The sequence below is a fragment of the Kitasatospora sp. NPDC001664 genome (genome assembly GCF_053596675.1).
Genome location: NZ_JBSFGS010000015.1, coordinates 19473 through 218474 on the forward strand (window position 1 = coordinate 19473; position 199002 = coordinate 218474).

Annotated in this window: 169 protein-coding genes and 3 pseudogenes; 100 read left to right on the plus strand and 72 right to left on the minus strand. The window is 73.3% G+C overall.

All coding sequences use genetic code 11. From position 1 onward, the window contains the following. The first annotated feature begins 306 nt into the window (after positions 1-306). Both ACWCYY_RS21800 and ACWCYY_RS21805 read left to right on the plus strand, forming a co-directional pair. Positions 307-1428 (plus strand): GuaB3 family IMP dehydrogenase-related protein, encoded by a 1122-nt coding sequence (locus tag ACWCYY_RS21800; protein WP_345286154.1) that lies wholly within the window; start codon positions 307-309, stop codon positions 1426-1428. A gap of 322 nt (positions 1429-1750) precedes the next feature. Beyond that, a complete protein-coding gene (locus ACWCYY_RS21805) occupies positions 1751-3409 on the plus strand; it encodes a serine/threonine-protein kinase (protein WP_449796966.1) in 1659 nt (552 codons plus the stop codon). A gap of 7 nt (positions 3410-3416) precedes the next feature. Here ACWCYY_RS21805 and ACWCYY_RS21810 read toward each other — a convergent pair whose 3' ends face one another. Next, positions 3417-4859, minus strand: coding sequence for a phytoene desaturase family protein (locus tag ACWCYY_RS21810; protein ID WP_449796967.1), 1443 nt, complete (start codon positions 4857-4859; stop codon positions 3417-3419). A 278-nt stretch (positions 4860-5137) separates the two neighbouring features. On the opposite strand from ACWCYY_RS21810, the gene ACWCYY_RS21815 reads away from it, so the two are divergent. The 8 genes and pseudogenes from ACWCYY_RS21815 to ACWCYY_RS21850 all read left to right on the plus strand — a co-directional run bounded on the left by ACWCYY_RS21815 (position 5138) and on the right by ACWCYY_RS21850 (position 16467). Next, positions 5138-6175 carry a protein kinase domain-containing protein gene (locus ACWCYY_RS21815; protein WP_449796968.1) on the plus strand — a complete coding sequence of 346 codons (1038 nt, stop codon included), beginning with the start codon at positions 5138-5140 and terminating at the stop codon, positions 6173-6175. A gap of 55 nt (positions 6176-6230) precedes the next feature. After that, on the plus strand, positions 6231-7805 hold the full coding sequence (locus tag ACWCYY_RS21820) for a serine/threonine-protein kinase (RefSeq protein WP_345286145.1): 1575 nt from the start codon (positions 6231-6233) through the stop codon (positions 7803-7805). Positions 7806-7879: 74 nt separating this feature from the next. Then, positions 7880-9499, plus strand: coding sequence for a succinic semialdehyde dehydrogenase (locus ACWCYY_RS21825; protein ID WP_345286143.1), 1620 nt, complete (start codon positions 7880-7882; stop codon positions 9497-9499). Between the two features lie 36 nt (positions 9500-9535). Next, positions 9536-11302, plus strand: a complete 1767-nt coding sequence (locus ACWCYY_RS21830; protein WP_345286141.1) for a GMC family oxidoreductase — start codon at positions 9536-9538, stop codon at positions 11300-11302. A 78-nt stretch (positions 11303-11380) separates the two neighbouring features. Then, the gene (locus ACWCYY_RS21835; protein ID WP_449796969.1) at positions 11381-12883 is read left to right on the plus strand and encodes a hypothetical protein; all 1503 of its coding nucleotides are present in this window, start codon (positions 11381-11383) and stop codon (positions 12881-12883) included. 784 nt (positions 12884-13667) lie between these two features. Beyond that, positions 13668-15263, plus strand: a complete 1596-nt coding sequence (gene guaA, locus ACWCYY_RS21840; RefSeq protein ID WP_345286137.1) for a glutamine-hydrolyzing GMP synthase — start codon at positions 13668-13670, stop codon at positions 15261-15263. Between the two features lie 163 nt (positions 15264-15426). Beyond that, positions 15427-15954: pseudogene (locus ACWCYY_RS21845) on the plus strand (DoxX family membrane protein); the annotation flags it as partial. Between the two features lie 225 nt (positions 15955-16179). Then, positions 16180-16467 carry a Rieske (2Fe-2S) protein gene (locus ACWCYY_RS21850; protein ID WP_449797037.1) on the plus strand — a complete coding sequence of 96 codons (288 nt, stop codon included), beginning with the start codon at positions 16180-16182 and terminating at the stop codon, positions 16465-16467. Positions 16468-16470: 3 nt separating this feature from the next. Here the strand turns inward: ACWCYY_RS21850 and ACWCYY_RS21855 are convergent, their stop codons facing one another. Both ACWCYY_RS21855 and ACWCYY_RS21860 read right to left on the minus strand, forming a co-directional pair. After that, positions 16471-16713: a hypothetical protein gene (locus ACWCYY_RS21855; protein ID WP_345286135.1), complete on the minus strand. Its 243-nt coding sequence runs from the start codon at positions 16711-16713 to the stop codon at positions 16471-16473. Beyond that, on the minus strand, positions 16710-18236 hold the full coding sequence (locus tag ACWCYY_RS21860; RefSeq protein ID WP_345286133.1) for a PspC domain-containing protein: 1527 nt from the start codon (positions 18234-18236) through the stop codon (positions 16710-16712). The genes ACWCYY_RS21855 and ACWCYY_RS21860 overlap by 4 nt, the downstream gene beginning before the upstream one ends. Before the next feature lie 134 nt (positions 18237-18370). Here ACWCYY_RS21860 and ACWCYY_RS21865 point away from each other — a divergent pair, with 134 nt between their 5' ends. The 3 genes from ACWCYY_RS21865 (at position 18371) to ACWCYY_RS21875 (ending at position 21866) form a co-directional block, all read left to right on the plus strand. Further along, a complete protein-coding gene (locus ACWCYY_RS21865) occupies positions 18371-19813 on the plus strand; it encodes a PspC domain-containing protein (protein WP_345286131.1) in 1443 nt (480 codons plus the stop codon). Then, the gene (locus tag ACWCYY_RS21870; protein WP_345286129.1) at positions 19806-20504 is read left to right on the plus strand and encodes a response regulator transcription factor; all 699 of its coding nucleotides are present in this window, start codon (positions 19806-19808) and stop codon (positions 20502-20504) included. The genes ACWCYY_RS21865 and ACWCYY_RS21870 overlap by 8 nt, the downstream gene beginning before the upstream one ends. 189 nt (positions 20505-20693) lie before the next feature. After that, the gene (locus ACWCYY_RS21875) at positions 20694-21866 is read left to right on the plus strand and encodes an acyltransferase family protein (protein WP_345286127.1); all 1173 of its coding nucleotides are present in this window, start codon (positions 20694-20696) and stop codon (positions 21864-21866) included. 90 nt (positions 21867-21956) lie between these two features. On the opposite strand, the gene ACWCYY_RS21880 is transcribed toward ACWCYY_RS21875, so the two are convergent. Genes ACWCYY_RS21880 through ACWCYY_RS21895 form a run of 4 tightly spaced genes read right to left on the minus strand, consistent with a single transcriptional unit; the run spans position 21957 to position 25142 of the window. Then, on the minus strand, positions 21957-22409 hold the full coding sequence (locus tag ACWCYY_RS21880; RefSeq protein WP_345286125.1) for a GtrA family protein: 453 nt from the start codon (positions 22407-22409) through the stop codon (positions 21957-21959). After that, complete coding sequence (locus tag ACWCYY_RS21885; protein WP_345286123.1) at positions 22409-23374, minus strand: decaprenyl-phosphate phosphoribosyltransferase; 966 nt, start codon at positions 23372-23374, stop codon at positions 22409-22411. Before ACWCYY_RS21885 ends, ACWCYY_RS21880 begins: the two co-directional genes overlap by 1 nt. Further along, positions 23367-23903, minus strand: coding sequence for a phosphatase PAP2 family protein (locus tag ACWCYY_RS21890; RefSeq protein WP_345286121.1), 537 nt, complete (start codon positions 23901-23903; stop codon positions 23367-23369). The genes ACWCYY_RS21885 and ACWCYY_RS21890 overlap by 8 nt, the downstream gene beginning before the upstream one ends. 42 nt (positions 23904-23945) lie before the next feature. Further along, complete coding sequence (locus tag ACWCYY_RS21895) at positions 23946-25142, minus strand: hypothetical protein (RefSeq protein WP_345286119.1); 1197 nt, start codon at positions 25140-25142, stop codon at positions 23946-23948. A gap of 401 nt (positions 25143-25543) precedes the next feature. Between ACWCYY_RS21895 and ACWCYY_RS21900 the strand changes: the two genes are divergently transcribed. The 4 genes from ACWCYY_RS21900 to ACWCYY_RS21915 all read left to right on the plus strand — a co-directional run bounded on the left by ACWCYY_RS21900 (position 25544) and on the right by ACWCYY_RS21915 (position 31675). Further along, positions 25544-27082 (plus strand): glycosyltransferase family 39 protein, encoded by a 1539-nt coding sequence (locus ACWCYY_RS21900; RefSeq protein WP_449796970.1) that lies wholly within the window; start codon positions 25544-25546, stop codon positions 27080-27082. Positions 27083-27190: 108 nt separating this feature from the next. Continuing rightward, positions 27191-28408 carry a glycosyltransferase 87 family protein gene (locus tag ACWCYY_RS21905; RefSeq protein ID WP_345286116.1) on the plus strand — a complete coding sequence of 406 codons (1218 nt, stop codon included), beginning with the start codon at positions 27191-27193 and terminating at the stop codon, positions 28406-28408. Between the two features lie 73 nt (positions 28409-28481). Further along, positions 28482-31085 carry a DNA helicase PcrA gene (pcrA, locus tag ACWCYY_RS21910; protein ID WP_345286115.1) on the plus strand — a complete coding sequence of 868 codons (2604 nt, stop codon included), beginning with the start codon at positions 28482-28484 and terminating at the stop codon, positions 31083-31085. A 182-nt stretch (positions 31086-31267) separates the two neighbouring features. Continuing rightward, on the plus strand, positions 31268-31675 hold the full coding sequence (locus tag ACWCYY_RS21915; RefSeq protein WP_449796971.1) for a cobalamin B12-binding domain-containing protein: 408 nt from the start codon (positions 31268-31270) through the stop codon (positions 31673-31675). Positions 31676-31729: 54 nt separating this feature from the next. On the opposite strand, the gene ACWCYY_RS21920 is transcribed toward ACWCYY_RS21915, so the two are convergent. Then, positions 31730-33370 (minus strand): DUF5691 domain-containing protein, encoded by a 1641-nt coding sequence (locus tag ACWCYY_RS21920; RefSeq protein WP_449796972.1) that lies wholly within the window; start codon positions 33368-33370, stop codon positions 31730-31732. Between the two features lie 268 nt (positions 33371-33638). After that, on the minus strand, positions 33639-34934 hold the full coding sequence (locus ACWCYY_RS21925) for an SWIM zinc finger family protein (RefSeq protein ID WP_449796973.1): 1296 nt from the start codon (positions 34932-34934) through the stop codon (positions 33639-33641). 239 nt (positions 34935-35173) lie between these two features. Between ACWCYY_RS21925 and ACWCYY_RS21930 the strand changes: the two genes are divergently transcribed. The 5 genes from ACWCYY_RS21930 to sucD all read left to right on the plus strand — a co-directional run bounded on the left by ACWCYY_RS21930 (position 35174) and on the right by sucD (position 42748). Further along, the gene (locus tag ACWCYY_RS21930) at positions 35174-36268 is read left to right on the plus strand and encodes an ATP-binding protein (RefSeq protein WP_449796974.1); all 1095 of its coding nucleotides are present in this window, start codon (positions 35174-35176) and stop codon (positions 36266-36268) included. A 50-nt stretch (positions 36269-36318) separates the two neighbouring features. Further along, positions 36319-39096 (plus strand): DUF5682 family protein, encoded by a 2778-nt coding sequence (locus ACWCYY_RS21935; RefSeq protein ID WP_449796975.1) that lies wholly within the window; start codon positions 36319-36321, stop codon positions 39094-39096. Further along, positions 39096-40307, plus strand: coding sequence for a VWA domain-containing protein (locus ACWCYY_RS21940; protein WP_449796976.1), 1212 nt, complete (start codon positions 39096-39098; stop codon positions 40305-40307). Before ACWCYY_RS21935 ends, ACWCYY_RS21940 begins: the two co-directional genes overlap by 1 nt. 367 nt (positions 40308-40674) lie before the next feature. Beyond that, the gene (gene sucC / locus ACWCYY_RS21945; RefSeq protein ID WP_449796977.1) at positions 40675-41847 is read left to right on the plus strand and encodes an ADP-forming succinate--CoA ligase subunit beta; all 1173 of its coding nucleotides are present in this window, start codon (positions 40675-40677) and stop codon (positions 41845-41847) included. Between the two features lie 16 nt (positions 41848-41863). Then, positions 41864-42748, plus strand: a complete 885-nt coding sequence (gene sucD / locus ACWCYY_RS21950; protein WP_345286098.1) for a succinate--CoA ligase subunit alpha — start codon at positions 41864-41866, stop codon at positions 42746-42748. Positions 42749-42865: 117 nt separating this feature from the next. On the opposite strand, the gene ACWCYY_RS21955 is transcribed toward sucD, so the two are convergent. Continuing rightward, positions 42866-43021 (minus strand): hypothetical protein, encoded by a 156-nt coding sequence (locus tag ACWCYY_RS21955; protein WP_449796978.1) that lies wholly within the window; start codon positions 43019-43021, stop codon positions 42866-42868. 126 nt (positions 43022-43147) lie between these two features. Continuing rightward, positions 43148-43525 carry a hypothetical protein gene (locus tag ACWCYY_RS21960; protein WP_449796979.1) on the minus strand — a complete coding sequence of 126 codons (378 nt, stop codon included), beginning with the start codon at positions 43523-43525 and terminating at the stop codon, positions 43148-43150. 156 nt (positions 43526-43681) lie between these two features. Here ACWCYY_RS21960 and ACWCYY_RS21965 point away from each other — a divergent pair, with 156 nt between their 5' ends. Beyond that, a complete protein-coding gene (locus ACWCYY_RS21965) occupies positions 43682-44677 on the plus strand; it encodes a helix-turn-helix transcriptional regulator (RefSeq protein WP_449796980.1) in 996 nt (331 codons plus the stop codon). A gap of 111 nt (positions 44678-44788) precedes the next feature. Here the strand turns inward: ACWCYY_RS21965 and ACWCYY_RS21970 are convergent, their stop codons facing one another. After that, a complete protein-coding gene (locus tag ACWCYY_RS21970) occupies positions 44789-46354 on the minus strand; it encodes a LuxR C-terminal-related transcriptional regulator (protein ID WP_449796981.1) in 1566 nt (521 codons plus the stop codon). 129 nt (positions 46355-46483) lie between these two features. Between ACWCYY_RS21970 and ACWCYY_RS21975 the strand changes: the two genes are divergently transcribed. Continuing rightward, positions 46484-47791, plus strand: a complete 1308-nt coding sequence (locus ACWCYY_RS21975) for a cell division protein PerM (RefSeq protein WP_449796982.1) — start codon at positions 46484-46486, stop codon at positions 47789-47791. Between the two features lie 97 nt (positions 47792-47888). Here the strand turns inward: ACWCYY_RS21975 and ACWCYY_RS21980 are convergent, their stop codons facing one another. Further along, entirely contained in the window at positions 47889-48545 is a 657-nt protein-coding gene (locus tag ACWCYY_RS21980; RefSeq protein ID WP_345286086.1) for a hypothetical protein, read from the minus strand. A 349-nt stretch (positions 48546-48894) separates the two neighbouring features. Between ACWCYY_RS21980 and purN the strand changes: the two genes are divergently transcribed. Continuing rightward, positions 48895-49536: a phosphoribosylglycinamide formyltransferase gene (purN, locus tag ACWCYY_RS21985; RefSeq protein WP_449797038.1), complete on the plus strand. Its 642-nt coding sequence runs from the start codon at positions 48895-48897 to the stop codon at positions 49534-49536. Then, positions 49533-51113 carry a bifunctional phosphoribosylaminoimidazolecarboxamide formyltransferase/IMP cyclohydrolase gene (gene purH, locus ACWCYY_RS21990; RefSeq protein ID WP_345286084.1) on the plus strand — a complete coding sequence of 527 codons (1581 nt, stop codon included), beginning with the start codon at positions 49533-49535 and terminating at the stop codon, positions 51111-51113. The genes purN and purH overlap by 4 nt, the downstream gene beginning before the upstream one ends. An 86-nt stretch (positions 51114-51199) precedes the next feature. Here purH and ACWCYY_RS21995 read toward each other — a convergent pair whose 3' ends face one another. From ACWCYY_RS21995 to ACWCYY_RS22005, 3 genes are all read right to left on the minus strand, one after another. Next, the gene (locus ACWCYY_RS21995) at positions 51200-51844 is read right to left on the minus strand and encodes an RDD family protein (RefSeq protein WP_345286082.1); all 645 of its coding nucleotides are present in this window, start codon (positions 51842-51844) and stop codon (positions 51200-51202) included. A 145-nt stretch (positions 51845-51989) separates the two neighbouring features. Further along, positions 51990-52403 carry a DUF2752 domain-containing protein gene (locus ACWCYY_RS22000; RefSeq protein ID WP_380149330.1) on the minus strand — a complete coding sequence of 138 codons (414 nt, stop codon included), beginning with the start codon at positions 52401-52403 and terminating at the stop codon, positions 51990-51992. Continuing rightward, positions 52400-52807 (minus strand): hypothetical protein, encoded by a 408-nt coding sequence (locus ACWCYY_RS22005; protein ID WP_345286078.1) that lies wholly within the window; start codon positions 52805-52807, stop codon positions 52400-52402. Before ACWCYY_RS22005 ends, ACWCYY_RS22000 begins: the two co-directional genes overlap by 4 nt. Positions 52808-52960: 153 nt before the next feature. On the opposite strand from ACWCYY_RS22005, the gene ACWCYY_RS22010 reads away from it, so the two are divergent. From ACWCYY_RS22010 to ACWCYY_RS22035, 6 genes are all read left to right on the plus strand, one after another. After that, a complete protein-coding gene (locus tag ACWCYY_RS22010; RefSeq protein ID WP_345286076.1) occupies positions 52961-53818 on the plus strand; it encodes a bifunctional methylenetetrahydrofolate dehydrogenase/methenyltetrahydrofolate cyclohydrolase in 858 nt (285 codons plus the stop codon). Between the two features lie 41 nt (positions 53819-53859). After that, entirely contained in the window at positions 53860-54234 is a 375-nt protein-coding gene (locus ACWCYY_RS22015) for a DUF3017 domain-containing protein (RefSeq protein ID WP_380149328.1), read from the plus strand. Positions 54235-54470: 236 nt separating this feature from the next. Continuing rightward, a complete protein-coding gene (locus ACWCYY_RS22020; protein WP_345286072.1) occupies positions 54471-55460 on the plus strand; it encodes a malate dehydrogenase in 990 nt (329 codons plus the stop codon). Between the two features lie 75 nt (positions 55461-55535). Continuing rightward, the gene (locus tag ACWCYY_RS22025) at positions 55536-56426 is read left to right on the plus strand and encodes a hemolysin family protein (protein ID WP_449796983.1); all 891 of its coding nucleotides are present in this window, start codon (positions 55536-55538) and stop codon (positions 56424-56426) included. Positions 56427-56456: 30 nt separating this feature from the next. Beyond that, a complete protein-coding gene (gene trpS / locus ACWCYY_RS22030; protein WP_345286068.1) occupies positions 56457-57494 on the plus strand; it encodes a tryptophan--tRNA ligase in 1038 nt (345 codons plus the stop codon). A 14-nt stretch (positions 57495-57508) separates the two neighbouring features. Further along, positions 57509-58081, plus strand: a complete 573-nt coding sequence (locus ACWCYY_RS22035) for a 2'-5' RNA ligase family protein (protein WP_345286066.1) — start codon at positions 57509-57511, stop codon at positions 58079-58081. Positions 58082-58145: 64 nt separating this feature from the next. Here ACWCYY_RS22035 and ACWCYY_RS22040 read toward each other — a convergent pair whose 3' ends face one another. Continuing rightward, the gene (locus tag ACWCYY_RS22040; RefSeq protein WP_345286064.1) at positions 58146-60692 is read right to left on the minus strand and encodes a CDP-glycerol glycerophosphotransferase family protein; all 2547 of its coding nucleotides are present in this window, start codon (positions 60690-60692) and stop codon (positions 58146-58148) included. 167 nt (positions 60693-60859) lie between these two features. After that, positions 60860-64408 carry a bifunctional glycosyltransferase/CDP-glycerol:glycerophosphate glycerophosphotransferase gene (locus ACWCYY_RS22045; RefSeq protein WP_449796984.1) on the minus strand — a complete coding sequence of 1183 codons (3549 nt, stop codon included), beginning with the start codon at positions 64406-64408 and terminating at the stop codon, positions 60860-60862. Positions 64409-64657: 249 nt separating this feature from the next. Between ACWCYY_RS22045 and ACWCYY_RS22050 the strand changes: the two genes are divergently transcribed. The 3 genes from ACWCYY_RS22050 (at position 64658) to ACWCYY_RS22060 (ending at position 67680) form a co-directional block, all read left to right on the plus strand. Further along, positions 64658-65626, plus strand: coding sequence for a class I SAM-dependent methyltransferase (locus tag ACWCYY_RS22050; protein WP_345286060.1), 969 nt, complete (start codon positions 64658-64660; stop codon positions 65624-65626). A gap of 127 nt (positions 65627-65753) precedes the next feature. Further along, complete coding sequence (locus ACWCYY_RS22055) at positions 65754-66680, plus strand: YihY/virulence factor BrkB family protein (RefSeq protein ID WP_345286058.1); 927 nt, start codon at positions 65754-65756, stop codon at positions 66678-66680. Between the two features lie 172 nt (positions 66681-66852). Next, positions 66853-67680 carry a class I SAM-dependent methyltransferase gene (locus ACWCYY_RS22060; protein ID WP_345286345.1) on the plus strand — a complete coding sequence of 276 codons (828 nt, stop codon included), beginning with the start codon at positions 66853-66855 and terminating at the stop codon, positions 67678-67680. Here the strand turns inward: ACWCYY_RS22060 and ACWCYY_RS22065 are convergent. Further along, positions 67649-68818 (minus strand): D-alanyl-D-alanine carboxypeptidase family protein, encoded by a 1170-nt coding sequence (locus tag ACWCYY_RS22065; RefSeq protein ID WP_345286056.1) that lies wholly within the window; start codon positions 68816-68818, stop codon positions 67649-67651. The genes ACWCYY_RS22060 and ACWCYY_RS22065 overlap by 32 nt on opposite strands. 132 nt (positions 68819-68950) lie before the next feature. Between ACWCYY_RS22065 and ACWCYY_RS22070 the strand changes: the two genes are divergently transcribed. After that, positions 68951-69196 (plus strand): SCO4848 family membrane protein, encoded by a 246-nt coding sequence (locus ACWCYY_RS22070; protein ID WP_345286054.1) that lies wholly within the window; start codon positions 68951-68953, stop codon positions 69194-69196. 87 nt (positions 69197-69283) lie between these two features. Continuing rightward, positions 69284-70744 carry a hypothetical protein gene (locus ACWCYY_RS22075; RefSeq protein WP_449796985.1) on the plus strand — a complete coding sequence of 487 codons (1461 nt, stop codon included), beginning with the start codon at positions 69284-69286 and terminating at the stop codon, positions 70742-70744. Between the two features lie 65 nt (positions 70745-70809). Here ACWCYY_RS22075 and ACWCYY_RS22080 read toward each other — a convergent pair whose 3' ends face one another. The 6 genes from ACWCYY_RS22080 to ACWCYY_RS22105 all read right to left on the minus strand — a co-directional run bounded on the left by ACWCYY_RS22080 (position 70810) and on the right by ACWCYY_RS22105 (position 76026). Continuing rightward, positions 70810-71583, minus strand: coding sequence for a succinate dehydrogenase iron-sulfur subunit (locus ACWCYY_RS22080; RefSeq protein ID WP_345286050.1), 774 nt, complete (start codon positions 71581-71583; stop codon positions 70810-70812). After that, the gene (gene sdhA, locus ACWCYY_RS22085) at positions 71583-73325 is read right to left on the minus strand and encodes a succinate dehydrogenase flavoprotein subunit (protein ID WP_345286048.1); all 1743 of its coding nucleotides are present in this window, start codon (positions 73323-73325) and stop codon (positions 71583-71585) included. The genes ACWCYY_RS22080 and sdhA overlap by 1 nt, the downstream gene beginning before the upstream one ends. 28 nt (positions 73326-73353) lie before the next feature. Further along, positions 73354-73842 carry a succinate dehydrogenase, hydrophobic membrane anchor protein gene (gene sdhD / locus ACWCYY_RS22090; protein ID WP_345286045.1) on the minus strand — a complete coding sequence of 163 codons (489 nt, stop codon included), beginning with the start codon at positions 73840-73842 and terminating at the stop codon, positions 73354-73356. 6 nt (positions 73843-73848) lie between these two features. Then, positions 73849-74229, minus strand: coding sequence for a succinate dehydrogenase, cytochrome b556 subunit (sdhC, locus tag ACWCYY_RS22095; protein ID WP_345286043.1), 381 nt, complete (start codon positions 74227-74229; stop codon positions 73849-73851). Between the two features lie 247 nt (positions 74230-74476). Beyond that, positions 74477-74959, minus strand: coding sequence for a 2-oxo-4-hydroxy-4-carboxy-5-ureidoimidazoline decarboxylase (locus ACWCYY_RS22100; protein ID WP_345286041.1), 483 nt, complete (start codon positions 74957-74959; stop codon positions 74477-74479). A 323-nt stretch (positions 74960-75282) separates the two neighbouring features. Then, positions 75283-76026, minus strand: coding sequence for an SDR family oxidoreductase (locus tag ACWCYY_RS22105; protein WP_345286039.1), 744 nt, complete (start codon positions 76024-76026; stop codon positions 75283-75285). 213 nt (positions 76027-76239) lie between these two features. On the opposite strand from ACWCYY_RS22105, the gene ACWCYY_RS22110 reads away from it, so the two are divergent. The 8 genes from ACWCYY_RS22110 to ACWCYY_RS22145 all read left to right on the plus strand — a co-directional run bounded on the left by ACWCYY_RS22110 (position 76240) and on the right by ACWCYY_RS22145 (position 86647). Then, positions 76240-77823, plus strand: a complete 1584-nt coding sequence (locus tag ACWCYY_RS22110) for an acyl-CoA mutase large subunit family protein (RefSeq protein WP_449796986.1) — start codon at positions 76240-76242, stop codon at positions 77821-77823. Between the two features lie 207 nt (positions 77824-78030). Then, entirely contained in the window at positions 78031-79281 is a 1251-nt protein-coding gene (locus tag ACWCYY_RS22115; RefSeq protein WP_380150569.1) for an amidohydrolase, read from the plus strand. A gap of 220 nt (positions 79282-79501) precedes the next feature. Beyond that, positions 79502-80563: a BMP family lipoprotein gene (locus ACWCYY_RS22120; RefSeq protein WP_345286035.1), complete on the plus strand. Its 1062-nt coding sequence runs from the start codon at positions 79502-79504 to the stop codon at positions 80561-80563. Positions 80564-80613: 50 nt separating this feature from the next. Further along, the gene (locus ACWCYY_RS22125; protein WP_380150603.1) at positions 80614-82458 is read left to right on the plus strand and encodes an ABC transporter ATP-binding protein; all 1845 of its coding nucleotides are present in this window, start codon (positions 80614-80616) and stop codon (positions 82456-82458) included. A gap of 5 nt (positions 82459-82463) precedes the next feature. Next, the gene (locus ACWCYY_RS22130; protein WP_449796987.1) at positions 82464-83615 is read left to right on the plus strand and encodes an ABC transporter permease; all 1152 of its coding nucleotides are present in this window, start codon (positions 82464-82466) and stop codon (positions 83613-83615) included. Next, the gene (locus ACWCYY_RS22135; protein ID WP_449796988.1) at positions 83612-84871 is read left to right on the plus strand and encodes an ABC transporter permease; all 1260 of its coding nucleotides are present in this window, start codon (positions 83612-83614) and stop codon (positions 84869-84871) included. Before ACWCYY_RS22130 ends, ACWCYY_RS22135 begins: the two co-directional genes overlap by 4 nt. 5 nt (positions 84872-84876) lie before the next feature. Beyond that, positions 84877-85272: a cytidine deaminase gene (locus tag ACWCYY_RS22140; RefSeq protein WP_345291058.1), complete on the plus strand. Its 396-nt coding sequence runs from the start codon at positions 84877-84879 to the stop codon at positions 85270-85272. A gap of 97 nt (positions 85273-85369) precedes the next feature. Beyond that, on the plus strand, positions 85370-86647 hold the full coding sequence (locus ACWCYY_RS22145) for a thymidine phosphorylase (RefSeq protein ID WP_449796989.1): 1278 nt from the start codon (positions 85370-85372) through the stop codon (positions 86645-86647). 52 nt (positions 86648-86699) lie between these two features. Here ACWCYY_RS22145 and ACWCYY_RS22150 read toward each other — a convergent pair whose 3' ends face one another. Next, positions 86700-87254: a Uma2 family endonuclease gene (locus tag ACWCYY_RS22150; RefSeq protein ID WP_345291056.1), complete on the minus strand. Its 555-nt coding sequence runs from the start codon at positions 87252-87254 to the stop codon at positions 86700-86702. Then, positions 87251-88525: an MFS transporter gene (locus tag ACWCYY_RS22155; protein ID WP_449796990.1), complete on the minus strand. Its 1275-nt coding sequence runs from the start codon at positions 88523-88525 to the stop codon at positions 87251-87253. Before ACWCYY_RS22155 ends, ACWCYY_RS22150 begins: the two co-directional genes overlap by 4 nt. 64 nt (positions 88526-88589) lie before the next feature. On the opposite strand from ACWCYY_RS22155, the gene ACWCYY_RS22160 reads away from it, so the two are divergent. From ACWCYY_RS22160 to ACWCYY_RS22180, 5 genes are all read left to right on the plus strand, one after another. Beyond that, positions 88590-89546 (plus strand): LysR family transcriptional regulator, encoded by a 957-nt coding sequence (locus tag ACWCYY_RS22160; protein WP_449796991.1) that lies wholly within the window; start codon positions 88590-88592, stop codon positions 89544-89546. Between the two features lie 331 nt (positions 89547-89877). After that, the gene (locus tag ACWCYY_RS22165) at positions 89878-90843 is read left to right on the plus strand and encodes a polysaccharide deacetylase family protein (protein WP_345291053.1); all 966 of its coding nucleotides are present in this window, start codon (positions 89878-89880) and stop codon (positions 90841-90843) included. Between the two features lie 29 nt (positions 90844-90872). Then, a complete protein-coding gene (locus ACWCYY_RS22170; protein WP_449796992.1) occupies positions 90873-91904 on the plus strand; it encodes a GNAT family N-acetyltransferase in 1032 nt (343 codons plus the stop codon). A gap of 220 nt (positions 91905-92124) precedes the next feature. Next, positions 92125-93270 carry an adenosine deaminase gene (locus tag ACWCYY_RS22175; RefSeq protein WP_345291051.1) on the plus strand — a complete coding sequence of 382 codons (1146 nt, stop codon included), beginning with the start codon at positions 92125-92127 and terminating at the stop codon, positions 93268-93270. A gap of 212 nt (positions 93271-93482) precedes the next feature. Beyond that, on the plus strand, positions 93483-93944 hold the full coding sequence (locus tag ACWCYY_RS22180) for a hypothetical protein (RefSeq protein WP_345291050.1): 462 nt from the start codon (positions 93483-93485) through the stop codon (positions 93942-93944). Positions 93945-94173: 229 nt separating this feature from the next. Here ACWCYY_RS22180 and ACWCYY_RS22185 read toward each other — a convergent pair whose 3' ends face one another. The 5 genes from ACWCYY_RS22185 to ACWCYY_RS22205 form a co-directional block, all read right to left on the minus strand. Next, a complete protein-coding gene (locus ACWCYY_RS22185; protein ID WP_345291063.1) occupies positions 94174-94353 on the minus strand; it encodes a PspC domain-containing protein in 180 nt (59 codons plus the stop codon). Positions 94354-94622: 269 nt separating this feature from the next. Next, a complete protein-coding gene (locus ACWCYY_RS22190; RefSeq protein ID WP_449796993.1) occupies positions 94623-95252 on the minus strand; it encodes a VanZ family protein in 630 nt (209 codons plus the stop codon). A 58-nt stretch (positions 95253-95310) separates the two neighbouring features. Beyond that, entirely contained in the window at positions 95311-95637 is a 327-nt protein-coding gene (locus ACWCYY_RS22195; RefSeq protein ID WP_345291048.1) for a hypothetical protein, read from the minus strand. After that, on the minus strand, positions 95634-97115 hold the full coding sequence (locus tag ACWCYY_RS22200; RefSeq protein WP_449796994.1) for an ATP-binding protein: 1482 nt from the start codon (positions 97113-97115) through the stop codon (positions 95634-95636). Before ACWCYY_RS22200 ends, ACWCYY_RS22195 begins: the two co-directional genes overlap by 4 nt. A 61-nt stretch (positions 97116-97176) precedes the next feature. Then, entirely contained in the window at positions 97177-97860 is a 684-nt protein-coding gene (locus tag ACWCYY_RS22205) for a response regulator transcription factor (RefSeq protein WP_345291046.1), read from the minus strand. Positions 97861-98094: 234 nt separating this feature from the next. Here ACWCYY_RS22205 and ACWCYY_RS22210 point away from each other — a divergent pair, with 234 nt between their 5' ends. Further along, the gene (locus ACWCYY_RS22210; RefSeq protein WP_345291045.1) at positions 98095-98991 is read left to right on the plus strand and encodes a SigE family RNA polymerase sigma factor; all 897 of its coding nucleotides are present in this window, start codon (positions 98095-98097) and stop codon (positions 98989-98991) included. Positions 98992-99453: 462 nt separating this feature from the next. Here the strand turns inward: ACWCYY_RS22210 and ACWCYY_RS22215 are convergent, their stop codons facing one another. From ACWCYY_RS22215 to deoC, 5 genes are all read right to left on the minus strand, one after another. Continuing rightward, positions 99454-100089, minus strand: coding sequence for an ATP-binding protein (locus ACWCYY_RS22215; RefSeq protein WP_345291062.1), 636 nt, complete (start codon positions 100087-100089; stop codon positions 99454-99456). Between the two features lie 64 nt (positions 100090-100153). Beyond that, positions 100154-100555, minus strand: coding sequence for a hypothetical protein (locus tag ACWCYY_RS22220; protein ID WP_449796995.1), 402 nt, complete (start codon positions 100553-100555; stop codon positions 100154-100156). Between the two features lie 266 nt (positions 100556-100821). Further along, on the minus strand, positions 100822-101718 hold the full coding sequence (locus ACWCYY_RS22225) for an aldehyde dehydrogenase family protein (RefSeq protein WP_345291043.1): 897 nt from the start codon (positions 101716-101718) through the stop codon (positions 100822-100824). Beyond that, the gene (locus ACWCYY_RS22230; RefSeq protein WP_449796996.1) at positions 101711-103198 is read right to left on the minus strand and encodes an aldehyde dehydrogenase family protein; all 1488 of its coding nucleotides are present in this window, start codon (positions 103196-103198) and stop codon (positions 101711-101713) included. Before ACWCYY_RS22230 ends, ACWCYY_RS22225 begins: the two co-directional genes overlap by 8 nt. 5 nt (positions 103199-103203) lie before the next feature. Continuing rightward, positions 103204-104190: a deoxyribose-phosphate aldolase gene (deoC, locus tag ACWCYY_RS22235; protein WP_345291041.1), complete on the minus strand. Its 987-nt coding sequence runs from the start codon at positions 104188-104190 to the stop codon at positions 103204-103206. 429 nt (positions 104191-104619) lie between these two features. Between deoC and ACWCYY_RS22240 the strand changes: the two genes are divergently transcribed. The 6 genes from ACWCYY_RS22240 to ACWCYY_RS22265 all read left to right on the plus strand — a co-directional run bounded on the left by ACWCYY_RS22240 (position 104620) and on the right by ACWCYY_RS22265 (position 110949). Beyond that, complete coding sequence (locus tag ACWCYY_RS22240) at positions 104620-105228, plus strand: TetR/AcrR family transcriptional regulator (protein ID WP_449796997.1); 609 nt, start codon at positions 104620-104622, stop codon at positions 105226-105228. Next, positions 105225-105956, plus strand: a complete 732-nt coding sequence (locus tag ACWCYY_RS22245; RefSeq protein WP_449796998.1) for a leucine-rich repeat domain-containing protein — start codon at positions 105225-105227, stop codon at positions 105954-105956. Before ACWCYY_RS22240 ends, ACWCYY_RS22245 begins: the two co-directional genes overlap by 4 nt. Before the next feature lie 83 nt (positions 105957-106039). Next, positions 106040-106753: an ABC transporter ATP-binding protein gene (locus ACWCYY_RS22250; protein WP_449796999.1), complete on the plus strand. Its 714-nt coding sequence runs from the start codon at positions 106040-106042 to the stop codon at positions 106751-106753. Further along, positions 106750-107487, plus strand: coding sequence for an ABC transporter permease (locus ACWCYY_RS22255; protein ID WP_449797000.1), 738 nt, complete (start codon positions 106750-106752; stop codon positions 107485-107487). The genes ACWCYY_RS22250 and ACWCYY_RS22255 overlap by 4 nt, the downstream gene beginning before the upstream one ends. 20 nt (positions 107488-107507) lie before the next feature. Beyond that, positions 107508-108047, plus strand: a complete 540-nt coding sequence (locus tag ACWCYY_RS22260) for a hypothetical protein (RefSeq protein WP_449797001.1) — start codon at positions 107508-107510, stop codon at positions 108045-108047. 199 nt (positions 108048-108246) lie between these two features. Then, positions 108247-110949 carry an MXAN_6230/SCO0854 family RING domain-containing protein gene (locus tag ACWCYY_RS22265; RefSeq protein ID WP_449797002.1) on the plus strand — a complete coding sequence of 901 codons (2703 nt, stop codon included), beginning with the start codon at positions 108247-108249 and terminating at the stop codon, positions 110947-110949. Here the strand turns inward: ACWCYY_RS22265 and ACWCYY_RS22270 are convergent. Both ACWCYY_RS22270 and ACWCYY_RS22275 read right to left on the minus strand, forming a co-directional pair. Beyond that, a complete protein-coding gene (locus ACWCYY_RS22270) occupies positions 110926-111135 on the minus strand; it encodes a hypothetical protein (RefSeq protein WP_449797003.1) in 210 nt (69 codons plus the stop codon). The two genes, ACWCYY_RS22265 and ACWCYY_RS22270, sit on opposite strands and share 24 nt — an antisense overlap. A gap of 20 nt (positions 111136-111155) precedes the next feature. Then, a complete protein-coding gene (locus ACWCYY_RS22275) occupies positions 111156-111920 on the minus strand; it encodes a MerR family transcriptional regulator (protein ID WP_449797004.1) in 765 nt (254 codons plus the stop codon). 113 nt (positions 111921-112033) lie between these two features. Between ACWCYY_RS22275 and ACWCYY_RS22280 the strand changes: the two genes are divergently transcribed. From ACWCYY_RS22280 to ACWCYY_RS22290, 3 genes are read left to right on the plus strand one after another with little or no spacing between them, the layout of a single operon-like run. Next, entirely contained in the window at positions 112034-112711 is a 678-nt protein-coding gene (locus ACWCYY_RS22280; protein WP_345291034.1) for a PH domain-containing protein, read from the plus strand. Beyond that, a complete protein-coding gene (locus ACWCYY_RS22285) occupies positions 112711-113382 on the plus strand; it encodes a class I SAM-dependent methyltransferase (RefSeq protein ID WP_449797005.1) in 672 nt (223 codons plus the stop codon). The genes ACWCYY_RS22280 and ACWCYY_RS22285 overlap by 1 nt, the downstream gene beginning before the upstream one ends. After that, positions 113379-113870 carry a hypothetical protein gene (locus ACWCYY_RS22290; RefSeq protein WP_449797006.1) on the plus strand — a complete coding sequence of 164 codons (492 nt, stop codon included), beginning with the start codon at positions 113379-113381 and terminating at the stop codon, positions 113868-113870. The genes ACWCYY_RS22285 and ACWCYY_RS22290 overlap by 4 nt, the downstream gene beginning before the upstream one ends. A 62-nt stretch (positions 113871-113932) precedes the next feature. Here the strand turns inward: ACWCYY_RS22290 and ACWCYY_RS22295 are convergent, their stop codons facing one another. From ACWCYY_RS22295 to ACWCYY_RS22305, 3 genes are all read right to left on the minus strand, one after another. Next, a complete protein-coding gene (locus ACWCYY_RS22295; protein WP_449797007.1) occupies positions 113933-115639 on the minus strand; it encodes a phospho-sugar mutase in 1707 nt (568 codons plus the stop codon). Between the two features lie 151 nt (positions 115640-115790). Continuing rightward, positions 115791-116612, minus strand: a complete 822-nt coding sequence (locus ACWCYY_RS22300; protein ID WP_345289419.1) for a purine-nucleoside phosphorylase — start codon at positions 116610-116612, stop codon at positions 115791-115793. Positions 116613-116760: 148 nt separating this feature from the next. Then, on the minus strand, positions 116761-117198 hold the full coding sequence (locus ACWCYY_RS22305) for a gamma-glutamylcyclotransferase (protein ID WP_345289418.1): 438 nt from the start codon (positions 117196-117198) through the stop codon (positions 116761-116763). 193 nt (positions 117199-117391) lie between these two features. Here ACWCYY_RS22305 and ACWCYY_RS22310 point away from each other — a divergent pair, with 193 nt between their 5' ends. Together ACWCYY_RS22310 and ACWCYY_RS22315 are read left to right on the plus strand one after the other, a co-directional pair. Then, positions 117392-118846 (plus strand): NAD(P)H-quinone dehydrogenase, encoded by a 1455-nt coding sequence (locus ACWCYY_RS22310; protein ID WP_380150582.1) that lies wholly within the window; start codon positions 117392-117394, stop codon positions 118844-118846. A gap of 223 nt (positions 118847-119069) precedes the next feature. Beyond that, positions 119070-119960: a DeoR/GlpR family DNA-binding transcription regulator gene (locus ACWCYY_RS22315; protein WP_380150584.1), complete on the plus strand. Its 891-nt coding sequence runs from the start codon at positions 119070-119072 to the stop codon at positions 119958-119960. 141 nt (positions 119961-120101) lie between these two features. Here the strand turns inward: ACWCYY_RS22315 and ACWCYY_RS22320 are convergent, their stop codons facing one another. Next, positions 120102-121877, minus strand: coding sequence for an acetyl/propionyl/methylcrotonyl-CoA carboxylase subunit alpha (locus ACWCYY_RS22320; RefSeq protein WP_380150586.1), 1776 nt, complete (start codon positions 121875-121877; stop codon positions 120102-120104). 234 nt (positions 121878-122111) lie between these two features. Continuing rightward, positions 122112-122840, minus strand: coding sequence for a hypothetical protein (locus ACWCYY_RS22325; protein ID WP_345289415.1), 729 nt, complete (start codon positions 122838-122840; stop codon positions 122112-122114). A 267-nt stretch (positions 122841-123107) separates the two neighbouring features. On the opposite strand from ACWCYY_RS22325, the gene ACWCYY_RS22330 reads away from it, so the two are divergent. Then, on the plus strand, positions 123108-123842 hold the full coding sequence (locus ACWCYY_RS22330; RefSeq protein WP_449797008.1) for an alpha/beta hydrolase: 735 nt from the start codon (positions 123108-123110) through the stop codon (positions 123840-123842). 7 nt (positions 123843-123849) lie between these two features. On the opposite strand, the gene ACWCYY_RS22335 is transcribed toward ACWCYY_RS22330, so the two are convergent. The 4 genes from ACWCYY_RS22335 to ACWCYY_RS22350 form a co-directional block, all read right to left on the minus strand. Beyond that, entirely contained in the window at positions 123850-124449 is a 600-nt protein-coding gene (locus ACWCYY_RS22335; protein ID WP_345289413.1) for a Maf family protein, read from the minus strand. Positions 124450-124608: 159 nt separating this feature from the next. Further along, the gene (gene mmpB, locus ACWCYY_RS22340) at positions 124609-124734 is read right to left on the minus strand and encodes a morphogenic membrane protein MmpB (protein ID WP_380150589.1); all 126 of its coding nucleotides are present in this window, start codon (positions 124732-124734) and stop codon (positions 124609-124611) included. A 53-nt stretch (positions 124735-124787) separates the two neighbouring features. After that, positions 124788-125009: an acyl-CoA carboxylase subunit epsilon gene (locus tag ACWCYY_RS22345; protein WP_345289411.1), complete on the minus strand. Its 222-nt coding sequence runs from the start codon at positions 125007-125009 to the stop codon at positions 124788-124790. A gap of 32 nt (positions 125010-125041) precedes the next feature. After that, on the minus strand, positions 125042-126634 hold the full coding sequence (locus ACWCYY_RS22350) for an acyl-CoA carboxylase subunit beta (protein WP_345289410.1): 1593 nt from the start codon (positions 126632-126634) through the stop codon (positions 125042-125044). 339 nt (positions 126635-126973) lie between these two features. Between ACWCYY_RS22350 and ACWCYY_RS22355 the strand changes: the two genes are divergently transcribed. The 4 genes and pseudogenes from ACWCYY_RS22355 to ACWCYY_RS22370 all read left to right on the plus strand — a co-directional run bounded on the left by ACWCYY_RS22355 (position 126974) and on the right by ACWCYY_RS22370 (position 131624). Beyond that, positions 126974-127834: a biotin--[acetyl-CoA-carboxylase] ligase gene (locus ACWCYY_RS22355; protein ID WP_449797039.1), complete on the plus strand. Its 861-nt coding sequence runs from the start codon at positions 126974-126976 to the stop codon at positions 127832-127834. Positions 127835-128013: 179 nt separating this feature from the next. Next, positions 128014-129117: an adenylate/guanylate cyclase domain-containing protein gene (locus ACWCYY_RS22360; RefSeq protein ID WP_380150592.1), complete on the plus strand. Its 1104-nt coding sequence runs from the start codon at positions 128014-128016 to the stop codon at positions 129115-129117. A gap of 249 nt (positions 129118-129366) precedes the next feature. Continuing rightward, positions 129367-130572, plus strand: a pseudogene (locus ACWCYY_RS22365) (diguanylate cyclase domain-containing protein); the annotation flags it as partial. 710 nt (positions 130573-131282) lie between these two features. Next, on the plus strand, positions 131283-131624 hold the full coding sequence (locus tag ACWCYY_RS22370) for a hypothetical protein (protein WP_449797009.1): 342 nt from the start codon (positions 131283-131285) through the stop codon (positions 131622-131624). A 49-nt stretch (positions 131625-131673) separates the two neighbouring features. On the opposite strand, the gene ACWCYY_RS22375 is transcribed toward ACWCYY_RS22370, so the two are convergent. Further along, positions 131674-132267 (minus strand): TetR/AcrR family transcriptional regulator, encoded by a 594-nt coding sequence (locus ACWCYY_RS22375; RefSeq protein WP_345289407.1) that lies wholly within the window; start codon positions 132265-132267, stop codon positions 131674-131676. A 65-nt stretch (positions 132268-132332) separates the two neighbouring features. Between ACWCYY_RS22375 and ACWCYY_RS22380 the strand changes: the two genes are divergently transcribed. Next, positions 132333-133580, plus strand: a complete 1248-nt coding sequence (locus ACWCYY_RS22380) for a macrolide family glycosyltransferase (protein WP_449797040.1) — start codon at positions 132333-132335, stop codon at positions 133578-133580. A gap of 37 nt (positions 133581-133617) precedes the next feature. Here the strand turns inward: ACWCYY_RS22380 and ACWCYY_RS22385 are convergent, their stop codons facing one another. Next, positions 133618-134487 (minus strand): MurR/RpiR family transcriptional regulator, encoded by an 870-nt coding sequence (locus ACWCYY_RS22385; protein WP_449797010.1) that lies wholly within the window; start codon positions 134485-134487, stop codon positions 133618-133620. A gap of 191 nt (positions 134488-134678) precedes the next feature. Here ACWCYY_RS22385 and ACWCYY_RS22390 point away from each other — a divergent pair, with 191 nt between their 5' ends. Further along, a complete protein-coding gene (locus ACWCYY_RS22390) occupies positions 134679-135053 on the plus strand; it encodes a hypothetical protein (RefSeq protein WP_449797011.1) in 375 nt (124 codons plus the stop codon). A 188-nt stretch (positions 135054-135241) separates the two neighbouring features. On the opposite strand, the gene hutH is transcribed toward ACWCYY_RS22390, so the two are convergent. Further along, positions 135242-136822 (minus strand): histidine ammonia-lyase, encoded by a 1581-nt coding sequence (gene hutH, locus ACWCYY_RS22395; RefSeq protein ID WP_449797012.1) that lies wholly within the window; start codon positions 136820-136822, stop codon positions 135242-135244. A 94-nt stretch (positions 136823-136916) separates the two neighbouring features. Between hutH and fdhD the strand changes: the two genes are divergently transcribed. The 6 genes from fdhD to hutI all read left to right on the plus strand — a co-directional run bounded on the left by fdhD (position 136917) and on the right by hutI (position 143755). Next, entirely contained in the window at positions 136917-137735 is an 819-nt protein-coding gene (fdhD, locus tag ACWCYY_RS22400) for a formate dehydrogenase accessory sulfurtransferase FdhD (protein ID WP_345289402.1), read from the plus strand. A 96-nt stretch (positions 137736-137831) separates the two neighbouring features. After that, entirely contained in the window at positions 137832-138170 is a 339-nt protein-coding gene (locus tag ACWCYY_RS22405) for a hypothetical protein (RefSeq protein WP_449797013.1), read from the plus strand. Positions 138171-138291: 121 nt separating this feature from the next. Beyond that, on the plus strand, positions 138292-139947 hold the full coding sequence (gene hutU, locus ACWCYY_RS22410) for a urocanate hydratase (protein ID WP_345289426.1): 1656 nt from the start codon (positions 138292-138294) through the stop codon (positions 139945-139947). A 17-nt stretch (positions 139948-139964) separates the two neighbouring features. Next, on the plus strand, positions 139965-141149 hold the full coding sequence (locus ACWCYY_RS22415) for an allantoate amidohydrolase (protein ID WP_345289425.1): 1185 nt from the start codon (positions 139965-139967) through the stop codon (positions 141147-141149). Then, entirely contained in the window at positions 141140-142501 is a 1362-nt protein-coding gene (locus ACWCYY_RS22420) for a formimidoylglutamate deiminase (RefSeq protein WP_345289396.1), read from the plus strand. The genes ACWCYY_RS22415 and ACWCYY_RS22420 overlap by 10 nt, the downstream gene beginning before the upstream one ends. An 87-nt stretch (positions 142502-142588) precedes the next feature. Next, entirely contained in the window at positions 142589-143755 is a 1167-nt protein-coding gene (hutI, locus tag ACWCYY_RS22425) for an imidazolonepropionase (protein WP_449797014.1), read from the plus strand. 72 nt (positions 143756-143827) lie between these two features. Here hutI and ACWCYY_RS22430 read toward each other — a convergent pair whose 3' ends face one another. Both ACWCYY_RS22430 and ACWCYY_RS22435 read right to left on the minus strand, forming a co-directional pair. Next, entirely contained in the window at positions 143828-145336 is a 1509-nt protein-coding gene (locus ACWCYY_RS22430) for a peptide MFS transporter (RefSeq protein WP_449797015.1), read from the minus strand. Positions 145337-145559: 223 nt separating this feature from the next. After that, the gene (locus ACWCYY_RS22435; RefSeq protein ID WP_345289391.1) at positions 145560-147080 is read right to left on the minus strand and encodes a peptide MFS transporter; all 1521 of its coding nucleotides are present in this window, start codon (positions 147078-147080) and stop codon (positions 145560-145562) included. A gap of 153 nt (positions 147081-147233) precedes the next feature. Here ACWCYY_RS22435 and ACWCYY_RS22440 point away from each other — a divergent pair, with 153 nt between their 5' ends. Further along, positions 147234-147908 carry a response regulator transcription factor gene (locus ACWCYY_RS22440; RefSeq protein WP_345289390.1) on the plus strand — a complete coding sequence of 225 codons (675 nt, stop codon included), beginning with the start codon at positions 147234-147236 and terminating at the stop codon, positions 147906-147908. A 32-nt stretch (positions 147909-147940) separates the two neighbouring features. After that, a complete protein-coding gene (locus ACWCYY_RS22445) occupies positions 147941-149188 on the plus strand; it encodes an ATP-binding protein (protein WP_345289389.1) in 1248 nt (415 codons plus the stop codon). Positions 149189-149223: 35 nt separating this feature from the next. On the opposite strand, the gene ACWCYY_RS22450 is transcribed toward ACWCYY_RS22445, so the two are convergent. Next, complete coding sequence (locus ACWCYY_RS22450; RefSeq protein ID WP_345289388.1) at positions 149224-149730, minus strand: GtrA family protein; 507 nt, start codon at positions 149728-149730, stop codon at positions 149224-149226. Between the two features lie 201 nt (positions 149731-149931). On the opposite strand from ACWCYY_RS22450, the gene ACWCYY_RS22455 reads away from it, so the two are divergent. From ACWCYY_RS22455 to ACWCYY_RS22465, 3 genes are read left to right on the plus strand one after another with little or no spacing between them, the layout of a single operon-like run. Then, positions 149932-151089, plus strand: coding sequence for a 5-(carboxyamino)imidazole ribonucleotide synthase (locus ACWCYY_RS22455; protein ID WP_380150600.1), 1158 nt, complete (start codon positions 149932-149934; stop codon positions 151087-151089). After that, positions 151086-151610 (plus strand): 5-(carboxyamino)imidazole ribonucleotide mutase, encoded by a 525-nt coding sequence (gene purE / locus ACWCYY_RS22460; RefSeq protein WP_345289386.1) that lies wholly within the window; start codon positions 151086-151088, stop codon positions 151608-151610. The genes ACWCYY_RS22455 and purE overlap by 4 nt, the downstream gene beginning before the upstream one ends. An 8-nt stretch (positions 151611-151618) precedes the next feature. Next, the gene (locus tag ACWCYY_RS22465; protein ID WP_345289385.1) at positions 151619-152551 is read left to right on the plus strand and encodes a TAXI family TRAP transporter solute-binding subunit; all 933 of its coding nucleotides are present in this window, start codon (positions 151619-151621) and stop codon (positions 152549-152551) included. On the opposite strand, the gene ACWCYY_RS22470 is transcribed toward ACWCYY_RS22465, so the two are convergent. From ACWCYY_RS22470 to ACWCYY_RS22480, 3 genes are read right to left on the minus strand one after another with little or no spacing between them, the layout of a single operon-like run. Next, positions 152533-153864, minus strand: a complete 1332-nt coding sequence (locus ACWCYY_RS22470) for an ATP-binding protein (RefSeq protein WP_449797016.1) — start codon at positions 153862-153864, stop codon at positions 152533-152535. The two genes, ACWCYY_RS22465 and ACWCYY_RS22470, sit on opposite strands and share 19 nt — an antisense overlap. After that, positions 153864-154526, minus strand: coding sequence for a response regulator transcription factor (locus tag ACWCYY_RS22475; RefSeq protein ID WP_345289383.1), 663 nt, complete (start codon positions 154524-154526; stop codon positions 153864-153866). The genes ACWCYY_RS22470 and ACWCYY_RS22475 overlap by 1 nt, the downstream gene beginning before the upstream one ends. Positions 154527-154537: 11 nt before the next feature. After that, positions 154538-155833, minus strand: coding sequence for an MFS transporter (locus ACWCYY_RS22480; RefSeq protein WP_449797017.1), 1296 nt, complete (start codon positions 155831-155833; stop codon positions 154538-154540). A 134-nt stretch (positions 155834-155967) separates the two neighbouring features. Here ACWCYY_RS22480 and ACWCYY_RS22485 point away from each other — a divergent pair, with 134 nt between their 5' ends. Continuing rightward, entirely contained in the window at positions 155968-157167 is a 1200-nt protein-coding gene (locus ACWCYY_RS22485) for a dipeptidase (protein ID WP_449797018.1), read from the plus strand. 451 nt (positions 157168-157618) lie between these two features. Beyond that, positions 157619-158431 (plus strand): DUF1028 domain-containing protein, encoded by an 813-nt coding sequence (locus ACWCYY_RS22490; protein WP_449797019.1) that lies wholly within the window; start codon positions 157619-157621, stop codon positions 158429-158431. Here ACWCYY_RS22490 and ACWCYY_RS22495 read toward each other — a convergent pair. Together ACWCYY_RS22495 and ACWCYY_RS22500 are read right to left on the minus strand one after the other, a co-directional pair. After that, a complete protein-coding gene (locus tag ACWCYY_RS22495; RefSeq protein ID WP_345289378.1) occupies positions 158428-158829 on the minus strand; it encodes a CoA-binding protein in 402 nt (133 codons plus the stop codon). The genes ACWCYY_RS22490 and ACWCYY_RS22495 overlap by 4 nt on opposite strands. 29 nt (positions 158830-158858) lie before the next feature. Continuing rightward, a complete protein-coding gene (locus ACWCYY_RS22500; protein WP_345289377.1) occupies positions 158859-160202 on the minus strand; it encodes a UDP-glucose dehydrogenase family protein in 1344 nt (447 codons plus the stop codon). A gap of 139 nt (positions 160203-160341) precedes the next feature. Between ACWCYY_RS22500 and ACWCYY_RS22505 the strand changes: the two genes are divergently transcribed. From ACWCYY_RS22505 to ACWCYY_RS22525, 5 genes are all read left to right on the plus strand, one after another. Beyond that, complete coding sequence (locus ACWCYY_RS22505) at positions 160342-161445, plus strand: LCP family protein (RefSeq protein WP_345289375.1); 1104 nt, start codon at positions 160342-160344, stop codon at positions 161443-161445. 103 nt (positions 161446-161548) lie between these two features. After that, positions 161549-162712 carry an acyl-CoA dehydrogenase family protein gene (locus ACWCYY_RS22510; RefSeq protein ID WP_345289374.1) on the plus strand — a complete coding sequence of 388 codons (1164 nt, stop codon included), beginning with the start codon at positions 161549-161551 and terminating at the stop codon, positions 162710-162712. 203 nt (positions 162713-162915) lie between these two features. Beyond that, the gene (locus tag ACWCYY_RS22515; RefSeq protein ID WP_449797020.1) at positions 162916-164160 is read left to right on the plus strand and encodes a transglycosylase family protein; all 1245 of its coding nucleotides are present in this window, start codon (positions 162916-162918) and stop codon (positions 164158-164160) included. Positions 164161-164231: 71 nt separating this feature from the next. Then, the gene (locus ACWCYY_RS22520; protein ID WP_449797021.1) at positions 164232-165107 is read left to right on the plus strand and encodes a DMT family transporter; all 876 of its coding nucleotides are present in this window, start codon (positions 164232-164234) and stop codon (positions 165105-165107) included. Positions 165108-165317: 210 nt separating this feature from the next. Further along, positions 165318-165881: an EF-hand domain-containing protein gene (locus ACWCYY_RS22525; RefSeq protein WP_345289369.1), complete on the plus strand. Its 564-nt coding sequence runs from the start codon at positions 165318-165320 to the stop codon at positions 165879-165881. 70 nt (positions 165882-165951) lie between these two features. Here the strand turns inward: ACWCYY_RS22525 and ACWCYY_RS22530 are convergent, their stop codons facing one another. From ACWCYY_RS22530 to ssuE, 3 genes are all read right to left on the minus strand, one after another. Next, positions 165952-168519: an ABC transporter permease gene (locus tag ACWCYY_RS22530; RefSeq protein ID WP_449797022.1), complete on the minus strand. Its 2568-nt coding sequence runs from the start codon at positions 168517-168519 to the stop codon at positions 165952-165954. 17 nt (positions 168520-168536) lie between these two features. Next, entirely contained in the window at positions 168537-169268 is a 732-nt protein-coding gene (locus tag ACWCYY_RS22535) for an ABC transporter ATP-binding protein (protein WP_380150605.1), read from the minus strand. A 427-nt stretch (positions 169269-169695) separates the two neighbouring features. Continuing rightward, entirely contained in the window at positions 169696-170253 is a 558-nt protein-coding gene (ssuE, locus tag ACWCYY_RS22540; protein ID WP_449797023.1) for an NADPH-dependent FMN reductase, read from the minus strand. A gap of 339 nt (positions 170254-170592) precedes the next feature. Between ssuE and ACWCYY_RS22545 the strand changes: the two genes are divergently transcribed. The 5 genes from ACWCYY_RS22545 (at position 170593) to ACWCYY_RS22565 (ending at position 177129) form a co-directional block, all read left to right on the plus strand. Further along, on the plus strand, positions 170593-172008 hold the full coding sequence (locus tag ACWCYY_RS22545; RefSeq protein WP_449797024.1) for an LCP family protein: 1416 nt from the start codon (positions 170593-170595) through the stop codon (positions 172006-172008). A 50-nt stretch (positions 172009-172058) separates the two neighbouring features. Next, complete coding sequence (locus ACWCYY_RS22550) at positions 172059-173033, plus strand: LCP family protein (RefSeq protein WP_449797025.1); 975 nt, start codon at positions 172059-172061, stop codon at positions 173031-173033. Between the two features lie 47 nt (positions 173034-173080). Further along, on the plus strand, positions 173081-173539 hold the full coding sequence (locus tag ACWCYY_RS22555) for a hypothetical protein (RefSeq protein WP_345284909.1): 459 nt from the start codon (positions 173081-173083) through the stop codon (positions 173537-173539). A 242-nt stretch (positions 173540-173781) separates the two neighbouring features. Beyond that, a complete protein-coding gene (locus ACWCYY_RS22560; protein WP_345284907.1) occupies positions 173782-175248 on the plus strand; it encodes a CHAP domain-containing protein in 1467 nt (488 codons plus the stop codon). 93 nt (positions 175249-175341) lie between these two features. Then, complete coding sequence (locus ACWCYY_RS22565) at positions 175342-177129, plus strand: hypothetical protein (protein WP_449797026.1); 1788 nt, start codon at positions 175342-175344, stop codon at positions 177127-177129. 145 nt (positions 177130-177274) lie between these two features. On the opposite strand, the gene ACWCYY_RS22570 is transcribed toward ACWCYY_RS22565, so the two are convergent. After that, positions 177275-178741, minus strand: coding sequence for an LCP family protein (locus ACWCYY_RS22570; protein WP_345284903.1), 1467 nt, complete (start codon positions 178739-178741; stop codon positions 177275-177277). A 171-nt stretch (positions 178742-178912) separates the two neighbouring features. Here ACWCYY_RS22570 and ACWCYY_RS22575 point away from each other — a divergent pair, with 171 nt between their 5' ends. Further along, positions 178913-179533: an acyltransferase gene (locus tag ACWCYY_RS22575; protein ID WP_345284901.1), complete on the plus strand. Its 621-nt coding sequence runs from the start codon at positions 178913-178915 to the stop codon at positions 179531-179533. Here the strand turns inward: ACWCYY_RS22575 and ACWCYY_RS22580 are convergent. The 4 genes from ACWCYY_RS22580 to ACWCYY_RS22595 all read right to left on the minus strand — a co-directional run bounded on the left by ACWCYY_RS22580 (position 179521) and on the right by ACWCYY_RS22595 (position 185099). Continuing rightward, positions 179521-181068, minus strand: a complete 1548-nt coding sequence (locus ACWCYY_RS22580) for an LCP family protein (protein ID WP_449797027.1) — start codon at positions 181066-181068, stop codon at positions 179521-179523. The genes ACWCYY_RS22575 and ACWCYY_RS22580 overlap by 13 nt on opposite strands. 134 nt (positions 181069-181202) lie before the next feature. After that, the gene (locus ACWCYY_RS22585) at positions 181203-182855 is read right to left on the minus strand and encodes an LCP family protein (RefSeq protein WP_449797028.1); all 1653 of its coding nucleotides are present in this window, start codon (positions 182853-182855) and stop codon (positions 181203-181205) included. Between the two features lie 132 nt (positions 182856-182987). Next, a complete protein-coding gene (locus ACWCYY_RS22590; RefSeq protein ID WP_345284894.1) occupies positions 182988-184268 on the minus strand; it encodes an LCP family protein in 1281 nt (426 codons plus the stop codon). Between the two features lie 36 nt (positions 184269-184304). Beyond that, a complete protein-coding gene (locus ACWCYY_RS22595; protein ID WP_449797029.1) occupies positions 184305-185099 on the minus strand; it encodes a TIGR03089 family protein in 795 nt (264 codons plus the stop codon). Positions 185100-185200: 101 nt separating this feature from the next. On the opposite strand from ACWCYY_RS22595, the gene ACWCYY_RS22600 reads away from it, so the two are divergent. Beyond that, positions 185201-186265 carry a peptidoglycan recognition protein family protein gene (locus ACWCYY_RS22600; protein WP_449797030.1) on the plus strand — a complete coding sequence of 355 codons (1065 nt, stop codon included), beginning with the start codon at positions 185201-185203 and terminating at the stop codon, positions 186263-186265. Positions 186266-186445: 180 nt separating this feature from the next. Continuing rightward, positions 186446-187354, plus strand: coding sequence for a DNA-3-methyladenine glycosylase family protein (locus tag ACWCYY_RS22605; protein WP_449797031.1), 909 nt, complete (start codon positions 186446-186448; stop codon positions 187352-187354). Here ACWCYY_RS22605 and ACWCYY_RS22610 read toward each other — a convergent pair. The 4 genes from ACWCYY_RS22610 to ACWCYY_RS22625 are packed head-to-tail and all read right to left on the minus strand — an operon-like array spanning position 187326 to position 190562. Continuing rightward, positions 187326-187631 (minus strand): VOC family protein, encoded by a 306-nt coding sequence (locus ACWCYY_RS22610; protein WP_449797032.1) that lies wholly within the window; start codon positions 187629-187631, stop codon positions 187326-187328. The genes ACWCYY_RS22605 and ACWCYY_RS22610 overlap by 29 nt on opposite strands. Then, entirely contained in the window at positions 187628-188941 is a 1314-nt protein-coding gene (locus ACWCYY_RS22615; protein WP_449797041.1) for a coenzyme F420-0:L-glutamate ligase, read from the minus strand. Before ACWCYY_RS22615 ends, ACWCYY_RS22610 begins: the two co-directional genes overlap by 4 nt. Before the next feature lie 5 nt (positions 188942-188946). Next, a complete protein-coding gene (gene cofD, locus ACWCYY_RS22620) occupies positions 188947-189906 on the minus strand; it encodes a 2-phospho-L-lactate transferase (RefSeq protein ID WP_449797033.1) in 960 nt (319 codons plus the stop codon). Between the two features lie 44 nt (positions 189907-189950). Beyond that, the gene (locus ACWCYY_RS22625) at positions 189951-190562 is read right to left on the minus strand and encodes a cysteine dioxygenase (protein WP_449797034.1); all 612 of its coding nucleotides are present in this window, start codon (positions 190560-190562) and stop codon (positions 189951-189953) included. A gap of 674 nt (positions 190563-191236) precedes the next feature. Between ACWCYY_RS22625 and ACWCYY_RS22630 the strand changes: the two genes are divergently transcribed. The 3 genes from ACWCYY_RS22630 to ACWCYY_RS22640 all read left to right on the plus strand — a co-directional run bounded on the left by ACWCYY_RS22630 (position 191237) and on the right by ACWCYY_RS22640 (position 197242). After that, positions 191237-191509: a WhiB family transcriptional regulator gene (locus tag ACWCYY_RS22630; protein ID WP_145790473.1), complete on the plus strand. Its 273-nt coding sequence runs from the start codon at positions 191237-191239 to the stop codon at positions 191507-191509. 258 nt (positions 191510-191767) lie between these two features. Further along, positions 191768-195529: a glycosyltransferase gene (locus ACWCYY_RS22635; protein ID WP_449797035.1), complete on the plus strand. Its 3762-nt coding sequence runs from the start codon at positions 191768-191770 to the stop codon at positions 195527-195529. 9 nt (positions 195530-195538) lie between these two features. Continuing rightward, positions 195539-197242, plus strand: a complete 1704-nt coding sequence (locus ACWCYY_RS22640; protein WP_449797036.1) for a DUF5719 family protein — start codon at positions 195539-195541, stop codon at positions 197240-197242. A 71-nt stretch (positions 197243-197313) separates the two neighbouring features. On the opposite strand, the gene ACWCYY_RS22645 is transcribed toward ACWCYY_RS22640, so the two are convergent. Beyond that, a complete protein-coding gene (locus tag ACWCYY_RS22645) occupies positions 197314-197763 on the minus strand; it encodes a metallopeptidase family protein (protein ID WP_345284876.1) in 450 nt (149 codons plus the stop codon). A 79-nt stretch (positions 197764-197842) separates the two neighbouring features. Between ACWCYY_RS22645 and ACWCYY_RS22650 the strand changes: the two genes are divergently transcribed. Together ACWCYY_RS22650 and manB are read left to right on the plus strand one after the other, a co-directional pair. Beyond that, positions 197843-198259, plus strand: a complete 417-nt coding sequence (locus ACWCYY_RS22650; protein ID WP_345284874.1) for a DUF3499 domain-containing protein — start codon at positions 197843-197845, stop codon at positions 198257-198259. A 102-nt stretch (positions 198260-198361) separates the two neighbouring features. After that, positions 198362-199002, plus strand: a pseudogene (gene manB / locus ACWCYY_RS22655) (phosphomannomutase/phosphoglucomutase); the annotation flags it as partial.

Below are 199002 nucleotides of genomic sequence, written 5' to 3' on the forward strand. Positions count from 1 at the left end.
CCCTTGGCGTGTGCCCTGTCGGGTGGGGGTCGGGTGCGCGCCCGCGCGGCGGAGCCGCATATCGAGCAGAGTCTCGCGCCCCTTGGCGTGTGCCCTGTCGGGTGGGGGTCGGGTGCGCGCCCGCGCGGCGGAGCCGCATATCGAGCAGAGTCTCGCGCCCCTTGGCGTGTGCCCTGCCGGGTGCGCCCGCATATCGAGCAGAGTCTCGCGCCCCTCGGCGTCCGCCCCGGCGGACACTTGCGCGCCCGCGCGGCGCGGTGCGGGATACTGGGGCGACCAGCAAAGCATGTGCAGGAAGGGCTCGAAGTGACTGAGATCGAGATCGGGCGAGGCAAGCGCGGCCGGCGGGCGTACTCCTTCGACGACATCGCCGTCGTCCCCAGCCGTCGTACGCGGGACCCGAAGGAGGTCTCGATCGCTTGGCAGATCGACGCCTACCGGTTCGAGCTGCCGTTCCTGGCGGCGCCGATGGACAGCGTGGTCTCGCCCGCGCAGGCGATCGCCATCGGTGAGCTGGGTGGTCTCGGGGTGCTGAACCTGGAGGGTCTGTGGACCCGGTACGAGGACCCGCAGCCGCTGCTGGACGAGATCGCGACGATCACCGACGAGGCCGCGGCGACCCGTCGGCTCCAGGAGGTCTACGCGGAGCCGATCAAGGCGGAGCTGATCAAGGAGCGGATCAAGCAGGTCCGTGACTCGGGCGTGGTGACCGCCGCGGCGCTGTCGCCGCAGCGGACCGCCGAGTTCTCCAAGGCCGTGGTGGACGCGGGCGTGGACGTGTTCGTGATCCGCGGGACGACCGTCTCGGCGGAGCACGTCTCGGGTGCGGCCGAGCCGCTGAACCTGAAGCAGTTCATCTACGAGCTGGACGTGCCGGTGATCGTCGGTGGCTGCGCCACCTACACCGCCGCGCTGCACCTGATGCGGACCGGCGCGGCCGGCGTGCTGGTGGGCTTCGGCGGCGGCGCCGCGCACACCACCCGGAACGTGCTGGGCATCCAGGTGCCGATGGCGACCGCGGTGGCGGACGTGGCGGCGGCCCGTCGGGACTACATGGACGAGTCGGGCGGCCGGTACGTGCACGTGATCGCCGACGGTGGCGTGGGCTACAGCGGCGACCTGGCGAAGGCGATCGCCTGCGGCGCCGACGCGGTGATGATCGGTGCGGCGCTGGCGCGGGCCACCGACGCCCCGGGCAAGGGCTTCCACTGGGGCATGGAGGCGGTGCACGAGGAGCTGCCGCGCGGCAAGCGCGTCGACCTGGGCACCGTGGGCACCACGGCGGAGATCCTCTCCGGCCCGTCGCACACCCCGGACGGCACCATGAACCTGTTCGGTGCGCTGCGCCGGGCGATGGCCACCACCGGGTACTCGGAGCTCAAGGAGTTCCAGCGCGTCGAGGTGACGGTCAACCCGGCCCAGCGCTGACGGTCCGTCAAGACGGAAGGCCCCCGCTCCCTTCGGAGCGGGGGCCTTCCGCTTGCCCGTGGCGTGCCGTCGGGTGGCGAGCCACCGGGTGGAGTCGGAGCCAGGAGGGGAGCACCGGCCGGGCCGGGGCGGTGATCAGGGTGTGCCTCTCCCGGGGTGGTGGTGTGAACGACCGCGGACGGCGGCAGTGCGTGGCCGGGGCGGAACGGCGGTTTCCGGCCACGGGTCGGGTACGAACGCGGTTGTGGCCGGGGGTGGCTGACAGGGAGTCGGGTGGACGCGAGATGATGGGGGCTTGGCTGCCGGACGCTGGGGGACATCGATGACCGAGACCGACGGACGTCTGCTGGGGCGGCGGTACCGGTTGACCGGTGTGCTCGGCCGCGGCGGCATGGGGACGGTCTGGCGGGCCGAGGACGAGATGCTCGGCCGGGTGGTCGCGGTCAAGGAACTGCGGATGCAGGAGGGCGTGGACGAGGCCGACCGCCACCGGCTGATCGCCCGTACGCTGCGGGAGGCCAAGGCCACCGCGCGGATCCGGCACGCGGCGGCGGTGACCGTCTTCGACGTGGTCGAGGAGGACGGCCGGCCGTGGATCGTGATGGAGCTGGTCGGCGGCCGTTCGCTGGCCGAGGTGATCAAGGAGGACGGGCCGCTGGCTCCGGCCCGGGCCGCCGAGATCGCCCTGGAGGTGCTCGGGGTCCTGTGCGAGGCGCACGAGTTGGGCATCCTGCACCGGGACGTGAAGCCCTCCAACGTGCTGGTCGACGACGACGGCCGGGTGGTGCTCACCGACTTCGGGATCGCCAGCGTCGAGGGTGACACCTCGATCACCTCGACCGGGATGCTGGTCGGGGCGCCCTCGTACATATCCCCGGAGCGGGCCAAGGGGCAGAAGCCCGGGCCGCCGGCCGACCTCTGGTCGCTGGGCGGCACGCTGTACGCGATGACCGAGGGCAAGCCCCCGTACGACCGGGGTTCGGCGCTGGCCACCCTGACGGCGGTGATGACCGAGGACCTGGAGCCTCCGGTGAACGCCGGGCCGCTGCTGCGGCCGGTGATCGAGGGGCTGCTGGACAAGGACCCGGCCACCCGGATGGACGCCGGCCGGGCCCGGGCCATGCTGCGCCGGGTGGCGGCCGAGGCCACCACCCGGGCCGAGGCCACCACGGTGGTGGCCGCGGCGGCCGTCCCGTCGGCGGCCCCGGGGGCCCCGGTGGCCCCGGCGGGAGGGGACGCGGCGCGCAGGCGGTGGCTGCTGGTCGCGGCGGCCGTCGCGCTGGTGGCGGCGCTGGTGGTCGGGGCGGTGCTCTGGCCGAAGGGGGACGGGGACGAGGGGGAGCCGACCGGAGCGGCGGCCCCGGTGGGCAGCGGGCAGGTGACGCCCTCGCCGACGCCGCCCGCCCAGGGGCAGGACCAGCAGCAGAGCCCGGCGCCGGCCTCGACCGTGACGGCCACGGCCACGGTGACGGCCACCGCGACGCAGACCCAGACGCAGACGCAGCCGGGCCAGACCCCGGCCGGGCAGACGCCGCCGGCGGCCCCGGCCGGGTACCAGAGCCAGCGGGGCACGCAGGGCTTCACGGTGTCGGTGCCGGACGCGCTCAAGCCGCAGCCGGCGAGCAAGACCCAGCAGGCGTACCGGGGCAACGGCGTCAGCCTGATCGTCGACTGGACGACCACGCCCGGGCCGAGCGCGCTGAAGGACTGGGAGGAGGCGGACGCCGCGGGCCCGGCGAACTTCCGCGGGTACCAGAGCCTCGGCACCCGTCCGGCGCCCTTCCGCGGCTGGACCAACTCGGCGGACTGGGAGTGGACGTACGACAAGGACGGCGTCCGCATGCACGCGCTCAACCGGGGCTTCGTGACCGGGAAGTACGGCTACGCGATCTACTGGATCGCCCCGGACGCGGTCTGGAACTCGCCGGAGCAGGTGCAGGCCCGTCAGGCCTCGTTCGACTCCTTCCAGCCCGCTCCCTGAGCGGGCGTCAGCGGGCGGGTGAGAGCCCGGGCGCGGTGCGGACGCCGAACTCGCGGCGCAGCGCCGAGCGGGCCGCCAGGTAGCCGGACATGCCGTGCACGCCGGGCCCCGGCGGGGTGGAGGCCGAGCAGAGGTAGACGCCCTTGAGCGGGGTGCGGTGCGGGTCCCAGGCGGGGACGGGCCGGAACAGGGCCTGACGGAGGGTCATGGCGCCCGCCGCGATGTCGCCGCCGACGTAGTTGGGGTTGTACGCCTCCAGGGCGGCGGCGCTGACCGAGCGGCGGTCCACCACCGTCTCCGCGAAGCCGGGGGCGTACTGCTCGATCCGGGCGGTGACCGCGTCGGCCGGGTCGGTGCGGTCGCCGTGCGGGACGTGGGCGTAGGCCCAGAGCGGGCGGTGGCCGTCGGCGGCGACCCGGGAGGGGTCGGCGGCCGACGGGTCCACCACGAGGACGAACGGGGCGTCACCGGGGAACCCCTTGGCGACCAGGCTCTCCTGCGCGAAGACCTGCTGCTGGGTGCCGCCCAGGTGGACGGTGCCGGCCCGGCCGACCAGCGGATCGGCCCACGGGACCGGGCCGTTGACGAGGAAGTCCACCTTGGCGGCGCCGGGGCCGTGGCGGAACCGGGTGAGGGCGCGGCGGTAGGCGGGTGGCATCAGCGGGCCGGCCACGCGGAGGAACTCCTTGGGGCCGAGGTCGAGCAGGACGGCGCGGGCGCCCCGGAGTTCGCGCAGGTCGTCCAGGCGGGCCCCGGTGGTGACGGTGCCGCCGTGCGCGGTGAGGTCGTCGGTCATCGCCCCGGCGATGCGGGCGCTGCCGCCGCGGGGCACCGGCCAGCCGCCCGCGGTGTGGGCGAGGTGGCCGAGCAGCAGGGCGACGGAGGCGGAGGACGGGGTGGGCATCGGACCGACCACGTGGGCGGCCACGCCGGAGAGCAGGGCGGCGGCCTCGGGGCGGCGGAACCGGTGGGCCGCGAGCGGGGTGCCGTGGGCGAGCAGGCCGCGGGCCAGGAGGAGCGGGGCGGCCAGGTCGGCGGGGAAGGTGCGCTGGCCGGACATCACGAAGTCGACCAGGCCCTGACTGTGCCTCAGCAGGGGCTCCATCAGGGCGCGCCAGCGGGGGCCGTCCTCGGGGCCGAGGTGCTCGCAGGTGGCGTCGAGGCGGCGGTGGGCCAGGGCGGCGCGGGTGGGGGTGACGGGGTGGGCGTAGCTGATCTCCGGGGTGAGGAGTTCGACGCCGCGGGCGGGGAGGTCGAAGGCGCGGAAGAAGGGGGAGGCGGTGGCCATCGGGTGGACGGCCGCACAGATGTCGTGGACGACGTCGGGGCGGAAGAGCGGTTCCGTGCGCAGGCCCCCGCCGGGGGTGTCGGCGGCTTCGCGGACCTCGACCCGGAGGCCGGCGCGGGCCAGGGTGAGGGCGGCGGCGAGGCCGTTCGGTCCGCTTCCCACGACGACGACTTCGGCTACCACTGGGTGACACCCCTTCCGGTACGGGACGAGCATAGGCGCGGGGCTCGGGGCCACGCCTTCGGGGGCGCGGGGGAACGGCAGCGCGTGCAACCGGCTCGCCTGCCCCGATCTCACGGTGGCCGCCTTCCGAACTCGCGCAGTTCCCCGCGCCCCTGGGGTGCTGCCCTGCCGGGCGGAGCCGCCTTCCGATTCGCGCCCCCGGAGGCGTAGCCACGTTCGACGTGCGGGCGCGTACGCTGGCGTTCGAGGGAGGACACATGCACGCCCCGGGGGATGTGGTCGGTGGGCGGTACCGGGTGACGGGCCGTCCGATGGGTGGTGCCCTGGCGGGGGTGCTGGGGGACGAGCCGGTCCGGTTGACGGGGATCGCGCTGCCGGAGGTGCTGGACCAGGAGGACTGGGACCGGCCGCAGCCCTGGGAGGGGTTGGCGGTGCGGGTGGCGGGGGAGCTGGCCGGGGCGCCGGCCGGGCCGCGGCTGCTGCGCGGGTTCGAGGCCTTCGTGGAGGGGCGCCGGCTCTGGGTGGCGGAGGAGGCTCCGCCGGGGAGCGTGCTCGCGGAGTTGACGGAGCGTCCGTGGTCGCCGTACCGGGTGGCGGAGCTGGCGGCGGACCTGGCCCGGGCGCTGGCGGAGCTGCACCGCGGCGGGGTGGTGCACGGGAACGTGGCGCCGGAGTCGGTGCTGGTCTGCGAGGACGGCGCGGCGATGCTCGGCGGGCTGCTGCTGGGGGCGGTGCAGGAGGCGTACTGCCGGGAGCTCGGCGGGGTGGTGGAGCGCCGGGTGTACGAGACCAGGGCGGTGCTGCTGGGGGTGCGGGCGGAGCGCTGGGCGCCGTACGGCGGGGCGGCCGGGGACGCCTGGGCGCTGGGGGTGCTGATGCACCGTCTGCTGACCGGGCGGGCGCCGTACCCGGAGCGGGACCTGGGCGAGCTGCTGGCGGCGGTGCGGGACGGGCGGCACGAGCCGCTGGACGGCTGCGGGCCGTTGGCCGGGGTGGTCGGCGGGCTGCTGGCCGGGCGGCTGACGGTGGGCCAGTTGCGGTCCTGGCTGGCCGCGTTCCTGGTCGGGGCGCCGGAGCCGTACGACCCGGGCCGGGTGGCGGAGGTGCTGCCGGTCGTGCGCCGGCCGGGGGCGGTGACGGCCCGTCGGCGGGGGCCGGTGGAGCGCAGGCGGGCGGGGGCGGTGGAGCGGCGGCCGTCGAGGGTGTCGCCCGCGGTGCTGGGGTCGCTGTTGGTGGGCGGGGTGCTGGTGCTGATGCTGGCGGCGGTGGCGGCGGTGGCCGCGTTCGCGGGCTGATCTAACCTGTGCAGGTACGGAATTCGAACACCTGGGTACGGGGGGAGCAGTCGCTGTGGACGGGCAGGACGGCCAGCGGCTGCTGGCGGGGAGATACCGGCTCGGTGAGCGGCTCGGCCGGGGCGGCATGGGGACCGTCTGGCGGGCCAGTGACGAGATGCTGGACCGCGAGGTGGCGGTCAAGGAGCTGACGGTCAGCCACCTTCCGGAGGAGGACCTGGAGATCCTCCAGTCCCGGATGAAGCGGGAGGCCCGCGCGGCCGCCCGGATCAAGCACCCGGGCGTGATCACCATCCACGACGTGCTGGAGCAGGACGGCCGGCCGTGGATCGTGATGGAGCTGGTGGACGGCCGTTCGCTGGCCGACGTGATCAGCCAGGACGGGACGCTGTCGCCGCGGGAGGCGGCCGAGGTCGGCTGCCAGGTGCTGGCCGCGCTGCACCGGGGGCACCAACTCGGGGTGCTGCACCGGGACGTGAAGCCGGCGAACGTGCTGCTGGAGCACGGCACCGGCCGGGTGGTGCTGCTGGACTTCGGCATCGCCACCTTCGAGGGCTCCACCGAACTGACCCGCCCCGGAGACCTGGTGGGCTCGCCGGACTACCTGGCCCCGGAGCGGGCCCAGGGCGAGCGGCCGGGCCCGGCCTCCGACCTGTGGGGGCTGGGCGCGACGCTGTACGCGGCGGTGGAGGGCGACTCGCCGTTCCGCCGGACCTCGCCGATCACCACGCTGGCCGCCGTGGTCGGCGACCCGCTGCCGGAGCCCCGCCGGGCCGGGGCGCTGGGGCCGGTGCTGGCCGCGCTGATGACCAAGGACCCGGCGGAGCGCCCGAACGCGGACCAGGCGATGCGGATGCTGGCCGAGGTGCGGTCCGGGCACACCCTGGCGATCAAGCCGCAGGGGCAGGAGCGGCCGCAGGCCCAGCCCACCCAGAACGTGCCGGTGGTGGACCGGGCCGAGACGGTGGAGCCGGAGACGGCCCCCGTCGAGCCGGTCACCGTCCCGGTGGCGCCGCAGCCGACGGTGGCGGCGGCTCCCGAGCCGAGGCGGCGCTGGCCCCGGCTGCTGCTGGCCGGGGTGCTGGTGGCGGTGCTGGCCGGGGCCGGCACGTACGCGATGACCACGGACCGGGGCGGCGGCGAGTCCGGAACGGCCGCGCCGACCGCCCCGGTCACCCCGGGTGCGCCGGCGCCCAAGGGCTTCCGCTGGACCGACGACCCGGTCGGCTTCCGCTTCCTGCTGCCCACCACGGGCACCTGGGAGCGGACGGTGGAGAACAACCAGATCTACTACTCGCCGGACAAGCGCAACCGCTACCTCCAGTTCGCCGTGACGGTCGGTCAGCCGCTGACGCCGATGGCGCACTTCAAGGAGATGGAGGCCACGGTCTCCAAGAGCCTCAAGGAGTACAAGCGGGTCGCCTTCGACGAGGTGGACGTGCACGGGCAGGAGGGCGCGGTCTGGGAGTTCAGCTACCTGGGCAAGGACGGCCGCCGGCACGCCCGCGAGGTGGAGTTCCGGGACGACAAGGGCACCTCGTACGCGATCTACGTCTCGTACCCCGACGCCGAGTGGACCGACGGGCAGCGCCTCTACACGACGGTGCTCAACGGTTTCGGTACGCCCTGACACGCCGACCCCCTCCGGGTGTTTTCTGTTACCGGCGGGTACACAAGCGGGGGCGCAGGCCCTAGGCTGCGCCCATGACGGACACCACGGCAGCCCGACAGACCACCGGACGCAACCCCGCGGCCCCCGGCTCGGCCCGCACCGTCGCCTCGGCGGTGCCGGCCGCGCTGGTCGCCCGGCTGGCCAAGGGCGTCACCGCCACCGGCGAGCCCGACCTGGTGCACACCACCGCCCCGCTCACCGGTGAGCGCCTCGCCACCCTGCCGCGCTCCACCCCGGCCGACGTCGAGGTGGCCTACCAGCTGGCCCGGCGGGCCCAGAAGACCTGGGCCGCGCTGCCGGTGCGGCACCGGCAGGGCGTGCTGCTGCGCTTCCACGACCTGCTGCTGAAGCGCCAGGACGAGGTGCTCGACCTCATCCAGGCGGAGACCGGCAAGGCCAGGCTGCACGCCTTCGAGGAGGTGCTGGCCGCCGCGCTGGCCGCCCGTCACTACGGCCGCAAGACCGCCTCGTACCTGCGCGACCGCCGTCGCGGCGGGGCCGTGCCGGTGCTCACCCACACCGTGGAGGCCCGCCGCCCCAAGGGCGTGGTCGGCCAGATCTCGCCGTGGAACTACCCGCTGGAGCTCTCCGTCGGCGACGCGCTGCCCGCCTTCGCGGCCGGCAACGCGGTGGTCAACAAGCCGGACACCCAGACCGCGCTGACCGCCCTGTGGGCCCGTGAGCTGCTGATCGAGGCCGGGCTGCCCGCCGACCTCTGGCAGATCGTCATCGGCGACGGCCCGGTGGTCGGCCCCGAGGTGGTCGCGCACGCCGACTACGTCTCCTTCACCGGCTCCACCCGCACCGGCCGCGACGTGGCCCAGCGGGCCGCCGCCCGGCTGATCGGCGCCTCGCTCGAACTCGGCGGCAAGAACGCCCTGCTGGTGCTGGAGGACGCCGACCTGGACAAGGCGGCCGAGGGCGCCGTACGGGCCTGCTTCTCCTCCGCCGGGCAGCTCTGCATCTCCATCGAGCGGCTCTACGTGCACCGCGCGGTGGCCGAGGAGTTCCTCGCCCGCTTCACCGCCCGGACGGCCGCGCTGCGCCTCGGCGGTGGCCTGGCCTACGGCGCCGACATGGGCTCGCTGGTCTCCGAGCGCCAGCTGGAGGTCGTCACCCGGCACGTGGAGGAGGCCGTCAAGGCCGGCGCCACGGTGCTGACCGGCGGTCAGGCCCGCCCCGACCTCGGCCCGCTGTTCTACGAGCCGACCGTGCTGGACGGGGTCACCCGGGAGATGGCGGTCTGCGCGGAGGAGACCTTCGGCCCGGTGGTCTCGGTCTACCGCTTCGACACCGAGGACGAGGCGGTCGAGGCCGCCAACTCCACGCCGTACGGCCTGAACTCCAGCGTCTGGACCAGGGACGCCCGGCGCGGCCGGGCGGTCGCGGCCCGGCTGCACACCGGCACCGTCAACGTGAACGAGGCGTACGCCGCCGCCTACGGCTCGGTCTCCGCGCCGATGGGCGGCATGGGCGACTCCGGCCTGGGCCGCCGGCACGGCTCGGACGGCATCCTGCGCTACACCGAGGCGCAGACCATCTCCACCCAGCGGGTGATGCCGCTCGGCCCGTCCTTCGGGCTCAGCGACGAGAAGTTCGCCGCGCTGTTCACCTCCAGCCTGAAGGCGCTGAAGGCGCTCCGCTTCAAGTAAGCAACTGGTGCTCGCTTCCCGGGAGTTGTGGGTCTCATGACGGATGGTGGTTTCGACTACGACGTGGTCGTGGTCGGGTCGGGCTTCGGCGGGTCGGTCTCGGCGCTGCGGCTGACCGAGAAGGGCTACAAGGTCGCGGTGCTGGAGGCCGGCCGGCGGTTCGGCCGGGACGAGCTGCCGAAGACCTCCTGGGACACCAGGAACTACCTCTGGGCCCCCGCGCTCGGGCTCTACGGCATCCAGCGGATCCACCTGCTGGCCAACGTGCTGATCCTGGCCGGCGCCGGGGTCGGCGGCGGCTCGCTGAACTACGCCAACACCCTGTACGTGCCGCCGGAGCCGTTCTTCCGGGACCGTCAGTGGGCCCACATCACCGACTGGCAGGAGGAGTTGGCGCCCTTCTACGACCAGGCCAAGCGGATGCTCGGGGTCCGCGAGAACCCCACCATGACCCCCTCCGACGTCCACCTCAAGGACGCCGCCGAGCGGATGGGCGTCGCGGACACCTTCCACATGGCCCCGGTCGGCGTCTTCTTCGGCGACGGCAAGGACGGCGAGGGGGAGGCGAAGGCCGCCCCCGGGGCCGAGGTCGAGGACCCGTACTTCGGCGGGGCAGGGCCCCGGCGGCGGGCCTGCACCGAGTGCGGGGAGTGCATGACCGGCTGCCGGCACGGCGCCAAGAACATGCTCACCGAGAACTACCTCTACCTGGCCGAGCGCAACGGCGCCGAGATCCACCCGCTCACCACCGTGGAGCGGCTGCGGCCGCACGGCGAGGGCTTCGCGGTGGACGTCCGGCGCACCAACTCCCGGTCCAAGGACCGGGTGGCGGCCGGGGCCCGGACCATCACCGCCGCCCGGGTGGTGGTGGCGGCCGGGACGTACGGCACCCAGAACCTGCTGCACCGGATGCGCGACCGGGGCTTCCTGCCCGGCCTCTCGGCCAAGCTGGGCGAGCTGACCCGGACCAACTCCGAGGCGCTGGTGGGGGCTTCGACCACCGACCGGCGCTACGGCGAGCGCGTGGACTTCACCAAGGGGGTGGCGATCACCTCCTCCATCCACCCGGACGCCAACACCCACATCGAGCCGGTCCGCTACGGCAAGGGCTCCAACGCGATGGGCGCCCTCTCGGTGCAGCAGGTCAGCGGCGCCGGGCGCGGCCCGCGCTGGCTGCGCTACGCGGTCACCGCCGCCCGGCACCCGTGGATCTTCGCGCTCTCGATGAACCAGCACCGCTGGTCGGAGAAGACCATCATCGGCCTGGTGATGCAGTCGCTGGACAACTCGATCACCGTCTCGCTGAAGAAGGACGGCCTCGGCAAGGGCAAGCTGACCTCCCGTCAGGGCCACGGCGCGCCCAACCCCACCTGGATCCCGGCCGCCGAGCAGGGCGCCAACGCGCTGGCCGCCTCGATCAACGGCTTCGCCGGGAGCTCGGTCGGCGAGATCTTCGACATCCCGATGACGGCGCACTTCCTCGGCGGCTGCCCGATCTCTGACCGGCCCGAGGACGGCGTGGTGGACCCGTACCACCGGCTCTTCGGCCACCCCGGGATCAGCGTGGTCGACGGCTCGGCGGTCTCCGCCAACCTCGGGGTCAACCCCTCGCTCACCATCACCGCGCAGGCCGAGCGGGCCATGTCGATGTGGCCGAACAAGGGCGAGGCCGACCCCCGCCCGGAGCAGGGCGAGGCGTACCGCCGGGTGGCCGCAGTGGCCCCCGCCGCGCCCGCGGTGCCCAAGGGCGCCTTCGGCGAGCTGCTGCTGCCGGTGCCGGAGGTGCCGAAGAAGCGCTCGTGAGCGAACCGGGTGTGCGGAGCCCGGTTGACACCCCGTCAGCGCCGGTGGGATAAACGCCCCTCGAAGAGGGGGGACGAGATGGCGATCTGCACGACCTGCGGGGCGGCCTCGGCGGTGGGGGCGGCGCACTGCGCCGCCTGCGGGGCCGCCTTCACGGCGGTCCGACCGGGCCCGGAGCCGGCGGCCGGACCGGCGATCGGCGAGGTGGAGTTCGAGGGCGGCCACGCCGGCGGCCCCGAGGACGGGCCGCGGCCCTGGGGCGGCGGCCGGGTGGTGGCGCCCCGGCGGTGGAGCCGGGTGCTCGACCTGGTGGCCGACCCGGACTGGCTGCCCGCGCTGAAGGTGGTGGCCGCGCCGACCGCCCTGCTGCTGCTCGCCGGGCTGCTGCTCGCCTTCGGCCTGGACGACCTGGGCTGGGTGGGGCCGGGCGGAGCGGACTTCGCGTCCCGGTACGGCGTCGGCCTGGCCGCCGCCCTGACCGCCTTCGGCGGGCCGCTGAGCTCGGCCAGCAGCAACCGGACGGAGCTCTACGGCACCGAGACCGCGCTGACGCTCCAGGTGCTGCCGATGACCGTCACGCTGCTCTGGGCGCTGCTGTTCGGCTTCGGCCTGCGCCGGTGGGCCGGGCCGGCGGTCCGGCACGCGGTCCGTGCGGTGCTGCTCGCGGTGCTGACCGGCGGGCTGCTCGCACTGCTCTCCGGGGTCGACCAGATCCGGACCACGAGCGAGGGCACCCGCGACTACACCGAGCACGTCGTGCTGACGGCCGGTCAGGCCGGGCCGCTGCTCGGCACCGCCGTGCTGGCCGCACTGGTGGCGGCCTGGACCGTCCGGGGCGCCCCGGCGCTGCGCGAGCGGGCCCCGCTCTGGTGGGCCTCCGTGGTGGCGGCCGCCCGGGGCGCGGGCCTGACGGTGGGTCTGTCGGCGCTGGCGGCCCTGGTGGTGCTCGCGGTGGTCGCGCCCTGGAAGGCGACCCTGGCCGGGCTGCTGGCGCTGCCCAACCTCGGCCTCACCCTGCTCGGCTTCGGTGCCGGGGCAGGGCTCCACCTGGAGTCCTCCGGCCGGGACGAGGGCGGGGCGGCACAGAACTGGACCGACCGGACCGTCTCGCTCGTCGACCTGGAGGGCTGGCCGGAGTCCTGGCGGCTGGCCGTCCTGCTGGTGCCGGCCGTCCTGGCGCTGCTCACCTGGTCGGTGCGCCGGCTGGAGCGGCCCGTCCGGCTGCGGGCGGCCGCCCTGCTCTGGCCGCTCTTCACCGCGCTGACCGCAGTGGCCGGGGCCGGCTACGCGATGGACGTCCGGATGCCCTCCTACGGCCAGGGCGCCGAGGTGCACACGCTCGCCAACGAGTCCGCGGCCGGGATGGGGCTGCTCCCGCTGCTGACGGTCCATCTGCTGCTGGTGGCGCTCGGCGTGCTGGCCGTACCCGAGCTGCTCGACCGCCTCGGCGGGCGCGACCGTCCGGCCCGGGTGGAGGGGCCGGACCCGGAGGCGTACGACCCGGCCGGTCTGGAGCTGACCGCCTCCTCCGGGTACCTGCCGCCGCAGGGCGGCGAGGTGCTGGACTTCGGGAAGCGCTGAGCGGGCGGGCGTGCGGCCCGGCCGCCCGGCCCGGAACGGGCAAAGGGCCCCGCGGGGGAACGGGGCCCTTTGTCGTTCAGCACACGGCGTCAGGGCGGCGCCGGTGCTGGGTGACGGCGCCGGGGGATGAGCGCCGTCTCGGAGAGATGGTCATGGGTGCGGAGCGGTCGGCCATGACGGAGCGTGATCATCCGGCTGGTGTCAGGGCGACCTCCACATCCAGCATCGTGCTGGACGGAGCCCCGGCTCTGCAACCGGTTCGACGCAGTTCGGTACAGTCCGGCGCGTACTTCCGGGGGCGGGCGTACCCTGTCCGACCGTTCGGAGACGGTCGAACGCCGCTGAATACCGACCCGTTGGTCGACTACTGTCCGTAGTACTGGCACGCCGGGACGGGCGTGCGGAGGTACGGCGGCCGTCCCCGGCGTCCCGGGAGTCGCCCGCCGCACCTCCTTCACCGTTTTCAGTCGTGCCCGACCCGGCTGTCCCCTGCCGGCCCGGCCACTCCCACCCGCGCACGGTCCCACGGCGGGCCGCTCCGTTCGGGAGCGGCGGCGCCACGTGCGCCGGTGGACTGAAGAGAGATCCACGCGCATGGTTCGGTGTCCGCGCCGTCCGGCCCGCCCCTGGCCGGGGCGGCCCGCGCGGTGCGGTCGATGGGTGCAACGATCCTGCCGTGACGCCGGTCACGGCCCGCCGCCCCGGCAAGCGGGTGAAACGGCGCGCGGTGGGTGCCCGGTAGAATCGGCGGCGACACCCCCACATCGCTGCCGGAAGGCCGTCTGTGTCCTCTGCTACTCCCGACCTGTCCGCCGCCGAGCTCGACACCGTGCTGGTCGTCGACTTCGGCGCCCAGTACGCCCAGCTCATCGCCCGTCGGGTGCGTGAGGCCCGGGTCTACAGCGAGATCGTGCCGTCCACCATGCCGGTGGCCGAGATGCTCGCCAAGAACCCGAAGGCGATCATCCTCTCCGGCGGCCCGTCCTCGGTCTACGAGGAGGGTGCGCCCCGCCTGGACCGCGCGATCTTCGAGGCCGGCGTCCCGGTCTTCGGCATGTGCTACGGCTTCCAGCTGATGGCCATCACCCTCGGCGGCACCGTGGACAACTCCGGTGCCCGCGAGTACGGCCGCACCCCGCTGCACGTCTCCAAGTCCGGCTCCACCCTGTTCGAGGGCACCCCGGCCGAGCAGTCGGTGTGGATGTCGCACGGCGACGCCTGCTCCGCCGCCCCCGAGGGCTTCTCCGTCACCGCCTCCACCGACGTGGTGCCGGTCGCGGCCTTCGAGGACGACGAGCGCAAGCTCTACGGCGTCCAGTACCACCCCGAGGTGCTGCACTCGACCCACGGTCAGCAGATCCTGGAGCACTTCCTCTACCGCGGTGCGGGCATCGCCCCGACCTGGACCACCACCAACGTGGTGGAGGAGCAGGTCAACGCGATCCGCGAGCAGGTCGGCACCAAGCGCGCCATCTGCGGCCTCTCCGGCGGCGTGGACTCGGCCGTCGCGGCCGCGCTGGTGCAGCGGGCCATCGGCTCCCAGCTCACCTGCGTGTACGTGGACCACGGTCTGATGCGCAAGGGCGAGACCGAGCAGGTCGAGAAGGACTTCGTCGCCGCCACCGGCATCCAGCTCAAGGTGGTCGACGCCCAGGAGCGCTTCCTGACCGCGCTGGCCGGGGTCACCGACCCCGAGGAGAAGCGCAAGATCATCGGCCGGGAGTTCATCCGGGTCTTCGAGCAGGCCCAGGCCGAGATCATCGCCGAGGCGGGTGAGCACGGCGAGGAGGTCGAGTTCCTCGTCCAGGGCACCCTCTACCCGGACGTGGTCGAGTCCGGCGGCGGCACCGGCACCGCGAACATCAAGTCGCACCACAACGTCGGCGGCCTCCCCGAGGACCTGCAGTTCAAGCTCATCGAGCCGCTGCGCCAGCTGTTCAAGGACGAGGTCCGGATGGTCGGCCAGGAGCTCGGCCTGCCGGAGGAGATCGTCCAGCGGCAGCCGTTCCCGGGCCCGGGCCTGGGCATCCGGATCGTCGGCGAGGTCACCAAGGAGCGCCTGGACCTGCTCCGCGACGCGGACGCCATCGCCCGCGAGGAGCTCACCAAGGCCGGCCTGGACCGCGAGATCTGGCAGTGCCCCGTGGTGCTGCTGGCCGACGTCCGCTCGGTCGGCGTGCAGGGCGACGGCCGCACCTACGGCCACCCGATCGTGCTCCGTCCGGTCTCCTCCGAGGACGCCATGACGGCCGACTGGTCGCGCCTGCCGTACGAGACCCTGGCCCGGATCTCCACCCGGATCACCAACGAGGTCAAGGACGTCAACCGCGTGGTCCTGGACTGCACCAGCAAGCCGCCGGGCACCATCGAGTGGGAGTGACCGCTCCCCGCAGCTGAACGGCCGCGCCGCCGTCCCCGACCGCATCGGGGGCGGCGGCGCGGTCGTTTCCACCGGGGGCCGTGCCCCCGAATCGGCTCGGTAGCGGGCAGAATCGGACCGGACCCGTCAGGAGTTGACGGGCCGTGAGCGAAGGGTGTCGGCGATGGCGGTGGGGCTGAGCGGGCCGGAACGTCCTGGCAGAGCCGAACGGGCAGCCCAGCGGCGCGAGTTGGCCACCCGGTACGCACTGCTGCCGCTCCGGCTGTTCCTCGGGGTGACCTTCGTCTACGCCGCCCTGGACAAGCTGGCCGACCCGCACTACCTGGCCGGGGCGGCGGACGCCGCCTCCTTCGTCGCGCAGACCACCGCCGCCAAGGCGAACAGCCCGATCGGCTGGGCGCTCGGCCCGGCCCTCGACGCGCCCACCTTCTCCGCGCTGGCCATCGCCTTCGGCGAGCTGGCGGTCGGCCTCGGCACCCTCTTCGGCCTCTGGGGGCGGCTGGCCGCGGCCGGTGGCGCGGCGCTCAGCCTCAGCCTCTGGCTCACCGTCAGCTGGAACACCTCCCCGTACTACTACGGCAACGACCTGGCCTACCTGATGGCCTGGACCCCGCTGCTGCTGGCCGGCACCCCCCACCTCTCGGTGGACGGCTACCTGGCCGCCCGCGCGGGGCGGGACCGGCGCCGGGGCCTGACGGAGGACCAGGTCGGCCGCCGGGCGCTGGTGGACGGCGGGATCGCGGCGGTCGCGCTCGGCGGGGCCGGGCTGCTGGCCGGCTCGCTGACCGCCACCTTCGGACGGGACGAGCTGCCCGCGAACGCGGCGGGCCCGTCGCCTGTGCCCACCGGTTCGGGCAGCCCGAGCGCGGGCGCGGGCGCGAGTGCCGGCAGCGCCGTCTCGGTGCCCGCCGCCTCGGTGCCGGTCGGCGGCTCGGCGAAGGTCAAGGACCCGGCCACCGGGGACGCGCTCTACGTGGTGCAGCCCAAGGCCGGCCAGTACTGCGCCTTCTCCTCGATCTGCACCCACTCCGGCTGCGCGGTGGACGCCCCGAAGGACAACCAGATGTACTGCCCGTGCCACGGCTCCCGCTTCGACGCCACCACCGGCGCGGTGCTCAACGGGCCGGCCAGCAAGCCGCTGGCGAAGTTCGCGGTCACCAGGAAGGGCGACCAGCTGGAGCTCGGCGCGCAGCAGAAGGCCTGACGCTCAGTCGGAGGAGGAGCGCACCTCCCGGGCCTCCCGGATCCGGCGCAGCTCCCGGGAGCGGCGGGTCATCGCGGTGACCGCGCCGATCACCGCGGCGCCGCCCAGCACCAGGAAGGTGACCGGCAGCACCACCCGGCCGCTCACCTCCTTGCCGTTCAGCGAGGCGAGCAGGCAGAGCACCGCCAGGGTGCCGAAGAGCAGACCCGCGATCAGCGAGAACGGGTCGAGCGGGTGCTTCCTCACGACTGCACCACCTGGAGGTCGCCGAGGCCCACGGTCAGGGTGAGGTCGAGCGTCCCCCGGGACGGCCGGCCGTTGGTCGGGTGCAACTGGTACTCCACGTCGTTGCCCGCCCCGGAGGACAGGTGGCGGTCGGCGACCTGGATCTCGCCCAGGCCGTTCTTCAGGGTCAACCGGACCTCCACGTCGCCCGGCACGGTCACCTGCATGTCGCCGGCGCCGAGCTTCGCCGTGGTGGCCACGGTGGCGCCGGCCGGGTCGAAGTCGGTCAGGTCGAGCTTCATGTCACCCACGCCCAGGGTGTACTCGGGCTTCACCTCGGAGACCGAGGTGGGGGCCCAGTAGCGGTCCCCGGCGCTGCTCGCCAGGGTGAAGTCCGAGCCGGTGGTGGCGGTCAGCAGGATCACCAGCAGCGCCGCCGGGAGGGCCAGGCCGCGGGCCCGGCCGAACTTGGCGCCGATCAGCAGCGCCAGCCCGAGCCCGGCGAGCGCGGCGGCCAGCACGGTGGAGAGCAGCACCGAGCCGCCCTGACGCTCCGTCACCCACCAGGCGAGCGCACCGCCGCCGGCGGCCAGCAGCAGGCCCAGCAGCGGAAGCACGTTCGGGCCCCGGTGGACCGGGTGGACCGGGGGGAGGGGCGGCAGCGGCGGGTCCGCGGGGGAGGGCGGGGCCCCGGCCTTGCGCAGCGGGTCGCCCTCCGGCAGGTCGGTCCGCTGCCACCAGGGCCGCGCGGGCGCGCCGGGCGGGGGCGTGGAGCCGTACGGGTTGCGCTCCGGGTGGCGCGGGTCCCAGAGGTAGCCGCTCGGGCCGGCCGGCGGGGTGTCGGGGTGGGCCTTGTCCCGGGTCTGTCCGAAGGCGGAGCGCATCGCCTCCTCGTGGGTCCGCCAGGCCTCCTTCATGTGCTGCTCGGCCTGGTCCCACCAGTGCGGGGAACCGGCCCCGGCCCCGTCGCCGGCCCGGTCGTTGACGGTGCGCCAGCCCGGTGCGGCGCCGGTGGCGTCGTACGGGTGCCCGGTCTCGTCGGTGAGCCGGTCGTACGGGCCGTCGTGGCCCCGGCGGCGGCCGCGCCGGCGCGGGTGGCGGCGGCGCTCCGGGTCGTAGCGGACCGCCAGCAGCACCAGGCCGCCGAGCAGCAGGATCGGGAAGAGCTGGCCGCCGTCGCCCATCGAGGAGAAGAAGACGCCGGTGCCGATCACGGTGAGCAGCACCGCGCCGATCGACTGGCCGTCCACCCGGCCGGTCAGCACGCGCTGCAGCTCGGTCCGGCCGGCCGTCCCGTCCTCCGGCTCGCGCGGCACGATCAGCCAGGCCAGGCCGTAGAGGAAGAGGCCGAGACCGCCGGAGAGGCAGAGCACCGCGGTGACGACCCGGAAGACCACCGGGTCGATGTCCAGGTGGCGGCCCAGGCCCCCGCACACGCCGGCCACCACCCGGTGCCTCTCGCTCCGGCTGAGCGGCGGGCGGGGCGGCTGCTCCGGCCCGGTGGGGGCGTCGGGCCCCGGCGCGGTGGTCTGCTCGTCGGTCATGCCCCTTATCCTGCTGCCCGCGCGGCCGTGGCCCAACCGGCGCGGGCCCGGTGCGGACCCTGATCTGTCCCTGAGACGGGTTCGGGGTGGCACCCTGATGCGCGCGGGGGCGCGCACGTGTGACCATTCGGGGCGTGGCAGCCCCCGGAACCGATCCCAGAGCCCTCGACGGCCCCTTCCCCGCTGACGGTGGATCAGGGGACGGCGGCGTCGAACGCCCGCCGTACCGGCGGCTCTACCGCAGCCGGCACGGCCGGATCCTCGGCGGCGTCGCGCACGGCCTCGCGGTCCACCTGGGGCTGCCGGTGGCCTGGGTGCGGGTCGCCTTCGTGCTGCTGTTCTTCGCCCAGGCCGTCGGGGTGCTGCTGTACGCGGCGTTCTGGTTCGTGGTGCCGATAGGGATCGGCGAGCCAGCCGGCGGCGGGCCGCGCTGGCTGTACGTCAACGGCCGCTTCGTGCCGGGCGACGCGGTGGTCGGCGGCGAGGAGCTGAGGAAGGGGAGGCCGGCCCGGCTCGGGCGGCTGCGCGAGCTGCTCCAGCGGACCTTCCACGGCGAGGCGGCGGTGGCCGCCGGAGCCCCCGCCGAGGAGCGGGCCGGCGCCGTCCCGCGCGGCGGGCTCGGCCAGGTCTTCGCGCTGCTCGGCCTGGTGGTCGGCATCATGGCGCTGCTCAGCGCGCTGAACATCCAGCCGGCCAAGCCGTACGTCTGGCCGCTGCTCACCATCGGGGTCGGCGTCGCGCTGGTCTGGCGGCAGGCCGACGACTCCCGCTGGCAGCGCTGGTTCGGGGTGGAGGGCACCCGGCGGCGGGCCGCGTACACCCGGATCGGCGCCGGGGTGCTGCTGGTGGTGGCCGGCATCGTGGCCTTCCTGATCCTGCAGGGCAGCGGCTCCACGCTGGCCTCCGTGCTGGAGGCCTCGCTGGCGGTGCTGGCCGGGGTGCTGGTGCTGGTCGGCCCGTACGCGCTGCGGATGTGGCAGGACCTGGGCGCCGAGCGGACCGCCCGGATCCGGGCCCAGGAGCGGGCCGAGATCGCCGCGCACGTGCACGACTCGGTGCTGCACACCCTCACCCTGATCCAGCGCAACGCCGACGACGCCAAGGAGGTGCTGCGCCTGGCCCGGGCGCAGGAGCGCGAGTTGAGGCTCTGGCTGTACCGCCCGGAGGCGGCCGCCGAGGCCGCGCCGGACACCCTGGCCGAGCGGATCCGCTCGGTGGTGGCCGAGGTCGAGGACCGGCACGGGGTCGCGGTCGAGCTGGTCTGCGTCGGCGACTGCCCGATGGACGAGCGGATCTCGGCACAGGTGCAGGCCGCGAGGGAGGCGATGGTCAACGCCGCCAAGTACGGTGGCGGTGGGCCGGTCCAGGTCTACGCCGAGGTGGAGGGGCGGACGGTGTCGGTCTTCGTCCGTGACCACGGCCCCGGCTTCGACCCGGACGACGTGCCCGAGGACCGGATGGGCGTACGGGAGTCGATCATCGGCCGGATGAAGCGCAACGGCGGCACCGCGAAGGTGCGGCCCGCGCCCGACGGCGGGACCGAGGTCGAGCTGGAGATGGAGAGGGCAGATGACTGACGCAGTGTCGGCTACGGGGGCGGCGGAGCCGGAGCGGCGGGCCCGGGTGGTGCTGGTGGACGACCACCGGATGTTCCGCACCGGGGTCCGGGCCGAGATCGGCCGGACGGAGCTGACCGGCATCGACGTGGTGGGGGAGGCCGACGACGTCGAGTCGGCGGTCAAGGTGGTGGCCGAGACCAGGCCGGACGTGGTGCTGCTCGACGTCCACCTGCCCGGCGGCGGCGGGGTCGAGGTGCTGCGCCGCTCCGCGCCGGTGATGGCCGACCCGAACGGGGTCCGCTTCCTGGCGCTCTCCGTCTCGGACGCGGCCGAGGACGTGATCGGGGTCATCCGCGGCGGTGCCCGCGGCTACGTGACCAAGACCATCACCGGCACCGACCTGGTCAACGCGGTCTTCCGGATCGCCGACGGCGACGCGGTCTTCTCGCCCCGGCTGGCCGGCTTCGTGCTGGACGCCTTCGCCGCCACCGACACCCCGCCGGTCGACGAGGACCTGGACCGGCTGACCCAGCGCGAGCGCGAGGTGCTGCGGCTGATCGCCCGCGGCTACGCGTACAAGGAGATCGCCAAGCAGCTCTTCATCTCGGTGAAGACGGTGGAGTCGCACGTCTCGGCGGTGCTGCGCAAGCTCCAGTTGAGCAACCGTCACGAGCTGACCCGCTGGGCCACCGCGCGCCGGCTGGTCTGACGGGTACCCACCACCCGTTCGGGTGGACACGAACGGGCACTGCGGCACAAGGCCGGGTGCCCGTCCGTGTGCCACGGGAGGGTAAAGGCGGTGGGGGAGCGTCGGGACAGCGGGCCGCGGGTTGGTTAGGGTGAGACCGCTTTTCGGCCGTGCCCCCCGTCGGCCGCACCCTCACCCCCGAAGGTCCTCATGCTCACCTCTCCCTGGGCGGGCAGCCGCTCCGCACCCCTTGCCGAGCCCGTCGTGATCGCCGCCCCGGAGCGCCGCGGCGGACGGCTCCACGTGCTGGACGCGCTGCGGCTCATCGCCGCCGTCTCGGCGATGACCTGGCACTACGCCGGGTTCCAGCGGTTCAGCCCGATCTGGGGCGACACCACACCGGCCAAGGCGGTCCCGCTGCTCCACCCGTTCGCCGTGTACGGCTGGGTCGGCGTCGAGCTCTTCTTCCTGATCAGCGGCTTCGTGATCTGCATGTCCGTCTGGGGGCGCAGCGTCGGACAGTTCGTCACCTCGCGGGTGAGCCGGCTGTTCCCGGCCTACTGGGCCGGCGTGCTGATGACCTCGGCGATGCTCTTCCTGGTCAAGCCGGTGTGGGACGAGGGCGCCCGGGACTGGGAGTTCACCGACATCCTGACCAATCTGACGATGATGCAGAACGGCATCGGCGGCCAGGACCTGGACGGCGTGTACTGGACGCTCTGGCTGGAGCTGCGGTTCTACGTGCTGATCGGCCTGCTGGCGCTCTGGGGGCTGACCTACCGCCGGGTGGTGGCCTTCTGCGGGGTGTGGACGCTGCTCTCGGTCTTCGCCACCAACAGCCCGATCCCGCTGATCGGGGTGATGACCTTCCCGCAGTACTCGCCGTACTTCATCTCCGGCGTCGCGATGTACCTGATGTACCGCTTCGGGCCCAACCTGCTGCTCTGGGGGCTGATCGGGCTCAACTGGCTGCTCGCGCAGAACCAGCTCCGCGGCGTGGTCGCCATCTACTCCTGGGACGCCAAGGAGCACGTCTCGTTCGGCGTCGCCTTCGCCCTGATCACGCTGGCCTTCCTGGCCATGATCGGGGTGGCGCTGGGCAAGTTCGACTGGGTGCGGTGGAAGTGGCTGACGGTGGCCGGCGCGCTGACCTACCCGGTCTACCTGCTGCACCAGCAGCTCGGCTGGTGGGTCATCCGCGAACTGCACGACCGGATGAACCCGTACCTGCTGCTGGCCGGGCTGATGGCCACCATGCTGCTGGTCGCCTGGCTGCTCCACCGGCTGGTCGAGCGGCCGCTGGGGAGCCTGCTGAAGCGGAAGATGGAGCAGGGCCTGCGACAGGTCAGGACCGCCTCCCAGCCGCCGGTCCGCCGGGGCTGACCGGGGCGGAGCAGCGGATGAGGGCGGGGTCCGACGGAACGGCGACTGCCGTTCCGTCGGACCCCGCCCTCGTGGTGCGCGGCGCGGCCGTCAGGCCGACGCGGTGCGGAAGACCAGGACCTTGGTGCCCCAGAAGCGGGCGGCGGTGGCCAGCACCATGCCGATCACGCTGCCGGAGACCAGGTCCGCCGTGGTGCTGGTGAAGCCCAGCAGGTAGTGCGAGGTGCCCAGGCAGGCGAGCTGGATCAGGGCGCCGGCCACGCTGACCACCAGGAACATCGCGGTCTCCCGGCCGACCTCGGCGGGGCTGCCGGCCCCGCTCCGCTCGCGGAAGGTCCAGTACTTGTTCCCGACGAAGGCCACCGCGGTGGAGGCCGTCAGCGAGACCACCCTGGCCGGGATGACTCCCATCGGGTCGTCCAGCAGCAGGAAGAGCACGACGTCGGTGACGTAGCCGAGGCCGCCCACCACACCGAACTTGATCAGCTCGGGCAGCAGGGCGCGGAGCCTCCCGGAGGGTGCCCCGGCGTGTGCCTGGGTCATCAGACGCCGACCACGGAGAGGCCGAAGAGGATCACCCAGAGGGCGCCCGTCACCAGCAGCGCGCGGTCCTTGAGGACCACGTCCTCCGGCGCACCGGCCGTACCGCGGTCCGCGAAGACGGCGTAGCGCAGCATCGCGAAGACGAACGGCACGATGGTGATCTGCTTCAGGCCCGGGTGGTCGCCGCTCGGCTCCAGCGCCCAGAGGCAGTAGCTGAGCACCGCGACGGCGGCCGCGGCCTGCCAGACGAAGCGCAGGTAGCCGGTGGTGTACTCGGCCAGCAGCTTGCGGGACTCGGCCGCCTGATCACCCATCAGCACCAGCTCGGAGTAGCGCTTGGCGGAGACCATGAACAGCGAGCCGAAGCCGGCGGTGATCAGGAACCACTGCGACAGCGGGATGCCGGAGGCCAGGCCGCCGATCATCGCGCGGAGCAGGAAGCCGGAGGTGACGAAGGCCAGGTCCACCACCAGGACGTGCTTGAGCCCGGTGCAGTACAGGAACTGCATCACCAGGTAGCAGCCGAGGGCGACGGCGGTCGGGCCGTTGCAGAGCAGCACCGCGCCGGTGATGGCGCCGCCGGCCAGCAGCACGGCGGCCAGGTACGCGACCGGGAGCGGGACGATGCCGGAGGCGATCGGGCGGTTCCGCTTCACGGGGTGGGCGCGGTCCGAGGCCACGTCCATCGCGTCGTTGAGGAAGTAGATCGCCGAGGCGGCGGCGCAGAACAGGCCGAAGACGATCGCGGTCTGCTTGATCACCTCGGCGTGGCCGAGCATGCCGGCGGCGCCGGGGGCCGCCACCACGAGGATGTTCTTGACCCACTGCCGGGGGCGGGCGTTGCGGATCAGCCCGCCGGGGAGCGCGCTCAGCTTGAACGGGCGGACCGCCCAGTCGTCGGCGACCGGGGCGGCCGCCTGGGCCGGGAGCACCGCCTCGACCGGCAGCGTGCTGGTCTCAGACATTGCTGGTGGTCCCCTTGGCGATCCAGTTCCGGCTGGCGCCGGCCACGGCCGCACCGAGGGCGGCGCCGCTCAGCACGTCGGACGGGTAGTGCACGCCGACGACCAGGCGGGAGAAGCAGACCGCGCCGGCCGCCGCGCCGACCACGGTGGTGGGCAGCAGCGGGGCGAAGGCGACGGCCGCGGCGGCGGAGGAGGTCGCGTGCGAGCTGGGGAAGCTGTGCTTGCCGGCCGTGGTGACCAGCGGCTCCATCCCGGGGCCGTTCGGCCGCGGACGGCGGACCACGCGCTTGATCGCCATGCTCGCCAGGTGGGCACCGGCCACCGCGCCGGTGGCCCGCAGCCAGCTGCCCCGGCGCTCACTGTCGACCACCGCACCGGCCAGGCCGAGGGCCAGCCAGCCGGCGGCGTGCTCACCGGCCCAGGACAGCGCGCGGCTGACGTCGACGGAGCGCTGGTCGCCGAAGCGGGCCCGCACCGCGCGGTAGACCCGGTGGTCGAACTCCGTGACTGCCTGCGGCAGTTCGGTCATGGAGGAACTCCTCGGAGAGAAAAGGTGAGCGGAAGGGGCGGATCAGGGGGCGGTGGCCCAGTTCCAGAAGAACCAGGTCGCGTACCACCCGGATGCGGCGCCGAGCGTGATCAGCAGGGTGTACCGGGTGGAGGCCCGGGTCTTGGCCAGCCCGGCGGCCACCGGAAGCAGCAGCGGGAAGAGCGGCATCAGGTAGCGCGGGATGATGGCCGGCCAGTGGTGCACCAGGAGGACCAGCGGGAGCGAGGCCAGCACGAAGGCGTTGAGCGCCAGCGGCAGCTTCTCGCGGAGCATGAAGAAGACCAGGGCGGGCAGGGCGATCAGCACCATGGTGGTGATGTAGTGCTGGAACTGCTGGGGCCACATCGTGGCGGTGGACTCCAGCACGTTGCGCCAGGTGGTGTCGCCCCAGTCGAAGGTCTCGCCCCAGGACTGGTCCTGGATCAGGAAGTAGGCGTTCGGCTTGTCGTAACGGACCGCCAGGTAGACCAGGTAGAAGAGCAGGCCGAGCGGCGCCAGCACCATGGCGGCGAGCGGGCGGAGCCCGTCCTTGCGCTTGATCAGGGCCCAGATCGCGGCCAGGCCGACCGCGCCGATCACGGCGGCCGAGGTCGGCCGGGAGAGCCCGGCGACGACGCAGATCAGACCGGCCAGCACCCAGCGGTGCCGGATCGCGGAGTACAGCGCCCAGACGGTGAGGGCGATGAACAGCGACTCGGTGTAGACCAGCCACTGCACGTGCGCGGTCGGGACCACGGCGAACAGACCGGCCATCATGATGCCGGTGGTGCGGTCGCGCAGGTGGGCGCCGACCTTGTACAGGCCCCAGGCGGCGAGCAGCGAGCTGACCCCGGAGACCAGCATCCCGGCGACGGTGGTGCTGACGCCCAGCCAGGAACCCCAGCGCATCAGCATCGGGTAGAGCGGGAAGAACGCCTGGCGGTTGACGCCGTAGACCAGCCGGCCGTCGTTGCCGTAGATCAGGTGGTCGCCGTAGCCGTGCAGCGCGATCTTCGTGTAGTGCACCGAGTCCCAGCGGTTCCCGATGTCCTTCAGCCAGTCCAGGTCCGCGTAGTTGGCCATGGCGAGGAAGACCAGGATGCCGAGCACCTTCAGCCCGACGTAGAGGCTGATCGCCGGTGCGGCGAGCCGGAGCTCGGTCACCAGCCGCTGCCGCCGGCCTACCGGGGGGGCGGCGTCGGGCGCACTGGTGGTCGGAGGTGAGGTGGCGAGCGTCATCGAGTGGGCTTCCTGGCCGGGGAGGCGGGCACGGGCAGCCGGACTGCGTGACGTGGAAGGGCCGGCGCAGTCGGGCACGAGGTGACTGTCAAGGCTCTCTGCCGTCCTCGGGACTGGGCCGCCCTACGCGCGAGGACTGTCCCCGCGCAACTTTAAACATACGATGAGACTTCTTATACGTTTTTCACCGCGCGTGCAACTTCCTTGCACGGAGTGCATATTGGCACAGCGCTGCATGCGACCTGGGCCACAGGTGGGGCAAACGGGGTTTCTTCACACTCCCGAGCGACGGTTAGGATGAGGCGGCCTGGGGGGTGCGCTGGGGGGTGCGTCCTTGGCGTTGGCCACTGAACTTGAGAAGCCGCCGTGACGGCAGCACGGCGCCGAAGGGCTCGTACCACATGACAGCCAGCCGCATGGAACCCGCCGTCGAGACGGAGTCCCAGAGCCGGAACGACGAGGCGCCCCCCTCGAACCGCCGCCCCGGCTCCGCCCTGGAGGAGCGCCTCACCCCGCTGTTGAACCGGACGGTCTGGCTCTGGCCGGCCCTCCTCACCCTCGTCCTGGGGATCCGGGGGAGCTGGCGGCCGCAGCCGTGGCGCGACGAGTTCGCGACCTGGAGCGCGGCCACCCGCAGCACCGGCGACCTGCTGGAACTGCTCCAGCACGTGGACGCCGTCTCCGGCGCCTACTACCTGCTGATGAACGGCTGGGTCAGCGTCTTCGGGGACTCCCCGACGATGCTCCGGCTGCCCTCCGCGCTGGCGCTCACCGGTGCGGCGGTCTTCGTCGCGCTGACGGGCCGTCGGCTGTTCGGCACGGCGAGCGGTCTGATCGCCGGTCTGCTGTTCGCGGTGCTGCCGACCGTCTCCCGGTACTCGCAGGAGGCCCGGTCCTACGCCTTCGTGGTGCTCGCGGTGGCGGCCGCCACCTTCTTCCTGTTCCGCGCGCTGGAGCGGCCGAGCTGGCAGCGCTGGCTGCCGTACGCGGTGTCGGTGGCGGCGGCCGGGCTGTTCCACATGGTCTCGCTGGTCTTCCTCTCCAGCCACGCCGTGGTGGTGGCGATGCACTGGTGGCGGGACCGCCGCAAGGGCCTGCTGTTCGGCTTCCCGGCCGCGGTGCTGGTCGGGCTGGTGCCGGTGATCCCGCTGGTGCTGCTCGGCACCGAGCAGTCCAAGCGGCAGATCGGCTGGCTGAGCGCGCCGGACCTGAACACCTTCGTCGACTACTGGCACAACATGTTCGGCTCGGCCCTGGTCAGCGCCGGCGTCCTGGCGCTGGCCGCGATCCCGGCCGGCTGGGCCAGGGGCCGCCGCCCCGCCTTCGAGATCGGGCTGATGGCGGCGCTGCCGATCCTGCTCACCTGGTTCATCTCGCAGGGCCAGACCGCGTACTTCTTCGACCGCTACCAGCTCTACACCGTCCCGGCCTGGGCGATCCTGGCCGGTGCCGGGCTCGGCAAGCTGAAGCCGCGCTTCCTCGGCGTGGTCGGCCTGGTGGTGGTCGCGCTGCTCGGCTGGCCGGACCAGGAGAAGCTGCGCACGGCGACGGCGCACGAGCACACCAACGGCAAGGCCGCCGCGAAGGTCATCGCCGACGGCTACCAGCCGGGCGACGGCTTCGCGCCGGTCCGCGGTGACAAGTCCTACGCGATGACCGACCTGGAGATCGACTACTACCTGCCGGACCGGGTCGAGCTCAAGGACGTCTTCGCGGCCAAGACCGCGCTGCAGAAGGACGACCTCTTCGCCGACCCCTGCCCCCAGCCGGCCTCCTGCCTGAACGGGGTCAACCGGGTCTGGGTGGTCACCCTGGGCGAGGGCGACGACCCGTACGCCAACCTGCCGAAGAACGAGGCAGAGGCGCTGCGCGCCGCCTACAAGGTCACCCAGGTGAAGCACGTCCGCGGGCTGACCGTCTCGCTCTCGGAACGCAAGTAGGAACACCGGCGGGACAACGGGTGAACTCCTCCGGCTCCGGCCGGCGGAGTTCACCACCCGGGCCCGTTCCGCTGGGTGCGTGCGGGAACTGACGGCATGATGGACCGCGTGTCCACCCAGTCCCGGCCGCTCCGACGTGCCAGCACCCAGACCCCCGGGCCCCGCGACGCCGCCGGCGCCGCCGGAGCCGCCGAACGCCGCCCGGGGTTCCGCGCCGCGCTGCGGTACGCCGCCCCGGCCCTGCTCGGCTACCTCGCGGTGCGGGCGGTCGGCGTGCTGGCGGTGGTGGTCTGGGGCACCCGGCGCGACACCGGCGGGCTGCACCGGCTCGCCACCATGTGGGACGCGTACTGGTACCAGGACCTCGCGCAGCACGGCTACGCCGGGTCCGTCCCGCTGCCCGGGCCGCACGGCGCGTACGAGGCCTACGCCTTCTTCCCGCTCTACCCGGCGCTGATCCGGCTCACCGACCTGCTCACCCCGTTCTCGGTCGAGCTCGCCGCGCTGCTGGTGGCCTGGGCCGCCTCGCTGGTCGCGGCCTGGGGGATCTTCGCGGTGGGCGCTCACCTGCACGGGCGCCGGACCGGGGTGCTGGCCGCGGTGCTCTGGGGCGTCCTCCCGCTGGCCGTGGTGGAGAGCGCGGCCTACTCCGAGCCGCTCTTCACCGCCTTCGCGGCCTGGGCGGTGTACGCGGCGGTGCGCCGCCGCTGGGTGCCGGCCGGCGCCCTCACCGTGCTGGCCGGGCTGACCAGGCCGACCGGGCTGGCCCTGGCCGCCGCCGTCTCCTGCGCCGCGCTCTGGGAGTTGCTGGCCCGCCGCGGCGGGTGGCGGGCGGCGCTGGGGGCGGTGCTCGCGCCGCTCGGGTTCTTCGGGTTCCTGGGCTGGGTCGGTGCGGTGAAGGGGAGCTGGGACGCCTACTTCCGGGTGCAGGACGCCTGGGAGTCGCACTTCGACTTCGGCCGCAGCACCTTCGAGAGCCTGCGGTCCATGCTGACCAGCAGCGGGCAGGTGTGGCTGGCCGAAGTGGTGGTGGCGGGGGTGCTCGCGGCGAGCGTGGTGCTCTTCGCGGTCTCGGTCGCCCAGCGGCAGCCGCCGGTGCTGCTGCTCTACAGCGCGGCGCTGCTGGTGCTGGCGCTCGGCGACGCGGCGTACTTCAACTCGCGGGCCCGCTTCCTGATCCCCGCCTTCGGGCTGCTGCTGCCTGCGGCGGCCGGACTGGCCCGGATCCGGAGCCGGACCTCGCTGGTGATGCTGCTCGGGGCGGCGGCGCTCTGCTCGGCCGTGTACGGCGGCTTCCTGGTCTTCGTCTACACCAACGCCTCGTAGCGCGGGCCGGCGGGCGCCGGTCCTTCCGGAATCCGGCGGGGCTGTCGGCGGGTGGTCATAGACTCGGAGGGCCATGAGTAGCCTCTTTGACGACCTTCCGCTCCCCGGTTTCGAGCTTCCGTCCGCCGCCGGGTCGCAGCAGTCCTCCGACGACGAGCCGCCGGCCGGCGAGTACGGGGAGGAGCCCCCGGGGTACGGGGAGGAGCCGCCGTACGAGGAGGCGATCCCGGCCGGGCTGTTCGAGACCGACCACGAGGCCGAGGCCGAGCGGGACGCCTGGTACCGCAACGGCGCGGCCCGGACGGTGGTCGACCCGGCCCAGCTGCTGGAGGGGATGAACGACCCGCAGCGGGACGCGGTGGTGCACGCCGGCTCCCCGCTGCTGATCGTGGCCGGCGCGGGGTCGGGCAAGACCCGGGTGCTGACGCACCGGATCGCTTACCTGCTGGGAGCCCGCGGCGTGCAGCCCGGCGAGATCCTGGCGATCACCTTCACCAACAAGGCCGCCGGCGAGATGCGCGAGCGGGTCGAGGCGCTGGTCGGGCCGCGGGCCAAGGCGATGTGGGTGTCGACCTTCCACAGCGCCTGCGTGCGGATCCTGCGCCGGGAGAGCAAGCTGCTCGGCTTCACCTCCAGCTTCTCGATCTACGACTCGGCCGACTCGCAGCGGCTGATGGCACTGGTCTGCCGGGACTTGGACCTGGACCCGAAGCAGTTCCCGCCGAAGTCCTTCACCGCGAAGATCAGCAACCTCAAGAACGAGCTGATCGACGAGGAGACCTACGCCGACCAGGCCGCCAACCCGATGGAGAAGAAGCTCGCCGAGGCGTACTTCCTCTACCAGCGGCGCCTGCGCGAGGCCAACGCGCTGGACTTCGACGACATCATCATGACCACGGTGAACCTGCTCCAGGCCTTCCCCGACGTGGCCGAGCACTACCGGCGGCGGTTCCGGCACATCCTGGTCGACGAGTACCAGGACACCAACCACGCCCAGTACATGCTGGTGCGGGAGCTGAGCGGCGGTTCGGTCTCGGCCGCGCCGAAGCGGACGGTGGACGGCGACTACGTGAACCCGGCGGAGGGCCGCCTCGCCGAGGTGCCGCCGGCCGAGCTCTGCGTGGTGGGTGACGCGGACCAGTCGATCTACGCCTTCCGCGGCGCGACCATCCGCAACATCCTCCAGTTCGAGGAGGACTACCCGAACGCCACCACCATCCTGCTGGAGCAGAACTACCGCTCCACCCAGACCATCCTGACCGCGGCCAACGCGGTCATCGAGCGGAACACCAACCGCCGCAAGAAGAACCTCTGGACCGCCGGGGACGACGGCGAGAAGGTGGTCGGCTACGTCGCCGACGACGAGCACGGCGAGGCCCAGTTCATCGCCGACGAGATCGACCGGCTGACCGACGCGGGCGATGCCCGCCCCGGCGACGTGGCGATCTTCTACCGGACCAACGCCCAGTCCCGCGTCTTCGAGGAGGTGTTCATCCGGGTCGGCCTGCCGTACAAGGTGGTCGGCGGGGTGCGCTTCTACGAGCGCCGCGAGGTCCGGGACGTGCTGGCGTACCTGCGGGTGCTCTCCAACCCCGAGGACACCGTGCCGCTGCGCCGGATCCTCAACGTGCCCAAGCGCGGCATCGGCGAGCGGGCCGAGGCGATGATCGACGCGCTGGCCCAGCGCGAGCGGATCTCCTTCGCCCAGGCGCTGGTGCGGGTGGACGAGGCGTACGGCATGGCCGCGCGCTCGGCCAACGCGGTGAAGAAGTTCAACGACCTGCTGGCCGGGCTGCGCCAGGTGGTCGAGTCGGGCGCCGGCCCGGCGGCGGTGCTGGAGGCGGTGCTGGAGGAGACCGGCTACCTGGCCGAGCTGCAGGCCTCCACCGACCCGCAGGACGAGACCCGGGTGGAGAACCTCCAGGAGCTCGCCTCGGTGGCGCTCGAGTACGAGCAGGACCCGGGCGAGCGGCCGGAGAACGACGACGAGGGCGCCCCGCCGGTGGGCTCGCTGGCGGACTTCCTGGAGCGGGTCGCGCTGGTCGCCGACTCCGACCAGATCCCCGACGAGGAGGACGGCGCGGGCGTCATCACGATGATGACCCTGCACACCGCCAAGGGCCTGGAGTTCCCGGTGGTCTTCCTGACCGGCATGGAGGACGGGATCTTCCCGCACATGCGGGCGCTCAACCAGGTCAAGGAGCTGGAGGAGGAGCGGCGGCTGGCCTACGTCGGCCTGACCCGGGCCCGGCAGCGGCTCTACCTGACCCGCTCGGTGCTGCGCAGCGCCTGGGGCCAGCCCTCGTACAACCCGGCCTCGCGCTTCCTGGAGGAGATCCCGGAGACGCTGGTGGAGTGGAAGCGGACGGGCGCCTCGGCGGTGCCGGCCTCGCGCGGCTTCTCCTCCTCCGGTGGCTCGGGCGGCTTCGGCGGGCGCAAGTCCGGTGGGGCGGCGGCGAGTTCACCGAAGGCGGGCTGGGGGCAGTCGGCCCGGCGGGTGACCGAGAAGGAGGTCGTGGCGCTGGCGGTCGGGGACCGGGTGACGCACGACTCCTTCGGGCTGGGCACCGTGGTGGCCACCTCCGGGGTCGGCGACAAGGCGCAGGCGACGGTGGACTTCGGCGGCGCCGGGCGCAAGCAGCTGCTGCTGCGCTACGCCCCGGTCGAGAAGCTCTAGGGGCCGCCTCCGCCTCCTAGGGGGCGGATAGGGGTCCGGTCGGCCGGGTAGGTCGTTAGGGTCGGTCGGACCCACCCCGGGGCTGTGATTTTCCCCTCCCTTGGGGAGGGGCCTCCGCCAACCGGGGCGGGTGGCGTACCCTCCCCTCAGGTTCAGTTATCGGTGGTTAACCGGAGGCAGTGATGGGTGTGTCAGGGCCGATCCGCGTGGTGGTCGCCAAGCCCGGTCTCGACGGGCACGACCGGGGCGCGAAGGTCATCGCCCGGGCGCTGCGCGACGCCGGCATGGAGGTCATCTACACCGGGCTGCACCAGACGCCCGAGCAGGTGGTGGACACCGCGATCCAGGAGGACGCGGACGGGATCGGGCTGTCGATCCTCTCCGGCGCCCACATGACGCTCTGTGCCCGGGTGATCGAGCTCCTCAAGGAGCGCGACGCGGCCGACATCAAGGTGTTCTGCGGCGGGATCATCCCGGACGAGGACATCGTCGAGCTCAAGCGGATGGGCGTGGCCGACATCTTCACTCCGGGCACTCCCACCCGTGACGTGGTGGCCTGGGTCGAGGCGAACCTGCGCGCTGCGGGCTGAGCCTGACGGACCGTGAGGGCCCCGGGGGCTTGCCTCCGGGGCCCTTCGCCGTGCTCAGGGGGTGGTGAGCTCGTCGAGCATGGCGGCGCGGAAGCGGAGCGTCTCGGCGAGCCGGGTGAGGGTGTCGGCCCAGGCCGAGTTCGGCGTGGCGGCGCCGGCCAGGGCGGCCACGGCCGGGGCGGTGGTGGGGGAGAGGGCCCGCTCGGTCATGCCCAGCACACCGCTGTGGCTCCACGGGTACGAGCCGGAGGCGGCGGCCCGCTCCAGGGCGGCGACCACGGCGGTGCTCAGCGGCGGGGTCCACGGGGTGGCGCAGGCGCCGAGCAGTTGGAAGGCCTCGCCCAGGCCGTGGGTCTCGATGAACGCCGCCGTCCAGGCGGCCCGCTCCTCCTCGGGCAGCACGCCGAGCAGGCGGGAGGGCACGCCGGTCGCCTGCGCGGCCCTGGTGGCGCTGGTGGCTCGGCCGTTCTGGCCGGCCGGGCGGGGCTTCGCGCGGTCGCGGCCGGTGCGGCGGGCCAGGGTGGTGGCGGGGCGCGGCGGCGGGCCGAGCAGGGCGCGCGCCCAGTCGGCGTCCTGCTGGCGGACCGCGGCCCGGGCCCAGGCCTCGTGGAGGTCCTCCCGCCAGTCGTCCGCCTCCTCCTCGGTGACCGGCAGCAGGAGCAGCTGATCCGGCGTCAGGCCGGTGTCGTCGGTCCAGAGCGCGAGCGGTGCGGCCGCCAGCACCTCGCCGAACCACCAGGCCCGCTGCCCGCGCCCGGTGGGTGACTTGGGCGCTATGCCGTCGCGCTGCATCCCGGCGTCGCACTCGACGGGCGGCCGGACGGCCAGCCGGTGGGCGTCGGCCCCGGCGGTGAGCTCGGGGCGGACGGCGGCGCGGGCGCGCCCGGCCATCCGGGTGGCCAGGGCCGAGCCCGGCAGGGTGGAGAGCAGTTCGGCGGCGGTGGCCCGGACGTTCTTGCTCCGGTCGGCCAGGGCGGCCTCCAGGAAGGCCTCGTCGGCGAGTGAGAGGCCCTCGTGCAGGGCGTCCAGGAAGAGCAGCCGGTCCTCGGCGCGCTCGGTGGCCCAGGTGGATTCGAGCAGGGTGAGCGCGGCGGCCGGGTCGCGGCCGCGCAGCCGGGAGATCAGCCCGACCCGCTCGGCGAACAGGCCCTCCTGCCAGAGCCGCTCGTCCGGCTCGGGGGCGAGCTCCTCGGTGACGGTGCGGCCGACGTACTTCCACTCCTGGTTCCGCTCCGCCAGCCAGCGGCCCAGCGGGCCGGTCAGCGCGACCACGTCCGGGCGCAGCTCGCTGCGGGCACGGGCCGCGTCCAGCAGGGCGGGGACGGCGGCGGCCGGGGCGCGGTAGCCGTGCCCGCGGGCGGCGGTGAGCCACTGCGGCAGCAGCTCGCCGAGGTTGGCCGTGCCGTGGCCGCCGCCGTGCGGCCCGTGGCCGCTGAGCAGGACGGCCAGCCGGCGGGCGGCGGACGGCGAGGGCTCGGGGCGCGGGTCGGGCGCGGCGGGCGCGGGCACCGGGACGGCCGGATCGGCCAGGGCTCCGGCCCGGCGGCGGACGGTGGCCACGGCGGCCAGGTCGAGCAGCGCGGTGGCCGGGTCGCTCCGGTCCACGGGCAGGGGGTCGGGGCCGGCGGGGAGCGGGCGGCGGTCGGTGCCGAGCAGGGCGGTGGTGGTCAGCTCCTGCCAGAGGTCGGTGGTCATCTGACCCTCCGTCGGTTCGGGAAGTCGGTCATGCCGGTCCGTGGGACGTACGCGGTCGCGCACGCGAGGGACGTACGTGGTTACTCCGGGGGCCCGGGGCTCTGCTGACGTGCGGCTCCGCCGCGGGGGCGCGAGTTCGGAAGGCGGACCAGTGTGAGGTCGGGGCAGGCGAGCCAGTTGCAGGTGTTGCCGTCCGCGCGCAGTTCCTCGCGCCCCTGAGGCGCTGCCCTGCCGGCCCTCGCTGCCGTTCCGGCCGCTGGCCGCCCCCTCACTGCGTGAGCCCCGTCGGGACTCCGTCCGGGGACCAGGCGGTGACGGGGGCGAAGCCGCGGTGGCCGTACTCGCCGAAGACGGTGAGCGGGTGCCCGGCGGAGAGGGCGGCGAGGCGCCAGAGCGCGGGCTCGGGGCAGCTGCCGGGCCGGACGGGGACGCTGTGGTGACCGTCCGTCAGCCGCCAGCCCTCGGGGCCGAGCACCGGCACCACTTCGGCCAGCACGGCCGGCCAGGAGGCCACCCAGGGGTCGTCGGCGACGGCCCGGCCGTACGCGGCGACGGCCTCGCCCGGGCCGGTGCCGGCGGGTGCCGGGAGCTCCGGCTCGGGTGCGCCGTGCCGGGTGCCGAGCACGGCCCGGAGCGGGCGGACGCCGGGGTGGTAGGCGAGCTCGGCCTCCAGCAGGTGGCCGGTGGGGAGGGCGAGCTCGGGGGAGCGGCCGGGGGCGCCGAAGGAGAGCAGCAGGGCGTGGCGGCCGGTCTTGGCGCCGCGCAGCCAGGTGCGGCGGGTGGTGAGCCGGTCGTCGGCGGTGTCGCGGCTGCCGAGCACCAGCCAGCGGTCCCGGACCGTCGGCCCGGCGAGCAGCTCGGCGGTGTCCACCGGGACGCCGACCCGGGCGCGGACGGTGGCGGCCAGCGGCTCCGGCAGCTCCTCGGTGCGGCCGACGGCGCCCGCCAGCAGGTGCAGCAGGGCGTACTCGGAGAGCCGGTCGGCCGTCGGCGCGTACGCCAACTCCCGTACCTGGGTGGCCAGCCGGGGGGCCTGGGCGTCGACCATCCGGGCCGCCACCTCCTCCCAGCCGCCGGGCCGCTCCTCGGCCAGGCCGTGCCGGACGCGGTCGGCCAGCCGGAGCCTGAGCTCGGCGGCCCCGGCCGAGATCCGCCCGGCCCGGCGGGCCGCGCGGCGGGCGGCGGCGGCCGGATCGGCGGGGGCGGCGGGCGGTGCGGCGCGGCGCGCGGCGGCCTGCTCGCGCCCGTCGAGCCACTCGCCCGCCCAGTCCGGCGGCTCGGCCTCGGTGACCGCCTCCGGGCTGCCGCTCCAGAGCAGCAGCAGGCCGAGGGCGTGCTTGCAGGGGAACTTGCGGCTCGGGCAGCTGCACTTGTAGGCGGGCGTGCCGAGCTCGACCACGGTGCGGTAGGGCGTGGAGCCGCTGCCCCTGCACTGGCCCCAGACCGCGCCGCGCCCGAGGCCGGTGCCGGACCACGGGGCGGGGGTGCCGAGCTTGCCGGCGGCCTTGCGGGAGGGCTGGTCGGGGGCGAGGGAGAGGACGTGTTCGGTGGTCCATCGATCCATGGGGACGACGCTAGGACGGGGCACTGACAGCCGTTCACTCGAACTGGTGATCTGTCAGTTCGACTGCCCCGACTGTCAGTCCGAGGGTGCATCGTTGTCCTCGCAGGGCGACGGGCCGAGGTCCGCCCGCCGTCCGCCCGCGCTGGTAGCTGCCCATGTGAAGACGCCTCTGCACCCAGCACGTCCCCTCCACTCCCTTGCCACAGCTCTGCCCTGAGGCCGATCCAGAGGAGCTTTTGATGACTGCTCAGACCGCTGAGGTGCTCCGCGCGCACGCCGAGGACGCCTTCGCCGCCGAGCTGGCCGCGCTCGCCGCCCAGGACGACCGGCCGCGCCCCGAGCGCTGGCGGCTCTCGCCCTGGGCGGTGGCCACCTACCTGCTCGGCGGCACGCTGCCCGACGGCACCGTGATCACCCCCAAGTACGTCGGCCCGCGCCGCACCGTCGAGGTCGCGGTCACCACGCTGGCCACCGACCGGGCGCTGCTGCTGCTGGGCGTCCCCGGCACCGCCAAGACCTGGGTCTCCGAGCACCTGGCCGCCGCGATCAGCGGGGACTCCACCCTGCTGGTGCAGGGCACCGCCGGCACCCCCGAGGAGGCCGTCCGGTACGGGTGGAACTACGCGCAGCTGCTCGCCCACGGGCCCAGCCGGGACGCGCTGGTGCCCTCGCCGGTGATGCGGGCGATGGCGTACGGGCAGATCGCCCGGGTCGAGGAGCTCACCCGCATCCCGGCCGACGTGCAGGACAGCCTGATCACCATCCTCTCCGAGAAGACCCTGCCCATACCGGAGTTGGGCGCCGAGCAGCAGGCGGTCCGCGGCTTCAACCTGATCGCCACCGCCAACGACCGCGACCGGGGGGTGAACGAGCTGTCCAGCGCCCTGCGCCGCCGGTTCAACACCGTGGTGCTCCCGCTGCCCGGCTCGCTGGAGGAGGAGGTCGAGATCGTCAGCCGTCGGGTCGCCCAGCTCGGCCGCTCGCTCGACCTGCCGCAACTCCCGGACGGGGCGGCCGAGATCCGCCGGGTGGTGACGGTCTTCCGCGAGCTGCGGGCCGGCGTCACCGCCGACGGCCGGACGAAGGTGAAGACCCCCAGCGGCACCCTCTCCACCGCCGAGGCCATCTCGGTGGTGACCAACGGCCTGGCGCTGGCCACCCACTTCGGGGACGGCGCGCTGCGCGCGGGGGACGTGGTGCCGGGCGTGGCCGGGGCGGTGCTGCGCGATCCGGGCGCCGACACGGTGGTCTGGCAGGAGTACCTGGAGGGCGTGCTGCGCGAGCGGGACGGCTGGAAGGACTTCTACCGCGCAGCCCGGGAGAACGCGCACTGAGCGGGGGCGGGTCGGCGGAACGGGCGGGAAGCGAACGAGGGGAGTACGGAATGAGCGCGGCAGCGGAGGTCACCCTGCTCGGCGTCCGCCACCACGGGCCGGGCTCGGCCCGGGCGGTGGGGGCCGCCCTGGAGCGGCTGCGGCCGGACGTGGTGCTGATCGAGGGCCCGCCGGAGGCCGACGCCGTGGTCGGGCTGGCGGCCGAGGAGGGCATGGTGCCGCCGGTCGCGCTGCTCGCGCACGCGGCTGACGACCCGTCACGGGCGGCGTTCTGGCCGTTCGCGTCCTTCTCCCCGGAGTGGGTGGCGATCCGGTACGCGACCGGGCGCGGCGTCCCGGTCTCCTTCATCGACCTGCCGGCCGGGTACGGGCTGGCGCCCGCCCCCGATCCGGCTCCCGAAGCCGCTCCCGGCCCCGCGGCCGACGCTGCGGGAACCGAGCACGGGCCGTCCGCCGTGGAGACCGTCGACGCCCCGGACGGCCCGGGAGTGCCGGGGGGCACTTCCGCGCCGTCCGCGGGCGCGGGGACGGAGTCTGACGACGCGTCGGGCTTCGATCCGATCGGGGCCCTCGCGGCGGCGGCCGGGCACGCCGACCCGGAGGCCTGGTGGGAGGACGTGATCGAGCACCGCCTCCCCGGCAGCGGCCCCGGAGCGGATCCGCTGGCCCCGTTCCAGGCCGTCGCCGAGGCGATGACGGCGCTGCGCGAGCGCTACCCGGCCGGGCGCCGGGACGAGCTGCGCGAGGCGTACATGCGGCAGGCGCTCCGGGCCGCCAAGCGGGCCGGGCACGGGCGCATCGTCGTGGTCTGCGGCGCCTGGCACGTCCCGGCGCTGGCCACCCTGCCGACGGTCGCGCACGACCGGGCCCTGCTGGCCACCCTGCCGAAGAAGGTCAGGACGGAGGTCACCTGGGTGCCGTGGACGCACCGCAGGCTCTCCCAGCACACCGGCTACGGTGCCGGGATCGACTCGCCCGGCTGGTACCACCACCTCTTCACCGCCGGAGCCGACGCCCCGTCAGGAGGGCCCGCCCCGGCCGACGGTGCGGCGGTCGGCGGCGGGGCGACCGCCGCCGGTTCTCGGGCGTTGGCGCTCTGGACGACCAGGGCGGCCGAGCTGCTCCGGGCCGAGGACCACCCGGTCTCCTCCGCGCACGTGATCGAGGCCGTCCGGCTGGCCGAGACGCTCGCCGTGCTGCGCGGCCGTCCGCAGCCCGGGCTGCCGGAGACGCTGGACGCGATCCTCTCCGTGCTGTGCGACGGCTCCGAGGTCGCGCTGGAGCTGGTCCGCGAGCGGCTGGTGATCGGCGACGCGCTCGGTGAAGTCCCGGACGGCGCACCGACGGTGCCGCTCCAGCGGGACCTCGCCCGCCTGCAGCGCAGCCTGCGGCTGAAGCCGGAGCCCGAGCCGCGCGAGCTCGCCCTCGACCTGCGGAAGGAGATCGACGCGGCCCGCTCCCTGCTGCTGCACCGGCTGCGGTTGATCGGGATCCGCTGGGGGCACCGGACGCAGGACGCCGTCCGCGCCACTGGCACCTTCCGGGAGAGCTGGCGGCTGCACTGGCAGCCGGAGTTCGCGGTGGACATCGCGGTGGCGGCCCAGTGGGGCACCACCGTGGAGGCGGCCGCCACCGGCCGGGCGGTCGAGCTGGCGGCGGGGGCCGACGGCCTGCCGCAGCTCACCCGGCTGGTCGAGGACTGCCTGCTGGCCGGGCTGCCGGCCGCCCTGCCGCCGGTGATGCGGGCGTTGGCGGACCGGGCGGCGCTCGACACCGACGTGGCCCAACTCGCCGAGGCACTGCCCGCGTTGGTCCGAGCCCTGCGCTACGGCGACGTCCGGGGCACCGACGGCTCCGCGCTGGCCGCGGTGGCGCACGGCCTGGCCGACCGGATCTGCGTCGGCCTGCCCCCGGCCTGCGTGGGGCTCGACGCGGAGCAGGCGGCGGTGCTGCGTGGCCACGTCGAGGGCGTCCACGCGGCCGTCGCGCTGCTCACGGCGGACGCGGCAGGCGGGGCGGGTGAGGCCGTTGACGCGGTCCCGGGCGGTCGCCCGGCCGGTGCGGCCGGTGCGGGCGGCGCGGGCGCCGGGGAGGACGCCTCCGGGGGCGTACCGGTCGCGCCGGGCGGATCGCTGGCCGACCGGTGGGCCGGTGCGCTGCGGTCGCTGGCCCGCCGTCAGCCCGGGGCGCCGGCGGGCGTGGGTGGCACCGCCCGGCCGGGTGCGGCGGGCGCGGTGCCCGGCCTGCTGCGAGGGCGTGCGGTGCGGCTGTTGCTGGACGGCGGCCGGATCGACTCGGCGGAGGCCGGGCAGCAGCTCGGCCTGGTGCTCTCGCACGCCAACCCACCGGCGGACACCGCCGGTTGGGTGGAGGGGTTCCTGGCCGGCAGCGGCGTCCTGCTGCTGCACGACCCGGAGCTGCTGGCCCTGCTGGACGGCTGGCTGAGCACCGTTCCGGACGAGGTGTTCACCGATGTGCTGCCGCTGCTGCGCCGGACCTTCGCCGCCCTGGAGGCCGGGGTCCGCCGCACGGTCGGCGAGCAGGTCGCGGCAGGCCGGCTCGGTGCCGCGGCCGGCCTGGCCGGCCCGGCCGGTACGCCGGTCGTCGAGGAGCTGGACGGTGAGCGGGCCGAGGCGGCGCTGCCCGTGCTCCGCCTCCTCCTCGGCCTGGCGCAGCCCGCCGGGGCCGAGGCCGGGCCCGGGGCGTCGGCCGGCACGGCGACCTCCGGCACCAGCAGCGGCACCGGCTCCGCCGGCGCGGCCGTCGGCACCGCGGACGCGGCGCCCCACCCCCGGATCCCCCGTCAGACCGACCGCAGGAGCGCCTGATGACGACCACTCGGCCCACCGGACAGCAGGCGCCGGAGCAGTTGCCGCAGCAGACGGAGCAGGCCCGCCAGGAGCGACTGCGCCGCTGGCGGCTGGTGCTCGGCGGCGAGGCCGACGGCACCGGCCGCACCCTGGCCGGCCGGGACGCGGCGATGGACGGCGCGCTCGCCGCGCTCTACCGGGGAGCGGACGAGGGCGGCACCCGCCCCCGCACCACGGGCCCCCGTTCGGCCGGCCTCGGCGGCTCGGCCCCGCAGGTGGCCCGCTGGCTGGGTGACATCCGGGAGTACTTCCCGACCTCCGTGGTCCAGGTGATGCAGCAGGACGCGATCACCCGGCTGGGGCTCGAACGGCTGCTGCTGGAGCCGGAGATGCTGGAGGCCGTGGAGCCGGACGTGCACCTGGTCTCCACCCTGCTCTCCCTCAAGCACGCCCTGCCGGAGACCACCCGGGAGACGGCCCGGGCCGTGGTCGCCCGGGTGGTGGCGGACTTGGAGCGCAGGCTCGCCGACCGGACCCGGGCCACCCTCGGCGGTGCGCTCGACCGCAGCGCCCGGGTCGCCCGTCCGCGCCACCGGGACATCGACTGGGGCCGCACCATCCGGGCCAACCTCGCCAACTACCTCCCCGAGCACGGCACCGTGGTGCCGGAGCGGCTGGTCGGCTACGCCAGGGCGCAGCGCTCGGTGAAGAAGGAGGTGATCCTCTGCGTGGACCAGTCCGGCTCGATGGCCCCGTCCGTGGTCCACTCGGCGGTCTTCGGCGCGGTGCTCTCCTCGATGAAGACGCTCGCCACCCGGCTGGTGGTCTTCGACACCTCGGTGGTGGACCTCACCGAGCAGCTCACCGATCCGGTGGACGTCCTGTTCGCCACCCAGCTCGGCGGCGGCACCGACATCAACCGGGCGCTGGCGTACTGCCAGTCCCGGATCACCCGCCCCACCGACACGGTGGTGGTGCTGATCAGCGACCTCTACGAGGGCGGCATCAGGGACGAGATGCTCAAGCGGGTGGCCGCGATGAAGGCGGCCGGGGTGCAGTTCGTCGCGCTGCTCGCGCTCTCCGACGAGGGGGCGCCCGCGTACGACCACGCGCACGCCGCCGCGCTGGCCGCGCTCGGCTGTCCGGCCTTCGCCTGCACGCCGGACGCCTTCCCCGAGATCATGGCGGCGGCCGTCGAGCGCCGGCCGCTGCCGGTCCCGCAGACCTGACGGACGGCCCTGCGGAGGGAAGGGGCAACTGACGGAGTGTCCGAACGATTCACCCGGACGAGCGGTGACGGATCGGTGCTCACGGCGCGCCCCGACCACCGGTGAGCTGCGCGGGCGGCGCGCCCGGGGCGGCCGGTTGTGACGGTTCTCACCAAAGCGGAGCGGGCCCCGGGCGAAACACGCCGGTCGGACGGGGATAACCTGCCATGCGGACGTGACGCGCGTGTTGATTGACGTGTGCGCCCGTGGCTGTGTGGGCCGCAAGGCTGTCTCTGCGTACCCGCCCAGCCTCGACGACCCGCAGCGAAGATCCTGCCGTGGCACGCTCGTAGAGACACAATCCGCGACCACGAACAAGGACAAACACGTGGACCTGTTCGAGTACCAGGCGAGGGACCTCTTCGCCAAGCACGGTGTGCCCGTGCTTGACGGCGATGTCATCGAGACCGCCGCAGACGCTGCCGCCATCGCGGAGCGCTTCGGCGGCCGCGCCGTCGTCAAGGCTCAGGTGAAGGTGGGTGGCCGAGGCAAGGCCGGTGGCGTGAAGCTCGCCTCCGACCCGGCCGACGCCGTCGCCAAGGCCGAGGCGATCCTCGGTATGGACATCAAGGGCCACACCGTCAACAAGGTGATGCTGGCTCAGACGGCGGACATCAAGGAGGAGTACTACGTCTCCTTCCTGCTGGACCGCACCAACCGCACCTTCCTGGCCATGGCCAGCGTCGAGGGCGGCGTGGAGATCGAGGTCGTCGCCGAGGAGAACCCCGACGCGCTCGCCAAGATCGCCGTCGACGCCAACGAGGGCTGCACCCCGGAGAAGGCCGCCGAGATCGTCGCGGCCGCCAAGTTCCCGGCCGAGATCGCCGACCAGGTCGCCGACGTGCTGGTGAAGCTCTGGAAGGTCTTCATCGCCGAGGACGCCCTCCTCGTCGAGGTCAACCCGCTGATCAAGTCCGGTGACGGCAAGATCATCGCGCTCGACGGCAAGGTCTCGCTGGACGAGAACGCCGAGTTCCGTCAGCCGCACCACGAGGAGCTCGAGGACAAGGCCGCGGCCAACCCCCTCGAGGCTGCCGCCAAGGCCAAGGGCCTGAACTACGTCAAGCTCGACGGCCAGGTCGGCATCATCGGCAACGGCGCGGGCCTCGTCATGAGCACCCTCGACGTGGTCGCCTACGCCGGTGAGAACCACGGTGGCGTCAAGCCCGCCAACTTCCTCGACATCGGTGGCGGCGCCTCCGCCGAGGTGATGGCGAACGGCCTGGAGATCATCCTGGGCGACGCCGACGTCAAGTCGGTCTTCGTCAACGTCTTCGGCGGCATCACCGCGTGCGACGCGGTCGCCAACGGCATCGTGCAGGCGCTGGCCCTGCTCGAGGAGAAGGGCGAGGCGGTCACCAAGCCGCTGGTCGTCCGCCTCGACGGCAACAACGCCGAGCTGGGTCGCAAGATCCTGACCGACGCCAACCACCCGCTGGTGCAGCAGGTGGACACCATGGACGGTGCGGCCGACCGCGCCGCCGAGCTGGCCAACAAGTAAGGAAGGGGACTGAATCATGGCTATCTTCCTCACCAAGGACAGCAAGGTCATCGTCCAGGGCATGACCGGCTCCGAGGGCATGAAGCACACCCGTCGGATGCTCGCCTCGGGCACCCAGATCGTCGGTGGCGTGAACCCGCGCAAGGCCGGCACCACCGTTGACGTCGACGGCACCGAGGTGCCCGTCTTCGGCTCCGTCGCGGACGCCATCGCGGCCACCGGCGCCGACGTCACCGTGATCTTCGTTCCGCCGAAGTTCACCAAGGACGCCGTGGTCGAGGCGATCGACGCCGAGATCGGCCTCGCGGTCGTCATCACCGAGGGCGTTCCGGTGCACGACACCGCCGCGTTCTGGGCCTACGCCGGTTCCAAGGGCAACAAGACCCGGATCATCGGCCCGAACTGCCCCGGCCTGATCTCCCCCGGGCAGTCCAACGCGGGCATCATCCCGGCCGACATCACCCAGGCCGGCAAGATCGGCCTGGTCTCGAAGTCGGGCACCCTGACCTACCAGCTCATGTACGAGCTGCGGGACATCGGCTTCACCTCGGCCGTCGGCATCGGTGGCGACCCGGTCATCGGCACCACCCACATCGACGCGCTCAAGGCGTTCCAGGACGACCCGGACACCGAGCTGATCGTGATGATCGGTGAGATCGGCGGGGACGCCGAGGAGCGTGCCGCGGCCTTCATCGCCGAGTACGTCACCAAGCCGGTCGTCGGCTACGTCGCGGGCTTCACCGCCCCCGAGGGCAAGACCATGGGCCACGCCGGCGCCATCGTCTCCGGCTCCTCCGGCACCGCCCAGGCGAAGAAGGAGGCCCTCGAGGCCGCCGGTGTCAAGGTCGGCAAGACGCCGTCCGAGACCGCCCGCCTGGCCCGTGAGCTGATCGCCAAGTAAGGCTCACCGCACGGCAGTACGGCAACACCGAAGGACCCGCGCCCCCCGGCGCGGGTCCTTCGGCGTTCGTGGCGGGACGGCTGCCCTGCAGGTGCAGCGGTCCGCGGGGGCACCGACCTACTGCCAGGTCATGTCGTACTGGACGACGACCGGGACGGTGCCGGAGGCGGTGGCCGCAGCGGCCGGGGCGCTCTGGGCGGCCAGGGCGGGGACGGCGGCGGCGAGGGCGAGGGCGACGACCGCGGCGGCCTTGGCGATGTGGGTGCGCAGCATGGCGAGTCCTTCGGAGAGAAGTGGGGTGTGGAGTGGCTCCGGAGTCCTGCGTCCCGCGGTGACGCTTCCGGCCTCCGGGCCGGCCGGTGGGGTGTCCCTTCCGGCGATCACTACTCTCGTCGCAGGTCAGGGCCGATGGAAGGGATCTCCGGTGGACGGAAAGGTCCTTGGACCGTTCCGTCCACCGAGGCCGTAACCGGCCAGTCCGAGCTCCACGGCCGGTGCGATCAGCGGGGCGGCCGCGCGGCCCGTCCCCCAGCCCAGCAGCGCGGGGTGGAGGTGCACCGCGCGGTCCATCAGCGCGGCGGCCCGCCGCTCGGCCTGGTGCAGGTCATCGGCGATGAGGAAGAGCCCGACCACGGGGTGCGGCACCACCCGGCCGTGCACCACGACGTGCTCCAGGCAGTCCTCGGGCCGGGCGGTCGCGCGGATCAGTTCGGCCGTCTCCGTGGGGAGTTGGGCGCCCTGCGCGGATTGCCGGAGTTCGACGTGGATGAGGTACATGAGCCGACTGTGCCAATGCCTGAATCGGCTGAACAGGGGTGAAAGCTGGACGGTCTGGGCCGTGGCCCGAAGCGTCCAAACCCGGTCGTCACTTGACGGAGTCTCGTGTAATGATCCTTCGAACACTTTGTAAGAAGAGTGATTTGGGTGGGGGAAATGCTCACGACTCTCGGGTTGGACACGCGCTCGGAAGCGGTCTACCGAGCCATGCTGATGCACCCGCAGGAGGGCGTGGCCGGTCTGGCGGCGGTCACCGGCCTGGCCGAGGCGGACGTGCGGGCAGCGCTGGACGTGCTCAGTGAGCTCGCCCTGGTGCGGCCGTCCTACGAACAGAGCGGGGCACTGCGCGCGGTCTCGCCGGACGTCGGGATGGAGATCCTGATGACCCGCCAGCAGGCCGAGCTGGCCGCCCAGCAGCTGCGGATCGAGGCCTCCCGGGCAGCCGCCGCCCAGCTGATCGCCGAGTACTCGGACATGCGGCCGACCACCGCGCACCCGGGCGTGGAGCAGTTGGTCGGGCTGGACGCCATCCGGGGCAGGCTCTCCTCCCTCACCCGGGAGGTCAAGGACGAGGTGATGACCTTCGCCCCGGACGGTGCGCACACACGGGAGAGCATGGAGGCGTCCCGGCCGCTCAACCAGGACCTGCTGGACCGGGGCGTCCGGATGCGCACCGTCTACCTGGAGAGCTGCCGCAACAACCAGCCGACCGTGGAGCACGTCGAGTGGATCTCCGCGCGCGGCGGCCAGGTCCGGCTGGCACCCTCGCTGCCGACCCGGATGATCATCACCGACCGGACCACCGTGGTGATCCCGGTGAACGGCGAGGACAGCGCCGCCGCCGCCGTGGTGCTCACCGGGCACGGGACGGTGACCGCGCTCTGCGCGCTGTTCGAGAACGTCTGGTCCAGCGCCCAGCCGCTCGGCACCTCCAGCACCCCGGACGTCCACGGGCTCACCCCGCAGGAGGCCACCGCGATCCGGCTGCTGGCCGAGGGCTTCACCGACGAGGCGATCGGCAAGCGGCTCGGCGTCTCGCAGCGGACCGCCCGGCGGACCGCCACCGATCTGATGGAGCGCCTGGGCGCCCGCAGCCGTTTCGAGGCCGGGGTCAAGGCCGTCCAGCACGGCTGGCTGCCCAGCCGGCCCTGACCGCCGGGCCCTGACTGCCCGGCCATGCGTGCCCGGCCGAGCCCAGCCCAGCCCGGGCCGACCGGCCCGGTTCGGCGCGGGCCGGTTCCGGCCACCGCCGGTGACCCGCCGTCAGGCGGGTGGCAGCTCGAAGCGGAGCGGGGCGTGGCCGGGCCCGGTGGACCCGCCGGGCCCGGCAGCCGGGCAGAGCCGCAGCGGCGGGCAGGGCACGGCGGGGACCGGTACCGGGACCGGCGGCACCAGCGGTACGGCCGATGCCGCCGCCGACGGAGCCTGAGCCGCCGACGGAGCAGGAGCCGGGGGCAGCACCGCCTCGGCCAGCGGTCCGAGGCCCTCGGCCGTAGCGGCACCCGCAGCGGCACCTGGCGTGGCACCCCCAGCTGCGGCCGGAGCCGGTTCGGGCGCCGGCCCCAGCGGCAGTGAGCTGCCCGGGGTCGGGCCGCACCAGTGGCTGAGCAGGCCCGGCCAGACCGTGACGTCCGACCGGACGGGCCCCGCGCTGCCGCTGTCGGCGGTGGAGCAGACCGACGGGGGCGCGAGTGCGGGCTCCCGGAAGAGGGCTGACGGACCGTTGCCCGCCAGGGTGGCCACCATCGTCGCCGTCATGCCCAGCGTGACGACTCCGGCGGCGGCCGTCAGCAGCCCGGACCGCAGCCGGCCCCGTGCCCGGAGCAGTCCGGGGGAGGGGGCCTTGGCCGCAGGGCAGCCGTGGACCGCGGCCCGGTGCAGCAGCTCGCCCAGGTGGTCGCCGAAGCCCTCCGCCGTCGGGTCCGGCCCCACCAGGGCCGGTACCGAGGCGGCCATCGCCGCCCGCGCGCTGAGCACCCGCCCGGCCGCCGCCGCGGTACTCGACTCGACCTCGGCCGCCACCTGTTCGGCGCTCAGTCCGAGCGCGTCGTGGAGGACCAGGGCCCGCAGTTGAGGGCGGGTCAGCCGGCCGAGCGCCTTGAGCAGGTCGCGGTCGCGCGGGGTGAGGCCGTCCGGCTCCGGAGCCGCCGCGTCCGGCAGCGGGTGCACCCGGATCCGGCGCCTCGGCAGCCGCCGCGGGTGGGCTCGGCGCGGGCCGCCGCGGTGCCACGGCGCCTGAGCGGCCTCGAAGGCGTACGCGCGGGCCCAGGCCTCCGGATCCGGCAGCGCCCCCACCTCCCGCCAGCGCCGGCCGGCCGCCGAGAGGGCCAGGTGCACCGCGTGCAGGGCGCGGTGGCGGCAGGCGGTGAGCAGGAAGGTCTGCTGCACCAGGCGGACGTGGGTGAGCGCGCAGAACTGCTCGAACCCCTCCGGGCGCGGCTCCGTCACGGCGCCCGGCAGGCCGCCTGCGACGGGCACGGGTGTCGGGGTGGGCTCCGGCGCCCGCCCGGTCCCGGTCTCCGGCTCGGCAGCGGCGTCACCGCCGGCACCGCCACCGCCACCGTCGGCGTCAGCGGCGGCGGCGGCGGGAGCCGGGGCGAGCCGGGCGGCGACGGCGACGGCCTCCGCCCGGGTGTGCACGCCGAGCTTGCGCATCGCCCGGTGCAGGTGGGTGCGCGCCGTGCCGGTGGAGACGCCGAGGGCCTCCGCGATGGTCCTGGTGTCCCGGCCGGAGGCCAGCAGGGCGAGGGCCTGGGCCTCACGCGGCGTCAGCAGGCGGAGCAGCCGGTCCGGGTCGGCCTGCGGACGGGCGGGTGCCGGGGAGGTCACCGCGCCCCCCGGGGCGGGCGGTCGGGCTGGCGTCGAGCCGGGACTGGGCACATGAAGTGATAATCCGGGACACGGCGGAGCTTTGCCTCTTCACGGGGCACAACGGGTGATCTTGGGAGCATGAGGCCCATGACGCAGCTGATGGGCCGTCCGATCCTGGGCCTGCCGGGCGAACTGGGAGTCCGCCCCTTTCTCGCCGACCTGCTGGCCGGAGTCCGCACCGCGCTGCTCACCCTGGCCCTGGTGGCCGTGCCGGTGCTGGCCCTCTGGGTGGTCACCCCGTACGCGGACGACACCGCCGCCGGGGCCGGGCGGGTGGCGGGCGCGCTCTGGCTGCTCGGACACGGGGCACCGCTCGCCCGCGGTCCGGCGGGCGTTCCGCTGACCCTCACCCCGCTGCTGCCCACCGTGGTCACGGCCGTGCTGCTGGTCCGTACGGGGCAGCGCCTGGGGCGGCGCGAGCGCCTGCACTGGCGCGCGCCGTTGGCCGTGTGCGCCGGGTACCTGACGGTGGCCCTGGCCGCGGTGGCCCACTGCTCGGGGGAGGGGGAGCTGCGGGCCCGCCCGCTTCCCGATCTGGCGGCGGTCGCGCTCCTGGTGGCCGTCTCGCTCGGGGTCGGGGTCGGCTCGGTGGACGGCCGGCTGCGGCTGCCCGCCCGCCTCGTGCTTCCGGAGCGGTGGACGGACCGGGTGCCGGCCATGGCCAGGCCCACGGGCGGTGGGCCCGCCGTGCTGCGGGCCGCCGGGGCGGGCGTGCTCGGCCTGGTCGGGGCGGGCGCGGCGGTGTTCGGCGGGACGGTGCTGCTCGGGCTGGGGGCGGCGGGACGGTCGGCGGCGGACTTCGGCGGCGGGCCTGCGACGGTCGGCGGATTGGCGCTGGCCTGCGCGCTGCTGGTGCCCAACGCCGTGCTCTGGGCGGCGGGCTACGCACTCGGGCCCGGTTTCGCGGTCGGAACGGGGACGGTGGTCGCGCCGCTCGGGGCCCGGGTCGGCGAGGTGCCGGACTTCCCGCTGTTCGCGCTGCTGCCGGAGAGCGGGGCGGCGGGGTGGTGGCCGGCGGTCTGCGTCCTGCCGCTGCTGGCCGGGCTGGTCCCGGCGGCCCTGCTCGGCCGGGCGGCGCTGCGGGGGGAGTGGCACCCGGTGGCCACCGCCCTGGCCGCGCTGGGCAGTTCGCTGCTGGCCGGAGCCTCCGCAGGACTGGCCGCCTGGGCCGCGGGCGGTGCGCTGGCCGCCGACCGGATGGCCCGCCTCGGCCCCGTCCCCTGGCAGTCGGCCGTCGCCACCCTCGCCTGGCTGGCCGCCGTCACCGTCCCCGGCGCCCTCCTCGTCCGGGTCTGGCCCGCCCTGACCACCCGTCACCTCTCCCGGGCCCGCCGCGCCACCCACGCGGCGCTCGTCCGCCTCTCCGAGCTCGGCTCCCGCAGCTCCGACGACTGACCACGACCCGCGGCGGCCGTGCCGGACCCGCCGCGGTGCCGGATCTACCGCCGTGCCGGACCCGCCTCCCCGCTGACCCGCAGCGGCCGCGCCGCGTCTACCGCCCCGGGTTGTAGAGGTTGACGACGATGCTCGGGGCGAGGTCGTCGCAGCTGTCCACGGCCTGGGAGGTCAGGGCGCTGCTGACGCAGTTCACGTAGTCCTGGTAGTAGAGCGTGACGCCCAGCGAGGCCAGCACGAACAGGACCGTGACGCCGCCCGTGACGAGGCCGCCGACCGCGGCGGGGGTCTGCGGGCGGACGGGCTGCGGGCCGGCGGCCGAAGGGGTGGCCGTGGCGTCGGGGTTGGCGCGCTGCTTGGTCCGCAGGGTGCTGATGCCCCAGTAGGCGGCCAGCGCCCCGAGCAGCAGGGCGACGTAGGGGATGCCGAGCACCACGCAGAAGAGGCCGCCCATGCCGGCCATCAGCGCGTGCCGGGAGCGGCGCTGGATCGGGTCGTTGGGGTCGAACTTCGGCTGCGGCGGAGCCGGCGGCGGGGTGCCCCAGCCGTTGCCCCGGTGGCCGGGGCTCCACGGGTGCGGCGGCGGGACCAGGCCGCGGTCGTCCCCGCCCTCACCCGGACCGGAGGAGCCGGAGCCGTCGGGCGGGGTGGAGGAGCCGGGCGGCGGGGTGCGCGGCTGCCAGGGCCGGTCGGGGGCATTCGCCGGCGGCGGCGCGAACGGGTTGCGCTCGCCGGTGTCGTCTCCGCTGCTCATCTGTCAGCCAAATCCTTCGTCGTGGTGGTCGGGCCGGGGGTGGGACGGGGGCGGACCCGGGAGGGCCGGGTCAATGATCCCGCAGGGGTGTGCGGGAGTCACACGGGTGTGGCCGATCCGCGTGCCGCGAGATCCCCGTCTCAACTACGCGCGTAGCGTTGCCGGGCGGTTACGAGGGCCCTCCGACCAGCCGTTATCGTGGTGACGGTCGAGGTCCGGGCAAGGTTCCCGGCCCGATCAGGCGCCGCCCGTAGTGGCCCCACCGACGGTGGACGTACCAGCGGGCACCCGACCGACGGAGATTCGCGCAGTGGCCGCTGCTTCCGCCCAGTCCACCCCGACCGACGCCGTGCAGACCTTCCCGCCGCGTACCCCGGGCCCCGCCCGCCTCGTGGTGCTGGTCTCCGGTTCGGGCACCAACCTCCAGGCGCTGATCGACGCCGTGACCCCCGCCTACGGCGCGGAGATCGTCGCCGTCGGAGCGGACCGGGACGGCATCGCGGGTCTGGAGCGCGCCGAGAAGGCGGGCGTCCCGTCCTTCGTGCAGCGGATCAAGGACCACCCGGACCGGGCCGCCTGGGACACGGCGCTGACCGCGGCGGTGGCCGCGTACGCGCCGGACCTGGTGGTCACCGCCGGGTTCATGAAGATCCTCGGCCCGGAGTTCGTGGCCGCCTTCGCCGGACGGATCGTCAACACCCACCCCGCGCTGCTGCCCGCCTTCCCGGGCGCGCACGGCGTCACCGACGCGCTCGCGTACGGCGTGAAGGTGACCGGCTGCACGGTCCACCTGGTGGACGGCGACGTGGACACCGGCCCGATCATCGCCCAGGGTGTGGTCGAGGTCGAGGAGACCGACCACGCCGACGGCGGGGAAGCACTGCACGAGCGCATCAAGACTGTCGAGCGCCAGCTGCTCGTCGACGTCGTGGGCCGCCTGGCCCGCGAGGGTCACCGCATCGAGGACCGAAAGGTATGGATTCCGGCATGAGTGCCAGCTCCACCACGCCCCCCGTCTCGGAGGACGTCCGCCCGATCCGCCGCGCGCTGATCAGCGTGTACGACAAGACCGGTCTGGAGGAGCTGGCCCAGGGCCTGCACGCCGCCGGGGTCACCATCGTCTCCACCGGCTCCACCGCGGGCCGGATCGCCGCGGCCGGCGTGCCGGTCACCGAGGTCTCCGAGCTGACCGGCTTCCCGGAGTGCCTGGACGGCCGGGTCAAGACCCTGCACCCCCGGGTGCACGCCGGCGTGCTCGCCGACCTGCGGCTGGAGTCGCACCGTGCGCAGCTGGCCGAGCTGGAGATCGAGCCCTTCGACCTGGTCGTGGTGAACCTCTACCCGTTCACCGCCACCGTGGCCTCCGGCGCCACCCCGGACGAGTGCGTCGAGCAGATCGACATCGGCGGTCCGTCGATGGTCCGCGCGGCCGCCAAGAACCACCCCTCGGTGGCCGTGGTGGTCGACCCGGCCCGCTACGCGGACGTGCTGACGGCGGTTCAGGGCGGCGGCTTCGACCTGCTGACCCGCAAGCGCCTGGCCGGTGCCGCGTTCGCGCACACCGCCGCCTACGACGTCGCGGTGGCCTCCTGGTTCGAGGGCTCGGGCTACACCGAGAACACCGAGAGCTTCCCGGCCTTCCTGGGCGCGACGTACGAGCGCGAGAACGTGCTCCGCTACGGCGAGAACCCGCACCAGCAGGCGGCGCTGTACAGCGACGGCACCGGCGGCCTGGCCGGCGCCGAGCAGCTGCACGGCAAGGAGATGTCGTACAACAACTACGTGGACACCGACGCCGCCCGCCGGGCCGCGTACGACCACGCCGAGCCGGCCGTCGCGATCATCAAGCACGCCAACCCCTGCGGCATCGGCACCGGCGCGGACGTCGCCGAGGCGCACCGCAAGGCGCACGCCTGTGACCCGCTCTCCGCCTTCGGCGGCGTGATCGCGGTGAACCGTCCGGTCACCGTCGAGCTGGCCGAGCAGATCGCCGAGATCTTCACCGAGGTCGTCGTCGCCCCGGCGTACGAGGACGGCGCCGTCGAGGTGCTGGCCCGGAAGAAGAGCATCCGGGTGCTGCGCGCTCCCGAGGCCCCGGCCAACGCGGTCGAGGTCCGGCCGATCTCCGGCGGCGCCCTGCTGCAGCAGGTCGACCGGGTGGACGCGGCCGGTGACGACCCGTCGACCTGGACGCTGGCCACCGGCGAGGCGCTCTCCGAGGGCGAGCTGGCCGAGCTGGCCTTCGCCTGGCGGGCCTGCCGGGCCGTCAAGTCCAACGCGATCCTGCTGGCCAAGGGCGGCGCCTCGGTCGGCGTCGGCATGGGCCAGGTCAACCGGGTCGACTCGGCCAAGCTCGCGGTCGAGCGGGCCGGCGAGCGGGCGCAGGGCTCGTACGCCGCCTCGGACGCGTTCTTCCCGTTCCCGGACGGCCTCCAGGTGCTGCTGGACGGCGGCGTCAAGGCCGTGGTGCAGCCGGGCGGTTCGGTCCGCGACGACGAGGTGATCGCGGCCGCGAAGGCGGCCGGCGTGACGATGTACCTGACCGGGACCCGGCACTTCTTCCACTGAGCCCCGGCTCGCCGGGCCGGCCTGGCCGGTGACGCGAAGCGGCCCCGCACACCGTGAGGTGTGCGGGGCCGCTGCGTGACGTGACGTCAGTTGGCCTTGACGACCACGGTGCCGATGATCTTGTCCGCGAAGGTCTGCTTCTTCGCGTCCCACAGCGGCCACAGGAAGCCGATGCAGCAGACGTAGTCGAGGATGTGCAGCGCCTCGCGGCCGAAGGCGGCGCCGAAGCTGAGCTTCTGGCCGTCCGACTCGCGGACCATGCGGATGTTGACGGCCTTCTGGCCCAGCGACTGCCCCATGGAGCTCTTCATCCAGGCCAGCACGGCCCAGATGAGTATGGTGAAGAGGAAGTTGAAGGCGTAGTACGCGCCGCCGCCACCGCTGGTCTCGAAGGTGCCGGTGGCCGCGTTGTACTCGGTCTTCGGCTGGATCGCGAACAGGATGATGCCGGGGATCAGGCCGATCACGAGGCTGTCGATGATGCGGGCGACCACGCGGCTGCCCCAGCCCGCGTAGAAGTTCTGCACGTTGCCCGCGTTCGGGTAGCCGCCGCCGGGCTGGCCGTAGCCGGCCTGCGGCTGCTGCGGGTAGCCGTAGCCGGGCTGACCGGCCGGGGGCTGCTGCGGGTAGCCGTAGCCGGGCTGGCCCTGCGGGGCGCCCTGCTGCGGGTAGCCGTAGCCCTGCGGGGGCTGCTGGCCGTACGGGTTGTTCGGGTCGGGCGGGTAGCTCATCAATGCCTCCGTGGGCGGGATGGTGAGGTTGGGACGGGAACAGGAGAACCCTGGGACGGACGGGCAGTTGACGTGCCGACCGGGTGGGAGATTAGCGGAACGGAGTGACACGGTGGAGGTCACTTTCCGTCAGAAGGCCTTGCGATTACGGCAGCAGGAAGTCGTAACGGTGCAACTGCCAGAGCCAGGACACCGTTAAAGCGGTACCGATCAGGACATTCCGGTGACGGTTCGACAGCCCCCACCACCAGCGCCCCGGGCCGAGCGGTGCCAGCAGCAGGCCGAGGCCGGCCACCACCGTCACCGGGTTGGCCAGCAGGGCGGCGGCGAGGTCGCCGTGCCCCGCCTCGATGAAGACCGTGGTGGAGCCGCAGCCCGGGCAGGGGATCCCGGTGAAGCGGCGCAGCGGGCAGAGCACGCCGGGGTCGTGCGCGTCGTGCAGCAGCGCGACCGTCAGCGCGGCCACCGCCGCCCCGGCCGCGCGCACCGCGACCCGCAGCGCGCCACCGCGCGGCGTGCCCGCCGTGCCCGCCCAGCGGGTCGTCAACTGCTGGATCACGGGACGTAGTTCTCGGCCACGGTCTCGTAGAAGACCAGTCCGGCGATGCCGATCAGCAGGCCGAGGGCGGAGAGGACGATGCCGCCGATCGCCTGCGTACGGCCGATGCCGGTGCGCTGGGAGCGGTTGAGGCCGGCGATGCCCAGGCCCAGGCCGACCGGGCCGAGCAGCGCGCCGTAGAAGCAGATGACGATGGAGGCGAAGCCCAGCGCCAGCGCGGCGTTGGCCATGCCGTTCGGCTCCGCCACCGGGCCGACCGGCGCCATCGGGCCCATCGGGTAGCCGGGCTGGGGCTGCTGGTGCTGCTGCGGGTACCCCGGGGCGGGGTACGCCTGGTGCGGGTGCGGCTGCTGCCCGTACCCGCCGTACGGATCAGGCGGCGGCTGCTGGTACGGATTGCTCACTGCTGCGGTCCCCCCGTGTGTCACGTCCCCTCATCGTGGTTGGGGCGTGCCCGCCGTGTCCAGCGGTGCTCACCGTCCGTTCCGAAATGTGGCGCAACCGCAACCCGGGTGGCACGCGCCGGGGCACCGTCTCCGATCCGGGAGAATGGCGTCATGACTGCCCAGATTCTCGATGGCAAGGCCACTGCGGCCGCGATCAAGTCCGAACTCGCCGTCCGCGTGGCGGCCCTCAAGGAGCGGGGCGTCGTGCCCGGCCTCGGCACCCTGCTGGTCGGCGACGACCCGGGCAGCCGCTGGTACGTCAACGGCAAGCACCGCGACTGCGCCGAGGTCGGCATCGCCTCGATCCAGCGCGAGCTGCCCGCCGACGCCACCCAGCAGCAGGTCGAGGACGTGGTCCGCGAGCTCAACGCCGACCCGTCCTGCACCGGCTACATCGTCCAACTCCCGCTCCCCAAGGGCCTGGACCCGAACCCGGTGCTGGAGCTGATGGACCCGGCCAAGGACGCCGACGGCCTGCACCCGACCTCGCTCGGCCGCCTCGCCCTCGGCATCGACGGCCCGCTGCCCTGCACCCCGTACGGGATCATCGAGCTGCTCCGCCGCCACAAGGTGGAGATCGACGGCGCCGAGGTGGTCGTGGTCGGCCGCGGCGTCACCGTCGGCCGCTCGATCGGGCTGCTGCTCACCCGCCGCTCCGAGAACGCCACCGTGACGCTCTGTCACACCGGCACCCGGGACCTCTCCAAGCACCTGAAGCAGGCCGACATCATCGTCGCGGCCGCCGGCGTCGGCCACCTGATCAAGGCTCAGGACGTCAAGCCGGGCGCCGCGGTGCTCGACGTGGGCGTCAGTCGGGACGGCGAGGGCAAGATCCAGGGCGACGTGGAGCCCGGCGTGGCCGAGGTGGCCGGCTGGATCTCCCCGAACCCGGGCGGCGTCGGCCCGATGACCCGCGCCATGCTGCTCAACAACATCGTGGTGGCGGCCGAGCGCGCCGCGAACGGCTGACCCCGGTGGCGTCCATGCCGGGCCGGTCGCGACGGCGGCCGGTGAAGACCACGGGCACCCTCCCGCCCGAGGGCTCGGCCGCGGCGCTGGACCGCAGCCATCCGCTGCCGGTCCGGCAGTGGCCGATAACGCTGGTGCTCGGCCTGGCCGTGGTCGGCCTGGGCGTCACCTGGTTCGGCGACTTCAAGTACGGGCTGCTGCTGACCGGGGCCGCGCTGCTGGTCGGCGCCGCGCTGCGGCTGGTGCTGCCCGAGGTCGGCATGCTGGCGGTGCGCAGCCGCTTCACCGACGTCACCGTGCTGGGCTTCCTCGGCGCCGTGATCGTGCTGCTCACGCTGATCGCCCAGCCCGACCCGTGGCTGCGGCTCTCGGTGCTGGACAACATGGGGCACCTCATCGGCCGCCAACGCCGCTGAACCCGACGGCCCCCGTCCCGACGGCCCCCGCCCCGGCGGGGGCCGTCGCGCGCGGTCGCGGTGCGCGGAGCCGTGCGTGCCCGTTGTGACGTATCAGCCAGTGCCGTGCTCACGCCGGGCAGCGGGCTTGCGATAACCTGACGCCCGGATCTCTCGATGTCGAGAGATCGTCCTCGGCTCCAGCGCGGGCGCGCGGTGGGGCGTGGCACCCTGGCGATCGCTGGAGTAGACAGAAAATGACTCGCACCCCCGTCAACGTCACCGTCACCGGCGCGGCCGGCCAGATCGGCTACGCGCTGCTCTTCCGCATCGCCTCGGGCCACCTGCTCGGCGCCGACGTCCCGGTCAACCTGCGCCTGCTGGAGATCCCGCAGGGCGTCAAGGCCGCCGAGGGCACCGCGATGGAGCTCGACGACTGCGCGTTCCCGCTGCTGCGCGACATCACCATCACCGACCAGCCGTCGGTCGCCTTCGACGGTGCCAACGTGGCCCTCCTGGTCGGCGCCCGCCCGCGCACCGCCGGCATGGAGCGCGGCGACCTGCTGCAGGCCAACGGTGGCATCTTCGGCCCGCAGGGCAAGGCCATCAACGACAACGCCGCCGACGACATCAAGGTCCTGGTGGTCGGTAACCCGGCCAACACCAACGCCCTGATCGCCCAGCGCAACGCCCCGGACGTCCCGGCCGACCGCTTCACCGCGATGACCCGCCTGGACCACAACCGCGCCGTCGCCCAGCTCGCCAAGAAGCTCGGCGTCACCGTGAACGACATCCAGCGCCTGACCATCTGGGGCAACCACTCGGCCACCCAGTACCCGGACATCTTCCACGCGCTGGTCAACGGCAAGAACGCCGCCGAGGCCGTCAACGACGAGGCCTGGCTGGCCGACGAGTTCATCCCGACCGTCGCCAAGCGCGGCGCGGCCATCATCGAGGCCCGTGGCGCCTCCTCGGCCGCCTCGGCCGCCAACGCCGCCATCGACCACGTGTACACCTGGGTCAACGGCACCAAGGACGGCGACTGGACCTCGATGGGCATCGTCTCCGACGGCTCCTACGGCGTCGAGCCGGGCATCATCTCCTCCTTCCCGGTCACCGCGAAGGACGGCAAGTACGAGATCGTCCAGGGCCTGGAGATCTCCGAGTTCTCCCGCAAGCGGATCGACGCCTCGGTCGCCGAGCTGGTCGAGGAGCGCGACGCGGTGCAGGCCCTCGGCCTGATCTGAGCCCCGCTCACCCCGACGGCCGGGTCGCCCCTCGCGGGGCGGCCCGGCCGTCGCGCGTTCCGTATGCTGCCTGCCGTGACCCTCGCCCTGCTCCTGCTCCTTCCGGCGGCCGCCCTGATCGGCGAGCTGCTCCGCCCCTTCGCCCGGCTGCTCGGCTACGTCCGGGGGCTGCGCGGCGAGCAGCCGGGGCCCAGCTCGGAGGAGCTCCGCGACCTGGTCGCGGCCAGCACCGAACTCGGCCACGACGAGCGGGAGTTGATCGCCGACGTGTTCGCCGCCGGGGAGCGGCGGCTGAGCGAGGTGATGGTGCCGCGCACCGAGGTCACCTTCCTGGACGCCGACCGGCCGCTGGCCGAGGTCCGCGAGCAGGCCAGCCGGGCCCCGCACTCCCGCTACCCCGTCACCGAGGGCTCCTACGACGCCGTGGCGGGCTTCGTGCACGTCCGGGACCTCTACGGAGCGCGCGGCGAGCAGGCGTGCCTGGTCCGGGAGTTGACCCGCCCGGTGCGGCTGTTCCCGGCCACCAAGCGGGTGCTGGAGGCGATGAGCGAGATGCGCCGCGAGGGCCACCACCTGGCCATCGTGGTGGACGAGTACGGCGGCACCGCCGGGATCGTCACCCTGGAGGACCTGGTCGAGGAGGTCATCGGGGAGATCCGGGACGAGTACGACGCCCTGGACACCACGGCGACCCGGCGGCTGGCCGGCGGCGGGATGGAGCTGGACGGTCTGCTCAACCTCGCCGACTTCGCCGCCGAGACCGGCGTCACCCTTCCGGAGGGTCCCTACGAGACCGTCGCCGGATACCTGGTCAGCGAGCTCGGCAGGCTCCCCGGCGCCGGCGACCAGGTGGCCACCGGGGCCGGGCTGCGGCTCGCGGTGGCCAAGCTGGACGGCCGCCGGATCGAACGGATCAGGGTGAGCGCGGTCACAGTGTCCGAGGCCGTGGGGGCGGATGTTTCCTGAGCGGTCGGTGAAGCTGGAACAATGGCGCCCATGGTCAACGCAGCGGTCACCGGTCCGGCCACGGACCGTCCTCGGGTCCTCTCCGGCATCCAGCCCACCTCGGGCTCCTTCCACCTGGGCAACTACCTCGGCGCGGTGCGCCAGTGGGTGGACCTCCAGGAGGCCAACGACGCCTTCTACATGGTGGTCGACCTGCACGCGATCACCGTGCCGCAGGACCCGGCGACACTGCGCGAGAACACCCGGATCTCCGCCGCCCAGCTGCTCGGCGCCGGGCTCGACCCGGAGCGCTGCACCCTCTTCGTCCAGTCCCACGTGCCCGAGCATGCGCAGCTCGGCTGGGTGATGAACTGCCTGACCGGCTTCGGCGAGGCCAGCCGGATGACCCAGTTCAAGGACAAGTCCTCCAAGCAGGGCGCCGACGGCACCACGGTCGGCCTGTTCACCTACCCCATCCTGCAGATCGCCGACATCCTGCTCTACCAGGCCGACGCCGTCCCGGTCGGCGAGGACCAGCGCCAGCACATCGAGCTGACCCGCGACCTCGCCGAGCGCTTCAACACCCGGTACGCGCCCACCTTCACCGTGCCGAAGCCGTACATCCTCAAGGAGACGGCGAAGATCCAGGACCTGCAGGACCCGACCGCCAAGATGAGCAAGTCGGCCGCCTCGCCCAAGGGCCTGGTGAACCTGCTGGACGACCCCAAGGTCAGCTCGAAGAAGTTCAAGAGCGCCGTCACCGACACCGACACCGTGGTGACCTACGACGAGGAGAACAAGGCCGGCGTCTCCAACCTGCTGCGCATCCACTCCGCGCTCAGCGGGCAGTCGATCGAGCAGCTGGTCGCCCACTTCGAGGGCAAGATGTACGGCGCGCTCAAGACCGAGCTGGCCGAGCTGTTCGCGGACTGGGTCACCCCGTTCCAGGCCCGCACCCGCACCTACCTGGACGACCCGGCCGAGCTGGACCGCGTGCTGGGCCTGGGCGCCGAGAAGGCCCGCGAGGTGGCCTCGCAGACCCTGGCCACCGTCTACGACCGCATGGGCTTCCTGCCCCCCAAGCGCTGACGGACACCCACCCGATGGACACCCGGACCACGCCCGATGGTGACGAGCTCCCCGAGGAGCTCGTCACCATCGGCGTGGCCGTGCACGTCCCGGAGCCCTACGGCACCGCGATCCAGGACGCCCGGGCCGCGCTCGGCGACCCGGCCGCCCGCTCCATACCCACCCACGTCACCCTGCTGCCGCCGACCGAGATAGCCGTGGCCCGGCTGGCCGAGGTCGAGGCCCACCTGCACGAGGTGGCCGCCGGGCACCGGCCGTTCCGGATGCTGCTCCAGGGCAGCGGCTCCTTCCGCCCGGTCTCGCCGGTGGTCTTCGTCAAGGTCGAGGAGGGCGCCCAGGAGTGCCGCGGCCTGGAGGCCGCCGTCCGCTCCGGCCCGCTGGCCCGCGAGCTCGCCTTCCCGTACCACCCGCACGTCACCGTCGCCCACGGCCTGGCCGAGCCGGGCCTGGACGAGGCGCAGGCCAAGGTCCGCTCCTTCCACGCCCGGTTCGCGGTGACCGGCTTCGCGATCTCCCGCTTCGGCGCCGACGAGGTCTGGCGCCCCTGGCGCAGCTACGCCTTCGGCACCGCCTCCGGCCGGGGCTGAGCGGGGCCCACCGGGGCTGAGCGGGGCCGAGCGGGGTGGACCGGCGCCCGGGGCCGAGCCGCCGTCAGCCCGGGCCGGCCCCGAGGGCCAGCATCCGGTCCACCACCCGGGCCGCCGCCCCGCCGTCGTCCAGCCGGCAGTGCACCGCCCGGAAGCGCTCGTACGCGGCGGCCTGACGCTCCGTCGGCCCCCGCCCGTCGGCCAGCGCGCGCAGCTCGGCCACCACCTCCGCCGAACTCGGCAGCAGCGGCCCCGGGGCCTCGGCCTCCAGGTCGAAGTAGAAGCCGCGCAGGGTGTCCCGGTAGTGCTCCAGGTCGTAGGTGAAGAAGACCACCGGCCGGCCGGTGACGGCGAAGTCGAACACGATCGAGGAGTAGTCCGTCACCAGCACGTCGGCGGCCAGCAGCAGGTCCTGCGGGTCGGGGTAGTCGCCGACGTCGTACAGGAAGCCGTCCCCGGCGCCGGGCAGCGGCTCCGCCACGTGCGAGTGCGGGCGCACCAGCAGCACGTGGTCCCGGCCGAGCGCGGCCCGGGCGGCGGCCACGTCCAGCCGCAGGCCGAGCCGGAAGCCGTCGCCGTCGGCCCGCTGCTGATCCTCCCGCCAGGTCGGCGCGTACAGCACCACCCGCTTGCCCGGGGGGAGGCCGAGGCGGCGGCGGAGGCCCGCCGGGTCCGCGCCGGCGGCCAGCACGTCGTTGCGCGGGTAGCCGCTCTCCAGCAGCTCGCCCCCGTACCGGAAGGCCCGCCGCAGGATCGGGGTGGCGAAGGCGCTGGGGGAGACCAGCAGGCTCCACTGCGGCACCTCGCGCTCCAGCGCGGCCAGGTAGCCGGCGTCGGCCAGCCAGGGGTTGGCGACGTCGTGCGCGATCCGCTTGAGCAGCGAGCCGTGCCAGGTCTGCACCACCACCTGGCCGGGGCGGCGCTCCAGGAAGGGCGGGAAGTGCGTGTTCCCCACCAGGTAGCGGGAGGTGGCCAGCGCCTCGTACCACTCGGGGCCGTGGGCCCGCACCGGCCGGACCCCGGCGGGCACCTCGGCCCGGGCGTCGTCCACCACCCAGAGGTGGTCCAACGGCAGCCCGCGGCGGGCGAGTTCGGCGTGCACGGCGCGCGGCGAGTCGGCGTAGCCGCGGCCGCCGAAGACGTCGTAGAGCACCGCCTCGCGCAGCGGCCGGCGGCGGGCGGCCGGGTACGCCGAGGTGCGCAGCCGGTGCTGCGCGTACGCGCTGCGCTCGGCCGGGGCGAGCACCGGGGTGGAGTCCAGGATCAGGGTGTCGTGCCAGCGGCCGCGCAGCCGCACCCGCTTGTCCCCGCCGGCCGGGAAGCCGGCCGCCGGGCCGAGCCGCACCTCGGCGGGCAGGGCGGCCAGGGCGGGGCCGGTGAGCTGGAGCGGGCGTTCGGCCGAGCGGTCGCCGAGCGGCCGCAGCCGCAGCTCCCAGATGCCGCGCCGCAGCGGCCGCCGGGCCCGGTCCGAGCCGGTCACGGCGCAGGGCACGGTGAGCCGGGTGCCGCGCTCGACCGGCACCAGGACCTCGCCGGTGCCGTTGCCGTGCCGCAGCACCAGCTCCAGCGGGCCGTCGCCGGGCAGTTCGGTGCGCACGGCGAGCCGGAAGCCGTCCTCGGCCGGGGTCACCGCGTCCACCAGCACGGCGCCCGGCTGGAGGCGGAACTGCGGGTAGCCGTCGGCGAGTTGCTTGACCGTCAGGGCGCCGCCGGCCGGGTGGGCCAGCAGCAGCCCGCCGGGCACGGCGCGGTCGTCCAGCACCGGCCGCTCGGTGGAGCCGTCCGGCCGCAGCAGCTCGCCGTCCCAGTGCTCGGTGTCCCAGTGCTCGCCGTCCCGGTGCTCGGTGTCGGCGCCGCCGCCCGGGGCGAGCGCCTCGAAGGGCAGCCGGACGGTGAACTCCCGGCCGTCCGGGCTGACGGGGTGCCGGCTCTCGCCGCCGCCCTCACGGTGGCGCAGCCGGTAGACCGTGCCCTCGGGCACGTCGTGCGCCCAGCCGGAGAGCTCCAGGCCGCCGTCCACCGCGCGCAGCCCGGTGAGGCGGCTCCAGACCCGGTGCAGCTTCAGGGTGAGACCGCGCTCGGTGAAGAGCACCAGCAGTCGGACGTCGCGGTCCACCCAGTGCGCGGGCGGGTACTCGCCCGAGCCGCACCAGTACGGGCCGGGCGAGCCCTGGGCGCGGCGCAGCCCGGTCAGGCCCAGCGCGACCGGCAGCACCACCTCGACCAGCCACTCGGCGTCCGGCCAGCCGCCGTCCGGCTCGTGCGCCCGGGCCGGGTCGCGCAGCCGGGCCGGGTCGAGCTCCGCGACGAAGGCCGCCCAGTCGTGGTTGAACTCCTCCTGGCCGCTCTCCTCGGTGACCTCGGGGCAGTGGAGCTGACGCGTCCTCAGCCGGACCGGCTCGTGCCCGGGCCGGGTGAGGTGCACCGCGGTCCGCGCGCTCAGGTGCCGCGTGGTGTCCCGGTCCCCGGGGTGGGCGGAGCAGGTCAGCTCCAGCCGGCCGTCGGTCCAGCGGACCTCGCGCAGCCCGTACGAGGGAGGTACGGGCGGGTGCTCCGCGGCCGGCTCGGGACGGCGCTGGGCGACGACGCCGACGGTGCGGAGAACGGACAAGGGGGCGCCTTCCGGCAGGCGGGACGAGGGAAGATCCCATCCCATACCGGTCGAAACCCGCAGGTCAACCGGGGTCGGCCCGGGCCGACCCCGATTCACCCGGGGCGGTGGAAAGCGTCGAACCCGCCTTCGACCACGGTCGAAGGCGGGTTCGAGGTGACGGCGGGTCAGCCCTTGAGCAGGGCGTCCACCACCCGGGCGGCGGCCTTGCCGTCGTCCAGGTCGCAGTACTTCTGCTTGAAGGTCGCGTAGGCGTCCGCGTACTCGGCGGCCACCGCGTCCACCCTGCCCAGGGCCTCGACCAGCGCCTCGGAGGTCGCCAGCAGCGGGCCCGGGGCCTCGGCCTCGAAGTCGAAGCTGAAGCCGCGCAGGTTGTCCCGGTAGTGCTCCAGGTCGTGGGTGAAGAAGAGCACCGGGCGGCCGGTGTTCACGAAGTCCACCGTCGCCGAGCTGTAGTCAGTCACCAGGACGTCGGCGATCAGCAGCAGGTCGGCCGTGTCGGGGTAGGTGGAGACGTCCCAGACGTAGCCGTTCCCGGCGCCCGGGACCTGACCGCACATCACCGCGTGGGTGCGCACCAGCAGCACCTGGTCCTCGCCGAGTGCCGCCCGGGCGGCTTCCAGGTCGACCCGCAGGTCCGGCTGGTAGCCGCCCTGCGGGCGGCGCCGGTCCTCGCGGAAGGTGGGCGCGTAGAGCACCACCTTCTTGCCCTCGGGCAGGCCGAGCCGCTCGCGGACCCGCTCGGCGGTCTTCTCCCGGTCGCTGGAGAGCAGCACGTCGTTGCGCGGGTAGCCGGTCTCCAGGATCGGGCCCTGGAAGCGGAAGGCGCGGCGCATCACCCCGGTGGAGAAGGTGTTCGGCGAGACCAGCATGCTCCACTGCGCGACGTCGCGGTCGAGCTCCTTGAGGTAGTTGGCGTCGGTGAACCAGACCTTCTCGAAGTCGTGGCCGATCCGCTTGACCGGGGTGCCCTGCCAGGTCTGCAGGACCACCTGGCCGGGGCGCCGGACGAAGAAGTCGGGCATGTGCGTGCTGGTCACCACGTACTTCGCGGTGGCCAGGGCCTCGAACCACTCGGGGCTCCACTGCCGGACGGGCTCGGCGGTGGACGGCAGGTCGGCCTGGAGGTCGTCGTTGGTCCACAGGTGGCGCAGCGCGGCGCCCCGGTGCACCAGCTCCTCGTGGATCGCCCGCGGCGAGTCCGCGTAGTGGCTGCCGAAGCCCACGTTGTAGAGCACGGTGTCGGTCAGCGGGGAGAGCTGGGCCCGGGCGAAGGCGTTGCGCTGCTGCCGCTGCCGGTAGCCGCTGCGCTCCTCCGGGAGCAGGTCGGGGTGCGACTCCAGCGAGAGGTGGTCGTAGACGCGGCGCTCCAGCACCACCCGGCGGCCGCGCGCCTCGATCTCCAACGGGAACGAGTCGTGCGACTCCTTGGCCAGTATGACGCTGGGCCAGAGGCCGCCGGTGGCCCCGGCCGGGCGGAAGAAGACCTCCCAGGTGCCCTTGTGCAGCGGCACCTCGCCCGCGAAGGAGGCGGTCGGCACGGCCGGCAGGGTGGCGCGGAACCGGCCGTCGGTGATCTCGACGGGGTAGGCGTGCTCCTCCTCGCGCCAGTGGTGACGGAGCACCAGCTCGTACCGGTGGGTGCCGGCCAGCGGCAGGCGGCCGCTGAGCAGGAAGCCCTCCGCCTCCGGGGCCGGGGCGATGCCGTCCACCACCGGCTGGAGCACCTGGTCGGCGAACTGCAGGTGCCCGCCCGGCGAGGACTTGGAGTGGAAGGCCCGGGCGTCGCCCTCGAAGGGCACCTCGATGTGCTCGAACGGAGCCCGGTCGTCCAGCACTATCGGCGTGACGAGCTTGCCGCCGAGGTGGATGTCACAGCTCCAGCGGTCCCGCGTCCGCTCCTCCGCGGCCGGGTCCAGCGCGTCCCAGGCCTCGCGGACCTGGGCCAGCTCGGAGATCGGGAAGACGGCCGTGAACCCGACCTGGTCGCCGACCGGGGCGGAGAGCTCGAGCGGGACGAACAGCTCGCGGTCCGACTCGGTGTGCAGCAGCCGCAGGCGGGCCTGCGCCAGGTCGGCGCCGGCCGTCACCCGGCCGGTCATGGTGATGGTGCCGTCCAGCTCACTGACCGTCAGGACCCGGGCCCGGACCTTCTCCACCTTCAGGTAGAGGTGGCCCTGGTTCAGCCACGGCACGATCCGGACGTCCTGGTCGACCCAGTGCGAGGGCGGGTTCTCGGCGCTGTCCGCCCAGCCGCCGGAGATCCGGCCCTTGTAGACGCCGCCCTTGCCGATCCCGGCGATCAGCACCCGCCACTGGCCCTCCTTCCACTGACCCCGGTGCTTGAGCCGCTTGGGGTCGACGGTGACGGAGAAGCCGGCCCAGTCGCAGCTGTACAGGTCGTGGGAGGAGGAGGCGGTGGCCTCCGGGCTGTAGGCGGTCTTGGTGGGCACCGCCAGCACCCGGCGGCCCTTGGCCTCGCGCAGGACCAGCACCTTGACCATGTCGTGCCGGTTCTCGGCGCCCAGGTGCTCGGGGAAGGCGTGGCCGGTCAGCCGGAACTTCCCGTCCTCCCAGGCGGTCTCGTACAGCCGGCTGCGCATCACCAGCGCGTTGTCCAGGCGCAGCACGTCGGCGGGCACGCTGCGGCGGCCGCCGCGCAGGAACGGGTAGTCGGCGTACGGGCGGAGCAGGCCGCGGGCCGGGGCGGCGCCGTTGCTGTCCTTCTCGAACTCCATCTGGTCGATGAACTCGGACATCCGGTTCGCCACCGTCAGGTGGTACTTCAGGCGCAGCGGCGCGCGCAGCTTGCGGACCTGCTCCGGGCCGATCGCCCGGAGCAGCCGGGAGACGTGCACCTGGTAGGCCTCGCGGTACGGCTCGTCGCCGTCCAGCACCGACCAGAAGAACATCGGGATCTCCTCGACGAGGTTGTTCTCGTCGTAGGAGCGCAGGTACTCCTTGAACTCCGGCTCGGGCCGGGCCTGCAGCCAGGCGCGGACCAGCTCCATCGACTTGACCCGGTCGATCAGGCCCTTGGGGTTGAAGCGCATCTGGGTGATCGACATCTCGCCGACCTCGCGCTCGCGCCAGTGGTAGATCGGCTCGGAGAGCACGTCCACGCTCTTGGCGAGGTAGTGGTGCGGGACGCTGACCGGGGCGTCCTCGTAGAGGATGCCCTCGGGGTAGAGCACGCCGGCCGCGTCGAAGAAGGAGCGGCGGTAGACCTTGTTCCACGCGGTGCGGTCGGTGACCAGCGCCGGGATCTCGGTGATGTGGGTCTTGAGCCTGGTCTCCCGGAACGGCTTGACGTGCCCGCCGGACTGGTAGTAGCCGACGGCGCGGAAGCGCAGCACGTTGCCGGTGGCGAAGTCGGAGCCGGTCTCGTCCAGCGTGCCGATCATCAGCTCGTAGGCGCTGGGCGGCAGGGTGTCGTCGCTGTCGACGAAGTTGAGGAACTCGCCGTCCGGGTCGATGTGGCGGTACCCGGTGTTGCGGGCCGCGCCGAGGCCCTTGTTCTCCTGGCGGACCAGGCGGAAGCGGGAGTCCTTGGCGGCGTACGCGTCCGCGATGGCGGCGCTGCCGTCCTTGGAGCCGTCGTCCACCATCACGCACTCGAAGTCCGTGAAGGTCTGGGCGGCGATGGAGTCCAGGCACTCCTCGAGGTAGCGCTCGACGTTGTAGATCGGGACGACGACGGAGAGGCGGGGGGCCATCGGCTGCGCGGGCCTTTCATCGGGGACGTGCGAGCGGTGGGTGTCCGGGGACGGACGCCCGCCGGGCACACAGCTTCGGCGCGATTCTACCGTCCGGCCGTGCGACCCCCGGCTGTGCGGGCCGCGCCGCGGTCGTCAACCTCGCGCCCGGCGTCCCACCCGAACGGGAGGGTCACCCGGACGGCCCCGGGTCGTTGCTCCGGTCAGGCCGCCCACGGCGGTCCACCGCAGTGTCGTGAGGAGCAGTCGATGAGCACCGTCACCCTGGCCGAACCGGCCCGCCTCGAGGACGTCCCGGGGTGGTTCTGGGAGGAGGACCGGCACTCCTTCGAGTGGCTGCTGACCCGGCAGGAGCGCATCGGCCAGCACGGGGACCTGCTGGAGCTGGGCGCCTACCTGGGCCGCAGCGCCATCGTGATGGGTCGTTACCTGCAGTCGGGTGAGCGGTTCACGGTCTGTGACCTGTTCGACTCCGAGGCTCCGGACGAGGACAACACGGCCGAGATGGCGATGTCGTACCGGAAGACCCTGACCCGTCGGGCGTTCGAGGTCAACTACCTGGCCTTCCACGAGGAGCTGCCGGAGGTGGTGCAGGCGCCGACCTCGGTGCTGGCCGACGGCCGGATCCCGGCGGGCAGCTGCCGCTTCGTCCACGTGGACGCCTCGCACCTGTACGAGCACGTGGCCGGCGACATCCAGGTGGCCAGGGCCGCGCTCGCCCCCGACGGCCTGCTGGTGCTGGACGACTACCGGTCCGAGCACTGCCCGGGCGTGGGCGCGGCGATCTGGGAGGCGGTCTTCGACCACGGCCTCAAGCCGGCTCTGCTGACGGAGTGCAAGTTCTACGGCACCTGGGGCGATCCGACCGCGCTCCAGGAGGAGCTGCTGGCCGTCGGCGGCGGGGCCGAGGGCTGCTGGCTGAACGTGGACACCATCGGCGGCCACCGGGTGCTGCGGCTCGACGGCAAGCCCACCCGGCCGACCGCCTTCCCCCGGCCCCGCAACGCGCCGCCCGCCCCCGACCCGAAGGCCGTCGAGGCCGCCGCCGCGGCCGAGGCCGCCGCCGCCTCGGCGCTGCGGGCCGCACAGGACCTGGCCGAGCGCCGTGCCCGGGCCGCCGCCGCCCGCCGGCCGGCGGCGGTGGCCCGGCAGATGGCGGCCGACCTGCTCCCGCCGGTGGTCGCGGCGGCGATCCGCCGGGCCCGGCACCGGGGCTGACCGGACGGACTGGCCGGCCGGACCGACGGGGCGTCGGACGGAGCGCTTCCGCGCGGATCGGCCGCCGGGCCGGTATACAGGGACCCGGCCCGGACCGACCGGGGGCGGAGCAGGGCGAGGTGACGGCGTGGACTTCCTGACCAGACTCCCGGTGGTCGGCCCGCTGGTGGCCCGGGTGCTGCGCAGCCGCCCCTGGCTGGCGTACGCGCACATGAACGAGGTGCAGGGCAACCGGCTGGCCGGGGCCGTCACCTTCTTCGGCTTCCTGGCCCTCTTCCCGCTGCTCACGGTGGCCTTCGCGATCGCGGTGAAGACCCTCTCGGACAGCCGGGTGCGGCAGCTCCAGGACGACATCGCCGAGCAGCTGCCCGGCCTCTCCGACGCGCTGGACCTGCCCGCCCTGGTGGCCAACGCCAACGCCGTCGGGGTGATCAGCGGGGTGCTGCTGCTGATCTCCGGCCTCGGCTGGGTGGAGACCATGCGCGGCTCCGTCCGGGAGATCTGGCGGCTGCCCCAGGAGGACGGCAACCCGGTGCTGCGCAAGCTCTGGGACTGCGCCGTGCTGCTCGGCCTCGGTCTGGTGACGGCCGTCTCCCTGGGTGCCTCGGCGGTGGCCACCACGCTGGCCCGGCGGGCCGCCGACTGGCTCGAACTGGACGGCGTGGGCTGGCTGTTGACGGCGGTCGGGTTCGTGATCGCGGTCGGCGCCGACTTCGTCCTGTTCAGCTACCTGCTCGGACCCTTCCCCCGGATCACCGACCACCTGGAGCGGCGGGCCCTGGTCACCGGGGCGCTGATCGGCGCGGTCGGGTTCGAGCTGCTCAAGCTGCTGCTCTCGTCCTACCTCGGCTCGGTGGCCGGCAAGAGCCTGTACGGGGCCTTCGGCGTGCCGGTCGCCCTGCTGCTCTGGATCAACTTCGTCTCCCGGCTGCTGATGTACTGCGCCTCCTGGACGGCGCTGGCCGACCCGGAGGCGGCCCGGGCCCGGACCAGGGAGCGGGCCCGGGCCCTGCTGGAGTCGGCCGAGCCGGCCCCGGCCGCCGAAACCCCCTGAACGCCCCCTGCCGGAACCGCCGGGATGTGGCTAGGATCACCGCCACGCTCGCCCTGCCACCACGTGGGCGAGAACCACCTGCAGCGGAACCCCCGTCCGCGGCAACCCCCTGGAGACCCCCGTGATCAGCGCCGATCCAAGCTCCACCACCCGTGCCGACGACCCGGCCGACCTGCCCGGACTCCCCCCGCCACCCACCCGTCTGGAGGACGTGCCCGGCTGGTTCTGGCACGCCGACCAGCAGCTGTTCGGCTGGCTGCTGGAGCGTCAGACCGCCTCCGGCCTCAAGGGCGACCTGCTGGAGCTCGGCAGCTACCTGGGCCGCAGCGCGATCCTGATGGGTCGTTACCTGCAGTCGGGTGAGCGGTTCACGGTCTGTGACCTGTTCGACTCCGAGGCTCCGGACGAGGACAACACGGCCGAGATGGCGATGTCGTACCGGAAGACCCTGACCCGTCGGGCGTTCGAGGTCAACTACCTGGCCTTCCACGAGGAGCTGCCGGAGGTGGTGCAGGCGCCGACCTCGGTGCTGGCCGACGGCCGGATCCCGGCGGGCAGCTGCCGCTTCGTCCACGTGGACGCCTCGCACCTGTACGAGCACGTGGCCGGCGACATCCAGGTGGCCAGGGCCGCGCTCGCCCCCGACGGCCTGGTGGTGCTGGACGACTACCGCTCGCCGCACACCCCGGGCGTCTCGGCGGCGGTCTGGGAGGCGGTCTACGTGCACGGCCTCAAGCCGGTCTGCCTGACCCCGGAGAAGTTCTACGGCACCTGGGGCGACCAGGCGGCGCTCACCGCGACGCTGCTGGAACGCGACTGGCGGGCCGAGGGCTTCCGCCTCGACGAGGAGCACATCAACGGCCTCGTGGTGCACCGGCTCGCCTGGGACGACGCCCCGACCGCGGCGTCGGCCGGCGGCCGGCGCTCCACCGCCCGGCGGTTGGCGCTCGACCTGCTCCCGCCGATGGTCACCCGCGCCGTCCGGCGCGCGCTGCACTGACCCGCCGGCACCACCACCAACCGGCCCCCGCCGCCCCGGCGAGCACCACCAAGCCGGCGGTCACCCACCCGGGGCCCCCGCCCGACCCGGCGGGGGCCCCGGCCCGCTCCACCGGCGCGGGCTGCGGCGGCTGGTCCGGCCCCTGCGCCGCGGCCGGCCCCGCCGCCGCCCCGCCGCCGACCAGCTGCCCGACCGGCGTCACCTTCCCGGCGGCCGCGAAGCCCCAGTCGAGCAGCGCGGCGGTCTCCTCGTACACCCGCTGGTAGTCGGCCGGGTGCATCACCGTCACCAGCAGCGTCCGGCCGCCGCGTTCGGCGGCGCCGGTGAAGGTGGCGCCGGCGTTGGTGGTGTAGCCGTTCTTCACCCCGAACAGGCCCGGGTACTTGCCCAGCAGCCGGTCGGTGTTGGCGATCCCGAAGGAGCCGCGCTGCCCGGTCGCCTTGTCCACCGCGCCGGGGAACTGGGCGTCCCGGGTGGAGCAGTACGCCCGGAACTCCGGATTGCGCAGCCCCGCGCGGGCGAACAGGGTCAGGTCGTAGGCCGAGGAGAGCTGGCCGTCCATGTCGTAGCCGTCCGGCGTGACCACCGAGGTGTCCAGCGCCTGCAGCTCCTTCGCCCGGGCCCGCATCTGGTCCACCGTCACCTCGATGCCGCCGTTCATGTGCGCCAGCACCCGCACCGCGTCGTTGCCGGAGCTCAGGAAGACCCCGCGCCAGAGGTCCTCCACCCGGTAGTCGAGGTTCTCCTTGATCCCCACCAGGCTGCTGCCGTGGCCCGAGCCCAGCAGCTCGGCGTCGGTGACCCGGTGCACGGCGTTGCGGTCCAGCTTCGGCAGCACCGTGTCGGCGAACAGCATCTTCAGGGTGGAGGCCGGGGGCAGCCGCCAGTGCGGGTTGTTCGAGGCCAGCACCTCACCGCTGCCGGCGTCCGCCACCAGCCAGGACTGCCCGGTCAGCCCGGTCGGCAGGGCCGGCGCCCCGGCCTGCGGCGCGACCTGCACGCCCGTGCGCCCGAGCAGCTCCCCACCCACCGCGGACATCCCCGGCGGCGGCTCCTGCCAGGGCAGTGCGGCGGTGCAGCAGAGTGCGGCGAGGGCCAGCGCGGCCAGGCGGTACGTGGACTGACGGACGTTCGGCACCCGCGGAACGTACCCGCCCCGGCCCCCCTCCGGCCCACCACGCCGTCCGCCTCCCCCGAACGGGCACCCGGCGCTGGGCCGTCCGGCCCACTCCGCATACTGGATGCGACCCCCCGAAAGGACGCCCCCGTCATGAAGCTCGGCCGCCTCGCCTCCTGGTTCCTCACCGCCTTCGGCGTCTGGTCCCTGTTCATCTGGACCACCTTCGTCAAGAACCTCTGGAAGGACTCCGGCGGCCAGGCCTTCGTCAACGGCGACCACTCCCAGCCCACCGCCTTCTTCTGGGTCCACCTCCTGCTCGCCGTCACCTCCCTCCTCCTCGGCCTCGCCATCGGCACCCTCGGCGTCCGCAGCCTCCGCGCCCTGCGCCGGGGGTAATTGCTTTGCCGCTGTCGTAGGCCACTGCCAGGATCTCCGCCGGGTGCGTGCACGACGCACCCCGCCGCTTCCGGGGGGATCCTCAGCATGTCCATTTCCCGACGGACCCTTGCCGTCGCCACCGTCCTGGCCGCCGCCTTCCCGGCCCCGGCCGCGGTGGCCGCCGACCACGACACCGTCACCGCCGCCTGCACCGCCGACCGGCTCAACTCGCCCACCCCGACCCTGACCGGCACCACCACCGGCACGGCCGCCCGCTTCGGCCTGTGGGACGTGACGACCGACCGGAAGCTGGTGGACCGTCAGATCGACGCCACCGACGGCAAGCTGGCCGTCACCACCGACGCACTCACCGACGGGCACCGCTACGAGTGGCGCTTCTGGCCGCAGGGCGGCGGCAAGCCCACCGCCAAGTGCGCCTTCGGCGTCGACACCACCCCGCCCGGCACCCCGACGGTGAGCTCCACCGACTTCCCGGCCTCCGGGAGCGGGCAGACGGCGCAGAAGTACGCCGGCCAGTACGGCACCTTCACCCTCCGGAGCACGGACGCCGTCTGCTTCCAGTTCACGCTCCGCACGCCGAGCGTCGGGTGGAACTGCCAGAGCCCCGGCGTCAGTGCCGGACCGACCGTCGAGGTCCGGCCGACGCAGTGGGGCACCAACGTGCTCACCGTGCAGGCCATGGACGCGGCGGGCAACGTCTCGCAGTCGGCCGCCTACACCTTCTACGCCCCCTCGAACCCGAACCCGGTCAGCGCTCCGGGCGATGTGGACGGCGACGCGGTGGCGGACATCCTGCTGCCGGACACCGCGGGCAACCTCCAAGTGATCAGCACCGCCGGCACCGGCACCACCCCGACCTCGGTCGTCCCCGCCTTCCAGGCCCCGGACGGCCGGGGGTGGGACGGCTTCGAGCTGGTCAGCCGGGGCTACGACAACCACGAGCCGGTGGCCGACCTGCTGGCCACCGGCAGGGGCGGTTCCTACCTCGGTGTCTACCGCAACACGGACTTCGGCGAGTTCGCGCAGGGCGCCACGCTGATCACCGGTACCCGTCCGGCCGTCCGCCCCGAGGGCGTCGCGGCGGACTGGAGCGCCACCACCCAGCTGATCGGTCTCGGCAAGCTCGGTGCCCGCACCAGTTCCTCGCTGCTCGCGGTGGAGGGCGACGACCTGGTGCTGTTGACCGACCCGGGCATCATGTACCGCTACCGCACCGTCAAGAAGCTGAGCAGTGGCGGTGCCTGGGCCGGCCGGCAGCTGATCGAGGGCGCCACCGCGGCCGACGGTTCGCTGACGCTGCGGGCCCGGGAGCTGAGCACCGGTCAGCTCCGCGCGTACGCGGTGCCGAAGGCGGCCGACGGGACGTACGACTTCTCGGCCCTCGCCGACCCGGCGAACGGCACGGTGGTCGGTTCCTTCCCGGTCGCGCAGTACCCGACCCTGGAGAGCACGGCGGACGGCAACCTCTACGCCGTCACCGCCGACCGCCACCTGCTGGTGTTCGACGGCACCACCGCCCCCAGGGACCGCGGCCTGCTGAAGTAGGCGGAATCACGCCTGAGGGCCCGCCCGGAAAACCGGACGGGCCCTCAGGCGTAGGCGGGCGGAGCCTAGAAGCGGCGGGTGACCAGCGCCCGCTTCACTTCCTGGATCGCCTTGGTGACCTCGATGCCACGGGGGCAGGCCTCGGAGCAGTTGAAGGTGGTGCGGCAGCGCCACACGCCCTCACGGTCGTTGAGGATCTCCAGGCGCTGCTCGGCACCCTCGTCGCGCGAGTCGAAGATGAAGCGGTGCGCGTTGACGATGGCGGCCGGGCCGAAGTACTGGCCGTCGTTCCAGAAGACCGGGCAGGACGAGGTGCACGCGGCGCACAGGATGCACTTGGTGGTGTCGTCGAAGCGCTCGCGGTCCTCGGCGGACTGCAGGCGCTCCCGGGTCGGGTCGTTCCCCTTGGTGATGAGGAACGGCATGACGTCCTTGTACGCCTGGAAGAACGGGTCCATGTCCACGATGAGGTCCTTGAGGACCGCGAGGCCCTTGATGGCCTCGATCGTGATCGGCTTCTCCGGGTTGACGTCCTTGATCAGGGTCTTGCACGCCAGCCGGTTGCGGCCGTTGATCCGCATGGCGTCGGAGCCGCAGATGCCGTGCGCGCAGGAACGGCGGTAGGTGAGGGTGCCGTCCTGCTCCCACTTGACCTTGTTGAGGGCGTCCAGGACGCGCTCCTTCGGGTCCATCTCCAGCTGGTAGTCGACCCACACCGGGTCCGGCAGCTCCTCCGGGTTGAACCGGCGGATCCGCAGGGTGACGGTGATCAGCTTGGTGCCGCCGGCCTCGGCCGCGTCCAGGGCGGCGGAGTGCTTCTCCACGGTCGGAGTGCTCATCAGTACTTACGCTCCATCGGCTGGTAGCGGGTCGTGACGACCGGCTTGTAGTCCAGGCGGATCGAGGTGCTGCCGTCAGCGGCGACCTCGCGGTAGGCCATGGTGTGCTGCATGAACTTCTCGTCGTCGCGGGTCGGGAAGTCCTCGCGGTAGTGACCGCCGCGGGACTCCTCGCGGGCCAGCGCGGAGACGGCCAGCACCTCGGCCAGGTCGAGCAGGTTGCCCAGCTCGATGGCCTCCAGGAGGTCGGTGTTGTACCGCATGCCCTTGTCCTGGATGGCGACGTGCTTGAAGCGCTCGCGCAGCGCGGCGACGTCGGCCACGGCCTGCTTCAGGGTCTCGCCGGTGCGGTAGACCATGGCGTTGGTGTCCATGGTCTCCTGCAGCTCCTTGCGGATCTGCGCGACCGACTCGGTGCCCTCGGACTCGCGGAGCTGGTCGACCATGTCCTGGACGAACTGGCCCGGGTTCTCCGGGAGCTCGACGTAGTCGTGGTTCGAGGCGTACTCGGCGGCGGCGATGCCCGCGCGGCGGCCGAACACGTTGATGTCCAGCAGCGAGTTGGTGCCCAGGCGGTTGGCGCCGTGCACCGAGACGCAGGCGACCTCGCCGGCGGCGTAGAGGCCGGGGACGACGTCGGTGTTGTTCGACAGCACCTCGCCCTCGACGTTGGTCGGGATGCCGCCCATGGCGTAGTGCGCGGTGGGCTGGATCGGGATCGGGTCCGTGTAGGGCTCGATGCCGAGGTAGGTCCGCGCGAACTCGGTGATGTCCGGGAGCTTGGCGTCCAGCTGCTCCGGCGGAAGGTGCGTCAGGTCCAGGTAGACGTGGTCGCCGTCGGGGCCGCAGCCGCGGCCCTCGCGGATCTCGGTGTAGATCGCGCGCGAGCAGACGTCACGGGACGCGAGGTCCTTCATGACCGGGGCGTAGCGCTCCATGAAGCGCTCGCCGTCCTTGTTGCGGAGGATGCCGCCCTCGCCGCGGGCGCCCTCGGTGAGCAGGATGCCCATCCGCCAGATGCCGGTCGGGTGGAACTGGAAGAACTCCATGTCCTCCAGCGGCAGGCCCCGGCGCCACGCGACGGCCTGGCCGTCACCGGTCAGGGTGTGCGCGTTCGAGGTGACCTTGAACATCTTGCCGGTGCCGCCGGAGGCGAACACCACGGCCTTGGCCTGGAAGACGTGGATCTCGCCGGTGGCCAGCTCGTAGGCGACCACGCCGGAGGTCTTGCCGTCGACGATCAGCAGGTCGAGGACGTAGAACTCGTTGAAGAACTCGACGCCGTGCTTGACGCAGTTCTGGAACAGCGTCTGGAGGATCATGTGACCGGTGCGGTCGGCCGCGTAGCAGGAGCGGCGGACGGGCGCCTCACCGTGGTTGCGGGAGTGACCGCCGAAGCGGCGCTGGTCGATCCGGCCCTGCTCGGTGCGGGAGAAGGGGAGGCCCATCTTCTCCAGGTCGAGGACGGCGTCGATGGCCTCCTTGCACATGATCTCGGCGGCGTCCTGGTCGACCAGGTAGTCACCACCCTTGACCGTGTCGAAGGTGTGCCACTCCCAGTTGTCCTCCTCGACGTTGGCGAGGGCGGCGCACATGCCGCCCTGGGCCGCGCCGGTGTGGGACCGGGTGGGGTAGAGCTTGGTCAGCACCGCGGTGCGGCTGCGCTGGGTCGACTCGATGGCCGCGCGCATGCCCGCGCCACCGGCGCCGACGATGACGGTGTCGTACTTGTGAATCTGCATCAGGTCTTCGTCGCCTCTGGCCGGCCGATTAGATGTTCGGGTCGAAGGTGAAGATCACCAGGGTGCCGAGCAGGACCGTGAACACGGTCGCGGCGCCCATCAGCGTCTTCAGCCACAGCCTGGTGGAGTCCTTCTCCGCGTAGTCGTTGATGACCGTGCGCATGCCGTTGCTGCCGTGCAGCATGGCGAGCCAGAGCATCAACAGGTCCCAGCCCTGCCAGAACGGCGAGGCCCAGCGGCCGGCGACGAAGGCGAAGTTGATCTTCGAAACGCCGCCGTCGAGCACCAGCATGATCAGCAGGTGACCGAGGATCAGGACGACCAGCAGGACACCCGACAGGCGCATGAACAGCCAGGCGAGCATCTCGAAGTTGGTGCGGGTACGCCGAGGGGTCTTCTTGGTACGCGCACGGGCGGGCTCGACGACGAAGGCGTCGGCCGGGTTGCCGGTGCCCAGGCCCTGGCCGGTGTGGGCCTGGAGCGAGGGGACCACCAGGGTCTCGTTGGTCTCAGCCATCGCCGATCACTTCCCGAACCAGGAGAGGAGGGTGTGCTCGAGGATGCGGTAGAACGACGCCGCCAGGAGCACGACCCAGACGCCGACCACGGTCCAGAGCATCTGCTTCTGGTACTTGGGGCCCTTGGACCAGAAGTCCACCGCGACGACCCGGAGACCGTTCAGCGCGTGGAACAGGATGGCGGCCGTCAGGCCGTACTCCATCAGGTTGACCAACGGGGTCTTGTAGGTCGCGATGACGGTGTCGTACGACTCGGGCGACACCCGAACCAACGCGGTGTCGAGGACATGGGCGAACAGGAAGAAGAAGATGAGGACGCCGGTGACTCGATGAGCCACCCAGCTCCACATGCCTTCCCGGCCGCGGTACAGCGTTCCAGCCGGCACGGAAAAACCCTCCGGAAGCGGATCGGGGGCTCGGCCGGCTTCGGTGTCGGTCAGCCCGGCCGGTACGGTCCTCCGGCCGCCAGCATCCTATCGACGCCGTGCGGTGAACCGCCTCCGGGGGTGTCAGGTGTGATCCATCAGGCACGCACGGCCTAATCCGGCCTACTCCCGACGGCCCTGTCCGAGCGCCGCGGGCCCGCCCCGGGAGTGTCGCGGGGCGGGCCCGCGGGCCGGTGTTGACGGCGGCTCAGGCGCCGACCAGGTGCTCCAGCCGGGTCAGAGCGATCCGTCGGAGCTCCTCGGCGGCGACCAGGCGCTCCTCGTCCGGCTCGTTGGCGAGCCTGGTGCGGACGGAGGTGAGGACGGTGTCGAGCATCTCCTCGGGGTCGATGCCGTCCAGGCAGACCACGAAGACGTGGCCGTACCGGGCCTCGTACGCGGCGTGCGCGGCCCGCAGGGCGGTGTGCGCCGCCTGGCTCCCGGGGGCCCGCATGCCGAGCAGGGGCTGCGGCATCCAGCTCTCGTCGGCGAGGGCCTCGGCGAGGTCGGCCGGACGCAGGTCGTAGGAGGCCTCGCTGGCGGCGGCCAGCAGGGACTCTATGTCGGGGTACGGGCGGTGGGCGGTGAGCCGCAGTGCCCAGCGGTGGCTTCCGCAACAGGCCAGCAGGGCCTCCTCGGCTGCGCCGGGGTCGGCCTCGTTGAAGCGGTGAAGCCCGAGCAGGGACGGCACCAGCAGCGGCTCGTCGAGCTGCTGCGGCGGGATGTCGCTGGCCAGCGGGTCCTCCTCGTGAGGGCGGGAAGGGGGGATGCTCCAGAGACGAAACGTAGGTGCTCAGCGGCCCTTGACAGGACCGGACTGCCGGGCCGGAGGGCTGGCGTCCCGTGGACCGCCCGGGCAGCGGCACCACGGTAGTTGAGGGTTCGTCAGTTGAGGAGAGGTCGCGTCGAATTCACTCGATCGAGCTATCAAGTCGTAACGTTGTCATGCTCGTTGAGGGGAGCCGCCGGCGCCCGCCCGGCGCCGGCGGCCCCCCTGAGCAGGCCGTCCGCGGTTCAGGACGTCCGGTGCACCTTGTGGTTGGCCGCCTGGGCGCGGGGCCGGACCACCAGCAGGTCGATGTTGACGTGCGAGGGGCGGGTGACCGCCCAGGACACGGTGTCGGCGATGTCCTCGGAGGTGAGCGGTTCCGCCACGCCGGCGTACACCGCCGCCGCCTTGGACTCGTCGCCCCGGAAGCGGGTGACCGCGAAGCCCTCGGACTTCACCATGCCGGGGGCGATCTCGATCACCCGGATCGGCTCGCCGTTCAGCTCCAGCCGCAGGGTCGCGGCGATGGTGTGCGCGGCGTGCTTGGCGGCCACGTAGCCGCCGCCGCCCTCGTACGCGGTCAGCGCGGCGGTCGAGCTGAGCACCAGCACCGTGCCGTCGCCGCTCGCCCGCAGCGCGGGCAGCAGCGCCTGGGTCACGTGCAGCACGCCGAGCACGTTCACCTCGTACATGGCCAGCCAGTCGGCCGGGTCGCCGGCCTCCACGGTCTCGGCGCCGATCGCGCCGCCCGCGTTGTTCACCAGCACGTCCACCGGGCCGACCTCGGCGGCGAAGGCGTCCACCTGCGCCCGGTCGGTCACGTCCACGGTGTACGCGCGGCCGCCGATCTCCTTGGCCAGCGCCTCGATCCGCTCGGTCCGGCGGGCGGTCACCACCACCTCGAAGCCGTCCGCCGCGAGCCGCCGGGCCGTCGCCGCGCCGATGCCGCTGCTGGCGCCGGTGACCACGGCCACCTTCCGTTCGGTCATGTCCCACTCCCTGCTGGTCCGGTCGTCTGCCGGTTCGATCATTCCAAAGGGTGACGGCCCGCCGCTCGGTGGATCAGGGGGTGGATAGGGGGTGCGCCCCCTTGGGGTAGGAGGGGCTGGTGCGCCACGGTTGCACCAGCCCGCGTCCGCACCGCCCGTGTCCGCACCGCCCCGTGTCCGCAGCGCCCGCGTCCCGACCCCCGGAGGTAACCCGTGGCAGACCGTCACACCGAGTCCGGCATCCCGATCCGGCCGGTCTACGGCCCCGAGGCCCTCGATGGGTGGGACCCGCAGGAGCGCCTCGGCGAGCCCGGCCGCTACCCCTTCACCCGCGGCGTCTACCCGACCATGTACACCGGGAAGCCGTGGACCATGCGGCAGTACGCCGGCTTCGGCACCGCCGCCGAGTCCAACGCCCGCTACCGCCAGCTGATCGCCAACGGCACCACCGGCCTCTCGGTCGCCTTCGACCTGCCGACCCAGATGGGCTACGACTCGGACGCCCCGCTCGCGGCCGGCGAGGTCGGCAAGGTGGGCGTGGCGGTCGACTCGGTCGAGGACATGGCGGTGCTGTTCCGCGGCATCCCGCTGGGCGAGGTCTCCACCTCGATGACCATCAACGCCCCCGCGTCCGTGCTCCTGCTGCTCTACCGGCTGGTCGGCGAGAGCCAGGGGGTGGCCCCCGCCGCGCTCACCGGCACGATCCAGAACGACGTGCTGAAGGAGTACATCGCCCGGGGCACCTACATCTTCCCGCCCAAGCCCAGCCTGCGGCTGGTGGCGGACGTGTTCCGCTACTGCCGGGCCGAGGTCCCGCGCTGGAACACCATCTCCATCTCCGGCTACCACATGGCCGAGGCCGGGGCCGATCCCGCGCAGGAGATCGCCTTCACGCTGGCGAACGGGATCGAGTACGTCCGCACCGCGATCGCGGCCGGGATGGAGGTGGACGACTTCGCCCCCCGGCTCTCCTTCTTCTTCGTGGCCCGCACCACGCTGCTGGAGGAGGTGGCCAAGTTCCGCGCCGCGCGCCGGATCTGGGCCCGCGTCATGCGCGAGGAGTTCGGCGCCAGCAACCCCAAGTCGCTGATGCTGCGCTTCCACACCCAGACCGCCGGGGTCCAACTCACCGCCCAGCAGCCGGAGGTGAACCTGGTCCGGGTCTCGGTGCAGGCGCTGGCCGCGGTCTTCGGCGGCACCCAGTCGCTGCACACCAACAGCTTCGACGAGGCCATCGCGCTGCCCACCGAGAAGGCCGCCCGGCTGGCCCTGCGCACCCAGCAGGTCCTGGCGTACGAGAGCGACGTCACGGCCACCGTCGACCCGTTCGCCGGGTCCTACGTGGTGGAGTCGCTGACCGACGAGGTGGAGGCGGCGGCGCTCCAACTGATGGGCCGTATCGAGGACATGGGCGGTGCGGTGGCCGCCATCGAGCGCGGGTTCCAGAAGGGCGAGATCGAGCGCACCGCCTACCGGGTGCAGCAGGAGACCGACGCGGGGGAGCGCACCGTGGTCGGGGTGAACCGCTTCCAGCTGGACGCCGAGGAGCCCTACCAGCCGCTCCGGGTGGACCCGGCGATCGAGGCCGAGCAGGCCGCCCGGCTGGCCAAGCTCCGTGCGGAGCGCGACGGTTCGGCGGTGCAGCGCGGGCTGACGGCGCTCCGGAAGGCGGCCGAGGGGACCGGGAACGTGCTGTACCCGATGCGGGAGGCGCTGGCCGCGCGGGCCACCGTCGGAGAGGTGAGCGACGCGCTGCGCGAGGTCTGGGGCACGTACACGCCGTCCGAGCGGTTCTAGCGGGCCGAGGGGACCGAGGGGGCCGGGCGCCTGAGGGTCGGTCAGGCGCCGTGTCCCGTGCCGGGGTCGGTCGTTGCACAGGGCAGTGATCACCGGGAAGGCGGAAACGGTATGTCATACCCACCTGTGCGGCCGGTATGCACCCATCCGGGGACCGATCTGACGGAAGTCGGGCCAAAAGCCGTTCACCGGCCTAGTCTTGTTGAGGTGAACGATCCTCAGCCCGGCGCCCGGGCCACCCTCACGCCTGCCCGTCCCGGCTCCGATCTGCGTGCGCGGGTACGGGCCTACCAGGCGGAGTTGATCGCCTTCCGGCGCGACCTGCACCGGCACCCGGAGCTGGGCCGGCAGGAGTTCCGCACCACCCGGCTGCTCCGCGAGCGGCTGCTCGCCGCCGGGCTGACGCCGAAGGTGCTCCCGGGCGGCACGGGCATGACGGTGGACATCGTGCCGCCGGGCACCAAGTCGGGCACCCCGTTCCTGGCGTTCCGCGCGGACATCGACGCGCTGCCGATCGACGACGCGAAGACCGAGGCCCCGTACCGCTCCACCCTGCCGGGGCGGGCGCACGCCTGCGGCCACGACGTGCACACCTCGGTGGTGCTGGGCACCGCGCTGGTGCTCGCCCAGGCGGCCCGCACCGGTGAGCTGACCCAGCCGGTCCGGCTGGTCTTCCAGCCGGCCGAGGAGGTCATGCCGGGCGGGGCGCTGGACGTGATCGAGGCCGGCGGGATGAAGGACGTCGGGCGGATCTTCGCGGTGCACTGCGACCCCAAGGTCCAGGTCGGCCGGGTCGGGCTCAAGGTCGGGGCGATCACCTCCGCCTGCGACCGGCTCACCCTCCACCTGGACGGCCCCGGCGGTCACACCGCCCGCCCGCACCTGACCACCGACCTGGTCACCGCGGTCGCCCGGCTGGCCGCCGACCTGCCGCCGGCGCTCTCCCGCCGGATGGACCCGCGCTGGGGCGTCAGCCTGGTCTGGGGCCGGATCGCCTCCGGCTCGGCGCCCAACGTCATCCCCCAGCACGCCGAGCTGGAGGGCACCGTCCGCTGCCTGGAGCTGGCCGGCTGGCGCGAGGCCCCCGACGCGCTGGAGGAGCTGACCGGCCGGCTGGCCGAGACCTACCGCGCCAAGTGGACCTTGGACTACCACCGCGGCGTGCCCCCCGTCGTGAACGAGCAGACCTCGATCGCCCAGCTGGAGGCCGCCATGAACGGCCGCTTCGCCGCGGGGAACGGCCCCGTCGTCGAGGACACCGAGCAGAGCCTCGGCGGCGAGGACTTCTCCTGGTACCTCGAGCACGCCCCCGGCGCCCTGGCCCGGCTCGGCGTCCGCGCCCCGCACGAGACCACCGTCCGCGACCTCCACCAGGGCCGCTTCGACGTGGACGAACGCTCCATCGCGGTCGGGGTCGAGCTCTTCTGCGCGCTGGCCCTGGAGTACGGGCGAGTCTGAGACGGGGGTCACCTCGGCGGCGTAGAGTGGCCGCTTCACTACCATCGAGTAGTGACACGAGGGTGCGTCGAGCGTGGTCATTTGTCCGTTTCGTCCGGACATAGGACCACGTTTTGATAACAACCCGAATGCTCGTCGGAGCCGTGACACAACCGTGTTCTACGCGCGTTACGGTGGCGCTCGACCACGCCAAACGGGTGTGTGAGAAGGAGATACTCCCTTGCGCCGTTCCATGAAGCTCGCCGCGGTTGTGCTCACGGGTTCCCTGGGCATCGCCTCGCTCGCCGCTTGCGGCGCAAAGAGCACCGACAACAACACCACCAACAGCGCCGGTGCCGGCACCTCCGGCATCAAGGTCGGCATGGCCTACGACATCGGCGGCCGTGGCGACCAGTCGTTCAACGACTCCGCCGCCCGTGGCCTGGACAAGGCCAAGTCGGACCTCGGCGTCGCGGTCACCGAGGCCGAGGCCAAGACCGGTGAGGCGGAGGCCGACAAGGAGACCCGCCTGAAGAGCCTGGTCTCCTCCGGCTACAACCCGGTCATCGCCGTCGGCTTCGTCTACCAGGCCGCCGTCGAGAAGGTCGCCAAGGACAACCCGAACGTCAAGTTCGCGATCATCGACTCGGGCTCCGCCACCCAGCCGAGCAACGTCACCTCGCTGACCTTCTCCGAGCAGGAGGGCTCCTACCTGGCCGGCGTCGCCGCCGCCTCGAAGAGCCAGGCCAAGCACATCGGCTTCATCGGTGGCGTGCAGTCCGAGCTGATCAAGAAGTTCGAGGCCGGCTACATCGCGGGCGCCAAGTCCGTCACCCCGGACATCAAGGTCGAGACCACCTACCTCACCACCCCGCCGGACTTCTCGGGCTTCAACGACCCGGGCAAGGGCAAGGACGCCGCCCAGGGCCAGCTCGACAAGGGCGCGGACGTCATCTACTCCGCCGCCGGCTCCTCCGGCAACGGCGCCATCGAGGCCGTCTTCAACGCCAAGAAGTGGGCCATCGGCGTCGACTCGGACCAGGCCGCCCAGCCCGCCCTGGCCAAGTACAAGGACCGCATCCTCACCTCGATGGTGAAGAACGTCGACACCGCGGTGTTCTCCTACGTCAAGTCGATCAAGGACGGTTCGCCGCTCACCGGCACCAAGAACTTCGACCTGAAGGAGAAGGGCGTCTCGCTGGCCACCACCGGCGGCTTCATCAACGACATCCAGGCGAAGCTGGACGCGGCCACCGCGCAGATCACCTCGGGTGCCACGAAGATCCCGACCACCGTCGGCTGACACCCCCTCAGCCTGCCGCCGGTCCACGCGTCCGGCGCGCATGATTGAGCATCAGGGTGGGGCCCGGCGGGGCGCGCGAACGCGCTCTGCCGGGCCCCGTCCCGTTCCACCCGCACGTACGCGCGCCCCCGCCCGCGTACGCACGCCATCTCCAGCGCAACGACGCGCCCTGTGACCACCAGGAGATCGCCATCACCGCTTCCGACCCCGCCCCGACCCCCCAGGGCGGCAACCCCAGCGCGGGGACGGCGTCACCGGCCGTCGAACTGCGCGGCATCACCAAGCGCTTCCCGGGCGTCGTGGCCAACCACGACATCGACATCACCGTGGCCCGCGGCACCGTGCACGCCCTGATGGGCGAGAACGGCGCGGGCAAGTCGACCCTGATGAAGATCCTCTACGGCATGCAGAAGCCGGACGAGGGCACCATCGCCATCAACGGCGAGCAGGTCGAGTTCAACACTCCCGGCGACGCCATCGCGCGCGGCATCGGCATGGTCCACCAGCACTTCATGCTGGCCGACAACCTGACGGTGTGGGAGAACGTGGTCCTGGGCGGCGAGAAGCTGCACGGGATAGGAGCCAAGGCCAAGGCGAAGATCCGCGAGATCTCCGACCAGTACGGCCTGGGCGTGCGCCCGGACGCGCTGGTCGAGGACCTCGGCGTGGCGGACCGTCAGCGCGTCGAGATCCTCAAGGTGCTCTACCGGGGCGCCAAGATCCTCATCCTGGACGAGCCCACCGCCGTCCTGGTGCCGCACGAGGTCGACGCGCTCTTCGACAACCTCCGCGAGCTCAAGGCCGAGGGCGTCACCGTCATCTTCATCTCGCACAAGCTGCACGAGGTGCTCTCGGTGGCCGACGCGATCAGCGTGATCCGCCGCGGCACCACCGTCGGCGACGCCGACCCGCGCACCGTGACGGCCCGTCAGCTCGCCGAGCTGATGGTCGGCGCCGAACTGCCCTCCCCGGAGAGCCGCGAGTCCACCGTCACCGACACCGTGATGCTGGAGACCACGGGCCTGCGGATCGCCAAGCGCGACGCCGAGGGCATCGAGCGCGTGGTGCTGGACGACGTCTCGCTGCGCATCCGCAAGGGCGAGGTGCTCGGCATCGCCGGCGTCGAGGGCAACGGCCAGGCCGAGCTGGTCGAGGCGATCATGGGCATGCTGCCGCTGGACGGCGGCACCGTGACGCTGGACGGCGCCGACCTCAGCCGGACCCTGACCCGGGCCCGCCGCGAGGCCGGCATCGGCTACATCCCGGAGGACCGGCACAAGCACGGCCTGCTGCTGGAGGCCCCGCTCTGGGAGAACCGGATCCTCGGCCACGTCACCGAGGCCCCCAACTCCAAGGGCGTGCTGCTGGACCCGGCCGCCGCCCGCAAGGACACCCAGCGGATCGTCGAGGAGTACGACGTCCGCACCCCCGGCATCGAGGTCACCGCGGCCTCGCTCTCCGGCGGCAACCAGCAGAAGCTGATCATCGGCCGCGAGATGAGCCACCACCCCAAGCTGCTGATCGCCGCCCACCCCACCCGCGGCGTGGACGTCGGCGCGCAGGCGCAGATCTGGGAGCAGATCCGCTCCGCCCAGCGCGAGGGCCTCGCGGTGCTGCTGATCTCCGCCGACCTGGACGAGCTGATCGGCCTCTCCGACCACATCCGGGTGATCTACCGCGGCCGCCTGGTCGCCGACGCCGACCCGGCCACCGTCACCGCCGAGGACCTGGGCACCGCGATGACCGGTGCGGCCAGCGGCCACATCGAGTCGGACCCGGAGGCCGTCGCCGAGGCCCAGGCGTTCGTCGCCGAGATCACCGAGGCCGCGCCGCCCACCACAGCACAGCCCAGCGACGACGGCGCCACCGACGACGCCGCGCAGGCGGGGGAGTAACCCACATGACCAGTCCCAACCCCGTGGCCGCGAAGCCCGCGGCCAAGCGGTTCGACGCCGAGAAGATCCTGCTCGGCCTGGCCGCCCCCGTGCTGGCCATCCTGCTGTCGATGCTGATCTGCGTCGTCCTGCTGGCGGTCTCCGGCAAGGAGCCGTTCAAGGCCTTCCAGGTGATGTTCGACTACGGCACCGCCTCCGACGGCCAGGTGCTGACGCTGAACCGCGCCACCGTGTACTACCTCGCCGGTGCCGCCGCCGCGTTCGGCTTCCGGATGAACCTCTTCAACATCGGCGTCGACGGCCAGTACAAGCTGGGCGTGCTGTTCGCCGCCTTCGTCGGCAGCCAGGTCGACCTGCCGTCCTTCCTGCAGATCCCGCTGCTGCTGGTGACCGCGATGCTGGTCGGCGGCATGTGGGCGAGCATCGCCGGTCTGCTCAAGGTCTACCGGGGTGTCAGCGAGGTCATCTCGACCATCATGCTGAACGCCATCGCCACCGCGGTGGTCGGTCTGCTGCTGGTGCCGGGCGTCTTCGCGCCGAACAAGGGCAGCACCACCAACTCGATCCAGACCGAGCCGATCTCGCAGTCCAGCCACTTCTTCACGCTGGAGACCGCCGGCGGCACCCTCTGGGGCTTCATCGTCGTGGCGATCGTGGTGGGCGTGCTGTTCCAGTTCACCCTGAACCGCACCCGGTTCGGCTTCGACCTGCGCGCCACCGGCCGCTCGGAGTCCGCCGCCACCGCCTCGGGCGTGAACGTCAGGCGCATGATCATCACCTCGATGGTGGTCTCCGGTGCCATCGCCGGACTCATCGGCCTGCCCGAACTGATGTCCAGCTCCTACTACTTCGGGCAGAACATCCAGCCCGGCCTCGGCTTCATCGGCATCTCGGTCGCCCTGCTCGGCCGCAACTCGCCGATCGGCGTCGCCTTCTCGGCGCTGCTGTTCGCCTTCCTCGACGTCGCCGGCACCCAGCTGCCCCTCCAGGGTGACTACCCGCAGGAGATCGTCAACGTCATGCAGGGCACCATCGTCATCTGCGTCGTCGTCGCCTACGAGCTGGTGCGCCGCTACGGTCTGAAGCGCCAGCAGCAGAAGGTCGGCGCCGAGCTCGCCGCCCAGGCCGCCGCTGCCAAGAAGGAGGTGGCCGCATGAGCACCGCCACTGCCGCCCGGCCGAAGTCGCCGGGCGCCTCGCCCGCCAAGAAGTCCAAGCTGACCTGGCCGGTCGTGCTGCTGCTGATCGCCGGCGTCCTGGTGCTGTTCTCCGCCGTGGGCATGGCCACCGGCAACCACGGCCTGACCTCCTCCGGGCAGGTCACCGCCGCGCTCGGCGCGGCCGTGCCGATCGCGATGGCCGGTCTCGGCGGTCTCTGGTCCGAGCGGGCCGGCGTGGTCAACATCGGCCTCGAAGGCATGATGGTGGCGGGCACCTTCTGCGGTGCCTGGGCCGGTTACCTGGTCAACCCGTGGGTCGGCCTGCTGGCCGGCATGGCGGGCGGCGCGCTCGGCGGTCTGCTGCACGCGCTGGTGACGGTGACCTTCGGCGTCGACCACATCGTCTCCGGCGTCGGCATCAACCTGCTGATCCCCGGCATCTGCGCGTACGTCAACCGGATCTACTACCGCGACTACGTGGCATTCGGCGCGGGCGCCAACCAGTCCCCGCCGGCCGACCCGCTGCCGTACATCACCGTCCCCGGCCTGTCCGAGTGGCTGGACAAGATCGAGGCGCACCACTGGTTCCTGGTCTCCGACGTGGCCGGCATCCTGGGCGGCATGGTCACCAACCTGTCGGTGGTCGTGGTGATCGCCGCGGTCTTCCTGGTGGCCTCGTACTTCGTCCTCTGGCGCACGGTCTTCGGCCTGCGGCTGCGCTCCTGCGGTGAGAACCCGACCGCCGCCGAGTCGCTGGGCGTCAACGTCTACAAGTACAAGTACCTGGCGGTCATCACCTCCGGTGCCTTCGCCGGCCTGGCCGGTGCGTACCTCTCGCTGGTCGCCGCCCACTTCTACAAGGACGGCATGACCCAGGGCCGCGGCTTCATCGGTCTGGCCGCGATGATCTTCGGCAACTGGATGCCCGGCGGTCTGGCCATGGGCGCGGGCCTGTTCGGCTTCACCGACAGCCTCCAGCTCCGTGACCCGGACTCGGTGCACGTGCTGATCCTGACGGTCTCCATCGCGATGGCCCTGCTGACGCTCTGGAAGCTGTACCGCCGTCAGTTCAAGGGCGCCGCGATCACCTTCGTGGTGGCCGGCGGTCTGGCGCTCTGGTTCGCCACCACCGACACGGTGCCGCGCGCGCTGATCGTGGCCACCCCGTACGTGATCACCCTGGTGGTGCTCGCGATGGCCTCCCAGCGACTGCGGATGCCAAAGGCCGACGGCCAGATCTACCGCCGGGGCTAGGGCAAGTGACGACGGCCCAGGAGATCGACTGGCAGGCACTGCGGGCGGCCGCCCGGGAGGCGATGGGGCACGCGTACGCGCCCTACAGCAAGTTCCCGGTCGGCGCCGCGGCCCTGGTGGACGACGGCCGCACGGTGACCGGCTGCAACGTGGAGAACGCCTCGTACGGGCTCTCGCTGTGCGCCGAGTGCGGCCTGGTCTCGGCGCTGCAGCTGAGCGGCGGCGGCCGGCTGGTGGCCTTCACCTGCGTGGACGGCGCCGGGCAGTTGCTGATGCCCTGCGGGCGCTGCCGCCAGCTGCTCTTCGAGCACGGCGGGCCCGAACTGCTCGTCGAGCTGCCCTCCGGGGTACGCCCGATGAGTGAAGTCCTGCCGGACGCCTTCGGTCCGGAACGGCTCTAGCTGGATAGCTTGTTACGCGCGTAGAGTGTCGCGGGGGAGTGCTTCCCCCGCGACACTCTTCGCATTTCCTGACCCAGAACCACCTGGAGAAACCCTCATGGACGCCATCTCCGTCATCCGGACCAAGCGTGACCGGGGCGAGCTGACCGACGCTCAGATCGACTGGGTGATCGACGCCTACACCCGCGGCGAGGTCGCCGACGAGCAGATGTCCGCGCTGGCCATGTCGATCCTGCTGAACGGCATGAACCTCCGTGAGATCAGCCGCTGGACCGACGCGATGATCCGCTCCGGCGTCCGGATGGACTTCTCCGCCCTCCCGCTGCCCACCTCCGACAAGCACTCCACCGGTGGCGTCGGGGACAAGATCACCCTTCCGCTGGCCCCGCTGGTCGCCGCCTGCGGCGCCGCCGTCCCGCAGCTCTCCGGCCGCGGCCTCGGCCACACCGGCGGCACCCTGGACAAGCTGGAGTCCATCCCCGGCTGGCGGGCGCTGCTCTCCAACGAGGAGATGATGGCCGTGCTGCGCGACGCGGGCGCCGTCATCTGCGCGGCCGGCGACGGCCTGGCCCCCGCCGACAAGAAGCTCTACGCCCTGCGCGACGTCACCGGCACCGTCGAGGCCATCCCGCTGATCGCCTCCTCGATCATGTCCAAGAAGATCGCCGAGGGCACCGGCGCGCTGGTCCTGGACGTCAAGGTCGGCTCCGGCGCCTTCATGAAGAACCTGGACGACGCCCGCGAGCTGGCCCGCACCATGGTCGGCCTGGGCACCAACGCCGGGGTCAACACCGTCGCCCTGCTCACCGACATGTCCACCCCGCTCGGCCTCACCGCGGGCAACGCGCTGGAGGTCCGGGAGTCCGTCGAGGTGCTGGCCGGCGGCGGCCCCGCCGACGTGGTCGAGCTGACCGTCGCGCTGGCCCGCGAGATGCTGGCCGCCGCGGGCGTGCACGGCAAGGACCCGGCCGAGGCGCTGCGCGACGGCTCCGCGATGGACCACTGGCGCCGCATGATCACCGCCCAGGGCGGCGACGTCGACGCCCCGCTCCCGGTCGCCCGCGAGCAGCACGTCATCACCGCCGACTCCTCGGGCGTCCTCACCGGCCTGGACGCCTACGCCGTCGGCGTCTGCGCCTGGCGCCTCGGTGCCGGCCGGGCCCGCAAGGAGGACCCGGTGCAGGCCGGCGCCGGCGTCGAGCTGCACGCCAAGCCCGGCGACAAGGTGACGGCCGGTCAGCCCCTGCTGACCCTGCACACCGACACCCCCGAGCGCTACGACTACGCCATCGAGGCCCTCACCGGCGGCGTCACCATCTCCCCCGAGGGCACCCCCTTCACCGCCAACCCGATCGTCCTGGACCGCATCGCCTGACCGTGCACCGAGGCCGGGCACCCCGTGGAGGGGTGCCCGGCCTCACGCGTCGTCAGGAGTAGGTGAGCAGCCCGGAGGTGTCGAGGCGCCAGGGGCCCACGGTGACGGTGTCGCCGAAGACGAACTTCTCGCGTGAGGCGTAGCCCGGCTGCGAGTGCACGATGCCGGTGCCGTCCCGGGGGTCGACCAGCAGGTAGTGCGGGATGCCCATCGCGGCGTAGTCGTGGACCTTGTCCTCGTAGTCGTTCTCGGGGTTGGAGCGGGAGACGACCTCGACCACGAGCAGGACTTCGTGCGGAAGGAGCGCGGGCTGCTCGCCCTCGAGTGCCTGCTCGGCGAAGACCATCAGGTCCGGACGGCGCAGGCGGCCCAATCCGACATCCTCCAGGTCTGCACCCGCGAATGCCACGAACCCGGGGTGCGTGCCGGGGAGTTGGGCGTCGAGCTGTCGTGCGAGCCGGAGCACCGCGAGCTCGTGCCGCCGCACCGGCGACATCATCATGACGATCTCGCCGTTGGCGATCTCGATCTTTCCGATCCCGGGCACCTGCGGGAGCTTGTCGGCGATCTCGCGCAGCCGGGCGTACGTGGCCGGGTCGATGCTCATACCTGGACTGTACTGGCCGCGATCGCCCGGCGGGTGGCGTAGAGGGTGACGCAGGCGGCCAGGGTCATCGCCGTCAGGGCGACGGTGGCGGCGCCGGGCCAGCCGGTGGCGTGGTAGGCGTCGGCGCCGAGGGTGCCGCCGAGGCTGTTGCCGAGGTAGTAGGCGATCAGGTAGAGGGCGGTGGCCTGGGCGCGGCCGGTGGTGGCGGTGCGGCCGACGGCGGCGGAGGCGGTGGCGTGGCCGGCGAAGAAGCCGGCCGTGATCAGGACCAGGCCGAGCAGGACGGCGGCCAGCGAGTCGGCGAGGGAGAGCAGCAGGCCCGCCGTGGTGGTGCCGATCGCGACGTAGAGGGTGCCGCGGCGGCCGAGCCGGGCGGTGAGGCGGCCGGCGGTGGCGGAGGAGACGGTGCCGACCAGGTAGACCACGAAGATGGAGGCGGCCACCGACTCGGGGAGGTCGAAGGGTGCGGCCACCAGCCGGTAGCCGACGGTGTTGTAGACGGCGCCGAAGACGGCCATGAAGAGCAGACCGAGCAGGTAGAGCCGCAGCAGCAGCGGGTTGCGCAGGTGCCCGGCCACGGTGCGGGCCAGCGCCCGGGCGTCCACCGGGCTGCGGCGGAACTGCCGGGCGGCCGGGATCAGCAGCCGGAAGACCAGCACGGCCAGCAGAGCCAGGACGGCCGAGACGGCCAGCCCCCAGCGCCAGCCCCAGGCGGCGGCCGCCCAGCCGGAGACCAGCCGCCCGCCCATCCCGCCGATGCTGTTGCCCGCCACGTACAGGCCCATCGCGGAGCCCAGCGCGCTCGGGTGCACCTCCTCCGCCAGGTACGCCATCGCGGTGGCCGGCAGCCCGGCGAGCGCGGCGCCCTGCAGTCCGCGCAGCACCACCAGGGTGGTGAGGTCGGGGGCGAAGGGCAGCGCCACCGCGAGGAGGGTGGCGGCCAGCACCGAGCCGGTCATCACGGCGGTCCGCCCGTACCGGTCGGAGAGGACGCTGGCCGGGAGCAGCGCCAGCGCGAGCCCGAGGGTGGCCACCGAGGCGGTCCAGCTGGCCTGACCGGGCGTCAGGTCGAGGTCGGCGGAGAGGATCGGCAGCAGGCCCTGGGTGGAGTACAGCAGTACGAAGGTGGCGACCCCGGCGGCGAACAGCGCGAGGTTGGCCCGGCGCAGCGTGCGGTCACCGGGGAGCAGGCGGGTGTCGGCGGTGGGGGACGGCTGGGGGAGGGCACCCGGCAGCTCGGCTGCGGGTGCCCCGGTACTGGCAGGCGGCATGACGACGACGCTAGACCCGTCCCGTCTGATGCGTCCAATGCATGGAACGGCGAGAATCGATGCCATGGAGCATGAGCGCAGTTCACCGCCCAAGGCCCTCGCCGAACTCGGCCCGGAGAGCGATGTCGCGGCGCTGGCACCGCAGTTGACCCAGTTCGCGGCGGTGGCCCGGCTGGAGCACGTGACCAGGGCGGCCGAGCTGCTCGGCATGCCGCAGCCCACCCTGTCCCGTTCGGTGGCCCGGCTGGAGGCCGAGCTCGGGGTGCGGCTGCTGGCCCGGCAGGGCCGGACGGTCCGGCTGACCAGGGCGGGCAGGCTGCTGCTGGGCTCGGTGGAGCGGGCGCTGGCCGAGCTGGAGCGCGGCGCCGAGGCGGCCCGGGCCGAGGCCGATCCGGCGGCCGGGCGGGTGGCGTTCGGCTTCCTGCACACCATGGGCTCGGACGCGGTGCCCGCACTGCTGCGCGGCTTCCGGGCCGGGCACCCGCAGGTCCGCTTCCAGCTGGTGCAGGACTACGGTGCGGCGATGCTGGAGCGGCTGCGGGCGGGCGAGCTGGACCTCTGCCTGGTCTCCCCACTGCCGGACGCCCCGGACCTGACGGCCCGTCCGCTGGACGAGCAGCGGCTGCACCTGGTGGTCCCGGCCGACCACCGGCTGGCCGGGCGCCGGCGGATCCGGCTGGCCGAGGCGGCGGAGGACCCGTTCGTGGTGGTGGAGCAGGGGTACGGCCTGCGGGTGATCACCGAGGGGTTCTGCGCCGAGGCGGGCTTCGCGCCCAGGATCGCCTTCGAGGGCGAGGAGGCGGAGACCCTGCGCGGCCTGGTCGCGGCGGGCCTCGGGGTCGCGCTGCTGCCGCCGGCCCTGGTCCCGAGGCCGGGCGTGGTCGAGCTGGAGGTCAGCTCGCCGCGCACCCGCCGCGCGATCGGCCTGGCCTGGGTGACGGGCCGTCCGCTGACCCCGCCGGTGGCCGCCTTCCGCGACTTCGTGCTCTCCCGCCGGGGCAGGCTGCTCGACCACGACTGACGGCCGGTCCGATCCGGCCGCGCGGCGGGGCCGGCGGCTACCCTGGGAGCCGGGGGTGGTGGGGGTGTCCCAAAGCTGGCCGGGGCAGGGCGAGTTGACGGACGGGCTCCGTTTACCGTGGCCGTTCCGTCGCACGGTCGTCACCAGGTCTTCACCGATCCGGTCCAGCCTGATCAGGCCCGGCCCGGATCGTTCCCGCACCTCAGTGCGGCGGCATCGGATTTCGGTCAGGAGCGATTGAAGTTCCCGAACTTATACCGCTCTTTACCAAACTGAGGGATATTGATGGGGGGAGGCAGCCATGCCCGCGGGGAACGGATCAGGGGGAAACGTGTCGGAGCAGGACACGGCCACGCGCCTCGGCGCCAAGGTCGAGCCGGGTGAGGCCCGGCGGCAGCGGATCGACACCGTGCTGCGGCGCTCGCCGCTGCAGCCGCTGTTCCGCGCGCGGGCCGCGCAGCGGCTCTCCGTCCTCGCCTACCACGGCGTGGACGACCTGCCGAGCTTCACCGCCCAGATGGAGCGCCTGGTGCGGACGTCCGTGCCGGTCTCGCTGGCCACCGTCGAGCGGGCGGTGCGGGAGCGGCGCCCGCTCCCCCCGCGCAGCGTGCTGGTCACCTTCGACGACGGCGACCGCACCCTGCTCACCCGGGGAGCCCCGGTGCTCGCCCGGCTGGGCATCCCGGCCGCCGCCTTCGTGGTGGCCGAACTCATCGACGGGGACCAGCCGTTCTGGTGGACCGAGGCCCCCGCGCTGGCCGCCCGCGGCGGCACCGCCGAGGCGCTGGCCGGCCTGGCCCCCGGGGCCGTCGTCCGCCACCTCAAGACCCTGCCCGACGTCGAGCGGCGGCGCAGCATCGAGGAGCTGCGCGACACCGCGGCCGTCCAGGCACCGCGCCAGCCCCAGCTGAGCTCGCTGGAGCTGCTCGACCTGTTGGCCGCCGGGATCGCCGTCGGCAACCACACCCTCGGGCACCCCTGCCTGGACCGCTGCGAGGAGCCGGTGGTCCGGGTCGAGTTGATCCGCGCGCACCAGCTGCTCACCGGCTGGCTCGGCAGCGAACCGACCGCCTTCGCCTACCCCAACGGCAACTTCGACCCCCGGGCCGACGCCGTGCTGCGCGAGCTCGGCTACCGGCTGGGCTTCCTCTTCGACCACCGGCAGGACCAGCTGCTCCCCGCGAACCCGCTGCGGATCAGCCGACTTCGGGTGAACTCCGACACCAGCCCGGCCCGGTTCGACACAATCCTCTCGGGGCTGCACCCGGCGGTGCACCGGCTGCGCGGCGGCTGCTGACGCCCCGGGGGTTCGGAGGGATCGTGGGGGTGGGGCTGGTGCCGGAGCTGTACGCGCCGGGGGAGCTGTCGGGTGAACTGATCGACGGCTGGCGAGAGTTGGCCGAGGAGGATCCGGGGGCCTCGTGGTTCGCCACCCCGGACTGGGTGCTCGCCTGGTGGGAGACCCTCGGGCGTCGCGGCCCGGCCGAGATCGCCGTCTGGCGGGCCGCCGACGGCACCGTCGAGGCCGTCGCCCCGCTGCACCGCACCAGTCTGCGCCTGCACCCTCGGCTCCCCGCCGCCGTCCGCTGCCTCACCCCGCTGGGCAGCGGGCCCGGGGCGGCGGACCACGGCGCCTTCGCCTGCCGGCCCGGGCGGCGGGCCGAACTGCGCGCCTGGCTGGGCGGGCTGGCCCGCCGCGAGACGCTCTGGCTGCCCGACCTCGACCCCGGCGCGGCCGACCTGCTGCCCGGCGGGGCCCGGCGGGTCGCCGGGCAGTCCTGCCCCCGGGTGGGGCTGGCGGACGGCTTCGAGGTGCTCGGGTCCAAGCAGTTCCGCTCCGATCTGCGGCGGTACGGGCGGAAGTTGGCGGCCGCCGGGGTGACGTTCCGCTGGGTGGCGCCGGGGGAGGCCGACGCAGGGCTGCTGCCCGCGATCGTGCGGCTGCACCGGCTGCGGCGCGACGCCCTCGGCAAGGGCACCACCTTCGACGAGGACCGGCTGCCACTGCACCGGCTCCTGGTCTCCCGGGCCCGCCCCGGGGCCGGGCCGGCCTTCCTGGTCGCCGAGCACGAGGGCACGGTGATCGGCGGGCTCTACGGCTTCCTCTGGCGCGACACCTTCGCCTACTACCAGATCGGCTGGGACCCGTCCTGGGCCCCGCTGCGGCTCGGTACCGCGATCATCGCGGAGGCGGTCCGCGCCTGCGCCGACCAGAAGCTCGCCGTCTTCGACTTCCTCCGCGGCACCGAGCCCTACAAGTACCGCTTCGACGCCACCGACCGCGAGGACACCACCTGGCTCGCCCCCCACGGCCCCACCGGCGCCCTGCTCACCCTGAAGCACCGCCTCAAGGGCTGACCTCCCGCAGCGGGCTCCGGTCCGGCCGGGCGGCCCGTCGGTGTGCGGTGCCCGGCCCGGTGCGGGCTCGCCGCCGGGCGTTCCGTCTGTCCGGGCGGCCCGTCCGTGTGCGGTGCCCGGTCCCGCGCGGGCTCGCCGCCAGGCGCTCCGCGCTGCGCCGTTCGATGGAATCCGGGATTCTGCGTGGTGGATCTACGCGCGTAGGGGCTACACTCCCGCAATGGAGAAGCAGACTGCCATCACGGGCACCACAGGCCCCCGCATCCCCACCGCCGACCAGATCGCCCGCGCACCGAAGGTGCTGCTGCACGACCACCTGGACGGCGGTCTGCGTCCCGAGACCATCGTCGAGCTGGCCGCAGCCGTCGGGTACGAGGGGCTCCCGACCACCGACCCCAAGGAGCTGGGGGTGTGGTTCCGCGAGGCGGCCGACTCCGGTTCGCTGGTGCGGTACCTGGAGACCTTCGCGCACACCTGCGCGGTGATGCAGACCCGCGAGGCGCTGGTGAAGGTCGCCGCCGACTGTGCGGAGGACCTGGCCGCCGACGGCGTCGTCTACGCCGAGGTGCGCTACGCGCCGGAGCAGCACCTGGAGAAGGGCCTGACCCTCGACGAGGTCGTGGAGGCGGTCAACGAGGGCTTCCGCCTCGGCGAGGCGAACGCCCGCGAGAAGGGCCACCGGATCCGGGTGGGCACGCTGCTGACGGCCATGCGGCACGCCGCCCGTTCGCAGGAGATCGCCGAGCTGGCCAACCGCTACCGGGACCAGGGCGTGGTCGGCTTCGACATCGCCGGCGCCGAGGCGGGCCACCCGCCGACCCGGCATCAGGGCGCCTTCGACTACCTCAAGGGCGAGAACAACCACTTCACCATCCACGCCGGCGAGGCCTTCGGCCTGCCGTCGATCTGGGAGGCGCTGCAGTGCTGCGGCGCGGACCGCCTCGGCCACGGCGTCCGGATCATCGACGACATCACCGTCAACGAGGACGGCTCCGTGGAGCTGGGCCGGCTGGCCGCGTACGTGCGCGACAAGCGCGTCCCGCTGGAGATGTGCCCGACCTCCAACCTCCAGACGGCGGCGGCGAGTTCCTACGCCGAGCACCCGATCGGCCTGCTCAGCCGGCTGAAGTTCCGGGTCACCGTCAACACCGACAACCGCCTGATGAGCGGGACGTCGATGAGCCAGGAGTTCGGCCACCTGGTGGACGCCTTCGGCTACACCCTGGCGGACATGGAGTGGTTCACCGTCAACGCGATGAAGTCCGCGTTCCTGCCCTTCGACGAGCGGCTGGCGATGATCAACGACGTGATCAAGCCGGGCTACGCCGAGCTCAAGGCCGAGTGGCTGTTCAGCGCCAAGGCCTGACATCTGCTCGGATGGCCGAACGGATGAGCGCGGAACCGTGACCACTGGTTCCGCGCTCATCTGACAAATGGGCCAAGTGAGTTACGCGTCTTTGATCCGCGTGCGACGCAGTCACTACGGTGTGCCAGTCACAGCTGACACGGCGTAGCGGTGGGCACTCCATGGGTGCGTGCCGTCGCGTCGGCCACCGACGAGGACACGAGGACCAACTCATGAAGCAGGCCACTCTGAAGGCTGCCGGGACCGCTGCGCTCGGCGTCGCGATCGCGGCCGTTGCTGCCGGTTCCGCCTCCGCTGCCGCCCCGGGCGGGCTCGGGGGCCCGACCAGCTTGCTCACCAACTCCGGTGCGCTGACCGGTGCCGCGACCAGCACCGTCGGCAAGCTGCCCGCCACCGCCCCGGTCACCGAGGCCGTCGGCAACCTCAACCCGGACGTGGCCGGCCCGGTCGCGCAGGCCCCGGAGTCGGCCCAGCCGATGACCGCCCCGGTCACCGACCAGACCGCCCCGATGGTGGACGGCGCCGCCGCGCCGGTCGCCGACGCCGCCGCGCCGCGCGCCCTCCCGGTCCCGCTTCCCGGCGCGGAGGGCCTCGACAAGACGCCCGTCGGCAGCGTGACCGGCCTCGTCGGCGGCGGCCTGCCCGGCGGCGGCCTCCCGGGCATCGGCGGCTGACCCACTCCGTCCGGCTTCCGGGCCGTCGTCCGCACCACGCGTGCGGGTGGCGGCCTCCGGTCCGGCCCGCTCCCCGTCCGGGGCGGGCCGTTCACCGTTTCCGCGCCGCGGCCGCCGCCTGACGCCCCGTCGCACGCGGGCCCCGTCACGAGGGGAGCCCCCGGCCGGCCCGCGAAGGGCCGGCCGGGGGCTCCCGGCGTTCGGTGGACGGTCGGTGCGGGGCGGGTGCTCACGGCTCCTGGGGGAGCAGCAGCCAGAGCGCCAGGTAGATCAGGAACTGCGGGCCGGGGAGCAGGCAGGAGGCGATGGCGATGATCCGGACCGTCCAGGGGGCCAGCCCGAAACGCTTGGCGAGCCCGGCGCAGACGCCGGCGATGACGCGGTTGTGGCGGGGGCGGGCGAGGGCCATTCTGATCAGCTCCGTCTGACTGGCGCCCGGTCCGGCCTCTCCGGCGGGCATGACTCCATACTCCCGTCCCGATCCCGTCGGGCCGTCCGTCTGGATGCCGATCCCCGACCCCGCCTTCTCACCGGGCAGGAGTACTCCCCGGGTCAGGGTTCCCCTCGGGGTTACCCCGAGTGCACCGGCCGCACGGCCGGGCGACAGCAGCGCGTCGCCGTCCTCGACGGTCCGTCAGCCGATGGCGAAGGCCCGGCCGGAGGGTCCGACGAACGGGCCTAGCGGGAGGGCTGAGCCCCCGTCAGGCCGCCGCGCCGGCCGGCCTCCCGTGGCCGGAGCGGGCGCTGGCCCTGGAAAGGCGCCTGGAACGGGGTCTGGAGCGGTGACGGCTCCGCCGCCGGGCCCGGAGCGGCGCCGGACGTACGGCCGGGGCGGCCGAGCGCGACGGTCCAGCCCCGGGCGGCCGGGACGACGGCCAGGTGGAGCAGGCCGGCGCCGAGGGTGCCGAGCATCAGGTCGTCCACGTTCAGCACGTGGCCGGGCGCCCAGCCCTTGAGGATCTCCAGCGCGGTGGCGATCAGCGCCGTGGTGCCCGCGGTCCGCAGCAGCGAGGGCAGCCAGCGGGCCCGTACCCGGCCGCCGGCCAGCGGCAGCAGCACCCCGAGCGGGGCCAGCGGCAGCAGCCCGCCGGCCAGCTGCCGGGCGCCCTCGGGCCAGCCGAGTTCGAAGGCGTACCGGACCGAGCCGAACGGCGTCAGGTTGGCCGGGCTGGTCCAGCCGACGTCCACCGGCCGCAGCACCACCCACCCGACCAGTCCGAGGTACGCCGCCAGCAGCAGCACGCCCACCAGCCGCAGCCGGGCCGACACCGCCGGCCCGCCACGCCCCGTCTCCGCCTGATCGGTCACACCCCCCACGACGTGGGCTCCGGACCGAACGGTTCCACGGCCGGCCGGGTGACGCTCGTTACGGGCAGCGCGAGGGATTCGCGGTCGGTGTGGGCGTGGGCGTCGGGGCCGGCGTCTGGCTGACGCTGAACAGCGGGGCCGGGGTCGGCGAGACCGCCGGTGCCTTGGCCGCCCCGGAGCCGGAAGCGGAGCCCGAGTCGGACCCGGAGCCGGCGGAGGAGACGGAGGGCCTCGGGGCGGGGGCCTCAGGGATGTGCACCGGGCTCGGGCAGGCGGTGCGGACGGCCGGGGCGCCCGCGTCGACCGGGACGGCGGTGGGGCGGATGCCGCAGCCGGTCAGGGCGAGGGCGAGGAGGGCGCCCGCCAGGAGCTGACGGGGGGTCACTGGGTGGCCTCCTCGGGGCGGATCGGCAGGGTGAGGGTGAAGACGGCGCCGCCGTCGGGGGAGTTGGCGGCGGTGATGGTGCCGCCGTGGATCTGCGCGTTGGCCATCGCGATGGACAGCCCCAGACCGCTGCCCTCGGACCGGGCGCGGCCCTTGTCGGCCTTGTAGAAGCGGTCGAAGACGTGCGGCAGCACGTCCTCCGGGATGCCCGGGCCGCTGTCGGAGACGTCGATGACCACCTTCTCGCCGTCCTGGCGGACCTTCACCCGCACCGGCGAGCCGCCGTGCTTGAGGGCGTTGCCGATCAGGTTGGCGAAGACCACGTCGAGGCGCCGGGGGTCCACCACCGCGAGGATGCCGCGCGGCGCGTCCACCTCCACCGCGTCGTACCAGGCGCGGCCGTCGATGCAGGACATGATCAGGTCCGCCACGTCCACCTCGTCGGCGACCAGCCTGGCGGTGCCCGCGTCGAAGCGGGTCACCTCCATCAGGTTCTCCACCAGGTCGGACAGGCGCCTGGTCTCGCTGACCACCAGCCGGACGGCGGGCTCGATCATCGGGTCCAGCGACTCGGCCTCGTCCTCCAGGATGTCCGTGACGGCGGTCATCGCGGTGAGCGGGGTGCGCAGCTCGTGCGACATGTCGGCGACGAACCGGCGGCTCTGCGCCTCCCGGGCGCTGAGCTCGGCGACCTGCTCGGAGAGCGCCTCGGCGGTGCTGTTGAACGTCCGCGCCAGGTCCGAGAGTTCGTCCGCCCCCTCGATCTCCAGGCGGGTGTCCAGGTGGCCCTCGCCGAGCCGGCGGGCGGCCTCGCCGAGGTGGCGCACCGGCCGCAGCACGGTGGCGGCGGCCGCCTGGGCGATCAGGGCCGAGCCGATCAGCGCCAGCAGGGTGGCGATCGCCAGCGACCAGCCCAGGGTGTTGAGGTCGGTCCGCTCGTTGGCCAGCGACTTGAACATGTAGGCGGTCAGATCGGTGTTCACCACCCGGCTGCCGCCGACCAGGTACGGGCCGTCCAGGTTCAACCGCTGCCAGTACAGGTGGTACTCGTACGGCTGGGCGGCGCTGACCTGGCGCGGCGTGTCGACGATCGACCGCAGTGAGGCCGGCACCTGCGCCTCGGTGAACCGGGTCGGGTTGGAGGAGGCGACGCAGCCGGTCACCTTCGGATCGACCACCACCACGTCGTAGTTGAGCCCCGAGGCGGCCACCTGCTGGGCGAGGTAGGTGAGTTCGGCACAGGCCGGACTGCCGGAGACGGAGCCGACGTTCCGCGAGACCGATCCCCGGAAGTCGTTGAGCGCGGTGTTCTGGGCGCGCTTGAGCACGCCGTCGCGGTTCAGCCAGTAGGCGATGCCGGAGGCCGAGCAGGCGGTGGTCAGCGCCACCACGGCGAACACCGCGACCAGCCGCACCCGGAGCGAGCGCAGGTGGAGGCTGCGCCCCGGGCGGCGGGGCGCGGTCTGGGGGTCGGTCACGTCGGCTGGTCTCCGGTCGGTTCCGGTCCGGTCAGGGGGAGGGGCGGGTGCTGAGCGGCCGTCAGGGTTGGGACGGCGGGTCGAGCCGGTAGCCCACCCCGCGGACGGTGCGGATCAGGGTCGGGGCGGACGGGACGTCCTCCACCTTGGCCCGCAGCCGCTGCACGCAGGCGTCCACCAGCCGGGAGTCGCCCAGGTAGTCGTGCTCCCAGACCAGCCGCAGCAGCTGCTGGCGGGACAGCGCCTGGCCCGGCCGGCGGCTCAGCTCCAGCAGCAAGCGCAGCTCGGTGGGCGTCAGTTGGAGGTCCGCGCCGTCCTTGGTGACGGTCATCGCGGAGCGGTCGATGACCACGCTGCCGTAGGTGGAGGAGTCCGAGCTCTCGCGCTCGCCCCGGCGCAGCACCGCCCTGATCCGGGCGTCCAGCACCCGGGGCTGCACCGGCTTGACCACGTAGTCGTCCGCGCCCGACTCCAGGCCGACCACCACGTCGATGTCGTCGGAGCGCGCGGTGAGCAGGATGATCGGCAGCTGGTCGGTGCGCCGGATCCGGCGGCAGACCTCGAAGCCGTCGATCCCGGGGAGCATGACGTCGAGCACGATCAGGTCCGGACGCTGCTCCTTGAACAGCTTGAGGCCGTCCTCGCCCGAGGCGGCGGCGGCCACGCGGTGACCCTGGCGGGTGAGGGCGAGTTCGAGGCCGGTCCGGATGGCGTCGTCGTCCTCGATCAGAAGGAGGAAAGGCACGGGCTCATTCTGGACCACGGGGCGCCGGGCTTCACCCACCAGGGGAGGTCGTGCAACTCCTCTGCAACCGGAACCTCCGCTTCTGGCGTCCCCCTCCGACGGGCCGAAGGTCCCGGTGGCTGTGACAGCCCTGTGACAGTCGGCGGACACCCCCATCACAACGGGACGGCAGGATTTTCCATGTCGCCGCAGTTCCCGGGCGGCAGGAACCGTACCGACCCACGGGGGTGCACGATGAACGCCACGCTCAAGACCCGCAGCAACGCGGCAGTCAACCACGCGCGTTCGTCCCGCACGCACTTCGAGGTGAGGACGGACGAGAACTCCGGTGCCGTGATCGTACGGGGGTGCGCACACAGCACCGGGTCCCGCCGCCTCGGCGGGACGAGGGGGGAGCTGTACGGAATCGGTCGCATGGGGAGTGCGACCGAGTCCGCGCAGACCCTGACGCTGCGCGGGGTGCTCCCCGTCGTCGGCGGACAGGGTCGCGAGAGCGCCGGTGCCACGCTGCTGCGGCTCGCGCCGCAGCCCGTGGCGCCCGCCCGGCCGGCCGAGGAGCCGGCGGCCCCGGCCGCCGCGTTCGAGCCGGCGAAGGCCGAACCCGGCGACAACATCGCCGAGTTCACCGCCTACGTGCAGGCCCGCCGGGCCTCGCTGTTCGCCACCGCGTACCACCTGACCGGCGACCGGTACGAGGCCGAGGACCTGCTGCAGAGCGCGCTGTTCTCCACCTACCGCGCCTGGGACCGGATCACCGACAAGGCCGCGGTCGGCGGGTACCTGCGCCGCACCATGACCAACCTGCACATCTCCGCCTGGCGCCGCCGCAAGGTCGCCGAGTACCCCACCGAGGAGCTGCCGGAGACCGCCGGCGACACCGACGCGATGGGCGGCACCGAGCTGCGCGCCGTGCTCTGGCAGGCGCTGGCGAAGCTGCCGGAGAACCAGCGCACCATGCTGGTGCTCCGCTACTACGAGGGCCGCACCGACCCGGAGATCGCCGGCATCCTCGGCATCAGCGTCGGCACCGTCAAGAGCAGCATCTGGCGCGCGCTGCGCCGCCTGCGCGACGACGAGCAGCTCAACCGCAACGGCGACACCGTGCACGCCTTCGGCGAGCTGGTGGCGTGACGCCGCAACGAGACTCCCGTCGGGGGACGGGAAAGGTCACGTCAGGGAACCGGTAGCCGACTCGGGGGAGCGGTGGCCGGAAGGAACGTGGCCGTAACGGAAGGGCCCGGTGCCGGGGAGCGGCACCGGGCCCTTCTGCATGCACGCGTACCGCGTCGTCCCGAGCGGGGCGGAGCTGACGGAGCGCCACCGCTCGGCCCGGTGCCGAGCAGCCCGCTCCGGCGGCGCGGGGTTCGAACCTCGGACGTCGGACGGTGGCAGGAGCCGGGCTGCGGGCGGCCTTTGCCGCGCGGCCCGCCGAGGGTCCGGCCTTCTCGGATGTTCGGGGCCCACGGGCGTGCCGTCAGGTCGTGGCGGGTGCCGGTCGGCAGGCGGCTGCCAGGGCTCGGCCCGGTGCCGGTACGGCCGTCCCGGGTGTCGGGAGGTTCGTGTGGCCGGGCGGCCTGGACCTCGGATCCGCCGTCAGACCGTCGCGGGAGTCAGGCTGCGGGCGACCACCGCGCGGACGCGCTGCTCGGCCTCCGGGCCGGCGCAGGCCAGGGCGCCGAGCTCGACCTGGCGGGCGACGATGCCGCGCTCGGCGCGCATCAGGCGCCAGCCGCGCCGGATCAGCAGCGGCACGGACTTGCGGCCCTCGCGGACGTCGCGGCGGAAGCGCCGCCAGGCGGTGGTGGCCGGGCGGTTGCGCAGGCAGATCGCCTCGCCGAGCAGGCCCTGGTCCGCGCAGAGGTTCGCCAGCTCGGCCGCGAATATCCCCTCGGCGATGAAGGCCGGGGCCCCGTTCAGGTCCAACTCCCGGCTGCCGGCCCGTCCGTTGGCCGGGATCGAGTACACCGGGACCTCGGCCCGCCCGGTCTCCGCCAGCCGGCGGACCGCCTCCAGGGCCTGGTCCAGGTGCCAGGAGAGCGGCGAGTCCCAGTCGGTCCCGCCGCCGGCCTCGGCCGGGAGACGGGGCAGCGTCGGGTCGTCGCCGTCCTTGTAGAAGTCGTCGAGCTGGAGCACCGGCAGTCCGGTCCGCTCGGCCAGCGAGGACTTGCCCGATCCGGAGGGCCCGGACAGCAGGACGACCAGCGCACGCGCCGTCGGGGCGGGGTTCATGGGGGAGTCACTCACGAGACACCAGTCTGACGCACTCCCGGGCGATCCCGAAACCGACGGGACGTCAGTTCTTCGACGGGGGCGAGACGAGCGCCACACCGAGCGCGGGCAGGTACCGGCTGTGCACCTGGACGTACACCGGGCCGCCGTCGGCGGGCTCGTACCGCTTGGCCGCCCAGTCCTCGTCGTGCCAGACCCCCGGCTCCGGGTCCAGCAGCTCCCCGCCCACCGGGAACTCCAGGTACGGGTACGACCGGGACCCGAACGCCGCCTCCGCCCGCCCGGGGGTGAACAGCAGGCTCCCGTTGGTGTACTCGGCCGGCCAGCCCGGGCGTCCGGAGCGCACCGCGCAGGGCAGCCTGGTCTGCTTCCCGGCCCGCAGCCGCCGCATCGCCCGCCGCGCGCGCAGCGCCCGCAGCGGCCCGTCCCCCATCAGCACGGCCAGCTCGCCGAGGATCTCCCACATCCCGAACCCCCCAAGATCGTTTCCCTTCGACGACCCTACGGCGCAGCTCGGCGCGGGTGCACCACCGTGCGGAGGGTCCCGCCCCTAAGGGACGGCGGGCGGGGATGCGACCACGGGCGGAGGAAGGACGGGGCCGGCCCGGGAAAGGGCGACGGGCCCGCGCAAGGGGGGGAGATGCGCGGGCCCGTCCGTGGCCCGTCCGGGCCCTGGGGGGGTGAGGGCACGGGGGACGGGCCAGTCTGTGTGGAGTTGTCCCTGACGGAAGGTCAGATACCCATCGGGTGCCAGACCGTCTTGGTCTCCAGGAAGGAGAGTAGCCGCTCGGTTCCGGGCGCATTGGTCCAGGCCAAGTCGGTCTCGCCGAGCTCCGGGCGGAGCACTCGCTTCAGGGTATCCGCGGCCAGCACCTCCAGCTCGGTCGCCGCGCCGGGCCCGTCGGAGGCGATCGCCCCGGCCAGGTCCAGCCCGTTGACGTCCTGGTGCGAGGCCAGCGTCGGCGCGATGTCGGCGGTCCGGCCCGAGATGACGTTGACCACGCCGCCCGGCAGGTCCGAGGTGGCGAGCACCTCGCCCAGCGAGAGCGCGGGCAGCGGGGCCTCGGCGGCGGCCGCGACCACCACGGTGTTGCCCGCCGCGATCGCCGGGGCGATCACCGAGACCAGGCCGAGGAAGGAGAAGCCCGTCCCGGACTGCGGGGCGACCACGCCGATGACGCCGGAGGGCTCCGGGGTGGAGATGTTGAAGAACGGCCCGGCCACCGGGTTGGTGTTGCCCGCGATCTGGGCGATCTTGTCGGTCCAGCCCGCGTACCAGACCCAGCGGTCGATCGCGGCGTCCACCAGCGCGGCGGCCTTCTTGGTACCGATGCCCTCGGCGGCGGCCACCTCGGCGGCGAACTGCTCGCGGCGCCCCTGGAGCATCTCGGCGATCCGGTACAGCACCTGGCCGCGGTTGTACGCGGTGGTGCCGGCCCAGCCCTTCACGGCGCCGCGCGCGGCCTGCACCGCGTCACGGGTGTCCTTGCGGGTGCCGAGCGGGGCGTTGGCGAGCCACTGGCCCTTGGAGTCGGTCACCTCGTACACCCGCCCGCTCTCGGAGCGCGGGAACTTCCCGCCGACGTACAGCTTGTAGGTCTTGAAGACGCTCAGGGTGGTCTCAGACATCGAGGTACGCCTCCAGGCCGTGGCGGCCGCCCTCGCGGCCGTAGCCCGACTCCTTGTAGCCGCCGAACGGCGAGGTCGGGTCGAACTTGTTGAAGGTGTTGGCCCAGACCACACCGGCCTTGAGCTGGTTCGCCATCCAGAGGATGCGCGAGCCCTTCTCGGTCCAGATGCCCGCCGACAGGCCGTACGGGGTGTTGTTGGCCTTCTCGACCGCCTCGGTCGGGGTGCGGAAGGTCAGCACCGAGAGCACCGGGCCGAAGACCTCCTCGCGGGCGATCCGGTGCGCCTGGGTGACGCCGGTGAACAGCGTCGGGCGGAACCAGTAACCGGCGCCCGGGAGTTCGCACTCCGGGGCCCAGCGCTCGGCGCCCTCCAGCTCGCCGATCTCCGAGAGCTCGGTGATCCGGGCCAGCTGGGCGGCCGAGTTGATGGCGCCGATGTCGGTGTTCTTGTCCAGCGGGTCGCCGACCCGCAGGGTGGCCATCCGGCGCTTGAGGGCGTCCAGCAGCTCGTCCTGGATCGACTCCTGGACCAGCAGGCGCGAGCCCGCGCAGCAGACGTGGCCCTGGTTGAAGAAGATGCCGTTGACGATGCCCTCGACCGCCTGGTCGATCGGCGCGTCGTCGAAGACGATGTTGGCGGCCTTGCCGCCGAGCTCCAGCGAGAGCTTCTTGCGGGTGCCCGCGACCTGCTTGGCGATCGCCCGGCCGACGGGGGTGGAGCCGGTGAAGGCCACCTTGTTGACGTCCGGGTGGGCGGTCAGCGCGGCGCCGGTGCGGCCGTCGCCGGTGACGATGTTGACGACGCCCTTGGGCAGACCGGCCTGGCGGCAGATCTCGGCGAACCGCAGCGCGGTCAGCGGGGTGGTCTGGGCCGGCTTGAGCACGACCGTGTTGCCGGTGGCCAGCGCGGGGGCGATCTTCCAGGCCAGCATCAGCAGCGGGAAGTTCCACGGGATGACCTGGCCGGCCACGCCGAGCGGCTTCGGGTTCGGCCCGTAGCCGGCGTAGTCGAGCTTGTCGGCCCAGCCCGCGTAGTAGAAGAAGTGCGCGGCGACCAGCGGCAGGTCGACGTCCCGGGTCTCCCGGATCGGCTTGCCGTTGTCGATCGACTCCAGCACCGCCAGCTCGCGCGAGCGCTCCTGGACGATCCGGGCGATCCGGAAGAGGTACTTGGCCCGCTCGCTGCCCGGCAGCGCCGACCAGTCGGCGAAGGCCCGGCGGGCGGCGGCGACGGCGCGGTCCACGTCCTCGTCGGTGCCCTGGGCGAACTCGGCCAGCACCTGCTCGGTGGCCGGGTTGACGGTCTTCAGCGCCTCGCTGCCGGAGGAGTCGACGAAGGCGCCGTCGATGAAGTGCCCGTAGGAGGTGGCGATGTCACCGGCGGCGGCCGGGGACTCGGGCGCCGGGGCGTACGTGAACAGGCCGCCCTTGGGGGCCTCGGCCTGCTGCGGCTGGGGGGTGTTCTTGTTCTTGGCCACGAGGATCAGTCCACCGTCACGTAGTCGGGACCGGAGTACCGGCCGGTGGTCAGCTTCTGACGCTGCATCAGCAGGTCGTTGAGCAGGCTGGAGGCGCCGAAGCGGAACCAGTGCGGGGTCAGCCAGTCGTCGCCCAGCGTCTCGTTCACCATGACCAGGTACTTCATGGCGTCCTTGGTGGTCTTGATGCCACCGGCGGGCTTCACGCCGACCTGGATGCCGGTCGCCTGCTTGAAGTCCCGGACGGCCTCCAGCATCAGAAGGGTGACCGGGGGAGTGGCGTTGACCGTCACCTTGCCGGTGGAGGTCTTGATGAAGTCGGCCCCGGCCAGCATGGCCAGCCAGGAGGCGCGGCGGACGTTGTCGTACGTCTGCAGCTCGCCGGTCTCGAAGATCACCTTGAGGTGGGCGGCGGTGCCGTCGGGGCGCTTGCACGCCTCCTTGACCGCGACGATCTCCTGGAAGACGTCCATGTAGCGGCCGGAGAGGAAGGCCCCCCGGTCGATCACCATGTCGATCTCGTCGGCGCCGGCGGCCACCGCGTCGGCGGTGTCGGCCAGCTTCACCGGCAGCGCGGCGCGGCCGGCCGGGAAGGCGGTGGCCACCGAGGCCACCTGGATGTCGGTACCGGCCAGGGCGGCCTTCGCGGTGGCGACCATGTCCGGGTAGACGCAGATCGCGGCGACCCGGGGGGCGGTCGGGTCGCTCGGGTCGGGGTTCCGGCCCTTGGTGCACAGGGCGCGCACCTTGCCGACCGTGTCCGCGCCTTCCAGCGTGGTCAGGTCGATCATCGAGATCGCCAGGTCGATGGCGTACGCCTTCGCCGTGGTCTTGATCGAACGGGTGCCGAGGGTGGCGGCGCGGGCTTCCAGGCCGACGGCGTCGACGCCGGGCAGGCCGTGCAGGAAACGGCGGAGCGAGGCCTCGGACGCCGCAACGTCCTGAAGGCCGCCGCCCGCAGCGCCGGGGGCATTGGCTGCAACAGTGGACATGGTCACCAGCCCAGCATATCTACGCGCGTAGCAACGCGCCAGACCCAGCCACGTTCGATGCACGACCGATATCTCCCGCGCCGGGGGCGCTCCCGCCCCGTCCCAGTGCCCCCACCTGCCCCGCGAGCCCCGTCGATGCTGCCCGCGTGCCTGCCCGGGCCTGGCCCCTGCGGCCCCCGTCGGGCGCCCTGCGGGGCCCGCCGACGGGCTGTCCGCACCGCCAGGGGTGCGGGGGACTGCGCGAGGCGGAGGGCGCTGACCCGCGTGCCGGGTGCGGATGCTCACCTGCCCGCAGGGCTCCGTTCCCGGCACACGGGTCTCTTGCCTCCGCCTCGCGCAGTTCCCGCGCCCCCGGCCCGTGCCGATCAGCGCCGTCCTTCCATCCCGTCCTTCCGTCCGTGCCGCAGGCCTGCGACGTAGGGTGGCCCGGTGACCTCGGGAGACGAAACGGAGCGGCCGAAGCGGACCGGGCGGCGGCCCGGTGGGGCCGACACCCGGCGGACGGTGTTGGAGTCGGCGCGGGCCGAGTTCGCCGCGCGCGGGTACGAGAAGGCGAGCATGCGGGCGATCGCCCGGGCCGCCGGGGTGGATGCGGCGCTGCTGCACCACTACTTCGGCACCAAGGACCAACTCTTCCTCGCCGCCCTGGAGTTGCCCGTCGATCCACGGGCCGTGGTGGAGCTGGCGCTGGCCGGCGACCAGGCCGGTATCGGCGGCCGGGTGGCCGACTTCCTGCTGACGCTCTGGGAGCAGCCCGGCGTGCTGGACCGTCTGCTGGCGCTGATCCGGGCGGCCGCCACCACCGAGCAGGTGGCGGCGCTGATGCGGGGCTTCGTCGCGGCCGAGCTGATCGACCGGATCGCCTCCCGTCTGGAGGTCGAACAGCCGGAGCTGCGCGCCGAGTTGATGTTCTCCCAGATCGTCGGACTGGCGATGGCCCGCTACGTGGTGAAGGTCGAGCCGCTCGCCTCCGCCACCCGCGACGAGCTGCACCCGCTGATCGCCCGCACCTTCCAGAACTACCTGGTGACGCCGTGACCGGGGCGGACGAGCCGACCCTCGACCTCTGGAAGCAGCGCCTGGGCCACGTCCCCGAGGAGGTCTGGCGCCGCACCGAGCTGCGCGTCCTGATCCTCGCCGACAACGAGCTCACCGAGCTGTCGCCCGCCGTCGCCGCCCTCCGGCGGCTCCGCACCCTCGACCTCGGCCACAACCGCCTCGCCGAAGTCCCGCCCGAGCTGGGCGAGTTGACGGACCTCTCGGACTTCCTCTACCTGCACGACAATCACCTCACCGCCCTCCCCTATGCCCTCGGCCGCCTCGCCGCCCTGCGCTACCTCAACGTCGGCGAGAACCGCCTCACCCACCTCCCGGACGCCCTCGCCGGCCTCACCTCGCTCCGCGAACTCCGCGCCGAGCACAACCGCCTGACCGCCCTCCCCGCCGCCCTCGGCCGGCTCCGCGCCCTCCGCGAACTCCACCTGCGCGGCAATGCCATCACGGAACTCCCGTCCTCCACCGCCGCGTTGGCCGACCTCCGGCACCTCGACCTGCGGGACAACCGGCTGACCGCCGTCCCGGAGCCGCTCGCCGCCCTGCCCCGGCTGCGCCACCTAGACCTGCGCTCCAACCAGCTGGCCGCCCTTCCCGACTGGGTCGCCGAACTCCCCGCCCTGGAGAAGCTCGACCTGCGCTGGAACGCGGCCCGCCCCTCCCCGGCCGCCCTGGCCGAGCTCACCCGCCGCGGCTGCGCCGTCCTGTACTGACGGCCCGCCGCCACAAGGTCCGCCGCCATCGAAAGCCCGCCGCGCTCCTTGACGGCACCCGTCCGCGGCGCAAAACTCATCACATGATGAATTCAGCGGTCCGGGTCGCCGGACTGACCGTCGTCCGAGGCGGGCACACCGTGCTGCACGGCCTGGACCTGGACGTCCCGGCCGGGAGCATCACCGGCCTGCTCGGCCCCAGCGGCTGTGGCAAGACCACCCTGCTGCGTTCGATCGTCGGGGTGCAGAAGACCGCCGGCGGCCGGGTCGAGGTGCTCGGCCGGGAGGCCGGGGCGGCCGAGCTGCGCCACCGGATCGGCTACGTCACCCAGGCCCCGGCCGTCTACGACGACCTCACCGTGGCCGAGAACCTCCGCTACTTCGCCGCCGTGCTCGGCGCCCCGCCCGCCGACCCGGCCCGGGTGATCGAGGCCGTAGGCCTCACCGGGCACCGCGACGCCCGTACCGCGCACCTCTCCGGCGGCCAGCGGGCCCGGGTCTCGCTCGCCACGGCGCTGCTCGGCAGCCCCGAACTCCTGGTCCTGGACGAGCCCACCGTCGGGCTGGACCCGGTGCTCCGTCAGGAGCTCTGGCAGCTGTTCCGCGGCCTGGCCGACGGCGGCGCCACCCTCCTCGTCTCCAGCCACGTGATGGACGAGGCGGTCCGCTGCGACCGGCTGCTGCTGATGCGCGAGGGCCGCCTGCTCGCCTCCGACACCCCCGACGGACTGCTCCGCCGCACCGGTGCCGCCGACGTCGACGCCGCCTTCCTGACCCTGGTGGGGAGCACCTCGTGAACACTGCCCGGACCTTGGCCACCGCCCGCCGCGTCCTCGCCCAACTCCGGCACGATCCACGGACCTTGGCGATGCTGCTGGTGGTGCCCTGCCTCCTGCTCACCCTGCTGCGCTACATGTTCGACGACCAGCCGCAGCAGTTCGACCGGGTCGGTGCCGCCCTGCTCGGGATCTTCCCGCTGCTGGTGATGTTCCTGGTCACCTCGGTCGCGATGCTGCGCGAGCGGACCTCCGGCACCCTGGAGCGCCTGCTCACCATGCCGCTCGGCAAGCTCGATCTCCTCCTCGGCTACGCCCTCGCCTTCGGCCTGGTCGCCCTGGTCCAGGCCGCCCTCGCGGCCGGCCTCACCCTCGGCCTGCTCGGCCTCGACGTCCAGGGCCCCACCTGGCTGCTCTTCGCGGTCGCCCTCGGCGACGGCCTGCTCGGCATGGCGCTCGGCCTGCTGGTCTCGGCCTTCGCCCGCACCGAGTTCCAGGCCGTCCAGTTCCTCCCGGCGGTGATCCTCCCCCAACTCCTGCTCTGCGGCCTCTTCGTGCCCCGTGACGCGATGGCCGCCCCGCTCCGCTGGGCCTCCGACGTCCTCCCGCTCTCCTACGCGGTGGACGCCATGAACCGCCTCACCACCACCGCCGGCACCAGCGGCGCACTCCTCACCGACCTGGCCGTGATCGCCGGCTGCACCCTGCTGGCCCTCACCCTCGGCGCGGCCACCCTCCGCCGTCGCACCGACTGACGCCCCGTTACGGTGGGCCGGTGACCGACGACGCCGCGCCTAAGACCCGCTTCCTCGTGCTGCACGACTACGGCATGGGCGGCAGTTGGTGGTGGGTCCGCGCCCGCTCCGAACGCGAGCTGGTGGAGACCTTCGCCCAGGTCGAGGTGGTCCACGCCCCCTCCACCCGAGCCGAGGCCGAGGAGTGGGACCTGGCCGAGGCCGACGTCGACGGCCCCACCGATCCGCCCGGCCTCGGCGGCCTCCGCGCCGAGCGGGACGCCCACCGCGCCCTGCCCGGCTTCGGCGCCCTGGCCGGCCCGGACCCGCTGTACGTCCGGCGGTGCTGGGCCGAGGACGGCGAGACCACCACCTACGTGCTGGAGGTCGACGCCGACGGCCGACGGCTGCGTCAGGTCGAGCTGGAGGAGGACGGCCGGGCCTTCCGGAGCACCCCGGACGACTGGCCGTTCAACACCCCGTGGCTGGACCGGTACTCGCCCGAGTGGCTGCCGTTCGTGATCGCCGCACCGGAGTTCGAACACGAGTGGACCCGCGCGGCCCACGACCCGGACCGCTGAGCGGGCCCGCCCCCGGGGCCGCAGCCGACCCACCGGGCCGCCGCCGTTAAATCGCTGGGCATCCACCGGGCGGTTGGTCTACGGTGGCCCGGCGGGCGGCTCCGCGGCGTGCTTCCTTCTCCACCATCCTTCGAACCCAGTAGCGCGCCCCCTCTCCGCCCGATCCCCTTCTGTCGCCTCCGTAGAGGGATCACTCCGCATGCCCCGAGCCACTACGGCTCCCTTCGACGTCCGCGTCGACCTCGATCTCGGTTCCTTCCTGCTCCGCCGGCGCGGTGGCGTCTGCGTGGCCCCCGGTGACCTGCTGGCCGCTCCCGATCCGTGGAGCCTGCGCGGCCTGGTGGCGCTCGACGCCGACCTGGCTCTGCGCGGCTACCTGCTCACCGGCGAACTACGCGCCGCCCTGGCCACGTTGGCCCCCGCCCGGCTCGCCGAGACGGGCGACGGACTGCTCGCCCGGATCGACCACCTGCTCGGAGCGGACCGCGAGCACACCCCCTTGTTCCGCCGTTTCCCGGACGCCGTGCCCGACCACGCGCACGTCCTGTACTCCCGGCAGATCCGGGCCTTCCTGCTCAACCAGCCCAACCAGCCGTGTGCCAACTGCGGCCGCCGTGGCGCCGAGGCCGGCGTCGGAGCCCTCGCGCCCTGCGCGCACCTGCTCTGCGCGGGCTGCCTGGACGGGCTGACGGCACGGGGCCGCGGCGACCGGTGCCCGGTCTGCGCCACACCCTTGGGGCCGAGCGGCTACCTGCCGGAGGACAGCCGGCTCGGCCGGAAGGCCGCCGAGGAGTACGGTGGCGAACGGGTGATGCGGCCGCTGCGGCTGCTCTCCGGCAGTCAACTCGACGTCGCCATGGCGGAGTTCGGCAGGCTGCTGGCCCGCCGCACCCCGCTCTCCCCGCAGGACCGCGAGGACCTGGCCGCGTTGCTGGCGCACGCCCCGGCGGACCTCGCGCAGTGGCTCCCGGAGCGGATCCAGCTGCGCGAGACCAAGGCCACCGTGCTGGCCGAGCTGCTCCGGCGGGACGGCGTGGACGCCCTCCCGGTGCTCGCCGAGCGGATCGACACCGCCACCGACGTGCTCCGGCTGCTCTGGGCCAGGTCCGGCGCCGAGCCGGACCTGCTGCGCGGCACCGCCCGTCGGCTCCGGCTGCGCAACCTCTCCCGGCCGCTCCGCAAGGGCCTGTTGGCGATCCTGGAGGGCCTGCCGCCGACGGCCCTGGCCGAGGACCTGCGCCGCCACCGCTCGGCCTGGCTGCGGGCGGGCGAGCTGCTCCACCCGTACGAGCACCGGCAACGCTTCCCGAACGTCACCGCCGCCTTCCTGCTGCTCCGGGAGACCGATCTGACGGAGCACGGGCTCGCGCCGGAGGAGGTCGGGGAACCGCTGCGGGTGGTGCGGACGGGCGGGCGCACCAGACTGGCCTTCACCGGCTTCGCCGGGCGGGTCGAGACCCTGCTCGCGGCCGGTGACGTCATGGCGGCCACGGTCGAACTGGCCTCACACCCGGGCGAGTTGGTCCGCAGGCTGCACCACGTCCTGCGGGTGCACGCCACCACCGCTCCCGGTGCGCCGCTGCCCGGTCCGCTGCTGGGGACGGTGGCGGCCGCGCTGCCCCGGGTCGCTCCCGGCCCGCTGCTCGGCGCGTACGGGCGGCTGCGCGGCAGCCGGACGACGGGCGAGCGCCGCCTCTACTTCCCGCGCGGCACGGTCTCGCTGGCCCACGCCCGGGAGGACCACGGCACCGCCGTCCCCGCCGAACTCTCGGCGCCGGTCTGCGCGTTGATCGAGGCGGAACTGGTACGCCGCGGCGCCGACGGCGGCGAGCGGTACCAACTCGCGCTGCTGGACGAGGCCTTGGTGGACCTGATCGCACCGTTCGCCGAGCGGGCCGCCGCCCGCACCCTGGTCTCCGTCCCGCGCGGGAGCCGTCAGCCGCTGCCCCCGGGGGACCGGCTGCGGCTGTTCCTGCACTGGATGCAGCCCGAGCACCTGCGGGTCGACCTCGACCTCTCGGTCGCGCTGTACGACGAGCGGTGGCGCTTCACCGGGCTGTGCGACTACACCAACCTGGTGCACGGCGACCGGGCCGCCGTGCACTCGGGCGACTTCGTGTCGGCACCGCCGCCGGACGGCGTCAGCGAGTTCGTCGACCTCGACCTGGAGCGGCTGCGGGCGGGCGGATCGCGGTACGCGGTGATGATCGTCTTCAGCTACAACGACGTGTCCTTCGAGCAGTTGACGGACGCCTTCACCGGCTTCATGGACCTCGGTGGCACGCCTTCGGGCGGGCGGCACTACCACCCCCGGGAGGTCCGCCAGCGGATGGACCTGGTCGGCGACGCCAAGGTCAGCGTCCCGATGATCGTGGACCTGGCCGACCGCCGCTACACCTGGACCGACCTCAACACCGGTGCCGAGGGCGGCTTCCACAGCGTGTACCGCCACCACGAGGAGGTCGGCGCGCTCAGCCGCGACGTGCTCGCCCACTTCTCCCCGGACCAGCGGGCCACCCTCTGGGACGTGGCCTGCGCCCGCGCGGCGGCCACCGCGGCCGAGGTGCTGGTGCGCGGCCGCGACGGCGGCGTCCGGCCGTGGCGGCGCGGTGCGGACGAGGACCGGGAGGCCTTCGCCGCCCGACTGCGGGCCCGGCGCGATTCCGACGGCCCGGCGGCGGCGGCCGCCGCTCTCCCCGGGCAGCTCGCCGGGAAGCGGGTGTTCGCCGCCCTGGTTGACGGCGACGTCCCCGCTCCGGAAGGGCTCTCCGGGGCGCTCTACCGCCTCTACCCGGGCCCGGTCGACGCGGCACCCGAAGCGGTGGAACGTCTGACGGCCGGTGACCTGGTGGCCGCCCTGGCACCCCGGGCGGCGCGGTCAGCGGCGGAACCGCGTCCCTGAGCAGGGCCGCGCACCGGTGCGGAGGAAGGCGACGCCCCCCAGCACGGCGACGGCGAGCAGGACGGACGGGAGCACCGTCCACCGCACCGCCCCGGCCGCGGTCAGGGCGGTGAGGCCGACCACGGCGGTGATCAGGACGGGCAGCACGGCGTACAGCGCGAGGGCGATGCGGGGGCGACGGTTCACGGGGGCTCCTCCGGAGGTGGTCATGCGACGGAACGGGCGTGGTCGAGGTACGTGGTGAGGTCGTGCCAGGCGTCGGCCGGGGCGGTCGGGTCGCCGGACAGCGCGGCCGGCTCCGCCTGCCAGGCGGACTTCACCGCGCCGGACAGGGCGCCGTCCCCGCCGGTGAAGAGCGCGCCCAGCTCGTCCATCCGCGTCACCAGCTTCCGCACCCGGGGGTCCGCGGGCTCGACCCCGGCGGCCCGCAGGGCCTCCGCCCGGCGGTAGAGCTCGGGCCACTCGACGCCGAGCAGGTAGTGGGCTGCGGGGCCCAGGGCCGAGGCCCGGTCCCGCAGGGTCGCCACCTGGTCCTCGTCCAGGTGGCGGCGGAGCGCCGCCCCGCCCTCCGGGCCGGCGCCGCCCATGCCCCGGAGCACCTCGATCAGGGCCGCCGTGTCCGGCGCCCGCTCGGCCGACAACTCGGCGTGGATGTAGGTCAGTTGACGCTGAAGGAGCTCCAGCGAGGCGAGCGCGGCGGTCACCCCCGCCAGGTGCTCACCGACCAGCCGCACCGGGTCGACCCCCGCGTCTAGGCAGGTGGCGATTGTCTCCAGGCCCAGCCCGAGCCGACGGAGCGCGAGCACCTGGTAGAGCCGGGCCACGTCCTGTTCGGTGTACTCGCGGTGCCCGGAGGAGGTCCGCCGGGACGGGCTGAGCAGCCCGAGCCGGTCCCAGTGGTGCAGGGTACGGACGGTCAGCCCGCTCGCCTCCGCGAGTGCGCCGACCTTCCACGTCTGGTCGATGGTCATGGGCCCAACGATCCCCCCTGACGTCGCGTGAGGTGCAAGCCCTCGCGCCGCCCGGCCGAGGACGGCCCGGTGGCGCGGACACCGGCCGGGGCGGATGGGGCAGAATCGGCCCCATGACCGAATCCGACGGCAAGCCCGACCCGGGCAGAGCCGCCTCCGAGCCCCAGTACGCGGACCGCGTCTACCGCTCCGTCCCCGGCGTGATCTCCGGGATCATGCTGCTGGCCGTGGCCGGGTGGCTGATCATCGACGCCGCGCTCAACGGCGGCGGCCGCACCCCCTGGATCGCGCTGGCCTGCGCCCCGGTCTTCTGCCTGCCGGTGGTCGCGTACACGCTTCGCCCCGCCGTGCTGGCCAACGACCGGCGGCTGCTGGTGCGCAACCCCTTCCGCACGGTGCACGCCCCCTGGGCGTCCGTGGAGGGCCTGCGCGCCGGGTACTCGGTCGAGCTGTTCGCGGGCGGCAAGAAGTACCAGGTCTGGGCCGTCCCGGTCTCGCTGCGGGCCCGCAAGAAGGCCGGCCGGGCCGCCGCCCGGGCCGCCGCCGGCGGCGACCCGCGCGCCTCCCGGACCGCCTCGCTCACCAACCCGCTGCGCAGCGGCAACGCCGGCGAGGTCGACCCGACCAAGGCCTGGTCCGACCAGGTGGTGATCACCCTCCAGGAGATCGCCGAGCGCAACGCCGCCCGACCGGAGGCGGCGGGCGAGGTGACGGTCCGTTGGTGCTGGTGGATCATCGCCCCGGCGGTGGTCGGACTGGTCACCCTCGTCACGCTGATCGCGGTCACCTGATGACCGCCACGGGGGGAGCGGCGGAAGCGGGCCAGGGACCGGACCAGGACCCGATCCGCCGCAGCTACGACACGGTCGCGCAGGAGTACGCCGACCGCATCGGCGACGAGCTGGCCGGCAAGCCGCTGGACCGGGCCCTGCTGACCGCCCTGCTGGAGCAGCTGACGGACCTGCGGGCCCCGGTCGCCGACCTGGGCTGCGGGCCCGGCCACGTCACCGGCTGGCTGGCCGCCCACGGTGCCCGGGCGGTCGGCATCGACCTCTCCCCGGCGATGGTCGAGCTGGCCCGCCGGGACCACCCGTCCGCCGAGTTCCGCGAGGGCGACCTGCGCGGCCTGCCGGCCGCCGACGGCGAGTTCGGCGGCGCCGTCGCCCTGTACTCGCTGATCCACCTGCCCCCGGCCGAGCACCGCGCCGTCCTCACCGAGGTCGCCCGCACCCTCCGCCCGGGCGCCCCGCTGCTGCTCGCCTTCCACCGCGGCAGCGAGGCCCGCCACCTCACCGACTGGTGGGGCCACCAGGTGGACGTGACCTTCCACTTCCTCGACCCCGACACGGTGACCGCCGACCTCACCGCCGCCGGCTTCACCCTCCGCGCCCGCCTCGACCGCGCCCCGTACCCCCACGAGGCCGAGACCGACCGCAGCTACCTGCTGGCCGTGCGGTCGTGACCACCGCGGTCCATCCGGAGTCGGGTCTGGAGAAGAGCGTCTGGAGCGACGCGGACTTCGAGTCGATGGGCTGGCACGACGCGACCGTCCACGGGCTGACGGTTCAGCAGGCCGAGGTGTCCCCGCGCCTGCTGCTGGACCTCGACCACATCGTCCGCTGGGTCCACCCGGTGCGGCCGGCCAAGACCTTCTCGTTCTGGGTGGCCCCGGCCACGCTGGTCTTCGAGGAGGTCTGGGACGTCCAGGGCGGTCTCGACTTCAAGGACCTCTGGCTGGAGCTGGAGCTGGACGAGGTGCACCGGCTCCCGGCGCCGGACGGCCGCGCGCAGTGGCCGCAGTGGCACCTCCAGGGCCACTCCTTCGATCTGAGGTTCCGGGCGGCGGGCTTCCGGCAGTACGTCCGCCAGGCGCCCCGGCTCTCCCCGGGCCCGGCCCTCACCGCTGCCGAGCGCGGCGGCTGCGCCTTCACCGAGCTCGGCTTCGCCTGAGCGACGTCGCGAGCCCCGCCCCGGAGGACCGGGACGGGGCTCCGTCGTGCACGGACGGTCCGTCAGATGCCGGCCGCCGCGGCGAGGTCGCGCTTGATCGCGTCGAGCAGGGCGGTGGCCCGGGTCCGGGTGTCGCCGAGGTCGGCGGCGGTGGCGACCGGGAGGACGACCTCCAGGTAGCACTTGAGCTTGGGCTCGGTGCCGGAGGGGCGGACCACGATGCGGGCGGCGGTGACGCCCTCGCCGGCCAGGTAGTAGCGCAGGCCGTCGGTCGGCGGCAGCTCCGGCGTGCCGGCGGCCAGGTCGTCGGCCCGGGTGACCTTGAGGCCGGCCAGCACCGTCGGCGGCTGCTCGCGCAGCCGCTGCATCGCGGAGGAGATCACCGTCAGGTCGGACACCCGCACCGAGAGCTGGTCGGTGGCGTGCAGGCCGTGCTCCAGCGCAAGGTCGTCGAGCAGGTCGGTCAGGGTGCGGCCGGAGCGCTTGAGCACGGCGGCGAGTTCGGCCACCAGCAGGGCGGCGGTGATGCCGTCCTTGTCGCGGACGCCCTCCGGGTCGACGGAGTAGCCGAGCGCCTCCTCGTAGCCGTAGCGCAGGCCCTCGGCGCGGGAGATCCACTTGAAGCCGGTGAGCGTCTCGGCGTAGCCGAGGCCCGCGGCCGCGGCGATCCGGCCGAGCAGGGTGGAGGAGACGATGGTGGTGGCGAAGGTGCCGCGGGCCCGCTTGGCGACCAGCGCGGAGCCGAGCAGTGCGCCGACCTCGTCGCCGCGCAGCATCCGCCAGCCGCCGTTGGCACCGCCGGCACCGCCGGTGCCGCCGTCGCTGACGGCCACGGCGCAGCGGTCGGCGTCCGGGTCGTTGGCGATCACGATGTCGGGGCCGACCGAGGCGGCGGTGCGGAAGGCGAGGTCCATCGCCCCCGGCTCCTCCGGGTTGGGGAAGGAGACGGTCGGGAAGTCCGGGTCCGGCTCGGCCTGTTCGGCCACCACGGTCGGCGCGGGGAAGCCGGCCCGCTTGAAGGCGGCCACCAGCACGTCGCGGCCGACGCCGTGCATCGGGGTGTAGACCACGTCGAGGTCGCGCGGCCCGGCCGGGTCGACCACGGTGACGGCCCGGTCGAGGTAGGCCTCCAGGACCTCCTCGCCGAGCACCTCCCAGCCGCCCTCGGCCAGCGGCACCTCGGCCAGCGAGCCGATCGCGTCGATCTCGGCGGCGATGCCCGCGTCGGCGGGCGGCACGATCTGCGAGCCGTCGCCGAGGTAGACCTTGTAGCCGTTGTCCTGGGGCGGGTTGTGACTGGCCGTCACGGTGACGCCGGCCGCGGCGCCCAGGTGGCGGACGGCGAAGGCGAGCACGGGGGTGGGCAGCGCGCGGGGCAGCAGGGCGGCGCGCAGCCCGGCGCCGACCACCACGGCGGCGGTGTCGCGGGCGAAGTCGTAGGACTTGTGGCGGGCGTCGTAGCCGATCACCACCAGGTCGCCGAGCCCTTCCTTCTTCACGTACGCGGCCAGCCCGGCGGCGGCGCGGATCACCACGGCGCGGTTCATCCGCATCGGGCCCGCGCCCAGCTCGCCGCGGAGCCCGGCGGTGCCGAACTGCAGCCGGTCGCTGAACCGCTCGGCCAGCCGGGACCAGGCGATCCGCTCGGCGCCCTCCGGCTCGCCCTCGGCGGCGGCCAGCAGCGCGGTCAGCTCCTCGCGGGTCTCCTGGTCCGGGTCCTCGGCGAGCCAGGCCCGGGCGCGCGCGAGCAGATCGGTGGTCTGGGACATTGCTGCCAGCTCCCTCTGAGGGTCGTACGAGCCGTACCGCCGGGTGGTCACGACGGCGGCACCCGGCCGGGCTCTGGATTGACGAAGCCGTCGCCCCGGCGTCACCGCCGGAGCGACGGCCCCTTCCTACTGATTCTGCGTCAGATCCGCGTCAGATCCGCTCAAGGACCTTCGCGAGCAGCGCGCCCATCCGCTCGGCGCTGGCCTTGCCGGCCTCCAGCACCTCTTCGTGGTTGAGCGGCTCGCCGGTGATGCCGGCGGCCAGGTTGGTGACCAGGGAGATGCCCAGCACCTCGGCGCCGGCCTCGCGGGCGGCGATGGCCTCCAGCGTGGTGGACATGCCGACCAGCTCGCCGCCGATCGCCCGGACCATGCCGATCTCGGCCGGGGTCTCGTAGTGCGGGCCGCGGAACTGCACGTACACGGCCTCGTCCAGCGAGGAGTCCACCTCGCGGCAGAGCTCGCGCAGGCGCTTGGAGTACAGGTCGGTGAGGTCGACGAAGTTGGCGCCGACGATCGGGGAGTCCGCGGTCAGGTTGATGTGGTCGCTGATCAGCACCGGCTGGCCGGGGGTCCAGCCCTCGCGCAGGCCGCCGCAGCCGTTGGTGAGCACGATGGTCTCGCAGCCCGCCGCGGCGGCGGTGCGCACGCCGTGCACCACGGTGGCCACGCCGTGGCCCTCGTAGTAGTGGTTGCGGCCCAGGAAGATGAGCGCGCGCTTGTCGCCGATCTTGACGGACCGGATCTTGCCGGAGTGGCCGGCCACGGCCGGAGCCGGGAAGCCGGGCAGCTCGGTGACCGGGAACTCAGCCACGGTCTCGCCGAGGGCGTCGGCGGCCGGCACCCAGCCGGAGCCCATGACGAGGGCGACGTCGTGGCGCTCGGCGCCGGTCAGCTCGCGCAGCTTGGCGGCGGCCTCCTGGGCGGCGGCGTACGGGTCGGCGGAGAGCTTGGACTGAGGAGATGCGTTCACGTGACCGAGGATAGACGGCAATCGCCTACGCGCGTAGACATATCAGCCCTGAACTGCCGGATCGTTACCCGGATGGGCGGTAGGTCCAAACGGCGGCGCACCGGAGAACGCGCTGTTCGGAGAGTCCTCCGAACCCCCTGGTGCCCCGTCAGCAGGGCCGGCGGCGCAGGTCCAGCACGTAGTCGTCCGGAGCGCCCGCGCTCTCCGCCGCGTCGGCGATCAGCCCGAGGTAGCGGGCGGCGGGCAGCCCGCCCTCCCAGTCGTTCAGCACGTACGTCCAGACCGGGATCTCCCCGTCCAGGGTGTGCGCGCGCAGCCGGACCTTCCGGTAGATGCCCAGCTGGACGCCCTCCCAGCGGTCCAGGCCGTCCTCGTCCATCGGCGCCACGTCGTAGAGCGAGACGAAGACCTGCTCCTTCTCGTCCTCCACCACCGTGGCCAGCGAGCCCTCCCAGCCCAGCTGCTCCCCGCCGAAGGTCAGCCGCCAGCCGGTCAGCCAGCCCGTCCCGCGCAGCGGGGAGTGCGGGGCCCGGCGGGTCATCTGCCGGGCGTCGAGGTTGGTGGCGTACGCGGCGTAGAGGGGCATGGTCGTCAGCCTACGGGAGAGCACCGGCCGCCAGGGCGCACCCGGGGATCTTCCTGACGGACCGTCGGACAGTGCCGGGCGGACCGTCGGACACCGCCGAACGGGGCCCGGACGCACCGGCGGGGCGTCCGCCCGTGGTCGCATGACACAGTGCGGAGCCCCCGGCGTGTCCTCGTTACCGGCGTACGGGACAATGGTGCGCGTGACTCGGATCGTGATCATCGGTGGCGGACCCGGCGGATACGAGGCGGCCCTGGTGGCCGCCCAACTCGGCGCGGAGGTGACCGTCGTCGACCGCGACGGTCTGGGCGGGTCGGCGGTGCTGACGGACTGCGTGCCGTCCAAGACCCTGATCGCCACGGCGGAGGTGATGACCACCTTCGACAGCTCGTACGAGGAGCTGGGCATCATCGTCGCCGACGACACCCCGCACGTGGACACCCCGGCCCGGGTGGTCGGCGTCGACCTCGGCAAGGTCAACCGACGGGTGAAGCGCCTGGCCATCGCGCAGTCCCACGACATCACCCAGTCCGTCACCCGGGCGGGCGTCACCGTGCTCCGCGGCAAGGGCCGGCTCGGCGCCGGCGGCCAGGCGGTGGACGGCTCCCGCGAGGTGATCGTGGAGGCGCCCGACGGCACCACCGAGTCGCTGCGCGCCGACGCCGTGCTGGTCGCCACCGGCGTGCACCCGCGCGAGCTCCCCGACGCCCAGCCGGACGGCGAGCGCATCCTGACCTGGACCCAGGTCTACGACCTGGAGGAGCTGCCCCGCGAGCTGATCGTGGTCGGCTCCGGTGTGACCGGCGCCGAGTTCGCCGGCGCCTACCAGGCGATCGGCTCCAAGGTCACCCTGGTCTCCTCGCGCGACCGGGTGCTGCCGGGCGAGGACCCGGACGCCGCCGAGGTGCTGGAGGAGGTCTTCCGCCGCCGCGGCATGAACGTGATGTCCCGCTCCCGCGCCGAGGGTGCCAAGCGCATCGGCGACCGGGTGGAGGTCACCCTCGCGGACGGCACCGTCATCTCCGGCACGCACTGCCTGATGGCGGTCGGCTCGATCCCCAACACCGCCGACCTCGGCCTGGAGGAGGCCGGCGTCCAGCTGAACGACTGGGGCCAGATCAAGGTCGACCGGGTCTCCCGCACCACCGCCCCCGGCGTCTACGCGGCCGGCGACTGCACCGGCGTCTTCATGCTCGCCTCGGTGGCCGCCATGCAGGGCCGGATCGCCATGTACCACGCGCTGGGCGACGCGGTGCAGCCGCTGGACCTCAAGACGGTCGCCTCCAACGTCTTCACCGACCCGGAGATCGCCACCGTCGGGTACACCGCGGCCGACGTCTCCTGCGGCAAGATGGACGCCGTCGAGGTCAAGCTTCCGCTGCGCGGCAACCCCCGGGCCAAGATGCAGGGCATCCGGGACGGCTTCGTGAAGCTCTTCGCCCGCCCCGGCACCGGCATCGTGGTCGGCGGCGTGGTGGTCGCGCCGCGCGCCAGCGAACTCATCCATTCGATTTCGCTCGCCGTGGACAACAACTTGACGGTCGAACAGGTGGCCCGTGCGTTCACGGTCTACCCGTCACTCTCCGGCTCCACCGCCGAGGCCGCCCGCCAGCTGCACATCCGCAAGCGGGAGGGCTCGGACTCCTGAGCTGGGCAAAGGAGTTGAGGCGGTCGCCGGTGGCGGCCGCCTCTGTCGTCCCACTCCGACGGCGGAGCGTGACGAACCGTCAGCACTGGCGCGCATTGTACGGTCGCACGCCGCTCCGACGTGAGCATTTCCCGATACCAGCTGCAAACGCCTGAAAGCAGACGGTCATTCAGTTACCGTCGGTTCTGTGTTTGCTGCAGAACGTCGCCAGTTGATTCTCGAAATGGTGCGAGCCAACGGAGCCGTGTCGCTCCGCGAGTTGGCACGCGTCGTCCAGACCTCCGAGGTCACCGTCCGCCGGGACGTCCGCGCGCTGGAGGCCGAGGGGCTCCTCGACCGCCGGCACGGCGGTGCGGTGCTCCCCGGTGGCTTCAGCCGTGAGCCGGGCTACCCGCAGAAGACCCATCTGTCCGCCGCCGAGAAGAGCGCCATCGCCGACCTGGCCGCCGGCCTGGTCGAGGAGGGCGACGCGGTGGTGGTCGGAGCCGGGACCACCACCCAGGAGCTGGCCCGCCGGCTGGCCCGGGTGCCCGGGCTGACGGTGGTCACCAACTCGCTGCTGGTCGCCCAGGCCCTCGCGCACGCCAACCGGGTCGAGGTGGTGATGACCGGCGGCACCCTGCGCGGCTCCAACTACGCCCTGGTGGGCAGTGGGGCGGAGCAGTCGCTCCAGGGGCTGCGGGTCTCCAAGGCCTTCATCTCCGGCAGCGGTCTGACCGCCGAGCGCGGGCTCTCCACCACCAACATGCTCTCCGCGAGCGTGGACCGGGCACTGGTGCAGTCGGCCACCGAGGTCATCGTCCTCGCCGACCACACCAAGCTCGGCGCGGACACCATGTTCCAGACCGTGCCGACCGAGGCGATCACCCGGCTGGTGACGGACGAGCAGGCCGCCGCCACCGACCAGACCGCCCGCGAGCTGGACGCGCTGGCCGACTGCGGGGTGCAGATCTCGGTGGCCCCGGTCGGCCCGCCGGTGGAGGCCCAGGTGCACCCGCACCCGGCCCCCTCGGGCGCCGCCCCCCGCCGCCCGGCCCCGCTCCCCGGCCAGCGCCGCCCGAACCACCAACTCCCGGGCCGGATGCCCGAGCTGACGGTCACCCGGGCCCGCTGACGCCCCAGCGGGGCATGCTCCCGGCCCGGGCCGGGCGGCTGCCGCCGAGGCGCGTGCCGTCCCCGCCCCACCCCTCCGGCAGACACGGCCGGGGCCCCGCCGCAGCAGTGCGACGGGGCCCCTCTCCGGAGTCGTTCCCGGTCAGTCCTTGATCTCGCAGAGCGCGGCACCGCTGCTCACGCTGGCGCCCACCTCGGCCTTGAGGCCGGTGACGGTGCCCGCCTTGTGGGCGTTGAGCGGCTGCTCCATCTTCATCGCCTCCAGGACCACGATCAGCTCGCCCTCGGCGACGACCTGGCCCTCCTCGACGGCGACCTTGACGATGGTGCCCTGCATCGGCGAGGCCAGCGTGTCACCGCTGACCGCCGAACCGGCCTTCTTGCTGCCGACGCGCCGCTTGGCCTTGCCGGTCGCCGAGGCGCCCGCCGCCGGGGCCGCCGCCACGCCGAGCGAGGAGGGCAGCGAGACCTCGATCCGCTTGCCGCCGACCTCGACCACCACGGTCTCCCGCTGGTCGGCCTCCTCGCCCTCCACGCCACCGCCGGTGAAGGCCGGGATGGTGTTGTCGAACTCGGTCTCGATCCAGCGGGTGTAGACCGTGAACGGGCCCTCGCCGCCGTGCACCTCCGGCGCGAACGCCGGGTCGGTGACGACCACCTGGTGGAACGGGATGGCGGTGGCCATGCCCTCCACCTTGAACTCCGCCAGCGCCCGCGCGGCGCGCTGCAGCGCCTGCTTGCGGGTGGCGCCGGTGACGATCAGCTTGGCCAGCAGGGAGTCCCAGGCCGGGCCGATGACCGAGCCGGACTCCACGCCCGCGTCCAGGCGGACACCGGGGCCGGACGGCGGGGCGAACAGCGTCACCGTGCCGGGGGCCGGCAGGAAGTTGCGGCCCGGGTCCTCGCCGTTGATCCGGAACTCGATGGAGTGGCCGCGGACCTCGGGGTCGTCGTAGCCGAGCTCCTCGCCGTCCGCGATCCGGAACATCTCGCGGACCAGGTCGATCCCGGTGACCTCCTCGGAGACCGGGTGCTCCACCTGCAGACGGGTGTTGACCTCCAGGAAGGAGATCAGCCCGTCCTGGGAGACCAGGAACTCGCAGGTGCCGGCGCCGACGTAGCCCGCCTCGCGCAGGATCGCCTTGGAGGCCCGGTACAGCTCCGCGTTCTGCTCGTCCGTGAGGAACGGCGCGGGCGCCTCCTCTACCAGCTTCTGGTGGCGGCGCTGGAGCGAGCAGTCACGGGTCGAGACGATCACCACGTTGCCGTGCTGGTCGGCCAGGCACTGGGTCTCGACGTGCCGCGGGTTGTCCAGGTACTGCTCGACGAAGCACTCGCCGCGGCCGAAGGCGGCGACCGCCTCGCGGACCGCCGACTCGTACAGCTCGGGGATCTCCTCCAGCGTGCGGGCCACCTTCAGACCGCGACCGCCACCGCCGAAGGCCGCCTTGATGGCGACCGGCAGACCGTGCTCGCTCGCGAAGGCGACCACCTCGTCGGAGCCCGAGACCGGGTCCGCGGTGCCGGCCACCAGCGGGGCGCCGGCGCGCTGCGCGACGTGACGGGCCGTCACCTTGTCGCCCAGGTCGCGGATGGCCTGCGGCGGCGGGCCGATCCAGATCAGCCCGGCGTCGATCACGGCCTGCGCGAACTCGGCGTTCTCCGACAGGAAGCCGTAGCCGGGGTGGACCGCGTCCGCGCCCGAGTCGGCCGCCGCCTTGAGCACCTTGGCGATGTCCAGGTAGCTGGTGGCCGGGGTGTCGCCGCCGAGGGCGTACGCCTCGTCGGCCGCGCGGACGTGCAGGGCGTCCCGGTCCGGCTCGGCGTAGACGGCGACGCTGGCGATACCGGCGTCCGAGCAGGCCCGGGCGACTCGGACGGCGATTTCGCCGCGGTTGGCGATGAGCACCTTGCGCACGTTTGGCTCCCTTCTTGAACCTCGTTGAGCTTAGGGTTTGCGGGGTCTTACCGGCGAGTAGCCCCAGGTGGTGAGCTTGCCCACACGGAGCGTGACGCGGATTCGTGACCGCCCGGCCACGGAGCGGGACACTCCGCTGGTCGCGACGTTACGCGGACCGGCTGGAGGCGGCCTCGAAGGCGGACGGCGGGCGCGCTGCGCGTCGTGGCCTTCGCCACACGGGCGGCGGGTGACTCATCCGGCCGCCACGAGTGCCAGGTCGGTGACGTCGGCGGCGAGTTCCACCACGTCAGGTCCGTAGGCCTTGGGGTTGACCACCCGGAGCACCAGGGCGAAGGTGGCGTCCCGGCCGTGGCTGCGGGCCAGCTGGGCCCGGCGGGCGATCAGGTAGCGGACCGCCGCATGGTTGGAGGTCGCGGTCTGACCGGCTATCAGGAAGACCGGACGGCTCTCCTCGGCGGCCCGTATCCGGGCCAGCAGGACGTAGCTGCTCGACCGGTCGCCGGCCGCTTCGAAGCGGAACTCCCGGTCGCCGGCCGCGATGGCGGAGCCGTACGGTCCGCCCGGGACGGAGGTGAAGTTCACTCCGGGCAGCCAGTTGCGCAGGTGGGCGGCGGTGCGCTCGTTGCTCTCCGGGCCGCCGAGGCAGAACTCGGCCTTGTCGCCGAGCCCTTGGCGGACCTGGTCGTGCGCGGTGACGTCCGCCTGTGCCCCGCACTCCTTGATCAGTGCGGCCAGCTCCATCAGCGCGTACACGTCGCTGCGCGAGACGCTCTTCGAACTCGACGCCCCGGTGTGCCGGTTGACCACCAGGAGGCACTCCGAGCCGGCCGGCATGCCGAAGAACGCGCGGACCCGGCCGGTCCTCCGGCGCCGCCGCAGGGTGTGCGCGATCCAGCCGAGACCGGCGCTGATGGCACTGGCCAGCAGGCCGAGCACCACGTTGAGCAGGCTGTCGAGCACCGTACGCTCCCTCTCCGCTCGCCGTCCCGGCCCGATGACCGCGCCAGCCTAGCGGCCGGGTGCGGGCGGAGGCTTGGCCCTCAGTGACAGATGTGCGGGCCGCGATCTGTCCGGATCCGCAGGGCGAATGGGAGCCTGGCGGTCCGCTTTCGGGTGTCGAACTGTAATGGTCTGGACCATTGACGGCTTTTCGGCCCGCTCCCTAGCGTGTCCGCCGACGGACGCCGCACGGCGCCCGTGGTCACCTCGACGGGGGAAGTCGAAGAGATGAAGCTGCGCACCGCCCTGCCCGTGTCCGTCTGCACCGCCCTGCTGCTGGCCGGCTGCGGCTCCACCGGCGGTACCACCACCGCGCCGAAGCCCAGCGCCTCCACCTACGGCTGCCTGGCCCAGGACCGCGCGGACAAGGGCTCCTTCGCCCTGGACAGCGTCGCCAAGCGGGACGCCTACTTCCAGGACTCCGACGCCGGGCACGCCAAGGTGGCGGTGGTCCTCTCGCACGAGAACGGGTCCTCGCTCTGCGACTGGATCCCCTTCGTCGAGGACTTCGCCAAGGCCGGCTACGCCAGCCTCGCCTTCACCTCCGCCGGGGACGTCGCCCAGGACGTCGAGGCCGCCGCCGCGTACCTCAAGGGCAAGGGCGTGCAGCGGACGGTGCTGATCGGCGCCTCCAAGGGCGGCACCGCCTCGCTGACCGCCGCGGCCACCCCCGGCGCGCTCCCGGTGGCCGCCGTGGTGACCCTCAGCTCGCCGACGTACCACGGCAGTTGGGACGGCAAGGCGGCGATCGGCAAGCTCACGGTGCCGCTCTTCATCGCCGTCCAGGAGAACGACCAGCCGTTCGCCGAGAACGCCGCCGAACTGGCCGCCGCGGCCACCGCCGCCCCGGTCAAGGAGCTGAAGGTCTACCAGGGCGCCAGCCACGGAACCCGGCTGCTGGAGCAGGGCACCGCCAAGGCCGACCTGCTCGCCTTCCTGGCGAAGAACGCCCCCGCGGGTTGACGGCTGCTCAGGCGGCCCAGAGGTCGGTGATCCGGATGCCGAGGTCGGCCAGCAGCGTGCGCAGCAGCGGCAGCGAGAGGCCGATCACGTTGCCCGGGTCCCCGTCGATCCCGTCGATGAACGGCGCCGAGCGGCCGTCCAGGGTGAACGCCCCCGCGACGTACAGGGGTTCACCCGTCGCGATGTACGCGGCCAGCTCGGCGTCGTCCGGGTTCCCGAAGCGCACGGTGGTCGAGGCGGTCGCGGACGCCTCCTTGCCGGTCGCGGTGTCGATCACGCAGTGGCCCGTCCGCAGCACGCCCTCGCGGCCGCGCATCGCCTGCCAGCGGAGCAGCGCGTCGGCGTCGTCGTCCGGCTTCCCGAGCGCCTTCCCGTCCAGCTCAAGCACCGAGTCGCACCCGATCACCAGCTGACCGCCCGTGAGCTCCCCGGCCACCTTCCGCGCCTTGGCCTCCGCCAGCACCAACGCCAGCTCCCCGGGCGAGGCCGCACTCAGCGCGTCCTCGTCCACCCCGCTGACCACGACCTCCGGCGCCAACCCCGCCTGCCGCAACAACCCCAACCGCGCCGGCGACTGCGACGCCAACACCACCACACGCTGACTCATACGGCCCAGCCTAGGGGACCCAAGGGTGCGGCCGGGGGCGCGAGGAACTGCGCGAGTGCGGAAGGCGGACCAGCGTGAGGTCGGGGCAGGCGAGCCAGTTGCCCGTGCTGCCGTTCCCCCGCGCGCAGTTCCCCGCGCCCCTGCGGGGCGCACCCACGGTCACAGGACGAGGAGCAGCGCCATCACGAAGAGCAGCACCGCCAGCACCGGACCGGCGCGGCGGAGCATCCGTTGTGCCCGCCGCGCCTCGGCCGATGCCTCGTTCTTCGGGTCTGACCAGAGCACCTCACCAGCCTGCGCCCCGCCCCGCCCGGAATGCCTGAGTACGGATACTCAACTCACCCGGCCCACCCGGAGGTTCGCCAGGCGTTCGGCCCCGGTGCGGGCGCGTGCCGCATCCGCCGGGCCCGGTCGTTCCACGCGGAGGCCGGGCCGACGCCAGCCCGCCGGGCCGCCTCCTCGGCGGCTGCGGCTGCGGCGGCCCGGGCTGAGACCACCGCCAGGACGGTGGCCAGCTCCTCGGGGGTCGGCTGCCCGTGCAGCACCTGAATGGGACTCATGTACAGATCCTCCTCCCGTACGGGCTCGGCGACTACAGCGGGATGTTGCCGTGCTTCTTGGGCGGCAGCACTTCCCGCTTGCCGCGCAGCGCCCGCAGGCCCCGCACGATGTGGCGCCGGGTCTCGCTGGGGGCGATGACCGCGTCCACGTAGCCGCGCTCGGCGGCCAGGTACGGGTTGAGCAGGGTGTCCTCGTACTCGGCGACCAGCTCGGCGCGCCGTGCGTCGACGTCCTCGCCGGCCTTCGCGGCCTCCTGGAGCTCGCGCCGGTAGACGATGTTGGCCGCGCCCTGCGCGCCCATGACGGCGATCTGCGCGGTCGGCCAGGCCAGGTTGAGGTCGGCGCCGAGGTGCTTGGAGCCCATGACGTCGTAGGCGCCGCCGAAGGCCTTGCGGGTGATGACGGTGATCAGCGGGACGGTGGCCTCGGCGTAGGCGTAGATCAGCTTGGCGCCGCGGCGGATGATGCCGTCCCACTCCTGCTCGGTGCCGGGCAGGAAGCCGGGCACGTCGACGAAGGTGAGGACCGGGATGTTGAAGGAGTCGCAGGTCCGGATGAACCGGGCGGCCTTCTCGCTGGCGTTGATGTCCAGGCAGCCGGCCAGGTCCATCGGCTGGTTGCCGACCACGCCGACCGGGTGACCCTCGACCCGGCCGAAGCCGGTGATGACGTTGCCAGCGTAGAGGGCCTGGGTCTCCAGGAACTCGCCGTCGTCCAGGACGTGCTCGATCACCTTGTGCATGTCGTACGGCTGGTTGGCCGAGTCCGGGACCAGGACGTCGAGCTCCAGGTCCTCCTCGGTGATCGAGAGGTCGGCCTGCTCGGGGAAGACCGGCGGCTCGGAGAGGTTGTTGGACGGCAGGTACGACAGCAGGTTCTTGACGTACTCCACCGCCTCCTTCTCGTCCGCCGCGAGGTGGTGGGCGTTGCCCGACTTGGTGTTGTGGGTGCGGGCGCCGCCCAGCTCCTCCATGCCGACGTCCTCGCCGGTGACGGTCTTGATCACGTCGGGGCCGGTGATGAACATGTGCGAGGTCTGGTCGGCCATCACCACGAAGTCGGTGATCGCGGGGGAGTAGACCGCGCCGCCCGCGCAGGGGCCCATGATCAGCGAGATCTGCGGGATCACGCCGGAGGCGTGCACGTTGCGGCGGAAGATCTCGCCGTACAGGCCGAGCGAGACCACGCCCTCCTGGATCCGGGCGCCGCCGGAGTCGTTGATGCCGATCACCGGGCAGCCGGTCTTCAGGGCGAAGTCCATCACCTTGACGATCTTCTCGCCGAAGACCTCGCCCAGCGAGCCGCCGAAGACGGTGAAGTCCTGGGCGAAGACCGCGACCTGACGGCCGTCCACGGTGCCGTAGCCGGTCACCACGCCGTCGCCGTAGGGGCGGTTCTTCTCCTGCCCGAAGTTGGTGGAGCGGTGCCGGGCGAACTCGTCGAACTCCACGAACGAGTCCTCGTCCAGCAGCTCCTGCACCCGCTCACGGGCCGTCAGCTTGCCCTTGGCGTGCTGCTTCTCGACCGCCGCGGCCGAACCGGAGTGCACGGCCTCGTCGACCCTGCGGCGCAGGTCGGCCAGCTTTCCGGCGGTGGTGTGCGGGTCGTACGGCGCCTCGGTCATCCGGTCGGCTCTCCCTGATCCTCGGCCGCTCCCGGTGCGACGCGCACGAGGGCAGGGGCGGCACAGCGAACTACCGCTGGGTAGCGTAGCCAGCCCGGGGCCCTTCCGGTTATGGCCAGCAACACAGTGTCATTCGGCGTGTTTCTGCGGGACGATGTGGCGGCTTGCGACCATTCCCCGGCGGGCCGTGCGCGCGTCCGACCGGCACCGTCACCCTTCCGACCGCCGCCGGCGCCGCCGTGGAGCCGGGTTGACGACCCGTCTGATCGGTACGCTGGCCCGGTGACCGAGAGCGCCGACGAGACCCCCCGCGAGCACCCCCGCCCCCGCCGCAGCGGACTGCGCGGCTTCGGCCACGACGGGCCGTCGCCCTGGACCGACCTGGAGCGGCCGCCGCTGGACCAGGCCGGGCTGCGGCGGGACCTGCTGGTCCCCGGCGGGCTCTGGACCGCGCTGGACGTGGTGGCCGGGACCGGCTCCACCAACACCGACCTGGCGGCCCGCGCCAAGGAGGGCGCGCCGGAGGGCGCCGTGCTGATCGCCGAGGAGCAGACCGCCGGCCGCGGCCGGCTGGAGCGCCAGTGGTCCGCCCCCGCCCGCTCCGGCCTCTTCCTCTCGGTCCTGCTGCGGCCGAAGGACGTGCCGGTGGACCGGTACGGCTGGCTGCCGATCCTGGTCGGCGTGGCGGCGGCCGGCGCGCTGGGCCGGATCGCCGGCCTGGAGACCGGGCTGAAGTGGCCCAACGACCTGCAGACCGTGGTCGACGGCGAGGAGCGCAAGCTCGGCGGCATCCTGACCGAGCTGGCCGACGGCGCGGTGGTGGCGGGCCTCGGCCTCAACGTCTCGCTCCGCGAGGACGAGCTGCCCGTCCCGACCGCCACCTCGCTGGCCCTGGCCGGGGCCGCGGTGACCGACCGGGAGACCCTGGTGCGCGCCGTGCTGCGCGAGTTCGCCGAGCTGTACGGCGAGTGGGTGCACACCGCAGGCGACCCGCACGCCAGCGGCCTGCTCCCCGCGTACGCCGCCCGCTGCACCACCCTCGGCCGCCAGGTGAAGGTCCAACTCCCGGGCGACCGCGAGCTCCTGGGCGAGGCCGTGGCGGTGGACGGGGACGGCTGGCTGGTGGTCCGCACCCCCGACGGCACCCGCCACCCGGTGGCCGCTGGAGATGTCGTGCACGTCCGGCCGCAGCAGTCCTGACGGATCCCCAGGTCACCGCCCCGGGGCCGTCCGCACAGTGGACCCGGGGGCGTCCGTCCAGTGGTCGGCTTCGGGCGGATGCCCCGGATCGGGAAATTCCGTGCGACGATTCCCCCTGGCAGCGGTGTGAGGCGCACCACTACCCGCGTGGTGGTCGGTCGCCCCTGGACAGGCAGGACATGAGGCAAGTGCGGCACCCGCACGGGGACGGACCGGTGGTAGACGCAGACGGCGGGCAGGTCGGCGACGACGGGCAGACGGTCGCGCTGGACCTCGAGCGGCTGATCCTCGACGCACCGCGCCGGTACACGCCGTACCAGGCCGCCCGCGCCGCCGACGTGCCGATGGAGCTGGCCACCCGCTTCTGGCGGGCGATGGGATTCCCCGACATCGGACAGTCCCGGGCCCTCACCGACGGGGACGTGATCGCCCTGCGGCGCCTCGCCGGACTGGTCGAGTCCGGCCTGCTCAGCGAGTCGATGGCGATCCAGGTGGCCCGCTCCACCGGGCAGACCACCGCCCGGCTGGCCGGCTGGCAGATGGACACCTTCCTGGAGAACCTCACCCAGGCCGTCGAGCCGGGCCTCACCCGGGCCGAGGTCGCCTACCCCCTGGTCGAGCTGCTGCTGCCCGAACTGGAGCAGTTCCTGGTCTACGTGTGGCGCCGTCAGCTCGCCGCCGTCACCGGCCGCGTCGTGCAGGCGGCCGAGGACACCGAGATCACCAGCGGCCGCCTGGCGGTCGGCTTCGCCGACCTGGTCGGCTTCACCCGGCTCTCCCGGCGGCTGGAGGAGGAGGAGCTCGGCGAACTGGTCGAGAGCTTCGAGAACACCTGCTCCGACCTGATCGCCGGTCACGGCGGCCGGGTGGTCAAGACCCTGGGCGACGAGATCCTCTTCGTCTCCGAGGATCCGGCCACCGCCGCCGAGATCGCCCTCTCGCTGATCGAGACGCTGGCCGACGCGGAGAACATCCCCGCCCTGCGGGTCGGCATGGCCTTCGGCACCGTCACCTCCCGGATGGGCGACGTCTTCGGCACCACCGTCAACCTCGCCAGCCGTCTCACCTCCATCGCCCCCAAGGACGCCGTCCTGCTCGACGGCGAGTTCGCCACCGCCCTGGAGAACTCCGGCGCCGCCGCCCCCTCCCCCCTGGAGCAGGAGCCCGTCACCGGCCCCCACCGCTTCCACCTCCAGCCCATGTGGCGCCGCCCCGTCCGCGGCCTCGGCCTCGTCGAGCCCTGGCTCCTCACCCGCCTGGGCCGCCTTCCCCAGCTGGGGTGAGCGGGAGCGCCCCGCAGGGGCGCGAGGAACTGCGCGCAGGGGAACGGCAGCACGTGCAACCGGCTCGCCTGCCCCGATCTCACGCCGGGCCGCCTTCCGCTTCGCGCAGTTCCTCGCGCCCCCGGGGTGGCCACTCACAATTCCCTCACGACAAATCGGACAAAGTCTCCACGCGTGGCCATAACCTGGGTGCAGAACGGGCAGATCCCCCACCACCCAGGACGAGGCGAGCCGGTGAGCGAGGCGACCATGACCGAGTGCGTCCATGCACCGTCGGACCTGCGGCTGCGCGCGGTGGTCGAACTCGCCCAGGACATGGCCGGTGCCCTGACCCCGCTGGAAGCGGTCCGCGCGGCAGCCGTCCGCGCCACCACCGCCCTCGGCGCGACCATGGCCGCCGTCTCGGTCTGGGACCGCGAGTCCGGCCGCCTGCGGGTGCTGGTGAACCACGGCGACCTCGCCCCCGGCGAGGAGGAGCTGCCCGAGGACGAGTCGTACCCCGTGGCCGACTTCCCGGAGATCGTCACCTACCTGGAGGAGCACTGGACAACCGGCCGCCTCCCCCGCGCCTGGATCCAGACGGCTTCGAGCGACGAGCCGCACGCCCCCCACGCGCACCCGGGCGCCGGTGCGTTCTGCCAGCAGCGCGCCGCCGGCCTGCGCCGCCGCGGCCGCGAGTGCTGCCTGGTGGCCCCGATCGTGCTGCACGGCCAGGCCTGGGGGGAGCTGTACCTGGCCCGCACCGCCGGCCTCGCGGTCTTCTCCGACCCGGACGCCGAGTACGCCACCCTGCTGGCGGCCCAGATCTCGGCGGGCCTGGCCCAGACCGAGCGCCTCGCCGACCTGCGCCGCCTCGCCTTCACCGACCCGCTCACCGGCCTGGCCAACCGCCGTGCGGTGGACGCCCGCTTGGAGGCGGCGCTGGAGGAGCACAACCGGAGCGGTGCGGTGGTCTCGCTGGTGGTCTGCGACGTCAACGGACTCAAGAGCGTCAACGACCGCCTCGGCCACGAGGTCGGCGACCGCCTGCTGGAACGCTTCGCCCACCAGCTCTCGCTCGCGGCCGCCAAGCTGCCGGGGGCGCTGGCGGCCCGGCTCGGCGGGGACGAGTTCTGCCTGCTGGCGGAGGGTCAGAAGGCGGACGAGGTGGTCGCGGTGGCCGAGGAGCTCTCCGCCCGGGCGCTGCAACTGGCCGACGGCGAGGGAGTCGCCTGCGGAGTGGCCTCCACCGGGGACTCGATCGGGCCGGTGACCACCCCCGACCGGCTGTTCCGGCTGGCCGACGCGGCCCAGTACCGGGCCAAGGCGTCCCGGGCGGCCCACCCGGTGGTGGCCGGCCGCAGCCACGGCCCCGGCTTCTCGCCCGACCCGACCGTCCTGCTGGCCGACGCGGCCGACCCGCACCACCGGGCCGACGGGCGTCGCACCGGCGGCCGGATCGGCGCCGTGGACCGCCGCCGCTTCCGCGGCGCCGCGCACAGCGCCGACCCGGGCCAGCTGCTCAACGTGGTGCTCGGCGCCCTCGACCGCACCGGCGCGGGCCGGGCCAGCCACCCCGCCGACACCATCAGCCGGCTCGCCGTGGTGGCCGAGAACTCCTCCCGGCTGCTGGACGCGGTCGGCTGGTGGATCTCGTACGTGCCGCCCGGCTCGCAGTTCATGCGCACCGCCCGGCACGCCGTCTACCGCATGACCAGCGGCCCGACCAGCTCCGGGGCCGAGACCCAGCGGGCCCGGATCGAGGCCCCCGACGCCGTCTTCGACCTCGGCCACTACCCGCTGACCAGGCGGGCGGTGCGCGGCGGTGGCTTCGCGCTGCGGGCCGGCGCGGCCGGGAACGACCCGGCGGAGGAGGCGATGATGATGGTCAGCGGCTACCGGGCCATGGTGGTGGCGGGTGGTCAGAACGCCGCCGGGGGCTGGCTGGTGGAGCTGTTCGCGGACGACGCGACCCTGCCGTTCGGCCAGATCGCCCCCGCGCTGCGCTCGCTGGTCGCGGTCGCGCTCTCCGGCCCGGCCTCGCCGCCGCCGTAGGGTCCGCGTACCGGCTCGTGTCCCGGCTCTGTCACGCGGCCGTCCGCTCTCTGTCGCCCGCACCCGTGCCCGTGCCACAGTTAGGGCGACGTCCGCCGTAGGGGCAGGGCGGGAACGGGGTCACGGGGGACATGCACAGACGTATCGCCGCCACCATGCTCACGCTGGTGCTCGCCCTCGGCGGGCTCTCCACCACCACCGCCAGCGCGGTCTCCGCCGCGCCGCGCAGCGCCATCACCCTGACGGCCGTTCAGGGCACCCCGCCCGGCGAGGCCGTGGTGACCCTGGGCGGGCCGGCCGTCCGGGCCGAGGCGGTGCGGGAGCTGGCCAAGAGCAAGACGGCCAAGAGCAAGACCAAGAAAAAGAAGAAGGGCGTCTCCTTCATCGCGATCCTGCTGATCCTGCTGTTGGTCGGCCTGCTGGTCGCGGTGGTCGTCTGGGCCCTGCTGCGCCGCCGCGGCGACCGGCGCTGATCCGCGTGCGCTGATCCGCACGCGCTGACCTGCGTGCGCTGACCCGCCGTCAGGGACGCAGCGCCCGGACCACCTGCTCGACCAGGACGTCGGCGTACGCCTGGTCGAGCGGCCCGAGCCGGTGCAGCCAGCGGTAGTACATCGGGCCGTAGAGCAGCTCGACGGCCACGTCCAGATCGGTGTCCTCGGCCACCTGCCCGGCCGCGCGGGCGCTGCGCAGCCGCTCCTTGGTGACCTCCAGCAGCGGGCCGAGCAGCCGCTCGCGGTACTCGCCGAGCAGCTGGTGGTCGGTCAGCACCTCGGCGGTGAGCGCCCGCCCGGCCCGGTCGTAGAACTCGGTGGACATCTCCTCGGCGGTGCCGCGCACCACCACCCGCAGGTCGGCCGCCAGGTCCCCGGTGTCCGGGAGGGCCAGGCGGCCGTCCTCGTCCTCGTTGGTGGCCAGCAGGGCGTCGAAGACCACCGCGCCCTTGGAGGGCCACCAGCGGTAGATGGTCTGCTTGCCGACCCCGGCGCGGGCGGCGATCGCCTCGATCGTCAGCTTGGCGTAGCCGAGTTCGGTGACCAGCTCGGCGGCGGCGGTGAGGATGGCCTGCCGGGAGCGCTCGCTGCGACGGGTCGGGTCCGGGGTCCTGGGCGTCATGCCGAGGAGTCTACCAATCCAACGGTACGCAACGTCTCGTCTTGACGAACCGTCCGAAGGACTCCATGCTGAGAGTCGTGCGAGACGGTCCGTCTCGTCTCATTGAATCCCAGGGAGTCCGCATGACCCGCCGCCCCGCCCACATCGCCATGCTCTCGATCCCGGCCCACGGCCACGTCAACCCCAGCCTGGAGGTCATCCGCGAGCTGGTCGCCCGGGGCCACCGGGTCAGCTACGCCAACGACCCCGCCTTCGCCGAGCGCATCGAGGACACCGGCGCCGCGCTCGTCCCGTACCGCACCACCCTCCCGCTCACCGCCGAGTCCGGCGCGGAGGGCGACTGGCCGAGCGACCCGGTCGAGGTGCAGGAGTACTTCCTGCGGGACGCGCAGGCGATGCTCCCGGTCCTGCGCGAGGCCTTCGACCGGGACCGGCCCGACCTCTTCCTCTACGACATCGCCGCCTGCCCGGCCCGGGTGCTGGCCGAGAACTGGGACGTCCCGGTCCTCCAGCTCTCGCCGACCTTCGTCGCCTGGGAGGGCTTCGAGCAGGACGTGCCGGAGATGTTCGAGGCGATCCGGCGGGACGGCGCCGCGTACACCGCCGCCTTCACCGCCTGGCTGGCGGAGAACGGCATCACCGGCATCGACCCGCTCGACTTCATGGGCCGGCCCGCCCGCTCGCTCGTCCTCATCCCGCGCGCCCTCCAGCCCCACGCCGACCGGGTCGACCCCGAGCGCTACACCTTCGTCGGCCCCGCGATCGGCGACCGCTCCCACCAAGGGAGTTGGACCCGCCCGGCCTCGGCCGAGAAGGTCCTGCTGGTCTCGCTCGGCTCCGCCTACACCGACCGGCCCGACTTCTACCGTGCCTGCCTGCGGGCCTTCGGCGACCTCCCCGGCTGGCACGTGGTCCTCCAGATCGGCGCCCACGTCGACCCCGCCGCCCTCGGCCCGCTCCCGGCCAACGTCGAGGTCCACCCCTGGATCCCCCAACTCGCCGTCCTGGAGCAGGCCGACGCCTTCGTCACCCACGCCGGCATGGGCGGCACGACCGAGGGCCTGTACTGCGGCGTCCCGATGATCGCCGTCCCCCAGGGAGCCGACCAGTACGCCAACGCCGACCGCCTGGTCGAACTCGGCGTCGGCCGCCGCCTCGACCCCGCGGACGTCACCCCCGAGCTGCTGCGCACCGCCCTGCTCACCCTCACCACCGACCCCGACGTGGCGGCCCGCCTCGCCGCGATCCGCCACGAGCTCCGCACCCTCGGCGGCGCCGCCTACACCGCCGACCTGATCGAGGCGGCGCTCTGAGGCGGCGTCAGTCCGGGCGGGGTCAGTCCAGGCCGGGTCAGTCCAGGAACAGGCCGCGCGCGGCGGCGGACTGTTCGATGGACTCCAGGCGGGCCTCGGCGCCGGGGATGTCGTCGCACATGGTCTGGAGCAGGACGCGGCCGAGCATCATCGGGGCGCAGGCGGTGTCGAAGACCAGGCCGGTGCCGACGGCGGCGGGGAGCATCAGGTCGGAGAGCTTGGCGACCGGGGCGAAGGCGCTGTCGGCGACGGTGAGGACGGTCAGGCCGCAGTCGCGCGCGACCACCAGGCCGTCCATCAGTTCACGGGGGTAGCGGGGGAGGGCGAAGCAGAGCAGGGCGGTGGCCCCGGCGGCGGCGGCCTGCTCCAGGCGGTCGGCGAGCATCGAGCCGCCCTCGTCCAGCAGGCGGATGTCCGGGTGCACCTTGGCCGCGAAGTACGCGAAGCCCCGGGCCTGCGCGGAGGCGGCCCGCAGGCCGAGCACCGGCAGCGGCCGGGAGGCGGCCAGCAGCCGGGCCGCCCGGACGATCGGCTCCGGATCGGCCAGCAGCTCGGCCAGGTGGCGCAGGTGCTCGATCTCGGCCAGCACCGCCTGCTGGTGCTCGTTGCGCACCACGTCGGCCGGGGACTCGGGCGTGGCCGACTCGCCGGCGCCGAGTTCGCGCAGCTGCTTGCGCAGCGCCGGGTACCCGTCGAAGCCGAGCGCCACCGCGAAGCGGGTGACGGAGGGCTGGCTCACCCCGGCCAGTTCGGCCACCTCGACGCTGGACAGGAACGGCGCCTCGGCGGCGTGCCGCACCAACGAGTGGGCGATCCGTCGCTGAGTGGGCGTCAGCCGGTGGCCCTCGAAGAGCTGCAGGAGCCGCGCGGAGGGGCCGACGGAACCGTTCTCGTCGGTGCTGGTCATCGGCGCTTCCTCCGGGGTGGTTCGGCGGCGGTCGGGACGACTGTGCAGCAGTGCCGAACGCCGGGCAACGAAGTATCGAACAGTGGGATCCGGCGTCCGACTCCGGGGTGTCCCTGATTTACCCCTGAGCCGCCCCCGAAACCGGTCCCGGGCGGTGGACCGGGCCTCCTGGAGGGGAGGAGTCTGATGCCATGAACTCTCGGCAGGACGAACTCAAGCGCGATCTCGACGCGGCCGTGCAGACCCGCAAGGAGCTCGGCAAGGAGTACGAGGCGGAGATCGTCGACTCCTTCCTGGCCCGGATCGACTCGCGACTGGACGCCCGGGTCGAGCAGCGGGTCTCCGAGCAGCTCGACGGCGGTCGCCGCCGCAGCGGTGGTGGCGGTGGAGCGTCGAAGCTCCCGATCGTCTCCCTCGTCATGGGGATCCCGCTCTCCGGCGTGGCCGCCGGCACCTCGGGCATCTGGGGCCTGATCGTCTGCTGGGCCGGCATCGTCGGCGTCAACATGGCCAACGCCCTCGCGAGCCACAAGCCGGAGCCCAAGGTCCGCCGCGACGACTGGTGACCCCGGGGCCGCGAGGGACGTACGTGGTGATCCCGGGGGCGCGAGGAACTGCGCGAGTCGGAAGGCGACGCACCTGCAACTGACCCACCATCAGCCAGTTGCACGTGCTGCCGTTCCCCTGCGCGCCCCGCCGCGGAGCGGCAAGTCAGCAGAGCCCCGCGCCCCCGGTGGCATCACCTAGGCCCGGCTCAAGCCAGCGGCCCGGTGACCGCCTCGACCGCGTCGACCAGCGCGCCGGAGGCGACCAGCGCCGCCGCCGCCTCCAGGTCCGGGGACAGGAAGCGGTCACGACCGGGCCCGCCGACGCCAGCGGCCCGCGCCGCCGCGACCGCCGCTGCCGTGGCCGGCGCCAGCGGCCCGCTGCCGTTGTCGGTGCGGATCTCCAGGGCCCGTGCGGAGGCGGTCAGTTCGACGGCCAGGATGCGGGCCAGGTTGTCCACCGACTGGCGGAGCTTGCGCGCGGCGGACCAGCCCATGGAGACGTGGTCCTCCTGCATGGCGGAGGAGGGGATGGAGTCCACCGAGGCCGGGACGGCGAGCCGCTTGTTCTCGCTGACCAGGGCGGCCTGGGTGTACTGGGCGATCATCAGGCCGGAGTCCACGCCCGGGTCGTCGGCCAGGAAGGCCGGCAGGCCGTGCGAGCGGGCCTTGTCGAGCAGCCGGTCGGTGCGGCGCTCGGAGATGGAGCCGAGGTCGGCGGCGGCGATCGCCAGGAAGTCGAGCACGTACGCGACCGGGGCGCCGTGGAAGTTGCCGTTGGACTCGACCCGGCCGTCGGGGAGGACCACCGGGTTGTCGACCGAGGCGGCCAGCTCGCGGGAGGCGACCAGCTGGGCGTGGGCCAGGGTGTCGCGGCCGGCGCCGGCCACCTGCGGGGCGCAGCGGATGGAGTAGGCGTCCTGGACCCGCGGGGCGTCGTCCTGGTGGTGGCCGGTCAGGGCCGAGCCGGCCAGCACGGCCAGCATGTTGGCGGCGGAGAGGGCCTGGCCGGGGTGCGGGCGGATCGGGCCGTGCAGCTCGGGGGCCAGCACCTTGTCGGTGCCGAGCAGGGCCTCCAGCGACATGGCGGCGGTGATGTCGGCGGTGGTGAACAGGCGGGCCAGGTCGGCCAGCGCCATCACCAGCATGCCGAGCATGCCGTCGGTGCCGTTGATGAGGGCCAGGCCCTCCTTCTCCAGCAGCTCGACCGGCTCGATGCCGGCCTCGGCGAGCAGCTCGCCGGCCGGGCGCTCGACGCCCTCGGCGTCGTACGCGGTGCCCTCGCCCATCAGGGCGAGCGCGCAGTGCGAGAGCGGGGCGAGGTCACCGGAGCAGCCGAGGGAGCCGAACTCGCGGACCACGGGGGTGATGCCGGCGTTCAGCATGGCGGCCATGTTCTGCGCGACCAGCGGGCGGACGCCGGTGCGGCCGGAGGCCAGGGTCTTCATCCGCAGGAAGACCAGTGCGCGGACCACCTCGCGCTCCACCACGGGGCCCATGCCCGCGGCGTGCGAGCGCACCAGCGACCGCTGCAGCTGGGCCCGCAGCTCCGGGCTGATGTGCCGCACCGCGAGCGCACCGAAGCCGGTGGACACCCCGTAGACCGGCCGCGGCTCGGCCGCCAGCGCCTCGATCCGCTTGCGCGCGGTCGCCATCTCCTCCAGCGCGTCCGGGCCGATCTCGACCCGCGCGTTCCCGCGCGCGACGGCGATGACGTCCTCGGCGCTGACGTCGGCCTTGCCGACGACGATCACCGGAGCGGCCGGGTCCACAGCAGTGTGCATATCCATATACACCATCACAGCAGCTGAATGAAGATATGACAACCAGGTCCGGCCGAACAGGTCGTCCGACGTAACCTGGCCGGGACGGAAGGGGTCGGTCATGGCGCGGGCGACGGTGCGGCGGCGGGTGGTGCGGCTGCGCGGTGCGGAGCGGTCCGAGCGGGCGGACGTGCTGGCGGGGGAGGAACCGCTGGAGATCCGGGTCGGGGGCGAGGCGCTGACGGTGACCATGCGCACGCCGGGGCAGGACTTCGACCTGGTCGCCGGATTCCTGGTGGGGGAGGGGATGCTGCACGAGGCGGAGCAGCTGGCCGCGCTGCGGTACTGCGCGGGGACGGACGCCGACGGGCTGAACACCTACAACGTGGTCGACGCGACGGTGCGGGGCGGCGCGCTGCCCGCGCTGACGGCGCACCGGAACCTGCTCACCACCAGCGCCTGCGGCCTCTGCGGCCGCGACACGGTCGACGCCGTCCGCACCCACGTCCGCTGGCCGCTCGCCGCGGACCCGCTGCGGGTGGCGCCGGAGGTGCTGTACGGGCTGCCGGAGAAGCTGAGGGCGGCTCAGAAGGCCTTCGACTCCACCGGCGGGCTGCACGCGGCGGGGCTGTTCACGGTGGAGGGCGAGCTGCTCTGCGCCCGGGAGGACGTCGGGCGGCACAACGCGGTGGACAAGGTGGTGGGCTGGGCGCTGCGCGAGGGGCTGCTGCCGCTGACGGGGCACCTGCTGATGGTCAGCGGGCGGGCCTCCTTCGAGCTCACCCAGAAGGCGGCGCTGGCCGGGATCCCGCTGCTGGCCGCGGTCTCCGCGCCCTCCTCGCTGGCGGTGGACCTGGCCGAGGAGCTGGGGCTGACGCTGGTCGGCTTCCTGCGCGGCGAGGGGGCCAACGTCTACACCAATCCCGCCCGCATCTCCTGAACAACGGCTCGGTCACACCTGGTTGCTGACGCACCACCAGCGGGCATCCCGTCACCAAGGCCCCACGCCGGGGCCGGACGGGGGTGCTGCTCAGCCATGCGCGTCATCCACGAGATGAAACTGGTCGGCCGGCTCGCCTCGGGCGCCGACGAGTGGTCCTGCCCCACCTGCGGTCGCCGGATCGCCCTCCGCCAACCGCCCGACCCCGACCTCACCGTCCTCGAAGCGGGCGACGAGTCCGCCGTCCACGTCGGCGTCATCGAACCGGGCGCCGCCGCCACCACCGCCGAGAAGTACGGCCTGGGCCCGGTCCAGGACATCCCCCGCCCCCGTCGCCAGCAGCCCGACCGCCCCGCCCAGACCCCCGACGAGGCCGACCGCGCCTGGCTCGCGGCCCTCGGCATCGCCTGGGGCGACGACGGCGAGGCGGCCTGACCGAGTCGGAATCGCCGGGCCCGGCCTCTGGCCGCCATTCGAGTGATTGGATATATTCAGTCGAACAGAGACTGAATGAATCCATCCGCAAGGAGTCCGGGACATGGTGCAGCAGCAGGCGGTGAGCGGTCCGCGCGAGGTGCGCGCAGCGCGCGGGACGAAGCTGACGACGCAGGGGTGGCAGCAGGAGGCCGCCCTGCGGATGCTGATGAACAACCTGGACCCGGAGGTGGCGGAGCACCCGTCCAAGCTGGTGGTCTACGGCGGCACCGGCAAGGCGGCCCGCGACTGGCGCTCCTTCGACGCGATGGTGCGCACGCTGGAGAACCTGAAGCAGGACGAGACCATGCTGGTCCAGTCCGGCCGGCCGGTCGGCGTGATGCAGACCCACGAGTGGGCGCCGCGGGTGCTGATCGCCAACTCCAACCTGGTGGGCGACTGGGCGAACTGGGAGGAGTTCCGCCGGCTGGAGAGCCTCGGGCTCACCATGTACGGCCAGATGACCGCCGGTTCGTGGATCTACATCGGCACCCAGGGCATCCTCCAGGGCACCTACGAGACCTTCGGCGCGGTCGCGGCCAAGCGCTTCGGCAACACCCTCGAAGGCACCATCACCCTCACCGCCGGTCTCGGCGGCATGGGCGGCGCCCAGCCGCTGGCCGTCACCATGAACGGCGGCGTGGCGATCTGCATCGACTGCGACCCGTCCCGGATCGCCCGCCGGATCGAGCACCGCTACCTGGACGTCGAGGCGAAGAACCTCGACCACGCGCTCCAGCTGGCCACCGAGGCCCGCGACAAGCGGCAGCCGCTCTCGATCGGTGTGCTGGGCAACGCGGCGGAGATGTTCCCGCAGCTGCTGGCGATGGACGCCCCGATCGACATCGTCACCGACCAGACCAGCGCCCACGACCCGCTGAGCTACCTCCCCGTCGGCGTGGCCTTCGAGGACATGGCGAGCTACGCGGCCGAGAAGCCGGCCGAGTTCACCCAGCGCTCGCGCGAGTCGATGGCCCGTCACGTCGAGGCGATGGTCGGCTTCCAGGACCGCGGCGCCGAGGTCTTCGACTACGGCAACTCGATCCGCGGCGAGGCCCAGCTCGCGGGATACGACCGGGCGTTCGCGTTCCCGGGCTTCGTCCCGGCGTACATCCGGCCGCTGTTCTGCGAGGGCAAGGGCCCGTTCCGCTGGGCGGCGCTGTCCGGCGACGCGCAGGACATCTACAAGACCGACAAGGCCGTGCTCGACCTCTTCCCGGAGAACGAGTCGCTGCACCGCTGGATCAAGATGGCCCAGGAGAAGGTGCACTTCCAGGGCCTCCCGGCGCGCATCTGCTGGCTGGGCTACGGCGAGCGCGACAAGGCCGGCGAGCGCTTCAACGACATGGTCGCCTCCGGCGAGCTCTCCGCCCCGATCGTGATCGGCCGCGACCACCTGGACTGCGGCTCGGTGGCCTCGCCGTACCGCGAGACCGAGGCGATGCTGGACGGCTCGGACGCGATCGCCGACTGGCCGCTGCTGAACGCCATGGTGAACGTCGCCTCCGGCGCCTCCTGGGTCTCCATCCACCACGGCGGCGGCGTCGGCATCGGCCGCTCGATCCACGCCGGCCAGGTCACGGTGGCCGACGGCACCGCGCTGGCGGGCGAGAAGATCCGCCGGGTGCTCACCAACGACCCGGGCATGGGCGTCATCCGCCACGTGGACGCGGGCTACGACCGCGCGTCCGAGGTGGCGGCCGAGCGCGGCGTCCGCGTGCCCATGGGCGAGCTGTGAGCGACTCCTTCCTGGAGATGTGGGCGGAGCTGCTCCCCGTGGGCCGCTCCGCCTCCTCCGGCGGCTACCGCCGCTTCGCCTGGAACTCCGCCGACGCCGAGTGCCGCTCCTGGTTCGAGCAGCAGGCCCGCTCCCGCGGCCTGCACTACGAGCTGGACCGCAACGGCAACCAGTGGGCCTGGCTGGGCGACCTGCAGGGCGAGGGCGCGGTGGTCACCGGCTCGCACCTGGACTCCGTCCCGGACGGCGGCGCCTACGACGGCCCGCTCGGGGTGGTCTCCTCCTTCGCGGCCCTGGACGAACTCCGGTCCCGCAAGGCCGAGTTCAGCAAGCCGCTGGCGATCGTCAACTTCGGCGACGAGGAGGGTGCCCGGTTCGGCGTGGCCTGCATCGGCTCCCGGCTGACCGCCGGGGTGCTGGGCCGCGAGCAGGCGTACGAGCTGCGCGACGCGGACGGCGTCCGGCTGCCCGACGCGATGGAGAAGGCCGGCTACGACCCGGCGCTGATCGGCGCGGACCACGACCGGCTGAGCCGGATCGGGGCCTTCGTCGAGCTCCACGTCGAGCAGGGCCGGTACCTGACGGAGGACCAGCCGGTCGGCGTGGCCAGCGCGATCTGGCCGCACGGCCGCTGGCGCTTCGACTTCCACGGCGAGGCCAACCACGCCGGCACCACCCGGATCGAGGACCGCCGGGACCCGATGCTCACCTTCGCCGACACCGTGCTGACGGCCCGCCAGAAGGCCGAGCTGGCCGGCGCGCTGGCCACCTTCGGCAAGGTCGCGGTGGAGCCCAACGGCACCAACGCCATCGCCTCGCTGATCCGGGGCTGGCTGGACTCCCGGGCCGCGGACGAGGCGACCCTGACCGCCCTGGTCGAGGAGATCCGGGAGGCGGCGTACGCGCGCGGCGGGCTGGACGGCGTCCGGGTCGAGCTGACCCGGGAGTCGTACACGCCCGTGGTGGACTTCGACGGCCCGCTCCGCGACCGGCTGGCCAAGCGACTCGGAGGGGTCCCGGTGCTGCCGACCGGCGCGGGACACGACGCCGGGATCCTGGCGTCCGAGATCCCGACCGCCATGCTGTTCGTGCGCAACCCCACCGGCGTCTCGCACTCCCCGGCCGAGCACGCCGAGGAGGCGGACTGCCTGACCGGGGTGACCGCGCTCGCCGACGTACTGGAGGACCTGGCGTGTCAGTGACCGAGGGGACCACGACGTACTGGGCCGAGCACGCCTGGCTGCCGAACCACAACGGCCCCGCCGTCGAGCGGGACGTGCTGATCACGGTGGCCGACGGGCGGTTCCGCTCGGTCGTCCCGGACAGCGGGCCCTGCCCGCCCGGGGCGGTCCGCCTCGCCGGGCTGCTGCTGCCGGGCCAGGCCAACGCCCACTCGCACGCCTTCCACCGCGCGCTGCGCGGCAGCGTGCAGATCGGCTCGGGCACCTTCTGGACCTGGCGGGACACCATGTACCGGTTCGCCGGTGCGCTGGACCCGGACAGCTACCTGGAGCTGGCCACCGCCGTCTACGCCGAGATGGCGCTGGCCGGGATCAGTGCGGTGGGCGAGTTCCACTACCTGCACCACGCGCCCGGCGGCGCCCGGTACGACGACCCGAACGCGATGGGCCACGCGCTGATCGAGGCCGCCGACCGGGCCGGCATCCGGATCACCCTGCTGGACACCTGCTACCTCTCCTCGGGCTTCGGTGCCGAGCCGACCGCGCCGCAGCTGCGGTTCAGCGACGGCGACGCCGAGGCCTGGGCCCAGCGGGTGGACGCGCTCAAGCCGGCCGGGCACGCCCGGATCGGCGCCGCGGTGCACTCCGTCCGGGCCGTCCCGGCCGGGCAGTTGGCCACCGTGGCCCAGTGGGGCGAGCGGGCGCAGGCGCCGCTGCACGTGCACCTCTCCGAGCAGACCGCGGAGAACGAGGCCTGCCTGGCCGCGCACGGCGTCACGCCGACCAGGCTGCTGGCCGACCACGGGGTGCTCGGCCCGCGCACCTCGGCGGTGCACGCCACCCATCTGACGGACGATGACATCCGGCTGCTCGCCGACTCCTCGACCGCCATCTGCATGTGCCCGACCACCGAGCGGGACCTGGCCGACGGCATCGGCCCCGCCCGGCGGTTGGCGAGCGCGGGCTGCCCGGTCACCCTGGGCAGCGACAGCCACGCGGTGATCGACCCGTGGGAGGAGGCCCGGGCGCTGGAGCTGGACGAGCGCCTGCGCACCCGCACCCGGGGCCACTGGACCGCCGACGCGCTGCTGCGCGCGGGCGGCGAGGACGGCCACGCCTCGCTCGGCTGGCCGGAGGCCGGCCGGATCGAGGCCGGGGCGTTGGCCGACTTCACCGTGATCGCGCTGGACTCGGTCCGCACCGCCGGGCCGCCGCCGGAGCTGGGCGCCGAGACGGCGGTCTTCGCCGCCTCGGGCGCCGATGTCCGCCACCTGGTGGTCGGCGGCCGGCACGTGGTCAAGGACGGGCGGCACCAACTGGTCCCGGACGTCCCCCGTGCACTGAGCACGACAATCGCCGCCCTGCGGCGATAAACTGACCGGCGCGGGTCCGAGGGGGGCTGATCCCCTCGGGCCCGCGCCTTTCGGCGTTCACCCCAACTCCCCGAAAGGCCCAGCGACTTGAGCACCCTGATCGGCAACGTCGGCTCGCTCGTCACCAACGACCCGTCCCACGGCAGCGGCCCGCTCGGCCTGCTCACCGATGCCGCCGTGCTGATCGAGGACGGCCGGATCGCCTGGGTCGGCCCCGCCGGCGAGGCACCCGCGGCCGACGGGCACGTCGACGCCGAGGGCCGGGCGCTGCTGCCCGGCTTCGTGGACTCGCACGCCCACCTGGTCTTCGCCGGGGACCGCACCGCCGAGTTCAACGCCCGGATGAGCGGCCAGTCCTACACCGCCGGGGGCATCCGCACCACGGTGGCCGCCACCCGGGCCGCCACCGACGCGCAGTTGGAGGCCAACCTCACCCGCTTCCTCACCGAGGCGCTGCGCCAGGGCACCACCACGGTCGAGTGCAAGTCCGGCTACGGCCTCACCGTGGAGGACGAGGCCCGCGCCCTGCGGATCGCGGCGAAGCACACCACCGAGACCACCTACCTGGGCGCGCACGTGGTGGCCCCGGAGTTCAAGGAGGACCCGGCCGCCTACGTGGCGCTGGTCACCGGCGAGATGCTGGACGCCTGTGCCCCGCACGCCCGTTGGGTGGACGTCTTCTGCGAGCAGGGCGCCTTCGACGGCGACCAGGCCCGGGAGATCCTCACCGCCGGCATGGCCCGCGGCCTGACCCCCCGGGTGCACGCCAACCAGCTGAACCACGGCCCGGGCGTGCAGCTCGCGGTGGAGCTCGGCGCGGCCTCGGCCGACCACTGCACCCACCTCACCGACGCCGACGTGGACGCGCTGGCGAGCGGCGACACGGTGGCCACCCTGCTCCCCGGCGCGGAGTTCTCCACCCGCGCCCCCTACCCGGACGCGCGCCGCCTGCTCGACGCGGGCGCCACCGTCGCGCTCTCGACAGACTGCAACCCGGGCTCCAGCTTCACCAGTTCGATGGCCTTCTGCATCGCCGTCGCGGTCCGCGAGATGGGCATGACGCCGGATCAGGCAGTCTGGGCCGCCACCGCCGGCGGCGCGCGGGCGCTGCGCCGCGCCGACGTCGGCCTGATCGCCCCGGGCGCCCGGGCCGACCTGCTGCTGCTGGACGCCCCCTCGCACGTCCACCTGGCCTACCGCCCGGGCGTACCGCTGACCGCCGCGGTCTGGCGGGACGGTGTCCGCGCGGTCTGAGGCGGGTACACGGATGCACGAGACCCCCGGAGGCGCGCGGCCTTCCGGGGGTCTCCCACGTGCGGGGGTCCGTCAGCGGATGTCGCCCATCAGCCGGTTGACCTTCTTGCGGTACGTCATCAGCGCCACGCCGGCCAGCACGGCCAGCAGGCCCTGGGAGGCGAAGTACCAGGTGGAGCCGGTGGCGTCACCGACCATCAGCTGCACCACGGCGGCGGTGCAGTCGCCGGCCGTGACGGCGAGGAACCAGATGCCCATCATCTGGCTGGCGTACTTGGCGGGCGCCAGCTTGGTGGTGACGGAGAGTCCGACGGGGGAGAGGGTGAGCTCGCCGACGGTCTGGATCAGGTAGACGGTGGCCAGCCAGAGCGGGGTGACCTTGGCACCGCCGTTCGCGGCGGCCATCGCCAGCATCATCACCAGGAAGGAGCCGCCGATCATCAGCAGGCCGAAGGCGAACTTCGCGGTGGTGGAGGGGTTCTGGCGGCGGCGGTCCAGCCAGACCCAGAGCCAGGCGAAGACCGGGGCCAGCGCCATGATGTAGAGCGGGTTCAGCGACTGGAACCAGCTGGACGGGAAGTCCCAGCCGAGGACGCTCAGCGAGGTGTTGTTCTTGGCGAACAGGTTCAGCGTGGAGCCGGACTGGTCGTAGATCATCCAGAAGATCGCGGCCGCCACGAAGAACCAGACGTAGCCGCTCATCTTGGACTTCTCGTCCGTGGTGAGGTCCTTGTCCCGGCGGATCCGGGCGAAGTAGACCACCGGGACGGCGATGCCGGCGATCGACAGCGGCCAGGTGACCCAGTTGACGGTCAGGTGGCCGGTGACCGCGACCACGGCGTAGAAGGCGACGGCGAGGGCGGCCCAGAAGCCGGCCTTGCGCAGCACCGCGCGCTTCTCGGCGGCGGGCATCGGCGAGGCCACCACGCTGCTCTTGTCGCTCAGGTGACGGCTGCCCAGCAGGTACTGGAGCAGGCCCAGCGCCATGCCGACGCCGGCCAGCGCGAAGCCCAGGTGCCAGTCGACCTTCTCGCCGACGGTGCCGATCACCAGCGGGGCGACGAAGGCACCGAGGTTGATGCCCATGTAGAAGATGGTGAAGCCGCCGTCCCGGCGCGGGTCGTTGGGCCCGTCGTAGAGGTGGCCGACCATGGTCGAGATGTTGGCCTTGAGCAGGCCGGAGCCGATCGCGATCAGGCCCAGGCCGGCGAAGAAGACCGCCTTGGAGGGCAGCGCCAGCGCGAAGTGGCCGGCCATGATGATCGCCCCGCCGAGCGCGACGGTCTTGCGGGCGCCCAGGAAGCGGTCGGCGATCCAGCCGCCGGGCAGCGCGAGCAGGTAGACCATGGCGTTGTAGACGCTGTAGACCGCGCCGGCCACTGCCGCCTTCATGCCGAGGCCGCCGTCGACGACCTCCGCCCCCATGTAGAGGACGAGCAGGGCGCGCATCCCGTAGAAGCTGAACCGCTCCCACATCTCGGTCATGAAGAGGGTGGCGAGTCCGCGGGGGTGCCCGAAGAAGGTCTTGCCGCTGCCGGTGGGGGTCGACGTTGCGCCGGCGGCCAGAGTGCTTGACGCCATGAGTGGGGTTCCTTGCTGACGTGCGATGGACCAGGCCACTGTACGTGGCGGTTTCTCCCACTATCAGACGAGAACCTGTCGGATGAACCCAATGTCCGAATAAAGAAGAGGTGGCGAATCCATGCTAACAACGGAAAACATCAACTGAATCCAAGGTGAACTGGTGGATCCTTCGATGAAACGGTGGGTCGGCGCTCCGGTTCCCGTGATCACCCTCTGTGAACTACTTCACAGCCCCCATCAGGGCGCGGATCCGCCCGGCGGCCGTCCACACCGCCGCCCCGCAGACCGCCGCCAGCGCCCCCTGCAGGTAGAAGTAGGTGTCCGCGCTGACCACCTGCTGGAGCCGGATGGTCCACCCCGCCACCGCGTCCCCGGTCGCGGTGGCCAGGAACCACAGGCCGAGCAGCTGGCTGACGTACTTCGCCGGCGCCAGCTTGGTGGTGAGCGACAGCCCGACCGGAGAGAGCGTCAACTCGGCCACCGTCTGCACGAAGTAGACCCCGACCAGCCAGAACGGCGAGACCTTCTGCCCGCCCGAGGCGGCCAGCTCGGCCAGGCCCATCAGACCGAAGGAGGCGCCGATCAGCAGCAGGCCCACGGCGAACTTCACCGGCGCGCTCGGATTGCGGTCACGGAGCGTCAGCCACTGCCAGAGCCAGGCGAAGACCGGCGCCAGCAGGATGATGAAGAGCGGGTTCACCGACTGGAACCAGCTGGACGGGAAGTGGAAGCCGAAGACCGAAAGGTTCGTGTCGTCGGTGGCGAACTGGGTCAGCGTGGAGCCGGACTGGTCGTAGATCATCCAGAACACCGCGGCCGCGATGAAGAACCACATGAAGGCCGACATCCGGCTGCGCTCCAGCGCCGACAGCTCCCGGTCCCGGCGCAGCCGGGTGAAGTACCAGGCGGGCAGCGCGACCCCGACGATCCCCAGGATGTTGACGACCTGTCCGATCGAGAACCACCCGGCCCCCGCGTCCACCGCGAAGAACACCGCCGCGGCCCCCGCCCAGAGCGCCGCCAGCCGCAGCACCCGCCGCCGGACCGCCGGTTCGGCCGGCCGCCCGGGCGCCGCCCCGGCGTGGCCGAGGTGGCGCCGGCCCCAGACGTACTGGGCCAGGCCGAGCGCCATGCCGACCCCGGCCAGCGAGAAGCCCAGGTGCCAGCTGACGTTCTGTCCGACCGTGCCGACCACCAGCGGGGCGAAGAACGAGCCGATGTTGATCGCCATGTAGAAGACCGTGAAGCCGCCGTCCCGGCGCGGGTCGTCCGGGTGGTAGAGCTGCCCGACGATGGCCGAGACGTTCGGCTTCAGCAGCCCGGTGCCCACCGCGATCAGCAGCAGCCCGCACCAGAAGGTCGCGGTGAACGGCACCGCCAGCGAGAAGTGGCCGCCCATGATCACCAGCCCGCCGATCAGCACCGCCCGCCGCGCGCCCCACAGCCGGTCGGCGATCCAGCCGCCGGGGATGGCCAGCATGTAGACCAGCGAGTTGTAGACGCTGTAGACCGAGGCGGCCGTCACGGAGTCCAGGCCGATCCCGCCCTGGTCGGTGGGCAGCGCCAGGAAGAGCACCAGCAGCGAGCGCATCCCGTAGAAGCTGAAGCGCTCCCACAGCTCGGTCATGAAGAGCGTGGCCAGCCCGCGCGGGTGTCCGAAGAACGCGTGCTCGTCCTCCGGCGGGGCCCCCGAGGCCGAGACCGGCTCCGGCCCGCCGCGCAGCTCGGTCCCGCCCGCCATCCGCAACCTCCCGAGAGACAGTCCCCGACCTGCCCACGGTAGGAGCCGACGGCCCGTCAGGGGCGGCGGCGGGGCCGCGGTTGGTCCGACCGGGCGGAGCCGCCCCGGCAGAGCCCCTGATCTCCGCGTCCGGCTCGGACTACCATCTGCGTCATGACCTGTGTGCTGCTGGCCGAGGACGACCCGGCGATCTCCGAACCGCTGGCCCGAGCGTTGCGCCGTGAGGGGTACGAGGTCCTGGTCCGGGAGGAGGGCCCCGGCGCCCTCGCGGCCGGGCTGACCGAGGACGTCGACCTGATCGTGCTGGACCTGGGCCTGCCCGAGATGGACGGCCTGGAGGTGGCCCGCCGCCTGCGCGCCGAGGGCCGCACCTGCCCGGTGCTGGTGCTCACCGCCCGCGCCGACGAGGTGGACACCGTGGTCGGCCTGGACGCCGGCGCCGACGACTACGTGACCAAGCCGTTCCGCCTGGCCGAGCTGCTTGCCCGGGTCCGGGCCCTGCTCCGCCGCGGCAACGTGGACCAGCTGACCACCGGCGCGCACGGCGTGAAGATCGACGTCGAGTCGCACCGGGCCTGGCTGGGCGAGGAGGAGCTGACCCTCTCCGCCAAGGAGTTCGAGCTGCTCCGGGTGCTGGTCCGGGACGCCGGCCGGGTGGTCACCCGCGAGGAGATCATGCGTCAGGTCTGGGACACCACCTGGTGGACCTCGACCAAGACCCTGGACATGCACATCTCCTGGCTGCGCAAGAAGCTCGGGGACGACGCGGCCAACCCGCGCTACATCTCCACCGTCCGGGGCGTCGGCTTCCGCTTCGAGAAGAACTGACCCCTGCAAGAACTGATCTGGAGTCGGCCCGCGTGAAGCGCCGGATGATCAACTCCCTGCTCGGCGTGGTGCTGGTGATGGTGGTGGTGTTCTGCGTCCCGATCGCCCTGGTCGAGAAGCAGAACATCGTCAACGCCGCGGACGCCCGGGTGGACGCCCAGGCCGTCCGGGTGCTCGGCCTGGTGGAGAGCCGGCTTGCCGCCGGCGAGCCGATCACCGGGGAGAAGTTCACCTCCCAGCTCACCGAGGGCGGCCACGTCTCCATCACCGTCCCCGGCCAGGAGACCTTCTCGGCCGGCAGCGCGCCCGAGGGCCCGGTGATCAGCGCCACCGAGTACGGCGCCAACGGCGAGTCCGTCACCGTGGTGCAGTCCCGCGACCAGGTGGACCACGAGATCGCCAACATGCTGCTGCTGCTCGGCGTGGTGGCGCTGCTCGCCGTCCAGGCGGCGGTGGCCCTCGCGGTCTGGCAGGCCAAGCGGCTGGCCCGCCCGCTCACCGACCTGGCCGAGACCGCCGAGCGCCTCGGCTCCGGAGACCCGCGCCCGCGCGACCGCCGCTACGGGGTGCCCGAGCTGGACCGGGTGGCCGAGGTGCTGGACGCCAGTGCCGAGCGGATCGCCCGGATGCTCACCGCCGAGCGCCGGCTCTCCGCCGACGCCTCGCACCAGCTGCGCACCCCGCTGACCGCGCTCTCCATGCGGCTGGAGGAGATCAACGCGCTGGCCGGGGAGCCGGAGACGGTCAAGGAGGAGTCCACCATCGCGCTCCAGCAGGTGGAGCGGCTCACCGACGTGGTGCAGCGGCTGCTCACCAACCAGCGCGACCCGCGCAGCCCCACCGCCGTGGTCTTCCGGCTGGACGAGGTGATCGCCCAGCAGCTGGCCGAGTGGAGCCCGACCATGCGCGGCAACGGCCGCACCCTGCGGATCGAGGGCCTGCGGGACGTGTCGGTGCTCGGCACCCCCGGCATGGTCGCCCAGGTGCTGGCCACCCTGATCGAGAACTCCCTGATGCACGGCGCCGGCACCGTCACCGTCCGGGTCCGCCCCTCCGGCCGCTCGGTGGTCGCCGAGGTCCAGGACGAGGGCCCGGGCGTGCCGACCGAGCTGGGCAACCGGGTCTTCGAACGCTCCGTCAGCGGCCGCAACTCCACCGGCATCGGCCTGGCCGTCGCCCGCGACCTCGCCGAGGCCGACGGCGCCCGCCTGGAGCTGCTCTCGCTCCAGCCCCCGGTCTTCGCGCTGTTCCTCACCCGGAACGAGGAAGGGGCCGCCTGACCCGTGGTCAGACGGCCCCTTCCCGGGACGCGTTCCTACTTGGCGGCCACCAGCACCGGCTCGGCCGCGACGGCGGTCTCCGGCTCGGCCAGCTCGGGCATCGCCTTGAAGACCCAGGTGCGGTACGAGAAGAAGCGGAAGATCGTGCCGGCCACCAGGCCGACCACGTTCTTGGCGATCAGCTGCTGGGTCGGCGTGGTGTAGTCCAGCACGTGCACCGAGAAGGCCAGGATGCCGTTCTCGATCAGCATGCCGATGCCGCTGAAGATCAGGAAGAGCGTGATCTCCCGCTTGCGGGAGGCCGCGTCACGGTCCTTGTACAGCCAGAACCGGTAGCCCAGGTAGTTGGTGCCGATCGCCACCGCGGTCGCGATGAAGCCGGCCAGCGAGTGGACCAGGCCCGGCGCCTTCAGGCAGACCCAGAAGACCACGCCGTTCACGACGAAGCCCACCAGGCCGATCACCGCGAAACCGATCACCTCGATCGAGAGGCCGCCCAGCCTCTGCACCAGCGAAGGCTTGGGAGTGGTGGTGCTCGTCATCCAGGGTCTCCAGGGTCTGCGGAGGAGGTCGCACGCGGGCGCGGCTGGTCAAGGCCGCTCTGCATGCACATCATCCGACAGTGTGCTTCGGGCCCGGCCATCTAGGCTACTCGCTCACCCCTGATACACCGTCGCCACCCGTCCCCCCGCACCGGGGGCGGCCGGTACGACCCCCGTGACCGGCCCGGATATCCTGGGCGCGTGACTTCTGCGGCCAAGGCGAATTTTCCAGTGGTGGGCGTGATCGGCGGCGGCCAGCTGGCCCGGATGATGCACCAGGCGGGCATCCCGCTCGGCATCCGGTTCAAGCTCCTGGCGGACACCCCGCAGGACTCCGCCTCACAGGTGGTCTCCGACGTGGTCCTCGGCGACCACCGCGACCTGGAGACGCTGCGCCGCTTCGCCGCCGGCTGCGACGTGGTGACCTTCGACCACGAGCACGTGCCGACCGAGCACCTGCGCGCGCTCCAGGCCGAGGGCATCGCCGTCCGCCCGGACCCGTCCGCGCTGGTGAACGCCCAGGACAAGGGCGTGATGCGGGCCAAGCTGGACTCCATCGGCGCCCCCTGCCCCCGCCACCGCCTGGTCGCCGACCCGGCCGACGTGACCGCCTTCGCGAACGAGGGCGACGGCTACCCGGTGGTCCTCAAGACCGTCCGCGGCGGCTACGACGGCAAGGGCGTCTGGGTGGTCGACGACGAGACCGAGGCCGCCGCCCCGTTCCTGGCCGGCGTACCGGTGCTGGCGGAGGAGAAGGTCGACTTCGTCCGCGAGCTGGCCGCCAACGTGGTCCGCTCGCCCAGCGGCCAGGCCGTCGCCTACCCGGTGGTGGAGAGCGTCCAGGAGAACGGCGTCTGCGCCGAGGTGACCGCTCCCGCCCCCGACCTCGACCCGGCGCTCTCCGACGAGGCCCAGCAGCTCGCGCTGCGGATCGCCGGCGAGCTCGGCATCACCGGCCACCTGGCGGTCGAGCTGTTCCAGACCCGGGACGGCCGCATCCTGGTCAACGAGCTGGCGATGCGCCCGCACAACTCCGGTCACTGGACCCAGGACGGCTCCGTCACCTCGCAGTTCGAGAACCACCTGCGCGCGGTGCTCGACCTCCCGCTCGGGGACCCGCGCCCGCGCGCCAAGTGGACCGTCATGGTCAACGTGCTCGGCGGCGACTACCCCGACATGTACCACGCCTTCCTGCACTGCATGGCCCGTGACCCCGGCCTGCGGATCCACATGTACGGGAAGGACGTGAAGCCCGGCCGCAAGGTCGGCCACGTCAACGTCTTCGGGGACGACCTCGAGGACGTCCGCGAGCGCGCCCGCCACGCGGCCGCCTACCTGCGAGGAACGATCACCGAATGACCCAGCCTCTTGTCGGCATCGTGATGGGCTCGGACTCCGACTGGCCCGTGATGGAGGCCGCCGCCCAGGCGCTCGACGAGTTCGAGATCCCCTACGAGGTCGACGTGGTCTCCGCGCACCGGATGCCGCGCGAGATGGTCACCTACGGCGAGCAGGCCCGGGCCCGCGGCCTGAAGGCGATCATCGCCGGCGCCGGCGGCGCCGCCCACCTGCCGGGCATGCTGGCCTCGGTCACCCCGCTGCCGGTCATCGGCGTCCCGGTGCCGCTGCGCTACCTGGACGGCATGGACAGCCTGATGTCCATCGTCCAGATGCCGGCGGGCGTGCCGGTCGCCACCGTCTCGATCGCCGGGGCGCGCAACGCGGGCCTGCTGGCGGTCCGGATGCTGGCCGCCTTCGACCAGGAACTCACCGAGAAGATGACCGAGTTCCAGGCCGACCTCAACCGCCAGGCCACCGAGAAGGGCCAGAAGCTCCGCGCCAAGGTCGCGGGCTCCACCTCCTTCGGCTTCGGCAAGTAGCACCACCCTTGCCCGCCGTCCCGCGCCGCGCGCTCCTGCTGGGAGCCGCGGCCGCGGTGACGGCGGGCTGTTCCGTCTCCGGGCCGCGGGGTGCGTTACGGCTGGCCGCCGGGCCCGAGGGCGGGCCGTACCGGGCCTTCGGGCAGCGTCTCGCCGAGGAGGTCCACCGGGCCCACCCCGGGCTGACCGTCGAGGTGCTCGCCACCCCCGCCAGCGTGCGCAACCTGCGGCTGATCGACACCGGCGGCGCCGAACTCGGCCTGGCCCTGGCGGACAGCGCCACCGACGCGGTGGCCGGCCGCGGCGCCTTCGCCCGGCCGGTCGCGGTGGCCGCCCTCGCCCGGCTCTACCTCAACCACCTGCACCTGGTGGTCCCCGCGGCCTCGGCGGTCCTGACGGTCGCTCAGCTCGCCGGACTGCGGGTCTCGCTGGGTGCCGAGGAGTCCGGCACCTCGGTGGTCGCCGAGCGGGCCCTGGCCGCCGCCGGGGTGCGGGCCGCGGTGCGGCTGCTCGGCACCGCCGAGTCGGTCGCGGCGCTGCGGGCGGGGGAGTTGGACGCCTTCTTCTGGTCCGGCGGGGTGCCCACCCCGGCCATCACCGAACTCGCCGAGCGCACGCCCGTCCGGCTGGTCCCGCTGGAGGCGGCGGCGGTCGAGCTGCGCCGGGCCCACGGGCCGGTCTACGAGAGCGTGTCGATCCCGGCCGGCAGCTACCGCCAGCCCGCGCCCACCCCGACCGTCGGGACCCCCAGCCACCTGCTCTGCGCCGCCGGGCTGGACGCGGGGGTGGTGCGCGCCGTCACCGAGGTGCTGTTCCGCCGCCGGGACGACCTGCTGGCCCCGGACGCGCCCGGCAGCCGGCTGGACGAGCGCTACGCGATCGGGACGGGCGCCGTTCCGCTGCACCCGGGCGCGGCCGCCTACTACCGCTCGGTGTACTGACCCGTCCTCAACTCGACGGTCAGGCCGTGCGGTTCGCTCGGGTGCAGGCCCAGCTCGGCGCCGCAGCCTCGGGCCAGTTCGGCGGCGATGGCCAGGCCCAGGCCACTGCCCGGGACGTTGCCCCGCCCGGGCGCGCGCCAGAACCGGCCGAGGGCCGCGCCCCGCTCCTCCTCGGTCAGCCCCGGTCCGTCGTCGGCGATCCGCAGCACCCCGGCGGTCAGCGAGACCACCACCCGGCCGCCGGGCGGGACGAACTTGGCCGCGTTGTCGAGCGCGATGTCCGCGATCCGGCCGACGGCGGCGGGCAGCGGGGCCTCCTCCACCACCGCCACGTCCAGGGCCAACCCCTGTGCCGCGTAGACCTCCTGCCACCCCGTCAACCGGGGGAGCAGCCCGCCGGCCGGGACGTCCTCCGGCAGTCCGGCGTCCGCCTCCACCCGGGCCAGCGCCAGCAGGTCCTCCAACAGGGCGGCCAGGCGGTCGAGTTCGGCCATCGCCTCCTCGTACTCGGGCTGCCCGTCGGCGGTCAGGTGCGGCTCCAGGTTCTCCAGCCGGAGGGAGAGCACGGTGAGCGGGGTGCGGAGCTCGTGCGAGGCGTCCGCGACGAAGGCGCGCTGGCGCTCCAGCGCGGCCGAGATGGCGTCCGCCATGGCGTTGAACCGCTCCTCCAGCCGCCGCAGCTCCACCGGGCCGCGGACGGTGGCGACCCGCGCCCCGAGCCGGCCCCCGGCGATCTCCCGCGTGGTGGCGTCGAGTTCGGCCACCGGGCGGAGCACCCAGCCGGCCAGCCGCCGGGCCGCCGCCAGCGACCCGAGCAGCGCCAGCACCGCCCCCACCGCCAGCGCCCCCCAGACGACGGCCACCTCCCGCCGGGCCGCCGCCGTCGGCACCCGGAGCACCACCGCCCCCGACACCTGCCCGTCCCGCCCGGCCGGCTCCGCCACCAGCACCGTCTCCGGTCCGCCCGGCGTCAGCAGCGGCAGCTCCGCCGTGGTCCGCCCCGACAGCGCCCGCCGCAGCGCGGCCCCGCCGCCGACCGGCCGCCCCGCGATCAGCACCCCGTCCCGGTCCCGCACCTCCACCGCCGTCCCGTACAGCTCCGCGTACCGGTCCACCTCCGCCCCCACCCCCGAAGGCCCGCCCTCCCGCAACGCCCGGTCCGCCAGCTCCGCGAACCGCGTCGCGTCCGCCCGCCGCGCCAACAGCAACTGCCCCGTCCGGTGCGAGGCGTACGCGTACCCGAGCGGCACCGCCAGCGCCGCCACCAGACAGACGATCAGCAGCCCCTGGAGCACCAGCAGTCGACGCTGCATCAGACGGTGGCCAGGCGGTAGCCGGTGGCGCGGAGGGTCTGGATCAGGTGCGGCCGTCCGGTCTTGGCGCGGAGGCCGGCCACGTGGACGTCGAGCGAGCGGGAGGCCGACAGCTGCACGTCGCCCCAGAGTTCGTCGAGGATCTCCTCACGGCTGCGGACCACCCCCGGCTCCCTGGCCAGCACGGCGAGCACGTCGAACTCCCGCCGGGTGAGCGTGACCTCCGCCCCGGCCACCAGGACCCGACGGGCCGTCAGGTCGATCCGTACGTCGCCGACCTCCACCACCGACCCGGTGGCGGCCAGCGGGCGGCTGCCGCGCCGCACCACCGCCGCCATCCGGGCCGCCAGCTCCGCCGTGCGGAACGGCTTCACCAGGTAGTCGTCGGCCCCGGACCGCAGGCCGCGCAGCACGTCCCGCTCCTCCGACCGCGCGGTCAGCACGATCACCGGCACCGAGGAGACCCGCCGCAGCCGCCGCAGCGCCTCCAGCCCGTCCAGGTCGGGCAGCCCGAGGTCGAGGAGCACGAACTCGCAGGTGTCCTTGAGCCGCAGCGCGTCATCCGCCCGGGCCGCCCGCACCACCTGATGGCCGTGCCGGGCCAGCGCCGGGATCAGCGCAGCCGCCAGCCGGTCGTCGTCCTCGACCAAGAGCACCCGCATGGGCCCACACCCTAGACGCGCACCGGCTCGGCCGGGGCGGCCTCCAGCGTGAGCGCCGCGCCGCGGGTCTCACGCATCGTCAGGTAGACCACCAGTGAGACCGCCGCGAGCCCCGAGACGTACCAGTAGTACCCGGACTCGATCCCCTGGTCCTTGAACCAGAGGGCCACGTACTCCGCCGTCCCCCCGAACAGCGCGTTGGCCAGCGCGTACGGCAGCGCCACCCCGAGCGCCCGGACCTGGGTCGGGAAGAGCTCGGCCTTCACCACCGCGTTGATCGAGGTGTACCCGGTGACGATGACCAGCGCGGCCAGCGCCAGCAGCAGGGCCTCGCCGAAGCCGCCCGCGTGCGAGAGCGTGGTCATCAGCGGCACCGTCCCGAAGGTCGCCCCGATCCCGAAGGCGATCAGCAGCGGCCGCCGCCCGATCCGGTCGGAGAGCGCCCCGGCCAGCGGCTGGAGCAGCATGAAGACGGTCAGCGCGCAGAAGCTGACCAGCGCGGCGTCGCTCTTGCTCAGCCCCACCGTGTTCGAAAGGTACTTCGTGAGGTACGTCGTGTAGGTGTAGTACGCCACCGTGCCGCCCATGGTGAGCGCCATCACCAGGACGAACTCCCGCTTGTGGTCCAGCAGCCGGCGCAGCGTGCCGCGCCCGTCGGCCCCCTCCGCCGCCTCGTACGCCTCGGTCTCCGGCAGGTTGCGCCGCAGCCAGAAGACCACCGCCGCGCCGACCGCCCCGACCACGAAGGGGATCCGCCAGCCCCAGGAGTGCAGGTCCTCGGTGCTCATGGTGCGCTGGAGCACGATCTGCAGCCCCAGCCCGATCAGCTGACCGAAGGTCATCGAGACGTACTGGAAGCTGGAGACGAACCCGCGCCGCTTCGGCACCGAGGCCTCGGTCAGGTACGTCGCGCTGGCCGCGTACTCCCCGCCGACCGAGAGCCCCTGCAGCAGCCGGGCGATCAGCAGCACCACCGCCCCGGCGTAGCCGACCTGCGCGTACGTCGGCGCCACGGCGATCAGCAGGGCGCTGGCCGACATCATGGTGACGGTCAGGGTGAGCGCCGCCTTCCGCCCGCGCCGGTCGGCGTAGCGGCCGAGCAGCCAGCCGCCGACCGGGCGCATGAAGAAGCCCACCGCGAAGATCCCGGCGGTGTTGAGGAGTTGGGCGGTCGGGTTGCCGTGCGGGAAGAACGCGGCGGCGAAGTAGGTGGCGAAGCTGGCGTAGACGAACCAGTCGTACCACTCCACCAGGTTGCCGACCGAGCCGCCGAGCACGGCCTTCCACGGTGTACGGGCTGAGCTCACGAGTACCTCCCGGAACGGACGGGCGCGGCAGGGTGGGGCCGCCGTGCCTGGAAGGCTCCCCCGCCCCGGAACCCGGGGACAGGGCCGGGCGCAAGACCTAACCTCCGGTTAACAGAAGGAGTAGAAATGTTCGTATGACTTCTGAGCTGGTGGACCGCGCCCGAGCCCTCCTCCGCACCGCCCCCGTGGTGGACGGTCACAACGACCTGCCCTGGGCGATGCGCGCCCAGGCCGGCTACGACCTCGACGCCATCGACCTGACGGCCGACCAGAGCGGCCGCCTGCACACCGACTTCGCCCGCCTGCGCGGCGGCGGGGTCGGCGCGCAGTTCTGGTCGGTCTACGTGCGGTCGGACTTCGCGGGCGACCACGCGGTGAGCGCCACCCTGGAGCAGGTCGACTTCGTCCGGGAGATGACGGCCCGCCACCCCGAGGTGTTCCGCCTCGCGCTCACCGCGGACGAGATGGAGGCGGCCCGGGCCGAGGGCCGGATCGCCTCGCTGATGGGCGCCGAGGGCGGGCACTCCATCGACTGCTCGCTGGCCACCCTGCGGGCCCTGCACCAGCTGGGCGTGCGATACATGACGCTCACCCACAACGACAACGTGCCGTGGGCCGACTCGGCCACCGACGAGCCGGTGCTCGGCGGCCTGTCCGCCTTCGGCGAGGAGGTGGTCCGGGAGATGAACCGCCTCGGCATGCTGGTCGACCTCTCGCACGTCTCGCCCGGCACCATGCGGGACGCGCTGCGGGTCTCCGAGGCGCCGGTGGTCTTCTCGCACTCCTCCGCCCGCGGGGTCTGCGACCACCCGCGCAACGTCCCGGACGACGTGCTGGCCCAGCTCCCGGCCAACGGCGGCCTCGCGATGGTCACCTTCGTGCCCAAGTTCATCCTGCCCGCCGCCATCGAGTGGACCAAGGCGGCCGACGCCAACATGCGGGCGCACGGCTTCCACCCGCTGGAGACCACCCCCGAGGCGATGGCCGTCCAGCACGCCCACGAGGCCGCCCACCCGCGTCCGGTTGCCACCGCCGCCACCGTCGCCGACCACCTCGACCACATGCGCGAGGTGGCCGGCGTCGACCACGTCGGCATCGGCGGTGACTTCGACGGCACCGCCTTCACCCCGGCCGGCCTGGACGACGTCTCCGGTTACCCCAACCTGATCGCCGAACTCCTCGGCCGCGGCTGGTCCGAGGCCGACCTCTCCAAGCTCACCTGGCACAACGCCGTCCGGGTCCTCCGCGACGCCGAGACGGTGGCCGCCCGGCTCCAGAAGGAGCGCCGCCCCTCCATCGCCACCATCGACGCCCTGGACGGCAAGCGCTCCTGAGGCCGCCCGGCAGGGCAGCGACCCCAGGGGCGCGAGGCTCCGTTGATCGGCGGCTCCGCCGCGCGGGCGCGAGGTGTTCGGCAGGTGGTCACCCCGGGGGCGCGAGGCTCCGTTGATCGGCGGCTCCGCCGCGCGGGCGCGAGTTGTTCGGCAGGTGGTCACCCCAGGGGCGCGAGGCTCCGTTGATCGGCGGCTCCGCCGCGCGGGCGCGAGTTGTTCGGCAGGTGGTCACCCCAGGGGCGCGAGGAACTGCGCGAATCGGAAGGCGGCCCAGTGCTAGGTCGGGGCAGGCGAGCCAGTTGCACGTGCTGCCGTTCCCCCGCGCGCAGTTCCCCGCGCCCCCGGGGTGACCACTTCCTGCGGCCGAGGTCCTTGCCGGATCTTGCCGACGGGCCTGACGGAGTCTCAGGGCATGGACGCGGCGAACCCACCCCGATTAGGGTCCGTGGCCATGACCTTCTCTGTGGTGGCCCGCTCCGGCGACGCCTACGGCATCGCGGTGGCCAGCAAGTTCCTCGGCGTCGGCGCCGCCGTCCCGGCGGCCGAGGCCGGCGTCGGGGCGCTGGCCACCCAGGCGTTGGCCAACCTGGCCTACCGCCCGCAGGGCCTGGCCCTGCTGCGCACCGGCGTCGCCCCGGCGGACGTGGTGGCCGGGCTGACCGCCGCCGACCCGGGGCGGGCGCACCGTCAGCTCGGCGTGGTCGGCCCGGAGGGCGACGGCGCGACGTACACCGGCGCGGAGTGCCTCGACTGGGCGGGCGGTGCGAGCGGCCCGGGCTACGCGATCCAGGGCAACATCCTGACCGGCCCCGAGGTGGTCGAGGCGATGGAGCGCACGTGGCTGGCCGGCGCCGAACTCCCCTTCGCCGAGCGCCTGGTGGCCACCCTGGCGGCCGGAGACGAGGCGGGCGGCGACAGCCGGGGCCGGCAGAGCGCCGCACTCTGGATCGCCGAGGACGGCGCCGGCCTGGGCGCCCCGGGCGGCATCTCGCACGACCTGCGGGTGGACGACCACCCGGCCCCGGTCACCGAACTGCGCCGCCTGCTGGCCATCCACGACACCCTCTTCGGGACCCCGGACCCGGCCGCCCTGCTCGACCTCACCGGCGAACTCGCCGCGGAGGTGGCCACCTTGGTCGCCACCACCGGCTACACCACCCTCGACCAGTGGGCGGGCGTCGAGAACCTGGAGGCCCGCCTCGTCCCCGGCCGCATCGACCCCCTGGTCCTCGCCCACCTCCGGGCCGTCACCAAGAACGGCTAGAGCCGGGGCAGCTCGATCGCCGGGCAGCGGTCCATCACCATGTCGACACCGGCCTGCGTCGTCCTGGCGTAGGCCTCGCGGTCGATGACGTCCAGCTGGAACCAGACCGCCTTGGCGCCCTTGGCCACCGCCTGGTCGGCGACCGCGCCGGCCAGCGAGGAGTTCACGAAGACGTCCACCACGTCCACGTCGAAGGGGATCTCGGCGAGCGAGGCGTAGCCCTGCTCGCCGAGCACCGTCTCGGCCTTCGGGTGCACGGGGACGATCCGCTTGCCCGCGCGCTGCAGCACCCGGGCCACGCCGTACGCGGCCCGTGCCGTGTTGTTGGAGAGCCCGACGACCGCCCAGGTGTCGCCGCTCTCGGTCAGGATCTTCCGCACCACCGGTTCCACGCTCATACCGGCTGCAACCCCGCCCGCCCGGAGGGCTATTCCACGGTCGGGCGGCCCATCGCGCGGTAGGTCCAGCCGGCCGCGCGCCAGCGCGCGCCGTCCAGCACGTTGCGCCCGTCGACCAGCCGGCGCTCGGCGACCACCGCGCCGACCTCCTCCGGGTCGAGCTCGCGGAACTCCTGCCACTCCGTCAGGTGGAGCACCACGTGGGCGCCTTCGACGGCCTCCAGCACCGAGTCGGCGTAGGTGATGCCGGGGAACATCTTCCGGGCGTTGTCCATGGCCTTGGGGTCGTAGACGGTGACCTGGGCGCCCTGGAGCTGGATCTGGGCCGCGACGTTCAGCGCGGGGGAGTCCCGGATGTCGTCCGAGTTGGGCTTGAAGGCGGCGCCGAGCACGGCCACCCGGCGGCCCAGGAAGCCGCCGCCGACCTGCTCGCGGGCCAGCTCCACCATCCGGGAGCGGCGCCGCATGTTGATCGAGTCCACCTCGCGCAGGAAGGTGAGCGCCTGGTCGGCGCCGAGCTCCCCGGCCCGGGCCATGAAGGCCCGGATGTCCTTGGGCAGGCAGCCGCCGCCGAAGCCGACCCCGGCGTTGAGGAACTTGCCGCCGATCCGCTCGTCGAAGGAGAGCGCCTTGCTGAGCTGCACCACGTCGGCGCCGGCGCTCTCGCAGACCTCGGCCATCGCGTTGATGAAGGAGATCTTGGTGGCCAGGAAGGAGTTGGCGGCCGCCTTGACCAGCTCGGAGGTGGCGAAGTCGGTGACCACGAAGGGCACGCCCTCCGCGATCGGGGTCGCGTAGACCTCGCGCAGCAGCTGCTCGGCCCGCTCGCTGCGCACGCCGACCACCAGCCGGTCCGGGTGCAGGGTGTCGCCGACGGCGTAGCCCTCGCGCAGGAACTCCGGGTTCCAGGCCAGCTCGGCGCCCTCGCCGACCGGGGCCAGCTCGGCCAGCCTGACGGCCAGTCGGCCGGCGCTGCCCACCGGGACGGTGGACTTGCCGACCACCAGCACGGGGCGGGTCAGCAGCGGGGCCAGCGCGTCCATCGCGGCGTCCACGTAGGACATGTCGGCCGCGAACTCGCCCTTGCGCTGGGGGGTGTTGGTGCAGATGAAGTGCACGTCGCCGAACTCGGCGACCTCCTCGTAGGAGGTGGTGAAGCGCAGCCGCCCGGTGGAGCCGGGGTGCCCGGGCACGTGCTTGACGAGCAGCTCGGCCAGGCCGGGCTCGTACATCGGCACCTGGCCGGCCGCCAGCATGGCGATCTTCTCCGGGTCGATGTCCAGGCCGAGCACCTCGAAGCCGAGCTCCGCCATGCAGGCGGCGTGCGTCGCGCCGAGGTATCCGGTGCCGATCACCGTGATGCGGAGGGTCACGCGGGTCCCCTTTGGTCGTGCTGCGCGGGCGCTGGACAGTCCCCGATGCTAGTCGCTCGCCAGGAGGCCGTGTAACGAGTTCGCCCTAGTCCAGACCGTTCCGTTCCGGCCACCCCGGGCCCGCCGCCAGAATGCCCGCATGACCACCGAGAACGGGCCGGACCCGGCCGGGCTGAGCATCTTCGACGACGCCGACGAGGCCGCGGACCGGCCGCCCGCGAAGCCCCGGCGGCGCCGCGGCCGGCGGGTGCTGCTGATCACCCTGGTCGCGCTGCTGCTGGTGGTCGGCGGTTGCACGGGCACGGTCTACTGGACCGCCGAGCACTACGCCTCCTCGGTGGCCCGGATCCCCGGCGCCTTCCCGACGGTGGCCGAATCCGCCCAGCCGAAGCCGGTGCCGAACAGCGGCCAGACCTTCCTGCTGGTCGGCCTGGACGCCCGCACCGACCCCACGGCCAAGGCCAAGGCCCCGGTCTGGAAGGCGGGCGCGGCCCGCAGCGACACCATGATGCTGCTGCACGTCTCGGCCGACCGGAAGGGCGCCTCGCTGGTCTCGCTGGCCCGCGACACCTGGGTGGACGTCCCCGGCCACGGCAAGGCCAAGCTCAACGCGGCCTACGCGTACGGCGGCCCGGCCCTGATGGTGGAGACCATCCAGAACCTCACCGGCATCCGGATCGACCACCTCGCGGTGATCGACTGGAACGGCTTCCGCTCGCTCACCGACGCCGTCGGAGGGGTGGACATCACCATCCCGCAGACCATCGAGGGCAAGGGCGAGGCCCGCCAGTGGGACGCCGGCACCCACCACATGGACGGGGCCACCGCCCTGCTCTACGTCCGCGAGCGCTACGGCCTGCCCGGCGGCGACCTGGACCGGACGCGCCGTCAGCAGTACTTCCTGCGCGCGCTGATGCAGCAGACCCTGGAGTCCGGCACCCTCGGCAACCCGGGCAAGCTGCGCGGCCTGCTCGGTGCGGTCGGCGAGGTGGTCAGCGTGGACGACCGGCTCTCCAACTCCGACCTCTACGAGCTGGCCTGGAGCATGCGCGGCCTGCGCGGGGACGGGGTCCGCTTCATGAACGCCCCCTTCGGCGGCTTCGGCGACGAGGGCGGCCAGTCGGTGGTCTACCTGGACCGGCGGGCCGCCGAACCGCTCTGGGAGGCGATGCGCAACGACCGGATGGCGGAGTACCTGGCCGAGCATCCCGGCTCCGGGGAGCTCGGTGACGTAGTCCGGTGAGAACGGTGTCGCGCATGTCACGTACGGGGTAGGCAGGGCGCGAGCCTAGAATTACGCTTACTTAACGGTAATTAACGTGGTCCGAGTTCAAGGGGCGAGGCACATGGCGGGCAACTCCGGGGCGGATTTCGACCTCTTCCGGCTCAGCGAGGAGCACGAGATGCTCCGTGAGGCGGTGCGGTCGCTCGCGGAGGCGAAGATCGCCCCGTACGCGGCCGAGGTGGACGAGCAGGGCCGCTTCCCGCAGGAGGCGCTGGACGCGCTCCAGGCCAACGACCTGCACGCGGTGCACGTCCCCGAGGAGTACGGCGGCGCCGGCGCGGACGCGCTGGCCACCGTCATCGTGATCGAGGAGATCGCGCGGGTCTGCGCGTCCTCCTCGCTGATCCCGGCGGTCAACAAGCTCGGCTCGCTGCCGGTGCAGCTCTCCGGCTCCGAGGAGCTGAAGGCCAAGTACCTGGGCGCGCTGGCCCGGGGCGAGGGCATGTTCTCCTACTGCCTCTCCGAGCCGGACGCCGGTTCGGACGCGGCGGGCATGAAGACCCGCGCGGTGCGCGACGGCGACTTCTGGGTGCTGAACGGCGTGAAGCGCTGGATCACCAACGCGGGCGTCTCCGAGTACTACACCGTGCTCGCGGTGACCGACCCCGAGAAGCGCTCCAAGGGCATCTCGGCGTTCGTGGTCGAGAAGAGCGACGAGGGCGTCTCCTTCGGCGCCCCGGAGAAGAAGCTCGGCATCAAGGGTTCGCCGACCCGCGAGGTCTACTTCGACAACGTGCGGATCCCGGCCGACCGCATGATCGGCGCCGAGGGCACCGGCTTCGCCACCGCGATGAAGACCCTGGACCACACCCGGGTCACCATCGCCGCCCAGGCGATCGGCATCGCCCAGGGCGCGCTGGACTACGCCAAGGGCTACGTCCAGGAGCGCAAGCAGTTCGGCAAGCCGATCGGCGACTTCCAGGGCGTCCAGTTCATGCTGGCCGACATGGCGATGAAGCTGGAGGCCGCGCGTCAGCTCACCTACGCCGCCGCCGCCAAGTCGCAGCGGATCGACTCCGACCTCACCTTCTTCGGTGCGGCCGCCAAGTGCTTCGCCTCGGACGTGGCGATGGAGATCACCGTGGACGCCGTCCAGCTGCTCGGCGGCTACGGCTACACCCGGGACTACCCGCTGGAGCGCATGATGCGCGACGCCAAGATCACGCAAATCTACGAGGGCACCAACCAGATCCAGCGCATCGTGATGTCGCGCAACCTGCCGTAACGTCAGGCGCCTTGCGCGAAGGGCCCCGCCGGGAGACCGGCGGGGCCCTTCGGCGTTCCCGGGTGGCGGCCGGCCCCGGGCGGTCGCCGCTGGACGCTTCCGGCCGGGGCCGTTTCGGTCCAGCCGGAAGCTCTTCTGCCCCGGCTGACCTGCGGAGATGCTTACCCATGTCGCCCTTCCGCCCCAGTAGTTGAGGAACCGTCATGGCCAAGCACCGCACCTCCGCCCTGATGCTCGCCGCCGCCACCCTGGCCGGGCTGGCCACGGCCGGGACCGCCGGGAGCGCCCAGGCGGCCTCGGTGGCGATGTGGGACAAGATGGCCCAGTGCGAGAGCACCGGCAACTGGGCCGCCAACACGGGCAACACGTACTTCGGCGGCCTTCAGTTCTCGCAGAGCACCTGGGTGGCCCAGGGCGGCACCGCCTACGCGGCCCGGGCCGACCTGGCCACCAAGGAGCAGCAGATCCGGATAGCCGAGAAGCTGCTGCGCGCGGCCGGCCCGGGCCAGTGGCCCGTCTGCTCCCAGCAGGTCGGGCTGACCAACGACGGCGTCGACCCGTACCCGACCAACCCGCCGGTGACCTCGCCGGTGAACGTGCAGGTGGGGATCGTGGGTGGTGACGGTGCGCTCTACAGCCAGTACGGGAACTACGCGGCGGGGCGGTTCAACCCGAGCTGGACGGGTGTGGGTGGGGTTTCGCTGTCGAAGGTGACGTCGGTGACGGTCGGGGACGTGACGCACTTCTACGCGGTGGCGGGTGGGCGGGTGTACGGCCGGGACCTGAACCCGGGCAACTCCTGGACCGCGTGGGCGGAGATTCCCGGTGGGGCGACGGGGGTTCGGGACATCACGGCCTCCACCAGTGGTGCCAACGTGATTCTGGGGATCGCGGGTGGTGACGGTTCGTTCTTCACCCAGTTCGGCAACTACGACCTGGGCCGGTTCGACGCGGACTGGGTGCGGCGTTCGGGTTCGGGGCTGACCAACGTCACCTCGGTCACGTCCAAGAACGGTGGGACGGTGCGGTTCTACGGTGTCGCGGGTGGTCGGGTGTTCGGTTCGGACTTCACGTTGAGCAGCAACTCGGCGGCGGAGTGGTCGGAGATCCCGGGTGGGGCGACGGACGTGCGGGACATCGCGGCGACGGCGGACGGCAACAACGTGGTGCTGGCGGTCGCTGGTTACGGTGGTTCGTTCCACACCCAGTACGGCAACTTCGACCAGGGTCACTTCGACGCGGCCTGGACCCAGCGTGCGGGTTCGGCGATCGACAGTGTCGCGGCGACCACCACCCCGGACGGCAGGACGGTGCACTTCTACGGCATCGCTCAGGGCCGGGCCTACGGTGCCGACTTCACGCTGGGTGCCAACGCGGTCTCCAACTGGAGCGAGATCACCGGTGGTGCGACCAGCGCCAAGGACATCACCGCCAGCCAGTCCAAGTGACCCCCGGGAGGTCGGGGCCGCCTCGGCGTGGCCCCGACCCGCGGCGTACCCGGCGGGCCTAGCGTGGGCAGGTGCGTGTTGCCGAGCGGGTGCCGCTCCTCTGCTTCGTGGGGTGCTTCGTGTTCGCCGGCGGGAACGCGGTGGGCATCCGGTTCAGCAACCGGGAGCTGGACCCGCTCTGGGGAGCGGCGGTCCGGTTCGGGGCGGCGGCGGTGGTGCTGCTGGCCGTGATGGCGGTGATGCGGCTGCCGCTCCCGCGCGGGCGGGCGCTGGCCGGGGCGGCCCTGTTCGGAGTGCTCAACTTCGGCGTCACCTTCGGGCTCGCCTACTACGCGCTCCAGCGGATCCACGCCGGGCTGGGGCAGACCGTGCTGGCCCTGGTCCCGCTGGTCACCCTGTTGCTGGCCGCCGCCCAGGGGCGGGAGCGGCTGAGCGGGCGTGCGGTGCTCGGCACCCTCTGCGCGGCGGCCGGGGTCGCGGTGGTCTCCCAGGCCTCGCTGGCCCGGGCCGTCCCGGTCCTCTCCCTGCTCGCGATCCTCGGCGCCGTCCTCTGCTTCTCCGAGGCCGCCGTCCTCGCCGACCGCCTCCCCCCGCTCCACCCCGTCACCACCAACGCCGTCGGCATGACCGCCGCGGCCGCCGTCCTCTTCCCCGCCTCCCGCCTGGCCGGCGACACCTGGGCCCTCCCCACCCGCCCCGCCACCTGGTGGGCCGTCGGCTACCTGGTCCTGGTCGGCTCGGTGCTGACCTTCGTCCTCTACCTGCTGGTCATCAAGGGCTGGGGCGCGGCCCGCGCGGCCTACGTCTTCGTCCTGATCCCGGTGGTGACGATCGTCCTCTCCGCCTGGCTCGACGACGAACCCCTCACCACCGCCCTCCTCCTCGGCACCCCCCTGATCATCGCGGGCGTCTACCTGGGAGCCCTCCGGCGAGGCACCCCGGACTGACCCGCCGTCAGTACGGCAGCAGCCCGGTGGTGTCGAGCTCGAAGCCGAACGGATCCGGCAGCCACAGCGTCTCGCCGAAGTCGACGTCCTCCCGCCGGAGCGGTGTGATCAGCGGTCGAATCACGCGTCCGTGGCGGCCGCTGTTGCGTCCCGCGGCGGGGGCTCCCTAGGCTCGCCGGGCACTCAGCGCCCAGGGAACGAGGAACCGTCATGACCGTCGCCGCCAGCCGGGACCTGCTGGACCGGAAGATCGACCTCTGCTTCGGGCAGGCCGACCTGGACAAGGACGGGGTGATCGACGCGACGGACGTGCTGGGCCTGGCCTCGCGGATGATCGGGGCGTCCGGGGTGGCCTTCGACTCCCCGGACGCGACGGCGATGCTGACGGCGGCTCAGGGGTGGTGGAAGGCGTTGGTGGCGGACCTGGACACCAACAAGGACCAGAAGATCCAGGAGCACGAGTACCGGGCCGGGATGCGGCTGCTGGCGCAGGCGCCGGGGGCCTTCGACGACGTGCTCGCCCCGGCCGCCCACGCGGTGTTCCGGCTGATGGACCGGGACGGCGACGGCCGGATCTCGGCGGCGGAGTTCTGGGACTTCCAGCGGGCCTTCGGGTCGAGCGAGCCGGCCGCCCGGTTCGCCTTCGAGAAGCTGGACACCGACCGGGACGGGGTGCTCTCGGAGGCGGAGGTGCTCTCGGCCTTCCGCGGCTTCTACACCTCCACCGACCCGGACCACGTCGGCAACTTCCTCTTCGGCGACGCGCTGAACTGAGCGACGGAACGGCGGAACGACCGAGGGGCCGCACCCCCGTGGCGGCCCCTCAGTCGTTCCTGACATTCGGTCAGTCGGTGGCGATGGCCGCCAGGACGTTCATCCGCCCGGCCCGGAAGGCCGGGAAGAGCGCGGCCAGCAGACCGATGACCGCCGAGGCGATCAGGATGCCGATGATGGTGCCGACCGGGACGTCCAGCAGGTTGAGGCCCTGACCGGCCAGCACCTGCTGGGAGGTGACGCCCCAGCCGAGGCCGAGGCCGGTGCCGAGGAGGGCGCCGAAGACGGCGATCACCACGGACTCCAGGCGGATCATCCGGCGGAGCTGACGGCGCGACAGGCCGATGGCGCGGAGCAGACCGATCTCCCGGGTGCGCTCGACCACCGAGAGGGCGAGGGTGTTCACGACACCCAGCACCGCGACCACGATGGCCAGGCCGAGCAGGCCGTAGACCATGTAGAGCAGGGTGTTGACCTGGCTCTGCACCAGGTCCTTGTAGCCGGCCTTGTCGGTGATGGTCAGCTGCGGGTACTCCTTGAGGGAGTCCTGCAGCGCGGCCAGCGACTTCGCCGGGTCGACGCCGTCGGCGGCCTTGGCGAAGGCCATCCGGTCCGCGGGGAGTTCGGCGGCCGGGATCACCTTGGCGACGGTCTCGGTGTTGAGGAAGATGCCGGACAGGATGTCGTTGCCGCCCTTGGCGATCAGGCCGACGGTGAGCTCCTGGGTGTGGCCCTGGCCGTAGTCCGCGGCGATCTTCGAACCGATCGAGAGGCCGCGCTCCTTGGCGAAGTCCTCGCCGACCACGACCCCGCCGGGGGCGAAGCCCGCCTCGGGGGTACCGGCCTTGGCCTCGAACTTGAAGTTCCTGATGAAGGAGGACGAGGCCGCGGCCAGGTGCTCGCTGGTCCGCTTGCCGTCGGGAGTGGTGAGCTTGGCCTCGACGTTCTTCTGGAGCGTCAGCTCCTTGAGCCCGGGCGTCTTCTCGATCGCCTGGACCATGGCCGGGGTGAGCTCCGCGGCCTGGCCGGCCACGATGTAGTCGGCGCCGACCGAGCTGTCGAGCTGGTCGTTGGCCGAGGTGACCATCGAGGAGGTGACCACCGAGGCCCCGGTGACCAGCGCGAGGCCGATCATCAGCGCGGCGGCGGTGGCACCGGTGCGGCGCGGGTTGCGGGTGGCGTTGCGCTGGGCCAGCTTGCCGGACGGGCCGAACAGGGCGGGCAGCACCGCACCGAGCACCCGGACCACGAAGGTGGAGAGCAGCGGGCCGACCACCACCAGGCCGACCAGGGTCAGCACCACGCCGCCGCCCAGCAGCATGCCCCCGGTCCCGGCCGAGGAGGCGCCCGAGGCCGCGGCCAGCAGGGCGGCGCCGCCGGCGGTGAGCACGATGCCGATCGCGGCCCGGATCCGGTTGGCCTTGGGCTCGGCGGGAGTGCCGTGGTCGCGCAGGGCGGCCATCGGGGAGATCTTGGAGGCCCGGCGGGCCGGGATCCAGGCGGCCAGCACGGTGATCACCACGCCGACCAGGTACGAGGCGATCGGCACGCTGGCGCCGATCTCCAGCTCGGCCGACGAGAGGTTCATCCCGGCGGCCTTCATCAGCTGGATCAGGCCCATGGCCAGACCGATCCCGGCCAGCAGGCCGAGGGTGGAGCCGAGCACGCCGAGGATCAGGGCCTCGACCAGCACCGAGCGGTTGACCTGGCTGCGGCTGCCGCCGATGGCCCGCATCAGGCCGATCTCGCGGGTGCGCTGGGCGACCAGCATGGAGAAGGTGTTGATGATCAGGAAGCCGCCGACCAGCAGCGAGATCCCGGCGAAGCCGAGCATGGCGTACTTCATGAAGTCCAGGAAGCCCATGTCCTTCTTGCCCTGGGCCTTCTGCTCCTCGGCGGTGAAGGCCTCGTAGCCGCTGCCGAGCGCGCCGAGGGCGGCGGTCTTCAGCTGTGCGTCGGTCTTCGAGCCGTCACCGGTCACCTCGACCGAGGTGAAGGCGGTTGCGCCGAGCAGCACCTTCTGTGCGGTGGGCACGTCCATGAAGGCCAGTGCCGCACCGGGGTTGGTGGTCTGGAAGGTGGCGATGGCGGAGATGGTGAAGTCGTGGTTGCCGGTGGCGGCGATCAACCGGAGCTTGGAGCCGAGGCCGAGCTTGGCCTTCTCCGCGGTGTCGGCGTCCAGCACGATCTGCTCGGGGCCGACCGGGGCCTTGCCGGAGGTGATCTTGAGCATCACCTGGTCGTCGTGCCAGGAGCCCGTGATGGTCGGGGCGCCCGAGGTCGGGCCGACCAGCTTGTTGGTGGCCGGGTCGACCAGCACCGCGCTCTGCGAATTGACCTCGCCGCGGGCGGACTTGACGCCCGGCAGGGCGGCGACCTTGGCCTGGACGTCGACCGGGACGGTGCGGGCCTTCTCGCCGATCATCCCCTCGCCGTCACCGTCCTCGTCCGGCACGGCCGGGCGGACGGAGAGGTTGGAGGCGGTGGTGGCGAAGAGCTTGTCGAAGGTGGCGGTCGCGGTGTTGGAGAACACCAGGGTGCCGGAGACGAACGCGACCGAGAGGACCACAGCGATGAGGGAGAGCGCCATCCGGCCCTTGTGGGCGAAGAAGCTCCGTAGTGAGGTCTTGAGCAGCATCGGAGTCTGATCCCGTCTCAGCTGGTGCGCTTGCCGTCGAAGCGGCGCATGCGCTCGAGGACGGAGTCGGCGGTCGGGGCGTACATCTCGTCGACGATCCGGCCGTCGGCCAGGAAGAGGACGCGGTCCGCGTAGGAGGCGGCGACCGGGTCGTGGGTCACCATGACGATGGTCTGGCCGAGCTCGTCCACCGAGCGGCGGAGGAAGGTGAGCACCTCGGCGCCGGAGCGGGAGTCGAGGTTGCCGGTGGGCTCGTCGCCGAAGATGATCTCGGGACGGGCGGCCAGGGCCCGGGCCACCGCGACGCGCTGCTGCTGGCCGCCGGAGAGCTGGGTCGGGCGGTGCTTGAGCCGGTCGGCCAGGCCGACGGTGGAGACCACCTGGTCGAGCCAGGCCTGGTCGGGCTTGCGGCCGGCGATGTCCATCGGCAGCGTGATGTTCTCCAGCGCGTTGAGCGTGGGGAGCAGGTTGAAGGCCTGGAAGATGAAGCCGATCTTGTCCCGGCGGAGCCGGGTCAGGTGCTTGTCCTTCAGGCCGGTGATCTCGCTGTCGCCGATCCAGATCCGTCCCTCGGAGACGGTGTCCAGCCCGGCCAGGCAGTGCATCAGGGTCGACTTGCCGGAGCCGGAGGGCCCCATGATCGCGGTGAACCGGCCCCGGTGGATGTCGACGTCGACGGCGTCGAGCGCGGTGACCCGGGTCTCGCCGTCCCCGTAGGCCTTGGTCACCTGCCGCGCTGCCGCGGCGATGGCGGCGTTGCCGCCCGAGAGCTGCGGGTCCTGCACGGCGTTCGCTGCCGTCGTCACTGGATACTCCTAGGTCGTGGTCCACCCGTGTGCCCCGCTCTCGGGGCCATGGGAGCGGCCGGACCGGCGAGGTAAGAACCACGTTAGGAGCGGCGCCCGAACGGATCGTCATCCGCCGGGAGGAAGCCGCCCAACTCTCGATGTACGGGCTACCCCCCGGTTCCCCTAGGGGTTTTCGGGCACCTTCTCAGGGACTGGTGCCTCCCCCGGCAGGGTTTGCCCCGTCGCGCCGCCCGGCACGCACTCTCGCCGCACCGGCCAAAGGCCCAAGTAGCTCCGCTACGAGGGCCTTTCTCCGGCACGCCGAGAGCACGCACCGACCGACGCTCCTCATGGGGCAAACCCTGCCGGGGGAGGCACCGGGTCAGGGTCAGCAGGCCAGCGCGGGCACCAGGTGGCGCTCCAGGGCGGCCGCGAAGGCGTCCACCACCGGGGTGAGCTGGGCGGCGGCCTCCGGTTCGAGCACGGTGGACCCGTCGGGCGCGGCCCCGACCTGACGGTCGAGCAGGAACCAGCCCTGGGTGATGTGGGCCGCCCCCATGGAGGAGAGCACCGGCCGCAGGGCGTAGTCCACCGCGAGCACGTGGGCGGTGGAGCCGCCGGTGGCCAGCGGGAGCACGGTCTTGCCGGCCAGGCCGTGCTGCGGCAGCACGTCCAGCAGTGCCTTCAGCAGCCCGGAGTAGGCCGCCTTGTACACCGGAGTGCCTATCACCACGCCGTCGGCCTCGGCGAACAGCCGTGCCGCCTCGATGAGTTGGGGGTCGGAGAAGTCCGCGGACAGCAGTGCCGCGGCCGGCAGCGCGCGGGCGTCCAGTTCGACCACCCGGTGGCCGTGCTCGGCGAGCCGGGCGTCCACCACGTGGCGGAGCAGGCGGGTGGTGCGGGAGGTCGGCGAGGGGGAGCCGGAGACGGACAGGACAGTGGCCATGGGGGCACCTCGGAAGCGTGGAAGCGGCAGGGCTGAGCGCGCGGCGGTGCGCGGGAGAAGGGTGCAGACGGTGGCGAGCGGTCAGCCACTACACAGGGAGCAGGCCACGCGCAGCAGGTCGACGTGCCGCCTCCGCGTGAGAATCCTCTGCTGCTCCATGCGTTTCATGGGACCACGGGCCTTCGAGGGGGTCAAGGTCGGTCCGGTCGGCGGGCAGGTTCCGTCCGGTCGGTGACGATGCGCCGGGGCGGTCCGCGGCGTGCATCAAAACGGATACAAGGGGCCCCGTGGGTGCCCCCGCCGTACTGAGCGCCCGCGGTTTCGGGCATCCTTCCCCCCATGAACACGTGGCAGGAGGGCCGCCAGGGCGGCGGCAACGGGTACGGCGGCTCGCCGGGCGGCTACGGCTCCGAGGGCGAGCCGAACCCGTACCGCGCCCAGAACGGGAGCGCCCCGGGCGAGAGCGCCCCGTACCCCGAGGAGCCGACGCTCCCCGCGGGGCTGAACCCGCGCGGCCCGAACGCGCCGAAGCCGCTCAAGCCCGGCCAGAGCCGGCCGGCGCCCCAGCCCGTGCCCCGGCAGGCCGACCGCGCGCCGCTTCCGGCCTCGCTCAACCCGCGCGGCCCCGGCGCCCCGGCCCCCGCCTTCACCCCGCCCGCCCCGGACGTCCCCGCCGCCCAGCCCGGCGGCTCCGGTGGCCCCGGTGCCCCGATACCGCCGGGCACCCCCGGCGCGCCCAGACCGCCCCGGCCGTCGAACTCCGCCTGGCCGCGCAAGCGCAAGATCAAGGTGGGCGTCTACGCCACCCTGGCCGCGCTCCTGCTGACCGCGACCGGCACCTACTTCTGGGCCGACTCCAAGCTCAACCACGAGAACGTGCTGGCCGACTACAAGGGCCGCCCGCCGGCCGGCAAGGGCACCAACTGGCTGATCGTCGGCTCCGACAGCCGACAGGGCCTCACGGACGCCCAGGAGGACTCGCTGCACACCGGCTCGGCGGTCGGCAAGCGCAGCGACTCGATGATGCTGCTGCACATCGGGGACAACGGGAACACCCTGATGAGCATCCCGCGCGACTCCTGGGTCAACATCCCCGAGCACCCCAACACCAACGGCAACGGCAAGACCGTCCCGGCCACCACCTCGAAGATCAACGCGGCCTTCAACGGCGGCGGCGGCCGTCTGCTGGTGCAGACCGTGGAGGCCAACACCGGCCTGCGGATCGACCACTACGCCGAGATCGGCTTCGCCGGCTTCGTCGGCCTGGTGGACGCGGTCGGCGGCGTCGAGATGAAGATCGACAAGGACATCAAGGACCGCGACTCGGGCCTCGACCTCAAGGCCGGCACCCAGACCCTGACCGGCAGTCAGGCGCTGGCTTTCGTCCGCCAGCGCCACCAGATGGCCGACCAGGACCTGGGCCGGATGCGCAACCAGCAGAAGTTCCTGGCCGCACTGGCCCACCAGGCCGCCTCGCCCGGCACCGTGCTCAACCCGTTCACCTTCTACCCGATGGTCAGCGCGGGCCTGGGCACCCTGATCGTGGACGAGGACGCCGGCCTCGGCGACATCGGCTCGCTCTTCCTCGCCATGCGCGCGGTGACCGGTGGCGACGGCCGGTCGATCACCGTGCCGATCTCCAACCCGGACTTCCGGACCAAGACCGGTGAGTCCGCGGTGAAGTGGGACGACGCCAAGTCGAAGCAGCTCTTCGAGGCCTTCAAGAACGACGCCAAGGTCCCCGAGTTCAAGTAGCCCCCGGGTGTCGCGCCGGGCCCGCGCGCCCGGCGCGACACACTCGGGGGATGGGCGGCAACGGCAGTGGTGGCAGGCGGAACTGGTGGCGCGTCATCCGGTGGACGGTCGGCCTGCTGCTGCTCGCCCTGGTCGGCACCGCGCTCGGGACGTACCTCTGGGCCGACGGCAAGCTGCGCCACGTGGACGCCGTCACCGACTGGGACGGCCGCCCGGCTGACGGCCCCGGCACCAACTGGCTGCTGGTCGGCTCGGACAGCCGGGCCGGCCTGACGCCCCAGCAGCAGCGCGAGCTGCACGTCGGCGGCGACTCCGGCACCAACACCGACACCGTCATGGTGCTGCACCAGGGCGACAACGGCCCGGTGCTGATGAGCATCCCGCGCGACAGCTACGTCGCGATCCCCGGACACGGCAAGAACAAGATCAACGCGGCCTTCGCCCTCGGCGGCCCGGCCCTGCTGGTGCGCACCGTCGAGTCGAACACCGGCATCCGGATCGACCACTACGTGGAGGTCGGCTTCACCGGCATCGTGGACGTGGTGGACTCCCTGGGCGGGGTCGAGATGTGCCTGGACAAGCCGGTGAAGGACGCCAAGTCGGGGGCCGACCTCCCGGCGGGCTGCCAGAACCTGAACGGCACCCAGGCCCTGGCCCTGGTCCGCACCCGCTACTCGCTGCCCGACTCCGACCTCAGCCGGATCGGCAACCAGCAGGCCTTCCTCAAGGCCCTGGCCTCCGAGGTGCTCAGCCCGGCCACCCTGCTGAACCCCTTCGTCCTCTACCCGTTCCTCAGTGCCACCCTGGGCGCCCTGACGGTGGACCAGGACTCCTCGCTCTGGACCCTGGCCCGGTTCGCCCGGCAGATGGACCAGGTCTCCGGCTCCGGCGGCACCGCCCTCACCGTCCCGATCGCCGAGCAGAACTACCAGACCCCGGCCGGCTCCTCGATCCTCTGGGCCCCGCAGGCCTCCAAGCGCCTGTTCGAGGCGATCCAGAACGACCGGCCCGTCCCGAACCCCTGACCGCGTCTCACCTCACACTCCGTCATCACGGGTCCACAATGGGCTGCATGTCACTGGTGACCACCCTCATCGCCCACCGTCGCAGCCGGCTCTTCGGCCGCCTGGTCCAGGAGGCCCTCGCGCTCTACGGCGTCGAGGTCCCCGCCCCCGTCGAGATCGGCCCCGGACTGAAGGTCTACCACCGGGGCTTCGGCACCGTGCTGCACCCGTACACCACCCTCGGCGCCGACGTCACGCTCTACAACGGCGTCACCATCGGCCGGGCCGACCCGTGGGTGCCGCAGGAGCGCAGCGCGATGGAGCGGGTGGTGCTGGAGGACGGCGTGATGGTCTGCGCCGGCGCGAAGATCGTCTGCAAGCGCGGCGTGCTCACCGTCGGCGCGGGCACCATCGTCGGCGCCAACGCCGTCCTCACCACCTCCACCGGCCCCAACGAGATCTGGGCCGGAGCCCCCGCCCGCCGCATCGGCCTGCGCACCCCGGCCCCCCGCGTCCCCCAGCCCTGAGGCGGCCCGGCGGCCCGGCCCTGGACGCATCCGTCCGGGGCCGCTTCCGTCCCGACGGAACCCCTTCCGACGCCGCTGACCAGCGACGATGCTTGTCGTTGTCAGCAGGACGAACCCGCAAACCGGTACGGGGAGAACCTCGCTGACGGTACGTCAACCACGCCGACCGCTGCGCCTGCAGGGCAGCCGTCCGCGTGACCACACCACCGTCACGTCTCTTCCTCCCGGAGCGGAGCACAGCCATGTCCTCGAAGCCCGTCCAGCGTGCCCTGACCACCTCGCTCGCCCTGCTCTCCGCCGTCCCGGCGGTGATGTTCCTCGGCGCCCCGAACGCCTCCGCTTCGGTCGGTTCGAGCATCGTCGACACGGCCCGTGCCAACCTCGGAAAGGGCGCCTGCAGCACCAACAGCGCCAATGGCACCGGCTACTACTCCAGCTGCAACGGAAACAACGGTTCGCCGGAGGCGTGGTGCGCCGACTTCGCCAAGTGGGTCTGGGCCCGGAACGGCGTCAACGTCGACGGTCTGACGCCGGGGGCCATCAGCTTCGCCGACTACGGCGCGGGCCTGCAGTCCACCCCGCACGTCGGAGACGCCGTCCTCTTCAACGCCGGTGGGACCACGGCCGACGACCACGTCGCGATCGTCGTCTCCGTGGGCAACGGGACCATCACCACCATCGGCGGCAACGAGGGTAGTGGGGGCAAGGGGCCGTCCTACTCCTCGGTCCGGGAGTCCGCCCCCTACACCTCCACCGTGGGTGGCTACCGCGGCTCCCAGAGGATCAGCGGCTTCGTCTCTCCGATCGGTGGCAACGACTCGACCCCGACCACTCCGTCGGTGTCCTCGCCGGTGAACGTTCAGCTCGGGATCGTGGGCGCGCAGGGTTCGTTCTACAACCAGTACGGGAACTACGCGGCGGGCCGGTTCAACCCGAACTGGACCGATGTGGGCGGTGCTTCGCTGTCGAAGGTGACCTCGGTGACGGTCGGGGACGTGACGCACTTCTACGCGGTGGCCGACGGCCGGGTGTACGGCCGGGACCTGAACCCGGGCAACTCCTGGACCAACTGGGCCGAGATCCCGGGTGGTGCGACGGGTGTGCGTGACCTGACCGCCACGAACAGCGGGACCAACGTGATCCTGGGCATCGCCGGTGGTGACGGTTCGTTCTTCACCCAGTTCGGCAACTACGACAAGGGCCACTTCGACCCCAACTGGGTGAAGCGAGAGGGTTCCGGCCTGACCAACATCACCTCGGTCGCCTCGGCGGACGCCGAAACCGTGCGCTTCTACGGTGTGGCCGGCGGGCGGGTCTTCGGCTCGGACTTCACGCTGAACACCAACTCGACCGCGAACTGGTCCGAGATCCCCGGTGGCGCCACCGACGTCCGCGACATCGCGGCCACCCAGACCGGGAACAACGTGATCCTCGCCGTCGCCGGTTACGGCGGCTCCTTCCACACCCAGTACGGCAACTTCGACCAGGGCCACTTCGACGCCTCCTGGACCCAGCGCCCGGGCTCCGCGATCGACAACGTCGCCGCCACCACCACCCCCGACGGCAAGACCGTGCACTTCTACGGCCTGGCCCAGGGCCGCGCCTACGGTGCCGACTTCACCCTGAACACCAACGCCGTCTCCAACTGGAGCGAGATCCCCGGCGGCGCCCTCGGCGCCAAGGACATCACCGCCTCCCAGGCCAAGTAGCCGACCGACCCCGCAGGGCCCCGCCACCACGGCGGGGCCCTGCGCCGTACCCGGTGGACGGGCCCCGGGAGGGCGGATGGGACCATCGGGCGCATGTTCCATCCCGCTCCGCCGCTCCCCGCCGCACCGCCGCCCCTGACCGACGACCTCGCCGAGCGGTGGCTGGCGGCCCGCACCGTGCAGCGGTGGGACAGCCGGTGGCTGTGCGCGGTGCCGTTGCTGGTCTGCGTGGTGGCGATGGGTCAGGCCGCCCGGACGCCGCTGCTCTGCGGCCCGGCCCACCCGTGCGGGCAGAGCTGGGCGGAGGGGGCGATCGCCGCCGCCCTGCTGGCCGAGGCCGTCGCCCTGCTGGCCCGGCCGCGCGGGCTGGTGCTGATCCCGGCCGCCCTGCTGCCGTTGATCTGGTACGTCCCGGACGGCCTGCCCGACCAGGTGAGCCGCTGGACCGCGCTGGCCGCCCAGGCCGCTCTGCTGGTGGTGCTGGCCCGGGCCGGCGCGGGCCGCCGGGCCGCCCGGCAGCGGCTGGCCGACCTGATGGGCGGTCAGCAGCCCTACCCCTGGACCCTGGCGGGTGCCCCGGCCCCCGCCCCGCCCAGGCCCGTCGTCCGGCTGGTCCTCGGCGGCCTGCTGCTCGGGCTTGCCGCCGTCTCGGTGCTGACCGGCCTGGAGCGGCAGGAGGAGAGCGACGCCCGGGCCGCCCGGGCCGAGACCGTCCCCGGCCGGGTGCTCTCCTCGGACGAGCTCGGCGACACGGAGGTCGAGTACCGGCTGCCCGGGGACGACCGGCCCCGCACCGCCGGGGTGGAGGTGTACTGGGACACGTACCCGAAGCCGGGCGACACCCTCCCGCTGCTGGCCGACCGCGACGGCTGGGTCCGCCCGGCCGGCGACGCCTACGACCCCACCGTCTGGCTGATGGCGGCGACGCTGCTCGGCAGCGTCGGCCTGGTCGTGCTCGGCTCCTCGGCCCGCAGCGTCCGCCTGATCCGCGACCTCGCCGCCCCCGGCGCCCCCGGCGCCCCCGCCCTGCGGGTGGTGCACCACCCGGACGGCGACGAGGAGGTGGTCGGCCCCGAGGGCGGCGGCCCGCTCTGGCGGCTCTCCACCCGGCAGTACCTCGGCTGGAACGGCACCGCCTGGGTGCCGCTCGGAGACTTCCCGCTCCACTGGGAGGGCGAGGAGGACCGCCCGCCCGGACTGCGGACCGCCCTGCTCTACCAGGGGCCTGACGGCGCGTCCGCCCCCGTCCTGGTACGCCGCTGGAGCCACCACGACGACCGGGAGGGCGTCCTCGAACTCGACTGGATCGCCGTGGTCTGCACCCCGCAGGTGAAGGTGCTCCGCCGCCCGAGACCCACCGCCCCGCGCCCGACCGACGACCAGGGCATGCCCGCCCGCCTCCGGCTGGCGGTCGGCCCGGCCGCCGCCCTGGTCCTCGGCGCGGTGGTGGTCTCCCGCTCCGCCGACGGCTGGTGGACGGGCCTGCTCCAACCGCTGCTCCTCGGCGGCTCGACCATCCCCGCCGTGGTGGCCGCCCTCGGCTGGCAGGCCCGCTTCGACCGCGACGCCCTGGTGACCAGCACCGGCCTGACGAGGCGTCGGACCGCCTGGCCGGAGATCACCGCGGCGACCGCGGCGAACGGCCGCGTCACGGTCCGCACCAGCGACGACCAGGAACTCCGGATCGGCCACCGCGCCGTCGAATGGCTCGGCCTCGGCGACTACGACCCCCAGGCCCTCGCCACCGCCGTCACCCGCGCCGCCCGCGAACCCACCGCCCGCCCCACCACCGACACCCCCGACCACTTCCCCGAACTCCTGGTCAACCGCCTCTCCCTGACGGCGTACCTGGTCACCACGGTCACCGTCTGGCTCACTTGAGGAACGTGGTGATGCTTCGGGGGCGCGGGGAACTGCGCGAATCGGAAGGCGGACCGGCGCTGGACCAGGGCAGGCGAGCCAGTTGCACGTGCTGCCGTTCCCCCGCGCGCAGGGCCCCGCGCCCCCGGAGGCGTAGCCACCAACCTCAGGGGCAGCTGATGTCCGTGCCCGTGTTGGCCGATACGGCCGGAGCGGGTGCCGACGGGGCGGTGGTGGGGGACGGAGAGGTCTGGGCCGGGAGGGCGCCGGTGTAGTCGGTCCCGGCGATCACCTGCATGGTGGCGCCCAGCCCCGGGGCCTGCACCAGCTCGGCGTACGGCAGGGCGGCGGCCAGCGTCTTCACCGACTCGTCCCACCGGGGGTCGTACCGCACCACCGTCCGCGCCGCGCTCCCCCCACCGGCGTTCGACGGAGCCCCCGTCGTCGCGAAGCCGGCCTTCCGTAGGTCCCCGTCCACCCGCGCGCCGAGCCCCGCCGTCCCGGCCCCGTTGAGCACCTGGATCCGGATCTGCCCCGGCGGCACCGCCCCGGGAGCGACCGGCGCCGCGGCCGGGGGAGGGGCGGAGCGCTCGGTCAGCGGCTGCCCGTTCCGGACGGCGTCGAACAGCGCCTTCGCTCCCGCCGGATCCCACAGCACCGTCGAACCCCAGCCCTCCACCTGGTGGTTGACGTCCTTGAGCGGCACCGTGGCGAAGTCCGCCGTGGCCGGCGAGAGGTCCTTGAGCTGGGTGGCCAGCGCCACCAGGTCCGCGCTGGACAGGTCCTGGTCGGCCTTGACCGACCGCAGCACCGTCTCCGTCACCCGGGAGAGCTTCACCGGGTTGAGCAGCGTCCCGCTCGCGGTGGCCTGCCGCAACAGCTGGGCCAGGAACTTCTGCTGACGCTGCATCCGGCCCAGGTCGGAGCTGCCGTCCACGTGCCTCGCCCGGACGTACCTGAGCGCGCCGGCCCCGTCCAGCCGGGTCGTCCCGGCGGGCAGGTCCAGCCCGGAGTACTGGTCCTTCAGGGGCTTGGCGGTGCAGACCTCGACCCCGCCGAGGGCGTCCACGGTGGAGACGAAGGAGAGGAAGTCGACCTGGAGGTAGTGGTCGATCCGCAGACCGGTGTTGCGCTCCACGGTGCGGACGGTGAGGGCGGGACCGCCCATCCCGTAGGCGGCGTTGACCTTGCCGTGGCCCTCGGGGACCTCCCGGCCGGTGGCCAGGTCGCGGTGGGCGGGGATCACCACGTAGGAGTCGCGCGGGACGGAGACCACGCTGGCCCGGCCGCCGTGCGCGGCCAGCTGGACGATCATCAGGGTGTCCGTGCAGTGGCAGGACTCGCCGCCGGCGTGCAGCACCCCCTTCAGGGTGTCGGCCGGGATCCCCTCCCGGTCGTCGGTGCCGGCCACCAGGAAGGTGGTCACCCCGTCGTCGGGCGGCCGGTCCCCGGCGGAGCCGAAGGCGTCCACCCGGCCGATCGCGTCCCCGACCCCGGCCAGCAGGGTCCGGCCGCCGCAGGCGGTGGCCAGCACGGCGAGCGAGACGGCGCCCGCCAGCCACCGGCCCCACCGGCGGCGCACCGGTGGGGTGCGCTGGGGGTCGGTCCCGTGACGGGCGGCAGTCGGCGGCACCCTCGGATGGTAGGCGCGCCGCGGGAGCACGGAAGCAGGACGCGCCGGGCGGGTACGCCGTACGCGGGCCCGCTCGCCGAAACGTTCATGCACCCGTTCGCCCCGGCCGGATGATGCCGGTCACCTCCAACCGGCCACCGGCAGGGGCCCCGTGACGCTATGTTCGGCGCCATGGGGAACCCAGTGCGAGTGGTGGAGAGCGCCGACGTCGACGAGCGGGCGCGCATCGGCGAGGGCAGTACGGTCTGGCACCTGGCCCAGGTCCGCGAGGACGCGGTGATCGGGTCGGAGTGCATCATCGGGCGCGGCGCGTACGTCGGCCCCGGCGTGGTGATCGGGGACCGGGTGAAGCTGCAGAACCACGCCCTGGTCTACGAGCCCGCCGTCCTGGAGGACGGCGTCTTCGTCGGCCCGGCGGCGGTGCTCACCAACGACGTGTACCCGCGCTCGGTGGATCCGGACGGCAAGCTCAAGCGCGGGGACGACTGGCACGCGCAGGGCGTGACGCTCCGTCAGGGCAGCTCGATCGGCGCCCGCGCGGTGATCACGCCCGGCGTCACCGTCGGCCGCTGGGCCCTGGTCGCGGCGGGCGCCGTGGTGCACCGGGACGTCCCCGACTTCGCCCTGGTGGCCGGCGTCCCGGCCCGCCGCCTCAAGTGGGTCGGCCGGGCCGGCGAGCCGCTCACCGAGACCGCCCCCGGCAGCTGGCTGTGCCCCCGCACCGGCGAGCGCTACACCGAGAGCGACGGCGTGCTGCGCGAGGACGCCGAGGGCGGGGCTCAGAAGGTGTAGAGCCCGCCCTGCGGGTTGACGTCCATGCAGTTCTTGTCGTTGTCGGCGGTGACGGCCTCGGCCGACTTGGGGAGCTGGGTCGGCGGGGCGGTCACCGGGAAGGCGGTGCCGCTCGGCCAGTCGGCGCCGACGGAGAGCAGCAGCTCGCTCTTGGCGGTGCCCTCGTGCAGGGCGGTGCGGGGCAGCCCGAGGGCGGCGGCGACCGCCTGGGCCTCGGCCGACTGCTGGGGCGGGTACTCGAGCTGGGTGGTCTTGCGGGCCGTGCCGTTGGCCGTGGTCGCGGCCTTGGTGAAGCCCTTGGCGACCAGGGCCGCCCTGACGTCGCCGGCCCGGCGCTCCACGCCGGAGGAGTTCTGCACGGTGACCGCCACGGTCGACGGCGCCGCGGTGCCCGCCGACGGGGAGGGGGTCGGTGACGGGGTGGGGGAGGAGCTCGGGGCCGGGCCCTTGTCGTCCAGCGGACGGTCGGCCAGCAGCATGTCCCAGATCTGCCGGGTGTCCTGCTCCTTGAGCTCCAGCCGGTTCTCGTCGCTGGTGGCCGTCACGGTCGGCACGGTGAGGGTGGTGATCCGCTCGGTCGGCACCTTGCGCAGGTCGGTGCCGAGGTCGAGCAGCGCCTTGACGTCCGCCAGGTCCTTGTCGAGGCTGATCGACTTCGAGGCGGTCTCGGCCAGCTTCAGCAGCGCGCCCGGGTCGGTGAGCGTCCCCTTGGACTTCAGCTCCCGGACCATCGACGAGAGGTACAGGTGCTGGGCCTTGGTCCGGCCGATGTCGTCGCCCCAGGCGTCGCGGGTGCGCAGCCACTGCAGCGCCTGCTCGCCCTGGATCCGGTGGGTGCCCTTGGCGAGCTTGAGGTCGGTGCCGCCGTGCCCCTTGCGGTAGCGGTCGTAGAGGTTCATGTTGACGCAGACCGGCACGCCGCCGACCGCGTCGGCCATGTCCACCACGCCGGCGAAGTCGATCATCATGTAGTGGTCGATGTACAGGCCGGTGATGGCCTGCCAGGTACCGAGCAGGCAGCCGGGGCCGCCGCGGGCCAGCGCCTCGTTGATCATCGTCCTGCGGACCGAGGGCTTGGTGGTCTTCCCGTCCTCGCTGCGGCAGGCCGGGATGGTCACCAGCGTGTCGCGGGGTATGGATATCAGCGAGGCGTTGGAGCGGTCGGCGGAGACGTGCAGCAGCATCTGGACGTCGGCCAGGCCGGGCCGCCCGGCGTCGTCGGCCGAGCCGCCGAGGGCGATGTTCTTGGCCGAGCCGCGGTTGTCGGTGCCGATCATCAGGATGTTGATCGGCGTCTGGCCGGCCGCGTTGGGGGCCGTCCTGGCGCCGGAGGCGTCGCTGAGGTTCCGCTCGCCGGAGTCGAAGTTGCCGTTCAGGTGCTGGTAGTACCAGTAGCCGCCGCCACAGGCGGCCAGCAGCAGGAAGGCCAGGCCGAGGGCCAGCCACCGCAGCACGCGCCGTCCGCCCCGCCGCTGCTCGGCGGCCTGCCGGGAGGCGGCGCGCCCTTCGGACGGCCGTGTCCGGACGTTCGTCATCGGTAGCACCACCACTCGTCGTGAGCAGCCCCCCGTAGGCCACCTGTTCGGAACCTACCCGACGCCACCACGTCGATCGCGGATCTGTTACACAGTCAGAACGATCGTATGACTGTGAGTTTGACCATCTCCGCCTACTTCGCGCACACGTCGGCGTCGTCCGCCTGCACCCGCTGGAGGTCCTTGGGCGCCTCGGTCGGCACCGGCGCGGCGGGCTTGCCGAGCTCGGTGAAGTCCTTGCCGAGCACCAGCAGCAGCGGCTCCCCGGCGGCGATCGCGGTGCTCTCCTTGGCGGCCTCGGCGGGCAGCCCGAGCGCGGCGGCCAGGGCGGCGCCCTGCTCGGCCCGGCCCTTGGGGTAGGAGACCGTGGTGGTCGCGGCGGCGGCGGTGTCCTTGCCGGTGCCGGCCTGGGCGAAGCCCTTCCCCTTCAGGGCGGTGACGGCCTTGGTGGCCTGGCCGGGGGTGCCGGAGCCGTTCCGCACGGTGACCCGGACGGCGGCCGCGTCCACCGTGGCGGCCGGCGGGGCCGAGGCCTGGGCCGGGGACGGTTCGGCGGAGGGCGCCGCGGCCGCGGCCGCCACCTCGGTCAGCGAACGGTCGGCCGCGACCATCGCGAACAGCTGCTCGGCGGGCTTCTCGTTCAGGATGACCCGGCCCTTGTTCTTCGGGTCGTCCAGCACCGGCACGGTGGCGAAGGTGATGTGCTTGGTGTCCACCTTGGAGAGGTCCAGCGCCAGGTCCTTGAGCTTGTCCACGCTCTTCAGGCCCGCGTCCACGGTGAGCGCCTTGGTGGCGGCGTCGGCCAGGTTGAACAGCTTGGTCGGGCTGGTCAGGGTGTCGCCGCTCTTCATCTTGCGGATCATCGAGCTGAGGAACTGCTGCTGGAGCTCGATCCGGGACAGGTCGCTGCCCTGGCCGACGGCGTGCCGGGTGCGGACGAAGGCGAGCGCGTCCTCGCCCTGCACCACGTGCCGGCCCTTGGTCAGCTTCAGGTGCGAGCCGGTGTCGTTGATGTCCTTGGCCACGCAGACCTCCACCCCGCCGACGGCGGTGGAGAGGGTCTTCACCGCCTCGAAGTTCACCATCAGGAAGTGGTCGATCCGGATGCCGGTCATCTTCTCGACGGTCCGCCAGGTGCAGCCCGGGTCACGGCCCTCCTGCCCCAGGCTCTCGTTGAACAGCGTCCTGGCGGTGCCCGGGATCTTCTTCCCGTCCGTCTCGCACTCCGGGATGGTGACCATCAGGTCGCGCGGGATGCTCATCACCGTCGCGTTGCTGCGGTCCTTGGCCACGTGCATCAGCAGGGTGGTGTCGGCGTGGCCGGGGCTGCCCTCGTCGCCGTACTCGCGGCCCAGGCCCTTGCGGCTGTCGGTGCCGATCACCAGGATGTTCATCGCCCCGGCGGCGGCCTGCGGGCGCTCGGAGTCCGGGCCGACCTGGACGTTCACCGAGGAGATGTTGCCGTTCAGGCGCTGGTAGGCGTACAGCGCCCCGCCGCAGCCCGCCACCAGGACCAGTGCGGCCACCCCGGCGGTCCACTTGACGGCGCGTCGGCGACCGCCGCCGCCCGTGTGGCGGCGCGAGGCCCGTCGGCCGGCCGGCGGTGCGGCGGCTCCGGGCCGGGCGGCCCGCGGGCGGGGCACGGTGGCCTGGGCGGGGGCCGGTGCGGCGTCCAGGTCCAGCCGGAACTCCCCGGTGGCCGGGTCGAGCACCCACTGGTCGGCCGGGTCCACTGCGGCCGGGGTCTGGTCCGCGAGGTGTCCGTCGTGCCGGTTTCCGCTGTTCACCCCGGACACCCTAGACGAGCTCCGGTCATGATCCGGTCGTACTGTGACCGTTGCCACGGTGGTCAAACACCGTGAAAACGGGCAAAGTTCACGCCCCGTCGGACCGGGGCCGACCGCTCCCGACCGCCGCGGTCAGTGCATCGAGCAGACCTCCTGGTCGGCGGTCCGGCCCTCCAGGGTCGGTTCGGCGGTCGGCAGGGCGGTCGGGCCGGCCGACGGCGTCCAGCCGCCGAGGTCGTCCGGGGAGGGGCCGGCGGAGGCGCCCGGCGGGGGCTCGTGCGCGGTGGAGCCGTCCACCGAGGGGTCGCGCAGGAGCGGCGAGGGCGCCCCGTCGGCCAGCAGGGTGGGCGAGGGCGACGCGGGCACCTGATAGGCCCGCACGCTCACCGCGCGGTCGGACCGCAGCGCGGCGAACAGCTGGTCGGTGTCCGGCTGGACCAGCTGGTCCCGGTCCCAGTTCCCCGGGTAGGGGCGGCGCGGGGTGGTCAGGAAGACCACGTTCGAGGTCGGCATCGAGCGCAGGTCCTGGGCCAGGTCGTAGAGCGCGCCCAGCCGGCTCAGCCCCTCGTCCGCGGTGACCGCCTCGGTGGCGGCGTTCAGCAGCGGCCAGAGCCGGGTCGGGTTGAGCAGCACCCCGGTGGACTGCACCTTGCGCACCATGGAGGCCAGGAACTCCTGCTGACGCCCCATCCGCTGGGTGTCGCTGCCGTCCCCGAGGGTCTCCCGGGCCCGGACGTACCCGAGCGCCTGCTCCCCGCCCAGCACCTGCCGCCCGGCCGGCAGGTCCAGCTTGGCGTTGCGGTCGTGGATCGCCCGGGGCACGCACACCTCCACCCCGCCGACCGCGTCCACCATCTTCTTGAAGCCGGTGAAGTCCAGGATCAGGTGGTGGTCGATCCGGATGCCGCTGAGCCGCTCCACGGTCCGGATCGTGCAGGCCGGACCGCCCAGCTCGAAGGCCCAGTTGAACTGCACGAACCGGGGGGTCGAGCGCGTCCCGTCCGGGAGCTCGCAGGCCGGCACCCGGACCATCGCGTCCCGGGGGATGGAGACCGCGGTGGCGTGCTCCCCGTCCGCCGCCAGGTGCAGCAGGATCGTGGTGTCCGAGCGCTGCCCGCCCGCGAAGCCGTACTCGCCGTTGGCCCCGCTGCGGTCGTCGCTGCCGATCAGCAGGATGTTCCTGGCCTGCTGCGGCCCCCGTTCGGGCCGCTCCGACTCGTCGTGCCGCAGCAGCTGCCCGGTGGCGGTGTCGGTCCCGATGTTGCCGTCCAGCTTCCGGTAGCCGATCCAGGCCACCACGCCTCCGGCCACCAGCAGCAGCGCCAGCACCCCGGAGAGGATCAGCAGGATGCGGCGGCGCCCCCCGCCGCGGACGGTCGGGGGGCGCTCGCTCTGGTCATCGTCCTCGGCCATGACCGGGATTCCTACCCGGTCGCCGGTCCGGGCGGATCAGCCCAGACGCAGAGTCACTCGTTCGGATTCGATCCGCTTCGCCCACTGCTCCTCGGTCAGCCCGCCCGAGTTCCGGCAGAGCACCACCGAGGCACCGGCCGCCAGCGGGGCCAGCAGCCCGGCCTCCAGCCCGGCCCAGTCGTCGTACGAGAGCGTGCTGAGCACCCGGCTGGAGGTGTCGAGGCCGAGCCGGGCCGCGCCCTCCCGGGCCAGTGCCACGGTCTGTTCCCCCGTCAGCTTCAGCGGCAGCCCGTCCTCCACCACCGTCTCCAGCGCCATCGCCTGCGGGTGCACCGGCGAGTACGGGGCGAACCGGTCGCCCTGCCCCGGCACCTCGGCGGCGTAGTCCAGGAAGCCGTCCGGCCGGGCCGGGAACCGCCCGCCGAGCGGACGCAGCGCGAGCGCCACCCGCTCGCCGGAGCAGTCCTTGGCGGAGTCCAGCCCGTCCGGGCCGCTCACCACCAGGTCGGCGTCGGCCGGGGCGCCGCCGGGCACCGCGACCACGCCCACCGACCAGCAGGCGAGCAGCCAGACGGCGCTCTGCCAGTGGGCCGGCAGGAGCAGCGCGGCGCGGTCCTCCGGACCGGCGTTCAGCTCGTCCTGGAGCAGGTTGGCGGTCTTGGCGACCCAGTTGTCGAAGGTCTTGGCGGAGAGCTCCACCCGCTCGCCGGTCGCGTCGTCGTAGAACGTGACCAGCGGACGGGTCGGGTCCGCGTCGAGGGCCCCCGGGCGCAGGTAGGCGTGCAGCAGCTCGGCGGGGGTGCGGGCGTCGGCAGCGAATGGCGCAGTCATGGTGCGCCCCAGCCTACGACCTCCCCGTCCGGCGGGGGAGAGGCGGCCGCCCGGCGGAACCGACGTGGCGTCAGAACCGTTTTGCCCTCAATATCCCATTCATGCGCCTCGCTCTGCTCGCCGCCGCCACCGCCGCCACCAGCGCCCTCCTCCTGCTCCCCCCGCCCGCCCTCGCCGAGGGCCCCGCCGCGGGCTCCTCCGGAAGCGTCAGGACCGTCCCCCTGACGAACGGTCAGCGCGGACTGCCGCAGCAGGGCACCGCCCCGTTCTCCCTGGTCGGCGTCAGCTGGGACGACCCCGCCGCCACCCCGGACGGCACCGTCGAGGTCCGCACCCGCGCCGTCGGCGGCGACTGGAGCCCCTGGCACCCGCTGACCGTCGAACCCGACGACCGGCCCGACCCCGAAGGCCCCGAGGCCGCCCGGCGCGGTGCCACCTCCCCGCTCTGGGTCGGCCCCAGCGACGGGGTCGAGGTCCGCTTCACCGGCACCGCCCCGCGCGGCCTGCGCGCGGAGCTGGTCGACCCCGGGCAGGACGTGCCGCTGCGCCGCGCGGGCGGGGCCGCACCCCGGCCGGGCATCGTCACCCGGGCCGGCTGGGGCGCCGACGAGTCCATCCGCGAGCCCGACTTCACCTACACCGGCCCGGTCCGCGCGGTCTTCGTCCACCACACCGACACCGCCAACGACTACGCCTGCTCCGACGCGCCCAAGGTCATCCGGTCGATCTACCAGTACCACGTCAAGAGCAACGGCTGGCGCGACCTCGGCTACAACTTCCTGGTCGACCGCTGCGGCACCGTCTACGAGGGCCGCGCCGGCGGAGTCGCCCAGGCCGTCCTCGGCGCCCACACCCTCGGCTTCAACACCGACACCGCCGGCGTCGCCGCCCTCGGCCGCTACACGGCCGACGCCGTCCCCCAACCCCAGATCGACGGCATCGCCAAACTCGCCGCCTGGAAGCTCGGCCTCACCGGCCAGCCCGCCAACGGCAAGACCCAACTCACCTCCGCCTCCGACGGCAGCCGCTACCCCAAGGGCACCACCGCCACCTTCGACACCGTCTCCGGCCACCGCGACGCCTTCAACACCGAATGCCCCGGGACCGCCCTCTACACCCGCCTCCCCGCCATCCGCACCTGGTCCACCCACCTCCAGGGAAGGTGACCCTGGGCGGAAGTGGTGACACCGGGGGCGCGGGGAACTGCGCGAACCGGAAGGCGGAGCAGCGTGAGATCGGGGCACGCGAGCCAGTTGCACGTGCTGCCGTTCCCCCGCGCGCAGGGCCTCGCGCCCCCGGTGTGACCGAATCCCCGCCGCGTATCCTCGCCTCGGAGGTGCGGCAAGGTGTCGGAGGCGGTGCGTCGTTGGGAGCCCGGGTTCCCGCTGGACCTGGGGCGGACCTTGCTGCCGTTGCGCCGTGGTCCCGCCGACCCGGCGTACCGCACCAGCGGCGACGGCGCCGTCTGGCGGGCCTCCCGCACCCCCGCCGGCGTCGGCACCCTCCGTCTGGCCCAGAGCGCCGGAGCCGTCGAGGCCCACGCCTGGGGCCCCGGCGCCGAATGGCTGCTGGACCGCGTCCCGCAACTCCTCGGTGCCTCCGACGACCCGTCAGGACTCCACCTGCCCCCTGGCCCGCTCCGTGAGGCCCAGCGCAACCACCCCGGCCTGCGCCTCACCCGCACCGGCCTGGTCCTGGAGTCCCTGATCCCGGCGATCCTCGAACAGAAGGTCACCACCGACGAGGCGTACCGCGCCTGGCGCACCCTCCTCAAGGACTTCGGCACCCCGGCCCCGGGCCCGGCCGAGGGCATGCGGGTCGCGCCCTCCGCCCGGGAGTGGGCGATGCTGCCGTCCTGGGAGTGGCACCGCGCCGGCGTCGACCCCAAGCGCGCCGCGACCGTCGTCCGGGCGGTCCGTCTCGCACCCCGGCTCGAAGAGGCGTCAGCCCTGCCGCACGAGGCGGCGATCGCCCGCCTCACCACCGTCCCCGGCATCGGCCCGTGGACCGCCGCCGAGACCCTCCAGCGCAGCAACGGCGACGCGGACGCCGTCTCGGTCGGCGACTTCCACCTGCCGAACCTGGTCGGTTGGGCCCTCGCGGGCCGCCCCCGCAGCGACGACGCCCAGATGCTCGCGCTGCTGGCCCCGTACGCGGGCCACCGCCACCGGGTCTGCCGCCTGATCGGTCTGACCGGCGCCCGTGCCCCCCGCTACGGACCCCGCCTCACCCCGAACGACCACCGCCACCGCTGAGCGGTCCCCGCACCTCCACCGTCCGGCCGTCCGGATCGGTCAACAGCCGTACCCCGTCCGCTCCTTCGATGGTCAGGCCGAGCCGGAGGGCGCCCGTCTCGCGACCGGCCCGGGCGGGGTAGAGCTCCAGGACGGTGCCGTCGGCCAGCTCCGCCGCGTAGTGCTCCGGCCCGGTGCCGTGCCGCTCCGCGGTGAACCGCAGCCCGAGCCCCCGGTAGAAGTCGACGCACTCCGCGAGCCGGGCCGTGTAGACGACCAGCAGCCCCAGCCCGCTCATCGCACCGTCAGGAAGGCGTCCGCCGAACGCGCCTGACGCGCCCTCGGCTCCTCCGCCGGCCGCCCGACCGCCACCGCGCCCATCGGGTCCCACCCGCCCGGCAGGTCGAGCACCTCCCGCACGGTGTCGCGGCAGAACATCGTCGAGGAGACCCAGGCCGAGCCGTAGCCCTCCCCGGCCAGCGTGACCAGCAGGTTCTGCACGGCCGCCCCCATCGCCACCACGAACATCTCCCGCTCCGCCGCGGCCCGCCGCGCGTCGGGGTAGTCGTGCGAGCCGTCCGTGACCAGGCACGGCACCACCAGGTACGGCGCGGCCCGCAGCACGTTGCCGCGCGCCGTCCGCCGGGCGATCTTCGCCTCGTCCCAGCCGTCGAGCTCGGCCAGGTCGTGCCGCCAGGCGGCGAGCATGGCGTCCAGCAGTCGCTCCCGGGCCTCCGCCGTCTCCACCAGCACGAAGCGCCACGGCGTGGTGTGGTGCGGGGCCGGGGCCGTCACGGCCGCCGCCACCGCCCGCCGCACGGCCTCCGGGTCCACCGGTTCGGCGGTGAAGGAGCGTACGGTCCGCCGCAGCGTGACGGCCTCCCGCAGCGCCTCCGAGGTCCCCATCCGGAACAGGTCGTCGACCACCGGCCGCAGCAGCGGCCGGATCCCGTCGCCGTCCTCCTCGGTGACCACGCCGCCGAGGCCCCGCACCACGGCGACCGGCACGCCGCTGGCCTTGCCCTTCGCCAGGTCGCCGGCGGCGGCCAGTTCGTCGGCGGTGGCGGTCACCGTCAGGGTGAGCTCGTTGCCGTGGCTGTCCCGCCGGCCCCGGTGGTCCTCGACCACCGCGACCCCGGCCGCGCCGATCGCCACGTCGGTGAGCCCGTTGCGCCAGGGCCGCCCGAAGGTGTCGGTGACCAGCACGCCCAGCCGGCGGCCCGTCAGCTGCCGCAGCCGGGCCCGCAGGGCGCGGGCCGAGGCGTCGGGGTCGAGCGGGAGCAGCAGGACGGTGCCGGGTGCGGTGTTGGAGGCGTCCACGCCGGCGGCGGCCATCACCAGGCCGTTGCGGTTCTCCACGATCCGGGAGCGGCCGCGCCGGGCCACCACCCGGACGGTCTCGGCGTCGATCGCGGCCTCCCGGTCGGCGGCCTCGACGATCCGGCCCTCAGCCTTGGAGACGATCTTCGAGGTGACCACCACCACGTCGCCGTCCTCGAACTCGCCCGCCTTGGCGATGAGTTCGGCCAGGTCCGTGCCGGGCTCGATCTCCGGCAGCCCGGCCACCGGCAGGACGGAGAACGCCCCCGGCCCAGCCCCGGGCCCCACCGTGGTCACGCCCGCACCTGCTCGGCCAGCTCCAGCGCCGCCCGCGCCATCCCGGCCGTCGCGGCCACGTCGGTCATCAGCAGCGGCACCGCCCGGCAGGCGATCCCGGCCGCCTCCACCGTCTCGACGGCGGCCGCGTCGGCGGTGTCCACCAGCCAGCCGTCCAGCAGCTCGGAGCCGTAGTCCAGCGCCACCGCCTCGGCGCTCGCCTCCACGCCCACCGCCGCCAGCACCTTGTCGGCCATCCCGCGCACGGGGGCGCCGCCGATGATGGGGGAGAGCCCGACCACCGGGGCGGCGGCCGAGGCCACCGCCTGCCGGATGCCGGGCACGCCCAGGATGGTGCCGATCGAGACCACCGGGTTGGACGGCGGCAGCAGGATGACGTCGGCCGCCGCGATCGCCTCCAGCACGCCGGGGGCGGGCTTGGCCGTGTCGGCGCCGACCGCGATGATCGCCTCGGCGTCCACCGCCGCGTGCAGCCGCACCCAGTACTCCTGGAAGTGCACGACGCGGGGCGCACCGTCCTCGGTGATCCGCACGTGGGTCTCGACCCGGTCGTCGCTCATCGGCAGCAGCCGCACGCCGGGCTGCCAGCGGGCGCAGAGCGCCTCGGTGACGGCGCTCAGCGGGTACCCGGCGGCGAGCATCTGGGTGCGCACGATGTGGGTGGCGAAGTCCCGGTCGCCCAGCCCGAACCAGTCCGGGCCGACCCCGTAGGCCTTCATCTCCTCCTTGACCGACCAGGTCTCGTCGGCCCGGCCCCAGCCCTGCTCCTCGTGGATGCCACCGCCCAGGGTGTACATCACGGTGTCCAGGTCGGGGCAGACCTTCAGCCCGAAGAGGTGGATGTCGTCCCCGGTGTTGCCGATGACGGTGATCTCGTCCTGAGGGCCGGTCAGTTCCCGGAGCCCGCGCAGGAAGCGCGCCCCACCGATGCCGCCTGCCAGTGCCACGATGCGCATGCGCCCATCCTGCCAGGCGGCACCCGCCGCGAGGCCACGGGCCGTCAGTGCGCGTCGATCCGGTGCTCGGCGGTGGCGGTGGTGGGAGCGGCGCCGTACTGGTTCATCTCCACCAGGCCCGGCGAGTAGAGGTGGATGGAGACGGCCGGCTCCAGCGAGGCGTTCACCATCTCGTGCAGGTACCCGGAGGAGAACACCCGGCGGGTGCCCTCGGGGAGCGGCCGCTGCTGTTCGCCGTCCTGGGTCAGCGCCCGCTCGACCAGCTCGCCCCGGACCACCGTCATCACGCCGGAGGAGGCGCCGTGGTCGTGGAAGCCGCTGCCCTGGCCGGGCAGCCAGCTGAGCAGCCAGACCTCGTAGCCGGGGCCGGTCTCCAGCCGGGAGTACCAGCGGGTGAGGGCGTCGTAGCGGACCAGCGGCTCCCAGCGGGAGCGGTCGGCGGCGATCTCGCGGACCAGCCGGGCGTAGCCGGCCACCGTGGTCGGGTGGGCGGGCAGGTCGGTGCGGGCCAGGTGCTGGAACGCGGTCGGGTCACCGGCGATCGAGACGTCGCTCAGGCCGTCGGTCCAGCGCGGGGCGGGCACGGTGGCGGCTGCGAGCAGACGCTGCTGCCGGGCGCGGTCACGGTTGCGCTTGCGGAGGCGGGGCATTCGCATGGGGCGGAATCCTCGGATGCGGAGATCGGCGGGTGTTCAGCCGGTCCGCGGGGATTCAGGGGGGACTGTCGCGCGGGCGGCCTCGGTGCTCCTGGGCGGCGCGCGGTGGGACGCGTGCGCCTAGATACAGGAACAGAGGCGACAACAGAGGGAGCTCGCGGCACGACGGAGCAGCGCCTGGCGGCGGCTCACGAGGGTGGCGAACTCTGACATGAGGGCAAGGAGACCGCAAGAGGGGCCCCAGTGTCAACCTGATCCCCCGGGCATTTGGGGAACTTCGAGCATGAACCACCGGATGGGGTGATAAATCACCCTCTATGTTTCGATGTGAAGATCGCCGGGAAGGCAGCCGGTGACCAGCGGCAACCGAGTGCGCCGCGGCCCGCGTCCACCCGTTCGGGGGGTGGTGGGGCTGAGGGGGCGTCAGGTTGACTGCGTGTCAGGCAGTGGGTGGTTCCGGCTGATTGGTCCGTTTAGGGCAGTAAGACCATCATGTCCGGATATGTACACTTGCCGTAGTGCCTTGGTTCCGGGGAGTGAATCCTCGGCCCAATACCAGAGCTCGGCTTGACTGGGCCAGAGTGACGCACATGTAATTTCACTCGTGTCGTTCCGCCGCTCCAGGCAACGGCAACACCACGGGGACGCCAAAAGGGGCAGAGGAGGCGCCAGAGATGAGCGAGCTCTTTGAGCTGTTGATCGGTGAGGGCATCGAAGAGGACGAAGAGGAGCTCGGCTGGCAGGAGCGGGCGCTCTGCGCCCAGACCGACCCGGAGTCCTTCTTCCCGGAGAAGGGCGGCTCCACCCGCGAGGCCAAGAAGGTCTGCCTGGCCTGCGAGGTCCGCTCCGAGTGCCTGGAGTACGCCCTCGCCAACGACGAGCGGTTCGGCATCTGGGGCGGTCTCTCCGAGCGCGAGCGCCGTCGCCTCAAGAAGAGCGCGGTCTGACCGGCCGTTCTCGAGTTCGTGCAGCGCCTCACCTAAGACGGTGGGGCGCTTTCGCATTTCCGGCCCGATTCCCGCACAACTCCCGAATGTGCCGACGGCACCCGGCGTCCGGGCCTCGCCGCACGGTCATGCCATCCCTTTTCCCCCGCTTCCGCACGTGCTCGGCGGTACACCGGGGACGAGGCCGCCACCCGGAGCCGTTAGTGTGGTGCGCCAACTCCCTTGGCCGCACCGAGAAGCTTGGGGCTCACGCACTCGATGACCGTCTACAGCCACCAGAGCGGCTTCTCCGCTGCCCGGCCTCCCGCATACCCGCGCCACCTGGTCACCGCCGTGATCGTCTCCCACGACGGTGCCCGGTGGCTCCCGCAGGCCCTGGCCGGCCTGCTCGGGCAGGACCGTCCGGTCCAGCGCATCCTCGCCGTCGACACCGGCTCCACCGACACCTCCCCCCAGCTGCTCCGGGACACCCTCGGCGACTGGCTGCCGGAGAGCGGTCCGCTGGTCCTCGGCCGCCGCTCCGGCTTCGGCAACGCCGTGGGCCAGGCCGTCTTCAACTCCCCGCCGCTGCGCCCCGAGGACCTCCCGTACAGCCTCGACCCCTCCGGGTACGACCCGGTGACGGGCGGTTGGGACGACTTCGGCGACCCGCTGGGCGCCGAGGACGAGCTCGGCCGCGGCGGCCCGCGGGAGACCGAGCCGGTCGAGTGGCTCTGGCTGCTGCACGACGACTGCGAGCCGCAGACCGACGCCCTGCGCCGGTTGCTCCAGGTCGCCGACTCCACTCCGACCGCCGCCGTGGTCGGACCCAAGCTGCGCAGCTGGTACGACCGCCGCCAGCTGCTCGAAGTGGGCGTCACCATCGCCCGCTCCGGCCGCCGTTGGACCGGCCTGGACCGCCGCGAGCAGGACCAGGGCCAGCACGACCAGGTCCGTCCGGTGCTCGCCGTCTCCACCGCGGGCATGCTGGTCCGCCGGGACGTCTTCGAGGAGCTCGGCGGCTTCGACAAGGCCCTCCCGCTGATGCGGGACGACACCGACTTCTGCTGGCGGGTCAACGCCGCCGGCCACCGGGTCGTGGTCGCCCCCGACGCGGTGCTGCGGCACGCCGAGGCGGCCAGCCGTGAGCGCCGCCAGATCGACTGCGGCTCCGCCCACCCGCACCGGGTCGACAAGGCCGGCGCCGTCTACACCCTGCTGGCCAACTCCAAGGGCCTGCTGCTCCCGTACGTGCTGCTCCGGCTGGTGCTCGGCACCCTGCTCCGGATGCTGGTCAACGTGGTCGGCAAGGACCCCAAGCAGGCGTTCGACGAGCTGGCGGGCCTGGGCCACGAGCTGGTCCGGCTGCCCCGCCTGCTGGCCGCCCGCAAACGGCGGGCCAGGACCAGGTCCGGCGACCCGCTGGACGACCGCACGCTCTTCCCGGCCCCCGGTGCCACCACCCGCCTCGCGGTCGAGGGCATGATCGGCGCCCTCGGCATCGGCGGCGGCGAGGACCCGGGCGCCGGCCGGCACGGCTCGGCCGAGTCCGGCCCGGGCGACGAGGACGCCGACGACCTGGTGGTCGAGCAGTTCGCCCTGATCAAGAAGCTGGCCCGGCGCCCCGCCCCGCTGCTCTTCACCGCCCTGCTGGTGGTCTCCGTGATCGCCTGCCGGAACCTCTTCGGCGGCGGCGGCCTGCTGGGCGGCGCGCTGCTGCCCGCCGCTGACGGTGCGTCGGGCCTCTGGTCGATGTACGCGGACGCCTGGCACCCGGTCGGCGGCGGCTCCACCGCCACCGCCCCGCCCTACCTGGGCGTGCTCGCGGTGCTCTCCTGGCTGCTGCTCGGCAACGCCGACCTGATGGTCGCCCTGCTGCTGGTGCTGGCCATCCCGCTCGCCGCGGTCAGCGCCTACCTGGTCTCCCGCCCGCTGATCGAGTCCAAGCTGGTCCGCGCCTGGGCCAGCGCCGGGTACGCCCTGCTGCCCGCCGCCACCGGCGCGCTGGCCCAGGGCCGGATCGGCACCGCGGTGCTCGCCGTGCTGCTGCCGCCGCTGGCCCGCGCCGCCGCGATCAGCGCCGGCCTCGGCATCCGTGCCGAGACCGCCGCCAAGGGCGCCCGCCCCGGCTGGCGGTCCACCTGGATGACGGTGCTGATGCTCACCGTCTGCACCGCCTTCGTCCCGCTCACCTGGGCCATCGCCCTCCCGCTCTGCCTGGCGGCACTGGCCCACGCGGTGCTGCGCGGCGGTGCCTACGGCTCCGGCGGCGAGGCCGTCCGGCTGCTCGGCCTGCGCGTCCTGGTGATCCTCGGCGCCCCCGTGCTGGTGCTCGCCCCCTGGTCGCTGGAGGTGCTCGCGCACCCGTCCCGGCTGCTGCTGGAGGCCGGGCTGCCCGGCCTGGAGGGCCCGGCGGCCAGCCCGCTCGGCCTGGCCCTGGTCAACCCCGGCGGCGCCGGGGTGCCGCCGGTCTGGCTCTCCGCCGGCGTGGTGCTGGCAGCCCTCGCCGCACTGCTGCGCGCCGACCGCCGCCGCGCCGTACTGGCGGCCTGGGGCGCCGCCCTGGCCGGAATGATCTTCACCGTGGTGGTGGCCGGCACCAGCGTCACCCCGGCCTCCGGCGGAGTCCCGGTCGCCGCCTGGGCCGGCCCGGCCACCCTGCTGGCCGGCGTGGCCCTGCTGGCCGCCGCCGCGATCGGCGCCGACGGTGCCAACGCCCGCGTCTCCGGCATTGCCTTCGGCTGGCGCCAGCCGGTCGCCGCCCTGGTGCTGGCCACCGCCGTGCTGGCCCCGTTCGGCACCGCCGTCTGGTGGGCCGTCACCGGCGCCGACGGCCCGCTGCGCCGGGGCGACGCCGCCCAGGTGCCCGCCTTCATCGCGGAGGAGGCCGGCACCACCGACCGCGCCCGCACCCTGGTGGTCACCGGGGACGGCGACACCGTGCGCTACGCCCTGGTCCGCGGCTCCGGCCTGACGCTCGGTCAGGCCGAGGGCACCGTGGCCCTCGACGACGACCCGAAGGGCGCGCTGGACGGCCTGGTCGGCAAGCTGCTCGGCGGCTCCGGCGGCGAGCAGGCCAAGGCCCTGGCCGCCCGCGGCATCGGCTACGTCGAGCTCAAGCAGCCGCTCACCGGCAAGGCCCGGGACGTGCTGGACACCACCCCCGGCCTGACCAAGCTCAGCGAGGAGGACGGCATCGGCCTCTGGCAGGTCACCGGTGCCACGGCCACCCGCGCCGCGGTGGTGGACGCCAAGGGCACGGCCAAGCCGTTCCCGGCCGGGGTCCGCGAGGTCCACGGCAAGCTCCCGGCCGGGGAGGCCGGCCGCACCCTGCGGCTGGCCGAGGAGGCCGCCCCCGAGTGGAAGGCCACCCTGGACGGCACCGAGCTGGAGCCGGTCACCCTGGACGGCTGGGCGCAGGGCTTCAAGCTCCCGGCCGGCGGCGGCACCCTGGACGTCACCCGCAGCGGCAGCCTGCTGCACACCGGCTGGATCTGGGCCCAGGTGCTGCTCGGCCTCACCGTCCTGGTGCTGGCGCTGCCCGGCCGACGCAACCACAACGACGACGACCTGCCCGAGGAGGTGGTGGCCGCCGCCGCGCTGGCCGCCGCCGCCCAGGCGCAGGCCCCGGCCCCCGGCAGCCGCCGGGCCCGCCGGATGGCCGAGCGCGGAGAGGGCGAGGAGCAGTCCGCGGCCGAGGAGACCGGCGTCTACGCCGCCATCCCGGCCCAGACCGCCGCCGAACCCGAACCCGCCGCCCCGGACGGGCAGTACCAGGACCCGTACCAGCAGGCCGACCCGTACGGCTGGGACCAGTACGCCGTCCAGCAGCCCGCCGCCGTGCCCTACGGCTACGAGCAGCAGCAGTCCTACGGCTACGACCCCTACCAGCAGGGCTACGAGCAGCAGCCGCAGCCCGAGTACCCGGGCTACGACCAGCCGGAGCAGCAGCCCTGGGTGCCGGGGCAGCCGCAGCAGGAGCCCTACTACGACCCCAACGACCCCTACGGCCAGCACTACCGGCCCGGATCGGGGAGCTGACCCGCCGTCATGAAGAAGCCCACTCTCAAGGCCCCCAAGCTCAAGGCCCCGGCCCTCAGGGCCCCCAAGCTCGGCAGGTCCGCCCCCGGGGCGGACGACCCGGGCGCCCCCGGCGACCCGCAGGCCTCCGGCCCGGGGGCGTCGGCCGGCAGCCGCACCGGCGTCTCGCTGCTGGCCGGCGCGGTGGCGATCGGCGTGGTCTTCGGCGTCGCCGAGCTGCGCCCGCCCGCCGATCCGGCGGCGGCCGCCCCGGCCGCCGCCGCCAGTGCCAAGGTCGAGCGCACCGCGCTGGTCTGCCCGCAGCCCCTGCACGGCCTGACCGGTTCGACCGCGCTCACGCTGTTCTCCCCGCAGGACACCGGGACGGGCGGCTACGGCGCGCTCTCCGACGTGGTCCCGCACGCCCCGGCGGCCGACGCCCCGTCATCCGCTCCCTCGGCGGCCCCGTCAGCCGCCCCGTCCGCCGCCGCCTCCGGTGCTCCCGCTCCGGCCGACGCGGCCCCGGCGGACGCCCGGGTGGTGCTGGCCAAGCCCGGCGTCCCGGTCAGCGGCCCGGCCGCCAACGCCGACACCGCCCCCGGCAGCACCGCGGTGGCCACCGGCGGGTACGCCCCCGGCTTCACGGTCTCCCAGACCACCACCGTCACCGACGAGCAGGGCCGCGGCCTGTCCGGCTTCAGCTGCACGCCGACCGGCACCGGCTTCTGGTTCTCCGGCGCCAGCACGGCGGGGGACCGGGTGGACTACGTCAGCCTGGTCAACCCCGACCCGGTGGTCCCGGCCGTGGTCGACCTCAAGCTCTTCGGGGACAAGGGCGCGATCGACAACCCGGCGGCCGAGGGCATCGCGCTCGGCCCCGGCACCTCGCAGGCGATCCGGCTGCCCTCCCTGACGAAGGACCAGAAGGACCTGGCCGTCCACGTGGTGGCCCGCAGCGGCCGGATCGGCGCGGCCGTGCACGCCGCCGACGGGAGCAAGGGCTCGGACTGGATCCCGCCCTCCGCCACCCCGGCCCCGACCCAGGTGCTGCCCGGCCTGGCGGCCGACAACTCGGCCGCCCGGCTGGTGGTCGCCGCCCCCGGCGAGGAGGACGCGGACCTGAAGATCCAGGTCTCCGGCCGCAACGGCTGGTTCACCCCGGCCGGCTTCGAGACCATCCACGTCAAGGCCGGCATGGTCAACGCGGTCGACCTCGGCCAGGTGACCCGGGGCGAGCCCGGCGCGCTGCGGCTCAGCCCGAGCGACCCGAGCCACCCCACCCCGGTGGTGGCCGCCCTGCGGCTGGACCGCGCCCAGAACGGCAAGTCGGACGCGGCCTGGATCACCGGCGCGGTGCCGGTCGGCCAGCGCGCCTCGATCGCCGACAACCGGGGCGGCAACGCCACCACGCTCTACCTGACCTCCACGGGCGAGCAGGAGGCCAAGGTGAAGGTCACCGCCTCGGCCGGCAGCGGCGGCGGCACCCCCGCCACCAAGGAGGTCTCGATCCCCGCCGGTGCCACGGTGGCCCTCCCGGCCCCCGAGCCGGCCGGGCTGAACGGGGTCTTCGGCCTGACCGTGGAGACGGTCTCCGGCGGCCCGGTGACGGCCGCGCGGATGCTCACGGCGACGGTGAAGGACGTCCCGGGCTTCACCGTCCAGGCCTTCCGCGACGACCACTCCACCGTCAGGATCCCGCAGTCCCAGCCCGATCCGGCGGTCCTGCTGCACTGACCCCGGCGCCTGACGCACCGACAGGAGCACGACGGAGCCCCCGGCCGGACCACCGGCCGGGGGCTCCGTCGTCACTCCTCGTCGTAGCGCGGATCGATCGCGTCGGGGGAGAGGCCGAGCAGGTCGGCCACCTGCTCGATCAGGATCTCGTGCACCAGCGCGGCCCGGTCGTCCCGGCTCTTGGCCCGGATCTCCACCGGCCGCCGGTAGATGACGATCCGGCTCTTGCGGCCCTGCCCGGCCGGCACCAGCCGTCCGAGCGGCACGCCGCCCTCCTCGTCGTCCTCCTCGCCGGGGGTCGGCACCTCCTGCACGGCGAACTCGACGTCCATCAGCTGGGGCCAGCGCCGTTCCAGGCGCTCCACCGACTCGCGGACGTAGTCGTCGAACAACTCGGAGCGGGTGAGCGAGATGGGCACCTGGGGCGGTGCCAGGGGTCCGCGCAGGCCACGGCCGTGCCGGTCGCGGTGGCGCCGGAAGCGGGGCTGGTCCGCCGGAGGTCGGGGTGCGGAGCTGTCCATATCAGTGTCGAGCGTAGTCCTTGGAGCCCCGGAAGTGGACCACCCCGGCGACGCCCATGTCGGCGACACGTGACACTCGGTGGGGGCGGGTCTTCGCGGCCTGGTCAGGAGTGCGGTACCGTCCACCCTCGTGAGCTCTGTACGTCGTTGTTCGCGGACCGCGTGCGGCCGTCCGGCCGTCGCGACGCTGACGTACGTCTACGCGGACTCCACCGCCGTGCTGGGCCCGCTCGCGACCTACGCCGAGCCGCACTGCTACGACCTGTGCGCCGAGCACGCCGAGCGCCTCACCGCCCCGCGCGGCTGGGAGGTCGTCAGGCTGGCCGCCGACACCAATCCGCTCCGCCGCAGCAGCGACGACCTGGAGGCGCTGGCCAACGCCGTTCGCGAGGCTGCCCGCCCCCAGACGCCCCGTCAGGCCCCCTCCAGGGAGCCGGAGTCCACCGAGGCCGGCCGCCGCGGCCACCTGAGGGTCCTGCGCTCGCCGGAGAGCTGACGGCCCGCGTCCGCCGAGCTGACGTACGTCGCCGTGTTCACCGACCGTCCATCACCTCCCGGTACGCTGCCCTGGTCTGAGTACCCAACAACTGGAGCGGTTGTGCGTGACCTGAAGCAGCTGGTGAAGGCGTACGACGTCCGGGGTGTGGTGCCGGACCAGTGGGACGAGGTGCTGTCGCGGGCGTTCGGTGCGGCGTTCGTGCGGGTGGTGGGTGCGTCGGCGATCGTGGTGGGTCACGACATGCGTCCGTCCTCGCCGTCGCTGTCGCGGGCGTTCGCCGAGGGTGCGGCGGCTTCGGGCGCGGACGTGGTGGAGATCGGGCTGTGCTCCACCGACCAGCTGTACTACGCGTCGGGGTCGATGGACCTGCCGGGTGCGATGTTCACGGCCTCGCACAACCCGGCGCAGTACAACGGGATCAAGCTGTGCCGCTCGGGTGCGGCGCCGGTGGGCCAGGACACGGGCCTGTCGCAGATCCGTGAGCTGGTGGAGTCGTGGACGGGCGCGGACGGCACGGTCGCGGTGCCGGCGCTGGACGTGAAGCCGGGTTCGATCTCCTCGAAGGAGACGCTGCGCGGTTACGCGGACCACCTGCTGTCGCTGGTGGACCTGTCGGCGATCCGGCCGTTGAAGGTGGTCGTGGATGCGGGCAACGGGATGGGCGGCCACACCGTGCCCACCGTGTTCGCGGGTCTGCCGCTGGAGGTGGTGGACATGTACTTCGAGCTGGACGGCACCTT

Excerpts from the sequence above, each read along its gene's own strand:
- ACWCYY_RS22350 (WP_345289410.1), bottom strand. The coding sequence starts at position 126,634 with ATGACCGAGGCGCCGTACGACCCGCACACCACCGCCGGAAAGCTGGCC.
- ACWCYY_RS21935 (WP_449796975.1), top strand. The coding sequence starts at position 36,319 with ATGAGCGCGGCAGCGGAGGTCACCCTGCTCGGCGTCCGCCACCACGGG.
- ACWCYY_RS21880 (WP_345286125.1), bottom strand. The coding sequence starts at position 22,409 with ATGACCCAGGCACACGCCGGGGCACCCTCCGGGAGGCTCCGCGCCCTG.
- ACWCYY_RS22390 (WP_449797011.1), top strand. The coding sequence starts at position 134,679 with ATGAACTCTCGGCAGGACGAACTCAAGCGCGATCTCGACGCGGCCGTG.
- ACWCYY_RS21960 (WP_449796979.1), bottom strand. The coding sequence starts at position 43,525 with ATGTACCTCATCCACGTCGAACTCCGGCAATCCGCGCAGGGCGCCCAA.
- ACWCYY_RS21975 (WP_449796982.1), top strand. The coding sequence starts at position 46,484 with ATGACGCAGCTGATGGGCCGTCCGATCCTGGGCCTGCCGGGCGAACTG.
- ssuE (WP_449797023.1), bottom strand. The coding sequence starts at position 170,253 with ATGGCCACTGTCCTGTCCGTCTCCGGCTCCCCCTCGCCGACCTCCCGC.
- ACWCYY_RS22130 (WP_449796987.1), top strand. The coding sequence starts at position 82,464 with ATGACCAGTCCCAACCCCGTGGCCGCGAAGCCCGCGGCCAAGCGGTTC.
- ACWCYY_RS22600 (WP_449797030.1), top strand. The coding sequence starts at position 185,201 with ATGCGCCTCGCTCTGCTCGCCGCCGCCACCGCCGCCACCAGCGCCCTC.
- ACWCYY_RS21875 (WP_345286127.1), top strand. The coding sequence starts at position 20,694 with ATGCTCACCTCTCCCTGGGCGGGCAGCCGCTCCGCACCCCTTGCCGAG.
- ACWCYY_RS22175 (WP_345291051.1), top strand. The coding sequence starts at position 92,125 with ATGGAGAAGCAGACTGCCATCACGGGCACCACAGGCCCCCGCATCCCC.
- cofD (WP_449797033.1), bottom strand. The coding sequence starts at position 189,906 with ATGCGCATCGTGGCACTGGCAGGCGGCATCGGTGGGGCGCGCTTCCTG.
- ACWCYY_RS22145 (WP_449796989.1), top strand. The coding sequence starts at position 85,370 with ATGGACGCCATCTCCGTCATCCGGACCAAGCGTGACCGGGGCGAGCTG.
- ACWCYY_RS21805 (WP_449796966.1), top strand. The coding sequence starts at position 1,751 with ATGACCGAGACCGACGGACGTCTGCTGGGGCGGCGGTACCGGTTGACC.
- pcrA (WP_345286115.1), top strand. The coding sequence starts at position 28,482 with ATGAGTAGCCTCTTTGACGACCTTCCGCTCCCCGGTTTCGAGCTTCCG.
- ACWCYY_RS21915 (WP_449796971.1), top strand. The coding sequence starts at position 31,268 with ATGGGTGTGTCAGGGCCGATCCGCGTGGTGGTCGCCAAGCCCGGTCTC.
- purE (WP_345289386.1), top strand. The coding sequence starts at position 151,086 with ATGACCCAGCCTCTTGTCGGCATCGTGATGGGCTCGGACTCCGACTGG.
- ACWCYY_RS21815 (WP_449796968.1), top strand. The coding sequence starts at position 5,138 with ATGCACGCCCCGGGGGATGTGGTCGGTGGGCGGTACCGGGTGACGGGC.
- ACWCYY_RS22525 (WP_345289369.1), top strand. The coding sequence starts at position 165,318 with ATGACCGTCGCCGCCAGCCGGGACCTGCTGGACCGGAAGATCGACCTC.
- ACWCYY_RS22505 (WP_345289375.1), top strand. The coding sequence starts at position 160,342 with ATGACCACCGAGAACGGGCCGGACCCGGCCGGGCTGAGCATCTTCGAC.
- ACWCYY_RS22610 (WP_449797032.1), bottom strand. The coding sequence starts at position 187,631 with ATGAGCGGGCTGGGGCTGCTGGTCGTCTACACGGCCCGGCTCGCGGAG.
- ACWCYY_RS22045 (WP_449796984.1), bottom strand. The coding sequence starts at position 64,408 with ATGGCCCCCCGCCTCTCCGTCGTCGTCCCGATCTACAACGTCGAGCGC.
- ACWCYY_RS22565 (WP_449797026.1), top strand. The coding sequence starts at position 175,342 with ATGTTCCATCCCGCTCCGCCGCTCCCCGCCGCACCGCCGCCCCTGACC.
- ACWCYY_RS21955 (WP_449796978.1), bottom strand. The coding sequence starts at position 43,021 with ATGCTGCGCACCCACATCGCCAAGGCCGCCGCGGTCGTCGCCCTCGCC.
- ACWCYY_RS22310 (WP_380150582.1), top strand. The coding sequence starts at position 117,392 with ATGGTGCGCGTGACTCGGATCGTGATCATCGGTGGCGGACCCGGCGGA.
- ACWCYY_RS22360 (WP_380150592.1), top strand. The coding sequence starts at position 128,014 with ATGAGGCAAGTGCGGCACCCGCACGGGGACGGACCGGTGGTAGACGCA.
- ACWCYY_RS22220 (WP_449796995.1), bottom strand. The coding sequence starts at position 100,555 with ATGTGGGAGATCCTCGGCGAGCTGGCCGTGCTGATGGGGGACGGGCCG.
- ACWCYY_RS21980 (WP_345286086.1), bottom strand. The coding sequence starts at position 48,545 with ATGAGCAGCGGAGACGACACCGGCGAGCGCAACCCGTTCGCGCCGCCG.
- ACWCYY_RS22050 (WP_345286060.1), top strand. The coding sequence starts at position 64,658 with ATGAGCACCGTCACCCTGGCCGAACCGGCCCGCCTCGAGGACGTCCCG.
- ACWCYY_RS22160 (WP_449796991.1), top strand. The coding sequence starts at position 88,590 with ATGGAGCATGAGCGCAGTTCACCGCCCAAGGCCCTCGCCGAACTCGGC.
- ACWCYY_RS21825 (WP_345286143.1), top strand. The coding sequence starts at position 7,880 with ATGACGGACACCACGGCAGCCCGACAGACCACCGGACGCAACCCCGCG.
- ACWCYY_RS22555 (WP_345284909.1), top strand. The coding sequence starts at position 173,081 with ATGTCACTGGTGACCACCCTCATCGCCCACCGTCGCAGCCGGCTCTTC.
- ACWCYY_RS22405 (WP_449797013.1), top strand. The coding sequence starts at position 137,832 with ATGCGCGTCATCCACGAGATGAAACTGGTCGGCCGGCTCGCCTCGGGC.
- ACWCYY_RS22210 (WP_345291045.1), top strand. The coding sequence starts at position 98,095 with ATGAACGCCACGCTCAAGACCCGCAGCAACGCGGCAGTCAACCACGCG.
- ACWCYY_RS22385 (WP_449797010.1), bottom strand. The coding sequence starts at position 134,487 with ATGACCAGCACCGACGAGAACGGTTCCGTCGGCCCCTCCGCGCGGCTC.
- ACWCYY_RS21895 (WP_345286119.1), bottom strand. The coding sequence starts at position 25,142 with ATGACGCTCGCCACCTCACCTCCGACCACCAGTGCGCCCGACGCCGCC.
- ACWCYY_RS22550 (WP_449797025.1), top strand. The coding sequence starts at position 172,059 with ATGGGCGGCAACGGCAGTGGTGGCAGGCGGAACTGGTGGCGCGTCATC.
- ACWCYY_RS22315 (WP_380150584.1), top strand. The coding sequence starts at position 119,070 with ATGGTGCGAGCCAACGGAGCCGTGTCGCTCCGCGAGTTGGCACGCGTC.
- ACWCYY_RS22075 (WP_449796985.1), top strand. The coding sequence starts at position 69,284 with ATGTCCATTTCCCGACGGACCCTTGCCGTCGCCACCGTCCTGGCCGCC.
- ACWCYY_RS22625 (WP_449797034.1), bottom strand. The coding sequence starts at position 190,562 with ATGCGAATGCCCCGCCTCCGCAAGCGCAACCGTGACCGCGCCCGGCAG.
- ACWCYY_RS22630 (WP_145790473.1), top strand. The coding sequence starts at position 191,237 with ATGAGCGAGCTCTTTGAGCTGTTGATCGGTGAGGGCATCGAAGAGGAC.
- ACWCYY_RS22530 (WP_449797022.1), bottom strand. The coding sequence starts at position 168,519 with ATGCTGCTCAAGACCTCACTACGGAGCTTCTTCGCCCACAAGGGCCGG.
- ACWCYY_RS21890 (WP_345286121.1), bottom strand. The coding sequence starts at position 23,903 with ATGACCGAACTGCCGCAGGCAGTCACGGAGTTCGACCACCGGGTCTAC.
- ACWCYY_RS22415 (WP_345289425.1), top strand. The coding sequence starts at position 139,965 with ATGTGGGCGGAGCTGCTCCCCGTGGGCCGCTCCGCCTCCTCCGGCGGC.
- ACWCYY_RS22330 (WP_449797008.1), top strand. The coding sequence starts at position 123,108 with ATGAAGCTGCGCACCGCCCTGCCCGTGTCCGTCTGCACCGCCCTGCTG.
- ACWCYY_RS22450 (WP_345289388.1), bottom strand. The coding sequence starts at position 149,730 with ATGACGAGCACCACCACTCCCAAGCCTTCGCTGGTGCAGAGGCTGGGC.
- sdhD (WP_345286045.1), bottom strand. The coding sequence starts at position 73,842 with ATGGCTGAGACCAACGAGACCCTGGTGGTCCCCTCGCTCCAGGCCCAC.
- ACWCYY_RS22635 (WP_449797035.1), top strand. The coding sequence starts at position 191,768 with ATGACCGTCTACAGCCACCAGAGCGGCTTCTCCGCTGCCCGGCCTCCC.
- ACWCYY_RS22305 (WP_345289418.1), bottom strand. The coding sequence starts at position 117,198 with ATGCCCCTCTACGCCGCGTACGCCACCAACCTCGACGCCCGGCAGATG.
- ACWCYY_RS21835 (WP_449796969.1), top strand. The coding sequence starts at position 11,381 with ATGGCGATCTGCACGACCTGCGGGGCGGCCTCGGCGGTGGGGGCGGCG.
- purH (WP_345286084.1), top strand. The coding sequence starts at position 49,533 with ATGAGTGCCAGCTCCACCACGCCCCCCGTCTCGGAGGACGTCCGCCCG.
- ACWCYY_RS22575 (WP_345284901.1), top strand. The coding sequence starts at position 178,913 with ATGGGGAACCCAGTGCGAGTGGTGGAGAGCGCCGACGTCGACGAGCGG.
- ACWCYY_RS22020 (WP_345286072.1), top strand. The coding sequence starts at position 54,471 with ATGACTCGCACCCCCGTCAACGTCACCGTCACCGGCGCGGCCGGCCAG.
- ACWCYY_RS22285 (WP_449797005.1), top strand. The coding sequence starts at position 112,711 with ATGACCGCCACGGGGGGAGCGGCGGAAGCGGGCCAGGGACCGGACCAG.
- fdhD (WP_345289402.1), top strand. The coding sequence starts at position 136,917 with ATGGCGCGGGCGACGGTGCGGCGGCGGGTGGTGCGGCTGCGCGGTGCG.
- ACWCYY_RS22035 (WP_345286066.1), top strand. The coding sequence starts at position 57,509 with ATGGACACCCGGACCACGCCCGATGGTGACGAGCTCCCCGAGGAGCTC.
- ACWCYY_RS22250 (WP_449796999.1), top strand. The coding sequence starts at position 106,040 with ATGATGAATTCAGCGGTCCGGGTCGCCGGACTGACCGTCGTCCGAGGC.
- ACWCYY_RS22345 (WP_345289411.1), bottom strand. The coding sequence starts at position 125,009 with ATGAGTCCCATTCAGGTGCTGCACGGGCAGCCGACCCCCGAGGAGCTG.
- ACWCYY_RS22440 (WP_345289390.1), top strand. The coding sequence starts at position 147,234 with ATGACCTGTGTGCTGCTGGCCGAGGACGACCCGGCGATCTCCGAACCG.
- ACWCYY_RS22155 (WP_449796990.1), bottom strand. The coding sequence starts at position 88,525 with ATGCCGCCTGCCAGTACCGGGGCACCCGCAGCCGAGCTGCCGGGTGCC.
- ACWCYY_RS22215 (WP_345291062.1), bottom strand. The coding sequence starts at position 100,089 with ATGAACCCCGCCCCGACGGCGCGTGCGCTGGTCGTCCTGCTGTCCGGG.
- ACWCYY_RS22105 (WP_345286039.1), bottom strand. The coding sequence starts at position 76,026 with ATGACCGAACGGAAGGTGGCCGTGGTCACCGGCGCCAGCAGCGGCATC.
- ACWCYY_RS22470 (WP_449797016.1), bottom strand. The coding sequence starts at position 153,864 with ATGCAGCGTCGACTGCTGGTGCTCCAGGGGCTGCTGATCGTCTGTCTG.
- ACWCYY_RS22295 (WP_449797007.1), bottom strand. The coding sequence starts at position 115,639 with ATGTCCCAGACCACCGATCTGCTCGCGCGCGCCCGGGCCTGGCTCGCC.
- ACWCYY_RS22010 (WP_345286076.1), top strand. The coding sequence starts at position 52,961 with ATGACTGCCCAGATTCTCGATGGCAAGGCCACTGCGGCCGCGATCAAG.
- ACWCYY_RS22180 (WP_345291050.1), top strand. The coding sequence starts at position 93,483 with ATGAAGCAGGCCACTCTGAAGGCTGCCGGGACCGCTGCGCTCGGCGTC.
- sucD (WP_345286098.1), top strand. The coding sequence starts at position 41,864 with ATGGCTATCTTCCTCACCAAGGACAGCAAGGTCATCGTCCAGGGCATG.
- ACWCYY_RS22560 (WP_345284907.1), top strand. The coding sequence starts at position 173,782 with ATGTCCTCGAAGCCCGTCCAGCGTGCCCTGACCACCTCGCTCGCCCTG.
- ACWCYY_RS22475 (WP_345289383.1), bottom strand. The coding sequence starts at position 154,526 with ATGCGGGTGCTCTTGGTCGAGGACGACGACCGGCTGGCGGCTGCGCTG.
- ACWCYY_RS22590 (WP_345284894.1), bottom strand. The coding sequence starts at position 184,268 with ATGGCCGAGGACGATGACCAGAGCGAGCGCCCCCCGACCGTCCGCGGC.
- ACWCYY_RS21965 (WP_449796980.1), top strand. The coding sequence starts at position 43,682 with ATGCTCACGACTCTCGGGTTGGACACGCGCTCGGAAGCGGTCTACCGA.
- ACWCYY_RS22370 (WP_449797009.1), top strand. The coding sequence starts at position 131,283 with ATGCACAGACGTATCGCCGCCACCATGCTCACGCTGGTGCTCGCCCTC.
- ACWCYY_RS22070 (WP_345286054.1), top strand. The coding sequence starts at position 68,951 with ATGAAGCTCGGCCGCCTCGCCTCCTGGTTCCTCACCGCCTTCGGCGTC.
- ACWCYY_RS22150 (WP_345291056.1), bottom strand. The coding sequence starts at position 87,254 with ATGAGCATCGACCCGGCCACGTACGCCCGGCTGCGCGAGATCGCCGAC.
- ACWCYY_RS21920 (WP_449796972.1), bottom strand. The coding sequence starts at position 33,370 with ATGACCACCGACCTCTGGCAGGAGCTGACCACCACCGCCCTGCTCGGC.
- ACWCYY_RS21870 (WP_345286129.1), top strand. The coding sequence starts at position 19,806 with ATGACTGACGCAGTGTCGGCTACGGGGGCGGCGGAGCCGGAGCGGCGG.
- ACWCYY_RS21860 (WP_345286133.1), bottom strand. The coding sequence starts at position 18,236 with ATGACCGACGAGCAGACCACCGCGCCGGGGCCCGACGCCCCCACCGGG.
- ACWCYY_RS21995 (WP_345286082.1), bottom strand. The coding sequence starts at position 51,844 with ATGAGCTACCCGCCCGACCCGAACAACCCGTACGGCCAGCAGCCCCCG.
- ACWCYY_RS22495 (WP_345289378.1), bottom strand. The coding sequence starts at position 158,829 with ATGAGCGTGGAACCGGTGGTGCGGAAGATCCTGACCGAGAGCGGCGAC.
- ACWCYY_RS22510 (WP_345289374.1), top strand. The coding sequence starts at position 161,549 with ATGGCGGGCAACTCCGGGGCGGATTTCGACCTCTTCCGGCTCAGCGAG.
- ACWCYY_RS21885 (WP_345286123.1), bottom strand. The coding sequence starts at position 23,374 with ATGTCTGAGACCAGCACGCTGCCGGTCGAGGCGGTGCTCCCGGCCCAG.
- ACWCYY_RS22135 (WP_449796988.1), top strand. The coding sequence starts at position 83,612 with ATGAGCACCGCCACTGCCGCCCGGCCGAAGTCGCCGGGCGCCTCGCCC.
- trpS (WP_345286068.1), top strand. The coding sequence starts at position 56,457 with ATGGTCAACGCAGCGGTCACCGGTCCGGCCACGGACCGTCCTCGGGTC.
- ACWCYY_RS22280 (WP_345291034.1), top strand. The coding sequence starts at position 112,034 with ATGACCGAATCCGACGGCAAGCCCGACCCGGGCAGAGCCGCCTCCGAG.
- ACWCYY_RS22580 (WP_449797027.1), bottom strand. The coding sequence starts at position 181,068 with ATGACGAACGTCCGGACACGGCCGTCCGAAGGGCGCGCCGCCTCCCGG.
- ACWCYY_RS22595 (WP_449797029.1), bottom strand. The coding sequence starts at position 185,099 with ATGACTGCGCCATTCGCTGCCGACGCCCGCACCCCCGCCGAGCTGCTG.
- ACWCYY_RS22485 (WP_449797018.1), top strand. The coding sequence starts at position 155,968 with ATGACTTCTGAGCTGGTGGACCGCGCCCGAGCCCTCCTCCGCACCGCC.
- ACWCYY_RS22275 (WP_449797004.1), bottom strand. The coding sequence starts at position 111,920 with ATGACCATCGACCAGACGTGGAAGGTCGGCGCACTCGCGGAGGCGAGC.
- ACWCYY_RS22640 (WP_449797036.1), top strand. The coding sequence starts at position 195,539 with ATGAAGAAGCCCACTCTCAAGGCCCCCAAGCTCAAGGCCCCGGCCCTC.
- ACWCYY_RS21930 (WP_449796974.1), top strand. The coding sequence starts at position 35,174 with ATGACTGCTCAGACCGCTGAGGTGCTCCGCGCGCACGCCGAGGACGCC.
- ACWCYY_RS22375 (WP_345289407.1), bottom strand. The coding sequence starts at position 132,267 with ATGACGCCCAGGACCCCGGACCCGACCCGTCGCAGCGAGCGCTCCCGG.
- ACWCYY_RS22545 (WP_449797024.1), top strand. The coding sequence starts at position 170,593 with ATGAACACGTGGCAGGAGGGCCGCCAGGGCGGCGGCAACGGGTACGGC.
- ACWCYY_RS22645 (WP_345284876.1), bottom strand. The coding sequence starts at position 197,763 with ATGGACAGCTCCGCACCCCGACCTCCGGCGGACCAGCCCCGCTTCCGG.
- ACWCYY_RS22185 (WP_345291063.1), bottom strand. The coding sequence starts at position 94,353 with ATGGCCCTCGCCCGCCCCCGCCACAACCGCGTCATCGCCGGCGTCTGC.
- ACWCYY_RS22490 (WP_449797019.1), top strand. The coding sequence starts at position 157,619 with ATGACCTTCTCTGTGGTGGCCCGCTCCGGCGACGCCTACGGCATCGCG.
- ACWCYY_RS22080 (WP_345286050.1), bottom strand. The coding sequence starts at position 71,583 with ATGAGCACTCCGACCGTGGAGAAGCACTCCGCCGCCCTGGACGCGGCC.
- ACWCYY_RS22430 (WP_449797015.1), bottom strand. The coding sequence starts at position 145,336 with ATGGCGTCAAGCACTCTGGCCGCCGGCGCAACGTCGACCCCCACCGGC.
- ACWCYY_RS22265 (WP_449797002.1), top strand. The coding sequence starts at position 108,247 with ATGCCCCGAGCCACTACGGCTCCCTTCGACGTCCGCGTCGACCTCGAT.
- ACWCYY_RS22515 (WP_449797020.1), top strand. The coding sequence starts at position 162,916 with ATGGCCAAGCACCGCACCTCCGCCCTGATGCTCGCCGCCGCCACCCTG.
- sdhA (WP_345286048.1), bottom strand. The coding sequence starts at position 73,325 with ATGCAGATTCACAAGTACGACACCGTCATCGTCGGCGCCGGTGGCGCG.
- ACWCYY_RS21940 (WP_449796976.1), top strand. The coding sequence starts at position 39,096 with ATGACGACCACTCGGCCCACCGGACAGCAGGCGCCGGAGCAGTTGCCG.
- ACWCYY_RS22335 (WP_345289413.1), bottom strand. The coding sequence starts at position 124,449 with ATGAGTCAGCGTGTGGTGGTGTTGGCGTCGCAGTCGCCGGCGCGGTTG.
- ACWCYY_RS22380 (WP_449797040.1), top strand. The coding sequence starts at position 132,333 with ATGCTGAGAGTCGTGCGAGACGGTCCGTCTCGTCTCATTGAATCCCAG.
- deoC (WP_345291041.1), bottom strand. The coding sequence starts at position 104,190 with ATGTCCACTGTTGCAGCCAATGCCCCCGGCGCTGCGGGCGGCGGCCTT.
- ACWCYY_RS21830 (WP_345286141.1), top strand. The coding sequence starts at position 9,536 with ATGACGGATGGTGGTTTCGACTACGACGTGGTCGTGGTCGGGTCGGGC.
- ACWCYY_RS22435 (WP_345289391.1), bottom strand. The coding sequence starts at position 147,080 with ATGGCGGGCGGGACCGAGCTGCGCGGCGGGCCGGAGCCGGTCTCGGCC.
- hutH (WP_449797012.1), bottom strand. The coding sequence starts at position 136,822 with ATGGATATGCACACTGCTGTGGACCCGGCCGCTCCGGTGATCGTCGTC.
- ACWCYY_RS21925 (WP_449796973.1), bottom strand. The coding sequence starts at position 34,934 with ATGGATCGATGGACCACCGAACACGTCCTCTCCCTCGCCCCCGACCAG.
- ACWCYY_RS21900 (WP_449796970.1), top strand. The coding sequence starts at position 25,544 with ATGACAGCCAGCCGCATGGAACCCGCCGTCGAGACGGAGTCCCAGAGC.
- ACWCYY_RS22225 (WP_345291043.1), bottom strand. The coding sequence starts at position 101,718 with ATGTCTGAGACCACCCTGAGCGTCTTCAAGACCTACAAGCTGTACGTC.